Below are 230,686 nucleotides of genomic sequence, written 5' to 3'. Positions count from 1 at the left end.
TCCATGATTTCTAAATTTTAGAGTTGATGTTCCTGCCAAATTTGAATAAGGTTATCAATGGCATTAAAAACCTTGCTTTCAAAATCAAAATTGTTTTCTTTTATTCTCCTGTTGTCGTAGGGGATAAAGCGTGTAGGCTCGTCTATTTCGCAGTATTCCTGTAAATCATCGTTAACGGACTGGCAGAGCGATTCAAATAAACTACCGTGAATCGAAGCGCAAAATGAAACATAGTTATCCAATGAAATTGCAGGCTCATCAATTTCTATTCTTTCCCTGAAACGCAAGGGATAGAATTTTCTATTGATTCGAACATTAGGATAGGCGCTAAAAATCTTATAAAAAGACTTTGCTACAGTCAGGCATTTTTTATCAAAATCGGTTTTTGCGACAAATGTTTTTAAACGGTTTGTGTAACTGTGCAGGTTTATCGGGTCACTGATTATTTTTTTGATAAAATCACCGATGTGTTTAGCATCATTGAAGTCGGCTATAAACTCTTCCTCCGCACCGTCATCGTACATCCAATTTTCATGTATTTCATACATAGAGTACAGATAGCAATCATCAGTTCTGTAGTAGGGTACACCGAGAACCTGATAGATGTAGGCACATACAGAAAGTAAAAGCTTACTAGCCTGTTCAGTTTCTGAATTGTGCAGGATACCATAAAGTGGAATCACAGGGATATAGTATAAAGTCATTCCTGTATCGTATCTGTCTTCCTTTGCGAAGTAGGTGCTGTTATTATGATGTATCAATCGGACTTCTTTCCAATCCGTCTCCGTAATTTTAAGCTGTTTTTTAAGGTCTGCCATTGATTCAGCAATGTTATACGGAAAAGGGATATTTTCACAATCCTGTAAAGAAAGATTAAATTTTTTAGCGATTAGAGACAGGGATTTTTTAAAATCCCTGTCCATTTTTAATCTATCACAGTCCTGTATAGTTTCGGTTTCCTGCAATCGTGGAGGAAAGCGCATTCCTAAAAAGGCATTGGCAACATCGCAGGTGGTACGGACTTCTGTTTGTCCTTTTGTATTTCCCCTGCATCCTTTGGTTTTCTCATCCACCGTTCGAACTGCTCCAACTGTCGGTGCAGTTGCGCTTGGTTTTCTTTTCTTGGTAACTTTACCGTTTCGGGATATTGTGTTTGCATAATTCATGTGTTTGATTTTTTAGTTAACCTTTAGTTCCGATGACCGTCTCAAAACGATAGAAAATCGTATCATCCGCAATCGTGGGACGTGAAATTTTCGCAGTGGTGAGTACAGGATAGTTATTTGAATAAAAATTAAGGACTGCCTGTACGCTCCATTTTGGCTCAGGGTCGTCAAGCCTGATTTCCTGTTCTTTCTCTTTGAGTACGAATACTCTTGGAAGTGCTGTTGCTACTAACATACTATTGATTTTAAGGGTTATTCTCGTGAGTGATTTCGACTGTTTCTTTTACTGTATCTGAAAATAGGCTAGGGGCAAACTGTCTTTCGTAGATTTCCTGTTTCTTTTTGATAACTTCGGAATGTTCAGGATAATCCCCGACTTTAGGGAGTGCCGTCCAAGCATCTTTGTATTTTCCTTCCTTTTCAAAGGCATCCGCTTTTAGCATGGCTTCGTTATATTTCTTGTTTCTGTTGTCTTTTTCCTTTTGTTCCTTATTGGAGTTTTGTTTTTCCATCGCAGAATTCGCCTGAGCAAGTTCTACCTGTTTCATAAAATGTTCCATATTGGACAGCAAACCAGATGCAGTCTCTACAGGTTTTTTGATGTGGGTAAAAAATCCCTCGTCAAGTTCTTCGGGCGTACCTTTTAGGTTAAAGGGAGGAATCAGGTTTTTAGCCTTGTCCCCACAACTGTCATTTTCGATCAATATCGAAACGATAATTATATTTTCTGTTGCTTTGGTAATGGTTAGCATTAATTTGCTGTTCATTTCCATTTTAGCAATCTGTCTGAAAAAATTAGTTGCTTCCATAATAATTCATTTTTTTGTCGCTTACGCGGTCAGTGATGTATGATTCGGATAGACCGATTTCCCTTAATTGTGCTTCATATTCTGCCATTACCCTATTAAATTCTGCTGTTCCTTCTTCGCCTGCAAGGTGAAGTCTGTGCACTGTTCCTTCTTTCAGTGCCTTAGTGATGGTTCTGTGCAGTTCTTTGATATGTCTTCGTTGGTCAGAAAGTTTGCGTATTTCCTGTGCAAATAGCTGATAGCGTGAAAGGATGTCCAAGAAAATGAACGCTTCCACGACATTTTGATTTTTATATTTTTCGACAAACCTGTTGAATAACCAATCTGCGAACTTGTATTTTGCCAAAGTATCCATAGTTATCTTTTAATAATGTTCTGCTTAATATTTTTATCGTAGTTCATTCGGTAGCCATTATCGTGAATGACCTTTTCAAGCCCGTCCCTGACATACTGTAGTTGCTCCCAATCTTCGGATGATATATTGAGGACGTAGAGCTGTCCGAATTTCGTTACCATTTCAGCGATAATGGCGAGCGCCTGAAACGCTGTTTCAATTTCCTTTTTCATGGTTTCCATTATTTAAGGTTTCTAAGTAGCTTGTGTAGCGTTCTGTTAAATCCTTGCCTTTTTTAAATCGGTCTGTACGGTAGTTATAATTTTCCTCGAACAGGTTAACTGTTTTGGTTTTGAGGTTGATGTAATAGCGGTAAGACGCATTTGCCCGTCTCTCGTCCATTGTGCAGTGCTTTTTGATTAAAGAAAGTTCTCTTTTACTATTGCTTAATGCGAGTAAGGGTGTAAGAATTTCCTCTACGATATAACCCTGTTCGGGGGCACTCGTGCTGTCGGCAACACATATAATTTCTTCGCCGTTGCTTAATGTGATATGAAGATTAGAACGTGTCATAATCATTAATTTTGATGGGTTAATATTTCCTGAATCAATTTCAGGTCGAACTCAGATGTCCTAAGACGGATGTCTTCGAATGCCTGATAGCGAGCCATTCCATTAGAATGGACGAGTAATACATCGCTTTTTACATATCCATTTTCATTGCATAACCATTCTATTTCCTGCGCATCTGCTTCAACAAAAGTGAGTTCATTTTCACCGAACCACTGTTCATAAAAAGGCATATGCGTAGACTCATGAACGAGAAACCGAACAGTATGTTCTTTTTTTGCGATATAGCCCATAATAGGGTTGATTCCAAGCATTTCCACAAGTTCCATTGTTTCTTTCGTTCTATTGAGCCAGTCATTGGAGAGGTTGACGATAGCAATTTCAAAATTGTTGCGTCCTATCTCACTGTAGACCTTTAGAAACATAAACTCCGTTATTTTTGCTGTTGGTTTCATGGCTCGGATTTTAGGTCTAACGTTACGAGTAAATTGTCTCCAAACAGCAAGTAAATCGCATATTTTAGCTTTTTAGAACACTGTGGCTCTGCTGTAAATTTGATAAGGGCATTGATACTGAACAGCGCATCGTAACCGTCAAAAAGTTGGTCCCTGAATGTTTTTTTATTTCTGTACAGTCTTGTACCATTCTTTTTGTATCTACGCTCAAAAAAGGCTATTAAATTGTACCATAGTTCGGCAGTAATATGCTCTGCTGTCCAATCCTTTAAAATCTGCTCCTTGTTATCTTGGCAGAAATCTGCTTCTTTTTTGATGAAATCCGTCAGATTTTTAAGTTCATCGGGAAAAAGGTTGGCAAGCAAATAGGCTCTATCAAGGTTGTCCATTTGATTTAGTGTTTTCATTTGTACATCTTTTAGGATTAATTTTAGGTGGCAGACTTTTACAGGACTGCCACCTTTAAAAGTTTTATTAATTCAGTTCAAACACATCTGCACCAATTTTCTCAAATGAGGTGCATAGTTCAAATGCCTTTTGCGTTTTGAGCTGTGCAGTACCGCCCAGAACGATGCTCTGTAGTTTTGCTTCAGGGTTTTTGTAGTTTCGGACGTTTTGAAAGTACCCTGTCACGGCATTATAAGCGCCAAACAATGTCCCTTTTGTGGTCTCCATCAATTGGGTATCGTTAATCATGGCGTATGCGAATGCATCATCCACCGTGTTTTTGAACATCGTTGACAATTCATCATCCGCCCCTTTTTTCAGCAGGTCAAATGTTTCCTTGTTCGGACATAGGGCGAGCTGAATCAGTTTGCGGATTTCGCTGTCCTTAACTTTGACCTTTGCCCAACTGTTGAAAATGCCGTCCATCTGCATGGTCAGGGTGTTTGCCAATCCCATCACTTTGTGAGCATCGTTCAGGCGCTGTTTTGCTCCTGCGGTATGTTTGATGCGTACTACATTGCTCATGTTGCGGAGTGAAGCGTTCAGGGTGTTTTGACAGACGATTCGGATAGGGGTGAAGGCTGCCGTGATGCTTCCGCTCCCGTCATGGGAGGTCGTCAGGAAGATATATTTTTCAATCACATCATTGGAATTGCCGATTCGGATGTAGTTAGGGAGTTTGGCGGTTATAAAAATGCGTTCTCCATTTCCCAAAGCCCCTGCGGTTTCGTAGAGGATGCCACTTTCACCGCCTACGATAGAATCAAAAAATGTAAAGGCATCTTTATTCTGTACGATATGGTAGTCTTTGCCCACCACACCGAGTACGGTATTGTTGTCCGTGCGGATGTTGGCGAAATAATTGGGAACCTCGATTTCCGTGTCCTGAATGACGATACCGTCTGCAATCTGAACGATGCCCGAACCTTTTGTAAATAGTGGGCTTTTTTCTACTTCGTAGTCCAGACCTGCGTGGCGGATTGCTTCGGCACTTGTCGGGTAGTCCTGAACAATCTGTCCTAGTCCGTGCCAAGCCTTTTCCTTTACCGAGAAAAATGAATATCTGCCTGTTCTGTTGTTATAATTTAGATTATGTGCCATGATTTCTGATTTTAAGGTGTTTTGTTTTTTGATGAATCTGTGAGATTGAAACGGACGATTAGAATGGTAAATCATCTTCATCCGAGCCTGCGACTATTACGGTGTTTACATTCTGTTTTCCTGCACCGCCTTGTGTGCTTTGTCCGTTTTCCTGCTTGGCGGGTTTTCCTAAAGGCTTGATAGCTGAGGTATGGAAATTTAGCCCTGCTTTTGCTTTTCCGTCACTTGAAAGCCATGCCCTTGCGCTGATTCTGCCCGATAGTTCAACCAATAGCCCTTTGACAAGGAATGTCACGGCTTTAGGAGTAAGCCAATATGAGCAGTCCACAAATTCGGTCTGTTCAATGCGCTGTCCTGCTTTGTTTTTGTAGCTGTCATTCACTGCGATGGAGAAGTTGACAACTTCTTTTCCGTTTGGTGTTTTGCTGACTTCTGCATTTTTTGTCAGCCTTCCGATGATGTTCATAATCGTCTGTTTTTAAGTTATACAATCCTGTTACGCTTCCCCCTTTTCCTGTCCGGCTGAGGCTCGGCCCCGAATCATTTTTTTCAAAAGAAAAAACAGGAAAAAAAAGAAAGTCAATGTATACGCCGGTCAAATGGTGCAGAGCCAAGAGAAATGATGATTTAATGGGGGGGACCCTCTGGGGCGTAGACCGTTCATTCGTTATTTCTCTTGCAGGGTGGTGTCGGTGGCTGGCCGACGTATTTTTACTTCCCTTTTTCGACTGTTCTTTTGATAAAAACTGATTAAAAAGATCTTTAATTCTGAAAAACATACAGATATGAGAAAACATCTTAACGAGCAGAAATCCATAGATGTGAGAGAATTACAGATTAGATAGGGGATTGGAGAATGGAATTGGATAAGAGCAATGGCTTCTATTTTCCAATCTTCTATCATTGGAATGCAGAAAGCTCTTTTACAGCAAGGGTTAGTGCTTGGTGGTAAATGTGCTTTTGCTGTTGAAGGGAGAAAGCATAGAGCATTAAGAAAAATGAAAATTTGAAGATATCTTTTTGCGTGAGTGATAGAAGCGGCATCCTTTTGTAGGACAAAAGATATAGTGTATAGCACGACCGATCGCTGAATAGGCTCCTGTAACTAGAGCGATAGGGCACGCCATTTTTGAAACCTTCCCAGTTATCTTATTCTATCAGAAAAGAGTCAGGGTAGCTGTGGTGCAATTTGATAAACTGATAATAGTGTCTGATACCGGTATTGAGAATGGCCTTATAAGCTCCATAATTGGTCTCTAGGATGTCCCGAAAAGAAATATTGGAAGATGATAATCTATATAAATCTAGCACTATTACTGATATGGGAATATATAAGACAGATCAAACAGCCATCTTTAAAAAAAGGATACAAATTTTCTATGTGAAAAGAAAAATGTAGAAAGATCTGTTGTAGGAAATAGTAAATTCCGTTTAGAAACTGAACATGTTTTGTATCTTAAATTTTTAAAAAACACGAAAGAAGTGACAAGGTAATTAAAAGTTTTTATAACTTTAATACGTCTAGAAATCAGTAAAAGGCAGTCATCAGAGGACGGTTTAAAATTTTTGCTGTCGTCTTAAAAGCTACTATTTCTATACCGGATACGCTGAAAACCGCAAAAAATTAAGCAGCCATAGACAAATAGCCATTTAATGAAACTTCTTATTAGATTTTCAGGAGCAGTAATTTTGCTGTTATTTGCGAATGCTTGTGGAATATTTTTAGATAAGAATTTGGCAAAACGCTAAACCAATCATTCTAAATTCCTATTAATTTGCTGTTTTTAAAAAGATATTCCCTCTTCATCAAGGAAATGATGAAAACAGTTCATAATAAAAATAAATACATGATTAAAGTAGAGACTTTTCCCGCCAATAATGGTGATTGTTTTTTAGTTCATACTCCAGACGGAGTTATACTGATCGATTGTGGATATGTAAATACCTATAAAGACCATCTTAAACCCGTTCTGGAAAAATTGCATGCAGAAGATAAAAAAATTTTAAGATTCATCATTACTCATATTGATGAGGACCACATCCAGGGGGCTTTAACTTTCCTTTCCGACAACGGTGATGCAAAATCACCTAGGGTAATCAGAATTGATCAAATATGGCATAATAGTTATCGGCACTTACAGGTAGATAAGCTAGAAGGAAAAATTCAGGAAGATGCTATGGCTTTACTGACATCCACAATAAAGGAAATTGAACATAAAGTAGAAAAGCAGGTAAGTGGACGGCAAGGGAGTTCACTCGCGGGATTGATTTTGAAGAACAACTACAATTGGAATACTGATTTTAGAGAGGCAGCTTGTTCAATTGATTATTTTAGTGAAATTACGGTAAATGAACAAATCAAATTTGAGCTGCTCTCTCCAACTGTCAAAGCTCTAGAAAAGTTGGAAAGACATTGGAGAAAAGAACTTATAAAGCTCGGTTTTCGTGAACAAATCACTAAAGAGGAAATATTTGATGATGCATTTGAATTTATGCTTAAACTTAATAAAGAAGAGCCTAATGAAAATTCTTCGCAGCCTGCTTCTTCCGGCGAGATCGATATTGAGGCATTGAAAAAGAAAGCTGTCATGTTGGATACATCACCGAAAAATGGGAGCTCAATAGCTTTCATCCTGAACGCCTATGGTAAAAAGATGCTCTTTTTGGGAGATGCGCTACCTCGCATTATAGATGAGGAGATGGAAAAAAGATGTAAAGATTTAACAGGACCACTGAGATTTGACCTGATAAAGCTTTCGCATCATGGATCATTTGCAAATAACAGTCCAAATTTATTCGAATTAACAGATTCGAGTCGCTATTTAATTTCCACTAACGGACTTTCAAGCCCCCATCCCGATAAACAGACACTGGCATGGATAATCGGGAGACCTACTGTAGAAACAAGAGAAATATATTTTAATTATGAAAATGAAGGATATAAACTTATGGATAACGAAACATTAAAGAACAAGTACACGTTTCTACCAATATTAGCAGATAAACCCGAAAATCGTAATATTACGCTGTGATGATTAACCACCCAGAACAACTTATAGACGCTGTTTGCCGCATAAAATGTGGAGAAGACCATGGTACAGGTTTTTTTATTTCTCCCGTACTGATAATGACCGCCAATCATACGATCATGGATTTCGACATTGAAGAAACCGAAATACAAATAACTTTACCAGACGGTACGGTCCACACAACGGCTATAGTAGCACAGGACGAGTATCTTGATGTTGCTGTCCTTCAAATTGCCTGCGAAAGAGAAAATGAAACCTTTCTCCCAATTGTACTTGACCATATAAGGTATAATGAAGAATGGTCTACATTTGGATATCCCTTTAACAGATTGGCAACAGGCCAGTTGTTTCAGGGAACGGTGCAAGCTCATGCCCGAAACCTACCATATGATCTCAATTTGGTATCTGTGGAAATTGATCCAAGCACAGATTATAGTGGCCTTTCTGGTGCACCCTTGTTAATCGATGGTAAAGTTAATGGTCTGATAACATGGAGTACTCATAGGGGTTTAGGGGCCGTCAGTGTCAGCAAGATTAGTACTTTTCTAAGCGATAACAATATACAGTTTCATAGCCAAATTGAACAGTCCTGGTCGCAAGAATTTGATACGGAACTTGAAGGAGTGGTGGAAAATGCTGCGGTAGTTTCCAAGCTGATGGATTCACTGGAAGTAAACGGGAAATATCATTTGCTACACGGATCCCCAGGTTCTGGAAAGAGTATCATTTCTTCGCTTATTGAGCCAAGGTCTCGAGCTAAAAAGATTTTGGGGCGTTATCTGTTAAGAACTCCCGGAGACGATGTCCCAATCTTCGTTAGAGCGTCCAAAGAATATTTTCTACAATGGCTTGAAGATCTATTTAGTAAATATATTACTGGGGAGCCCATGCCCAGATCCGATATGAAATGGAACAACAGATTAGAACGCCTTTTATCTCTGCTCGATAACGTGAATGCACAGTTAGTATCAAAAGGTGAAGCAGCAGTAATTGTGATTGACGGTCTCGATGAGGTTATTTCGATTGACCAGGATGGCTTGAAGGGCTTTTTAAGTATGCTGCCAGAACGCTTACCAAGCAATATTTCTATTTTGTTATCTTGTAGTTCTCAGGAAATTCTGCCGGTGTTTATTAGAAGCCAATTAGATGATGAAAACAAAATTGTCGTCACACCGCTCGATCAGACAGTTACCGAAGCTATTTTAAGGCAGGCAAATGAAAGGTTAGCTCTTGGCCTATCCATAACTCAACAGGCACAGCTAGCTAGAAAATCTGAAGGGCATCCGCTTTATTTACATTATATTGTTGAAACAGCAAAGATTATCGAAATCGTAGGCCGTGATGCATGGATTGAGGGATTGCCAACAATTTCGGGGGATATTAAAAATTATTATGAAGCAATCTGGTCGCGATCGTTAAGTGTGGACTCCGACAATTATTGGATCTCGCTTATTGCATCTCAGTTGCGCGAGACGGTTGAAGAACAGGAATTCAAATTGATGCTACCCGAGCAGGTACAACATAATTTTCAGGTCCGATTTCCCATTATCAGGCATTTTTTCAAGTTTGGAAGAAAGATAGCAATCTACCACCAGTCTTTTGTAAATTTTATTTCTAGTAAGGGTGGCGGTGACATAAAAAAAGCACACGGTTATATTTCAGTTCATAACGTCCGTTCTGAGGGATCTCAATATGCACTTAAAAACTTACTACATCATCTATTACTATCTGAAAATCCATTTCCTTCGATAGCTAGATGTAACCAAAAGTGGGTGGATGATTGTGCATTGATACATATGGAGCCCGATCGTGTGATTTCGGATGTTGAGCGTGTAGAAGAACTCTGTATCGATAAGAGTGTCATCGAAGAACTAGTGCGGATCAAACTGCTTCTCCAAAGATTACGTTTTAGATACAATACTATACTGGCAAAACACGCATTTGAGCTTGCAGATGCCATAATTGAAATGGGCGATGCTGATGCTGCGTTGAAATATATTATTAGGGAAGATATTCTTTTGATTTCGATTGAAGACTCGCTTTATTTTCTACAAAAGCTATTTGATATTGGTGCGGAAAAAGAAGCTTTACAACTTGTGGACGCTGTCAATTTACGGTTTCGAGTATTGCTTGAAAAAAGTGTAGAAACGGGTGGATTAGATATTAGTTTGTTTTATCTTCAACTGAAGTTTAATACAATATGTTTATCTCGTAAAAATTTTCCTACAGCATTGTTGAAGTATATGAAAGGGACTGAAATTTTAAGAGAAATCTCAGACGATGAAGATGAATCAGATGAAGTTCGTGACATTGCAAGATCAATGAGGACAGATTTAGAACCTTATCAAATAGGTTATGTTGTTTATAGACTTTTGTCTTTTCCTGGCATAGAAGATATGAGTAAATTCTCTGATAGTGTTTATACGGCAGATACTGCTAATGTTTTAGCACGAGCAGCATTATTTTACGAAGACTTTAAGCAGAAATCTGCTAGAGCAACAGAAGACAGTGATGCATTTAAAAGACTTATATCCGATATCGAAACATTGGTTACTGATCATGGTTACAATGAGGATGATATTGATAATTTATTATTCGCTCTCATTAAAGAAACTAAAAAGCCACATCTTTTGGAAGAGATGATCGCAAAGAAACTTACGAAGCCCGTTACGTTTAATTTGCGAGTGCCTAATGGGGTAGATCCAGATCTTGATTCGATCAATATATTTTATCAGGAACAGATTTATCGGGGATATGTAGATAAGAGCGGAGTTTATCCGATATTAGTAAAGCATGGACCAACTACATGGGAGGGATATATTAAGTCTTTGTACGAGCGTTGTGGTTTTTTACAAGGTAAGCTTTATAGAATATATTCTGAAGAGAACTTTGACGCTCTTCCAGCCTTGCAGAAGAAAGCGCAAGAAATATTTGAGGAATTTGACTTTAGTCTGAAAGAAAGGGTACAATTCAACCGTTGCTATCAGCTAATTGAGGATACGGTAGCTTTACTGTATCACCGATTATTATTGGTATTTCTTGAATTAGGAGAAGATTCGGTTAGCTGGTTTATTGAACGGGTCATTAATCCGAAGAATACACAGTTGGGCATGTATACGGAAGGATACCGTAGGACATTATATGAAATTTCTGCGGAACTAGCAAAAAATACCAAGCAGAAACAGCACGCTTTCAAAGTTGTAAGAGTTTTAGAAGACCATGTGTATGATGCGGTTCAAAACAGGTGGGAAAAGATCCCTGAGCTGATTGAAATTATTGGGTTTTATGCAAAGATTGGCGCAAAATCCAGGGCACGGTTTGTTTACCAGCTGATGCTTAATACTTCAATGGGGCCAACTTGGTATAAGGAAGGGCAGTTTGGACTTATCAATTCAGTGCTTCGTAAAATGGATCATGATAAAGCAGATCAACATTATGCAGATTTTGCCGCATATCTCGAATATGCGGCAGGAGAGATGACCTTTCAACGTTATGTACAATCTGCAATGAGCAGGTTTAGTGGAACTTTAGCAAATGCAGGACATTTATCGCGAGCAATTGAGTATTTTAAATTCCAGATATTGCCATCAGCAAAGACAATCTTGGATAATGCAGATACAAGCACTTTAGATGCCCCCACAAAGGGGGACGGATATATCCTTGGTGCACGATCAATAATCGAAGCTGATGCAATGAGTCAATTCCTTTTATCAGTTAAAGGAGATCCATTAATCGTTTTTGCCCTCAGTGAAATTTTTATTTTTAATGAAGATACAGATAGATATATTGACAATTTTACAAAAGTTCAATATCAGGTTTACCAAGATGCATCTCATATTTCGGAAAGCTATGCGCAGGAAATTATAGATAGAATTGCTTGGCTTGTATCTGACAATCGTTTCAGCAAATTCAAAAATCTTTACATAAGATCACTTTATCGGTCATTCAAGACTGATTTAGATAAACTTGAAATTAAGCTATTAAGCTCTGGAATAGATAAAGGTGACCTACCTGAGATTTTACCGGAAGCCAGAGAAGCCAAAGGTTTTACAAAGGAAGATGACGAAGCAATGGCGAAGCTGGGAGGACCATTACCAGGTGCTGGAAAAATGAGTAATTATTCGCAGTTACCAGAAGCCATATCAAAAGCTTCGGATGAATTTGCATTGGAAAATATGAGTGAAGGTTTTCAAATACTGGTTGACTGCTTAAAGGTTCTTGCTAATGATGGAAGCGATATTTGGGAAGGCGGAAATCTTACAAAGGATTTAGGCGTTTTATTTGATCTTTTTCGCATCCACGCCTCAGCTGAGGATGCGGTCACATTATTAAAACCTTTTATTATAAATCACTTAAGTGATGACTGGTATGTAGTCAGTTTTCTTTTAGGGCTATTGAGTGACAAGCTCGATGCCGATATAAAGGAAACAATAATTATTTATGTTAAGGAACATATAGAATACATTATCCGATCTGAGGGTGATTTTAAAGCAAAATATGAGTGGTTATCTTCACCAATTAGTTCACAGGGTAATATTGATGAACAGTTAGTGCAATTTTTAGTCTGGTTGTTAAACCACCCTTTTTCCACAGTAAGGAAAAAAGTTGGTGATACACTTGTGTGGCTGAGCACAAAGAAAGGCTCATTGATAGTTTCTTCGCTAATAAAAGATTCTCTAGCAAATGATTCTGATTTATCCAATGAATACTCAGGTTATCTATTAAAAGAAATGAGCACAACACTTTCACAGGAAATATGGAACTGCTTAAAGAATGATCAGGATGTACAGACTGATATTTTGGGACTAGATCATACCATGCTTCAAATATATTGGCGAGAAATACTTGAAAATTGCGGGGAAGAAGATGAAGCATTACACGAACTGCGGCAAAGATTTGGAAATTTTTTCCCTACTGACAATTTTGATGGTAGAGACGTTTATATAGAAGACGTAGAACTTTTGCCAGTGCTTGATACATTATATGATCTGAACAATTTAAACTTACTCAATGCCGCCTATATCAATAATTTAAAAGTGCAAAGAGAAAGATTAACCTGTGATTTGGGCGAAGCTGAGCATCAACGAGTAGAGCGATATATTAGAAGAAGTTTTCTTGAAGAGGAAATTGAAATGGGGCATCACCAATATAAGCTTCATACCGCAGTTAATAAAGCACTAGCGGGACGAGTAAGTGTAGGGCAAATCAAGGAGGTTTCAGAGATATTGCAGATTACTGAACTTTAATAGAAATAAAAGATAATGAGTATAAAAACACCTAAAAATCGTAAAGAAATCGAACATAATATGTATTTATTGCAAGAAAGAGGTCTGCAGGCCCTTGATGCCAAAGACGAAGATAGAATTGGCAATTTTGCTGCAATGACCTGGCCACATTTGAAAGAGGTGAAAAACCTTCCAAATGGGAGGATTTATTTGCCAACAATTAATGAACAGGCTCGTCTGCAAGGCAATATGGAGAATACAGATCTATGGAAGTTTAGTCAGACGCAAGTTCCTAAAGAAGAAAGTCCGTAGTACAAAAATAGTCTATGGATTATTTTGAATTAAAAATATTGTAAATGAACTTAAGTTCTTTTTTGCTTACTTTAATTTTACCTTGGACATTTGTATATTATCTATAACCTCAATGCCTAAGAGGTTTTTTGCTATGATGAATTTCTCGGGAAGTCTTCCTTCCAATGCCAGAATAATGCGACTGTTCGGAAGTTCATTATCTACAATTTGTTTTGCTTCAATTAAATGCTTGTATTTTACACACTGGAAAATGCCACGTAATATATCTTCTGGAGTAGAAATATGAGATTTCACTTCAACCCCGATTTTCAGGGATTGATCAATAAATAGAATGTCAATAACATCAGCTGACGGTAGCACATGTTCGAGTATTCCATCTGAAAGGGAATCCTTAAGACCTAGTACTAAAGGGTTTTTTGAAACAAACTCCTTAAATTTTCTGTGGCTTTCGCTTTCACCTCCTGATCGTATTTTGGTTGCTTTATCTAAATCTTCTTGAAGGTCTATGTGTATTGGATCCAAACCAAGAACATTCAAAACTTCCCGCCAGTATGGAAATAAGTATATTTCTGCGAGCATAGCATCCAAAAACTCTTTCTGCTGGCTTGGGCTACGGGTGCTGTAATCAGAAATATCGATAAACCAAGAAATTCCGTCGCCTGGAAGGTTTGTTCTTTTGCTGATTGCGATACATTGGATGGCTGGTATTCTGATGTCAGTACTTAAGCTCAGTTCTTTCATTGCACTTCCAATCACACCCAATACATAATTAAGATTTCTTGGATTTGGCATTCCAAGGATTTTAGCAAGGTCGGAATAATAAATTGTCTGACGGGCACCAGCTTGTTTAACTAGGTAGGGTAAAGCTACTCTCGCTCTTATTTGATATAATTTATTTCCCTCTAAAAAATCGTACTTTCCGACAATTGATGTATTCATTTTACTTAGGTATTTTCAGTTGAGGTTTCTTTCTGATTAGTTTTAGCTAATCCAAGGAATTTCTAATTCAATTTTTTTTATAAATTATTGATAATTAGGGCTATTTGTCAAGACATTTATTTTCCAAATTTAAAAAAGGATTTTACTGCGTTCAATAGCTTTTGAATCCTATTTTTATTATTTGGTGGGTACAAATATAATTGCAGATGTCCTTCCATAGCGCGTAGTTTTATGTTAACATCAGCGTATTCCCAACGTCTGCCGGGCCAACAGTCTTTTCCAATCTCCTCCAATTCTGGATCAGAGAATTTTCCCAAATTACCTGCGTCGTTACCCAAAAGCAGCTGTAATTTACTGACAAGAACATGTGCTTCCTTGCCGAAAATAGGTAGGGAGTTAGTGGGTAGATGTCTAGTCAGGAGAAGGAATGGACTTTTAGCACTTTTATCGGTAATTATACGTATAACATTAAAGTAGTCAAAGAAAAAGAAAGCGCTGTCATAACGGCTACTCTTAAGGTCGGAAGTGTTGGACGGTGCTAAATTTTTTAATAAATGCAACAATTGATTAAGGAAATCTACTGTTTTGAACTGAAGACATTTTTTGTAAAGGATCAGAAAGTCATCGGCCGACATAGCGATAGTGTTAATATCAAGTTTTTCATAGACGGCATTTGCCTTTTTACAGTTTCTTTGATCCTGAGTAATATAAAAATCACACGAAGAGGCAAAAGCTGTATGAAAAGCATCTTCCATGGTATTTCTGAAAGTTTGTTTCCTGCCTCTGTTTATAGAAATTTTATCTTCCTGATACCCGTGCATGTCCAGTGCTATATATTCATTACTTATTTCTGTAAACCAGGGGGAGGCAAACTCATGGGCCGGGCTTTTTTGTTCAGCTAAAATTCCTTTTTTTTTATAAGCTTTATCAATGAGTTCATAGGGGGAAGTGCTGTGAAATATTTGGTCTCTTTTTATATCTGCCCCACCTTGAAGATTTTCACGTAAATCTTTATAAGCTGTATTTTTGTTCATTCTTTCTATCATTCCAAAGATTGCCGTCAAAAGTCCAATCTGTGTATAATTGTCCTCAAGTTCGGGGAGGAAACTGCGCATAAGATGAGCTGTTTCAGGGTTTTCGAAGGATTTTTGAAAAACCCCATCGATAGGAGTGTTTTTAAATAACGTAATTTGCTCATTCAATAGTTCCTGTAGATTTCTACTTTCCTCATCAAGATTGTCTGAAAGTGGCTCGATACGAAGCACATCTAGTAGTTGACTTAGATTGCTATCCTGTATGTATAAATCCCGAGGAGGATTATTTCGAAATACGGTTCTGCCCTCTATATGGAATAAACAATAATTTTGGGTAAGGTTGGAGATAAAATCCAGATCAGAATCAATATTCTCCATATTTGATTGATCTTGGCTACTCGCAGAAATGTCGCCAAGATGCGAAGATGAATAAGGCTTTAAAAATTTCTCGTTATCTGAAATAATTGAAAAAAATTCACTGTGTTGCCCATTTTTCATCTGGCTCATTACATTCCAATCTATATAGACCCTTATCATCGTTATTTAAAATTATTTATATGGAAAGTTAGGGAATAATCTATGATATTAAGGATTTAATTATTGTAACTATAATGATGTGGCTGAACCATTCACTAAAAATTCTTGAGCTGGATGGATTAGCATCGGTAATCGTAGGATTGCTGCTTGTTTTTGTTGCCTTTATGTTGGCTAGAGAAAGCAGAAGCTTGTTGATGGGCTAAGGTATCGCACCCGAAACGAGAAAAAAAATGCGGAACTCGCAGAAAAAAACTTTACAGTGGTAAAGACAAAAAACATATTATAGACTTATCAGTTGCCCGAAAAAGTTGTCCTGATGTTGGTCAGAGATTTTGAAGATGACCTGGATAAAGAGGAGATCACTGAGGCGATACGCCGTATCCTCACAGACATAAAAAATGAATTTAAACTTGTACATTATGTGATCATACAGCCGGAATAATGCTGCAAATAGAGGTGAAGACTCCTATTGTTGCAGTAATAATTCGTCAATTTGATATTTTAATGAAAAGTGTTTAAATTAGATATTAATAATTATTTGCTCGATCGAGCAAACTTTTCATAAAATAGGTTAATAATATGGTAAAACACCCGCTGACTCCCAATCTACGGGTGTTTTTAATATGCAGATAAATTCTGCATTTTAAATTAGACTTGTTGGTAGGAAGTTTCGAACATGGATGGCCATTGGATTATCCACCAAGTTCGACCCAAAACCTTCATATTTTATAAATAAAAAAGAAGTAAATTGTAGTCAAAGATTTATCATGGAAGTAATTTACAATATTAGTATTGAAGTCAGTATCAGTAATATTGAAGCTGGTTTACTGTATAAATATTTAAAGATGCATCCAATAGAAAAACAGTATATAAACTACGGATATTTTGCATTTTCTTTTAAGGAGTTTGAACTACAAAAAGAATTTGATTTGACGCTGACGGTGGAAATTATGGATTCTTGTGTCAGAGTATTAGAAGATCAAGACCTGGGCGATCCCGTGGAGAATCTGCTAAAAAAGGAACTCCTTGAAAAAATCTATAAATGGTCAGCTATACTCTATGGGGAGGAAGATGCTATTGAAGCGTTCCAAACTGATTATTATTTGAATTCTGCTGTTCAACTTCTGGAAAACAGTTATTTTAGTTTTGGAAATTATTTGAAGCTTCGGAACCTAAACAGCTCAAATTATAATTTGGGAAGGCAAGAGGTATCAATCATGAAAAAATTGAGGAATTTTTTATTTAATAAATTGTTTAAATAATTCTGATTCTTGGGTCAGATCCAATTTTCAAAATAGCTTGGAAAATGAACCTTATGTAGTTATTTGCTACTCTATAAAAAGTGATCACAATGTATTGTCTCAAATGTTATTACAATTTTTAAAGATCCAAAAGGACAAGTAAAAAAAGGGTGCTATACCTCAACTGGAAATAACATCAAAACCAAGCAAAAGCAACTTTTAATCGCGCTTTTACAAGAAAAGGCATATTTTTCATTTAAAGATTCCAATACTTTAGTAACCGAAATAGTATAATTGATGCTACCAAATAGGTTAATCTTATGGCAAGATATCCCATTACCGTCAAACCTTGGGTGTTTTTATTTACAGGGCACGACCACATTAGGTCAAAAAAAGACATAAAAGTGGCGAAATTGGATGGTATGGTCTCAAAGAAAGATGAAGTATCAAATACTGTTTTCTTAGCTGAGTTATTATTTATATTTTCAAAGGAAAAAAATATGTTGGATATAGAGTATATAGAAAATATTCTAAAAGGTAAGGATGGATTAGAGTTTCAAAAATGTGGAGCGAATTACCTACGGAAAAAATATGGTGGTGCATTTCAGGAAGTAGCTTCCATGGGACCACTTGGAGATGGTGGTAAAGATGGCTATGTCCTTGAAACCAGAGAATATTTTGCCATGTCAACCTGGTCTGACAATATAGCAACCAAGATAAAGAATGACTATAAGAACTGTATTGACAAAAACCTCGAAGTCAAGAAGTTCATTTTTGTTACCAATCGTAAAATAGGCCCAAAAGAATGTGATGTCATTGATAAGCTTAATTTGGGAAATCAAGATATTAAAATTGAAACCCTGAGTCATCGGGATATGGCTAAAGCATTGATTGAATATCCGCAAAGAGAAGTTTTAGCAATACTAGGAAAGCCAATGTCTTTTTATGATGATAAAACTGTTTATTTTGAAGAATGTAGGGATAGACAGCTAACTTTCACTCTGTGGGAATCCATTAAAGATTCAATGCACGTTTACTTAGCAACAATCTTTTTTGTTGCTGTATTTTGCACATCATTTTTCTATGTTAAAGCTGACTGGGCCAAAACCCTGTGTTTTATTGTAGTTGCCGCACTGATGTGCTTATATATGCTTTTAAATATCAATAGCCTACGAAAATATAAATATGCCCATAAAATTTTGTACCTAATGGTTACTGGTAAGCTTCAGACGCAAAATGAGCTTTTATTGAATGAAGGAAGACATTTGACAATCAAACGAAACTCAACATGGAACTTTACGATTAATAAGAGGTCTATAAACTGCATAAAAAGAGGTTGTAGCAGTAAAGTATTTTTATATACGCAAGAAGATGGAACGATGATAGGCCGGTGTGAAAAGGATAAATTAAATCATACATACAGAGTTGATAATAATTTTTACGGTGAATTGCTGTGAAGTAACTATCGCTAGCCAAATCCCTAAGTCGATTTTAGAGCCACAAGATTGTGTGCATGACGCGTATTATCATAAAATTTGTGATCTCAACACAAATTGATTATTGGAATATTAACAAAATAAATGTAAATTTCTGCATCATGCAATTTTAACCTATTTAAGAGTCAAAGTATACTATTTGATTATGGCATAAATTTGCCAAATAAGATGCTTAATTTCATTGTGAGTTGATAAATAGTTCTTAATTAAGGAGGTTACAGAAAAAACAAAAGTACTTTTCTTGTGTTGCTGGCAAACCCATATTATTAAATTTATGATTACAATTGATAAAGTTGACTTCAACAGACTTAAGCCCTATAATGGGAAGGCCACGCAGTGTTTCGAGCACCTATGTTACCAGCTGGCAATCAAAGAATATGGACATTTAGGAACATTTACGGCGATTGACGGGAGCGGAGGAGACGGTGGGGTAGAATTTTATCTCGATCATCATTCTGGCGAAAGATGGGGCTGGCAATGTAAATTTTTTGGTGATACAGGAAGATTAAGTATTGCTAATAGAGACTTAGCTATTTCAAATTCCTTTGAGACAGCAATTAGGAATCATGGAAATTTAACGAAATATTTTGTTTGCCTTAAAACTGATCTTACAACGGAAAGTACTTCGAAAGCGGGAAAATTCAGTAAAGGCGAGAAGAATTGGTTCGATGATGAACTACCGAAAAAAATTCCTGTTGGTCGTGCAATCTCTCTGGAATTTTGGGGAGAATCAAAAATTATTGCATTCTTAAAAGAACCTAAAAACGAAGGTGTACGTAGTTTCTTTTTTGGGGAACTTGAACTAAATCAGGGTTGGTTTACAACAAAGTTTTTTGAAAATTTTGAGAAGGTAAAGGATAAATACGATCCTGAATTGCATGCTATTGATCAGTTCACAAAATCCATAATAGATTGTGTAGTACTTGATCCAAACTATACTAACCTGACGGGAAAGCTTAAAAGTGATCTCCTGCAGGTAGCCAATCAGGTAGGCAAGGAACTACACAACTTTCATAACACTACCATGATCAGCCCCGCGGAGGAAGCTCTGAGAAGAGATTTTTTTTCAGCTTGTCATGAATTTGAAGATCTTGTAAAACAGACTGTTGGTAAAATTGACTTTGTTGATGAATGCTTTAAAAAGTGTGAACCTGAAAAACTAGCGCTATTCAGTACCGAGGATTTACGATCGAAGTGGATCGCTTTCCATACTAAACTTGATGAATTTGATTTTGATGAAACATCAAGGGCATCTAGGGAGTCGCAGAATATCACATCCTTAATGTCAAATTTTTCACAAGACTTCGGACGTTTTTTTAGAAATTATTTTCATGGAAACCAGAGGCAGCTGCATTTTATAGGTGATGCAGCCAAAGGTAAAACACATATATCCACTGATATTGCATTTAACAGAATTAAAGAGTCGAAACCAGTAATATTTTTGACAGGTGATAAATTTACTGATGAGACCAGTATCAGCGATACAGTGCGTAAAATTCTAGATATACCGCAAGAATATTCATTTGATGACCTTTTAAATGCTTTGGAAGTTTATGGGTCAATCCATAAAGTAAGGATTCCTATTGTTATAGATGGTCTGAATGAAACGGTTTCCAATAGGCTTTTTTCACCTATCTGGAGGAACCATCTACAAGGATTTATTGCAAAGATTAAACAGACAAAGAATGTCGCTATAATTACCACCTGTCGAGGTTCATATGCTGATAGGATATGGGACGACACTTATAAACCTGAATTTCATAATATAGATGGATTCCGCGATTCCGAAACTATTCATGAAGCGGTTCAAAAATATTTCAAGAAATATAAACTGAAGTCGGATTTATTTTTTGCTTCGATTGATAAATTTGGCGACCCAATCTTTCTTAAAATATTTTGCGAAATAAAGAATCCTAACTGGAAGCATTCTGGTGAAATTGCGGTAAACATTGAAGAGGAGTCATCTTACGATATTTTTAATGAGTATTTGACGCAGATCAACAGGAAAGTAACCAGAAATAAGCCGATCCTTAGAAGCAATGAGAATTTTATTTCTGAATCCCTAAAAAAATTGTCTAATTATCTTTGGGTAAATAATCTGCGGGAGCTGCCGGTAGGGGATTTTTATGCCTTAATTGACGAAAATGATAATTATGAGAAAGATAAATCAAAGGCTGATATACTTCTTGATGAAGGTCTTGTGATAAATCGGGATATTAGAAGTGAAACTGAATATATAAGCTTTACATACGATGTCCTTGCAGGCTATATGATTGCTGAAAATTTAATTACCAATAATGCAGATCTTTCATTTTTTAAAAGCAAAAAATTTATTGGACAGGTGTTTCTTCCAGAAGGTCAACATCCCCTTTTCGAAGATGTCATAGCTGCACTATGTTTGCTGCTGCCACAGCTAAAAAATAGCACATTTCATCAATTATTACGAAGTGACTGGCTAGTTAAGCTTGCGGATTCTAAGATTTATAATTATCTGCCACGATTCCTGAAAACCAGAGTGGCAGACCTGGCTGATTTTTCGGATTTTGTCTTTGATAAATCTTTCCAATCACTTTTTGTATTGCCTGGTCGGCTGGTAAAAACAAGTGATATTGATTTAGTTGCTAAAGTTTTCATGATAAATAATGAAAATAAAGAAATCCTTTTTGATCTCTCTTTTAAAACGATGGGCGATGTAAACCACCCGCTCAATGCGATTTTCCTGAGCACAATTCTAGCCAGATTAAAGATGAATGAGCGTGATATTACCTGGACGGAATACGTAAGGAAGAACAGCTATCAATTGGAGCAGTTTATTTCCGAATTTGAAAATCAATGCCGTAACATCAGCCATGAATCGGACATAATACTAAGAAAGCAAAAATTAGTTTCGAAAGCAATAGTCTGGTTTTTAACAAGTACCGATCGAGCCTTACGTGATCAGGTCACAAGAGCACTATATTTTTATGGCAGGAAGTTTCCAGAGGAATTCATCGCTTTAGTGGAGGAATCGTTGGGATACAATGACCCATATATCTGGGAGCGCACACTGGCAGCATCTTATGGTATTGTGATGGCTCAATATAACTCTATAGCGGGAGAACACTTCCGAAATAACGTGCTACCTGTATTTTGTAAATCCTTATACGACCTAATCTTTGCCAAAGATGCAAGATTTGGAACTACGCATATTCTAGCCAGAGACTACGCAAGACGAGTTATAGAAATTGGCTTAATTCATCATCCTACTTTATTAAATACAGAACAGCAGCTGAATATTCGACCACCATACACTTTTGGAGGAATAAGAGCATTACAAGAATTCGATTATGGAGAAAACGATTATGGCTATGATCGACCAATGCAAATGGATTTTAGCAATTATACATTAGGACGGATAGTCAATGGAGGTCATGCATATTCCAATCCTGAAGAAAAAATTAAGGTAAGAAAACAAATATATTGGAGGATATATGATTTGGGCTGGAATACAGATATGTTCGGTGCAGTCGAAACTGCTTTAGGAAACGATAATTATTACAATAGTAACAGAAGTAGACAAGCCAAAGTCGAGCGGTATGGAAAAAAATATTCATGGATCGCTTATTTTGAAAATGCTGGATTACGGGCAGACCTTGGTTTGTTAGATAAGGATTGGGACAGGTTTCGACTTTCTGATGCAAATATCGATCCCAGCTTTCCTAAGAAGACAGCAAACGAACCTTTTTTTAAAAATGATTTATTGGGAGACAGGTCAACACCTTTAAACGAATGGTATGAAAACGGAGGAACGCCTATATTTGATGGTTATTTGGAGATCGATGAGATTAATGGAAACCCAGGTCCTTGGGTTTGCTTGGATGGCTTTATTGTACAGGAGGAGATTTCCACAGAGCGAAATAGCTATCTCGTAGTTCGAGGAATGGTTATCGAAGACTCGCAATATGATGAAGTCATTAAATTATTAAAAGGTCAAAATTTTTCTCAAATTCAAATTCCGGATAAAAGTGAAAATTATTATTGCTTCGCTGGCGAATTGTATAATATTGATGAAGCTACCTACAGTAATTATGGTGATTTACGATTTGATCTTGAAATTAGGAAAGTGAAGATCAAGAAGGATGAACCTGGTTATTATCAAAACTTAATTTGGTCTGATGACTTCACCGAATCAAATTTACCAGAGGAAATTGAAGTCGAAGTTAATGTAAATAAAGAATTTGAAGTATTAATACCAGTAATGGATTACAATTGGGAAAGTTATCACAGTCCGGTTAATGATGCAGGTCATATCTCAGTTTTAGCAAAGGAAATTGTGAATCATCTGGGACTTATAAGTGAGGCACAGACATTTGACCTATTTGACCAGGATGGAAAATTAGCGGCTATCCACTTAAATAATGCTGAAGATTTTAACAATAACGATAGCTTTGTTTATTTCAGAAAAGACTTGTTTGACCAGTTTCTTGCTGAAACTAGATCAAAATTTGTTTATACGGTATGGGGAGAACGTGAAGTTCGTTTTAAAACCAATGAAAGGCGGGAGGAATTCTTTAAAACTCATCCTTATAAAAATGATCAGAGATTTAGTTCGGTCATTGAATATGGGTAGGAGGAGAGGAACTTTAAAATATTCCTCTCTCTCCACTATTTTTTAGAAGTTTTAAGATAGAAAATTGAACATTATTCAATTTACCTCATATGTAAGTTCAGGAACATCCGCATATACAAATGCTTTTGTCGGCGTTCCAGTCGTTCTGAAATCTTTTTCAATTGTATATGCTTCCATTTCAGAAGTGTTGATCTGATAGGTTGCAAGTTCCGTGATTCGTTCTTCACTAAGATCTTGCATCATCCATTCCCATGCAAGTTCATCTGGCAACATAGTAGGCATACGATTTTTAGAGTTGTGAATTTGTCTCATTAGAGGATTTGCTTCTGTCGTTACAAGAGCCACGGTATCCACCGTTTCTCCTGTGTCCTTATCAGTCCAATTTTGCCAGATTGCAGCAATAAAAAAATAATCCTTGTTTTTGAGACCGATGTGATAAGGATATTTATCTGCTGTTTTGAGCGGTTGATTAGTTCTCTTGTTTAGACGGTAAAGATGTCTCCACTCATAAAATTCACTAGACAGTATTAAACATCTTCTTTCCAGCGCCGCTTTCCTAAACATTTTTTCACGACCTGTATTTTCATCCTTCATAAGCAGCTCTTCACCTTTTGCATTTAATGTTGTGTAAGCCTGGTGCCATTTTCCGTTCCCATCTTTATAGCCAAAACGCATTTTCTTAACATCTTCTCTGTTTTTTGTATAAGAAGGGATAAATCCCCATTCCATTTGGACGATATCGAAATTGCATTTATCTTCCGTTGGGCGTAAAACAGCAATATTTCCGTAATTAAAGCCTTCGTGTATTTCTTGATCTAAAAAATCATAATTCATTACTGCTTTTTCCAGATCCATCAAGCGAATGAATTCATCTCTAGATACCCGTTGTCCATTGTAATAACACATATGATTAAGTTTTTAAATGTTCACTAATTTCTTTACCGAATAGCTCCGCCTCTTTCTGTCTTCCTTGTGGAATACTTGTCCAGACTTCACCTGCCCACGTTCTGGCTGAGGTTATAACCAAGGGAGCTCTATTATCGTCAAAAACGAGACGAAAAATTTGCTGATCCCTTAAAGTGTGTTCAATTACAACAACTTTTAAGCCATTGACCTCGATTTCAAACTTACTGTTCTCGAACACATTCCCCATTTTATATAACATTACTATTCGCCTATATAAATTTAGCAATTCTTGGCGATAATTAATACAAACGATGCTTTTGCATTATACAGAGATTATTAGGAAAGTTTAGGTTATTTAAGGTAAGTTTTACACTGATTTAGATGTTGGCCATGCAATGTTGGTAATTTTTCGATTCCGAAAATAATTATGCAGAATGGCTACAAAAAAAAGAAGAAATGGAAGCAGCTATAGTGGGAATGGTTCAAATTTGAAAGATATTGGACTTGACCACCTTATGAAATTAGATGAGTTGCCCATTGAACAGTCAATGATAATGCTAAAAGAGGCAGGTATTGATGTTGATGAAGCGGAAGCAATAAAAATCATGGAGTTTTTGCATCTATTGGCAAGGATCACCATCAAGGAAATATTCTCTCCCGATTAAAAGTTTTTTGTAATTTTGTGTAATTAGATTTTCTAGTAAATTTTTAAGGATCAGACGGTTGCTATTCTCATGTTGGCAATTCTAATTTCATTACCAAATTAAATAACTGAATTATGATCGCAGATTTATATATCCGAGTATCGACAGACGAACAGGCAGATAAGGGGTACTCGCAGAGGGACCAGGAAGAGCGTTTGCGTCTTCATTGTGATAGGCTAGCTATTACGATCGACAGAGTAATTTTCGAAGACCATTCTGCGAAAAGTTTTGATCGGCCCGAGTGGAAAAATTATCTACAAAGCTTCAAAAGGAGCCGCGGATATCGCGAGGAGCGCTTAATTTTGTTTACTAAATGGGACAGATTCAGCAGGAATACCTCCGAAGCCTACCAAATGATTGGACACCTTAAAAAAAATAATATATTACCTCAGGCGATTGAACAGCCATTGGATCTAAGTATACCCGAAAATAAAGTGCTCTTGGCTATTTACTTGTCAACACCTGAAGTTGAGAATGATAGGAGAGCTCTAAACGTGACCAATGGAATGCGACGTGCAATTAAGGAGGGGCGGTTGATGGGAATAGCCCCTTACGGTTATGTAAACAAGTGTACTGAGGATGGAAGAAAGTATGTTGCCGTTAAACAACCAGAAGCTTCGAATATAATCTGGGCTTTTGAACAAGTGGCAAAAGGCCATCTCCCAACCGCAAAGGTGAGAGTGGAAATGAATAAGAGAGAGGGTAAAAATATTTCTAGTAATGCTTTTATGGTTGCACTGAGGAATGTTACTTATTGTGGTAAAATATATGTGCGTGCTTATAAAAATGAAGAGGAGGACATTGTGCCGGGTAAACATGAGGCATTAATTTCGGAGGAGTTGTTTTTAAAGGTTCAGCATGTCCTGAAAAAGAAAGGTACAAAGGATCTCAGATTGCCAGGAGGAAGGATAATCAATGAAGAAAGATATCCTCTGCGTGGTCTTCTGCTTTGTCCAAATTGCGGAAAGAATCTGACGGCGAGTAGTTCAAAGGGGCATACAAAACATTATTACTATTATCATTGTACCACAGCCTGTGGATTTAGACACCATTCTGATAAAGTTAACAAACTTTTTAAAGAAGAGCTTTCCAAATATGATTTTCCGACAGGAATACTAGAAATATTAAAGAAGATAATCGTAAAAAATACAAAGTCTACTTCTGAGAATTTTGATGGTGAACGTAGTACTCTTAAGAGCAGAATTAGTGAATTAAATGATAGAATTAGTAAGGCGCGGGATATGTACCTGTCCGACAAAATTGATGAAGAGGATTTTAGGGATATTAAAAATAGATATAAAGGAGAACTGGATGACCTTGAATATAAACTTAGCCTACTGGTAAAGTCAGAACAAAAAGAAGGGGTAGAAGATAAAATTAGCAAAGCACTAAAAATTGTTGGAAATATTTCAGAGAGGTATATAAATGCTAGCCCTATAGACAAGCGCGCAATTGTAAGTTTGATATACCCTGAAAAGATAATTTTTGATGGAAGCGATTTTCAAACTAGCAAAATCAACTCTTTTGTTGATAGTATCTTCCTGATTAGGAAGGAGTTATCTAAGCAAAAAAAAGGGGATTTAAATTCGAAAAATTTAAACCCCCGTCTTGTGAGCTCGACAGGATTCAAACCTGTAACCTTCTGAGCCGTAATCAGATGCGCTATTCAGTTGCGCCACGAGCCCGTTTGTTATCTTGTTGTTTAACGGTTGCAAATATACCACTTTTTTCCGTTCTTTGAAACATGAAACAGAAAATTTTACTTTTATTTACGGTATTTTCGCTAATTGCCTGTAAAAGAGAAACAAAAATTTCGTCCTCAGATTGGACAAATATCTCAAACCGCACCCAATATAAGGAGCAAGACGGAAGTTTGGAGCTGAAATCGGGAAATTTCACTTATAATTTCACGCAAAATCAAACTCCGTTTAAGAAAATCATCCTCCTTAATGCCAGTATGGCAGGGTATATTTCAGAGCTTGGAGCAGAAAACTTAATCATTGGTGTGTCAAGCCCGGAATATATTTATTCGGACAAGATACAGAATCTGATTAAAGAAGGGAAAATTCAGAATGTGGGAAGCGATCAGAAGTATGATGTGGAGAAAATTATTTCTATGAAACCGGATGCTATTTTCACCAACTATATTGCAAGTTTTGATAACGCTTATCAGCTATTGAAGAACAATGGGATTCAGGTGATATTCCTGGATGAATATATGGAACAGCAGCCTTTGCAGAAAACGGCTTACATCAAATTGTTCGGAGAACTTTTCGGAAAAGAAAAAGAAGCCGAAGCCAGATACCGGGAAGTGGAGAAAAATTATAATGATCTGAAGAAACTTGCATTAACAGCAAAAGAAAAACCACTTGTACTGGCTAATGAGATGTATGGTGATGTATGGTATCTTCCGGGTGGAAACACTTCAGTTGCTCATTATATTGCTGATGCCAACGCTACTTATATTATGAAAGATAATAAGGATGAAAAAGCTCTGACCATGAGTTTTGAAGAGGTATTCGCAAAGACCAATGGCGTTCAGTACTGGGTAAATGCCGGAAATCATACTTCAAAAAAAGAAATGTTGGGAATGAACCCTTTCTACGGAAAGCTTGATGTATTCAATAAAGGAAAGTTATACACAATGGCTGGAAGAGAGAGACAGAAGGCGAATGACTTCTTCGAAAGTGGAGTTGTGAGAGCGGATCTTATCCTTAAAGATTATATTAAAATCTTCCATCCTGAACTTTTACCGGATTATCAGCTTACTTATATGAAAGAATTGCAGTAAATCGGACTATTTGCTTATTTTTGCCTTTCCTTTTTATAAAGTTATGTGGAAAAGAATTAAACAGTTTATTTTCATCGTTCTTGTTCTGAACGTAGTTTTTATCATTTGGGGAAGATTTTTTAATCCACCCATTACCCTTACTCAGATTGGAGGCCTTTTTGAGTATGGAAAATTGCACAGAGACTATATTTCCTATGATGAAATGGGAAATAATGTAAAAAAAGCAGTGATTGCTTCAGAAGACCAGAAATTCTTTGATCATAATGGTTTCGATTATACAGCCATTGAAAAAGCGATGAAGTATAACGAAAAAGGGAAAAAAATCAGAGGAGGAAGTACCATTTCCCAGCAGACAGCAAAAAATGTCTTTCTTTGGCAGGGCAGAAGCTGGGTAAGAAAAGGCCTTGAAGCAGTCTATACCTTCATTATTGAAAAAGTATGGAGCAAAGACATTATCCTTGAAAGATACCTGAATTCCATTGAAATGGGACAGGGAGTATTTGGAGTAGAAGCAGCAGCACAATATTATTTCGGTAAATCATCCAAGGATCTCACTGCATCAGATGCTGCCTGGATTGCTGCTGTACTGCCGAATCCAAAGAAATATGATCCAAAGAATCCATCCCCTTATTTAAGAAAGAAACACAATTGGATTATGAGACAGATGAGGAATGTAAGTTTGAAATAGTATCTTTGTACTAATGAAATTCTTTAATTCCAGCACAAATTTTGAGTCAGTTCTTAAAAAATACTTTTCTTTTAAGAACGAAACCCTCTCTTTGGAGCCCTTTGCAGAGCTGTTAGATAGTGTGAAAAGGGCAGACTTTACAGATGTGCTTAATTTTCTCAAAAGCAATCCGAAATTTACGGAAAACTTTAAATATTACATTCATAATATTTTTAAAGGAAGGCCCTTCAACCTGTCATTAACGGAGGCTAATATCCTTTCTGAAAACGCCTTCTTCCCGGAACTTAAAAAAAGAATCTTGAATAAGGTTCTGCCGCCTGTAGAAAATGAGAAGACAGTGTGGTATATGATTGATAATGTAAGCCTTAGACCCAAAACAGACTTAAAATACCTGCACAATCTTCCTGAAAATGAGATTGATGAATTTTTAGCACTTATCGGAGCGGCAGACTTTATCATTAAACCGAATGTAAAAAAGGAACTGATCTTTTCTATGAATATCCTTTCATGGAGGGTAACAGGAATGGCAATGGAAGTGGAAGTGGTAAGAATGGCTCCTCAATACAGGAATCTTTCCAATCCGTTTTTAGCGTTACAGAATGAATTGGAAGCCTTAGCAGATGACCTGGTTAATGATCCTGAGTTACAGCTGCATTCTAAAGACAGCAGGTATAAGCAGATTAAAATCTATGCAGAGCAATGTCTGGAATTTGTGAATATAGCCTTTAAAAATTCGGCGAAATATGGAATTTCAGGAAAAATTAACCAATCGTTGCTGAAAATTCGTCAGCAGACTGATAGGATTTACGAGATTGTACATTTATTGATTATTGATAATGAAGAAGATGTTCTGGTAAAATCAAAACAGCTGATCTTCAATATTCTGAGCTATAAATCTCACAAAAATAATATTGCAGATCTGATTAATGATAGTACAAGACTTATTTCCCACCTGATTACCAATCACACCGCAGAAACAGGAACCCACTATATTACTTCCACCAGAAAAGAATATATGACCATGTTCTACAAAGCGAGTGGCGGTGGAATTATCGTAGGTGCACTCTGCGTCCTGAAAATGCTGTACGGATATATCCCCGGAAGTGATTTTTCACATGCATTTTTGTATTCTATGAACTATGCGATGGGGTTTGTGATGATCTATCTGATGGGATTCACACTGGCTACAAAACAGCCGGCAATGACTGCTGCCACGATGACCAAGGTATTGTCTGAAGAAGGAAACAGCCAAAGAAATAATACGGAATTTGCCCATCTTGTTTCCAAGCTTTTCCGGAGTCAGTTTATTGCCTTTGTAGGAAACGTTTTACTGGCGTTTCCGGTTGCGCTTGCCATTATCTATGGGCTGGATGTATTCTTTTCACAAAATCTCGCGGTTGAAAGATCAGATAAACTGTTAAAAGACCTTGATCCTTTCAAATCCAAAGCAATACTTCACGCCAGTATCGCTGGTTTCTACCTTTTCATTTCAGGAATTATTTCAGGGAATATCGGAAATAATTCCGTATTCTACCAGATCCCGGAAAGAATTGCTAAAAACCTTTCTATCAGAAGCTTTTTCGGAAAGAAATTTGCAAAAGGATTATCAAAATATTATGCTAAGAACTGGCCGGGAATTGTATCCAATTTCTGGTTCGGGGTTTTCCTTGGAGCTACCGCACCTGTAGGATTGTTCTTCGGCCTTGACCTTGACATCAGGCACATTACCTTTGCTGCAGGAAACTTTGCGTTAGGACTTTATGGAAAAGATTTCTCCGTAGATTCCTATACATTCTGGATCTCCTTTATAACGGTCTTCTTAATCGGGTTCTTCAACTTCCTGGTAAGTTTCAGCTTATCCATGTTCCTGGCATTCAGATCAAGAAAGATGAACTTCGGGCAGGTAAGTGAGATCTATAAAGAGATCTTCAGGTATTTTGTGAAGCATCCGTTAAAATTCTTCCTTCCATTAAGTTCAGGATTGGATAAAAAAGCTGATGATCTGATGAGCAGTACAATTTCTAATAAATCTGAGGAACATTCATAAAATAAAAATGCTACCATTTGGTAGCATTTTCTATAATATCTAGTGATGTTGATTATATACAGTAAGGTAGATCTGGGCATTCTGCTGGCAATTCTTCCCAAAAAGCGCATGTTGTAAGATCTGCACAGGATAAAGCACAGCATACCATTTGTCCTGCTCCTTGAATTTTTTTAAGTTTTCTCTTGATAATTTCTTTTGTGTAAGTACTTTTTTCATGGTAAATATGATTTATATTTTATGTACTTTAAATGTATCACTTAATTTTGAAATATACTCAATTCTTTTTCAATTAAATTTTCTGTAATATTGATGGATAGCGGAAACCTTACAAAATCTGCAGGTCGTCAAACTTATCCTCACCAAACTTATCCTGAAACTTCTTCAGATAGAAACTTTTACGCATTTTGAAATCATTTTTCAGTAGGGGAGAATCTATTTTAATGATAATACATTTATTTTCAATATTCACACTTCTGATTTCATTGAATAAGCTCTGGTCAAGATAATCTTCAAGAAAATCTTTAATATCAAAAGCCACAAGTTTATCTTCAAAGCCATAGATTCTTGCAAATGACTTTACAAGTTCTGAAGACTGATATTCGCGTTTTTTCCTTTTCATAGCCGGGTTGCGGGGTTATATATCAAAAATAACACTTTCTTCATTAATCTTTTTCACTACACTTTCTGTTCGCTCCCTGTGAGTATCTGTAATGAAAATCTGTCCGAAGCTTTCACGGTTTACCAATTCAATTAATTGCGAAACCCTGGTATCATCAAGCTTATCAAAGATGTCATCCAGCAAAAGGATAGGGGTCTTTTTGGTCAGTTCCTTTACTAAACTCATCTGAGCAAGCTTTAAAGAAATCAGGAAAGACTTCTGCTGTCCCTGAGATCCTATTTTTTTAATCAGAACATGATCCATTTCAAAAAGAAGATCATCCTTATGAATGCCTTTTGAAGTATATGTCAGCATACGGTCTTTTTCAAGGCTTTCCTTTAAAAGTTCCTCAAAATTATTTTCCAGCAGATGAGATTCATAGATAACAGAAACGGTTTCTTTTCCACCCGAAATAATCTGGTAGAAATTCTGCACAATAGGATTTAACTGCTCTACAAATACCTTTCTTTTATTAAAGATTTTGGTTCCGAATTTTGTAATCGGGTCATCATAAATTTCCAGCGATTCTTTATCCCAGATTCTGTTTTTAGCAAAATATTTCAGCAAGGCATTTCTCTGCTGAATGGTTTTCTGGTATTGGATCAGATCAAAAAGATACTCAGAATCCGTTTGGGAGATCATGGCATCCAGAAACTTTCTTCTGCTCTCCCCGGAATCGGAAATGAGGTTAGAATCGTAAGGGGAAATCATTACACTGGGAAGATATCCTATATGATCGGCAAGTCTGTCGTAGCTTTTATCATTCTTTTTAATCACCTTCTTTGCTTCTTTTGGCTGGGTAATTCTGATATTGTCTTCACCGTCATCATTCTGAATTTCAGCATCAATCGTGAAGAAATCTTCCTCGTTTTTAATGTTGTTCAGGTCCGTATTTCCTAAAAAGCTTTTACCTACAGATAAATAATGCAAAGCATCCAGGATATTGGTTTTGCCTACACCATTATTGCCTACAAAACAGTTGATTTGGGGCGAAAATTCAAACTTTTTCTCAGAATGGTTTTTGAAATTATATAGGGAAAGCTTCTTGATAATCATTCGTCAAAAATACTCCATTATTAGTAAAAATAAAAAAGGAAGTGCAGAACAGGTTTCCACTCCGAATGAAAAATACGCGTCATCTCTTTTGTTTTCAGAGAAATAAATCAAAATATAAGTAATGATACCGGACAGAAAAAATGCGGCAGCGTACAGTGGCTTCAGATAAAAGATTCCAATAAGAGTGCTGATGAAGACCAGTCCATATGCAATATATTTTGTATTCTGAACACCAATCATCATAGGAAAAGTCTTTACAGTATCGCTGTTCATGTCCCGGATGTCAAACGGGAGAACCAATGCCGTGATATAAAAGAAACTGATAAGGAAAATAGGCAGGCTGAATTCCGGAAGGGTGAGCCAGCAGTTCACCAATGCCCATACCAATCCTACATAAAATACTTTCAGTAAAGGAATTTTACGGATATAAACATCCAGAAAAAAGCTGTTGTACAGCAGTCCCAATACAACAATAATAAACCATTTCAGTAATCTTACTTCATTATGATTATGGATGATTAAAAATGCACAGGCAATCCCGGCAACAGCATTCAGGACCAGGATTCTGAAAAAATATTTAGTATACTGGTACTTAGTGTAAATATACCCGCTGAAATACGTGATGAAAATAAGCAAAATAGTAGGGAAACGGAATGTGTTTTGCTCTTTCATGAAAAATACTGCAAAAAGAGTTCCCATTAAGGAGACATAAATTTGACTGTCTATGACCGTTTTTTTCAGTATTTTTATAATGTTCATTTATCAAAATTAATATATATGAAAAGATTTTCCAAGATATTTATGCTTTCGTTGCTATCATTGGGCTTTTCACCGGTTATCGCGCAGAAATATTATGATGACCAGTGGAAAAAAATAGCAGAAAACAGCCAGAAGGGAGCTTATAAATCTAATCTGCCCATTATTTTAGACATGGAAAACCAGGCTATGAAAGAAAATAATACCATTCAGTTAATCCGTTCTCTGAAAGCAGAGTTCAGTATTGTAAACCAAACCGTAGACGACGATCAGAATAATGCGGCTTCAAAATTCTTTAAAAAACTTCAGGATGCGGAAGGAAAACTGAAAGGAGAAGAGAAACTCGTATATAAAGTTCTGCTGAACGGTTTTTTCCTGGATTATTACAACCAGAATTACTGGAAGATCAACGGAAGAACCAATACCAATACACAGGACCTTGCGCAGATTGAGACCTGGACGAAACTTGATTTCAAAAACTATTTGACCAAAAGTTATCAGGAGCTAGATCTGCAGAAACAGGACATGAAGAAAGCTTCACTGATAAAATATAAAGACCTGTTTTCAGATACAAAAGATATTGCTTATTTCCCAAGCCTGTATGACTGGTATGGTATTAAAAAGATAACCTTTCTATCTGAGAATAATATTTTTACCAAGAATGAGCTTACAGAAAACAGAAAGTCTATTAATTCTATTTTTGATGAATTGATTGCCCAGAATAGCGGGAATCCCAAGCTGTATTTCATGAAGGATAAGCTGCTGGATAACTGTAATTTCAACTCGTGCAAAGATAAACTTGAACAGCTTCAGAAATTAGCTAAATCTGATGTACAAGGTGATTATAAAGTGGTCATCATGGAAGATATCATGGATGAGTTGATAATGAAAAATAAAGCAAAGGAGGCTATTGCTGTTGCGGCTCAGGCTAAAAAGGAATATCCTGAATCTCCTTTTATTGAAAACATTAAGAACAAGGAAAACCAAATTATCAATCCTGTGCTCAGCATCAAATATGAGAAGCAGACCCAGAATAATCTGCCGATTCATTTTATTGCCGAGTCTAAGAATGTTTCAGAATTTTCTATCAGTATTTATGAAGTAAAAGAAGACTTTTTATCCCTGATAAAATATATGCAGAACTCTTACGCTGATAAATATTTCAGTAATGTAAAAAAGAGCCTGGTAAGAAAAGAAACGTATCAGCTTACAGACCCGAAAGATTATCAGCTTCATAAAACTTCACTGGAAATTAAACCGCTTCCTTCCGGAGTGTATGTGGCAGAATATTCAGTAGCCGGAACAGATACAAAAGATAATGATCCTGAAAAGAACTTCTATTTCCTGGTTTCAGGAAACAAGATCATTTATCAGTCCAAATCCCTTAAAGGTTCACTTTCAGACGACCTGAAATTAGTGAATAGCGAGAATGGAAAACCCGTAGCCAATGAAAACCTTAGTTTTTATGAATTTGTAAACAACAATTCCATCAATAAAATTGAAGGGAAAACCAATGATAAAGGAGTTTTCAAATTCCCTGCAACTGCTAATAAAGAATACTACAGAACGTATCTGATTCAACAGCCTAAAACTAATGATTTCCAGATCATGAAGGTATATGGAAATAATGAACGTGAAGCCTATAACCCTAATAAAGAAGTCCGTTCCAAAGCACAAATTTTTACAGACAGAGCTATCTACAGACCCGGACAGATGGTTTATTTTAAAGTAGTAAATACCCGTTTAAATAATGAAACGGAATCTGTAACTTCAGGATTAAAGCAGAAAATCACGCTGATGGATGCCAATAACCAGGAAGTTTCTTCACAAAGCTTTACCACCAATGAATTTGGATCTTACCATGGCAGTTTTATGCTGCCAAAAGGAAAACTGAACGGGACTTTTTATCTGAATACGGATGGAGATAGTGAGGGTTACAAAGATATCAGGGTTGAAGAATACAAAAGACCGAAGTTTGAAGTTACTTTTGAACCGGTAAAAGATGAATATAAGTACGGACAAACTATAGAAATGAAAGGAAAGGCCATGATGTTCTCCGGAGTGGCTTTAAGCAATACCACAGTAAATTACGAGATCAAAAAGCAAAATATCCGCTGGAGATATTTCTGGTGGTATCCAAGAGGGAACGATAATGAAAACTCAATTTTAGGAGAAGCTAAAACCAATGAAAGAGGAGAGTTTGTGATTCGTCTGGACCTTAAGAAAGACGAAAAACTGGAAGGAATTCAGATTGATAACTATCAGATTAATGCTTCGGTTACCGATATCAATGGAGAAACCCAGTCAGCCAATACAGATCTGAAGGTAGCTTCAGTTTCTCACTATATCAAAGCTGATGAAATCAAGAATATATTCAGTGATGAAAATGCAAAATTAAAAGTAGAAACTAAGAACTATAACGAACAGGTTCTTAAAAAAGCATATCAGGTTAAATTATCCAAGCTGGCTGCTCCGGACAGAATTTTCAGAGATAATTTTAAAGCAGAAGTTCAGAATCTTCCAACCTACTCAAAGACGGAATTTATCAGCAAATTCCCACATGATTTATTTGATAAAAATGATGAGATTAAAAACTGGAAAACAGAAAAAGTTGTTGTTGAAAGACAGCAACAGCCGTCGTCAGATACTCAGTTCTCCGATTTGGATTTAGGAAAACTGGAAGCAGGAGATTATCAGTTGGAGCTCTTCAATATTGAAGGGAAAGACACTATTAAAGCAGCTCAATATTTCAGTGTTTGGGATAAAAATTCCCTTAAACCTGATCAGAAGACATTCTTAACGGTAATTGCACCAAAGAATGAAACGGTAAGAGGTGAAAAAGCGAAAGTGTATGTATATTCTGCCATTCCTGATGCATTGGTGAATGTCTTTGTTCAGGATGGTTCCGGTAAAACGATTACAGAAACTCACCAGCTGAAAAAAGGAATCCTTGAATACACAGCAGAGATTCCAAAAGATAAAAGCGTCTCTGAACTGAATCTTCAGTTCCAGTTAGTAGCATTTAACGATGTGCAGACTGAAACAGCTGCCTTAAAGATCAGGGATACAGAAAAGCCTTTAAAGATTGAGACCGTTACTTTCAGGGATAAACTGGAACCGAATTCAAAAGAAAAATGGACCGTAAAAGTTACCGGAAATGATAAAGAGAAAGTAAATGCAGAAGTATTGGCGAATATGTATGATATGTCTCTGGACCAGTTTGCTGTAAATACCTATGGATGGGATAAATTATATATGCCGTTCAATATTATCAGTTCTTATGACGTTAGAGAGTATCTGTTACAGAAAAGTTATCAGAAACGATTGAAATATTATAATGGAAATTATGTGTCAGTACCCAACTTTAACTGGTTTGATGGCAGATTTGGTATTGATGGATTTGATCGTGATGGAGATGGTGTTGCTGATAAAGATGATGCTTGCCCTACTGTTCCGGGGTTACCGGAATATAATGGTTGTCCTAAACCTAAGAATGCAGTTGCTATGGAAGTTGTTAGCTATAGAGCTAAGAGTGCAAAAATGGCTGCCCCAGCAGCTCCTATAGCAAAAGAAGACATGCAGGCTATGGATGTAGCATCTGCTGCAGGTGCTGTAGAGCAATCTACAGAGAAGCTGGAAAAAGTTCCGGTACGTCAGAATTTAAATGAAACCGCATTCTTCTATCCGGATCTGAAAACTGATGCAGAAGGAAACGTTAATTTTGAATTCACTTCTCCGGAAGCTTTGACCAAATGGAAATTAATGTTCCTTGCTCATACAAAAGATGCAAGAGCGGCTACCCTGGAAAAAGAAGTGGTAACGCAGAAAGAATTCTCAGTTACTCCAAACTATCCGAGATTCTTAAGAGAAGGGGATGAGCTGAACTTACAGTCCAAACTATCCAATCTTACCAATAAAAAAATGAATGGTTCTGCCGAATTACAGATTTTAGATGCTTTCACCAATGAAAACATCTCTTCAAAATTCGGAATTACTTCAGGAACACAGAATTTTGACCTAGATGAAAACGGAAACGGAGCGTTAACCTGGAAATTAAAAGTTCCGGATAATGTATTCTCTATCATTTTAAAAGTAGTAGCAAAAGCAGGATCTTATTCTGATGGAGAGCAGCAGGCCGTTGCCATATTGCCAAACAGAATGTTGGTAACTGATGCAGTACCTGTCTTTGTAAAAGAAGGAGAAACGAAGACTTTTGTGTTGGATAACCTTAAAAACAATACTTCAACCACGGCTTCTAATGTTTCCAATACATTGGAATTAACCACTAATCCGATCTGGGAAATTATGTTTGCCCTTCCAAGTCTGAAAAACGACCAGAACAGTTCTGCGGATGTGGTTTTCAACAAATGGTTTGCAGATGTATTGGCTTCTGAGATCTTCAAAGCAAATCCTAAAATGAAAACGGTGTTTGATGAGTACCAGGGTAAAGGATTATTAAATTCCAACCTTGAAAAAAATCAGGAACTGAAACAGTTATTATTGGATGAAACCCCTTGGGTACTGGAAAGTAAAAATGAGGTTGAGCAGATGCAAAAACTGGCTCTTCTGTTTGATGTTAACACCATGAGAAATTCAATTAACCAGAATTGGGATGATTTCAGCAAATTACAAAATCCTGATGGCGGATTCTCGTGGTATGCAGGATATCCAAGTTCTTATGGTACTTCATTGTACATTCTTAAAAACCTTGGAAAGATCAATCTATGGTTAAAAGATAATGCAGCGGAGTATCAGAGTGCAGGACAGAATGCTTTGGTAGCAAAACTGATTCAGTATGTAGATAACGAGATCAGTAAATATGCAGATACTAAGAAAGAAAATGTGTGGAGCAATTGGGTTCTTGATTATTTGGATACCAGAAATTACTGGGAGAAACAGTATCCTTTAAAAGGAAAAGGAGCCGCTTTGAAAGCTTTAGTGAAACAGAAAGCAAAAACAGCAAAAATTACCGATTTTACTTTCTTTGGACTTCACCGTGCCGCTTTACTGATGAATGATTACGGAGTGAAAGACGTATCTGATAAGTTGATGAATTACCTTAAAGAAACTTCAACAGATACCAAAACACAAGGCGTATACTGGAAACAAAACCTGAATGACTGGGGCTGGTTCAGTTCTAAAGTAGTGAATCATGCAGGAGCATTGGAAGCCTTTAATACGCTAAAAGCAAATGATACCAATTTTATAGAAGATATGAAGATCTGGCTGGTAACGCAGAAAGAAGTGAACTCATGGGGAAGTTCAAGAGGAACTGCTGAAGTGATCTTTACCATCCTGAATTCAGGAAAATCATGGACAGGTGCTGAAAGTGACAAAGCAACAATCGTTTGGGGTGGAAAAGACATCGTTCCTCAGACTCAGGCCACAGGATATGTGAAATCAACAGTGAAAACGGATGCTATCGATAAAAACCTTGGAACCGTTACGGTAACCAAACCAGGACCTGGAATTGTTCAGGGAGGGTTATTCTGGCAGTATTATGAAGACCTGGATAAAATCAAATCATCCGAAAATTATATTTCCGTAACCAAGGAACTGTATAAAAAGGTAAAAACGGTAAACGGAGAAGAACTTCAGAAGATCTCACCGGAAACACCTTTAAAAGTAGGAGATAAAGTAACCGTAAGAATGATCCTGAATACAGACAGAGCAATGGAATTCATTCATATTAAAGATATGCGTGCTGCAGGATTTGAGCCTCTTGATGCCTTATCAGGATACCAGTGGAAAAATAATTTAGGATATTATCAATCTACTAAAGATGCGTCCACAAATTTCTATATTCAATATATGCCAAAAGGCAAATATGTGTTTGAATATGATGTGGTTGCCAATGCATCCGGAAAGTTCTCAAATGGCATTACTACAATGCAGAACTACTATGCTCCACAGATGAATGCCCATACAAAAGGAACAGGAATTCAGATTTTGGAATGATTTTTGGCTATTAGGAAATACGTAAAATTTAAAACCAAATAAAATGAAATTTTCAAAAACTTTAATTACGGGATTGGTATTGATGGCTGGAGTAAGCGCTTTCGCTCAAAAGAAGGCAGAAAAGTTTGAAAAACTACAGATTGAAATGTTCCCAAAAGCTAAAGAAGGTTACAAACAGGTATATATACAGCTTCCGGTTGCCAAAAACGAAAATGATTTAAAAGTGGAAGTTTTTGTAGGGGCTGAAAAAATGTTAGACTGCAACAATTACTCTTTAATGGGAGAAATGAAAAGCCAGGATCTTCAGGGATGGGGATACAACTATTATGAAGTAGAATCAAAAGGGGAAACAGCAGGAACATTGATGGCTTGCCCGGGACAGAAGCTTTCTAAGAAATTTGTTACCCTTAAGCCGGAAATCGTAAGATACAACAGTAAGCTGCCATTGGTATTCTATGTACCAAAAGATATAGAAGTTCGTTACAGGGTTTTAAGACCTGATAATGGAATGAAAAAAGCAGTTCAGAAATAAAATTTGCAAGCTTATTATAAACAGAAAACTCCTCACAGTGATGTGGGGAGTTTTCGCTTTTATATGTTTTTATAACATTATTTTAACGCAATAAATCGCAAGGTCTTTTCAGGATGGGTCATATTTTTTTAAGATTGCTAGGGTGTTTCGTTCAGTAGTGAAGCAGTAAATATCTTAGCTGAATGAAATGCCTCTGCGAACGAAAATATTTTCCATTTTGGTTAAACCCTTTTGTGATCCCAGCGTTAAAGAATCAGTGTTTTCTTCACTAAAATCCCAGATTAATAATATTTACTGATATTATCTTTAATTCTTATCTAGGAAGTCTTTTTTATAACGCAATGCCCGCTAAGTTTTTTCTGAAATCTTCATTTTTTAAGCCACAAGGCGTTTCACTCAGCAATGAATCAAAATAGTAATAGTCTTGGCTAAATGAAATGCCTTTGCGAACAAAAATATTTTCCATTTTGGTTAAAACCTTTTGTGATCCCTGCGTTAAAGAATCAGTGTTTTCTTCACCAAAACCCCAGATTAATAATATTTACTGATATTATCTTTAATTCTTATCTAGGAAGTCTTTTTTATAACGCAATGCCTGCTAAGTTTTTTCTGAAATCTTCATTTTTTAAGGCCGCAAAGACGTTTCACTCAGTAATGAATCAAAATAATAATAGTCTTGGCTAAATGAAATGCCTTTGCGACCGAAAATATTTTCCATTTTGGTTAAAACCTTTTGTAATCCCTGCGTTAAAAGAATTAGAATTACATGAATGCGAACTCATATTAATAGTAATATTGTTCTGTTTTATCTATTTGAATTTTTAACTAAGAACTCTTAATAGCCTTTGTTTTCTACAAAAAAGGTCTTAAAAGAAGAGAGATAAAAGTGGAGTTAAAATTTTTTTCAATTTTTTTTAGTTTTTAATTAACTTTTAAACGGTTTTGATAAGACATTATTTTAAAGACTTTTATGTTTAAACACATTTTAAACTTATTTTAAATTCACTGTTTTGTTGAATTATCATTGAAGATTTTAATATTTTTTGCATTATATTTGTTATAAACATAAACCATGAAAAACAATTTATTGATTTTTACGTTTAGTTTTTTTGCTTTTCCTGCTTTTGGCTGGGCACAGTCTGCGCCGGATTTTAAAGAACTTCTGGATAGTGCAATGGTTCGGGATTCGAACCTGAAAATGCAGATTACCCAAAACAAACTTACCGATCTTGATGAACACAAGTTGAAAGATATCTTTCTTCCCACTTTGGAAGTAAGCGGTAAAGCAGGTTACCTTAACGGAACAGCAAGACTTACGTCACCCGAAATTAATCTGGCCCCTTTTATCAATATTCCCGAAGGAACATTTAATAATAACTTCAATGTATCAGGATTCTCAGGCGTTGCTAAAGCAGATGCCAAAATGCTTTTGTATTCAGGAGGAAAAGTTAAATACCTGAAAAAAGCAGTAGAAGAAAAAAAGAAGTCTGAAGATATTCTGTTGGAAAAAACAAAAGATGAAGTGGTAGCCACAATTTCTAAAGCATATGACCAGTTGGCACTCATTCATCAGTCGAAAAAAGTGTTGGATGAAAGTAAAAAAAGGCTGGATATCAACAAAAAAACAGCAGACAAAGCATTGGGATATGGTCTTATTACTCCTTACGATCATAAGAAAATTGAACTGGCCCAGGCTACTTTAAATGCAAAAGTAGTGGAATATGAAGGAAAAAAAGAACTGCTTCTTACCCAGCTTTATATTTTAACAGGAATCAACAGGGAACGTCTTAGATTGATAGATCCGGTATTATCTCCTGTAGAGCTTCTTGCTGCAGAAAAAGGAATAGAGCAGAGAGCTGAAGTTCGTGCCCTTGAGCATGGAATTGCTGCTGCAGACTATAAAATCAGGGCAGAAAAAACCTGGATGATCCCAAAAGTTCAGTTGATGGCATCAGCATACTATATCGGATTGTACGGAAACCGTATCAAAAGCTCTGAAAACGTAGTGCCTGCTGTTCCGTTACTTGGATATGAAGGGAAAAAACTGAATTGGAGCCCTAATAATATAAATATTTTTCCTTTGATCACAGCCGGAGTAGGCTTTAAATGGGATATTTTTGACGGGAAAGAAGGAAAACATGCTGAAGAAACCGCTAAGGTTGGTAAAGAGGTCCTGCAGAATCAGAAAGAAGATGCATTGAAAAAATTATCATTGAATCTGGCCAATAACCAGACCAATTATGATATTGCTACGGCACAGATCACTTTAAAAGCTAAAGAAAAAGAATTGGCCAAAAATGCATTGGTGCAGGCTGAAAAAGAATTCAGATACGGAATGAGTAAATCATCCCAGCTTATTGATGCAGAAAATGATCTTGAAGCAGCAGAACTGGAATATCAGAATGCAGTTTTCAACCAGAGAAGAGCAGGAATAGAACTGATGAGGTCTACTCAGGAACTGGACATTACCAAATTTTATTTAATCCCATAAAAATTAAAATGATGCATAAAAATATAGCTATAGTCTTTGCTTCTCTGTTTTTACTGGGAAGTTGTGATAAGAAAAACGAAAAAATAAAAGAACCTGAAGGGAAGACCAAAAAAGAGGTTATTTCATTTGCTCCAAAAGTAACCGGAAGGATTTTAAAAATATACGTTTCCGAAGGGCAGACGGTAAAAAAGGGAGATACCCTGGCTCAGCTTGATGTACCTGAAGTTTCTGCAAAAATTGCTCAGGCTCAGGGAGCAGTAAATGCTGCAACAGCTCAGGAACAGATGGCTAAAAACGGGGCTACACCCGATCAGTTAAAACAGCTTCAGGCCAAATATAAAGGACTGAAAGAACAATATGAGTTTGCACAGAAGTCCTACAGGAGAGCCAATAATATGTTCCGGGACAGCTTGATGTCTCCACAGGCGCACGATGAAGTATATGCCAAGCTTCAGGGAGCAAAAGCCCAGTATGATGCTGTAGTGGCAGAATTGGATGATGTGAACAGGGGAACCCGTTTTGAAAAAGTGGAAATGGCAGCAGGGCAGGCTTCCCAGGCAAAAGGAGCATTACAGGAAGCCAATGTAGCTTATTCAGAAAGATATATCATCGCGACCAATGATATGGAAATTGAAACCATCAGCTTAAATACTGGTGAGTTAGCCACAGCAGGATTTGCTTTGTTCAACGGATATATTCCTGAAAGTACTTACTTCAGATTCACCGTTCCTGAAAGTGCCATTGCAAAATATAAAAAAGGCCAGAATGTGAATATGCAGGTAGTTTACAACAAAGAAAACCTGCAGGGAACTATTGTTTACATCAAGCAACTGACGAGATATGCAGATATTACCACAGCTTACCCTGATTATCAACTACAGGATGCCATCTACGAAATTAAAGTAAAACCAACGGACATGAATAAGGCTAAAAGCCTTTTGGTAAATGCCAATGTGATCCTGAAATAATAACGAAATGAAACAGGGCGGCTATCCTCAGTACATAGAGTATTCCGTCTGGTTGCTTAAATATTAAATTATACAGATGAAAGAATTTTTCCGCCTTTTAAAACGCGAATTCAAGCTTTTTATCAGCAATTCAACCTTAAGAACAGTGTTTTTTGTGGCACCGGTCTTTTATGCCACATTGCTGGGGTTTGTTTACCAAAGCGGAAAAGTTGAAAATACTCCTGTATTGGTAGTAGACAGGGATAATACTCCTTTGTCTAACCAGTTAACAGAAATGTTGGATGATAATAAGAGTATTAAGATCATCAGATATATCCAGGAGCCTCGGAGTATAAAAGATGAAGTAATCCGGCATGAAGCAGCAGCAGTGGTGATTATTCCATCCCGTTTTGAAGGCGACATGCTTCAGAAGAAATATCCTGAACTGAATGTCTACATCAATACAGGAAACGTTTTAACAGCCAATTTTGCTTCCAAAGCGCTTCAGCTTACCATAGGGACATTCTCTGCCGGAGCATCTATCAAAGCGTTACAGAAAGCCGGAATGCCTGCAGCAAAAGCTGCTACACAATATGAACCCTTCAAAGCCAATTATATCACCCTGTTCAATACTACCGGGAACTACCTGATCTTTATGTGGCCGGCGATGTTGGCTGTAGTTCTGCAGCAGGTTATTTTACTGGCAATGGCGGTAAGTTTTGCAGCAGAATTCCAAAGAGGATCTTTTGTAAAAGAATATGTGAAAATGAAGAAATGGGCGTTCCCAACCATGCTGATTAAGGTAATTCCAATCTGGATATTTTCTATCCTTATTGTAAGTATTTACTACTTCATGCACATGATCTTCAGGGTTCCGATGCCGGAAGGGATACTTAATTTTATCCTTCTGACAGCTGTTTTTGTGGGTTCGGTATCATTCCTCGGAGTATTCATCAGTATATTGATCCCGGATGCTCTGAAGGCAACACAGATTCTTATGGTCATTGCATCACCGGCATTTATCATCAGTGGATTTACGTGGCCTTTAAGTGCAATGCCGGCATTTGTTCAGTTTATTGCCAACATTATCCCATTAACTCCGTTTTTACAGGCTTTTAAAATTCTTTTAATTCAGAAAGGATCAGTAGAACTTACTTTTCCATACCTGAAACACTTAAGTATTCTTTTAGTTGTTTATGCCATCATAGGATGGGTTGCTTTGAAAATTAAGCTTTGGTTTATTTTTAAGAAGGCTGCTCCGCAGGAAATTACTGTGGATAATGTTTCTGAAGAAGAACCTGAATAAATTATATCAAACCTGAGCCCCCAACAAAAAATTCTCCCACCATAAAAATCAAACAAAAAAACTGATATATTTGTCTGTAGTAAAAACAGATCGTATATGGAAAATGTATTTGACGCAAAAGACGCTCAAAACTATATTGACAGGATAAACAGGCTGGTGGAAGATACGCATGGTTTATGGGGGAAAATGACAGTGGATCAGATGCTGGCACACTGCTGTATTACATATGAAATGGTATATGAGCCGGAAAAGCATAAAAAGCCTGGATCTATTGCAAAGTTTATTTTGAAGACTTTTGTAAAACCTAAAGTGGTGGGTGAAAAAGCTTATCCTAAAGATTCCCCTACAGCTCCTCAGTTTTTAATATCGGGAAGAAAAAATTTTGAAGAAGAAAAAAGAAGACTGATCGGTTTTATCCAAAAAACCCAGCAATTGGGAGCAGAGGCTTTCGATGGTAAAGAATCTTTCTCCTTCGGAAAATTAAAGGCCCACGAGTGGAACAATATGTTTGCAAAACATTTGAACCACCACTTAGCTCAGTTCGGAGTTTAAAAATCACAATATGAAAAAACTTTTATTGCTCTTCATTCTGGCAGCCAATTGCATGTTGGCGCAGATGCCTGATATTTCAAATACTTGGCTGAACAACAGTAAGCCTTATATTGGAACCATTGGAAATAAAGGACAGGAACTGAAGCTTAAAATCAATATTTCTGAACAGAATAAAAAGAATGACCAGGAATATTTTGTTTCAGGATATTCTCTTGTAGATACCCATTATGCCAAATTTGAAGGAACCATAACCATTTCAAAGTATAAGGATGCTAAAAAGCAGGGAACCGTATTTGGAGAATACGAACTGGCGGAAGAGAATAAGGGAAAGCATTCTGGAATTTTTAAAGGACGATTTGTCTATAATTTTAAATGGAACAGGAAAACAGAGAAAGTTGAGGGGCAATATATTGAACTGATCGGTGACTGGAAAAGTTATGACGGAAGCTTGACTTTCAAAACGCACCTGAAAAATCAATAATTCTAAAAAATCTTCACCATTAAAAACATATGAAATTAGGAGCATTTTCAATCAGCCTAAGTGTAAAAGATCTTCAGAAATCCAAAGATTTTTATGAAAAACTGGGGTTTGCTGTTATGGCTGGAGCTACAGAACAAAATTATCTGATCATGAAAAACGGAACTACTTTGATAGGTCTGTTTCAGGCTATGTTTGATAGGAATATGCTGACCTTTAATCCGGGATGGGACGAGAATGCCCAAAATCTGGAATCTTTTGACGATGTACGTGAAATTCAGAAACGTTTAAAGGAGGGTGGAGTAGAGATTGATAAGGAAGCTGACGAAACCACTTCAGGACCGGAGCATATCTATCTGAAAGATCCGGATGGAAATATGATCCTGATCGATCAGCATAGATAATAACACTGGTAGTGATCCCAATGAAACCTACAGGTTTTCAGCATTAAAGATTTTGACTTAATGGCTTAAATGTTAAAAAGTACTTGTAAATATAATAGTATCTCTAGAAACTGATTTTCAAAAAATAAAAGAACCGGCAGATTTCTGCCGGTTTTTTCAATATCTGCTGTAATTGTTTCTATCGAATAAGATTAATTCTTTTTAATGATTTTATAGCTTTCTGATTCGGTTTTCATCAGGTAAGCTCCATCAGGAAGTTCGCTGATATCAATCTTATTTTCACCTCTGACAACTTCTTTTGATTTTACAAGTTTTCCGGATTGGTCATATAGGTGGAAACAGCGTATTAAAATCTGAATTGTAAAACAGGTAGAAATACGCGCTTTTGATTATTCATATTGCTTTATTTTTGAAAAAGACAAATGAGATTGTTACGATTGAAATAAAATAAGTTTATTTTGACCATATAATTTGTTTTTTTCATAACTTCATTTTGTACAAAACCTATAACATTTAAAACCAATAACTATGGAATTACCTAAAAATGCCGTATCATTAGAAGATGCCATCAGATGGACCAAGAGATGGCAGCTAAAAGAATTAACTTCAGGGGTTGAAATAAAAGCGCACATGATTCCTTCAAAAGATGCGTTTGACATTTTTTATAATGATAAAGGGTTTAAAAATTACCGGGGTTACAACGCAATTAATGACGAAGGAGTATTTAAATTTCTTCTGGTAGGAGTAGATGACGACGGAAATGATATTGTGGATTACAGTAACGGAGATTATATTTATGATATGACGACACCATGCCCAAGCGTATGCTCAAAAGTAGTATGGTGGGAGCAGTAATCTAAAACTGAAGATCATTGGATCATTGGATTGAAATATTGTCATTAATTGGAAAGGGCATTCTGCTGATCAATCTGGCAGTATACTGTGTAGGCTTTTTTCATTCAGGAAGAGCCTATACATTTTTTATAAGCTATCTGGCATGGATATTAATTTGTGAAATCGTATTTTATGTATTGAATTATCAGAAGATCAATAATTTGTTTTTTTCTCATTATTATCTGATTATTCAGTTTGTGTTGCTGGGACTTTTTTTCCATGAAATTTTAACTGAAAAATATCAAAAAAATATAGCACGATTCCTTTTAATAATGATTCCTACGGTTCTGATCGTGCAGTATATAATAGATCCGGAGAAATATTATGTATTCAATTTATTTGAAATATTTGTCACTTCCTATTCTCTTATTATTTTGGCCCTGTTTCATTTATACAATATATTGGATACTGAAAAAAAATACAATTATATAAGCCTTGGGCTTCTGCTGTATCTGATAAGCAGTACCGTAATCTTCTTATCCGGAAATCTGTATACAGTAATGAATACCAATCTTCACAAAGAAATCTGGGTTTTTAATGTGGTGATGTTTATCGTGTATCAGCTTTTTATTTTTGCAGAGTATTTCTTTTCCCGCAGAAAAAATGTGTAACAACTGTTATGACCTTACAACATGAATGAAAATACAATTATTTCCACTATAGTCTATACCTTTCTGGCTTTTACCCTGCTGGCAGTTACGCTGGTCATATTCTATTATTTTTCAAATAAAAAAATAACGAAAAACCTTCTTCAGAAAAAAGAACTGGAACTCAGGTATGAGAAAGACCTTACCCATGCCATTATCAGTTCCCAGGAAAAAGAACGATTACGGATTGCCCAGGATCTCCATGATGATATCAGTTCAAAATTAAGTGTAGTCTCTTTAAATATCCATCTGTTGGATTTTGATAATTTAACGAGAGAGGAATATAGTGAACTGAAAAACAAAATTATCAGTCTGGTAAATACCACAGCAGAAAGCGCCAGGCAGATCTCACATGACCTGCTTCCTCCCATTCTTGAGAAATTTGGGTTACATGCAGCCATAGATGCATTGTGCTCAGAAATTAACATGTCTAAAGCCGTACAGATCTCTTATGCCAACAGCCTTTATTTTGCAAAAGCTGAGGATGAAAAAAATTTGCATATCTTTAGGATACTTCAGGAATTAATTAATAATTCTATAAAACACGGGGAAAGTACTCATATTGATATCATATTTAAAGGAAAGGATGGAAAAAATACATGTATCTATAAGGATAATGGTAAAGGATTCAATCTCAATGAAGACGTTCTGAAAGGAGGATTGGGATTACGGAACATAAGAAGCAGAGTAGAACTTATCAATGGTACATTGAAGATAGAAAGCGAAACCAGGAAAGGAATTACTATAGAATTTACATTTTAATTCAATTATAAGATGGAAAAAGACACCATTCGCCTGATGATCGTAGATGACGAAGCCCTGTTTCGCCAGGGGATTTCATTGTTAATACAGAGAGAAAAAGATATTATGCTGGTACGGGATTTCAGCAATGGAAGAGAATTGCTTGATGCTTTTGTCTCTCTTGAAGAGTTACCGGATATTATACTGATGGATCTCAATATGCCGGAAATTAACGGAGTGGAAGCAACCAAACAAATCCATATCAAATATCCTCAGATCAAAATTATAGCTCTCACCAGCTATAATACAAAAGCTTTTATTGTCAATATGATCCAGTCTGGGGCGTGTTCCTTTTTGAAAAAAAATTCAAGTCCTTCAGAATTGCTTAATGCCATTAGGGAAGTACATCAAAAAGGGTTTTATTATAATAACGAAGTAATGGAGGCTTTGCACCAGAATCTTACTGAGCCCAAGAAGAAGATCTCCAGTATCTTTGATGCCAATCATATTTCTAAAAGAGAGAAAGAAGTGTTGGAACTGATCTGTCAACAATACAGCACTCCTGAAATTGCAGACAGGCTTTTTATCAGTTCGAGAACCGTTGAAGGGCACCGTAATAGCCTTCTTTTGAAAACAGGATCTAAAAATACAGCTGGCCTGGTGGTGTATGCCATTGAAAGTAAAATGATAGATACCAATTATCTGAAAGACAGGTTCGATTGATTTTTTATTGATATTTTCTCATTAAATTAGTCTTTATTTTGAAATAAAAGACTAACCGAAAGAAAATAGAAAAGATGGAATTTACAATTGAAGATATTTCAGCAGCACACCAGAAAGTAAAAAGTGGGGCAGATTTCCCTCAGTACATTCAGGCTATAAAAAGTTTGGGTGTTTCTCACTATACAACTTATGTTTCTGACGGAAATACAAGCTATTTCAGCAGAGACCATCAATCAGTTCATACCGGAAGTAAATATGGTCCGCTTATTATTTCTGAAAAAACCAATCTTGACAATTTCAAATCTAAATTAAAACTTCATCAGCAAGGAGATACAGATTATTATACTTTCTGTAATGACTGTGCAGAAAATGGAGTAGAAGGCTGGAATATGAACCTTGATACAATGACCTGTACTTATTTCGATTCTGGTAAACATGAGATCCTGGTAGAGCAGATTCCCGATTGAGACTGGAGAAATTGGATATATGTCAGGTTTAAAGTTTCTTACTATAGCCTTTGGTTCACATTAATCACAAAAATATCGTTTGCTATTATTGATTTAAAATATTAATTTTGTTAATAACGATAGATAATAGTAATTAATGAGCATGAGAAAGGTTTTTACGAAGTTGGCATTCGCGGTATTAAGTTTAGGTTCAGTTCTGACATGGGCACAGAAAAATGATCTGGGTGCCTGGTATATGTATTTTGGGAATAATAAGATCAGTAAGAAATTAAACTGGCACAATGAAGTTCAGTACAGAAATTTTGATGCCATTGGAGATCTGGAGCAGCTTCTCATCCGTACCGGGATTGGATATGATCTGACAGAAAATAATAATAACGTCTTGTTAGGATATGGATTTATCCTTAGCCAGCCTTATGTAAACGGAGAGAAAAAGGAAAATATAGAGCACAGAATTTTCCAGCAGTATATTACCAAGCAGAAATTCGGACGTTTTAACCTCCAGCATCGCTATCGTTTGGAAGAACGTTTTCTGGAAGACGATTTCAGGATGAGGTTCCGTTATATGTTAGGATTAAATATCCCCATCACTCAAAAAGAAATGTTGCCGAAAACATTGTATGCATCCGTATATAATGAGATCTTCCTCCATTTCAATAGTCCTGTTTTTGATAGAAACAGGGTATATGGAGCTTTAGGTTATGTGATTAATAAAAACATGAGAATTGAAGCCGGATATATGAATCAGATTCAGGAAAACAGGAACAGAGGACAAATCCAGATTGGTTTTTATAACAATATACCGTTTACCAAAAACTGATAATAACCTGTTATGATGAATGCACTGATGAAAAATTTTATTAAAAATATCGATTATAACTAACACAAAAAACAACACATAATGCATTCAGGAAAAAGATTTGGAGCACGCGAATTTGTCAATTGGACAAGACGCAGTATCTATGCTCTGCTGGTATTGGCAGCTATACCTACTGTTTTATATTTTTTAGGCTGGAAATTCCTTTCCGTACCCTGGCAGCCTATCGCTATCATGGGGACTGCAGTTGCTTTTATCGTAGGATTTAAGAATAATGCCAGTTACAGCAGGCTCTGGGAAGCAAGGCAGATTTACGGAGCCATTATTAATGACAGCCGCAGCTTTGGATATATTGTAAGAGATTCTCTTCATGGTAAAGACCCGGATAAAGTAAAAGAAATGTTCCTTCGTCATTATGCATGGCTTACGGCACTAAGATTTCAGCTTAGAGAACCCAGGATATGGGAAAATACAGGAACTGCTCAGTTTGATGAGTATGCTAAAAAATATGATATTCCGGAAAGGCTTTCAAAGCTGGATGATGAACTGAAAAAATACCTTTCAGAAACAGAACTGCAATATATTCTGACCAAGAAAAACAGGGCAACACAATTGATGGCAAGACAAAGCAAAGACTTGTCTGAAGCATATGAAAAGGGAGAGATCAATGACTTTCAATGGGCACAGATCAATCAGCAGCTGGTGAAATTTACTGACAGCCAGGGAAAGGCAGAGAGAATTAAAAACTTTCCTTATCCAAGGAACTTTTCATCCATTACAACCTATCTTTTGTTGTTATTCATTGTATTTGTTCCTTTCGGATTGTTGAAAGAATTTGATAAACTGGGAGAAGGCTCCATGGTAGAAGGATGGACAATTTGGTTCAATATTCCCTTCTCCTTACTGGTAACATGGTGCTTTCATACTTTAGACAGTGTAGGAGAGGCATCAGTAAATCCTTTTGAAGGAAGTGCCAATGATGTACCTATTACCCAAATCAGCCGGACCATTGAAATAGATATGAGAGATATGCTGGATGAAACTGATCTTCCACCGGCAATTACTCCAAAAAACAATATTGTACTTTAATTTAAGCGATTGGGAAATAGCTGAAGTTAAATTTGCGTGAGATAAAAAACTTGTAGGTTAATAAACAGCAAGCCACATCAGTTAGCTTTTCCAGTTTAATAACAAAAAAATAATACTTAAAAAAACTAAATCGAGATGATTCACAGTTATGTTATAATATCCATTGTAGTCTTACTGTCTGTAATGATATTGGTAATGATCGGGCAGAAGCTGAAAGTAGCTTATCCTATCTTCCTTGTTATTGCAGGGTTGCTGATAAGCTTCGTTCCGGGAATGCCGCGTATAGAAATAGAGCCTGATCTTGTTTTCCTTATCTTTCTTCCCCCTATTTTATTTGAAGCTGCATGGTTTACCTCGTGGCAGGATTTTCATAAATGGAGAAAACAGATCTTTTCCATGGCTTTCGGCCTGGTGTTTTTAACATCAATAGTTGTTGCTTATCTTTCATCTTCTATTATTCCCGGACTCACCGTGGCAATGGGATTTCTTTTGGGAGGAGTAAATTCTCCGCCGGATGCCGTAGCTGCTACTTCAGTACTGAAGCATATGAAAATTCCTAAAAAGATCACCAATATCCTGGAAGGAGAAAGCCTGATTAATGATGCGTCCAGCTTAATTGTCTTTAAATTTGCTTTGGCAGCCGTTATTTCAGGACAGTTTATCTGGAAGGATGCCGTTCAGGATTTCTTTACCATGGCGATCGGAGGAATTGCTGTTGGAGTGGCGGTAGGCTTTCTGTTTGGAGCACTGTTGAGGATTATTCCTACCAACTCCAATATCGATACTGTGATTACTCTGATTGTTCCTTATATTATGTATGTAGGAGCAGAACACTTCCATTTTTCAGGAGTATTAGCAGTGGTTGCGGGAGGATTACTGATGTCTTACAATTCCCATTGTTATCTGAGTCATACCTCAAGGATACAGTCCGGAAATGTCTGGAGTGTGTTGATATTCCTGATGAATACCATTATTTTTATCCTTATTGGTCTTGAATTGCCAATTGTAGTGGAAGGTCTTACAGATTATACAATTTCAGAAGGAATTTTCTACAGTGTGGTGATTGGCGGAGCTATTATCGGAACAAGAATTGTCTACAGCTACGCTTTGATGTATTTCCCAAGACTCTGCTCCAAAGAATTAAGACTAAAAGTTCCGAAACCGGATTGGCGTGAACCATTTATCATCAGTTTCGCTGCGATGAGAGGAGTTGTTTCTCTGGCAGCAGCGCTGTCCATTCCTGCCTTTTTACCTAATGGAGAAGCATTTCCACATAGGAACATTATTTTATTTGTCACTTTCGTTATTATATTAATTACCCTGGTTGGTCAGGGATTATTGCTTGCCCCAATTTTGAAATTGCTGAATATTCAGGATGCCGGAAGTGAATTACCGGAAGAAAAGCAGGAAGTGATCCTGATGCGAAAACTTAAAGAAACGGCTTTACATAAACTTGAGAATGATTTTTCAGAGCTGGCAGTATCTAACAGCCTTGTTCGTCATCAGAAACATAAACTGGAAAACGAAATGATGCTGATGGCAGATAAGGCCCAGTGTATGGCCTCTACCGGAGATTATGTTACAGCAATCAATCAGAATAAAGATGTACTGCGCCAGATCATCCAGGCTCAGAGAAATGAACTGCACAGAATGAAAAAAGAGAAAATATTTGACGATCACGTGATGAGAACCATCGAAATGCAGCTGGATTTTGATGAAGCAAAAATCACCGGATTCTCACATGGATAATACACTGTTTTTACAATAAAGTAAAAATAAAACATACCTGGTCTTATCCTGATTTTTCAGATCAGAAAACAACTGTTATATGGGAACTGCAGCCTGAAAATGGAGGAACTTTAATAAAGCTGACCCATGAAGATATTGATAACTTTAAAGATTTGGGAGAAGGATTTTCAAGAGAAAATTTTACAGGCGGCTGGAACTCAATTGTTGGGCAAAGTTTAAAAGAATATTTAGAAAAATAAAAGAATGATCGTATTACAGCCTTTTCATATTGACGATGCGCCTGCATTAATTTCAAACATTAAAGATAGAAGGTCCCTGTTGCAGTTTGCCGGGCCTATGTATCATTTTCCTTTGACTCAGGATCAGTTGGAAAGAGATTTGTCTGATGAAAACAGAACACTATTCAAAATAGTTGATATCGGGAATCAGAAGACAATCGGGCACGCTCAGATTTTTTTAAAAGAGAAAACATTTCTGTTGGGCAGGATTCTGATCTGGGATGAGAATAACCGTGGAAAAGGCTATGGAAAAAAAGTAATGAAGGAACTCCTGAAATACGGATTCAGCAATTTCAACAGAGAACTTGCAGAACTGAATGTATATGATTGGAATACCGGAGCTGTTGAATGCTATAAAAAAGTAGGATTTGCTATTGATCCGGAGGTAAAGAACGAAGTGAAAATTGATGATGAAACCTGGGTTTCAATCAATATGAAGATTCGCAGGAATACTTTTGAACAACAGGAATCATGAGCAGATTTACAGGCCTTAGGCCGATGCTTTGGACTGAGAACTTAGATGAAACCATAGGGTTTTATATTCATATTCTCGGCTTTGAATTACTAAGCAGAAATGATGAATGGCATTGGGCTTCCCTTAGAAAAGATGATGTTTATATAATGTTTACTTTGCCTAATAGGCATGAAAATCCTGTAACGATTGGTTTTACGGGATCATTTTATTTTAATGTAAATAATGTGGATGAATTATGGGAAAACCTTAAAACAAAAGCCGGAATCTGTTATGAGATAGAGACATTTCAATGGGGAATGAGGGAATTTGCAGTGTATGATAACAACGGATATGTCCTACAATTTGGTGAACCTGTGGATAATATTGGCAATACGGAATAAAATTTGCTATTTTTGGGGAAATATTTAGAAAGTCAATGAAAAAAAATATAATAGCGGGTTTCGCAGCAATTCTATTACTGGCATCTTGTAATAAAGATAAAGAGATTCTGGATACATTAAACACCTATAATAATTCTATGGAAGCAAAAGGATATCATTTCGGTGACAAACTTCAGCTTCCGAAAGAAGTAACAGAAAATGCAGAAAGCGTAACCATCAGCTTTGGAGATAAAGAAACATCAGATTTAACCATTGATCCGAAGTTTTTTACTTTAGGAGATAATGCCGTTACTTTCAATATCAAAACAAAAGGGGGAGAAGTATTGAACCAGGATGCAACCATCAATGTATTTGCAAAAAATCCTGAAAAGAATATTGCTTACCAGATTGTAGCAGAATATCCTCACGATCCTAAAAATTTCGTGCAGGGATTCCAGGCAGAGGGAAATACCATTTATGAAAGCGACGGGCAGAACGGATCTTCACAGATTTTAAAATATACCTTAGGAACCACTACACCACTGGCCTCTACCAAGCAGGCTCCGGAAGATTTTTCAGAAGGAAGTACTATTGTTGGTGATAAAGTATATCAGTTAACATGGCAAAGCAAAAAAGGATATATTTATGATAAAAATTCCCTTAAATTGCTTTCAGAATTTGCCTATCCAAACGTATTAGGTGAAGGTTGGGGATTAACTTATGACGGGAAAAACCTGATTGCATCAGACGGAAGTAAATTATTATATTTCCTTGATCCTAAAGATCCTTCAAAACTGATTAAATATATTGCAGTAGCAGGAAGTTCACAGGCATACGATCAGTTAAACGAACTGGAGTACCACAACGGATTCCTGTATGCTAATGTATGGCAGAAGCCAATTATCCTGAAAATTAATCCTGCCACAGGAGAAGTTGTAGGGACATTTGATTTCACTGAAATTGCAAAACAGAATACCAAAGGAACGGATGATGTTCTGAACGGAATTGCTTTTAAAGGAGAAAATATGCTGGTAACAGGGAAGAACTGGCCAAAGATTTATGAAGTTGCTATTAAATAAGAAAAGTTTCATAACAATTTCTGTCCGAATAAAATAAATATGTAAATTGGTAGCGCTCCGTGAGGAGCGCTATCTTAGTAAAAGAATTTTGAGATTAATCTACCTGATATGCATTTTTATCTTCTGTACCTCTGCGGCACAGAATGTTCTTCCTTTGGATACTTTGAAGCTGAAAGAAGCCAAAGATATGCTTGCCGACGATTACGGAAATCTGTACATCTATAAAAATAAGGACTTTAGCTTTACAAAGTATGATTCTTTAGGGAAACAGATCGGGAAAATGATGCTTACCGTTCCCTATAAAGTACAGACGGTACAAAACCCTCTGTATGTTCCTTTGTTTTCTGAAAACGCTCAGGAAATGAAATTTGTAGACCAGAATATGAATGAAATCCAAAGAATAGATTTTAAACAGAAATTTGGGTTTATCAGAATGGCCTATGCCGAAGATTTACAGCAGCTATGGTTATTAGATGATAGTACAAAGCGCCTTATTCAATATAACTTCAGAAATGATACTACCATCAACTCATTTCCTTTTGATATTAGTTTCGAAGATCTGATGGATTTACTGGTGTATGAAACCAAAGTGTATGTTCTTACCAAAAAGCATATCAGAATTTATAACCTGAAGTTTGAAAAACTGTTTGAAGCTCCGGTGGAGAACGGAAAACGGTTCAGGAGAGAGAATGATGCCATTTTGGTTATTGCCAACAATTCAATCTTAAAATATGTTCCCGAAAAAGGAATGAGTCCTGTTTTTGATGATCCGGAAGCACAAATTGTGGATAAAAACATCCTTTCTTATTTTGAAATCAAAGGGAACAAGCTTTATCTTTACAGCCTTGAAAAAGTAAAGAAAGCCAGACAGCAGGAACAACAGAAAATCGAACTTCAGAATATAGAACAGTCTAGCGGGAAACCTTTAGAAAATATTGAAGACAAGTCCAAAGGAACAGAGGCGGAAAAGAAACCATCTGACAATACATTGGAACAGTTGATTGAACAGACTTCCGAAGTTCAGGCTGCAGGCGTAGAAAAGCTTATCAATTAACAGTAAATACAAGGAAAAAGAATATGCATATTGCAGTTACAGGAAACATTGGAGCAGGAAAAACAACTTTAACCACAATGCTTTCCAAGCATTACGGATGGGATGCACAGTTTGAGGACGTAGACCACAACCCTTATCTTGAAGATTTTTATTCAGATATGAGTAAATGGAGCTTTGCACTGCAGGTGTATTTTCTGGGAAGCAGATTCCGACAGGTAAAAGAGATTAGAGAAAGTGGTAAAAATATTATTCAGGACCGTACTATTTATGAAGATGCTCACATTTTTGCAGAAAACTTAAATGATATGAATCTTCTTTCGGACAGGGACTTCAATAATTATTCATCTGTTTTTGACCTGATGAAATCCTTTGTTTCTGCACCGGATCTTTTAATCTATCTGAAATCAGACGTTCCCAACCTTGTAAAGAAAATTTACAAAAGAGGACGTGAATATGAAGCATCTATCAGCATTGAATACCTTTCAAAGCTTAATCAGAAATATGAAAAATGGATTTCCAACTATACAGAAGGAAAATTATTGATTATTGAGGTAGATGATCTTGATTTCGTAGAAAAACCAGAAGATTTCGGATTAATCCTGGAAAAAATTGAAACCGAATTACACGGCTTGTTTTAACAAATTTTTACCAGAATATTAAGACAACATCCATTGAATTCTTGCTAAATTTGTTAAGAGCAAGTGTAAATTATAAAAATAATCAGAAATGCTAGTGAAGGTTTTACATAACGGAAACTGTTCAAAATCAAATGCCGTATTAGAGTATCTTGATGAAAACGGAGTGGCTTTTGAGATCATTAATATCATTGAAGATCCACTGAGTGTTATGGAAATTAAGACTGTTTTGAAAAAGCTTAATCAGAGTGTTTTTCATATCATTCGGAAGACAGATAAGCTGTACACTGAAAACTATGCAGATAAAAATTATTCAGAAGAAGAATGGATAAAGATTCTCGCTGAAAATCCTTCCCTGATCCAGAGACCTATCCTGGTAAAAGGCTCGGTAGCCATGTTGGGAAGACCTATTGAGAATGTAAAGTTTTTTATTGAGAAATAATAAATAAATATAAAAAAACTGCGGCTGTTTCGAAGAAACAGCCGCAGTTTTTTTGTTAAAGAAGGTAATATAACTCTCTTTCTATACTCCAATAAAAAGGCTGCCAGAAAATGACAGCCTTTTTATTCTACAATAGAATAACGCCTTCTATTTTTGCTACTTCTTTATAAATATTCACTACCTGGTTTGCATCTAATACAAATGCATTAATGTTGCAGGCGGTGTATTTTCCATTTTTGCTTTCGCGGTTTCCCAATGTAAATTTGATGCCATCAAAAACTTTGTAAATTTCAGTAAGTTTTGCTTCGTCCGTAGGAATAATAAATTTAAATAAATAATCCTCGGGAAAATCATGATGACCCTCCAGTTTTTCCTGTAAAGAGTTATAAAAATCTTCAGGATTTGCGTGTTGATTTCCTTGTAATATATCCATCTGCAATTCTAATATAATATATAAATATAACGAAATTTTTCCTATTTTCCAAATGGTCCTAGAAGGGACTTGGAGTTCTGATGTTCGTAATCTTCAATGATGTTGAAGAGTCCGGCTACCAGTTGTTCAGATGCCAGCTGGCTCAATCCGCCTGCGTTTACTGTATTGGTGTTTCCTCCCAGAAGGTTGCCCAGGAAATTGCTTCCTGCCAAAGCAGTGTTGATGGTTTTTACAATGCCATATTCATTCAGTTTTTCATCCACTTTCGGAGCGATTGCGGCAATAAGCTGTTGAGATGTTTTCTCCTTTAGGATTTGTGTAGCAGTGGTACCTTCAATAATCCGGGTTACATCCTGAGCGTTTAAACTGTTTACAGCACCCTGTAGGATAGGTCTCGATGTATTTACAGTATAGGCAGCAGCCTGGGCAATATAATCTCTTTCTTTAGCCACCAGTGACGGTGCAATTTTTTCCAGCATAGAGTTTATTTCCCTGAGTTGTTTAGGAAGAGCCTTGTCTACCATGTTGTTTTGTAAAAAGGCTTCTTTATTGGTATAAACGCCCATTCCTTTATCAATACCATTGAGTAACATTCTTTTAATAATCGAAAGGCCCATATCCGAAGTGGCCAAGGTTGTACAAGATTGTACAGTGGTGGTAATAACAGCACCGGTTCCAATTATAAGAGCCGCTGCAATGATATATTTTTTCATTGATCTTTTAATTGCTTTTCTCAAAAACTGCACCAAAGGTAAATACTATTCTTTATTTAACAAAATATTAATGATTAGTGAATTATTTGGTGATTTTTTGGATTGAAAATGTGATTTTGGTGTTATCAATATAATATTTAATTGGTGTTTATTTTGATTTTAAATCTTAAATAAATGGTTTTTTAAGTTATTTTATTTAATGAAATATATTATTTTCTGAATTTTTAAGATATATTAACAAGTTTCGCTTTTTTTTCTATTTTTGACTAATGTCTTCATTTGAGAAATTGAATGCTTCAAAATGAGACAATGTTGAAAATCTGATTGTACGAATAAAATTGAAACTATATGAAACAAAGTAATTTAAAGTATCCATGTCTCATCGCTGTTTTATACTTCGGGATGAACGTGAATGCACAGGTTACAAAAGATTCTGCCAAAGTTCAGAAGATTGACGAGGTAGTCATGATCGGATATGGTAGCCGTAAGAAAGTGGATAATACAACATCCATCAGCTCCATCAGTGCAGAAGAAGTAACCAAAACCAAAGTTTTGAATGCCTCCCAGGCTATTCAGGGGAAAGCAGCAGGGGTGCAGATTACCGCTTCTGATATGCCTGGATCTACACCATCTGTATTAATCAGGGGGCTAGGAACGGTAACTGGAGGAAGATCACCATTATATGTGGTTGATGGAATGTTCCTTGAAAATATCAATAATATCAATTCTAATGATATTCTTACCTATGATATTCTTAAAGATGCTGCTGCCTTGGCCATCTATGGAAATAGGGCTGCAAATGGGGTTATTATTATTACAACCAAAACAGGAAAAGGAAAACTAAGTGTTTCCTATGATGGGCTGGTAGGAGTGAGAACTCCTTTAAAGACTGTTAAGATGGCGAATGCTTCTGAGTTCGCAGCGTATAATAATACAGCACTTGGAATGAATAGGTTTTCTACAAATCAGCCAGTGAACACGGATTGGTTCAAAGAAATTACAAGAACAGGAGTTTATAATCAACATAACCTTTCTGTTTCAGGATCTTCAGAAACTGTAAAATATTTCTTTAGCTTAAGTAATTATGATGAACAATCTATCTTGAGAGGAACAGATTATAACAGAGCTACCATTAGATCTAATAATGAATTCAAAATTGCGAAAGGAATTACATTACAGCAGAATTTTAGTGTAGCTTTTACCAAAACTACTCCAAAACCGTTTAATGCCTTTACTACAGCGTATAAACAGTCCCCAATGGTTCCGGTTTACTATCCTTCAGGTCAATTTGGGATGCCTTATGTAAATACAACTACGGGTATTGTAGATTATTCAGGGAATAAGTTTAATGATGTAACCAACCCGGTTAGCCAATTACTGCTTAATAATGAACAGAATAAAAATACCCTACTGCAAGGTGGATTGAAATTAGATATAGATATTCTTAAAGGATTAAAATTCACCTCACAGTTTAATGGTGAATATTCTAATTATAAAGCTTATAACTTTAGAGATGAAGTTGCAATATGGCTTTCAGAAGATCCAACGAGAGTAGCAAGTGGCTTCTCAAATACAAATCCATACAATACACTGGAAAATACAAGAGAAGATTACTATAACTGGTCTTTAACAAATTACCTGACCTATAATAAAAAGTTCGGAGTTCATGACCTTGAAGCAACCATAGGTACGGAAACTACGGTAAGAAATGGTATTGACCAACTGATTGTTAAAAGAAAGAATCTGCTTTTAAATGATCAGAACTATTGGAATATCAAGGATACTAATTATGTGAATAATGTTCAGACACTTAATTCTGTAAAATATGACAGGAATACAACGGTTTCTTATTTTGCCAGAGCTCAGTATAAACTAATGAACCGTTATTTGTTAAGTGCAACAATAAGACGTGATGGTTCCTCACAGTTTGCAGCCGGCCAAAAATGGGGTACTTTCCCATCATTTGGGGCAGGATGGGTGATTACTGAAGAAGATTTTATGAAAGACAGTTTCTTTGATCTATTGAAATTAAGAGGAGGTTGGGGTAAACTTGGAAATCAAAGAGTACCTTTAAATTACCTTCCTTTAAGCTCTGGAACAGCTTACAATTATGGGTTCGGAAATGCCAATCCTGTAAGTAATGGTATTACAGTAAATAAAGGTTTTGACCCGGTTCTAGGCTGGGAAGTTACTGAAGAAACTTCTGCAGGATTAGATTTTGGAATGTTTAATAAAAGATTAACAGGTAGCATTGATGCCTATAACAGAGAAACAAACAATCTTATTCTGGGAATTACTAATTATATCACGTCAGGGCAGTCGGATACATATTATTCTCATGTAGGTGCTGTAAGAAACAGAGGGTTGGAGTTTTCATTAAACTGGGCTGATAAAGTTGGAGAAAACTGGTCGTATTCTTTGGGAGCTAATTACTCTTATAACCAGAATAAACTTACCAGGGTAGATACACAGAAAAATATTGCTCAGTTATCAGGAGGTGATCTTGGCAACGGGCAATGGACAAAGCTTTTTAATGGTTCTACGGTAGGACAGGCGTTGGGAAGTTTTTATTTATGGGAATATGATGGGCTTGATGCCAATGGAAATATGAAATATAAAGATCTTAATGGAAATGGCGTTACAGGACGTGCTGATGCAGGAGACAGAAAATATTTCGATTCTTATATTCCAAAATCAACCTTAGGAATTAATGTTTCTTTAAGCTATAAAAACTGGGATTTTGCGGCAAACGGTTATGGGGCATTTGGGTTTAAAGTTTATAATGGTAAAAAAGCTCAGAGATCAACCAGTACAAATATAGAAGCTTCAGTAGCAGGTAATTATTGGACTCCTGCCAATACAAATGCAGGAAATCCGGCTCCTTCTACAGAAATTCCAATCGCTTCAACATACTTTCTTGAGTCCGGAGATTTCTTTAGAATCAATAATATCTCAATTGGATATACCATCAAAAATGTTGTAGACTATGTAAAATCTGTGAAATTCTACGTAAGTGCCATCAATCCGTTAATATGGCAGAAATATACAGGATATTCCACAGAATTATCAGGATATAATCCTACAGATGCAAAAACAGAAGGAGATCCTTATAAAATGGCAGGGGTAGAATTGAATGCCTATCCTACTTTAAGATCTTTTGTATTCGGTGTAAATGTAAACTTTTAGAAAAATGAAAAAAAATAAGATACTGTTAATTTCTTTAATGTTATTAGGTTCTGTAACAGCTGTTCAGAGCTGTAGTGATGATTTTATTGATGTATCACCTTCTGAATCGATGACGATTAATGACCTTGAGAAATTTAATAACAACAATGGAGCTACTTACTTTGTTAATTCCATCTATGCGAAGTTTTTAGATTGGAATATGAGTACTTTTGCATGGATTGGGGTAACTTCCATCATTTCAGATGATGCAGATAAAGGATCCACAGCAGGAGACAACGGATCTGATAAAGATATTCTGGATGCTTTGAATATTACTGCTACAACTCCTTCTTTTAAAGAACTATTTGCTTCTAACTATCAAGGAATTAATAGATGTAATGAAGCTTTAAAATATATTCCGCAACTTGATAAAGCAAGCCCGGAATTACGTAAAAGGTTATTAGGCGAAGCGAAATTTCTTAGAGCATTTATGTACTTTACACTCGTAAGGTCTTTTGGAGGCGTTCCTTTAATAGACCGCGTTCCTGTTCTTGGAAATGAAGATGATAAGAAAATGCAGCTTACAAGAGTTTCTAAGGACGAAATATATGCATTTATTGAGAAAGATTTAAAAGATGCCATAGAAGCATTGCCTCCTAAATCTGCTTATGGCTCCACAGATGTAGGGAGAGCTTCAGTAGGAGCAGCTCATGCATTATTGGCTAAAGTATATCTTTACCAGAAAAAATGGCAGTTGGCTGTTGAACAGTGTAATCTGGTTACTGGGTATTCATTGACACCTAATTTTATTGATATCTATAAAGTTTCAGGAGAAAATAATGCCGAGTCTATCTTTGAAATTCAGGGATCGGGAAGTGATGCAGGCAGGGCGATACAGCAATACAGTAAGGTACAGGGTGCCAGAGGTTCCGGAGGATGGGGCTGGGGATTTGCAACACCAACCCAGGGACTTTATGATGCTTATACAGCAGAAGGAGATTCTATAAGAAGAGACGCTACTATCATTCATAGAGATATGACACTATATGATGGAAGAAAAGTTCCTGCAACTGTAGAGAATAAATATTACAATTATAAAGCATATTCATCAGCATTTTATGATAAAGATGCTACAGATACCAATATCCGTTATTTAAGATATGCAGAAGTCTTATTAATTAAAGCAGAAGCTCTTAATGAACTGGGGCAAACCAGTGATGCTATTCCGTTACTGAACGAGGTAAGAAAAAGAGCTAATATAGCACCAACTGCAGCTACTTCACAAGCAGATGTAAGAGTTGCAATATGGAAAGAAAGAAGATTAGAGCTGGCTTTCGAGCACGACAGATGGTTTGATCTTGTAAGAACAGGTCAGGCACAAGCTGCAATGGCTGCAGATGGAGGAAAAAAATTCATCGTTGGAAAGCATGAATTATTCCCACTTCCTCAGGATTTCATTATGGAAGCAGGAGGACTGTCTCAGCAAAACCCAGGATATTAACAAACAACCATAAACTAGAGGAGAGTGAAAATTCTCCTCTAATTTTATAACCAGTAAACAGATACCAATGAAAAGGACCCTATTGTCAATTGCCGTAACTTCTTTATTCTTTGCCTATTCCTGTAAAAATGCTCAGGCTCCAAAACCGGAAACCGTAAAAAATAATGGAGTTAAAAGTACCATTACGGATGAACAGCTGATGGATAAAGTGCAGAAAGATGCATTGAAATATTTTTGGGACTATGCAGAACCCAATTCGTTCTTGGGAAGAGAACGTTATCATGAAGATGATATTTATCCTGATAATGATAAACACGTTATTACAACGGGAGGCTCAGGGTTTGGACTGGCAACTTTACTGGTAGGAGTAGAAAGAGGATTCATTCCAAGAAAAGAAGCTGTAAAAAGGCTGACCCATATGATGGATTTCCTTGCTAAGGCCGATCGTCACAAAGGTGCATGGTCACACTGGATCAATGGTGAAACCGGAAAAACAGTTCCTTTCGGAAAGAAAGATAATGGTGGAGACCTCGTAGAAACAGCATTCCTTACTTCAGGAATATTAATGGTGCGTGAATACTTTAAAAACGGAAATACAGAAGAAAAAGCTCTGGCAGCAAAATGTGATGAACTTTGGAAAGGAATTCAGTGGAACTGGTATACCAAAGGCGGGGAAAAAGTATTGTACTGGCACTGGTCACCGGAATACCAATGGGAAATGAATTTTCCGTTAGAAGGCTATAATGAATGTCTGATCACTTATATCCTTGCTGCATCTTCACCTACCTATTCCATAGATGCCGAAACTTATTATAAAGGCTGGACCAGAAACGGAACCTACCTTACAGACAAAACAAAATACGGATTACCTCTGTATGTAAAACATAACTATGCCGAAGAATACGGCGGGCCGCTTTTCTGGGCCCAATATTCATACATCGGGCTTGATCCTACAGGGTTATCGGATAAACTGGTGAAAAACTATTTCGATATTAATAAAAATCAAACCCTTATTGATTATAAATACTGCGTTGAAAACCCGAAACAATGGAAAGGTTATGGCCCGAACTATTGGGGGCTAACAGCAGGATACACAAGAAATGAAGATGGAAGTACAGGCTATACCGCCCACATGCCGGGTAATGACAATGGAGTGATTACCCCTACAGCTGCTTTGAGCAGTTTCCCGTATACCCCAAAAGAATCCATGAATTTTCTTAGGTTTATATACACACAAAAGCCTGAGTTCATTGGATCTGCAGGACCTTATGATGCAACATCCATCAATTATAACAATTGGTTCACACCAAGATACCTTGCCATCGATCAGGGAACAATAGCACCAATGATTGAAAATTACAGAACCGGCTTTCTTTGGAAGCTGTTTATGAATGCTCCCGAAATTCAACAGGGATTAAAAAAACTGAGTTTTCAGTCCTCAAAATATGGAATAAAGTAATTGATTGGAATAGTTTCACAAAAACAGTTTCAATCAATATAAAAATAAAGCTTGCTGATAAGTATAATTGTTCAAATATAATAATCTGCTCAATCTGAACGATCTGTGAGAGAAACAAAAATTCAGCAGAAAGTAAAAACCAAGTCCACAGGCATTAGCCAAAACCTGATAGCATTATGAAATTAAAACATCTTCCCCTATTATTATTGCCGTTTTCCTTACAGCTTAATGCCCAGGAAATTAAAGCAGAACTGAATAAAGAAGTTAAACGCCAGGAGAAAATGTCCTATATATTGGATTATCCTAAGAATACAAAAGGAGACGTTCCGTTGATCGTTTTTCTTCATGGTTCAGGAGAAAGAGGAAATAATCTTGAGCTCGTAAAAGCACACAGCCCGTTCACTTATAAGAACCTGATTAAAGAACCGGTGGCTATTTTAGCTCCGCAATGCCCGGCAGGCAGTTGGTGGGATACCGTAACAGTATATCATCTGATCAAAGAAATTCAGAAGAAATATAAAATTGATGCTTCCAGAATTTACCTTACGGGGCTTTCTATGGGAGGCTGGGGTACTTTAAAGCTGGCTATGGAACATCCTGAAATGTTTGCGGCAGTAGCTTCAGTCTGCGCACCTACAGATCAGGTAATGACTGCTAATATTCAACAGTTTAAAGATTTGAATATGAAAATATTCCATGGTGGAATGGATGATATTGTATTACCTGAAAATGCCTTTAAATTTTATCAGAAACTCCATCCGGTGAATCCGGCCGCAGAATTGGTAATTTTCCCTAATGATAACCATAATTCATGGGATTCTGCTTACTCAAATCCACAATTATACGAATGGATGCTGTCTAAAAAGAAAGATAAATAAACTGGAAATACAAATTTCGTGTATACGAAAGAAGACCCTATAAAATCAAAACAATAATATAAGAAGATAGATTTATGAAAAAGTTAATTGTACTAGCAACCCTGGCGCTTTCGCCAGTGTTTTCCGCTCAGGAAATGGTGGATAAGCCTGTACAGTCTTACCAGACTGCACAATATCAGGCCAGGAAGAAAGCCTTTGTAGACAATCTTTTATCTAAAATGACCTTAGATGAAAAAATCGGCCAGATGAACCTTCCCACTTCCGGAGATTTTACTACCGGGATGGCACAGAGTTCAGATATCGGGAAAAAAGTAGAACAGGGATTAGTAGGCGGATTATTCAATATAAAAGGGGCAGATAAAATTAAAGCCGTTCAGAAAGTAGCTGTTGAAAAAAGTCGTCTGAAAATTCCGATGATCTTCGGAATGGATGTTATTCACGGCTATGAAACCACCTTTCCCATTCCGTTAGGTTTAGCCGCTTCATGGGATATGAACCTGGTACAGCAGTCTGCAAGAGTGGCCGCAAGAGAAGCCGCTTTCGATGGAATCAACTGGACATTTTCGCCAATGGTGGACATTTCCCGTGAACCAAGATGGGGAAGAGTTTCCGAAGGCTCAGGAGAAGATCCGTATTTAGGAAGCGAGATCTCAAAAAATATGGTATATGGATATCAGGGGAAAGACCTGGCCAACGGTACCAATATATTAGCTTGTGTTAAACATTTTGCCCTGTATGGAGCCGGTGAATCAGGAAGAGATTATAACACTGTTGATATGAGCCATGTAAGAATGTTCAATGAATATTTTCCACCTTATAAAGCAGCTGTAGATGCTGGGGTAGCTTCAGTAATGGCCTCTTTCAATGAAGTGGACGGGGTTCCTGCAACAGGAAACAGGTGGCTTCAGACCGAAGTATTGAGAAATCAGTGGAAATTTAAAGGATTTGTAGTGACGGATTATACCGGAATCAATGAAATGGTGGATCATGGTATGGGAGATCTTCAGCAGGTTTCTGCATTGGCTTTAAAAGCCGGTGTTGATATGGACATGGTAGGAGAGGGCTTTTTAACCACTTTAAAAAAATCATTATCCGAAGGAAAAGTTACCCAGGCCGAGATTGATATGGCAGCAAGAAGAATTCTGGAAGCAAAATATGATTTAGGTCTTTTTGATAATCCATACAAGCATGGGGATGCAAAACTGGCCGCTAAAGAAGTATATAATCTGGAAAACCGCAATATTGCAAGAAGCGTTGCTGCACAGTCAATGGTTTTACTGAAAAATGAAAATCAGGTATTACCTTTAAAAAAATCAGGGACAGTTGCTGTAATCGGTCCATTGGTAAACAATTCAATGAACATGGCCGGAACATGGAGTGTGGCTACAAAGCATAGTGCTTCAGTGAATTTAATGCAGGGGCTTCAGGCAAATTATGGTAAAGACGTAAAATTCCTTTCCGCAAAAGGAGCCAACATTGATTATGATGCAAAACTGGAAGAAATTTATGCCGCTCACGGAAAGAAAACTGATAGAGACAGCCGTTCAAAAGAAGAACTGTTAAAAGAAGCAGTGGATGTTGCCAATAAAGCTGACGTTATTGTTTTAGCTATTGGGGAATCTGCAGAAATGAGCGGGGAATCTTCATCAAGATCAGAGATAACCATTCCACAGTCTCAGGTTGACCTTTTAAATGAATTGAAAAAGACAGGAAAGCCAATCGCAATGATTCTTTTCACAGGTCGTCCATTGGCATTAACGAATGTAAAAGATATGCCAGATGCAATCCTTAATGCATGGTTCCCAGGATCAGAAGCAGGAAATGCAATAGCTGATGTTATTTTCGGAAAAGTAAATCCATCAGGAAAACTTCCGATGACTTTCCCAAGAAGCCTTGGACAGGTTCCTATTTACTACAATGCTAAAAATACCGGACGCCCGCTGGATCAGAAACTGACGGATAAATGCGAATACCAAAGATTCCGTTCCAATTATATGGATGAATGCAACACTCCGCTGTATGCATTTGGATATGGATTGAGTTATACAAGGTTTAACTATTCAGATATCAGTATATCCAACGCCAATCCGAAAGGAAACCAGACCGTTCAGGCTTCTGTAACGGTAACCAATTCAGGGAATTATGACGGGGCAGAAGTTGTTCAGTTATATATCAGGGATATGGTGGGAAGTATTACAAGACCAGTAAAAGAACTGAAAGGCTTCCAGAAAATATTCCTGAAAAAAGGAGAATCTAAAAAAGTAACCTTTGATATCACCCCGGAAAGCCTGAAATTCTACAACGGAGATTTGAAATACGACTGGGAGTCAGGAGAATTTGATATCATGATCGGAACTAGCTCTGATGAGGTGAAGCACTCAAAGATCAACTGGACCAAGTAAAAAGTAATATTTTTTTTCACAGTGATGTGTTTTATGATTTTTTGGCATGATTTTTAATAATATCCTGCACAATTATAATAATACAACAACATGAAAAAAACGATTTTATTGAGCGCAATGTTCCTTGGTACTTTAGCATTTGCACAACAAACACCGGTATTGGGTGGCGATAAAGATGCTCACGGATGTATCGGTTCGGCTGGATATACTTATTCACAGATCAAGAAAGACTGTGTTAGAACTTTTGAACAAAAGATCAAATTAAAAGAGGTTGCTACAAAAGGAGATTATATTGCAGCCGTTATTTTCAGCAAAGACAAAAAGAATGCTGAAGTTTTTGTAAAAGATGGAGAAAGCAGAAGCATAATTCTTACCAGAGCAGGAAAAGCAAAAGTTTGGAAAAAAGATGGTTATGTACTGTCTCCTTACAAAAAAAACGGTTTTCAGCTTAAAAAGGATAATGTTGTAATCTATCAGTAAGATCGGTTTTCAAAGAAAGATAAAGTCACTCGTAAGAGTGGCTTTTTTTGTGGATACAAACTATAGGAAATAAATTGTGCCAGGCCTTTCAGTGGGGTAGACAGAACCGGAATAATAAAATAAATAATTGTTCAGTGAATTATATTTTTGTAACTAGGAATGAAATTAATATCTTTATTTTCCAAATACTTTACCCTACTGAAAACTTAATAATTAAAATATGAAAAAACCAATTTTATTTAGCATGATGTTCCTTGGATCTTTAGTTTTTGCCCAACAGAAAACTCCGGTTTTGGGAGGAGACAGAGATGTTCATGGCTGCATAGGCTCCGCAGGTTATACCTATTCACAAATCAGAAATAGCTGTGTGCGGGTTTTTGATCAGAAAATCAAATTAAAGGAAGTAGGCTCAGATAAAAGCTATACTACCATGACGGCAGTTATTTTTAGTAAAGACATGAAGCGGGCTGAAGTTTTTATTCCGGAAGGAGCAGCCAAAAGTATTATCCTGGATAAAGAAGGTAAAGCAAAGGTCTGGAAAAGCGGAAGCCATATTAAAGAAACTTATGTTTTGGTTCCATACAAAAAAACGGGCTACCAAATTAAAAAAGATGATGTAGTCATTTATCAGTAAGAGAAAATTTTCACCAATCATAAAGCCACCCGAAAAGGGTGGTTTTTGTTCGAGATTATATTTTTTTATATCAATTATCTTGCCTTATACCGTGCGACCTGTTTATAATACGACAGGTTCTGTCGTTGTGCTATGCTAGCTTTGTAAGAGAAAACTGAGAACAAATTATGGATTGAAAATATGCTCATATCTTAAAAAAAACATATTAAATCATGTCAAAGTGATTTGAAACTATTGAGGGTACTATAGTCTCCAGACTTTGAGCCTATAAAAACACTATATTAATTGATGTAAATATTAATAATAATTCAGAAACACGATCCAATAAATAAAGATATTCAAAATTTCATCATTTAACCTCCACAAAAATCATAAAACCAGAATTTTCATCTCTCACTGAAAAACCGTATTTTTGTACATCTAAAAAGTAAAAGAACGAATGAATTCCTACAAAAATCCATTGGAAGAGCGCTATTCCAGTGAAGAAATGTTGTTTAATTTCTCACATAATAACAAATTCCGTACCTGGAGAAAGCTTTGGATCGCTTTAGCAGAGATCGAAAAAGACTTAGGCCTTGAAATTACAGACGAGCAGATCGCTGAACTAAAAGCTAACGCTGAAAATATCGATTTTGATAAAGCAGCAGAGTATGAAAAAAAATTCCGTCATGATGTAATGGCTCACGTTCACACTTATGGTGATGTAGCACCTTCAGCAAAAGGAATTATTCACTTGGGAGCTACTTCAGCTTTTGTAGGAGATAATACAGACTTAATTCAGATCCGTGACGGACTTTTAATCCTGAAGAAAAAGTTGGTGAACGTAATGAAAAACTTAGCAGATTTTGCGATTCAGTACAAAGACCTTCCCACATTAGGATTTACACACTTCCAACCCGCACAGTTAACAACAGTAGGAAAAAGAGCAACGCTTTGGTTACAGAGTTTGGTTCTTGATATCGAAGAATTGGATTTCTTCCTTGAGACCCTTCGTTTCAGAGGCGTAAAAGGAACTACAGGAACTGCTGCAAGTTTCCTAGAACTTTTCAACGGAGATTATTCTAAGGTAAAGCACTTAGATAAAGAACTTTCAAAAAGATTCGGATTCGAAAAAGTTTTCGGAGTTTCCGGACAGACTTACGATAGAAAAATTGATGCTAAAGTAGTAGCATTATTAGGAAATATCGCTCAGTCAGCTCATAAATTCACTAACGATTTACGTTTACTTCAGAACCTTAAGGAAATTGAAGAACCATTCGAGAAAAACCAGATCGGTTCATCCGCTATGGCATACAAGCGTAACCCAATGAGAAGCGAAAGAATCGGGGCATTGGCAAAATATGTAATGTCTCTTACAACAAGTTCCGCAATGGTAGCTTCTACACAATGGTTCGAGAGAACATTGGATGACTCTGCCAACAAGAGATTAACCATTCCTCAGGCATTCTTAGCCGTTGATGCAATTCTATTGATCTGGAACAACATCATGAACGGAATTGTAGTTTATCCAAACAGAATCAACAAACATATTGAAGAAGAGCTTCCTTTCATGGCAACAGAATATATCATCATGGAAGAAGTGAAAGCAGGTGGTGACCGCCAGGAAATTCACGAAGTAATCAGAGTGCATTCTATGGAAGCTTCCAAGAAAGTGAAGGAAGAAGGAAAAGAAAATGACCTGATCGAAAGAATCCTAAACGATGATTCTTTAAAATTAGATAAATCAAAATTAAAAGAAGTTTTAGATCCGAAAAACTTTATCGGGTTTGCACCAATTCAGACCGAAGAATTTGTCAAGAACGAAGTGCAGCCGATTATAGACCAGAATAAAGATTTAATAGGATTAGAAGCTGATCTTAAAGTATAAATAATATGCAGCCTTTTGGGCTGCATTTTTTATTTTAAATCCAACCATGAACAAAGTCCTTTTACTCATTTCAATAATCCCCGTACTTGCTTTCTCTCAGGAGAAAGAAGTTTTAAGATATTTTAAAACCAAAGAATCCTTAGTAGGCGTAAAAAACCAGAAAGGAGAAATAGTCATTCCTGCACAATTTAAAATTTACTCAGACCTTGAAGATGGAGAAGTTGTAGAGGGTGAAACCATTCTCTTTGACGGCGAGAAAAAAGGTGCAAAGCCTCAGAAGCATACCTGGGGATATGTCTATGACAGAAAAGGCAACTTCCTTTATACTCCATTCCTATATGATAACGGCCCTGACTATTTTGTAGAAGGACTGAGACGTTTCGTTAAAAACGGAAAGATAGGTTTTGTGGATAGAAACGGAAAAACAGTAATTGAACCCAAACATGATTTTGTTGACCATTTTACATATGGTTATGCTTCATTTTGTGATGGGTGTAAAAGGAATGATGAGGACGGGTATATAAAAGTGTCTGGTGAGAAATGGGGAATGATGAATACCAAAGGAGAAACGGTGCCACCGCTTACCAAATATTCTGATAAGGATGTGAAAATTGTCGGGAAATATTATCCATATCCTTTTCAATACAATGAAAAAGAAAAAAATATTCTCCGGTTCTTTGATCAGCAAAATAAACTGTTGGCAGACCTTTATTATGTAAATGTTTACAATAAAATCCCAGAAAAAGAAAAGAAGCTGTATTTTGAAATTGTAGAAAGGCCCAAAGAAAATTTTCCCTATTATCAGGTAAATACTTATGATTACACAAAGCATGATCTGGGAATGCTCTATCGCTTTAAATTCCTGGTTTCAGAAGATGCTAAGAACGTTTATACTATAAAATCATATAACGAGCAAAAAGTTCCTTTTGAAGAGTGGCTGAGAAATGAAATAAAAGAAGCAGAACAATATCAGAAAGAACATCCTGATAACCCTAATAAATTCAAAAAATAACCAGAATTAAACCTAATGAGAAAAAATATACTTGTATTCATCTTTGCATTGGCATTTGCGAAGCATCATGCACAAAGTGAGAAAAAAGTCTACTCAATCATAGATGCAGCTGCCCAGAAGGTGGCCAAAGAGTCCAAAGCATACTCTGTTTCCGTTGGAATTATTAAAGATGGAAAAATCTACACCAAACACTATGGAGAGATTGATAAGGGAAAAGGAAATAAAGCAAACGATGATACTTATTTTGCCATAGCTTCCGTTACCAAGCTTTTTACAGGTCAGCTATTGGCACAGGCAGTTCTGGAAGGGAAAGTAAATCTTGATGATGATGTGCGTAAATACCTTAAAGGATCTTATCCTAATTTAGAATATAATGGTATCCCTATAAAAATAAGGAACCTGATTTCTTACGAAACAGCACTCCCAAGAAATCTTCCTAATGATGATGAATTAAGGAAAAATATGACGGATGAAACCCCTTTTCTTTATGAGAAGCTCAACAAAGGGTATACAAAAGAAGACTTTAAAAAGGATCTGGCCACTGTTACATTAAATACAGAGCCCGGTAAAGAATATAAATACAGCAATTTAAGCCTTGAATTGGCCGGTCTTATGCTCGAAAATATTTACGGGAAAAGCTATGAAACCCTTTTGAAAGAAAATATCTTTTCAAAAGCTGGAATGAACCATACCAAACTTGAACTGGGAAAAAATGAAGCCCAGGCCAACGGATATCATGAAAATTATCGTCTGATGCCTGTTTCACAAAGCCTTTTATGGGGCTCAGGTGGTTCAAAAACTGAATCTACAATGGGTGATATGGTGAAATTCTTAAAAGAAGAACTGAATCCGCAAGATAAAATAGTACAGGAATCCCAAAGAAACATTAACAATAGCAAAGAAGGCTGGTATGGATATTTTTGGGATAAATACTGGATTACCCAACATGGTAAAAGAGGATTTAAACATGGCGGATCCTACGGCATAAATAGCCTGTTTACCGTATTTCCTGAACTGAATATCGGGATCTGTATGATTGTGAATATCAACGGGCCTGAAACATTTACCGCACTTTATAATGGGACGGACAGTTTAATAGCCGATCTTATTTCAACTTCAGATAAAAAGCAGGTATATGGGTATTCCGTAAAAGGAGATAAAATTGTTTTCTCTTACACCCATCCGAAAAATCTGAACGGAAATCTTATCAATACAGTTTCTGTAGCAGGAAGTTTTAATAACTGGGATCCTGAAAATAAAGAATATCAAATGATAAAAAAGGATAAAAACCTTTATGAATTGGAGGTTCCTGTTTCTCGATTTGAAAAAGGGAAGCCTTATTCTTTTAAATTTGTATTGAATAAAGAAGAATGGATTGGGGCTTCTAAAAATGCATCCAATAATGATGGCTCTAAAGACAATAATCTTGTGTTTACATTATAGGAAAAAGATTGAGGCTAAAGAAAGTAAAAAGAGTAAATTTGTACTCAATAATGTAGGGTGGATGATAACCCCAAAAATCAGGCAGCACAGGCGAAGAAGTAAATAATAACCGGGTGTTGTAGGCTGAACTCAGAAAGGTAAAAGAAAAATAAATCTAATATTAAATAAAATCTGACATCTAATGTCTAATAACAAAAGAATTTTCGTAGAAAAAAGAGGAATTTTCGATGTTGAAAGTCCAAAAATTTTTGATGAAGTAAAAGCAGTTGTTCCGGCAATTCAAAGTGTGAAAGTCTACAACGTGTATGACATTTTCAATTTGAACGACGGGGAATTTGAGAAAGTAGTGAATAATACTTTTGTAGATCCTGTAACTGATATTTTACATACAGAAAACCCTGCAAAAAGCATCCACTTCGGAATGGAGTTCCTGCCTGGTCAGTACGACCAGAGAGCAGACTCTGCGCAACAATGTATCGCTTTATTAACAGAGAATGAAAAATCAAAAGTAAGAAGTGGAAAACTGATCGAGTTTACAGGAGTTTCAGAAGCTGATTTGGTGAAGATCAAAGATCTTTTGATCAACAAAGTGGAATCTCAGGAAAAAGACCTGTCTGTACTGGATATTCCTGCTGATGAAGCCCCTTCAAAAGTATTGATCCACGAAAATTTCATCAGTTTCAACGATGCTGAACTTGAAAACTTCTATAACAATCATGGTTTTGCATTAGGATTAGATGATCTTAAATTTATTCAGGAATACTTTAAAACCGAACAAAGAAACCCTACAGAAACCGAACTGAAAGTATTAGACACCTACTGGAGCGATCACTGTCGTCACACAACTTTCGAAACAGAACTGTCAGATATTCAGTTTGAAGGAAAATTCAAACACACATTGGAAACTATTTTCAATGACTATATCGAAAAAAGAAAATTCTTAGGCCGTGAGCTGAAACCGATCTCTTTAATGGATCTGGCAACAGTATGCGGTAAATATTTCCATAAAACCGGAAATCTGGATAACCTTGTGATTTCTGATGAGATCAACGCATGTACCATCCAGATTGAAGCAGAATACGACGGTAAAAAAGAACCCTGGTATTTATTATTCAAAAACGAAACACACAACCACCCAACAGAAATTGAACCTTTCGGAGGAGCTTCCACTTGTTTGGGAGGAGCAATCAGAGACCCTTTATCCGGAAGATCATTCGTATTCCAGGCGATGAGGTTAACCGGTGCAGCAGACGTTTTGGAACCTGTAGACAAAACATTACCGGGTAAATTACCTCAGAAAACCATTACAAAACAGGCCGCAAACGGATATTCATCTTATGGTAACCAGATTGGTCTTGCTACCACTATGGTTTCCGAAATCTATGATGAAGGCTACAAAGCCAAAAGAATGGAAGTAGGTTTTGTTACCGGAGCCGTTCCTGTAGATTGGGTAAGACGTGAAAAGCCGGCAAACGGAGATTCTATCATTATCTTAGGAGGAGCAACAGGCCGCGATGGAGTAGGAGGCGCAAGCGGAAGTTCAAAAGAACAGGACGAAACCTCTATCCATACCATGAGTTCTGAAGTTCAGAAAGGTAATGCCGTAGAAGAGCGTAAAATCCAGAGATTATTCAGAAATCCTGAAGTAACGAAGCTGATCAAAAAATCAAATGACTTCGGAGCAGGAGGAGTTTCTGTAGCGATTGGTGAAATTGCAGATTCTTTGGAAGTAAACCTTGATGTATTGCCATTAAAATATGAAGGACTTAACGGTACAGAACTCGCTATTTCCGAATCTCAGGAAAGAATGGCCGTTGTGGTAGATCCGGAAGACAAAGAAAAATTCATCAAATTCTGTGAAGCTGAAAACATTGTAGCAGTAGAGGTAGCAAAAGTAACAGACTCAGGAAGAATGCAGATGTTCTGGAAAGGAGATAAAATTGTTGACCTTTCAAGAGCATTTCTGGATACGAACGGATGTTCAAAATCTCAGGAGGTAAAGATCAATCACCTTGAAGACGTAAAAGCAGAAACTAAGGCTTTCAACGAAGAAAACTTCCTGAATACCCTACAAGATAAAAATGTAGCTTCCCAGAAAGGGCTATTGGAAATGTTTGACTCTTCCGTAGGAGGAACAACTGTAGCGATGCCTTTAGGTGGGAAATACCAGCAAACCCTGATGGAAGGAAGTGTACAGACACTACCGATCTTAGGCGCAAAAGATATCAAAACTGTTTCCCTTGCAAGCTGGGGATTTGATGCTGAAATCTCAAAACAAAACTCATTATTGGGAGCATCTTATGCCGTAGTAGAAAGTGTAGCGAAGGTTGTTGCCATGGGAGGTGATTATAAAAACATCAGATTAAGCTTCCAGGAATATTTTGAAAAGCTAGGTCAGGCTCCTGAAAAATGGGGTAAACCATTAGCTTCCCTTCTGGGTGCTTATGATGCACAGATCAACCTTGGCTTAGCCGCTATTGGTGGTAAAGATTCCATGAGTGGAACCTATCAGGATCTGAATGTTCCGCCAACATTGATTTCTTTTGCATGCGCAAACGGGGAAAAACAAAATATCATTTCTCCGGAATTTAAAGCAACAGGAAACAAAGTATATTTCTTCAACCATATCGCTCAGGAAAATGGCCTTCCAAACTATGATGCTTTAAAAGAGATTTACGAATTCATCTTCGAAAACATCAAATCAGGAAAAATCGTTTCTGTAAAAACAGTAAAAGATGGTGGAGTAGCCGTAGCATTGGCAAAAATGAGTTTCGGAAACAGATTGGGAGCTGAAGTTAATGCTGATGAAACCATTTTATTAGCTAAAAATATCGGTAGCTTAATCATTGAGGCTAAAGAAGAGCTAAGCAATATATCTCTACAGTTAATTGGAGAAGTAAAAGATTCGGGACTTTTAAAGATCAACAATCTTGAAACCCGTATCACAGTTCTCGAATCTGCATACACAGGCACCTTCGAAAACCTTTTCCCGACAGTAGAAAAAGAAAAGATTACGGTTGAAATTGACGAAAAATCAAACTCAATCAATCCAAGAAATATCATCATCAAAAAACACGGAATTGCACAGCCTAAAGTATTTGCACCAGTGTTCCCGGGAACAAACTGTGAGTATGACACTTTAAATGCATTCCAGAAAGAAGGCGCTGTAGTAAGCAGTTTACCTTTAATTAACATCAGTCACCAATTATTAGATGAAAGCATTGATGCGTGGGTAGAAGAGATCAGAACCTCTCAGATTCTAGCCTTTTCAGGAGGTTTCTCAGCGGGTGATGAGCCGGATGGTTCTGCAAAATTCATTGTCAACGTTTTAAAGAACGAAAAAATGAGAAATGCAGTTCACGAATTATTAGACAGAGACGGTATGATTATCGGGATCTGTAACGGGTTCCAGGCTTTAGTTAAATCCGGATTATTACCATACGGAAGAATCAAGGATCTTGATGAAAACTCTCCAACATTGGCTTACAACGCCATCAGAAGACACATCTCTCAGATGGTCACTGTAAAAGTAGTGAATGATGAAAGCCCATGGTTAAAAGGAATGAAAGGTCAGACCTTCACTATTCCGATTTCTCACGGAGAAGGACGTTTCATGGCTTCGGAAGAAGAAATCAAGAAGTTGTATGAAAACGGACAGATCGCAACGCAGTACATCGATTTCGATGGAAACATTGCCCACGGAATGCCATTCAACCCGAACAATTCATTATTCGGAATTGAAGGAGTTACCAGCCCATGTGGAAAGATCTACGGAAGAATGGGACACCCGGAAAGATTTACGGAAGGTCTCATGAGAAACATACCAACCGCGAATTATCACAACATATTCAAAAACGGTGTTGAATACTTCAAATAACAATACAAGAAAAATGATCGTCATCCATGGCGGTCATTTTTCATCTTTAAACGGTTTCTACGAAGAAGTTTCCAGGACATTGATGAAAGATACAGATTGGAAAGTAGGAACCTTAGATGGTTTTGATGATATTCTTTACGGTGGCTTCGGAGTTTTTGAAAACCAGGAAGAAGTTGAAATCGTTTGGAAAGAATCACAAAAGTCAAAAGAAGATTTAGGGCTCATCGCCACCCAAGAATTCTACGAAAATAAGATCAAACAGGGAAAACCTTTTAATGTAGAATTGGCTCAACAAAAATTAAATGATCTAATAGACGGGAAAGGGCAGACACTGTTTGATATTCTTATAGAAATTATCGAATCGCATACCAATATTACACTGATCTTGGATTGAGAGTAATGAGTAGAAAATTTACAATAATTTCAAAGTTTTCTACCCAATTTCATTCAATCAACTTGTTGATTCTACCTTAGCTTCCTAAAAAATATAAGGTCTCTATAATAAACCTTTGCGTCGAAAAAATATAATTAACCATTAAGAAAAACTAAGGTTCATCAAAGATGAATTCAGAATGCTGTTTAATCAATAGCTTTAGCTGTTCTCTTAACACTTCTTAATCATTAAAAATGCTTAATGGTTCAAAATTTTCGTACTACAATTTTAAATTAAAAAAATCTCGCAGATTAGGCTGATTTAGCAGATTTTTATCTTACTTTGAAAAATATTTGTAAGCTTTGGACAAGAAGCAAAATCAATAAACAAAAGAATCAATTGAATGAAGAAAATAGTATATGGACTGTTCTTTGGAGACAGTATAACCTATGGAGAATATGATGGCGTTTTTGGAGGTTGGGTGGATATTTTAAAGAGATATGCCCTACAGAAATTCCATGAAGGAAATGGTGATGAGCTGATCTTATTCAATTTGGGAATTGGCGGCGAAACAACAGAAGGATTATTGAAACGAATGCCTGTAGAATTGGAAGCAAGAAATTCAGCCGATGGAAATTTGGTCTTTATAAGCTATGGAGCCAATGATCTTGCCGTCAAAGAAGGAGTGCGGGTAGTGGAACCTGAAAAATTCAGACATAATATTATCACAGCTATTCAGCATGCCCAACAGTTTTCCAAAGATATCTACCTGGTAAGTATTCTTCCTGTTTCCAAAAATATAGACGGGGTGGTGGTTAGTTCAGGAAAATTAAGATCAAATGAAGAAGTGGTTGCTTATAATGATATTCTTAAGAGTATTGCAGCAGATTACTCTTTAGGGTATATTGATTTTCATTCGGCATTGTTTGAAGATAAAGAGATCCTGCTTTCTGCAGACGGTGTTCATCCCAATGAGAAAGGTTATGGAATGATGGCCGAAATTGCAGTTCCAATCATTGAAAAATATTTATAATGCCTTATTTATTCTCTTACGGAACCTTACAGAAAGAGCAGGTTCAGCTGGAAACTTTCGGACGCATTTTGCAGGGAAAAAAAGATGTTTTATCAGGATACAAACTGAATATGCTTGAAATTACAGATCCGGAAGTTCTAAGAAAGAGCGGTCAGAAATACCATCCCGTTCTGGAGTTCTCAGGAAATGCTGATGATGAAATAGAAGGCGTGCTGTTTGAAGTGACAGAAGCAGAAATTCTTCAGGCCGATGAATACGAAGTAGATGACTATCAAAGAATAGAAACCGTTTTTAAATCCGGAAACAAAGGGTTTATTTATGTTGGAAAATAAGTCAGTCCCTCATTTTATCTTTGGTGAGTGAATTTTATTTAGTAGTTTTAAGCTACAAAAAAATTACTATGAAAAATCTAAAAAGAATTAAAAGGCAAGAGTTAAAAACAGTAAAAGGAGGAGGAGTAAACCCACCTATGATTATTTATCCCAAAGATGAAAATGGAAATTGCAGCACTTCACCCTATTACTACTATTGTCCAAAATATGACGGATGTATGACGGGGGCAGCATGGGATGCTTATTGTCCTTTATAAATTAAAAATAATTTAATGAACAGAACGTTTCTGAAAATTATTAATTTTCAGAAACGTTTTATTTAAAACCATACCATCAATAGAAACGGGCTTTAGCCCGTTTTTATATTTAAAACCTATCCATTGGCTTTAGCCAAAACATAAAAATAACCATTATTATAATTTGAAATATTATCATCTATCAATCATCAGGTGTCTAAAAACCTCCTGACAAACAGTTGTCACAACTGCCATCTATCTTTGACCTACAACAAAAAATCAAGAAATGAATAACGTAAAAGTGGAACCTTTTAAGGTGATCGGAATTGAAGTAAGAACAACCAATGAAAATGAACAGGCAGCAAAGGATATTCCTGTATTATGGGAAAAATTTATGAAAGAAAATCTGTTGAATAATATTCCTAATAAAATAGATAATACTATTTATTCCATTTATACGGAGTATGAAAAAGACCATACAAAGCCATATACTACACTATTAGGATGCAAAGTAGAAAGTCTGGAGAATATTCCGGAAGGAATGGCTGGGAAATCTTTTGATGGTGGAGATTATGTAAAATTTACAGTAAAAGGAAACTTGGCAGAAGGTCTGGTTATTAATGAATGGCTTAAAATCTGGAACATGGATTTGGGAAGAACCTTCACTGCTGATTTTGAGATATACGGCGAAAAAGCACAGTATCCTTCCGATGCAGAGGTAGATATTTTAATTGCTGTAAAATAAGGGTAATAAAAAATAAAAACTATCTTAATTAACAAAAAATCAGTTGAAGACGTGATATTCCCCTCCTACGGAGGGGGCTCAAATCATAGATTTGACAGGGTGGTCAAAAAAAATACTTCCAATACACAAGAACTCCAATAACTGCAGAGGCAATGGCTATAAGTACAACTGCTCCGGCAGCAATATCTTTAATAAAACCTATTCTTTCATCAAAATCAGGCTGAATGATGTCACATATCTTTTCAATGGCGGTATTGAAAATTTCTGCGCTTAAAACAGCGGCAGAAGCCATGAGAATAAGAGCAGCATCTGTAGAAGTAAGTTTTAGATAAAAAATAAGGAACAGATTGAGAAGGGAGGCCAGAATCTCAATCTGAAAATTCCTTTCTGTTTTTAGCATTGCCAAAACACCCCGGAAAGCATTTAAAAAACTTTTATGAATCGGTGGTTTTTGCATGTTGTTTTATTTTTTTCAACAAAGATAGTTTTTGTATTTTGATTGTTGCGGTTAATCTGCTATATTTGGAATATTAAGATTAATATATCCGGCGGTCAATATTTTAGTGCAAAAATATACAGCTATGGAAACCAGAACGTAATATCGGGTCTGAAACACCATTGACGATCTTTGTTAAAAACTCGTCAGGAATATTCTTTTCTTTATTGTATGTATTTATTATATTTGTAGAAACTTATTTTATAAATCTATGAAATTTATTATTTCAAGTGGTGAACTGCAGAAGGCGTTGCAAACTGTAAGTGGCGTAATATCAAGCTCTCAATCGAGACCGATTTTAGAAAACTATCTTTTTGAATTAGACGGAAATAATGTTACCATTACAGCATCTGACGGCGAGACAACTCTTGTAACTTCCCTGGAAGTAAAGTCTGATGATTCAGGTAAATTTGCTGTTCCTGCTAAAATTTTTCAGGATTTTATCAAGACATATGGAGAACAGCCTTTAACATTTGTTGTAAAGGACAATGCTGAAGGAACTGGAAGCCAGCTTGAGATTTTAGATGAAAAAGATAATTTCGCAGTAGCATTAGATAACGCTGATGACTATCCTGAATTACCGGAATTTGACGCTTCCCAAAGTGTAGTAATGCCGGCTGGAGTATTGTCTGAAGCTTTAACCAATACATTATTTGCCACCAGTAATGATTCTCTTCGTCCGGTAATGACAGGAGTATTATTCCAGTTTGGGGAAAATGAAACCAATTTCGTTTCTACAGACTCTCACAGGCTTGTTGTTTACAAAAGAGCAGACCTGATGAATGCTGAACCAATGGAATTTATCATGCCTAAGAAACCTTTGAATATCTTCAAAAATATTCTGGCAAGCTCCAATGAAGACGTGAAGATCGACTTCAATGAGAATATGGCCAAGTTTACTTTTGGTAAGCATATCTGGATCTGTAGACTGATTGATGGTAAGTATCCAAACTATACGGCGGTAATTCCTAAAGAAAATCCGAATGTATTAACCATCAACAGAAATCTCTTACTAGGAGCTATCAAGAGAGCATCGATCATGTCTAACAAATCTACCAACCAGGTAAGATTCAAGCTTTCAGGAAATATTCTTCACCTTCATGCAGAAGATACGGAATATGCGAACAAAGCAGATATGCAGATCCCTTGTGACTACAACGGAGAAGATATCAATATCGGATTCAGTTCTAAATTCTTAACGGAAATGTTGACAATCCTAGGATCTGACGATATCACAATGAAAATGTCTCAGCCAAACAGACCGGGAATTATTGAGCCGCTTGACGGGCTGGAAGAAAACGAAAATATCTTAATGTTATCAATGCCGGTAATCGGGTTGTAATAGTAAAATAACAAATAAAAAGAAGCTGGAGTAATCCGGCTTTTTTTATTTCTAACCTTTTCTAATCAGGATATTAAACCGTTAAGAAAAATGAAGATTTTAAGGAAAGTTAAGTTTCATCAAAGATGAATTTAAAATGTTGCTTAATTAATAGCTTCAGATATTTCAAACTTTTCGTAACAATACTTTCTTTAGCCTTGCTGAGTGAAACGCTTCTACGCTCTTAAAAATCATACGGTATAATTAAAAATCTTAGCGCATGTTGCGTCAAAAAATAGAAAAATCTTACTGATTATAATTTAAACGCTAAGTTTGCAGGAATAGTATTTTGAAACAGCATATTTTCATTCGCAAGGGCATTTCATTCAGCAGAGACAGTAAGTGATAAGACAAATGGAGACCTAAAAGAATGCCTGATCTTTAGTGAAACGCTTCTGTGATCTTAAATACTGTATAATTATAAAATCTTAGCATCTACTGCATAAGTAAAAGAGATTAATACAAATGAAATAATTACAATCTATTCGTGTATTTTAAATGGATTGCTTAAATTTTATGAAGAAGCAAAGTAGAGATTGATTTACTCAGTCTCCGGAACAGGAAAAAATGAAAATTAATTCTCTTAAAATCGCTCTGAAATTTCTGTATTTCTCAAAAAAACACGACATTTGTACCGCGAAAAACCGACTCAATTATTGAACGGGATTTCAAATAAAAGTTTCAAAAATAGGGCAGATGAAACCTTGTGTTTTGTTTGGCGAATTAAACAAGTAGATAGATAAGCAAATGAAAATATCAAACAACTGGCTGAAAGACTTTGTAAAAACGGAATTGAAAACTGAAAGAATCGGTGAATTCCTTACAGACATAGGTCTTGAGGTTGAAGGGATAGATAAATTCGAAAGTGTAAAAGGCAGCCTGGAAGGAATTGTTGTAGGGAAAGTATTAACCTGCGAAAAGCATCCGAATGCTGATAAACTGAAGAAGACAACAGTAGACGTAGGAAACGGGAAGATACTGAATATCATTTGTGGTGCTCCCAATGTAGAAGCAGGACAAACTGTGCCTGTAGCTGTTGTAGGAACAAAAATCTATGATAAGACCGGAAACTTTTTTGAAATTAAAGAAGCAAAAATAAGAGGTGAGGTTTCGCAGGGAATGATCTGTGCAGAAGACGAACTGGGTCTTAGCGAAGATCATGGTGGAATTATGGTTTTGGATGAAACCAAATATGAAGTAGGAAAGAATTTTGCCGACTATTTTGAATTAACAAATGACGAGGTAATTGAAATTGGTTTAACACCCAACAGAACTGATGCCATGTCTCATTATGGGGTGGCGAGAGATCTGCATGCTTTTCTTTCTACCAACCAGCAGAAATCTCAGTTTAATAAAGTAGCTTCTGAACCGTTAAATAGCGAAGGTTCTCACGATTTCAAACTTGAAATTGAAGATGCTGAGCTTTGTCCAAGATATATTGGTGCGGTGATTGAAAATGTAAAAGTTGCAGAATCTCCAAGCTGGTTAAAAGACAGATTAAAAGCCATCGGATTAAGCCCGATTAATAATGTTGTAGATATTACCAACTATATTCTTCATGGATACGGGCAGCCGCTTCATGCATTTGATGCAGATAAGATTGCAGATAAAAAAGTGAAAGTAGGCGTGGTAAAACCGGGAACAAAGTTCACTACTTTAGATGGAGTAGAAAGAACACTGAACGGTACTGAAATCATGATTAAAGATGGTAAGGATACGCCAATGTGTATTGCCGGAGTTTTTGGTGGCGAAAATTCAGGAGTATCTGAAACTACAAAAACAATATTCCTTGAAAGTGCTTATTTCAACCCGGTAGCGGTAAGAAAAGGAGCAAAAGTTCACAGTTTGAATACGGATGCTTCTTTCAGATTTGAAAGAGGTGTAGATCCTAACCTTACCAGAACAGCCATTACCCATGCTATTAAGATGATCCAGGAAATTGCTGAAGGGGAACTGGTAGGGGAACTTTTAGAAGAATATCCTAAGAAAATAGAAGATAGCTATGTGATCTTAAGATTCTCTAAGATTGAACAGATTTTAGGAACAAAAATTCACAGAGAAAAAGTAAAAGAAATCCTGAAGGCATTGGAAATTCAGGTTTTAAATGAAATTCCTAATGGTTTTGAAATCTCTGTTCCTGCGTACAGAGCAGATGTAACAAGAGAAATTGACGTTATTGAAGAGATTTTAAGAATCTATGGATATAATAAGATTGATGCTCCACAAAAGATTTCATTTACACCGGTAAAACTGAGTGCAAACGATCAGGATGAATTGGAAAACAGCTGGGCGAGAGCTTTACAGAGTCTTGGTTTCCATGAAGTAATGAACAATTCTTTAACTTCTGTAAAAGATGAAACGGATGCTGTAAAACTGTTAAATCCTTTAAGTGGTGACCTTGCATTCATGAGAAAATCTTTATTGGAAGGGCTTCTTCAGAATACGGTTTACAATATCAACAGAAAGAATCAGGATATTAAGTTCTTTGAATTAGGAAAGATCTATCATAAAAGAGATAAATACGAAGAAAGAAAACAGTTAGCCATTATTGTTTCAGGAAGAGATGTAGCAGAGAACTGGTTACAGCCTAAGTCTGCAGTAAGCTTCTACAACCTTAAAGCTTATGTAAAGGTTGTACTGGAAAGATTAATGGTAAACTATAAAGAAGTACCTTTAACTGATGAAAGATTCTCAGATGCAATAGCGTATGAAGCTGATGGGAAAGTTTTGGCAAGAATTGGTAAGGTAGCCCCTGCATTGCTGAAAGATTTTGATATTGATCAGGATTGTTTCTATGCTGAAATAGAACTTGAACTGGCTCAGGAGTTACGTTCTAAAAACGAGCTGAAGTTTAAAGACATTCCGAAATTCAACAAGATCAGGAGAGATTTAGCATTATTGATTGATAAGAATATTAACTACCAGGAGCTATATCAAACAGCGAAGAAGAATAAATCTCCGTTCATTAAGAGCATCAACTTATTCGATGTATATGAAGGAAAAAATCTTCCGGAAGGGAAGAAGTCTTACGCAATGAGCTTCGAGTTGCTAAATGAAGAAAAAACGCTGGAAGAAAAAGAAATCACAGAAGTAATGGATTCTTTAATTAAATCTTTCCAGAAAGAATTCAACGCAGAGTTAAGATCATAGTAAAGAAATATAATAATTTATAAAAAGCGGGCTTTAAAGCCCGCTTTTCTTTTTTAATTTTGAAATTTTACAAAATCCAGATAAAAAGCAGGGTTTCCTGCATTGAAGGTTGTAGGAACTATTAAATTGGTTTTTCCGGCAAATACAGTATAAGTTCCGGGATTGGCAAAATAAAGTACCCGGTTCTGGTCTCTCGGGAACATAAAGGCGGCGGTATTGGAGCCGCAATAGCTCCTCCATACATCCCCGATACCGTTAATGTAGAAAAAATAATCATTACATTCTGAATTAATGGATATACCGCAACGGAAAAAATACCATCCTTTTTCCGGGATAACTACACTCAGCCCCGTATTGAACGGACCTCCTGCTGCGCCGGTAAAAGGATTTACAAGTGTCCCTGAAGCTGGAGTCCAGGCATTGGCAAAAGCTGTTACAACAGTAGTAGACCATGTTGCCACACCATTTGGATCACTGGTAAGCACTTTACCCAGACCCTGGGTGCCATCAGTTATTTTCAAGGCTCCTGCTGTGGTTCCGTTATTAATTTCCAGGGGAACAGATGGAGTAGTAGTTCCTATGCCTACTCTGTTATTAGCACCATCTATGGATAATGTGGTATTGTTAACAGAAAAACCGTTAGTGGCGGAAGTTGTAAAGGCAAGAGGAAAATTACCCTGTAATATACTTGTATTTCTGTTAAGACTTCCTCCTAATTCCATTTGGCTTCCGTTTAAAGAAAGTCCGTTTGCTGCTGTCGTGAGGGCATTTTTGCCTACCTTTTGCCAGATATTTCCATCAAAAAAGTAATAGCCTTCTTCTGTGATGTTAGCTGTTTTTGTACTTGGTACCGCAACAGCTGATATTGCATAGATAAGGGTTCCTTTCTGATCTGCCCCATAGCTGGCATCGCCTGCTTTAATCTGATCCCCCGTAAGCCGGGGAGCAATAATTCCTTCAGGCTGGCTGCCATCGGTGGTTTTGGCACTGATATCAAGGCTGGCTTTAGGATCAGGAGTATTAATGCCTACTTGGGAAAAAAACAGATTAAAGGATAACAGAAACATTGTGGTGTAGAAGTTTTTTTTCATACTGGTTAAAATCTTTTAATTTTTTTAAAGTCTAATTTTGATACAATAAAAATAATTGTTAAATATTGATATTAATAATAAATTAGTATTAAATTTATTATTAATTTATTTTTATATTTGTTATTTGATAAAATATACATTTGTATTTGTTTATTGTTGATTTTTTATAAATTACTTTGTTTGTGGTTTAGAGACGCGGATAGAGTAAAATATGTATTCTTTTTTGCGTATGAAAAAGTATATATTGGGGGCAGAATACATTGAAAATATAAAGTGTTAAAGAATAATAAAATTAGTTACAGCCCGTTTAAATAATATAAAATCCGTAAATTTGGGTTAATTCAAATAGTAAAAAATGAAAAATCTTTTTTTAAGTATATGTACAGCAGCAGTATTGGCATCATGTGGAACTATGACAAGCCCGTCTGCTTCTAAAGTAGGAAAAGCCCAGCCGGCTCTTGCCAATACAAAATGGACATTGGCTGAAAATGTAAAAGGTAAAGTTCCTACCTTAAATATTGAAGGAGAAAAAATTAATGGAAATGCAGGATGCAACAACTATTTTGGAACGGCTACCATAGATCCTTCCACAGGAGGCTTTTCTGCAGGGCAAATGGGGTCTACAAAGATGATGTGTAATAACATCGGAGTAGAGCAGAACTTTATGGATATGATGGGAAAAGCTAATAAATATGTAATTTCAGGAAATACACTGGAGCTTTATAAAGACAATCTTTTATTATTGAAATTCAATAAATCAGAATAAAAAGAAAAAGGAACTCAATTTGAGTTCCTTTTTTATGATTTAGATGTTATTAATCTTCCTCTTCTTCGTCGTACTTAGCCAACTCTTCATCGCACCATTTGAAAGCTGCTTCAACTACTTTTGTAGCTTCATCTGCCATAGTTTCTTCATCATCTCCTTCAAGATCATCTAACCACTCAACTTCCTCTTCCTCAACGTTTAGGATAAATCTTGGATATTCTGTATGAACTACGAATAGATCTTCTGGAAATTCCGAATTATCTGCTAATAAAAACTTTGGTAATTTCATTTTTTTAATGTTTTAACTTTCTCAAAGATAATAAAATTATTGATATTTATTCTTGTCGATCTTAACTTTTTGTAAAACTTTATAGTGCGTTAATGTTGTCTTTTGTAATGTATCCTGAGGCTTGGAAGTAAAGCTTACCTGAGGGTTTACAGTGCTGATGATTTCTGCCAACTGCACTTTTTCCAAATCCTTGTCTTCGATAATATAAAACTTTAAAGGAACTTTATCCAGGTTTTCTGATTTTAAGAATTCTGTGATCTTTTTCCTGTTTTCAAGATAATTTCCTTTTGAAAGCCATGTAAATAACATTCCGGACATTAAGCTTAAAAGCCCGATGAGATAAACTTTAGTATTAAATAGCTCAAACAGCTTTTTAAAATAAACCAACCATAAAGGAAAGCTGAATGCTGCTATCAGTCTATAATCTATAGGCGTTAGAGAATAGAAATACTGTATAAAATAAGAACAGATGATCCCTGATACCCCTATGAATACATAAAAGAATTCAGTATCTGAAAGCTTTTGCCTGACAAAAAGGAAAACCATAAGGAGGATGTTCAGGAGACCTATTCCGTAAATTCCATAGTTGATGATACCTCCTGCAGGACTGGCCATATGAATAAAAGGGTTAAATGCGGTACACAATCCCTGAAATAATTCCACCAATAGCTGAGGCGTGGTGTGAAGGCCCATTTCTAAGAAGTCCTTTACATAGTTCTTATTAAAGTAATCGATGAATAAAAATTTATAAAGAACAACGAAAGCCATTCCTATAGTGGCCGAAATAATAAATACCGGCCCATATTTTCTTCTCCAGAAAATAAGTCCGTACAAACCAGTGCCTCCTATGATAAAGAGAGCGCTATATCTTATATTGTAGAGTAGGATCAGAGATAAAGAAAGGGAAAGAATAGCTTTCAGACCTTCCATTTTTCTGTCAATAATAAGGGCTGATGTATATAAAAAAAGGAATACAAAAGGCAAAATAAGAGCCTCGCTCATTGTAAAGGCAAAAATGGAGACAATACTGAATAAGCTGCATACAATAATAGATTCTTTGAAAAGGAATTGTTTTTTCCAGGCGAATAAAATAATAAATAAAAAGCCAAGGATGCCTATTACCTTACTGCTCCAGAATTCATCAGGACCAAAGTACGTAATGAATTTTATAGCGGCAGGGTAGCCTAAAGGAGTTGTTGTATTATCAATAGCAGGTAAACCGTGAGCAAACCTCATGAAGCGGATAGAGTCCGGGTTTACCCTTCCTTTTTCATTCAGTAAAAAACGAAAAATGGTCATCACAAAAGTAATGATGACCAAGAATATCTGGATATTTTTTTCTTTAATTTTCATCAAAGCTGTAGTTATTAAGTATCGTATAGAGGTTCGAGGCCCAAATTTATAACTTAAAACGCACAACTCATCATTTTGAAAACTATTTTAAAAACATTTTTGAAACTTTTTCAGCTTTTTTGCTTTCAGAATAATCATAGAAACCTTCCCCTGATTTTACCCCCAGTTTTCCGGCAGTTACCATGTTTACAAGCAATGGATTGGGAGCATACTTAGGATTCTTGAATCCGTCATACATAACATTCAGAATTGCAAGACATACATCAAGACCAATAAAATCTGCCAATTGAAGCGGCCCCATTGGATGAGCCATTCCTAATTTCATTACCGTATCAATTTCTTCTACACCAGCAACACCGTTGTAAAGAGTTTCAATTGATTCATTAATCATCGGCATTAATATTCTGTTAGCCACAAAACCCGGATAGTCATTCACTTCAACAGGAACTTTCCCTAGTGTTTTGCTCATTTCATAAATAGCATCGAAAGTCTCTTTAGAAGTAGAATATCCTTTGATGATCTCAACCAGTTTCATAATGGGAACCGGATTCATAAAATGCATTCCGATCACTTTATCTGCTCTTTTGGTAGCCGCTGCAATTTTCGTAATAGAAATGGAAGAAGTATTGGTGGCAAGGATACAGTTGGCAGGAGCCAATTCATCCATCTGGCCGAAGATCTTTAATTTAAGATCAAGATTTTCAGTAGCAGCTTCTACGATAAGGTCAGCAGCACCTACAGCATCATTAAGTGCTGTAAAAGTAGTAATGTTACCTAAAGTCTCCGCTTTTTGTTCTTCTGTAAGGTTTCCCTTTGCGATGATTCTGTCAAGGTTAGTAGTAATGGTTTTCAATCCTCTGTCTAAAGCTTCCTGGGATACATCCACAAGATTTACTTTAAAACCGCTTTGTGCGAAAGTATGTGCAATACCATTTCCCATGGTACCAGCTCCGATAACTACAATGTTTTTGATCATTTTCCTTTATTTTTTATAGATAGTTAAATTTTTTGCATTTATAAGATCCTCCCGATGAGCAATATCTGCCGGATCAAAATTTATATTTCCGATGTTTTGCGACTTTTTGTTATTGTTCTGGTTGGAAACAGAAGCCGTAAGCCCGCGTACAAGCCGTTTTCTTTGGTTGTTGGTAAGGAAATCAGTCCCTACATATAATTCAAATTCACCTTCTCTGCCCAATCCTCTTTGAATCAGGATCTCCAGACTTCTTATCTGGTTTTTTCTTTTAAATTCCTTCAGATAGCTGATGATTGGTTTTTCAGAAGCCGGCCCGCAGCATACACTGGTATAGCTGATCCTTAAATAGTCTTGATTCTTCTGCGAGAAGAAGAATGTAGAATAGAATAAAGCCGCTGCTAATAGTAATTTTTTCATAATGATGAGCTCAGAAAATCCATCCGATTCTCTGCGCTAAAATTAAGCTTAATATTTTATTTATTAAAATTATCCCGGACTGCATTGGAAATATCAGGGATTATTCTGCAGTTCTCAACCTCAGAATCTTTGGAATTGCTTATCTACACAGCAATGGCATAGTGTTTTACATTCGGAAGAGTGATGATTCCCATATCATTTTCTGCGCCCGTAAGAATGTTATCTTTTATGCCGGAAGATCCGTTTTTATGCGCTGCCTGAGTTCCTTTTGGCAATTGTTCTACAATTTTATTGGCTCCGGCTGGGGGAGCCAGCCCAATTTTCATCAGGGAGTCAGTAGATTGTTTCGGAAGTAATTTTGCGTCATAGAATTTTTTCAAATTCTGGCTGTATTTAAAATTATTTTCAAATCCCAGAAAGGAAACACCTGTTGTGTCTTGTTCATCTTTTGTAATAGAGCTGATCTTTTTCTGTACGGATGCAAAAACTGATAGTAAAGGAAAATTGTAATTATTTTTTATAAAGACGGCTTAAAAAGAAATCCCTTTTAAAGAATTAAAAGGGATCTGCAATTTAAGGGAGTTCCTGTTATTTCAGTTCAAAATAATTCAGATTTAAGCCATCATTTTCAAAAATGATCCTGATTTTGTTTTCTTCCTTCTGGAGCGGAATGTTTTTCGAAGAGAATGTTGTCCAGTTCTCATTATTACCCGTAGGCTGTAGTGTAATACTGGCTAATAACTTTCCTGAAGCATCTTCCAGCCTTACTTTTGAAGAAGTGACCGATGAATATCTGATATCGATGGTATAGTTTTTTGCTGTTTTGGAATTCACTGTATACTGAAGCCATTCTCCTTTTTCTGTTTTTCCTACATAATACTGATTCGTTATTTTATCATGACACGGATAGATATCCACACCATCATTTCTCATCTGCTGTCCGGAATTCCATTCTGACCTTTTAGCAGGATCACTCACCCAGAGGTTGATAAAATCTTTATCCAGATATGCCGCACCCATTCTTCCCAAATCATAGTCTGAAGCATATATTCTTCCGGGAACCTGATGGTCCTTAAAAGGTTTTGTAGAACCATCTGCTACCTGTCTGAACATTGCATCAATAACGTCGTTTTTAACCTCCACATGGCTGAATTTATAATTGTCGGCTATTTTCATCAATGCCTTTTTTGCATATTCCTTTGATGGCTTTTCTCCACCATTTTTCCAATAGTCCAACAGCTTTTCATACTCAGGAGTTGTTCTTACGTTGGTAATTCCGGCAATATTATCAATCTTTTTCATAGGCCAGAAAGCGTATCCGATATTGTGTTTATCCAATAGCTGGATAAGTTCAGTAAACCAGACATTAGAGTTTTCACCGGTTTCCCCAAGCCAGATTGGCATATTGTGTTTTGCTCTTAAATCTAAAGCAAATTGTATGGTTTTATCATCATTATCATTCCAGTATTTATGGAAGCTGAAAGCCATGTTGTTATCCCAGATCGGTATTAGGCCATTGTAATTATTTCCCCAACCGTTTCCTTCAATAAAAATAATATGTTTCTGATCCACTTCACGGATCGCAGCAGTGATGTCTTTCTGTAATTTCCAAAGAGGAGCATTCGACATTTCGTCTGTACCATTTGGATTTTTTCCGGTGAAATTGATGTTAGGCTCATTAATGATATCATATCCGCCTATCCATGGTTCGTTTTTATAGCGTTCTGCTAATTTTTTCCAGAGTGCAATTGTTTTTCTCTGATTCTCTTCATTTTCCCAAAGGGATGGTTTCGTTTTATCATTATCGGAAATATTTGCATCATTTCCCTGTCCGCCAGGAGCTGCATGAAGGTCAAGAATTAAATAGATTTTGTTGTCTTTACACCATTGGAGAAGGTCATCTGTCATTTTAAAACCCTCTTCCAGCCAGGTGTCTTTACCTTTTGCAGGTTCCTTTTCTATAGGAAGTGTATACAGATTGTAATGCATCGGAAGCCTGATTGAGTTGAATCCGGCCTTTGCCAAGAAATCAATGTCCTGTTTGGTAATACCATTCTTTAGATATGCTTTATAGAACTCCTGCATTCCGTCCTCACCAATCAGTTCAGCTATTTTCTCCTTGATTTTATATTGCGGCCCTGCAAAATCTGCCGTTTTCAGCATATAACCCTCCTGAAGCATCCATCCGCCCAATCCAAGGCCTCTCAATTGGATATTTTCACCTTTATCATTAACGATTTTTTGACCGGAAGTCTTTAATAATTGTGATGTCCCAAATTGAGACAATAATAAAGCGGATAATAGGATTACTCTTTTCATAGTTGTTTTGGTTTTAAATTATAGAGAAGGGTTTATAAAAATAAGGTAGAATCAAAATAAGAATCAATATTGAGATCGCTTATTTTGGCTGGCATCCATTGTATATGTAAAACAAAATTCTTCAATTGTTTATTGAACTGTCGTTCAAATATATTGTTTTTTTGTTTTAAAATCTACTTTATATTGATAATAATTCATTTTTATATCAGTAAATGAATATGAATAATCAATAAAAAATGCTATCCCATAACCACTTTGTGATTGATAGGATAGCATTGTTACTGTTGCTGTTCATAGAAACAGCATATTTTATTTTTGGCTGATCAGTTTCATAATTTCCAAAGCAACTTTTAACGCTTCCGTTCCATCTTCAAGGGAAACCTCCACATTTTTATCAGCGGTGATAGCATCAGCAAAAGAATTCAGTTCGTCAAGAATCGCATTATTAGGCTGAATGTTTGGATATTCAAACAGGATCTGGTTTTTCTCTCCTTCCGCATTTTCAATTATCATATCGAATGGAGTGGGGTTTTCCGGAGCATCTTTCATCCTGATCACTTCTGCTTTTTTCTCAAGGAAATCTACAGAAATATAAGCATCTTTCTGGAAAAATCTACTCTTTCTCATAGCTTTCATTGAAATTCTGGAAGTCGTAAGATTAGCAACGCATCCGTTTTCAAACTCTATTCTGGCATTGGCAATATCAGGAGTTTTACTTACTACACAAACACCACTTGCGTGGATGCTTTTTACTTTAGATTTTGCAATGCTTAATAAAATATCCAGGTCGTGGATCATCAAATCCAATACTACAGAAACATCTGTTCCACGTGGATTGAATTCAGCCAAACGGTGAATTTCAATAAACATTGGGTTGTTGATATATTCTTTAGTGGCTATGAAGGCAGGATTATATCTTTCAACATGTCCTACCTGTGCTTTAATACCTTTTTCCTGACATAAACGAAGAATTTCTTCTGCCTGTTCAAGTGTTTGGGTAATTGGTTTTTCAATAAAGAAATGAAGCCCTTTTGCAATTGCTTTCAATGCATAATCATAATGATAGATTGTTGGAGTAACAATGTCCAGCATATCGATCTGCTCAAGCAATTCATCAAAATTTTCAAAATATTTATATCCGAATTCTGCTTCTAACTTTTTCCCGTTTTCAGCATCCTTATCGTGAAAACCTATAAATTCATATCGATCTGACTGATTAAGAAGTTTTAAGTGGATCTTTCCCAAGTGTCCGGCACCTACCAAACCTGCTTTTAACATAGCTGTATTAAATTTTTGTAAAGATAGTGAATGTATGGTATAAAAATACATGACTTTTCACTTGGATTTTTTAGCTGATAAGTAGAGAATGTAGATCTTACCGATTAAAAGAATTGTATTAAATTCGCGTCCGATAAAATTATCAACTATGAAAAAAATATATTTCGTCTTATCAATAGCCGGATTATTAGCTACAGGGTGTTCAGGTTCTGGAGATAATATTGCCACTGAAGTACACAATAACCCACTTCCACAACCTAAGTGTGAGACTCCAACAAGTTTAAGTTTTAAGCCACTGTATAATATTTTTTCCTGGAGCAGCAATAGTGCCCAGGGAACAGGCTTTTTCGAAGTACAATATGGTGAACAGGGATTCTCTCTGGGAACCGGCTCTAAAGCTGAAGTGAACAATACTTCTTACAGCCTTCCACTATTTAAAGGGAAGAAATATGATCTGTATGTAAGAAAGAACTGTGGAACAACAGATGGCAAGAGCGATTGGGCAGGGCCAATCACCATTCTTTCAGAAAATACTACCGCTTGTGTAAAGCCAGGGTATGTTAATTATACTACATCAACTTCTTCTGTGTATGATCCTACTTTTTCAGCCACTGTTTCCTGGGAAAATGATGGTCTTTCTGTATACGAAGTCTATTTAGGAACTAGTAGTACGCCACCGGCTCCGGGAAATGGCGATCCAATTATTCCAGGGCATAATGCTGCCTTTTCAAACTTAAATAAGACCATTTCTTATATGTTTTATGTTAGAAAAAGATGTGCAGATAATACCTATACCGATGTCACCTCGCAGGTTGTAAAATGGAATTAATATATAAACAGAGCTGTCAGATTTTTGACAGCTTTATTTTTGTGGATAATTCTTTTGCCTGATTTCTGAAATCTAAAATCTAATTTATTATTTTTGTCACATGCAGGATTCGTTTGTACATAAAGGAAAAAGAAAGAATTTAGTAGAATATCTCAGATATAAAATCGGGATTTCGGATGAAAATGTACTTTCGGCAATGAATGAAGTTCCGAGGCATCTTTTCATTGAAAGTATTTTTGAAGATTTTGCTTATGAAGACAGGGCTTTCCCTATATTGGCGCATCAAACTATTTCACATCCTTCAACGGTGGCGGAACAATCTGAACTGTTACGGGTGAAAGCCGGTGAAAAAGTACTGGAGATTGGTACAGGATGTGGATACCAGACAGCCGTTTTATTGGCGATGAAAGCTCATGTTTATACTGTAGAAAGACAGAAAGATTTATTTGACTTCTCTAAAAATAAGCTGAGGGAGCTTCATTTGTACCCAAAATTTCAAAGCTTTGGAGACGGTTTTGCAGGGCTGCCTACTTTTGCTCCTTTTGATAAAATTATTGTTACCTGCGGTGCCGGAACCTTGCCTACAGAGTTGTTAAAACAGTTAAAGGTAGGTGGAATTATGGTTATCCCATTAGGCCCAACAGATCAGCAGGTGCTGTACAGGTTTACAAAAGTAGGGCTTACAGAATTTGAAAAAGAAGAATTTGGAGCCTATAAATTTGTTCCCATGCTGGGAAGCACCAATCAATAAAACTTTCATAAGCTTGAAGCTAAAGAATACTTGTCAATTCCCTGAATTGGTAGAAACACTGGTCTCAAACACCAGTTCTTTGTGCAGGCTGCCGAATGACCGTATACAATAAATGTACAGTTATAGTTAATATGTTCAAGTGGAAATAAAACTTTTCCGTGAACTTTCATACAGTATCATTTGTGGTGATGGGGTTTTGCATAATTTAAAGTTTTTTTAATACATTTTTAGAGCTTTTCGGAACAGAAATTGGATTCCTTTCTAAACAAACCCACTTAAAATCTTATGATTATGGATACGAACAGATTCAAAGCGTCACATGATTTTAGTAACCTTCAGAAAAACCTGCATAATAATCCCGGATATAGTATAGAAAGCTATTCCCAGCAGGCGAAGGATTATATTAACGATATGAAAAGCAAGAATCAGGAAGCAACAAAACAAGGCTTTATGTCCCATGCACAAAAGTCAGCAAAAGAAGTTTGGGAAGAAATTCAGGAAATTGCTTCTGAGGCTTGGGAAAAGAATAAGAACCATTCTGATTAGAAGAAATAATTTTTAATATTAAAGTTCAATAACCTTACTTTCTGCAAGTGAGGTTTTTTATTTAAACTGAGATCAATAACAATGAAAGTCTTTATTAATAAAAGAATTCCTGAGATTGGAATCCATATGTTAGAAGAAGCTGGCTTGCAGGTTGCACTTCCTGAAAGCGAAAATCTTACTTATGAGGAATGGCTGCGGTATTGTCAAAATACTGATACCATTCTGAGTATTGGTACTGATTTCAGGTATGATAAGGAATTTTTCGAAGCCTGTCCCAACGTTAAAGCCATTGCATTGTATTCTGTAGGATTTGACCATGTTGATATTAAAGAGGCCAATCAAAGGAATATTCCCATTGGAAATACACCGGATGTGCTAAGCAGAGCGACCTCTGATGTGGCCTTTTTACTGATGCAGTCGGTAGCAAGAAGGGCAAGTTATAATTTTCAAAAAGTAAAAGAAGGAGGCTGGGATGCTTTTGATCCTTTGCATGCTTTGGGACAGGAGCTTTATGGTAAAACACTCGGTATTTTCGGATTAGGAAGAATCGGTTTTCAGATGGCTGAAAAATGTAAAAAAGCATTTGATATGGAGATCATTTATCACAACCGCCATCGTAATGAAGAAGCCGAAAGAGAGCTTAAGGCAACGTATGTTTCCTTTGATGAATTGGTCAGGAATTCAGATGTATTGAGTATTCATGCCAATTTTACCCCTGAACATAAAGATCTTTTTAATGAATCAGTATTTGAAAAGATGAGTCCTAATGCTATTTTTATCAACACAGCAAGAGGAGGTTTTCACCAGGAACAGGATTTATATAATGCATTAACCGAAGGGAAAATCTGGGGTGCAGGTCTTGATGTAACCAATCCGGAGCCCATGGCTGAAGATAATCCTCTCCTGGAGTTATCGAGTGTATGTATACTGCCACATATTGGTTCTGCTACCGTTGAAGCCAGAAACGGAATGGCTATACTGGCTGCCGAGAATATTATTGCCTTTTCAAAAGGAGAAGAGATGCTCAACTGTGCTAATCCTGAAATATATTATCATCATTCATCATAACTTGGAATTATTTTTGTTCTGAATACAGAGAATCTTAAAATCTAAATATCATGGCACCGGAAAACAATATTAACGAGCAGAATAAAAGACTTGAACGTATGGATTATGATCCTAATGAAGATATATTCAAAAGAGAGAAACATATCTCGCTTGATGGAGACGGAAATCCTATATTTGATGAAGATACGGATGAAGACAAAATAGATAAGGGCCTTGATATTCCCGGGGCAGACGATGATGATGAAATGGAAGAAATTGGGGCGGAAGATGAAGAGAACAATTATTGGAGCCTCAGTGATAATGAGGACGATCATGAAGAAGAGAATAATGATGTTTTAACTTAAATTTACCCATATAAAATATTTGCCTTGCTGATTTTCAGTGAGGTTTTTTTATTTTCGGATGATCACCTTATTCTGTAAGAAGAAATTCCCCTCCTCTGGAGGGGAATGTGAGTGCTTCTTTTCAAATATAGTATTTAAAATATACTGTTGAATATATTTTCACAGGATTAATAATCAGCTTTTTTGCCAAATCATTGTTTTAAACTTTCCTTTTCCCCTCTTTTGTTGCCTATATTTCTTAATTTGAATATCTTTAAAACTTCAAACATTGTCTAAAACATAGAACTTTAAATAGCAATATGACATTTCAAGAACAGATACAGCAGGGGATTCCTGATCAGCTGCCACAGCCAAAACCTTACGAAACCAATATTAACCATGCTCCAAAGCGTAAAGAAATTTTAGGAGAAGAAGAGAAAAAACTGGCATTAAAGAATGCTTTACGTTATTTTAATTCTAAGTTTCACGCAGAGTTGATTCCTGAATTTAAACAGGAACTGGAGGATTACGGAAGAATTTATATGTATCGTTTCCGTCCGGATTATGAGATGAAAGCAAGATCTATTGAAGAGTATCCGGGGAAATCTGAGCAGGCAAAGGCAATTATGTTAATGATTCAGAACAATTTGGATTATGCAGTAGCGCAGCATCCTCACGAACTGATTACTTATGGTGGAAATGGCGCTGTGTTCTCTAACTGGGCACAATATCTGCTGACCATGAAATATCTGTCTGAGATGACCAACGAGCAGACTTTGGTGATGTATTCAGGACACCCGATGGGGTTGTTCCCATCTCATAAAGATGCACCAAGAGTAGTAGTAACCAACGGAATGATGATCCCAAACTATTCCAAACCGGATGATTGGGAAAAATTCAATGCTCTTGGGGTAACGCAGTATGGGCAAATGACTGCAGGAAGTTATATGTACATTGGCCCGCAGGGAATTGTTCACGGAACAACTATTACTGCTTTAAACGCTTTCAGAAAGATCAATAAAGATCCCAAAGGAGGTCTTTTTGTGACTTCCGGGTTAGGAGGAATGAGTGGGGCTCAGCCAAAAGCAGGGAATATTGCCGGTTGTGTTACAGTATGTGCAGAAGTAAACCCCAAAATCACTAAAATCCGTCACGATCAGAAATGGGTGAACGAAATTCATGAAGATCTTGATGAGCTGGTAAGAAGAGTAAGAGAAGCACAGGCAAACAAAGAAACTGTTTCTTTAGCTTATCTTGGAAATGTGGTTGATGTCTGGGAGAAATTTGACCAGGAAAATTTAAGAATTGACATCGGATCAGACCAGACTTCGCTTCATAATCCTTGGGCTGGTGGATATTATCCGGTAGGACAAAGTTTTGAAGAATCTAATAAAATGATGGCTGAAGATCCTGAATTATTCAAAGAAAAAGTTCAGGAAACATTAAGAAGACATGCTGCAGCCATCAATAAACATACAGAAAAAGGAACATATTTCTTCGATTATGGGAATGCTTTTTTACTGGAAGCTTCCAGAGCCGGAGCTGATGTAATGGCCGAGAACCCAACATTAGGGAGAGAATTTAAATATCCAAGTTATGTTCAGGATATTATGGGACCTATGTGTTTCGATTATGGGTTCGGACCGTTCCGTTGGGTATGTACAAGCGGAAAACCGGAAGATTTACAGAAAACCGATGATATTGCGTGTGCAGTATTGGAGGAAATTATTAAAAATTCTCCGGAAGAGATCCAACAGCAAATGAAGGATAATATCCAGTGGATCAAAGGGGCGCAGGAAAATAAGCTGGTAGTTGGTTCACAGGCAAGAATCCTGTATGCTGATGCCGAAGGAAGAATGAAGATTGCTGAAGCCTTCAATAAAGCAATAAAAAGTGGTGAAATAGGGCCTGTAGTATTGGGTAGGGATCATCACGATGTTTCAGGAACAGATTCTCCTTACAGAGAAACTTCCAATATCTATGATGGCTCAAGATTTACTGCTGATATGGCCATTCACAATGTTATTGGCGACAGTTTCCGTGGAGCAACATGGGTTTCCATTCATAATGGAGGCGGTGTAGGCTGGGGAGAAGTCATCAATGGAGGTTTCGGAATGCTGCTGGACGGGAGTGATGATGCCGACAGGAGATTAAAGTCTATGCTTTTCTGGGATGTTAACAACGGAATATCAAGAAGAAGCTGGGCAAGAAATGAAGGGGCTATTTTTGCGATCAAAAGAGCCATGGAAATTGAGCCTAATTTAAAAGTGACTCTTCCGAATCTTGTAGATGAAAATTTACTGTAAACTATAAACAATTCAGCATTGGCAAATATTAATAAAAAACTGTTTTCACACCTCAATGTAGAGGATAATGATCCTGTTTGGGAAAGATTTGCTGAGGTTGAGTTTTCAAAGAAAAACATATTCTCGGACAATAAAGCCTATCTTCTTGAAGATGGGCTTGTCCGTAAATATTATATCAGCGGCTCATCAGACATTGATACCGAAGTTTGTGCAGAGTTTTATTTCCCCGGTGATATTTTTACCGTAGGAAATAACGGCTCCGAAGGAATTTATGAATCCATCAGCAATGGTCTTGCCTGGGAAATTACTTTAGCCGAAGTAAAGGAAATGTTCACTGTAAATCCTGAATGCCGCTTTGTACAAAACTACTACCTGAGCAGAAAGCTACACGCTGCCATGAAGCGGGAAATGCTTTTACTCAAAAATACACCTCAGGATCTTTATGAATATTTGTTAGCCAACAAATCTCATTATATCCAGAATATTCCTTTAAAATACCTGGCTTCCTATATTGGAATTACTCCTATCTCTTTGAGCAGAATCAGAAAGAGGATTACTTAAAGGCTGTAAGTTTGAAGATGGGAGCTGTAAGTTATCAACAGAATAATAAATGAGCTCATACTTTTAATGAGAGTTAATCCTGTTTTTTATAAATGCAAAGTTTCAATTTAAAATAAGCAAAATGTGAATCGATTTTCAATTGATTTGATGAAGCGTACACTTACCATTAACTTAGTCAACGGCTTAGCCGTCTTCTTTGCACTCTTAGACTCTGCAGCATAATAAATAAAAACTTTGCGTTTAAAAAAAGTCCTCACTTCAAAGAAAAGAAATAGAAGCTATAAAACGATAACTATCTTCCATATTCACTGCCTGAATTAATTAACTTTTGTTTATTGACTAGCCCTTCGGAAGTCTCTTACTTTGTGAAAAAAGAAATTATGGAAATACAAAAACTAAACTGGGCAGGAGTAAAACTCATTTCAAATAACAAAACCATCTTAATAGACGCTGTAGAAGATTATTCGTTCTATAAGCCCGTTTTAGGTGATGCGGTGGAAAATCTTATAGAATTTTCAGATCATGTACAAGCAGATTACATTCTGTTTACGCATATGCATCTCGATCATTTTGATAAAGGAGTTATCCGAAAATGTTTAAAAAAAGGCGGAAAACTGATCGTATACAAAGGTCTTGAAGCTGTAGTAAGAAAAATTTTGGATAATGTGGAGATCATTGTTCTTGATCTTAATGAAATCTTTACGGAAAATAATATTACCTTCAAACCCGTATTTGCGATGGATGGAGTGGGAGAAATACAGTCTTCCTGGATTGTAGAAGATGCAGCCACCAAGATCTTTCATGGTGGAGATACCATCTGGCATAACCAGTTCTGGAAGCTCGGTAAGGAAAATCCCAACATAGATTATGCATTTTTACCGGTAAATGGTGTGGTAGTCAATTTTGAAATTATCGGATTGGAATACAGCCCTGTTCCTGCTTCTCTCAATCTGAAGGAAGCTTTTGCAGCAGCTCATCTTTTACATGCTAAAAAGCTGGTTCCTATACATTACGGATTGTTTACTCATGAGAAATGTTATATCCCGCAATTGTTTGATGAGAATGATTTGGAAAGAATTTCTTCGGAAATTGGACAGGAGTATATGGTGTTGAAGGATGGGGAAATGGTGGTTGAGATTTAGATTTCGTTAGAAGCCTTTGCAATCTTCAATTTAAATCTTCATTCCGTTATTAATACAGATTTGTTTACAAACATTATATAGCTTTCCAACCTTTTTCATAACCTAAGCATCTTTATAATAAAAAGACCTGTTATGAAAATTACCATACCCAGACCTTGTCATGAAAATTGGGATAGCATGGCTGCTTCTGAAAAAGGAAAATTCTGCTCCGTTTGCTCCAAAACAGTTCATGATTTTTCAAATTTTTCAGATGAAGAGCTGATTAATACTTTTGATTCTGATAAAGATATTTGCGGAAGATTTCGGGAAGATCAGTTAAACGTGGATCTGAATTTTTCATTAGTAAGTAAACTGGCGTTGGGGCTGTTGGCATTTGGAAGTTTTACAGCTACCGTGAATGCACAGGAAACAAAATTGGAAAAGACAAAAGTTTCAGAAAAAGTACCCGGAGTTAAGATGAATGTCTTATCCGCAGATCCTTTCAACAGGAATTCAACCTTAAGAATTGGAGCTCCCGCCTTAACACCGCAAAACAGGCCGTTGGTTGTATTGGATGGTAAAAAGATTTCTATAGAAGAATTACGGGTGATAAAACCGGAGAGTATTGCGACAGTCAATAGTTTTACAGCAAAAGAAGCAGTAGAAAAATATGGTGAAGAAGCTAAAAATGGTGCAATTATAGTTACGACTAAAAAAAGGGAACTCAGATAAGAATAATAAAAAACTCCGATAACAGAAAGGTTGTCGGAGTTTTTAATTTATTGTTTCACAGCCTGAATTGCCGCTGCATAGTTGGGTTCCTGGGATATATCCGGTACCTGTTCTTCATAGATAATAGTTCCGGAAGGATCAATTACCACAACAGCTCTGCTGAGAAGCCCTTTCATGGGAGATTCTATCATTTCCACCCCATAATTCCACCCGAAATCTGAGCGGAAATCCGAAAGCATTACAACATTGTTGATTCCCTCAGCCCCGCAGAATCTCTTTTGAGCAAAAGGTAAATCCTTAGAAATACAAAGAACTACCGTATTGGGAAGGTTTCCTGCTTCTTCATTGAAATGGTGAACAGATGCAGAGCAAACGCCCGTATCTACACTTGGGAAGATATTCAGAATCACATATCTGCCTTTATATGCATCCAGGCTCTGATCGTTCATATTAACATCCGTAAGGGTAAATTTAGGAGCCGGTTTGTTTACATCCGGTAATTTGGAATAAGTACGTACAGGCGTTCCTTTCAATAAAACAGTATTAATGGGTTTAGATTTTTGGGCAAAACCCATTGCTGAGAAAAAGAATACCGTACTGAAAACTATTTTTGATAACATTGAAAATTTATTTTTAACAAAATTATTGTTTTTTTCAGTTGGGTGAGTTAATTTTCATTCAAATAGCGCTTTAATAGAGCAAATCTATTGAATACTTATTCTTAGAATCAATTTTTACGTCTACCTTTATTCTTCAAAACTTCAGATTCAAATTATTAAATACTAAAAATATGAGTTCAGCAAACAATGCATCATTTCAAAATATTTTTAAATACGAAAACGAAATTCCCGAAGAATATAAAGTACCCGAGATTCATCAGAAAGTTTATCTTCTGAATGGCGAGCTGGTAGAATGGAAAGGAGAAACACAGAATATTTATTCCCCTGTCTGTATCCCTACAGAAAACGGTTTGGAAAGAAAATTGTTGGGCAGTGTCCCGAACATTGGCCCTGAAGAAGCCATGGAAGTTCTTGAAGCCTGCGTAAAAGCTTATGATAACGGTCTTGGTGAATGGCCTACCATGTCTGTGGAAGGCAGAATCAAATGTATGCAGAAATTTGTGTATCTGATGATCCGGCAGCGTGATCTGATTATTAAACTGCTGATGTGGGAAATTGGGAAAACACTGGCAGATTCTACCAAGGAATTTGACCGTACTGTAGATTACATCAACCAAACCATTGATGCCTTAAAAGATCTGGACAGGGAATCTTCCCGCTTCCAACAGGCAGAAGGAACCATTGCACAGATCAGAAGAGCGCCTTTGGGAGTGGTTTTAAGCATGGGGCCTTTCAATTACCCTTTGAATGAGATCTTTACTACACTCATCCCTGCATTAATTATGGGAAATACCATCTTGTTTAAATTGCCAAAACACGGGGTATTAGCACATTATCCTTTACTGGATGCCTTTAAAGAAGCCTTCCCGAAAGGAACGGTAAACACTTTATATGGCAAAGGCTCCGAAATTATCACCCCCATCATGGAAAGCGGAAAAGTGAATGTCCTTGCTTTTATCGGGTCAAGTAAAGTAGCGAATGGACTGAAAAAGCTGCACCCAAAAGTAAACCGTCTAAGGGCTATTTTAAGCCTGGATGCTAAAAATGCAGCTATTGTTACTAAAAATGCCAATCTTGATGTGGCGGTTAGTGAATGTATTTTAGGAGCCCTTTCTTTCAACGGACAGCGTTGTACAGCCCTGAAGCTGATATTTGTTCAGAAAGAGGTAGCCCTTGAATTCACAGAGAAGCTTAGCGAAGCTGTTTCTGCACTAAAAGCAGGCCTGCCATGGGAAAAAGAGGTGAAAGTAACCCCGCTTCCGGAAGTGAATAAGCCGCCTTATCTTAGAGAATGTATTGAAGATGCTCTGCAGAAAGGAGCCGCAATTTTAAATAAGGACGGCGGCTATACAGAAGAATCCTTTGTCTTCCCAGCAGTGGTTTACCCTGTAAACAATGATATGAAACTGTATCATGAAGAACAGTTCGGTCCGGTAATTCCGGTAGTTCCGTTTGATGATATTGAAGAACCTATTGAATATCAGGTTAACGCTTCCCACGGTATGCAGGTAAGTATTTTCAGTGAAGATCCACAGGAAGTTGCACAATTAATTGATCCTTTTGTGAATCTGGTAAGCCGTGTCAATATCAACTGCCAGGCACAGCGTGGGCCGGATGTATTCCCTTTTACCGGAAGAAAAGACAGTGCAGAAGGTACACTTTCCGTTTTTGATGCCTTGCGCTCATTCTCAATCAGATCACTGGTAGCTGCAAAGCTTACAGACTCTAATAAAGAATTGCTGAATACCATTGTAAGGGAACATGATTCAAACTTTTTAAGTACAGACTATATTTTTTAGTCCTGATCCCTTACAGTACTTAATACAGAATAAAAATTTCTATTTTAAACAGTTTCGGCGGGCTGAAAGCCCGCCGAAACCTATTGATATGTATAAAGTGATTGAAATAAGGGTATTGTAAATAAAAGAAATGGTTTTCAACTTTTTCTTCCTCAAAATTAATGCTTAGCCGCTTTTTCTTTTCCAATTTCATTTCTGATCCAATCCAGCTGCGGATCCTTTTTATCAATGATATCCTGTAAATTTTCTTTGATCTCTATATCAGGAGTAACTCCTTTTTTAGTATCGGAGAAATCAATATTCGGTTGTACCAGAAGCAGCCCGATAGGAAATCTTATTTCAGAATTCGGAAGTTTTTGGTATGAATAGAAGCCGGCTACTGTTCCGTCATTGGCTCCTCCCGTTTCTTCACCTACAAGAGTGGCTCTTTTATCATTTTTAAGCTTTGCTGTAATAATAGATGAGGCAGAAAAGCTTCCACCATTGATAAGGACAAAAACTTTACCGTGAAAAGCTTCTTTATTGGGCTTCGTAGGTTTGTCAGCTTTCATCTTATAGAAAACCTTTCCATCTTTTTTATAAGTACTGAAAGCCTGGGCAAAAAAATAACTTGGGTAAGAAATACTCTTAATAGCATAGTCCAGCGGATTACTTTTCCTGAAATAATTAGTTCTTAGCGGGATATCCCTTGAGGTTACCTGAGAGGGTTTTATCAGGGTAAAGGGTTTATTCGTAAGATAAGAATACAGATTGTTGATCTCATAAAGAGAACCTCCGTAATTATTACGGACATCTATGATGAGGTAATCTGACTTTGCTTTTTTAATCTTTGCAAATGTCTTTTTATAAAACTCATCTGAATATTCCCTTGAAAAGCTTTTCACCTTGATATAGGCAACAGTGCTGTCTTTATCTAGGAATTTGAAGCTCCGGTTGTAAGAATTACTGGCCGCAACATAGTCATTAAGTTTTCTTTCCTGGGTGCGTTTATTCATTTCCTTATCTTTTTCAAGATCAGAGTCGGATTTTGATTCCCGGCTTAAAGTATAAGTATGTTTCTCACCTTTATAAAGGGTTTCAAGGATTGCCCTGTCTGCAAGTCCGTTTTCCGCTGTATAATAATTAAAGAACAGATCCTTTAAAAAATAGGGTTGGAAGGTTGTATTGTATCCGTCACTGCTGATAAGGTTTCTGTATTTTTTGATATATTCTGAAACGGGAATATGATTTATAGACAGAATTTCGGTTCCTGGCTGGATATGTTCAATAGAGTCCCTGTTTTCCGTAATATACATCTGATCACCGGAAATATAGTATTCAAACCTGCTGAACAGTCCTTTTTTATGTTCTAAAGTTTTAATTTCCTTTTTTGTGAATTTTTTTCTAGGGATTCTTAAAGACAGATGCCCTTCCCGGATTCCGGCAATAACAGGCTGAAGCTTAAAATAAAACTGGAGCGGGGTAAGCGGTTCATTAATGGTTTGCTTAAGGCTGTCAAACTTTAGTTCCAATTCCTTCTTGGGAATATACCAATATAGCTGTGGATGCATCTGCTGAAGTTTAGAATAGGCAAAATCAACATCTTCCTTAAGCTGCTCCGGGGGAATACATGAAGCCCGCTGTTCATTATGCCTCCTGATAGATGAACATGAGGAAAGCATGGCCAGAATAAATATTACCGAGTAATTTTTCAATAGATCTTTGAGTTTTTTTAAGCCGCTAAAATAGATAGTTTATAATTAACCATCACTTAAATTAATAATAATTTTTTTGAAAACCATGATAAATTTAGTTAAAAAACGTGCTCAGACGCTTCTTATTTTTATGTAAGACGAAAAGTTGGTACCTTTGGTATTTATATTTACAGATGATGTATTGGATCCTTGCAGTTGTGATTATATTGGCAGCAATCTATTTTATAGTCATTAATAGTCCCGCATTTGGAGCTGTTCCCAAAGGAAAGCGATTAGACCGTATAAGACAGTCGAAACTTTACAGGAATAAACAGTTTCAGAATATCAGCCCTACACCATCTCTGGCTGAAGGATATAAAATGACAAAGGTTACCTATGATTTCATTTTAGGAAAAAAACATCCGCTGCTGAAGCCCTTAAAAGAAATTCCTTCTATCCATACAGATCTGAAAAGCTTAGATAAAAATACAGATGTTTTCATCTGGTTAGGGCATTCCTCATATTATTTACAGACAGATGGCATTTCATTTTTAATAGATCCTGTATTGAGTTTATATGGTTCTCCTTTCAGATATTTTAATAAAGCTTTTAAAGGATCTGATATCTTTACTCCTCAGGATATTCCCAGCCTTGATTATCTGGTTATTACCCACGATCATTTTGACCATCTGGATTATCCTACAGTTAAATCAATTAAAGAACGGACAGGAATGGCTGTTGCTCCATTAGGAGTAGGAGCGCATCTGGAACGTTGGGGATATACAGAAGAACAACTCATTGAAGAAGAATGGGGAACAGAAGTTATATTAAAAAATAACATCAGGTTAGTCTTTACACCAGCCAGGCATTTTTCTGGCAGAAGGGTGAAACAGAACGATACACTTTGGACTTCCTATGTGCTGGAAACTCCTACAAAGAAAATCTTTATAGGTGGTGACAGTGGCTATGATGCCCATTTTAAAATGATTGGAGAGAAACATGGCCCTTTTGATTATGCAATTCTTGAAAACGGACAATATGGTGAAGCGTGGCGATATATTCATACCTTACCTGAAGATACTATTCAGGCGGCTATAGACATCAATGCCAGACACATTATTCCGGTACACGCTGCTAAATTTGCCCTTGCATTGCATCCATGGAATGAGCCTTTACAAAAAATAACCAGTTTAGGTAAAGAAAAAGAATTAGATATCCTTACTCCGAAAATCGGAGAAGTGGTAGATCTGAATCAAAGTGATCAACAGTTTACAACCTGGTGGGAAGACTGATTAAGCATGCCAGATGTCTTTGTATCTTCTTGGATGATTTTCAAACTGCTGACGTACAAAATCACATTCCGGGTCTACAAGCAAATCTTTTTCTTCTGCATAACGAACCAGCTCATCCAGCAGTAATTTGGCATAGCCTTTACCCTCGCGTTCTTCATCAAGCTTCGTATAATATACAATAAGAAGTCTTCCGTCAACCTCTATGGACATATAACCCGCTTTTTTCTCATCAATAAACAATTGCAGTTCATCCTGATATGGAGATACCATAAATTTTATATTTTCCATAATTACTGAGATTTGGTTGATAAAATAATAATATTGAGAACTGCTGAAAGCGTTCCCTTCTTTAAAATTACAAAATTATTTAATATGGAATAATAGTTTTTGGGAATCTTAACGAATTTTATAAGAAGATAAAAGATAAAAGATGTACAGCTATTATTCATGTCAATATCAATAGAAATGAGTTTTAGTCTGCGATTACAAAGAAATCAATTCCATCGGGCTTTGCTAAAATTTAAAACTTTCCATTTTATCAGTGGTTTAAGGGAAATCTAAACTCCTAATCATAAGTAAGTATAAACTTTAAACTATGAACCTTAAATCTTCCATACATATCTCTGTTTAATAATACTCAGAACAATAAAATCACCGTTCACTTACAATTAAAGATCATAAATTGTATTGAAATTGACAAATTATTTATAAGATAATCAATTATTTACATTTTTTGTTAACAAATATTGTGAATTACGAACAATAATTTGGCACTTTAATTGACTATGTCTTGATGTTTAATTTAAAAGAGGAATGAAATGAAAAAGTTATTGCTAACCATATTTTTGATGGGTACATTCAGCCTAAGCTACGCCCAATCGGATTATTATAATGATTACAGAAGAAGTATTTCAGATATTAACTGGCAGACAGTAGTTGCAGATTTGTTACTTTCTACTACACAGGCTAATCAGATTTATGCATTAAATGATAGATATCGTGATTATAATTCATGGAACAGAGTATACGTTGTAGAACCTGGAAGATGGAGAGGAGACAGATATTCAGAGCTGGAAAGAATCCTTGGCAGAGAAAAGTATATTATTTTTAAAAAGAAATATTACAGAGGAGAAAACCCTGTTATTGTTTACGGAAGGAAAAACGATTATAAAAAATACCGTAAAGAGCAGGAAAAATATTATAAAGAAAGAGATAAATATTACAAAAAACAAAACAAACATAACCATGGGCATCATGGTGACTGGGATTAACCATTATCAATTATTATATATCACTATTAAAATGGCTGGCATTCGTGCCGGCCATTTTTTATGAATAGTATAGCTATAGGGATGTTTACCCGTTCAGAGAAATCTATTTCTTATTTTGTTTGAATTTTATAACTTTGGGATATGGAATCCAACGAATCATTACAAGGCTTTTACGAACGGAATGCTCCGGACTTTACGTCTCTATGCCTGGGAGTAAACAAAATGGGACACTTTAATGTGTTTTCACGGGAACACTGTTCCCTGTTATCGCCGTACAGCAGAAGAGATTATTATAAAATTTCACTGATTATAGGAAAGGGCAAGCTTCATTACGCAGATAAATGGATTTATGTAGACCGTCCTGCTCTGTTGTTTTCCAATCCTATTGTCCCTTATTCCTGGGAAGCTGAGGATGATGATCAGAAAGGCTGGTTCTGCCTTTTTACAGAATCATTTTTACAGAATGGAAGCCGTTTGGGGAATCTTCAGGATTCACCATTGTTTAAAATTGGCGGAACTCCTGTTTTCTTTTTGGAAAAAGAGCAGCAGGAGGTGCTTTCAGATTTGTATACCAAAATGATGACGGAAATTGAATCGGACTATGTTCACAAATATGATATGCTGAGAGCCTACCTCCATCTGATGATCCATGAAACGATGAAAATGCATCCCGCCGAAACATTTGAGCCTTATCAGAACGCCTCCCAAAGGGTTGCCTCTTTATTTATGGAGTTGCTGGAAAGACAGTTTCCCATTGACAGTCCGGAAGCTTTTTTGAAATTAAAGACTCCTAATGATTATGCACAGAGCCTTTCCATTCATGTCAATTCTTTAAACCGTTCTGTGAAAGAGGTTACCGGGAAGACTACCAGCCAGCAGATTACGGCAAGAGTGATACAGGAAGCAAATGCCCTGCTAACCCATACAGACTGGAATATTGCTGAAATTGCCTATGGATTAGGCTTTGAAGAACCCGCTTACTTTACCAATTACTTTAAAAAACAGACTGGAATAGCTCCCAATGCACTAAGAATAAACCTTGTTTGATTTTTATAATTCTTAGTTTGAATTCTATATTAAAGGTGACTGTTTCATGTTCTAATTTTGCCTTATCAATTTAAAACCAAAACCATCATGAAATTTAAAAAATTAGGAAACACCGGTGAACAACTTTCTGCTATTGGATTAGGCTGTATGGGAATGAGCTTTGCTTATGGCCCTTCAGATGAGCAAGAAAGTATCAGTACTTTGCACAGAGCATTAGATTTAGGCGTTAACTTCTGGGATACGGCAGATATGTATGCCAACGGGGAAAATGAAAAGTTAATTTCGAAAGTCTTGGTTCCCAACAGAGACAAAATTTTCATTGCTACGAAGTTCGGATTCAGATTCAAAGATGGCAAAGCCAGCCATAGCGGAGCTCCGGGAACTTATTTTGACGGTTCCCCGGAATGGATAAGACAGGCTGTAGATTTAAGCCTTCAAAGGTTGAAAATAGATACCATAGACCTGTATTATGCACACAGGGTAGATCCGAATGTTCCGGTAGAAGAAACTGTAGGAGCTATGGCAGAGCTGGTTAAAGCAGGTAAAGTGAAATATATCGGATTATCTGAAGCTTCTGTAGAATCTATCAGAAAAGCCAATAAAATTCATCCGATTGCTGCTTTACAGTCAGAATATTCTATTTTAACCAAAGATGTTGAGAGTGAAATTCTTCCAACCATCAGAGAATTAGGAATTTCATTGGTACCTTATTCACCATTGGCGAGAGGCCTTTTTGCTAATATTAATGAAGTGCAGAACCTTGGAGAAGATGATTTCAGAAAATCATTACCCCGTTATCAGCAGGAATATCTTGAAAATAATACAAAACTGGCTAATGAAATTAATGAGTTTGCTGCTTCCAAAGGAGTGAAAGGAACCCAGCTTGCATTAGCATGGGTACTAAATCAGGGAGATGATATCATTCCGATTCCGGGAACCAAACGTATCAAGTATCTGGAAGAAAATGTTGCCGCTGCCAATATTGAGCTGTCTCAATCTGATCTGGATACCATAGATGCCATTCTGAAGAAATATCCGAATGTAGGAGAAAGATATAATGAAGGTTCAATGAAGCTGGTGAACAATTAAAGACTAAACAGGCTGAGTTTCTGAGTTACAGAAGCTCAGTTTTTTTATCAAATATGGTATTCACCAACATAGAAGGTTTCATTGCAGTGAGTATTCTTGGTGTGAATACAGAACACTATTAAATTATGAATAGAAGAGAATTACTGAAAAACGGTTTATTGGCAGGAACATTAAGTCTTGTTCCTTTCTCCCGTGTATTGGCTGAAGCAACGGTCATCCCTGAAACAAAAAGAGAAGATCTTTCCGGTTTTAAAAAGATCAAATTGGGAGATCTGGAACTGTTTATTCTTACAGACGGATACATTCATGAAGAAAATCTGAACTCATTTGCTCCCAGAGGAAACATTTCCGAGCTGAAAAAAATCCTTACAGATAACTTCCGGTCAACAGATTATATAGACATGGCCATGAATATCATTTTGGTGAAAACAAAAGAAAGGCTAATTTTATTAGATACCGGAATGGGGATTTTTGCTGATGAAAGAACCGGATTTCTTTTAAAAAGCCTTGAAAAAGCTGGATTTAAACCCAAGAATATTACAGATGTTTTTATTTCCCACGCCCATCCGGACCACATTGGCGGAGTAGTGGATAAGCAGAATAATCTGATCTTCCCCAATGCCACTATCTTTATATCAAAGATTGAACATGATTTCTGGATGCAGGCTTCTATTAAGGATTTCAGCAATAGTGCCCTAAAGGCACAGCCTGAATTTCTGAATCAGATTATTCCGGCTGTCCGGAATATCTTGGAAACTATAAAACCAAAGTTGAAGTTCTACGATCTGAATCATACACTCTATAACAACTTCAGTTTTCAGCTGGCCCCGGGGCACACGCCCGGCTTAACGGTTACAACAATTTCATCCGGAAATGAGAAACTGATGTATATTGCTGACCTGATCCATTCCGATGTTATTCTTTTTCCACATCCGGATTGGGGATTTTCAGGAGATACTGATCTGGATATTGCTGCAGCATCAAGAAAAAAACTTTTACAGCAATTGGCTGATACCAGAGCCAGGGCATTTGCTTACCATCTCCCGTGGCCGGGATTAGGATTCACAAGGAAAAACGCTCAGGGATACGAATGGATCCCGGAGAGTTTTATGAATTAAGGGAGCTGCTATCAGAAAGTGTAAAGGCGGAACCTGATGTTTTCTGCTGATCTCCATAAATAAAAAGACAGTGATACTCCTGGGTTGTCGAATTGAAATCTGACGGGATGGTTAAAATATTAAATAGTAGCGGGCTTTAGCCCGCTCTTACTGTAAAAACTTATTCATCCGGCTTTAACCAAAACCTGTCACCACAGAATAAAGGCTTCGCAGCAGAATTTGTCATTATTAGCTCAAAATCTAAAAATTATACTTCAGATTAAATCCTGTAAAGAAATAGGCCTTACTTGGTCCGGGATTCACATCTGTATAAATAGATGTATTGTTATACTGGTTATCCTTATCAGAATCATTGATGCTGTTTCCATAGAAAAGGAAGGTGTAATTGATCTGGCTGGTAAGGTTGTTTCCGGCGACGAATACATCCAGGTCCCACTGGTTGAAACTTCGTTTATAACCAATCTTGGAATTTAAAAGTCCAAAGCTTTTTACCTTATTGCTATTGGTGAAATCCGTATAAACACTTCCCATATAATTATAGGTATTCTGCCAGTATAAACCAATATTGGTCTCAAAATCCAACCCAACTGATATCTTGGTTTTAGGAACACCTACTACATTGGCTTTATCTCCGTTTGCTTTAAAATAAGTAGAGTATTTAAAATCATTATAAGTATAGCTTACAAAGGGCTGAATTCTTGAAATAAATAAGTTTTTCGGTTGGTAAGAGTAGCCAATACTCATTTCAAGCCCTTTATTTTTCTGTTCTCCGGTGTTTGCCCAGTACGTATAAGGTGTTTGCTCCGGATTAGACATTCTTCCACCCAGCTGGGTAAGCTTATCTTTAATATTGATGCTGAATAATGAAAACTGATAATCTATAGAAGTATCATCTATCAGTCCCTGAATACTGAAGTCCCACATTTTTGCTTTTTCAGCAACCAGATTATCATTAGTGACATTTAATCCTGTGATGAAAGCTGTAACAGATGTGGGAGCGTTATACCCTTCACTGTAACTAAGGTTGAAGATCTGGTTATTCCAGGTTTTTTGTAAAGCGAAATGAGGACTTGCCACCGCCTTGAACTTCTTATCAAATGATAGATTTTTATTGTAAAGATCCTTGCCATTCACAACAAACAGGCCGGGAAGTGCTAAGAGATCTTTCCTTTTATAGCTAAGCTGATTGATGCTTACCCCTGCAAGAAACATTAAATCCCATGGCTTATAAGTGATTTTTTCAACAGCAAAATAATTAGATTGATTGTTGGTGTTATTGAAATAAGAGCCATCGTACAGAGGTCTCAAGACGGGCTCTTCAGTAATTTTTACACTTTTATAGCGGTAATTGGTAATGGTTGACTGTGATTGCTGAATCTCAACCCCAAATTCTGTCTGACTTTTGAAATGTTCCCACTCCTTGTTAAATTCAAATACAGATCTCAGTCCATAATTAGAAAAAGATGAAGTCTCATTAGCGCCGGCAGCAATTCTTTCACCTGTTGTGCCGGTATAGAAAACGGTGGTATTGTTTTTGAAATTAGGCGTAATTTTCCAGATATGTCCGATTCCTACTCTTGAAGTAATGAATTTTGTTTTTGCTCCACGCCTGATATAAGCAAAGTTCCCGTTATCAATCCCATTATAATAGTCATCATACGAAATCTGACCTGAAACCTGTTCCAGCGAATTGCCATGAGTAGCCAATAACGTTATTTTCTGATTGTTATTAAGCTTAAACTCGCCATTGATATTATAAAAGTTTTTAATGCTTTTACCATGTGGGCGGTATCCGTCACTTCCGATATGTCCGTAATTAGCGGTAATAGAGTAATTGTCTCCTATACCTGTTGCCGAAGTGGAACTTTGAAATAATCCGAAAGATCCGGTCATAAACTGCTCTGATACAGAATTCCCTTTTTTACTTTCCGGCTGCATATACAATCTTACTGCACCACCAGAACCACCACCATATAATGTAGCTGCAGGACCTTTTATAACCTCTATACGGTTAACCAGCCCGAAATTGACATCATCAAGAATAGTAACACCATCAGCTCCTGTAAGCGGAATATTATTGAGATACATTTTAATCCCCCAGTTATTGAATTTCTGGTCATTTCCATATCCCCGTATGACAATTCTCTGCCCACCCAGCTGGGTTCTTTTTTCTACCTGAACTCCGGCCATCGTATTAAGGCTTTGCTCTATAAAGGCAGGGTTATTTCGGTTGATTTCATATTCGGAAATGATTTCCGTGGATTGTGCATGTTTTTTAAATTCTTCTCTTTCTTTGATAACTTTTGACCTTGCATGGATGGCCACTTCATCAATATGATTTTCATTTTCCTGAGCATTAGCAAGAGCAATGGCTGACAACGAAAGAGCAAGAATGTAGATTTTTTTCATTAAGACGGTCTGTTTTTTACAAACATATTGAAAAAATAGGAAAGCTGAAATGAATCTTCTTTATTTTAGGCATTTGAAAGAGAAATTACTAAAATTTTCCGTTGTTTTATTGCAGTGGCGTAAAAAGAAAAGCCTCGCAATAGACTGCACCCAAAAGTTTAGACAAAATTAAACAATATTATTATATGAAAGAGTTCGGTACTGTACCGGACTCTTTCCTTTTAGATTAAGTCTTATTCTGTCGTTATTATAGTAATTGATATACTTCTTTATTTCTTTTTTGAGTTCATCAATGGTTTTAAATTTCTTAATATAGAACATTTCAGATTTTAAAGTTCCAAAGAAGTTTTCTATTACCGCATTATCAAGGCAGTTTCCTTTGCGGGACATACTTTGGATAATGCCTTTTTCTTTTAACATGTGCTGATAGGTTTTCATTTGATATTGCCAGCCTTGATCAGAGTGGATAATGAGGTTTTCAGTATTCTTAATCTTTCTAAACCCTTTTTTGAGCATATTCATAACCTGCGCAAAGACAGGCCTTTCCGAGAGATCATAACTGATAATCTCGCCATTGTAAAGGTCAATTATCGGCGAAAGATACAATTTACTGCCTGATACGTTAAACTCTGTCACATCAGTGGCCCATTTTCTGTTTGGCTGATCTGCCTTAAAGTTCCTCTCCAGAATATTTGGTGCTATCCTGCCTTGCTCTCCCCGATAAGATCTGTATTTCTTAACCCTAATGATACTTTTCAATCCCAGTGCCTTCATTAGTCTTAAGACCGTTTTATGATTAATTACAATTCCTTGCTGTTTCATCATCAAAGTAATACGACGGTATCCAAATCGACCTTTATGCCTATGATAAATCTGTTTGATCAAAGTTTTTACTTTTCCATACTTATCCTTTTTATTAAGAGCTTTCTGATGGTAATAGAAACTACTTCTGGCCATACCTGTACAATCCAGCAGGAGCGACAGATTATATTTTCGCCTTAATCCTTCGATGGCCTCTGCTTGTTCTTTTTGAGAGTTAAGGCGTCTAACTTTTTTAGAAAATCAATTTCAGCTCGCAATCTTTCGTTTTCCAATAAAAGTTCTTCTTCTCTGGTCAATGGCTTATCAGACTTTCTTTTTTTACGCTTGTAATCACTCATAATACAGGGCCTTCCTTTAGGTTTATTCTTTAATCCTAAAATACCACTTTTTTCGTAATCCCTTTGCCAATTCAGCACGGTAGATTGAGCTGCGATATCAAATCGGATACATGCTTCTCTTTGTGAGATATGTTCTATTTCGATAGTTTTTAAAACTTTAACCTTGAAATTCACAGAATAGATCTTATTTCTTCTTGGTTGTAAACCCGAGATTCCGTACTTATTATAAAAGCCCATCCACTTGCGTAGATTACTTTCGTTAAATCCTTTCTCTGTTGCTATAGATCCAATTGAACGATGAGAATTTTTGTGGAGGTTAATACATTCTAATTTGAAAGCAACGCTAAATTTTTCTTTTCTATACATAAAAAAATGCCCCTAAAAAGTGTCTAACTTTTTGGGGGCAGTCCACAATCGCGAGGCTTTTTGTATTATTAATTGAATTGAGCTCTAAAATTAAATTCCGTCAATAATTTCATTTAAAACTGTGCTTGGTCTCATGGCAGCGTATGTTTTATACGTGTCAGGTTTATAGTAACCGTCAATATTCTGAGATTTACCTTGAGCGCCAATTAATTCAGCATTGATTACTTCTTCGTTTTCCTTCATAGCAGCGGCAACCGAAGCAAACTGAGCAGCTAACTCAGCATCTGCAGTTTGGTTGGCCAAAGCTTCAGCCCAATACATTGCTAAATAGAAGTGAGAACCTCTGTTGTCTATCTGACCTACTTTTCTTGCAGGAGATTTATCAGTAGCTAAGAATTTAGCGTTAGCTTCATCCAATGCATCCGCTAAAACCTGAGATTTTGTATTTCCCTGAGTTTGTGCCAAATGCTCTAAAGAAGCCTGTAATGCTAAGAATTCACCTAGAGAGTCCCATCTTAGATATCCTTCTTCAAGGAACTGCTCAATATGTTTTGGAGCAGAACCTCCGGCACCTGTTTCAAATAATCCGCCACCATTCATTAATGGAACAATAGAAAGCATTTTAGCAGAAGTACCAAGTTCAAGGATTGGGAAAAGGTCTGTTAAGTAATCTCTCAATACGTTTCCTGAAACAGAAATTGTATCTTTTCCTTCTCTGGCTCTTTTAAGCGTTTCAGTCATAGCATCTTTTACATCAAGAATTCTGATGTCAAGACCAGTTGTATCATGATCTGCAAGATATTTTTCTACTTTTTTGATGATCTCTCTGTCGTGAGCTCTTCCTTTATCCAACCAGAAAATAGCAGGAGTATCAGAAAGTCTTGCTCTGTTTACCGCTAATTTTACCCAGTCCTGAATAGGAGCATCTTTAGTCTGGCACATTCTGAAGATATCCCCTTTTTCTACTTTCTGAGAAAGAAGAACATTCCCAGCTTCATCCTGAACTTCTACAGTTCCGTCAGCAGATAATTGGAAAGTTTTATCATGAGAACCATATTCTTCAGCTTTTTGAGCCATCAACCCAACGTTTGGAACAGATCCCATTGTAGTAGGGTCTAATTTTCCATGCGCTTTCATATCATCAATGACAGACTGATAGAAACCAGCGTAAGAACGGTCAGGAATGATACAAACTGTATCCTCTTCATTTCCGTCTTTATTCCACATTTTACCTCCACCTCTTACAAGGGCAGCCATAGATGCATCTACAATGATATCAGAAGGAACGTGGAAGTTTGTAATTCCTTTGTCAGAATTTACCATTGCCACTCTTGGTCCTTCAGCCAAAGTTTTTTCAATATCGGCTTTAATGTCAGCTTCCTGAGCATTTCCTTTGATTTTCTCAAAAAGATCAGCCAGTCCGTTATTCGGATTGATATCTAAAGACTTGAACGTCTCAGCGTATTTAGTGAATACATCTTTGAAGAAAGTTTCTACAATAGCCCCAAAAATAATAGGGTCAGAGATTTTCATCATCGTAGCCTTAAGGTGGGCAGAAAGAAGTACATTTCTCTTCTTAGCCTCTTCAATAGCTTCCTGAACGAAAGCTTTCAAAGCATTCAGGTTCATTACAGAAGAATCGATCACTTCACCAGCCTGAAGACCTGCAAAGTCTTTCAATACTGTTTCTCCTTCATTTCCTTTGAATACGATTCTGTATTTTGTAGCGTTTTCTAACGTTGTAGAAGTTTCTGTTCCGTAGAAATCACCATTGTTCATGTGAGCTACATCAGTTTTGCTGTCAGAAGCCCAATCACCCATTCTGTGAGGATTTGCTTTTGCATAGTTTTTAACAGCCTTTGGAGCACGTCTGTCAGAGTTTCCTTCTCTTAATACAGGGTTTACGGCACTTCCTAAAACCTTTGCGTATTTAGCTTTAATTGCTTTTTCTTCATCATTCTTAGGCTCTGCAGGATAGTTTGGTACTGCGAAACCTTTTCCTTGTAGTTCAGCAATTGCTTCATCCAATTGAGGAACAGAAGCAGAAATATTTGGTAATTTAATGATGTTTGCATCCGGTTGGGTTGCCAATTCCCCCAATTCAGCCAAAGCATCACCAATTTTCTGGTCATCCTTTAAGAACTCAGGAAAGTTAGCTAAGATTCTGCCTGCCAGGGAAATATCCGGAACAGCAATCTCGATATCTGCTGATTTAGTGAAAGCTTTTACAATAGGTAAAAACGAGTGGGTAGCCAGCATTGGTGCTTCATCCGTTAATGTGTAGTAAATTTTTGATTTTTCTGACATTATACTGTTATTTGTTATTTGAAATTAAAGTCCCACAAATTTACTAAATATGATTGTTTTTTAGGGAATTTTTAAATAAAAAAAGAAGCAAAAAACTTCTTTCATAATTTTTATATCTGAACGGTTGTTTATTCTCCTGATCCGTTAAAATTAATACTAAATTCAACATTTAAGTTTTAGAACTTGAAATTACTTAAAAAACTGATGATCAGCTTACAGTATTTTTATAGGCACTTTAAGATTAATTTAACCTTATATTTCGCAAAGAAAGTTTCTTTTTTGATTAAATTTGAAAAACTAAAAAAATAATTATTATGTCAACGACAATCACTTTAAAAGGAAACGAAGTACACACCATAGGAACATTACCAGCTGTAGGAAGCACTGTTAAAGACTTTGCTTTAGTGGATTCAGGATTAAATGTAAAAACCCTTGAAACTTTTGAAGGAAAAAAGAAAGTATTCAATATTTTCCCAAGTATTGATACGCCTACCTGTGCCGCTTCCAGCAGAAAATTTAATGAAGAAGCTTCAAAACTTGAAAATACTGTCGTAATCAACGTTTCTAAAGACCTTCCGTTCGCATTAGGAAGATTCTGTGCTGCTGAAGGGTTAGACAAGGTTGAAACCCTTTCAGACTTCAGAAGCAGCTTTGGTGACGATTATGAAGTAACCATTACAGACTCTCCGTTGAAAGGCCTTTTAAGCCGTGCGGTAATTGTTACAGACGAAAACAATAAAGTGGTCTATACTGAGCAGGTTTCAGAAATTGCTAACGAACCTAATTACGATGCAGCTCTTGCAGCATTGAACAAATAGTAGAAATAATCTTTGTAGAAAGCCTTGTGAACTTGATTTTACAAGGCTTTTTTATTCATAAAAATCTTTAAAATAATTCAACATGGTAAAAAGAATTGTAGCCAATATAAAGACGGATGATCTTACCAAAGGAAATCTTTTTTATCAGGATATTTTAGAGCTTGAAGTTCTGATGGATCATGGCTGGATCAAAACCCTTGGAACTGATGAGAAAGCAAAAGTACAGATCAGTTTTGCAGAACAGGGTGGAAATAACACTGAAGTTCCTGATCTTTCCATTGAAGTTGATAACATTGAGGAAATTTATGCTAAAATGAAAAAAGCAGGCTTTAAAATCGTTTATGATATTACGAATGAAGATTGGGAAGTGCGTCGTTTTTTTGTAAAAGATCCATTCGGTAAATTAATTAATATTTTATCCCATCAATAAAAATGTTATATAATTCAATAGGAGCGGGCTTTAGCCCGCTTTCATAAAAAATAAACCATCATCTGGCTTTAGCCAAACCCTAAAATTAATCGCCTCAATTTCCGAAATTTTTATATTCCCAAATTATGAAAGCAGAACAAATCATTCCTATCCTAAGAATTTTTGATTACCAAAAGATGCTGGAATTTTATATTGATTGGCTGGGCTTTGAAATCGTCTGGGAACATCGTTTTGAAGAAAATATGCCTGCTTATATTGAGGTGAAAAAAGGAAATATTATTCTTCATCTAAGTGAACATCATGGAGATGCAAGTCCCGGAAGCAGTATTTTCGTTTGGGGTGAAGGCGTTGCGGAATACCATAAAGAACTTATCGATAAAAACTATAAGTACAACCGTCCCAGATTTGAAAAAACGTTCTATAACGCCGTTTCTTTTACAGTACTTGATCCTTTTGGAAATAAAATTATTTTCAATGAAAAGTATGACCATAAAAAGCATGCAGCTTTAGACTTCCATTCCCATGAATAGGGGGCAGAAAAGCATAAAAAAAACAATACGTGGGGTCAATTTCCGAAACGTTTTTTTATTGACTCAGATCAGTATTCATTTGGAATATTAAACCTAACTTTGTTTTTTCAAAATTGAAATATGAAACGTTCAGGAACAGCAGATTTACCTCTTCACTATGGCAAAGTACCGCCATGGCTGTATGAACGTATGTCTGTTCTGGGGCTTTCCATTGTTGAAGCTATTCTTACTGATTATGGCAAAGACGAGGTGCTTCGCAGGCTGGCTGATCCGTTTTGGTTTCAGAGTTTCGGAGCTGTTATGGGGATGGACTGGCATTCTTCAGGCATAACTACTTCAGTAATGGGGGCTTTGAAACGTTCCATTAATCCTAATTCCCAGTCATTAGGGCTTTATATTTGTGGCGGTAAAGGGAAGTTTTCCAGGGAAACACCATCAGAACTCATTCAGATTGCTGAAAAAACAGGGTTGAATGGTAATGAGCTTGTAAGAGCGAGTAAACTCTCTGCTAAGGTTGATAATACCGCCATTCAGGATGGATACCAGTTGTACCTGCACAATTTTATTCTTTCAGACAACGGAAATTGGAGTGTCATTCAACAGGGTATGCACGACTCTGATGGAACGGCAAGACGTTATCACTGGCATTCCGAAAATATAACTTCATTTGTAGAAGAACCTCATACCGGAATTAACGGGATCTCACGAGGCCGTATTCTGAATCTTACTGATTCCGAAGCAGCAGGGAACAGAAAAGGGATTCTGGATATTTCTCACACGGATTCTATAAATGTGATGAAAGATTTTTCCAGATTAATACTTCCTGCTCATCACGACGTGCAGGCTTCTGATGTAGATCTTAAGCGGCTTGGTGCACTTTTGTATATCACCCGTGAACAGCAGCCACAAAATTTTGAAGACCTGCTGATGCTGGAAGGAGTAGGGCCTAGAACCATGCAGTCTCTGGCTTTAGTAAGCGAGGTTATTCATGGGGCCCCTTCAAGATTTACTGATCCTGCAAGGTTTTCCTTTGCTCATGGAGGAAAAGATGGACATCCGTTCCCGGTTCCTACCAAGGTATATGATGAAAGCATCAGTATTTTAAGGAAAGGAATTGAAAAATCAAAACTTGGAAATTCTGATAAGCTGAATACTTTAAATAAGCTTCATCAAATTGTTACCAAAGCCGAGAAAGATTTTACTCCGGATTTTGATATCCGGGATATTATTGAAGAAGAACGTCAGAATTCATGGCGTTTTGGCGGAAAAACCGTGATGGAAGATGCTCAAAAACCTTCCCCGCCTAAACCAATCCAACTTTCTTTATTCTGATTAAAGTAGAACATCAACCAGGCTCAATTTTCTCCCCAATCTTAGCGGCTTCACAATAAACATCTGTATAATCATCCCCTCCACCGGAGAGGTGTTGAAAATGTAAAGAGTCCTTGATGGGGTGGTATATTTCTATAATCAAACTGCTGTTTAATAATTTGTTTTTGTTAAGTTGTCATAAATTCAGTAGGATAAATGGTGTTAAATCGAGATTAGAATATTTTGTTTAATAATTATTGCTATTAATTCAATTAAAAATTTTATTTTTAAACTCTTAAAAAAATTGACCAAATGACTCACAAATCTCTTGAGATATGCTATGATTTTCCGTTTTTTCTTCAGGAAGAACTTGATGAAATATTTCAGGCCCATGAAAAAAAGTCTTTTCAGAAAGGTGATTTTATTCTTGAGGAAGGAAAGATGGCCAATGAATACTATATCCTGGATAGCGGTTTGGCCCGTTCATTTGTAAATGATTTTAACGGAAATGAAGTAACAACACATTTTTTCGTAGAGAATGAAGTGATTATTGAGGTTTCATCTATGTTTCAAAGGATTCCAACACAGGAGAACATTGTTTGTATCACAGATTGCGAGTGCTGGAAGTTGGATTATGATACTTTTCAGGAACTGTTTCATAAAATCCCGAACCTCAGGGAATGGGGGAGGGCATGGATGTCTAAAGAACTTTTTGATTATAAGCAAAGGTCTGTAGAAATGTTTACCCTTTCAGCTACCAGAAGATATCTTAATCTGTTGGAACAGAAGTCTAAAGTCATTCAGTTTGCCCCATTAAAGCAGATCGCTTCTTACCTTGGAGTAACAGATACTTCACTCAGCAGAATCCGTAAAGAATTGGTTTCCCATCCCAAGAAAATTTAAATCTTGCCCTATGGCAAGTAGATTTTCATTACGCCTTAGTAATTTTGGTTAAAAGTTTAACACCAAAATTATAAACAATGAAAATCAATCAGATTTATGTCAATTTACCTGTAAAAGATGTACAAAAGACCAGAGCATTCTGGACAACGCTTGGTTTTACCATTAACGAGCAGTTTTCGGATGAGAAAGCAGTGTGTGTGGTGATGAAAGAAGATCATATCTATACCATGTTTCTGAAAGAAGAATTTTTTCAAACCTTTACCAACAGACCTTTTGCCAAAGGTGATACTACACAGGTGCTTCTTGCTGTTGGTGTTGACAGCCGTGAAGAAGTAGACTGGATTGTAAAAACTGCCATAGAGAATGGAGGATCCAAATACAGTGAACCTATGGATCACGGATGGATGTATCAAAATGCTTTTTCTGATATCAATGGCCATCAGTGGGAAATAATGTATGCGGATGTTTCTAAAATCCCTACAGAATAATTGGTGAATCATCAAATCATTAAAACGTGGAAACAAAATCGAATGAAATAGAATTGGTGAAAAACCAGATATTCAGTACCAACAAAATAGTATTGCTGAATACGGAAGGAATCACCCATGAAGAATCAATGATCTTTCCTGATAACAAAGCCAATTGTATGAACTGGATTCTGGGTCACCTGATCTATATCAGAGATCCACTGTTGAATATTCTGGGTGAAGAATCAGTTTGGGATAGTGGTAAATTCTCATGTTACAACAGGGGCGAGATCGCTTGGGATAGAAAAGATGAATTTGTCAATTTTGAGGAATTGAAATCATATCTACGTCAATCTCAGGATAAACTGGAAGCAAAGCTTAATACTCTCGATCATTTTAATCCAGAAAATGTGAACGATATTTCAACCCTTTGTCTTCATGAAATTTACCATGCCGGGCAATTGGGATATCTCCGCAGAATCCTTGGCAAACCCGGAGCTATAAAATAGCACATGAGCATAATGCTTAATCTGTAAAATCAGCAGGAGAAAGCACACGAGAAGATTGTTGGAATACGCAAAACAGCAGAGATTTCCTTCTAGCGGCTTTGCATTTTCCAACCTAATATCTGATCTAACTAAAAATCAAAATAATGGACACACCAAAATCAAAAAAAATAGAGATCATTATCCCGGCTTACCGGATGCATACCCAAAGCTTTGTAAATGTGTTGGATGGTATTTCGGAAGAAGATGCATTGAAAAGAATTGAAAACAAAACCAACCATATAGTTTGGATGGCAGGAAACTTCGTGAATATGCGCTATGGTTTGGGAGCGGTATTAGGACTTATGGAGCAGGACCCATATAATGAACTGTTCTTTCAGGGGAAAGCATTGGATGAAAGTTATAAATATCCAACACTAGCAGATTTGAAGAAAAATTTCCACGATATTTCTGCCAAAGTATATCAGAAATTGTTGGAAGTAACAGATGAAGAACTGGATGAGATCTTTGAAATCGGGATGAATATTCCTTTCATTAAAGAAACCAAACTCAACTTTATAGGAATGTGTATTGGCCGTGAAGACTACCTCAGTGGGCAAATTGGTCTGATGCGAAGAATTTTAGACTATCCGGGAATGAAATATGACGTAGATGAAAACCTTACCTACTAATGATGAATCCAATAGAAAAAGGATATAAACACGTTAATGGAATTCAGTTGTATTATGAAATCTACGGTTCCGGAAAACCTCTGGTTTTAATTCATGGAGGCGGGTCTTCTATTTTATATGATTTCAAAGAGGTTATTGCAAGATTAGAAGGCAAATTTCAGCTTATTGGAATAGATCTTCAGAATCATGGACGAAGTGAACACCGTGATATTCCTGAAACATTTGAACAGGATGCAGACGATGTGGCTGCGCTTTTAACTGCACTGAACATTCATAAGGCTTCATTCTGGGGGTTCAGTAATGGCGGAAGTACTGTAATGCAGATAGCACACCGCCATCCGGGAATTGTAGAAAAACTGGTGGTTGCCTCAGCATTTTATAAAAGAGAAGGAATGATGGACGGCTTTTTCGAAATGATGGAAGAGGCCACCTTTGAATCTATGCCTGAACCTTTTAAAATCAATTTTTTAAACCTTAATCCGGACTTTTCTAAACTGGAGAACCTTTTCGATAAAGACAGTAAAAGAATGCAGACCTTTGTAGACTGGGATGATGAAGTGTTAAGTTCTATAGAATCACCAACCCTTTTCATCAGTGGAGATAAGGATGTAATGAAACCGGAACATACTGTTGCCATGTGGCGGTTGGTAGAAGGTTCACAATTAATGATTCTTCCTGCAACCCATGGAGTGTATATGATGCCTGACTTTGACGGCAGCCTTAACGAAAACTTAGTCAACTTTACAATAAAGGAAGTAGAGACATTCTTAAATAAATAAACTCACAGATTACATTCGAATTTTTCACATCAGGCTATTGTGTTATTTGTGAAAAACCTTAGTGTCATTTATGTTTAGAAAAATAATAACATTTTAAAATTAAAAATCATGGCAAAATTAAATCCGTACCTAAATTTTGATGGAAAAGCTGAAGAAGCTTTCAACTTTTACAAATCTGTCTTTGGAGGTGAATTCGCAGGTGAAATTCATAAAATGGGAAATGCTCCCGGTACTGAAAATCTTTCCGAAGAAGAAAAAAACAGAGTTATGCATATTGCATTGCCAATCGGAAAAGACCTTTTAATGGCTTCTGATATTGTTCCCAGCTTTGGGCAGAAGCTAAATGTAGGAAACAATAACTATGTTTCTATTTTCCCGGATTCAAGAGAAGAAGCAGATAGACTATTCAAGGGGCTTTCTGAAGGCGGAAACATAGAAATGCCGATTGAAGATCAGTTTTGGGGTGACTATTTTGGAAGTTTCCAGGATAAATATGGTGTTCATTGGATGATTAATTATAATGAAGAATACGGGAAATAATCTTATATTTAACTAATTATAAAAAAGAGATGCCTGTTTTCAGGCAGCTCTTTTATTCAAAAATTAAACTATGGATCCAATAAAAATAGACATTACCATTTTAGCACCGGTAGAAAAAGTATGGAATTACTTCAATGAGCCCAAACATATTACCAAATGGAATTTTGCCCATGAAAGCTGGCATTGCCCCAGTTCTGAAAACGATCTGAAGGTAGGAGGAAAGTTCAAAAACAAAATGGAAGCAAAAGATAAAAGCTTTGCATTTGATTTTGAAGGAGTATATGATGAAGTAATTCCTCATGAGCTTATAAAATATCACATGGAAGACGGCCGCAAAGTAGAAGTGATCTTTGATAAGATTGATGAGAACACTACAAAAGTGATTGAAATTTTCGATCCGGAAAAACAAAATTCAGTGGAAATGCAGAGAGATGGCTGGTATGCTATTCTCAATAATTTCCATAAGTATGTTGAGAATCATTAAAAACATTTTTTGTCGCCATGATCAATTTAGTTATCATGTCAAAGAGTTTGAATTCCATATATGCTGTCAGTTATGATTCTGAAGAAGATTTCCTTTTGGGAATAATTGCGGTACCTGCAAGAAAATCCTTGAAAAAGGAAAAGATAGATTCTTTGGAAAAACTGTCAGATTATTCTGAAAAGGAGATCTTACAATTACATGGCTTCGGAAAAAATACATTAATGAAGCTGAAAGATTATATGAAAGAGCATCAGATGTGTTTTAGGGAAGCATAAAAGTAAAAAAAGCTTGAATTTTTGCCGTGTTGTTGCAAATAGAGAATATAATTCTCTTTGAATGCAAGGGCATTATATTTTTTTGTCTTTACCAAAGAAGTTTCTTCGTTTTAGTTTTGAGAATAAAGCCGCATGTAATGAGCAATCTAAATGTATAAAACTCCCGTAGATTTCACAAATCTTTAATTTTTTTATAATCTGCCTCATCTGCTTAATCCGCGAGACATAGAAATAATGTTTTTTCATTCCGGATGCTGCTGCACATAATGAAAAATTTCAATATAAAAGTCTTACAGAATTTTCTATTTCCTACAGATTTTATGAATAAATTACCTATAAAATCAACCTTAAAAATTAAAACTTATGAATAACGATATTTTCCCATGTCTCTGGTATGACGGAGACGCCAGACATTCAGCAGAGTTCTACTGTAAAGTTTTTGACGGCGAAATTACAGCAGACACTCCGGTGGTAATGAACATTGATCTGTTCGGGCAGAGATTAATGCTGCTTAACGGTGGCCCTCAGTTTAAAAAGAATCCTTCCATTTCGTTCATGGTGATCTGTGATACGGAAGATGAAGTCCAGAAATATTGGGATCAGTTAGTGGAGGATGGTATAGCTCTCATGGAGCTTGGCTCTTATTCTTGGAGTAAAAAATATGGCTGGGTTCAGGATAAGTTTGGAGTAACCTGGCAGCTGTTTTTAGGGGAAAAAGGTCAGGATCAGAAAATAGTCCCTACTTTAATGTTTATTCATGAAAATAATGGAAAAGCTAAAGAAGCCATGGAGCTTTATACCCAAACATTCCCTAATTCAAGCATTGGAAATATTCTGAAATATGGTGATGGAAGTGAAGGGCATCCTATCCCGGAGCCGGCAGAAAATGTTCAGCACGCTCATTTTATAATTGATAGGTATTCTTTATTCTGTATGGATAATTCTTACGATCATCAGTTTGATTTTAATGAAGGAATCTCATTGGTTGTGATGACAGATGACCAGCAACAAACTGATACTTACTGGAATGCACTTACTTCAAACGGAGGAAGAGAAAGTATGTGTGGCTGGCTGAAAGACAAATACGGCTTAAGCTGGCAGATTGTTCCTAAAAAATTGATTCAGCTGATGAATGATCCCAACCAGGAAAAAGCTTATAAAGTGGTACAGGCGATGATGAAGATGCAGAAGATTATTATTCAGGATTTAGAAGACGCGTATAACTCTTAAAGATATTTCGGCTTGTTGTTTGATGTTATTTAGAGAAAAGGTTTGCTTATGAAAACACAGAACAAATCACAATCTAAGTCTAAAGTACCCAAAGAAGGCCTGTATCCCGAGATTATCAGGGATGATTATCAGGGAAGTCGGAAATTATTGGATAAAAAAGCGGTCATTTCCGGCGGAGACAGTGGAATAGGGCAGGCAGTAGCTGTTCATTTCGCAAGAGAGGGAGCTGATGTTGCCATTATCTACAAAGAAAGTGACAACGATGCCAGGGAAACCCGGAAGCTGGTAGAAAAAGAAGGAAGAACATGTCTTTTGATTAAAGGTGATCTTACCCGAAAAACTTTCCGTAACAAATGTACGGATAAGGTTAAAGAAGCATGGGGAAGTATTGATATTCTTGTTAATAATGCAGGAATTCACACCTCAAAAAACAGTCTCGAAAAAATCTCTGATGAACAGATTCAGGAGACATTTCAGACCAACATTATTTCCATGATTTCTTTTACCCGGAATTTTCTTCCATTGATAGGAAAAGGAGGGAGAATCATCTGCACAACTTCTGTCACCGCCTATCGTGGAAGCAATCACCTGATTGATTACGCCGCCACAAAAGGAGCCATTTTATCTTTTATCCGTTCATTGGCAGATAATCTTGCTGAAAAAGAAATTCTGGTAAATGGCGTAGCTCCCGGACCTATATGGACTCCCCTTGTAAAGGAAGCTTTTGATGATCTTCCGACATTCGGGAAAGATACCCCTTTAAAACGGGCCGGACAGCCATCAGAAGTAGCCCCAGCCTATGTTTTTCTGGCCTCTAAAGATGCAAGCTTCATCACGGGGGAAGTAATTCATATCAATGGCGGAGATTTTGTTGGAGGCTAGAATTTGTAACACATATTATATTCTCAGCACTGAATTCCTTAAATTTAAACATACCACTTAATACATAACAATATGGAACAGTTATCATATCAAATACAAATTAATGCAGAACCTGAAAAAGTGTGGAGTGTTCTTTGGAGTGATATTACTTACAGGCAATGGACTACCGCTTTTACAGAAGGTTCCTTTTATGAAGGTACATTGGAAGAAAATAATATCGTCAAATTCCTGGATCCCAAAAATAACGGGATGTATAGCAGGGTTGAAAAAGTAATACCCAATGAGGAAATAAAATTTCTGCATTTAGGAGAAATTTATGAAGGGATTGAAGTTGCCAAGGAATGGGGAGATGCCACGGAAGCTTACTTTCTGGAAGAAAATGATGAAGGAACATTATTAAAAACAGTTATCAATACTCCTGAAGAGTTTAAATCTTTTTTTGAAGAAAAATTTCCAAAAGCAATGAATATCGTTAAGCATCTTTCTGAAAATCAGCTTTAAAGAAATACCATTTAAACGATAAACAACCACAAAATTGAAAATATGGAAACCTTATCATACGAAACAATAATTGATGCTCCTTTACAGAAAGTATGGGACATTCTTTGGAGACCAGAAACGTATAGCCAGTGGACACAATATTTTGGTGCCGGCTCTTCGGTCATGAAATCCGACTGGAAGGTAGACGGCAAAACCTATTTCCTTAATGAAAAAGGTGATGGAATGGTTTCTACCATAGACAGTCTGGATGAGCCTAATCAAATTGTTTTTAAACATTTGGGGATGATAGAAAACGGAGTAGAAGATACCCAAAGCAAAGAAGTTATGGAATGGAGCGGATGCTTTGAAAAATATTTTCTGACTGACTTTGGCGGAAAGACAAAGCTTCATACCGAAGTTCAGGTAGACAAAGAATGGAAGGATCATATGGATACAGGATTTACAAAAGGACTGATGTTGGTAAAAAGTCTGGCAGAAGGCGTTAATCTCAGTTCGGTGTAGGAAGAGATTGTGTTTAAAGTTGCAAATTGGCAGCGTATATCACTTGTCTCAATTTTTGTATCTTTTGTCTGTCAATTCAGAACAATATGAAACTATTAGTAATTCTCTTCGGAACATTTGTATTAGCTTTACTCGGAACCCTGGTATTCCAGGGGAAACCGGATCTTTTGTTTTCAGGAAATATCGGTATGGCGGTTTTTATCATATTTACAGGTTTTTCCCATTTTAAATTTCAAAATGGAATGGCCATGATGATTCCCGATTTTATTCCCGCTAAAATGTTTTGGGTTTATTGTACCGGTTTTTTGGAAATTGCTGCGGGAATAGGGCTTATGATTCCTGCCATCCGAGAAATGACAGCCGTCTTACTGATTATTTTTTATATATTGGTTTTTATAGCCAATATTAACTCATCCCGAAAGAATATAAATATTTTTAAAGCAGATTATACAGGTCCGGGAATGCAATACCTTTATACACAAAGAATTCCTATGCAGATTATTTTAATAGCATGGACCTGGTATTTCGGAATTTATTTACGGTAACCATACAGGCAGTCCTCGGGACTGCTTTTTTATTTTGAAAACTGCCAAAAAAATGTTAAATATTGTAACATTTTGAATTCTGAAGTGTCTTATCTGTAAAGGATCTTATTTTTTATTGATTGCAATATTGAATTGGGACCTCTGTTTTTAAACTTCAAAAACGTAAGTTATGAATCTGAATTCTAAAATTTTCGGTACAGCTTATATTGTACTTTCTGCCATTATGATCAACGCACAAAATTCCACAGCAAAACTTCCGGGAGATCCAACACTTCCGTCTACCAAAACCAGTCTTGAAAAACTAGTATCTTATGATAAAGGGAACTTCAAGTATAAAGTAGAAGATTATTTTGCAAGGCCAAAAGCTTCTGTGTTTAAAATTTCTCCTGATGGGAAATACCTTTCCTACAAAGAAAAAGATAAAGACAGTAAAAACCATGTGTATGTTAAAGAATTGAATACAGGAAAAATTACCAAAGCTATTGTTGAAAAAGATGATCTGATAAAAGCTTATGGCTGGCTGAATAAAAACCGCCTGTATTATACTCAGGATAAAGGCGGAAATGAAAATATCCATTTATATGCAGCCAATGTAGACGGAACCAATCTTAAGGATTTAACACCATTTGAAGGCATTACATTAGGGGAAATTAATCCAATAAAAGATACTGACTTTGTTGTGGTGACAATGAATAAGAACAATAAGCAGATCTTCGAACCTTATAAAATCAATTTTGTAACAGGAGAAATGACTCAATTGTATGAAAATAAGGATGTCAACAGCCCTATTGATGGTTATATTTTCGATAAAGACGGCAATTTGAGAGGTTATAGCGTTCTTGAAAACGGACTGACCACTAAAACCTATTATAAAGATTTACAAACCGGGAAATTCAATCTTTTGAAATCTACAGACTGGTCAGATACCTTCAGTATTATCAGATTTAATGATCATTCTAACAATAAAGATGAAGCTTATGTAGTAACCAATCTGGACAGCGACAAAGCCCGGATTGTTTTATATGACCTGAAAAAAAATGCTGTGATCAAAGAAGTATATGCCAATCCTGTTTATGATGTAAGCTCCATAAGTGTGGCAGGTAAGAACAGGAATTACGAGTTGGATTATATCAGCTATGAAGGGTTAAAAGGCGAAACAGTTCCGGTAAGTAAATTTTATAAGGAAATTGATGACCAACTAAAAGCTCAGTTTGGTGATAAAGAGTTTGCTGTTGTTTCATCAGATGACAATAATGAGAAACTTCTTGTAGTTGTAGGTAGTGATAAATTATATGGAACCTACTATGAATACGATACCAAAACGAAACAGACAAAACTTCTTTATAATCTGATGCCACAGCTGAAAGAAGAAGATATGGCTGAAATGAGGCCTATTGAGTTCAAAAGCAGGGACGGATTAACCATTCGTGGATATATCACACTTCCTAAAGCAGCTTTAGAAGGGAAAAAAGTTCCTTTAATCGTGAATCCTCACGGCGGGCCTCAGGGAATCAGAGACCATTGGGGCTTCAATCCGGAAACCCAGCTATTTGCAAGCAGGGGGTATGCAACCCTGCAGGTGAATTTCAGAATTTCCGGAGGGTACGGAAAAGAATTTCAGAAAGCAGGATATAAGCAAATTGGAAGAAAAGCAATGGATGACGTGGAAGATGGAGTAAAATATGCCATCAGCCAAGGCTGGATAGACAAAGATAAAATAGCAATTTATGGAGGAAGCCACGGCGGATATGCCACTCTTATGGGCTTAATTAAAACGCCGGATCTATATACCTGTGGAGTAGATTATGTAGGGGTATCCAATATCTTTACCTTCTTTGATTCATTCCCCGAATATTGGAAGCCTTATAAAGAAATGGTAAAGCAGATCTGGTATGATCTGGATAATCCGGAAGAAGCAAAAATTGCTAAAGAAGTATCTCCTGTCTTTCAGATTGATAAAATCAAGAAGCCTTTATTTGTAGTTCAGGGGGCCAATGACCCAAGGGTAAATATAAATGAGTCTGATCAGATTGTAAAAGCAATGCGCGCCAAAGGCTTTGAAGTACCATACATGGTAAAATATGATGAAGGGCACGGGTTCGGAAAAGAGGCTAACAGGATTGAGCTTTATAAGTCAATGTTAGGATTCTTTGCTGAAAATTTTAATAAATAAACTATAATTTTATAATGTTTGGAACGGAAGGCTCAGGTCTTCCGTTTCTTTATTGGTTATTATGACTAGGTGGTGTTTAGCCCCGATAGCAGCGGTTACCCCGGAACATGAGCGGGAGAGTTGGAGGGTAAGAGTGTGGGATGGTCTGGAGTGAGGAGTATAAGCGGATAGCGGAAAAAGCTTCCTTAAACATGAGTAATGAGTACTCTGGGAATAATTAAGGTGATAAAAGATCGATGAATAAAAGAAAAACTGATTTCTAAGAAAAATATTTTAAATTTATTAAAGTAAAACCAAAAGGATAGCCGTCATAGCAGTATGGAGGTTGTCGAAAAAATAACAATGCCAAAGAAGGATAAAGAAAGTATCATCTCGCAAACCGTTTCCAATTACGGAGGGAAGCTGATGTCTTATATTCGTCCCAAAGTGAAAAACACGGAAGATGCGGAAGATATTCTGCAGGAAGTGTGGTATCAGTTCAGCAGTCTTACCAATCTTTCTGAGATTGTGAATGTAGGAGGCTGGCTATATAGAGTAACGGCTAATAAAATTACAGACCGTTACCGTAAAAAGAAAACAGAAAATCTTGAAGACTTCGTTTATGAGGACGAAGACGGAAGCTTTTCCATCAAAGATATTTTATTGATGGATGAAAGTGCAGGTCCTGAAGTGAAGATGTTTCAGGATGAGATCTGGAAAAAACTGTTTGAAGCGCTTGATGAACTTCCCGAGAAACAAAGGCTGGTCTACGTAGAAAATGAACTCAACGACAAAACCCTCCAGGAGATCGCCGATGAACAGGGAGAAAATATTAAAACCATCATCAGTAGGAAAAACTATGCTGTGAAGCATCTGAGAAACAGATTGAGAAAATTATACGAAGATTTAAAAAGTTAGAAAAAGAAATTATGAATCATAAACACAAAAAAGGGTGGATTTTTTTATTGTTATGCCCACCGTTAATCATCTTAGCCGTTACCTGGATTGTAATGTCACTTTGGAATTGCCTTCTTCCTGAAATTTTAGGAGTAAAATCCATTACATTCTGGCAGGCAATGGGAATTTTGATCTTGAGTAAAATTCTTTTCGGTGGTTTTCATTTTGGTAAAGGAATGAAGGATTTTAAAGAACGGAAAATGAGAGAGAAAATGGAAAGTTTATCGCCTGAAGAGAAAGAGAAATTTAAAGAAGCCTGGAGAAACAGATGTTCCGGAGGATTCTTCAACAGAAATAACGAATAATTTAAAATTTTAACGAAGTAGTAAAGTAAAATTAAAATTCATTCGTCTCTATAAAAAACAAGAAGTAGTAAAATTTAAAATTTTGAAAAAATGAAAAATTCAGTATTAAAAGGAGCTCTTGGAGCATTAGCCGTTGTAGGTGTAGCCTTAATTGCTAAGAAAGCAGCACAAAGAAAAAGATTTATCAGAGGTATTTTTGATGAATATGGAATCAAAGAAAAATCCCCTTTCGGATTAGCCGATAAGATCAGAGAAATGAATGATGAAGACTATCAGGAACTGAAAGGAAAATTCAAAAAAGAATTCGGTTCAAGATGCTGTAAAAAGGATAATACCTGCGAAGCATAAAAAGTAACTAAATTGAAATTGTTTAATTCGGGCTCGGGAAGCAAAGCTTCCCGAGCCCGAATTTTTATTTACATATTCCAATAAAGAAGGATCATCTGAATTTGTAGAAAATCTAATTATTAAATACTAAATTTGTTTTTCTGTTTAAATGTGTACTATAATGGTTTCAAAGAATATTTTTATTATCATACTCACAGTGTTTTCTATCATCATATATGGGCAGAAATCTGAGGTAAAGCAGAAAAAATACATTTTCTTTCTGCATAATAAATTTATGGAAGAACATAAGCTTGATGAAGAACATCCTAAATATGGTATTGTGGAGTATGAGAAAATACTCCATCAGTTGAAGGATGGCAGTAATATCGTGCTTTTTGAAAAGAGAAAACCCAATACAGATCCTGCAGTATATGCTTTAAAAATAAAGAAACAGATAGACCGCCTTATAAAAAAAGGGATCAGAGCTGAAAATATTGCGGTGGTAGGAACCTCTCAAGGGGGGTATATTGCACAATATATTTCCTATTATCAAAAAAATCCGGCACTGAAATTTGTCTTTATTGGGGCCAGTTTTAAAGATGATTCTTTGGAGAAAGATCCGGATTTCAGGCTGTATGGAAAAATACTTTCCATTACGGAAAAATCAGATGATGGCCATATTTCCTTATCTCAGCAGCAAAGATTCATCAGATCAGATATAAAAGATTTTAAAGAAATTGAGCTTAACACAGGACTGAATCATGGTTTTTTGTTTAAAGCCCTTGATGAATGGATTATCCCAACAAAAGGCTGGATTTATGGTAAGTAATTTAGATTTAAGATATGCAAAAGGCATCACATATTCTTAAAGCATAAGTAAACCCAATCAATTTCAGAAATGCATATTCATTTTTTTTGCCACAAATGCATGGGTAAAATTCTATATTTCTATGTAGCTTTTTTAACCACATAGAAATATAGCTTAAACATCAATAAAATTATTCGTGCATTAGTGGTGATTTAAAACATATTTAGCAGTGTCCAATTTTATCGCAGATAAAATCTTTGCGACTTAAAGCATACAGCTTTTCAATACTCCTTGCGTCTTTTGCGTTTTTCCAACAATTAGATTATACTTTAAAGTTGAGGCTACTTTTACCCTAAACACAAAGCAAAAAGAAAAATAAATCCTTATTTTTGTATTGCTCAATGAAAGACTACTACTATTTTCTCGGTATATCCCAGGATGCTTCAGATGAAGACATCAAAAAGGCCTATCGTAAGCTCTCTCTGAAATACCATCCCGATAAAAATGAAAACGATGACTTTTTTGCAGACCGTTTTCGTGAAATTCAGGAAGCTTATGAAATGCTCAGTGACCCTTCGAAGAGAAAGGCTTATGACCAGAATTTAGAAAGTCATCAGAGAAGTTTCAGATACAATATTCCTCCTGCTATAAAAACCTTTACAGCCAATAAAATTCACGCGAAAAAAGGAGAGGAGATTATCATCAGCTGGCAGACAAGCAATGCTGATGTAGTTAAGGTTTTGCCTTTTGGCCTTGAAAAACCTTATGGAGAAAGGATATTTAAGATCACAGAATTTAAAGACGGGAAATTTCAGTTATTGCTTCATGCAACAAATTCACTATTGCATAAAACCGTAGTTCAGGGCATTACCATTACTGAGGTTTTTGAAAATGATACTGACAGATTCAAAAATACTGTCGATGAAATGTTTAAGCCACAGCCCAGAACGGCAGTGAACAAAACTGGTCAGCCTAAAATTGTTATGTTGTTTTGGGGAATTATTATTCTGGCAATTGCCTTGTATTTCCTTATAAAGGAGTTTATTTAAGCCATTTTCTTCCTTCCGGGACACTTTTTACATCTTTTCCCTTTCTTGAATTTTTTGCAGCAGGATTTCTTTTCACAGAACATCTCTTCATTGTTGAATGCATATACCGGAGCCAAAGGCGGAACTTTAAATGGGACAATCATATTCATACTGCAAATATATTAATTTAGAATAAATATAATTAATAAAATTTCATAAAATTCTTAAAACCTGATGAATAGCTATTCTTAGGCTGCTTGATAGCATTCAGTGTGCTCAAAATAAGTCCAGAATTCAAGAAAGGCTTGGCATTTTTAAAGATGCCTATTTGTTTTTAAAGTAGAAGCGCCTGAAGTTTTCAGGACCTTATATCCGTTTTGGGATTTAATATGATGGGAGCGATTTTTAATAATTATTTTACTATTTTATTAATAAAGAATTATGGAATTTCTTACATATTATTTATAAAATCAATATAATTAGTGTTTAAAATAAATAAAACTATAACGGGCGATTGGTAAAAGCGAATGATGTAATAATAACTGGATGTATTAGTGAATTATCAATAGGTGCAGACTGTTGTACAATCGTGTAAAAAATTGTAATTTTACCCATCTTTTTACAAACAAAATCTAATAAATAAAAATGAATACAGAACAGTTTGTGAGCCGTCACATTTCCCTAAACGAAGCCGATAAACAGGCGATGTTGGAGAAACTTGGCGTTTCTAGTATTGAAGAGTTAATTTCTCAGACCATTCCTTCTTCTATCCGTTTAGAAAAAGATCTTGAGATCTCAGCACCGCTTTCGGAATACGAAATGCTAAACCACTCTAAGGAGTTGGCATCAAAAAATACTGATTATACAAGTTATATCGGTTTCGGATACCACAATACACTTTTACCATCAGCTATTCAGAGAAATATCTTTGAAAACCCAAGCTGGTATACGGCATACACTCCGTACCAGGCTGAAATTGCACAGGGAAGGCTGGAGGCTCTTCTTAATTTTCAGACTGTAGTATGTGATCTTACAGGTTTTGGTCTTGCTAACGCTTCTTTGCTGGATGAATCTACTGCGGCAGCTGAAGCAATGCATATGTTCTTTAACAACAGAACTAAAGATCAGAAGAAAGCAGAAGCTAATAAATTCTTCATCTCAGATCTTGTATTGCCTCAGACAATCTCTGTATTGAAAACCAAGGCTGAAGGATTAGGAATTGAAGTTGTTATAGGAGACCACAAGACTCATGCATTAGACGCATCTTATTATGGAGTTTTATTACAATATCCAGGTAAAAACGGAATTGTTCTGGATTATACGGAAAACATCGTAGAATATAAAAAATTAGACCTTCAGGTAGCAGTTGCTTGTGACCCAATGGCATTGGTGAAATTGAAATCACCGGCTGAAATGGGGGCAGACTGTGCGGTAGGTACTACACAGAGATTTGGTATCCCATTAGGATACGGTGGGCCTCACGCTGCATTCTTTGCTTGTAGAGAAGAATATAAAAGAGACATTCCTGGAAGAATCATTGGGGTTTCTCAGGATATGTACGGAAAACGTGCTTTAAGAATGGCGTTACAGACAAGAGAACAGCACATCAAGAGAGAGAAGGCAACTTCCAATATCTGTACTGCTCAGGTTCTTTTAGCGGTAATGGCTGGTATGTATGCTGTTTATCACGGTCCGAAAGGATTAAACTATATTGCTGACCAAATTCACTTTAAAGCAAATGCTTTGAAAGGAGGGCTTAAAGCATTAGGATACCAGGTAGTAGAAGAGCCGATCTTCGATACCGTGAAAATCACAATGCCTGAAGATGAGAAAGCAAGATTAGTAAGACTGATGCTGGATCACAGAATTAATCTTAACTACTTTACAGAAGGTGTAGTAAGTATTGCCATCAACGAAAGTACTACATTAGAGAAATTAAACTATCTGATGGCTTCTTTTGCTCAGTTCAAAGACAAGCAGACTTTCAAATTAGAAATCAAAGAAGGATACAGTATTCCTGAAGAAAATCTTAGAAAAGATCAGATTCTTACAGAAGAAGTATTCAACAAATACCATACGGAAACAGAGTTGATGCGTTATATCAAGCGTCTGGAGAGAAAAGATTTATCATTAACTCACTCAATGATTTCTTTAGGATCTTGTACCATGAAACTGAACGCAGCTACAGAAATGTTGCCTCTTTCATGGGCAGATTGGGGTAGTGTACACCCATTTGTACCGGTAGATCAGGCAGGAGGATATCAGAAGATGATTGCAGAGCTTGAAAAAGACCTTGCAACAATTACTGGTTTTGCCGGAACTTCATTACAGCCGAACTCTGGAGCGCAGGGAGAATATGCAGGATTAATGGTGATCAGAGAATACCACATTTCAAGAGGAGACCACCATAGAAATGTAGTACTGATTCCTCAGTCTGCACACGGAACTAACCCGGCTTCTGCTGCCATGGCAGGAATGAAAATCGTAGTGGTGAAAAACCTTGAAAACGGTGAAATCGACTTCGAAGACCTTAAAGCTAAAACAGAATTACATTCAGCAAACTTATCTGCTGTAATGATTACATATCCGTCTACTTACGGATTCTTTGATGCTAATATCAAAGAAATTACGAATCTGATCCACCAACACGGAGGACAAGTTTATATGGATGGTGCGAACATGAACGCTCAGGTAGGATTTACAAGTCCGGGAAATATCGGAGCAGACGTTTGCCACTTAAATCTTCACAAAACTTTCGCAATTCCTCACGGAGGTGGAGGTCCTGGTGTAGGCCCAATCTGTGTTGCTAAACACTTAGTACCATTCCTTCCTTCCAATGCCAATATCAAAATCGGATCTAAAGAAGCAATTGACGGTATTTCTGCAGCCCCTTACGGTTCAGGATTAATCCTAAATATTTCTTACGCTTACATCAAAATGTTAGGAACAGACGGATTGAAAAAAGCAACAGGTCACGCGATTATGAATGCGAACTACCTTAAAGAAATTTTAGCTGAACATTTCCCAATCTTATATTCCAATGAAAACGGAAGAGTAGCTCATGAGTGTATCGTAGATTTCCGTCAGTTTAAAGCATTAGGAATTGAAGTAGCCGATGTGGCGAAGAGATTAATGGATTATGGATTCCATGCTCCTACCGTTTCTTTCCCAGTGGCAGGAACATTAATGATTGAGCCTACAGAATCTGAAAGCAAAGCTGAAATTGATCGTTTTGCTGAAGCTTTAATCTCTATTAAACAGGAAATTGATGAGATTGCTAACGGACAGGCTGATCCTGCCAATAACGTATTGAAAAACGCTCCTCATACAGAACAATTGGTGATCTCTGATTCTTGGGATAAACCATACAGCAGAGAAAAGGCAGCTTATCCGCTAGAGTGGGTAAGAGACCATAAATTCTTTGCTTCTGTATCAAGAATAGATGAAGCTTACGGAGACAGAAACTTGGTATGTACTTGTGAGCCAATTGAAGCTTATATGTAATATTAGTTTTTTAGCTATAAAAAATCCCTTTCATAGACTGCACCCAAAAGTTTAGACAAAATTAAACAATATTATTATATGAAAGAGTTCGGTACTGTACCGGACTCTTTCCTTTTAGATTAAGTCTTATTCTGTCGTTATTATAGTAATTGATATACTTCTTTATTTCTTTTTTGAGTTCATCAATGGTTTTAAATTTCTTAATATAGAACATTTCAGATTTTAAAGTTCCAAAGAAGTTTTCTATTACCGCATTATCAAGGCAGTTTCCTTTGCGGGACATACTTTGGATAATGCCTTTTTCTTTTAACATGTGCTGATAGGTTTTCATTTGATATTGCCAGCCTTGATCAGAGTGGATAATGAGGTTTTCAGTATTCTTAATCTTTCTAAACCCTTTTTTGAGCATATTCATAACCTGCGCAAAGACAGGCCTTTCCGAGAGATCATAACTGATAATCTCGCCATTGTAAAGGTCAATTATCGGCGAAAGATACAATTTACTGCCTGATACGTTAAACTCTGTCACATCAGTGGCCCATTTTCTGTTTGGCTGATCTGCCTTAAAGTTCCTCTCCAGAATATTTGGTGCTATCCTGCCTTGCTCTCCCCGGTAAGATCTGTATTTCTTAACCCTAATGATACTTTTCAATCCCAGTGCCTTCATTAGTCTTAAGACCGTTTTATGATTAATTACAATTCCTTGCTGTTTCATCATCAAAGTAATACGACGGTATCCAAATCGACCTTTATGCCTATGATAAATCTGTTTGATCAAAGTTTTTACTTTTCCATACTTATCCTTTTTATTAAGAGCTTTCTGATGGTAATAGAAACTACTTCTGGCCATACCTGTACAATCCAGCAGGAGCGACAGATTATATTTTCGCCTTAATCCTTCGATGGCCTCTGCTTGTTCTTTTTGAGAGTTAAGGCGTCTAACTTTTTTAGAAAATCAATTTCAGCTCGCAATCTTTCGTTTTCCAATAAAAGTTCTTCTTCTCTGGTCAATGGCTTATCAGACTTTCTTTTTTTACGCTTGTAATCACTCATAATACAGGGCCTTCCTTTAGGTTTATTCTTTAATCCTAAAATACCACTTTTTTCGTAATCCCTTTGCCAATTCAGCACGGTAGATTGAGCTGCGATATCAAATCGGATACATGCTTCTCTTTGTGAGATATGTTCTATTTCGATAGTTTTTAAAACTTTAACCTTGAAATTCACAGAATAGATCTTATTTCTTCTTGGTTGTAAACCCGAGATTCCGTACTTATTATAAAAGCCCATCCACTTGCGTAGATTACTTTCGTTAAATCCTTTCTCTGTTGCTATAGATCCAATTGAACGATGAGAATTTTTGTGGAGGTTAATACATTCTAATTTGAAAGCAACGCTAAATTTTTCTTTTCTATACATAAAAAAATGCCCCTAAAAAGTGTCTAACTTTTTGGGGGCAGTCCACATCACTGAAAGGGATTTTGCTTTTATTCATAGTCATTGCGGGCGTAGCGAAGCAATCTCAAAGCACGAATGATTTTTTACTTGTTTTTAATCAGTCCTTCAAGCCTTGTCATCATATCATCCTTTTCCTTCAGCATTCTTTCATAAAGTGCAATTTTCTCTTCATGTATTTTGAGAATTGTCTCAACTGGATTGAATACAGGATTAGTATTATGGGCATTGAATATTGAACCATTATCTAAAGAAAAAGTATTGGCTATAATATTTACAGCCTGTTCTTCATCAAAATTCTGAAATGCTTCCACAGGAATTTTTAATACATCAGATATTTTTTGAAGAAGAGGATCTTCAATAGTTTCTTTCTGTTCCAATAATGAGACTTTCTTTTGGTTCCAGTCGTCACCTAAATCCAATGCCAAAGCTTCCTGTTTAATGCCCAGCATTTCTCTGAATCTTTTTACATTTCTCCCCTGATGTACTTTCTGTTCCATTTGTGGTTTTAATCTTATTTGAAGGTTTATATGAGTAAAGATAGAAAATTGTGGTGGATATTAAGATGTGGAGCAGAAAATTTGTACTAAATTCTTTTTAAATAAAAACAAAAAGACCTCCCAAAACTGAGAGGTGTTCTATTGTTTTTCTGTCATATTCATTTATCTTCTCTTATAGCTGTAGGCCACCAAAATGGCTACTCCCATAGTAAGTACGGTTATCATTGAAATAGTTTCAAGTGAGATTCCACTTTTCATCTGTGTGTTTTCTTTTTCACATGAGTAAAAGAATAATACTGCCAATAAAAGACAGCCCGAAAGTAATTTTCTGATCATAATTGCATTTGTTTGGTTGCTAGTGTTTTATAATCAAAAAGTATACCGATATTGTAGACTTATAAAAGTAGTTTTATTGCCCGTTTAAATAATTATTCCTCCTTATTGTTGTTACCTTCGTCCCAGTAATAGCTGTCTGGGTAGATTCTTGCACCAAATACAGCAGTTCCAACACGTACAATGGTGGCACCTTCTTCAATAGCGGTTTCAAGGTCTCCGCTCATGCCCATGGAAAGCTCTTTCATTTCTACACCGGGAATATTTTCACGGATAATGTCCTGCTGAATATTTTTCAGGATTTTAAAACAGGATCTCACCTTTTCGGTCTCTGCACTGAACAGGCCGATAGTCATTAAACCTTTTATTTTTAATGTTGAGAATTCGGAAACTTTTCGGGTTAATTCTATGGCATCATTTGGAGATACACCGAATTTGCTTTCCTCATTAGACGTATTTACCTGAAGTAAGACTTCAAGAGTTTTGTTTTCTGCTGAAAGTCTTTGATGTAATTTTTCTGCCAACTCTAAACGATCCAGTGACTGAACACAGGTAACATCATATTTCAGGATATCTTTAACTTTATTTGTCTGAAGATGACCTATAAAATGGCTTTCATGAGGTGTGTTCTTCAGGTCTTCATATTTCTCCTTCAGCTCCTGAACTTTATTTTCTGCGATCAAAGTTTGCCCGTTTTCCAGAGCGATCTTAATACGTTCTGCAGAAACAGTTTTGGTAGCTAATAAAAGCTTAACTTCTTCAGGATTTCTTCCTGCTTTTTCACAGGCATTCTGAATCCGTCTACTGATGTCTTTCAGGTTGTGAAGGATGTCTTCTTTCATAATTGGGTAGTTTCTCTGGCTTCCAGTTTTTGAATTAATGCTGTTTTTACGGCTGTTAACGCATGGTCTTTAGCCTCTGCAAAGGAAATGGAATATTTCCTTTCAATAGTTCTCATATCCTCCGGAAATTGGCTGAGCAGTGTGTCGTAGAAATTATCCAGAAATTCAGCAGAAGGCATTTCATAATTGATCCTAAGCTGGAAACGTCTTAGCAGGGCAGTATCAATGATCTCCGGATGATTGGTAGCACACAGTAAAAGAGCATTTTCAGGGTAATAATCAATAAGCTGAAGCAAAGTATTCACCAGTCTTCTCATTTCACCTACATCCTTATCATCACTGCCTCTTGCTTTCCCGATCTGATCCAGTTCATCAAGAAAAAGTACCGATCTTTCTCTTGCTGCTTTATCAAAAATCATCTTAATATTCTGGGAGGTTTCCCCAATTCTGGAAGAAACAATATTGCTTAAATTTAAAATGATGATGTTTTTTCCAAGAGCATTGGCAATGGCCTTTGCAGTCATAGTCTTTCCGCATCCTGAACTTCCCTGAAGAAGAATCTTATGATTCACCGGAAGCCCATATTCCTGAAGTTCCTTACTGTATGTGTGTTCTTTGATAAGCTGTATAAGCTGATCTTTGCTGTCTTTATTGAGAAATACATCGTTAAGGCTTACCTGTTCTTTATCTTGAATAATGAGGTTGTACAGATTCATGATGACTATTAATGGTTCTTGAATCTAACAAAGATAAGGCTTTATAAAATGATGTTAAGCATCCTGAATGCGAATAAACAGCTAGGCCAGAGAAGGAAACAGTAATTAATTATGAGTAATGTTTTCAGGAGTAATTTAAATGTTATTTTTACAACAAAAAACAAATCCGGACACACATGTCCGGATTTATCATTTGGATATTAAAATTTGTTATGAAACTAAGATCTTTTTGCTATGTTTTTAGGCCCTTTTACCCTGTTGGTAAAAGAGCAGTCTGATTTTCTCAGAGTAAAAACATAAAACAATATAATTAGTATAGTTTTGCTATAGGCTTTTTGATTTAATGATTAGTTTCTTTCTCTTCTTACTGTCATGAAATATGATGAGAATACTACTAAACATGTTGCGATACCGATGTAAGTTATCATTTTGTATTATTTTTAATTATTTGACTTTTTTTTATTAATCTTTCAATTGCAATATTACAGCTTTCAAATCACGTGCCAAAGCAAATCACTATGATGTATATCAGTGTGTTATGAATGTTTTATTTAATTTTTAAGTGATTTTTTGTTTACATTTTGTTAATGTATTATTGCGAATTTATTAATATATTTATTGTTCTGTCTTTAAAAAAATGTAAAAATGTTAACCGTTTACAGACTTATATATTGGACTTGATAAAACAAACAATAAACAATGCTCAGCATAATACTGCAGTAAAATGATATGTAGTAATGGAAAATTTAAGGCAGAAAGTAATTCCTATGTTAAGAAAATTTATTTTTATCGGGGATTTTTGCGTTGAATTTTTTTGTCAGTTGTCAGATTTATGACATGCTTCTTGTGTCATAGCAGGAACTCCATCTTCTTCTTGTAAGTTTCATTGGATGAAAAACGAAAACAGAGGCTGTGGAAGGAACTTTTTTGGGTACAGGGAACAGGTTTTGTTATTTTTGTATAAATATATACTTTATGGGACGCAGTTATCTTTTTTTGGCTTTGGCTATAATATTCGAAATCATAGCCACTACCTTTCTGAAAAAATCAGAAGAGTTTTCTAAGCTGTGGCCCTCTGTTGTTACCATAGTAGGATATGCGTGTGCTTTTTATTTTTTAAGTCTGAGCCTTCGTCAGATCCCTGTTGGGATTACATATGCTATCTGGTCCGGAGTAGGGATTGTTTTCATCACGATAATCGGGATTGTGGCATTCAAACAGGTTCCGGATCTGCCGGCTATCATAGGAATTGCTCTGATTATTATCGGAGTGATTGTAATTAATGTATTTTCAAAAATGGGAACCCATTAATATTGGTGGTATTATTATCCTTTATCAATTTTCATTCTTTGCTCATTTTAGTCTCTGTATAGTTTCAGGAGAGAATTTTATCGGGGTAAGTAAATCATATGTAGTGAATGCGATTATATAGATTCATTTGATAATCATAATATATATATTGAGGAAGCTGAAATTCCGATAGGGAAAGTGTATAAAGCTGAGTTTTTTACAAAATATGCGGGCGGACTTTTAGGGGCAGACTAGATGCATACATCCGGCCTGAGCCGAAATTTATATCCGCTACGCTTTCAAGATAGAGGATTTCAATAAATTTTCTGGTCCTTTTCACAATAAAAACTTCTTCTTTTCCCAATTCCTGTTTTTTTCTTAATGAGCTTTTGTCCACAAATAGGGCAGATGGATTTGGTATGTACCAGCCAGTGCTTCTTTAGTACAAATTCCCTTTTCCATTCCAGGAATTCGAAACTGTAATTTCTGGCTTCTGCAATAAGTTCCTTTCGTTTTTTAGCAGGTAAATTTCCTGTTAGGCTTTCCGGTTGTACACCAATTCTGAAAAGAACCTCATTTTTGATGATATTTCCTACTCCGGAAAATATATCCTGATTCATTAAAGCATCACAAACCATCATTTTGGGATTAGATTTCAGTTTGTTTTCTGCTTTTTTGGGGTTCCAAATATCGCTCATAACATCTGCTTCCCAGTCAATAGCAGACAGTAATTCCAATTCAACCGGCTTTACGGAACAGGTATAAAAATATAAGGCTTCATTCGAGAAAAAAAGAGCTAAACGTAAACTTTTATCAGGTTTTGTCTGTTCATCAATACTGTAAGAACCAAACATCAGTAAATGAATACGGATGGCTGTTTTGTCAAAAACCAGATAAGTCTGCTTTCCAAAGGTGCGGATCTCACGAAGTGTTTGGCCAATATATATTTCCTTATCAAATTTTGCATTACCTGATGCGTCTGTTACTTTATGACCAACAAACTTCTGCAGGCTTTCTTTCATTAAAATTATAGATGGACCTTCAGGCATAACGTTATTTTTCAATAAACGTTCAAATATTATTCCGCTCTAGGAACCTGAAAAGATTTGAAACAGAAATAAAAACCTGGATTTTTCAAAAATTCAGGAGTATTTTCATATGAGTAAAGCTGGGTCAATTCACTCCAATTGTCATTCTGCAGGAAGCTCAATACTGTAAAAATATAGATTCTCACAGAATGACAACGTGGCCTACTATTGCTTCTGTCCCACGAAACGGATCACAGAACCTGTTCCGTTGTGAAATAGACCTTCCCGAAGTTCAATTTCAGTTTCCTGAAGCTCTATGATGGAATAGCCGGGGAAATCTGCTTTAATTTCTTCTATAGAAAATAAAGATTCAATGTCCTTTGGCCCGCCAACCTTTTCATTCTTTGTGACATAATCAAGATGCTTTTTACTGAAAGCTTCAAAAATTATAAACCCGCCCTTGCGAAGGTACTGATCCAGCATTTGATGGATGGATGATTTAATGTCCCCCGGAAAATGGGCATAAATAAGGGCAATGACATCAAACTGCTGTTCGTGATAGCTCAATGTCTGCAATTCACCCACTTTATAATCAATTGTTACCCCGTTCTGTTCTGCAAGCTGCAAAGACTTGTATTTACCCTGTTCGCTGATATCAAAAGAGTAAGCTTCCCAGCCTTGTAATGCTGCGTAAACAGAATTTCTACCTTCACCGTCAGCAGGAAACAGAATTGTGCCCGGATTTAATTTTTTTAGCTGTTCTTCCAAATAGTTATTGGGCGCAGTTCCATATACAAATTCTTCGTGGGTATATCTTTCGTTCCACTTATCAAGCCATGTGCTGTCTTTCATTTTAATAGTTTTAACAGTATCAAATGTAAGATGTTTTTACGGGTATTAACCAAAGTAAAAAACTGTAATAGCAATAGATTTTTTGAATGATTATGTCTGCTTAATAAATATGTAAATACTATTCCATAAAATTAAAATTTGGAGTAATTTTGAAAAATGATGAATTTAAACCAGATTTTCACCAATCAGCGTACAGGAAATAATCCAAATACTAAGGCTTCAAGAACTGATTTTCAAAGGGATTTTGACAGAATTATCTTCTCTTCTGCATTCAGAAGACTGCAAAATAAGACCCAGGTTTTTCCGCTTCCCGGAAGTGTTTTTGTGCACAACAGGCTTACGCATTCCCTGGAAGTATCCTCTGTGGGAAGAAGCTTAGGAAGCATTATTGGTGAATTTATTGCTGAGGACTATAAAAATGAACTCACTGAAGATTCAAAGAATTTTTATCTGTATAATTTAGGAAACGTAATTGCTGCGGCATGTCTTTGTCATGATGTGGGAAATCCTGCTTTCGGACATTCAGGAGAAGATGCTATTGCAAGTTATTTCGAAAGAAACGAAAAAGACCTGAAAACTAAGTTCAACGAAAAAGAATGGGCAGATCTGGTTAATTTTGAAGGGAACGCTAATGCCATCAGGGTGCTGGCCCAGCAACAGCAGGGAAAAGATGCCGGCGGAATTCAGCTTACCTTTTCTACCTTGGCGAGTATTGCAAAATACCCGTGCGAAGCCGTAGCTAAGAAAAAAGGAATCATTCACCGTAAAAAGTTCGGTTTTTTCCAGAATGAAAAAGATATTTTCCTTGAAATCGCCAAAGGTACCCAACTTATTTCAGAATGTGAAGAACCGCATATCTTCAAAAGGCACCCTTTTGTATGGCTGGTAGAAGCTGCTGATGATATCTGCTATAATATTATTGATATGGAAGATGCCCATAGATTGGGAATCGTATCTACTGCTGATTGTGAAAACCTTTTCTTTGAACTGGTAAAATCAGAAAGCGATGATGTTAATAAGGTAAAAAATAAACTGGTTTCCATTTCCAACGAGAATGAAAAGATTTCTTATTTAAGGGCGAAAGCAATTAATGCCTTAATTAACAAATCCCTAGAAATCTACAAACATAATTTTGCAACTATTCTTCAGGGAAATCTTGATAAAGGCCTTCTGGATATTTATAAATCAGAAAACAGCGCATTACAGGATATAGAATCTTTCTCTATCGAAAAAATTTACAACCATAAAGCCGTTGTGGAGATTGAAAATGCCGGTTATAATGTAATGTATGAATTACTGGATCATTTTATCCCATCTATTCTGAAGCCGGAGGATGAGAGAAAATCTTATGATAAAAAAGCCCTGAAATTACTTCCAAGGCAGTTTGTTTACGAAAACGGAACAGATTACCAGAAAGTTTTGGGAATTATAGATTTTGTTTCCGGAATGACAGATAATTATGCTACAGACCTTTATAGAAAAATTAAAGGAATTGATATCGGGATGACAGTATAACCCTTAAAGCTGGAAGCTGGAAGAAAGAATGCTACTCTTCAATAAATTCCCGCTTCCGGCTTGCTTCTCTATAATCTTCCCTGTTTTAAATATTATTTCTATCTTTATAAAAATCAATATTTAAAAACTAAACTATGGGTATTTTTCTGGCACCCGTCATTATTTTCGGGCTTATTATTTTATTTGCATCGTTTTTTGTGGTTAAACAGGAGACGGCAGCAATCATTGAACGTTTTGGAAAATTCCAGGCGGTAAAACATTCGGGGCTTCATCTTAAACTTCCTATTATAGATCAGATTGCAAAAAGGTTAAACCTCAGAATCCAGCAGCTGGATGTAATGATTGATACCAAAACACTGGATAACGTATTCATCAAGATGAAGATCTCCGTTCAGTACCAGGTTATCAGAAATCAGGTAGGAGATGCATATTACAGACTTGAAAATCCTGAAAACCAGATTACTTCTTTTGTATTTGACGTTGTTCGTGCCGAAGTTCCTAAGCTGAAGCTGGATGATGTTTTCGTAAGAAAAGATGATATTGCCGTAGCCGTAAAAAGTGAGCTTCAGGAAGCGATGAACAGTTACGGATATGATATTATCAAAGCATTGGTAACAGATATTGATCCGGATGAGCAGGTAAAACATGCCATGAACAGGATTAATGCTGCAGAAAGGGAAAAAACGGCTGCAGAATATGAATCTGAAGCGCAAAGAATCAGAATTGTAGCTGTTGCAAAAGCTGAAGCAGAATCTAAAAAACTACAAGGGCAGGGGATTGCCGACCAAAGAAGAGAAATAGCAAAGGGACTTGAAGAATCCGTAAGAATGCTGAATAATGTAGACATCAATTCGCATGAGGCATCTGCTTTAATTGTTGTCACTCAGCATTATGATACATTACACTCCGTAGGAGCAAGTAACAGAAGTAACCTTGTACTTCTGCCTAATTCACCTACCGCAGCAAGCGGAATGCTGAATGATCTTGTGGTTGCCATGACTACAGCCAATACAGTTGGAGAAGCTACAAAAGGAAAGTACCCTGAACCACCGCAAAAAGAATCGGGATATTAAGACGAAAGGAAGTCAGAAAGTGGAAAAGGAAAGTTCTGGCCTTCGAGAGAAGCAATGAAAATTTTTTAGAGATGTATTTAAACTTACATCTATGCAAGCTAAAGATAATTTTACGGGCTGCTATAACTTCCATTTTCTTCCTGCCATAAAATAAAATAGCTTCAGAAATTTCTGAAGCTATTTTATTTTTATCTCTTGGTCTTGGAAACCTGCTCTACCAATGTATATTTTATTGAAGAAGCATCTGCCGGCGGATTAGCAATTTTCTCTGTCTTTACTTTTAAAACATATTCGTAACCCGGTTCGTAAGTAAATCCTTCAATATTGCTGTAGAAATTACTCCAGTTTTCAGAAGCTTTTTCCTTTACCTGTAGACACTTCATACGCCCTGCTCCTGCAGAACAGTCTACGGTTTGTGCTCCTATGATAAGCGTTTTTTCACCAGCTGCTGTAACCTCTTTTTTTGTTTTGGAAACCTGCTTTATCAACGTATATTTAATGGAAGAAGCATCTGCCGGCGGGTTAGCAATTTTTTCTGTTTTTACCTTTAAAACATATTCATACCCTGGTTCATAAGTAAATCCTTCAATGTTTGTGTAAAAATTTGTCCAGTCTTCTGAAGCTTTTTCTTTTACCTGCAAACATTTCATAGGAGCTACTCCTGTACAGTCTGCTGTTTGTGGTCCTACGATGAATGTTTTTTCATCTCCGGCGGATACTCCAGCTGTTGTTGTACACTGCGTCATTGCGAATAATGCTAATGCGGGTGCTACCCCTTTTAGAATTGTTGCTATACTTTTCATAAACTTGATTTTAAAACCTTACCTGGCAATTACCATGCCGGAATTTTCTTGAATTGTCGCAGTTCTTCTATTGTTTTTTAGTTTTTTAATCATTTAATTTGAGGTTCTCAATCAATGAGACCAAGAACATAATACATCAATATAAAATATGGATAATCAAATTCAAGTGGAAAACTATAAGATTCAGCAGCCTGAAGAGTGGGCGGGAAATATTGGAGACCAGGAAATTATAGACAGAATCAAGGACTCTGAATTTGCCAAGAAACAAACCAGTGAAGGCAGAGACTACTGTTACTTTTTAGACAAAAAATATTATACTAGCAATACGGAGAACAGTGAATACGCCTGCATGGCCTATACATTAAATGAGCCGGGGAATCTGGAAAGAGCTTCTGCTTCTGATATTATTGTGGAAGAAAATGAAGTATATCAGATTCACAGGATAAGTGTGGTAAGGGATGGTGTACTGATTGATAAGATCCCTGATACTAAGATTAAAGTACTGGACAGTGAAAACCAGAGCGGCGGCGGAGTACTGAGCAGCAATAAAAAGATTAATATTACCATTAAAGATCTGAGACTGTATGATGTACTTGTGCTGGAAGATTCAAGAGTGAAAGTATTTACCGATCGTGACTTCCTCAGAAAGGAATTCTCAAAATATGTATGGGTAAGTCCCGATAATTATTGGGCCTATGGGAATTTTAAATTTACATTCATCAACGAACGTGAACAGACCATTGCCTATAAAAAAACTTATTTTAGAGATGAACAGGGAAATGTTCTGGAGCCGGAGGTGAATTATTTAAAAAAAGGAGAACAATTTGTTATTGAAGAGCATAATTATATCAACCCTGTAGATTCCGGGCGTGAGATTTTTCCTTATATAGATTTCGCTACAGACAGTAACTGGAAAGATTTGTCCAATTATATTGTTCCTATTTATGACGAAATTTTCAATAAAGCTTCTTTAAAAGATTTTGCATCCAATCTTGTTGAAAAGCTTGATGCTATCAGTAATCAGGATGAAAAACTGCAGTTTGCTATAGAATATGTTCAGAATCATATCTATTATACTTATAATGCCGATGAAATGAACGGTCATAAGCCTCAGGAACCTTCTTTAACCTATGAAAATAAACAGGGAGACTGTAAGGCGAAATCTGTTTTGCTAAAGGTTATTCTTGATTATATTGGAGTAGAGGCTTCTGTAATATTGGTGAATTTTAATACAGATTATTATATTAAATATTATCTGCCATCCTTATTAAGTTTTAATCATGCGGTAGTAAAAATCAATTATAAAGGACAGGAATATTTTGTAGATGCCACAATCCGTGATGAATTCGGATTGATAGAAAACAGAGGTTTTATGTATTTCATGCATTACCTGGAAGTAAAAAAAGATCAGAAACTTCAGGTAAGAAAATCTTTTAAATATCCCTATTACTGTATTGATGAGAAAGTAAATGTCAATGTACAGGGAACAACTGGTAAACTGAATCTGGAAACGGTTTACAAGGGCAACCGGGCCAATGCAATGAGACGTTATTTTAAGGTTACCAATAAAAGAGAGATCATAGACAGCTGGAACAGCTTCCTTTTTTATGCTCTGAATTATTCCAATGACAGAAACGGGACAGATGTAAGGAATATTTTCAAGGATGCCGCGATAGATGTGGTAAGTGATGATAAAAAATTCAATGAAGTAAAGATCCAGTATACTGCAACAATTGAAAATCCTTATTATGTAGATCCGCAGAAAAACCGCTTCCTGATGTATTTCGACAGGAATATTGTGAAGGCGGGAGCCAGAGATTTTATGCACAAAGATTTGCCTTTCTGGCATAATTACGACAGCGAGAAGTATGAAATTAACCTGTACACAGATCAGAAAATTGATACCGAAGAAAAATATACGGTGCAGGAAAGTACTATAAATAACCCTTATTTTGATTTCAAAAGCCGTAAGAAGGTATCTAAAAACGGAGCAAGCGTTTACATAGAATACAATCCTTTAGTGAATATTGAAATTCCACAAGATGAGTTTGAGCAGTTCAGAGCACATCACCATACGGTGGCTGACAGTAATTTCGGACTGGGAATTGATATTATAGAACCCGGTCTGATGAACAGGCTTAAGTTCAGTTTTAAGAAAAGATTTAAGTAGATGAATGCTGGGTTTCTGGCGGGGCGGCGAAGCCGCCCGCCAGAAACCTCACTATATTAGAAAGATAAAGAAAAGGAAAGTTTAATTGATGAAAAAATTATTCGTATTCATTTCTGCTGTTTTTATAAGCGGCAGTATGTTGGCTCAGGAAGCCGATTTCAAATACTAATGATTATATCAGAATTAGTGAAGACTTTTGTAGCCAGGGCCTGGCTAAAGCTTGTCTCAATGCTTTTGAGCTAAAGATGATGGAGTATACTCCCGGTTTTTTGATGACCTTGAAAAAATTAAAGGGGAAAAGCTGAAACCCATCTGGAACTGATAGAACTTTTCCATGTTTTAGGACTTCGTGAAAAAGCTTTTGAAGCCTGGAAAGGAGGGGGAGAAACATGGTGATCCGGCCTATATGATGTCTATGGGACTTATTGAAGTGGGAGAAGACAAGGATAAAGCTCCTAAAAGCCCTAAGATTAAAAAGAAAAAATAATGAAGAGATTAACGTTTTTTTCTGCTTTAGCTTTTACCTCTTTGGTGAATGCGCAAAATCTTAAAAAAGAAGATGTTGTAGGATTCTGGAAGTTAAAAGAATCCGGATTTTATGAAGGAAAAAAGAAAGTTGTTAAAGATTTCGATAACTGCAGATTAATGAGGAATTATGCTATCAGGGAAGATGGTTTTGCAGTGTATAACTATATAGAAGGAGAAGTAGGAAACTGTAGGCCTTCAGAACCGAGACTTTCTTTCTGGAAGATTGTAGATAACAGGATTCAGTTTTATGCAGATGAGAAAAATATCCTGGAAGAGGTGGCCGTAACCTTAAATAAAGACAAAACAATAACTTTCTCAAGCTATATTCCTGTACCGCTTCATGATAAAGATCCGGAAATGGAAAAAATATCAGATACCATTCACTATGATGTACTTGAAAGGCAGTACTGATTATAATACTAAACTTTTGTCCTTATGAATTACGTGACTGTTATCTATCTTCTGAATGTATTGGTATATGCTATTTATTTCTTTGGAAAAGGCGGAAGTGAGACAGATGTTACCCTTACAGATTATTTTGTTTCTGCACTTATGTCGCTTCTTTTAATCTTGGCAGGATACCTTGGTGCAAGACAAAACAAAACGTACAGGTCTGCTCTTTGGATGTTTTTTATCAATGTTTTGTTCTTTGTAATGTCTGGGCTGTTTGATCAGTTTGGGAATAATTTTAATATTCTTTCAACCAGTAGTGGTGACAGTTTTATTTTTACGCTGGCTTTAATTATATACAACGGCTATTTATTCCCTTTAATTGTAACGCTGGATAGAAGCGGTTTTGCACTTGTATTACCTGTTATATTATCCTTTATTCTTCCTTCTTTAGGATATTGGATAGGGAAAGTAATCACCATGAAAAAATCAATCTCCTGAAGAAAAAGAATTTGAGTTTTGAGCGAGAGGTGTTTATCATTCAGGCGAAAGAGGAACCTCTGTTATACTCAGAATGATCTGTGTTAAAAAGCAAATTATTTAACAAAAATCTTCTCTATATTTTTCTTTATTCTTTCCGATAGCAAATGCTTGTTTTAAGAGTTTATTGGCAAGAGCTATCTTTGCCACTCTTTCTGCTTTTCCTTTTGTGATAAGTCTTTCATACATTTCTTTACATTTTTTATTCCAGCGTTTGGCTGACCAGCTGCATAGATACAATAGCTTTCTGATCTGAGATTTACCCATCTTACAAATACTTGAGCGTCCTCTCACACTGCTTCCGCTTTCATAAATCCGAGGACTGAATCCTACAAAAGCAATGAGTTGCTTATGATGTTCGAACTTTTTAAAATTATCTGTAATCACAATGAGCATAATAGCTGTTTTTATTCCGATTCCGGGAATACTGGTAAGACATTCAATGGTTTGTTCAAATTCTTCCAAGGCCAGCCTTTCTATCTCCGATTCCAATATTTCTTTTCCTAGTCGAAGTTGTTCTATGGAATTGTTCATTTCTATTTCTAACTTTTCATCCAGAAAACCACTGCTTCTGAAAGCTTCTAACTGATTATAAGTCTGACTGGTTTGTTTCTGAATCATTTGGATTCTTGTATGCATTTGACGAATTCTGATGCACGTTTTACTCTCAGGATTCCACAAACTCAGCTCATCCAAATTCTTTTTGCCATATTCAGCAATAACCTTCGAATCTGCTTTATCCGTTTTGGCTCGTTTGAGTCTTGATTGAGCATAACGTTTGATGGAAAGAGGATTTTCTATCACTACATTAATCCCCTGTGAATAAAGATATTCTGCTAAAGGAAGATAATAAGTACCTGAAGCTTCCATCACTACTATATCTTCTTTTTCAATGAAGGTTATCAGTTTTTCAAAACCTAATAATTTATTGCTTAAGACCTTATGCTTCCAAAGATTCCCTTCCAAAAAGCTTACATCAAAAACTTGCTTACTAATGTCAATTCCTATAATTTTACCCATACCTATAATTTTACAGGAAAAGAGAATACTACTATTACCTATCTATCCTAAATACAGGCTTGTTACCTAATGATCTGTTCAGGTTTGGTAGTAAAAGAGTAAAGGGATTAGCATTCCGAACGGTCTGTGAGACTAATGACAATTGATAACCTTATTCTTTACTCTCTTTTCCTTTTTGTTTGTTAAATCTAATATTTTGCAAACATAGGATGACATAATAACGGGATCATACTGCTTAAAGCGGAACTAATCTTAATGTCCTTATTATCTTAATAGTTAAAAAAATAATGATGTTTTGAACATATTCTTAAAAACATAATTATTTCAGCCACAATAAGATTTTTGCAGTGATGTAAAATGATTATGAAATTTCATGAATAATATTAAGGTTCCTGTATCTGATTATTCGGTTCTCTAAATTTCTGCTTTCCAATTAATAATTCAAAGAAAAGCTTAAAGTCCGAAATTAATGACCACAACGGATATTTAAAAGTAGCAGGCTTATTTCTTTCGATAACGGCATGGCTAAACCAGGCAAATCCGTATCCCACAATTGGAATATACCATAGAAATCTCTCTTTTCCTGAACTGATAACATATCCTATCACAACAAATACGAGCAATGTACCAATAAAGTGGAAAATCCGGGTTCCTGTTTTACTGTGTTCGGTAAGGTAGAACTGATAAAACTCCCTGTATGTTTTGATTCTTTCAGACATAACGCTATTAGTTTATTGTTTACCTTGAATTTACAGCAATAATTCTGCCGGTTTTATAAAAAAAGAAAAAGGCAAAATAACTATATTGCCATTTTGCCTTTTTTTGATATTTTATATCTTGTTTTAGCCCTTTTTTAACTCCTTTCCAAGCTTACTGTTTTTATAGCCGTAAAAAAAGTAAATAAACATACCAATCAGAAACCACATTCCAAACCAGAACCAGTTCTCATGGCTCATCCCGGTAAGAAGGTATAAGCACGAGCTCAATCCTACTAGTGGTATAAGAGAAAGATTCTTGATAAAGGCAATCACACATAAGATGAGGTTGATGATAATAAAGAAGAAAATGGATGCCCTGAATTCTCCTTCTTTAGGATCACCCCAATTCATCAATGTATGGAAGAATTCCGGCTGCCAGTAGTAGAAAGCAATCAGTCCGCCAATAAAAACAACAGGGAAAATAATTTTACCATTGATGTAAGGAAGGTGGAATCTGCCTTTGATCTTTTCCTTAGCTGGAAGAACTAAAACTCCTGCACATACCAATACAAAAGCGAAGATTGTTCCGATACTGGTAAAATCAAGGATGAAAGTTTTATCCGTAAATAAGATAGGAATCCCTACTACAATTCCTGTAACTATAGTTGCAAAAGATGGAGTTTTGTATTTTGGATGAATCTTGAGGAATTTCTGCGGCATTAATCCGTCACGGCTCATCGCATACCAGATTCTTGGCTGCCCCATCTGGAATACCAGTAATACGGTAGTAATAGCAACAATGGCAACAAAAGAAACTACCAGCTCCATCCATGCCACATTGGCATTTGTTTTTTCAAAGATGAATGAAAGCGGGTCACCCACACCGTCAAACTTTTTGTAATCTACCATTCCAGTGAGTACCAGGGTAAGGGCAATGTAGATCACTGTACATAATACAAGAGAGATAATCATCCCTTTTGGCAGGGTCTTTTGAGGATCTTTTGTTTCTTCGGAAAGCACACTTAACGCATCAAAACCAATATAGGCAAAGAAAACTCCTGAAACGGCACTCATAACCCCTGTAAATCCGTTAGGCATAAAGGATGGAGATCCCGTTACCGGACTTATTGGCGTCCAGTTATCGGTATTGATATAAGCGAAACCTACTAAGATAACCAATAAAATAACTCCTAATTTTAAAAGGACCAGTGAATTATTGAAGTTTTTACTTTCCTTTACTCCTACATAGCAAAGCCATGTAATTAATCCGTTGATAACCAAAGCAGGAATATCCACTATAAATTTTAAATTACCAATCAGTGGAGCAGTATTCCAGGCATTTATCAATTCTTTATTTTCCGAGCCGTTTAGTACTGCTTTGCTGGCTTCTGTGTAACTGCAGGTAAGATAATCAGGAATATGCATTCCCAGACGTCCTAAAAAGCTGGTGAAATAATCAGACCATGAAAAGGCAACATAAATATTTCCGAAAGAATATTCCATAATCAGCGCCCAGCCTATAACCCAGGCAATCAATTCCCCGAAACTGGCATAAGCATACGTATATGCAGATCCTGCTGTAGGAATTCTGCTGGCAAATTCAGCATAGCATAAAGCTGTGAAACCACACGCAAAGCCACAAATCAAATAGAGTAGGATAACACCCGGGCCACCTCTGAAAACGGCTTCTCCCAAACTGCTGAAACTCCCTGCTCCTATAATTGCCGCAATCCCAAAAAATACGATGTCCCATACACCTAAAACTCTTAAAAGTCCTGTTGAAGTATCTGTATCCGAATAGACTTTTCTTCTAAAAAGTTGACTCATTCAATAAACTATATTTGATTTGAAAAAAACAAATGTAATGATTTTTTATTTTTGATGTTAACAGCTGTTAAGAACATTTAGGTAAAAATGCTTAACGAAAAGCCTTTAGTCTTTATAAACAGGTATTTCCACATAGCTGTCATTATACCATTTTACCACCATCGGTTCCCCTGCATCCTTTATTGTTTCATCGCTTACATCTTTACCCGTTCCGTAGTTGAGCTGCCAGTTCGGATTTTTGCTGATTCCTACTAATAAAAGTAATCTGCTTCCTTTTTCAACCTTTTTACTGGTAAAAATCGATTGCCTGATGGGAATTTGCTCCATTTTATTCGGTTGAAGAAGCTGGCGCACCTCATTATTTTTTGCATAACTGGCCCTTGCTGTATGGGTTGATAATAAAAAAGGTTTTCCGTCCGGCTGTACCTGATACAGATATATATCGGTATCCATATCTTTTTTATTAACGGATACATTAAGTAATCCTGACAGGTTTCCGCTGATGATAATATCCTTATCAAAAGTTTCACTCTCAAAATGAATGAGATTATTCACCTTTGCACTGTCTGTTTTGCTTAGTTTATAATAAATGTCTTTTTCGTCTCTGCTTTTGAAATCAACAACCTGTTTGGTAAATTCAATACTTTCAGGCTTACTGAATACTGAGGGACTGGTCTTACGGTCTTTGAGATAAAATTTAAGAGTGGAGGTGTGCATTCCGTCCAGATTAGGAACATGCTTCCATGTATTGGTATTCATCACCTGAAAATTAACTTTATCTTTTAAAATCTCTGGTTTTTTACCATTTTTAAGAATATAATCGAACCAGGAAAATGCAAGATCATCAATGCTGATTCTGGCCACCGGATCTATAGGTTTACCTCCCACATAAGTAAATCCAAAGCTTTGTGCGCCACCGTGATTATAGGGTCCTATTACAAGGTAATGCTCTGCATTTTTATTATATTTAAGATGTTCCTTGTAATAATATAAGGCTCCGATCTGGTCATCGTCATAATATCCGGTAGTAGTGAGAATAGGAATATTGATGTGGGCAAACTCTTCTTTATAAGGAACCATTTTCTGCCAATATTGATCGTAAGACGGATGATCCAGCCATCTCTGGAATATTTTGCTGGGCTTTCCGCTGATGGTATCCAGTGCCCGGAATGCTTTCCCACTTTTATACCAGGCTGTATTGATAGAATCCCATTTTGCAGCATTACTGAAATCTGCCTCATCAGTATACTTATTATTGGTGACATATTGTATCCATTGCAGCATATAGCTCATGAATACATTATTTTGGGCAGGATAATCAATCCCGATACCTACAGAAACCTGTGGTACAATGGTTTTTAGTGCCGGATGCAGATTTTTCACCGCAGCCCATTGACTGAATCCTACATAGCTTCCGCCAATCATCCCTACTTTGCCGTTGCTCCAGGGCTGTTTGCTTACCCAATCTATCACTTCATAAAGGTCCTGCGATTCATGCTCAAAAGGATTGTTTTCATCATTACTGTTTCTTTTACCTCTGGTATTGACTACCGCACCCACATAATTGTAAACAGCCGCTCTTTTTCCAAAAAAATGATCAATTTCTCCTGCATAAATATTACTGGTAAGAATAACCGGCAGGGGAGATTTATTCTCTTTTTTTCTGATGATGGTAATGGTTAGTGTATTTCCATTGTTGGTTTTAAGATTTTTTGTTTCTGTGATGAATTTTTCATTGTCCTTTACTTTCAATAACTGCATGATCTGAGGATGAATGCTGGAGTAAGTCTTATAATTTAAATAGGCTTTACATAGTGCGAGAGCCGAAGGATAATTTATACTGTCTTTTCCTTTTTGTTTATTCAGTGCTTTTTTCAATAACTTTCTGAAATTATTTACATCACCATTAACGGCAAGACCAACTCTGGGAAGCAAATGTTCATCAAGACTTTCGTATTTTGCATTGAATGCGGCCTGAAGTGCTTTTGAAAAAGAGGTTTTTTTTGCTTCTTCTGTTAATTTGGCCATGCTGTACACTTCGTATCCCAAAGATTTATATCCGGCCATATTATGGTCTGCAAACTGATTACGATGCTCAGCGAGGGTAGCAATGGATTTTTTGTATTCTTTAGCTACCATCTGCAGACGGAAAAGGGTATCCGAAAAATCTGCATCATTTTTGGGCTTATACTTCACAGTCTGAAGGTTAGAGATCACCTGAACTGCCAGTGCAGGCATTTGCTTTTCCAAAATAAGGGAATCTGTGACTGCCGTTTTCGGGAAATAAAATTTTTGCGCCTGCATGAGGTTTACAAAAATTAATGCTAAAAGTATCTTAAATTTCATATTGTAGGGTGTTTATGGTATGTTTTTAGCTGCTGTAGAAAAAGTATCAGTTCAGAATATGTTTTTGATAACTGTTTACTAAAATTGTTTACATTTTTATCAGACTAAAGTAAGAATTTTTATCATGCGATAGTGAAATGTTTTTTACTGTTGAGAATTTATTGCTTTATAGTATTAAATCTGTTAAAACTTGCTTAAACAATAAGTTTTTAATATTTTCGTTAACTTATTTAGACTAATTTTCTTATATCAAGAAGAATGAAATCAAAAAAAATACTTTTAGCGGCTGCGGTCATCTATTTCGGAATTTCCGATGCTCAACAGTCCCAATATTTTACACAGAAAGAAAATTACAGGTTCAATCTAGCTGAAAACCTTTATCAGACTAAAATATACAACGCCTCCCAATACGAATACGCAAGACAATATTTCTATAATCAGAATTTGTCCCGTTCAAAGAAGGAGGCGGCTCAGTTTTTTGATAATGTGATTGGTGTAATTCTTCAGAAAAACCATGCTGAGGAAGGATTGACTGCTTTCATGAAAGAATATCCTAATTCTGCCTATTTTGCCCAGGCTAATCTTCCTTTGGCAGATTATTATCTGGCAAAAAAAGACTTTGACAAAGCATTGGAAACTTTGAAAAAAGTAAACCAATATCAGCTTTCAAAAGAGGAGAATACCCAGTATATTCTGAAATTGGGCTATGCCAAGTTTATGACGGGAGACTCTAAAGGAGCCACTGATGCTCTGGAAGAAGCGTATAAAACAGCAGATCAGTCTCAGAAAGGAGATATTGCTTATATGCTGGGGCATCTCTACTATAGCAACAGACAAAATGATAAGGCTTTCCAGTATTTTGATTCCATAAAAGAACAGGATAAATTCTCAAGGCTTGTACGTTCTTATTATGTACAGATGTATTATAATGATAAGGATTATGATAAAGCGATCTCTGAAGGGAATGCTTTATTGAACGAAAATATTTCAGAATCCTACAAAGCAGAAGTACATAAGATCATTGGAGAGAGTTATTTCATGAAAGGAGATTATAACGCTGCTTATCCACATTTAAAGGATTATCTGAATGTACAGCAGAATCCTTCTGAAAATGACCTTTATGAAATGGGATTTGTTGCTGCCCAACTGAAGAAATATGACGAAGCAGTTTCTTATTATAACCAGCTTGTGAACAGCAATTCAGCGTTAGCGCAGAATGCTTATTATCAACTGGGGAATGCTTATTTAGCGGTTGATAAAAAGCAGGAAGCTCTTTCCGCATTCCGTTCTTCTTACCAGATGGACTATGATGCGAAAGTGAAAAAGCTGGCACATGAACAGTATGCTAAGCTTGGATACGATATCGGAAACCCGTTTGAAAACCCGTCTACCGTTCTTCAGAATTATATCAATGACAATCAGAACGCTTCCAATGCCTCGGAAATGAGATCCCTGTTAGTGAAATCATACCTGTATTCCGGAAACTATAAGGAAACATTGAATGCTATTGACCGCTTGCAAAGCTCAACTCCTGAAATCAACAAAGTGGATCAGGAAGTTTCTTATTTATTGGGAACAGAAGAATTCAATAAAGGGAATTATGATGAAGCAGAAAAATATTTCTTAAGAAGTTTAGGGTTCAATATCAATAAAGAATTTAACAGCAGGGCTTTATACTGGCTGGCTCAGGTATATTACCAGAAAGGAAATTATCCGTCTGCCATTGTTCGTTATGAAAAACTTCTGAATGAAAGCTTCCCGGAAAAACAGCAGTTGCCTTATGATTTGGGATATGCTTACTTTAAAGCTAAGAAGTTCGATCAGGCTGCTACTTACTTCAAGCAGTACCTGGCGAATCCTAAACCTGAATTTAAAAATGATGCAGAGCTTCGTCTGGCAGATATTCACTATGCGAATAATGATCTTAATGAAGCCATTGCAATCTATGATAAAAATGCAGACGCTACAGATTATACCCTATATCAGAAAGCAATGGCTTTAGGATTTAAAGGTGATACCCAGGCGAAAATCAACAATCTGAAAAACTTACTATCTAAATATCCGGATTCTGAATATTATGATGATGCTCAATACGAAATAGGTACAGCTTATGCTGCTCAGGATGATTTTGCCAACTCCAATGATTATTTTGGAAAAGTTATTAAAACATCTTCAGACAAAGACTTAATTGCCAATGCTTCTATTTACAGAGCTCAGAATTATATTGACCAGAACCAGAATGACAAGGCCCTTTCTGAACTGAAATCGTTGGGAGAGCAGTATAAAAATACAGCGTATGCCCAGAAGATTGTTCAGGCTGCAAAACCTATATTCACGAAAAATGGTGATGTTGCAGGCTATGAAAATTTTGCAAGAACCATCGGAGTAAATGTTGATGCCTCTGAAATTGATGAGATCAACTTATCTACAGGAAAACAGTATTTCGCGAAGAAAGACTACAAAAATGCCATTTCTTATTACGAGAAATACCTGACGCAAAATCCAACAGGAGAAGGCCTTTATCAGGCTAAGTATGAATTGGGAGAGAGCTACTATCAAACCAATAATTCTACAAAAGCACTGCTTGTTTTACAGGAGGTAGCCGGTGTCCAGAATGATTATCAGGATGATGCCCAAACCCGTTTAGCGCAGATCTTCATGGCACAGGGTAATACGGCTGAAGCTAAGAAATATCTTGAAGGCATCAAAAATTCTTCCAATATCAGCATTAAAAACTATGCTAATGTTGAGTTGATGAAGCTGTATGCAGATGAAAAGAACTTCTCTGAAGCAGAAAAATTAGCGAACGCTGTTATTGCCAATTCTAAAAACTCTGCAGCAGTTATTGAAACTGCAAAAGTAATTAAGGCGAGAAGCCTTATGAATTCAGGAAAAGATAAAGATGCTCAAACGGCTTATACTTCTCTTGAAAAATCGTCCAATACTTCGGTAGCAGCAGAAGCATTATACGCAAAAGCTTATTATCAGAATAAAGGAAAAGCCTTCAAGTCTTCCAATGAGACCATCTTTAAGCTTGCCAACAACTATGCCTCTGAAGAATTTTGGGGAGCAAAAGCGCTGGTACTAATGGCTAAAAACTATATCGGACTGAAAGATAACTATCAGGCAAGTTACACGTGTGATCAGATTATTGCAAACTATAAGAGTTTCCCGGATATTGTAGCAGAAGCTAAAGAAGTTAAAAAGCAGATTAAAAAGTAAAATGTAGTATCCTGTTCATGTAAAGAATTACTGATATAATTTACATGGATGCATAAATACAAGAAGTAGTAATGAACAGAAAAATTCAATTATTATCCATCATATTTTTAGGGGTTTCGCAGTTTGCGTTTTCCCAGATCAAGGAGGAGAAACTGGTTCTTAACAAAAAGAGAGAGCCGGAAGTGAAGAAGATCGAGAAAAAGAAGACTTCCGTGGAAACCATTAAAAATTATCCGCCGGAAGAGAAATCCCAGAACCCTGTAAGATATACCATTACAGACGTTCCTGCAGTTTCTGACTTCAAGACTTCAACAATCCAGGGAGAGGATGTGGCCCCGAAATTTGACGGAACAGCCCAGAATAACTATGTCCAGTTCGGAATGGGAAATTACGGGAAGATTCTGCTGGACGGAAATATCTCCAAAACCCTTGAAAATAAGTTTGAAGTGGGAGCAGATGTCCATTTGCTTTCTACAAGCGGTCTTAAAAACGATTACGACTGGAAATCCAAGCAGACTTCCGCAACAATTGGAGCTTTTCTGAATTCTTACGGAGATAAAGGAAAATTCAATATTAATGCTGAATATGGATTGAATAATTATAACTATTACGGGATCTATGCGCTGACACCCAGTGCAGATGTTGATCTGAAGCAGAAAGTAAACCAGTTCAAAGTGAATGGTTATTACGATTTCTATTCTAACGAAATTCTGAATGATGTAAGAGTAAAATCGTCTTTCCTTAAAGATCATTTTGATGCTCAGGAAAATCAGGTTTCCGTTTTAGCAAACTTCTCAAAACATGCTGTTGAACTCGGTAAATCAGGAATTAATCTGAATGCTGATTTAGGAGTAGGTTTAGAAGCAGTGAAAACTGATTTTGAAATAGCAGATAAAAACTCTTCCAACTTCTTTAATACGAATTTAAATCCGAAAGTGACCTTTAGAAAAGGCGAGTCTTATTTGATGTTAGGTTCAGGGTTTTCTTTCCTGAATGCTAAGAATTCAAACAGATTGATGGATCAGGTGAAGAACAACAAGACTTATTGGTTCCCTCAAGCTGAGTTTCAGGTAGCAGCTGCCAAGGAATTTAAATTTTATGGTGGGGTAGACGGTGGTCTTAAGCTTAATACGTATGGAGATCTTCTTCAGGAGAATCCCTACGTTCTTTCTGACCAGTATTTAAAGCCTACAGAAACTAAATATCACTTTTATGTAGGGTTAAGAGGAGATATTGATGAAACGCTGAAATATGACTTCTCTGCAGGTTTCGGGAAGATGAAAGACATTATGTTCTTTAAAGCAAACAGCCTTTTTGACAATAATTACACCCTGAACCGTGCCGCTTACGATTATGCCAACACATTTTCTGCTATTTACGATGATGGAAATGTAAGCGATATCAAAGGGAGTGTACAGTATTTTCCATTAGAAAACTTAATGGTTGACGGAGAAGTAAGGTTTACCAAATATAATTTGAAAAACTATGACAATATCTACAATGTTCCGCTATTGAATGCGAGCATTGGCGCTAAATATACGATGCTCGACAAGAAATTATTGTTAGGTTTCAAAGGAATTTTTGCTAGCGACAGAACAACGAACTCTTTTTCAATTGAAGGAATTGCAGATGCCCAGGCTCCTAATGGGATGATTTACCGCTCATTAGAAAATACGAACGATAAAGTTGGAGGTTATGCTGATTTAAATCTTTCCGCAGAGTATAAAATTTACAAAAATTTCAGTATTTTCGCACTCGGAAATAATCTTCTAAGCTCAAAATACCAGACGTACAAAGCTTATAAGGTTTTAGGTCCACAGATTTTGGGTGGAGTGAAGATTACTTTCTAAAAATATAAGTAATAAGCAATGGATGATAAGTAATTTAGATATTATGCATTACTGATGAATACGGCTGCATAGTTTAATGGATAGAACTTCGGATTTCGGCTCCGACAGTGAGGGTTCGAATCCTTCTGCGGCCACTTAAGGAGACAACTTTAAAAGTTGTCTCCTTTTTTATAGATGCATATGATTGTCTTGTAGAAAATGCTTTTAAATATGCAGATCTAAGAAAAGGCCCTTTAGAAATAAATGTACATCTTGAAAAAGGATTACTTTATTTTTGTATCCGAAATTTTTATGAAAATAAAAGTCTTGACTACATCCTTATATATACTGAAACCCGAAAAATGAAATCCATCATGGAAAAAATTGAATCGGAGAATTTTATTCGTGTTCATAATTCACATATCGTATCACTGCAGCATCTTCAAAGTATCGGAAAAAATAATTTAATGGTCGGAAATGAGAGAATACCCGTTAGTGAAAAATATAAGACCTATTTGAGTAAAGTGATTGAAAAATATAAGTGAGCAGTACCTTAATGCAAAAGTACAACCTGAGAATTCCTCTATGTTATAAACTGGGATTACCCCAATAAAAGTGTTTGAAAACTGTAGTTTTCTGGTTTTGGGCTTCTTATATTCAAACAGGATTATTCAAAAACTAAAGAAAAAACAGAAACAAAACAAAAGACAAAAGCGGTAAAAGAATATGGATGTGCTCTCCCGTATCTTATAGTTGTGGTGTTAAAGGGTATGCTTGTGGTAATAACGCGTTAGAAATTGCAATTAATGCTTGGGAAGGAGAAGGTTTATTCTGCGGTTAATAAGTTGTAAAATTAAAAAAATAGGAAGAGCATTATTATTCTAAATAATAATGCTTTTTCACTTAAGTATATGAATAAATATAGATTTTTATTGCTATTATTTTTAGTTTATTCTGCGTTGCATTCTCAGCAACAAGGTTATTCATTTGGATATAGATTAGAGTATATGCCGGATTCTACTGATGTAATGAATACAAAAGTAGAAGATTTTACATTGTTTATTGACAAAGGAAAGTCTTATTTTGTTTCAGATAATTATTTGAAGAGAGATTCAATATTAAATGCTGCAGCCAAGACACAAGGCTTCAACTTTGCAAAAGCACCAAATACACGTTTCAAGTCAGTTATAATTAAGGAAAATGATAAAATTAATTTTTACGATAATATCTTAAAATATTACTTCGCATATACTGAAAACGTGAAATTTAAATGGAATATTGAGCCAGAAAAACAGAAAATAGGTGAGTATAACGTCCAAAAAGCTTTTACTGAATATGGAGGAAGAAAATGGACAGCATGGTTCACACAGGATATTCCCGTTCATGAAGGACCTTATAAATTCAGAGGATTACCCGGTCTTATCATTAAGATTGAAGATTCTGGCAGTAATTATCGATATGAATTAATAAGTGTAAAGAAGAAAAATCTACCAAGTAATGTTATTTTTTCTGAAAAATATTTAAATCAGCATAAAATACTTTCAAAAGAAGAATATCGATCTGCATTAAAAAATATTAATGATAACATCATTAATGAGGCCTCTTCAAGTGGTATTACTATAGCCCCAGAAAGTGTAGAACAAGCTAAAAAGGACATAAGTAAGCGAAATAATCCAATAGAATTAACTCTCAATTGAGTTAGTTGACCTATATTTTGGTATGATTATTATTTGATTGGTAATGTGGTCAATAGTTGGTGTTTTTGTTAATCCTTTAATATACCAGCAATTCAAACTCATACCTTACGGGTTTTCGTAGAATTATTACTACAAATAGCGTTTCATTAAAAAGATTATATTTACAACATCATTCTCAATCATATTGAGTTAGATTAGCTTTGATCCCTGGAGGTGTCCAGGGATTTTTATTTGATTTTAGAATGAATTATATTTTCAACCATAGTATTTATGGTAGTTGTTTCTGGTTTTCGTTGCGATTTTTGAAAATGTATAATCTATTTCTCGGAGACCTCTTTTAGAAATAAATATTCCTGCAATGTTTTGTTTCATTAGAAATTTCGTTATATAAACTAAGCCATTTTTAAAGTCTTTGTTTTTAGCAAATTCCCTTCTTTAACAGTAATTATTGTCTTCTGATAAATAGCTAATTGATTCTGTATATTTTGTAAATCAATCTCAATAGTTTATGATGCTTTAGTGAATTTAGAGGATCTGCATATGCATTCGCGTTTCATCCTCAAAAAGAGATTTTGTTCTGATACAGTTGAAGACTTAGCCGTTTTAAGAACCAGATAGCTCAAAGATTTTGTCAATATCTAAGCTTTTATATTCTGAATATACATGTGAATGAAAATCATTCAATTTCCTGAGTAACTCTAAAAGTTCTTCTTTTTCATTATTTTCAAGTTTTCCGGCAAGAATTCTTGATGTCATATTTACTTTTTCAACAGAACGGTGGAAGTAATCTTCGCCTTTTGGGGTAATATTAAGACGCTTGCTTCGTTTATCCTCACTGTCATTTTTTTCTTCAACCAAGCCATATTCCAGAAGACGTTTGATGATTTGTGTTCCCGTCTGTTTTTCATGTCCGTTTCTTTCAATTAACTGGATTTTAGTGAGATTCGGCTCATCTTTAAGTCGGTAGAGATAAGTAAATTCTTCATTGGCGAGCTCAGGGAAATCATTCAGTCCTTTTCTAATCAGCAGTTTAGAATAACGCCCCAAGAGCAAAACCTGTTTGCAGATTTCATTTTCAGTAAAAGAAACCTGATGCTGTTCATTTTTAAAAAGCTTGGTCGGACTTTCTTTTCTGTATTTTTTATCATTCAGCCAAATACGGAAATCCTCAACTGTAGCTTGAGGTTTATAAGCTTCGGAGTTTTCAAATTCTTTGACCTGATACAGCAAATCAATGAAAAAGTCAGTATTCATAGTGCAAATTTAATCTAAATATTTTTTCCGTAATTACAGTTTCACGCTTCCCATTCCGCCATCAATTCCAAAAATCTGTCCGGTGATCCAGGAAGATGTACCAGAAACAAGGAAAGCTGCCATTTCCGCTATTTCTTCAGCACTTCCCACTCTCTGCAAAGGATGTCTTTTGGCGGAAGCTTCTCTTTTATCAGGTGTTGATAAAAGCTGCGATGCCAGGTTCGTGTCCGTCAAAGAAGGCGCAATTGCATTCACCCTTATTTTCTGAGCACAGAATTCTGCCGCTAAGCTTTTTGTAAGACCTTCTACAGCATTTTTACTCGTGGCAATTGAAGCATGAAAGGGCATTCCGATTTTGGCTGCTACCGAACTGAAAAGAACGACAGATGCGCTTTCAGACTTTTTAAGATTGGGTAAAAGTTTCTGAATAATTTTAACTGCCCCTAAAACATTGATTTCAAAATCATTCATGAAATCGTCCACAGAAAGCCGGTTGAAAGGCTTTAAATTAATGCTTCCCGGTGCATAAACCAATCCGTCCACAACCTCCGAGAAAGTAATTTCATCAAGATTTCCTGCAAGAATATCCATTGGGTGAAATTCAATATTCGGATGATGCAGTTCAGGATTTTCCGTTCTCGAAATTCCAATAATTTTGTTTTGTTCTGCAAGTTTTTTTGCTGTTGCAAGTCCGATACCTTTCCCGCAACCGATGATAACAATATTTTTCATAATGATTTATTTGGAGACACTTCTACAAGCTCAGTGCAGCCTCTTTAATACTATTCGTGTAATAATCCGCGCTGTAGGGTGAACCTGTTGAAGCTTTATAATTTTTATTTTTTTGTACTTTTTGGGGTTAAATAAGCTGTGGTTTCAGATTACCTTTTCGATATTCTATTGTTGCTGATAATCTTTTGCCTGCTGCATTTAAAGCGGCTGATTTCCTTGCTTCTTTTCTTCAAATGTTTTTGGCTCACTCCGGAATTCACTCTTTTTCTCCAAAGCTTAAAACTTGATGCTTTCAGTTCCAAACGCATTAGTTCAATCACCTCCGATTCACTGATTCCAAATTGAAAGTGTATTGCTTCAAATGGCGTTCTGTCTTCCCAGGCCATTTCGATAATTCTGTCGATTTCCTGTGTGTTTAGGTTCTTGTTCATTTTATTTTAGTTTTAACTGAAAATCTTTCAATAAAATCTTTTGCCATTTCTAAATGCCGTTTTCTCTTTTCTGCTGGCATTTTCTCCAGCGTTCTCAGCATCATTCCCAATCTTGGATTTTTTGCAAAGAAATCTTTATGGTCATTAATAAAATTCCAGAATAAGGCATCCCATTGTTCTGCCCATGCTCCATCCGGATAATCACTCATTTTTTTGAGGTAATTGCTTCCGCTGATGTAGGGCTTTGTACTCATTTTTCCGCCATCCGAAAAACTGCTCATTCCATATACATTAGGAACCATTACCCAATCGTAAGAATCGATGAACATTTCCATAAACCATTGATATACTTCATCATGGTTGTATTGACAAAGATTCATAAAATTCGCAAAAATCATCAGTCTTTCAATGTGATGCGCATAGCCGGTTTTCAGAATTTTCTGAAGCGTACTGTCGATCGGTCGGATTCCTGTTTGAGCGGTATAAAAAGATTGCGGGAGCTTTTGCTTATGTTTCCAGTAATTTCTGTTTCGTTGATAGGTGCCTTTATAGATGTAAATGCCACGCACAAATTCCCGCCAACCTAAAATCTGCCGTACGAAACCTTCCAGAGAATTCACCGGAATATCATTTTCTTTAGCAAACAGGATTGCTTTTTTTAAAACATTTTCAGATGTTAAAAGTCCTACATTCATCAATGGAGAAAGTACGCTGTGATGCAGAAAATGTTCTCTTTCTACAATACTGTCTTCATAAATTCCGAATTCCAGAAAACGGTTTTCCAAAAATTGTTCCAGCCATTTTTCAGCTTCCTTAAAAGTTGTAGGGTAGAGCTGTTCGCCGGTCAGTGTTCCGTAATTTTTTGAAAAATATTTTTCGGTATATTGTTTTGCTTCCTCGTAATATTGATTATTTTCTGGAAAGTGAATTGCAGGTGCTTTTTTATTTTTCGGATATTTTTTTCGGTTTTCCGTATCGTACGTCCATTTTCCGCCAAGCGGTTTTCCTGCTTTCATCAGTATGTTTCGGGTAATTCTTTGCTGCTTGTAGAAATCAGTTTGATGATAAGACTTTTTATCTTCAAAATATTCCTTAAGTTCTTCTTTCGTATTGATGAAAAGCAGGCTGTCCAGAATTTTGAGTTTTAATTTTGTTTCTTTCAGCCTTTTCTCTAGCCAGTTATCGCAAACATCGGTTGTTTTTATTGTTTTAAAACCTTCTTTTTCAAGTTTTAGAAGTAAATTTCTCACGTCCGAAAATTCTGACTGGCTTTCAATGTATTCAACGTCAAAACCTGATTTTTTCAATTCATTTTCATAAAACTTCATTGTTGCCCTGTGAAATGCAATCTTCTGTTTATGAAAAGAATATTGTCTAAAAAACAGAAACTCTTCTACCAAAAATACAGGTTCGCTTTTATCCAGATAATCCGTATCCTCAAAAAGCTGATGCGGAAAAATCAATTGGGCGGTATGTTTTACTGTTTTAGCCATAAACTTCTAATTCTTGATCGGGGCATACATTCCTGCCTGTTTTTAGGATTGAAAACACGGTTATGATGATTATGTACGAATCCGGCAATATACATCCAGTATCCGTAATTGTTGTGAACATCATAATCAATAAGCATTTCTTCAAAATAAGCCGCTGCCATTCTCCAATCCTGTTTCATACAGATTCTGATGAATCAGAGGATGTTGCTTTTTTATTTTTTCGGCATTTTTCACTGCAATATTTTACTTCGTCCCAGTTTCTCTTCCATTTTTTTCGCCAGTTGAAAGGCAGTCCGCAGACTTCACAGATTTTGGATGGTAATCCTGAAGGCATAGTTTTAGTATTTTATTTTTGGACTTAGCTTTAGTAATTCTAATAAAACCCCATCAACAAGCTTAGGGCGACATCTCTAATGTTAATCGTGATATCTTCCATTAAGCCTGATAGGTTCGAAAACAATTAATTACTTACAATAGTTTTTAAAATTGTTAATCACCACATCCTTCGCTTTCAGATCGTGCATCATATTATACAACCCGAAAAACGTCCGGTTCAGGTAAATAAAATGTCTGGAACCACGATTAGTGTTCATTCCTTTCAGGTCACCTGCTTTCGCATATTTTTGTCCGAGGTCGGCAATTTCCTGAAAAAAAGATTCATCTGAAAAATCGAATTTTTCCTGATTAAAAGGTCGTGTAAACAATTCAAGCAATTCGTAGAATAACCTGGCAAAGAAATCTTTTTCCTGTGATGAATCGTCTTCCCGCAGAATTTCCAGCGTAAATAATCTTTCACGGAAAACTTCAGGATTTTTTAGGTTTTCTTCTTTAGCCAATTCAAAATACGGAATGTAAAAATCCTCTGGAATTTCTTTGATACAGCCAAAATCGATGACCAGCAATTCTTTATTTTCAGAGATCAGGAAATTTCCCGGATGCGGGTCAGCATGAACCTTTTTCAGAATATGCATCTGGTACATATAAAAATCCCAAAGTGTTTGGCCCATTTTGTTCAAATCATCCTGAGAATTCTGTTTTTTGGTAAATTCAGAGAAATGAATTCCCGACATCCAATCCATCGTAATGATTTTCTCACAAGAATATTGAGGATAATAATGCGGGAATTTTACATTTGGAAGATGATTGCATTCTTCTGCAAAATGCTGGCTGCGTTTCAGCTCCAGATTATAATCGGTTTCCTCGAACAATTTATCTTCTACTTCCTGAAAGTAAGATTCCGAGCCTTCTTTTTTAATGTTGAACATCTTCATGGCAATCGGCTTTACCATTTTTAAGTCGCTGGAAATACTCTCTCTTACGCCCGGATACTGAATTTTAACCGCCAGTTTCTTATCATCTTTTTTTGCTGTATGAACTTGTCCTATACTTGCAGCATTCACTGATTCGGCAGAAAATTCATCAAAAATATCATCCGGATTTTTTCCGAAATATTTTCTGAATGTTTTCTTTACCAAAGCACCCGATAATGGCGGAACGGAAAACTGTGAGAGTGAAAATTTCTCAACATACTCCACCGGAAGGATATTTTTTTCCATACTCAGCATTTGGGCAACTTTGAGAGCGGAACCTTTAAGTTCTTTTAAAGAATTGTAAATGTCTGCTGCGTTGTCTTCGTTTAGAATTTTGCGGGCTTTATCTTCATTTTTTGTTATTTTGTTTCCGTAATATTTCAGGTAGTTGACTCCAACTTTTGCCCCTGCTTTGAGAAGGCTGCCTGTGCGTTCAATTTTTCCTGTAGGAATTTTATCTAATGTTTTCATTTAGCTCATTTTAAACTTTTCTTTCCATAAAAATTTTCCAAGGTCAATTACCTTTCTCAATGGTTCGTTGTCTATAAGTTCAAAACCTGTATCGATAGTTTTTTCGATGAAAATATCGGTCTTTTCAAAATCAGCAGAAGTATCTTTTTTCCAAAAGTCAATAGCGGAAACCAAATGTAGCCAAAGAACTTCCTGTCTTGATCTCTCGTTGAATTTCCGGATATCTTCTTTCGCTTTTTCAATCATTTCCCATTCCCTAAAATTCAAAGTGTTAACAAATTGCTTGTGAGTTTCCCGAAGATTCTGAAGCGTTTTGATGTTCTGAATTTTATTGTTCCCCAAAATCGATAATACTAATGAACGGTTCATTGTAAGATTTTCAAAGAAAATATAATAGACATTCAGGAGTTTTTCCCTGGTCGTAACTTCGCTGGGAGAATTCACTTCTGAGACAAGCTCAAGAGATTTTGTGAAAAGATGATTCAACATCTCTCTTTCGATCTCATCAAACCCAGAAAAATAATGGTAAAATTCTTTCTCTTCAAAGTTGTTTTCTTTAGCGAAGAGATAAACGTTTTTTGGTTTTTCTCCTTGGTTCAAAAGATAATCTCCGTATAGTTCGAATATTTTTTCCTGCGTGATATTGGTTTGTTCTTGCATAGTAGGATTTATTTTTCAACAAAAATAGTAATTAATTTTATCTTTAATTAAAATAAAGTATAAATATATACTATATAAATGATTTGGTTTTTGAATTATGTCATTTTTTGGAATTTAGGCAGTACCATCAAGAACAATAAAAATAATTTAAGAAAGATGCTTAATGTTCCTGTTCAGGATTATACAATTCTATGGTTACGAAAAAACTTGAGGAATAGAATTTAATTTTGATTATCAGTGTTTTGAAATATTGAGTACTTCGTTGGTACCTGAGTTTTTTGTTGATATAGAGTAATTTTATGTGATTTGTAAAAAGCAACACTGCAAATATCCATGTTCACTACAGATACAGATTGAGATGAAAAATTATAGTGATATCATGGCTTTGGTGTAGGATAGATTTAAATATAAAACACAATTCTAAAAACATATACAATGCAAAAAAAAATTATTATTTCTGGATCCATATTAGTTCCTGTGTTTTTTATGTCCCAAGTGGAGATAAAGAAAACTTCTCCCAATGTGAGCCTTCATATGGAACTGGCAAGTATTTCGGTTCTTAAGGGATAGCTGGGTTTCCTTTCTTAGTAATGATAGCCGGTTGTATGATGATGGTATTTTGCAGTAACCGGAATTGGTTATTCTGCCTTCGGAATACACCATAAGTTTACATTACAATGCCGGTGATGAGTCTATCTTACAATGAATTTGGGAAATGAATCAGCCCACGGCAAGTGCTCATATTACAACGCCTGCTTATTTGCCGGAAAGTAGAAACTTTTCTTTATAGCAATTATCTGCACCATAATCATTTCTTCTTGAAAAAGAATCTTTATTAATTTACTAATTGATCAAAATAGTTAAGTTCTAATTTGTTTTTACGCCTCTGCACTAATAGTTATTTTAAAAGAATTCTGATTCTAAAAACATATAAAATTTATTTAAAAGCATGAAAAATTTATTTTTATTCTGTATAATCCTGGTTTTTGGATTTTACAAATCACAAATTGGTATCAATACTCCTATACCTAAAGCGACATTAGACGTGGAAGGAAAAGCTGCAAGCTCCAACACAGCAGATGGTTTTATACCTCCCAGATTAACGGGGGATCAATTAAAAGCAAAAGATAACGTTTATTCAACTAATCAAACAGGTTCTATTGTTTATGTTACAGCGGCAACAAATTCACCTTCTGCAAAAACGATCAATGTAACTGCTATAGGATATTACTATTTTGATGGGGCTATATGGAAATCTCTTGTTACACCAGGGTCTGGCGGTACAGTAGTAGGATATAGTGCATTAGTATATGGTAATAGTGTTCCATGGACTGTTGACAATACTATTACTACATTTGATATAAGCCAGGGAAGCGGTAACCTGGCATCGTGGAGAACAAACAACACTACGCTTACTGTTCCCGCTAATCAAGGGGGAACATATATAATATCATATACAGCAGGGCTTTTAATAAATGGTAGCGTTCCAAATACTTATTCCTTCATGGCTTATCCTGCTAAGAACGGTACCCAGATAGGTAATCGTTCCACAACGGCAGTGCCTGGAGGGTCAACAAATTATAGTAATGAAACAGTTTCCAATACTTGGAGTGTAATAGTAGATTTAGTACCTGGGGATCAGATTCAAATGAGAGGATTTACCTACCTTGCGTCTGGTACTCCTACTTCTTTCAGAGTTGTACGTTTATCATTAGAAAAAGTAAACTAATTTTAGGAAAATAAAAGTAATTCTTCCTGAAATAGGTTGGTATACAATTAAACAATGAACCTGTTTAAACTCTTTCTTTGAAAAAGTTTAAACAGGTTTTTATATTGTTCTTGAAGTACCAGTAATACCGTAAAAAGCTAGTCATTACTTTCCCTTATTATATTAGTAATAGAAAAATCTTATCAGTATATCTTATTTATAAAAAATGTAAAAAATACATTTGCACTCTTTTTATTGTGATTTGCTTTCTGATAAAAGCATGATGATAATTATTAAAAGTGATAAAATAATTTTATGATAAATAATCAGTTTATTACTGAAAAATTTGGATTTCTCGGACTTGATTTTATACAGGAACTTGAAAAATGCAGTATAGTTACGGATATGAAATCTAAAATAGAGATTGTAAGCCCGGGCCAGAGAATTCATTATGTGCCTATTCTTATTAAAGGATCTGTAAGAGTTTTTACCCTTAATGAAGGACGGGAGCTTCTATATTATTATATGAAGCCTGGTGAGAGCTGTATCATGACTTTTGCCTCTATTTTTAAAAACTGTATAAGTTCCGTATATGCATGTACTGAAGAATCATCAAAAGCTCTATTGATTCCTGTTTCCAGCCTGCTTAATTTGATGGGAAGGTTTCCTGCGATGAATAATTTTTTCTATAATGAATATGATAACCGGTTTACTTCATTGATGAGTATGGTTAATGATGCTGTTTTTCATAAACTAGATACCAGGGTTCTCAATTATATCAGCCAGCGTGCTGCTGTCACCGGAAACAATCCTGTAAAAATTACCCATAAGGATATTGCTTTAGGCTTAGGAACATCCAGAGAAGTGATAAGCCGTGTTCTTAAAAAGCTTGTGAATGAAGCCCGGATTATTCAACATAAAACGGCTATTGAGATAATAGCCGAAAAAACATAACTGAATTATTCAATAATGATTATTTTTTTTATATGATCCTTTAAAAAAGCAAGGCTTCCCTCAGCTAGCTCCTGTGCATTATAAGGTGATTTTTGCCATAGTGAAACCTTTTCCTGCATTCCCGGAACTGAGGAACTGAAGTTTTCGAGAACCAGGTTTCCCTCAAAATCAATTTTCTTCAATGCAGAGAAAAACTCTTCCCAACTGACAGTTCCTTCTCCCAGCATGCCCCGGTGGGATTCTGTAACATGAATATGCTTCAGCATTTTTCCGGAATTGACAATGGGGTCATAAAAATTATTTTCCTCAATATTCATATGAAAGGTATCAAGGTGAAGGAAGAGATTGTTTTTCCCTGCCTTCTTAATAAGCTCCAGAACATTTTCTGCCGTATTACAGACATAGGATTCGTAGCGGTTAATAGGTTCTATGGCGATCTCTATATTCCTGGCTTGGGCATAATCTGCCACATTGCACCATACTTCAGTGATGATCTCTTTTTCATTGTCTGTAAGCGGTTTACCGGTAAATACACCAATTCCGCTATGTAATACTCCTGACAGGAGGTTGGTTTCCAGTTCATCTGCTTTATCAATTGCTTTTTTGATCAGTTTTTCTGCAGCTTCAGGATAAAACGCAATATGAGCCTCTTTTGGAAGATTTAATGAGCATACAACTTCCAGATGATTCTCTTTGAGCTGTTTTTTTACCGTAGCTGCATCAAAGTTCATTGAATTCGGTAACAGTATTTCGATGAGGTCAAACCCTGCCTGTGCGGTTTTTTCTATAGCATATTTTCCTGATTCTGCGTCCCATAGCGGAGTGATCCATGAGAGTAGGGAAGCTCCAAATTTTATATTCATATATTTTCTTTATTTTATATTAAAAGATCCACCATTCTGTCCGTATTCCGAAATAAGTTCCGAATCTTTTTGCACCTGACTGTTGTAAAAACGGTGAATAAAGGCTGTTCATAGCCTGATCATTATATCTTGATACTTCTGCAATAAAACGGATGTGGGGCCTTGCCCAGACACTTCGTTCCGCAGTGGGAACAATGGTGGGAGCCAGGACCAGTTTCATCATTGATGCTGCATTCTGGGTTCCGTTTTTCCGTGTTGCATAATGAAACTCAGAAAGAATATGAAACCAGTTGTTAAAATAATAAGTGGCTCTGATTCCCGTATTAAATTCTGTTTTCCTGTTGAAAATTTCACGGTTATAATAGTCTGCAGCTTTATCATTGCTGGCTGAACCTCCTTTACTTTTGGTGAAAACGGCATAGGGATTAAGTGACCAACGGTTTGAGATATTCCAGAGAAAATGTTCAACAACAGTAAAAGAGTAGGCTCCTTTGTATGTTTTCGTGATCTCATCCGGGGCTCCGTAGGTACGCCAGGTCTGTGTATTTCCATTATCGCCCCCATTGGCAATTCCGGTTCCATATCTCACAGAAATCTGATTGAATGAACCGGGGATTTTTGTTGGGATGTCTGTATTTAATTTAGCTCCAAAAACCCAGCCCCGGTCTGATGGATATTGCTCAACGGAATTTTCGCCTGACTTTTCTACATGATGAAATTCTGCCAGCAATTTCAGCTTATGCTTTGCATTTTTAAATGGCAGTGTATGCTCCAGGACAAAAACTTCTCTCTGCCTGTAGATAAGGTTTTTTGATCCGCTAATCACATTCGTATAAGAATATGGAGTTGAATTGCTGGCTGCGGTATCAATAGCTGCCGGGAAAAACATTGAAAACCTTGTATTTTTATGTCTTACTCCCCAACCGGTTGCCGAATGGTCATCAAAATAGAAATAATCTGCAATATGAATGTCATCATACCTCAGCCATCTTGATCCTGCCCATACATCCCAGTCACTTCCCATAATATTTCTGGCCTCAACAAATGCTTCCGGAAGGGCAATAATCATTCCCTGATTGGATTTTGAATCTACATTTCCCAGGAAAGTACCGCCAGAGTAAAAGCTCAGTCTTGCCTGCATATCGATTTTTGTACTTTTTGTACTGTCACCATTTACCACCGGGCTAAAGTGGAAAGCGGGTAAAAAGTCTACATAATCTCCCTGATCCATTCTGCCTCCTAAAGATCCCTGATTGTTCAGATTCAGCTGTCTTCCTGTTTTTCCATCGGCATTCGGGGAATAACCCGCTCCAATTCTGCCGGTTGTCCCAAAGGAAAATTTTTTGTTGCTTATTGTGATCTGGGCATTAGTTCCCCCGCCGGCACATACAAGTAAAATGCACCAGGCTAATAAAAGCTTTGTTTTCATAGGGATTATTTAAGTGTTTTAGGCTTGTAGAACTTTAATGCAAATAGTAAAATAACCACGTAGCAGAGAATGGGAAGGAGATAAGCATGAGCAATATCTTTTTCTGCAATTCTACCCATTATCGGGGGAAAAACAGCTCCTCCAAACATAGCCATAACCAGGAATGATGAAGCCTGCTGAACTTTTGACCCTAATCTTTTAAGTCCAAGGCTGAAGATTGTAGGATACATTACACTCAGGAACAAATTGAGTAAAATAAGACTTATGAATGAGACCCATCCGAAACTCTGAGAAATAATCAGACAAAGAACAATATTGCATGCAGTAAAGATTGCCAGCAACTTATTGGGAGCAATGAACCTCATCAGGAAGGTTCCGATAAATCTGCCGATCATCATCATGGCCATACTTAAGGAAAAATAATAAGATGCCTGTATCTCGGGCAGGTGCATTTTCTCAACCCCGTAATTGATAAAATAAGCCCATGTTCCGCCCTGTGCGGCAATATTAAAAAACTGGGCAATGACTGCAAATATAAAATGCCTTTGCTTATAGAGCGGTGCATGAGGATCCGATACAGTAAGGTCTTCTCCATTCTCATTTTCTGAAATAATAATATCTTCCGCATGAGGATCTTTGAGATCAGGAACTCTGATAAAGCTGAAAATAATAGTGATTGCCAGAATTACAATACCAATCCATGTATAAAGATTTTTTACAGAATCCAGAGAACCGGTTCCCGAATCAGGAGTTCCGAAAATGAAATAGCCGCCCAGCAGGGGGCCAATGATAGCCCCCAAACCATTAAAGGACTGGGCGAAGTTTACTCTTTGATCACTTGTTCTTTCGTCACCCAAAGCAGCTACAAAAGGATGAGCTACAGTTTCAAGGGTTGCCATTCCCATTGCCAGTACAAAAAGGGCTAATCTGAAAAAGTCAAATGAAGAAGTATTAGCTGCCGGAATAAACAAGAAAGATCCCAATGCAAACAATGACAGACCTAAAATTACGCCCAATTTATAGCCCAATTTTTTCATAAACAGGCCTGCCGGAATGCCCATAAGTGCATAAGCCCCAAAAATGGAAAGCTGTACCAGCCCTGATTTGGATTTTGAAATGTGAAGAACATTCTGAAAATGTTTATTCAGTACATCACCCATGGTAAGCGCAATGGCCCAGAAAAAGAATAGGGAAGTAACGAAGGACAGGATGATATAGTATTTTTTATCTGTAAATTTTGGAGTATTCATATAGTGTGTTTTAAGAGGTTTTACAGCTGTTTTCTTCACTGAATGCCTTGAAATCTTCATAAGTATAATCCGGGCATGCTCCGGATTTCGAAGTGATAAAAGCTCCCAGTGCCGTTGCCTGTTTCATAATCTCTTCCGGGGATTTTCCCAGAATTCTTTTAGACAGGAAGCCGGCCAGAAATGAATCTCCACTGCCCACAGTGTCTGCAATCTCAATATGAACAGCCGGGAAATTATAAGCAGTATCACCTACAAAATATCTTGCACCTTTGCTTCCTTTGGTAAGAACAATTTCATTCAGATTAAAATAAGTTTGAATATGTCTGATGCTGGTATCTTCATCAATATAATCTTCACCCAGATATTCAAGAATTGTTCTAAGCTCTGCCTTATTCATTTTAACAAGGTCAGCTTTATGCAATAATTTTTTGATGAATTCAAAATTGATAAAAGGAGGACGGAAATTGACATCAAAAACCCTAAATTTTGAATACTCCAAAAGTTCCAGCAGCGTATTTTGGGAAGTTTCACTCCTTGTAACCAGACTCCCAAAAACAAATGCCTCTGAATGCTGAATAAGTTCCTTATGTTCCGGAAGAGTCCGGATATAGTCCCAGGCAACTTCCTGTACAATATCATATTTAGCTTCTCCATGCTCATCAAAATCAGCAAGTACTGTTCCTGTAGCCTTTTCCTGGTCTATCTGAATAAAATCTGTTGTTATTCCCCAATCCTCAATTTGGTTAAGAAGCTGGTGTCCTAATTGATCGTTTCCTATCCTGCTGAGCATTTTGGTATCAATTCCCATTTTAAAAAGATTGTAGGCTACATTAAAAGGGGCACCACCAGCTCTGGAACCGGAAGGGAAGATGTCCCAAAGGACTTCTCCGAAGCATACGGCATAGTTGGATTGATTTGTTATCATAAAGGTTAAACGTTTAAGTTAGTATTTAAAAAAAATATTTTATATAAAAATTGGTTATTTTAAAGATGCTTTAGGAACCAGTTTTGCGGATAATGTTACCCGTTTTCCTGTTGCTGTATAATTACTGATCTGTTCATCCAGCAGCTTAATAGCTTCTTCAGCCATTTCCTCAATAGGCTGTTGGATGTAAGTGATCTCTGTTGGGAAAAGGTCATATGCATCCGTTTCATCAAATGCTACAACTGATACCTGCTCCGGAACTTTTATATTATTTTTGACAATATAGGATAATCCGGCTACTGCAAGTTTATTACTGGAAAAATAGAGTGCTGCATTCGCCGGTGTTTTTCCAAGCATCATTTCAAGCTGCAAATGTACTTCCTTTGCTATATTATCTAATCCTACCAGAATATATTGTACTTCCACTGGCTTTTCTGAAGATCTTACTGCCTTTTCAAAACCATACTGGCGGTCTAGCAGGTGAGGAAGTTCAGTTTTATATCCGATGTATATTATTGTACTAAAATCTTTTTTAAGCAGTAAATGAGTTGTGGTTTCTGCAATTTCTTGATTATTGATTGTTATGCCTGCAATTTCAACTTCTTTAAGATATCTGTCGATGGTAACAATAGGGTACTTATTATTGATGAGGTTTTCAAGTGTTTTTTCTGATCCTGCTACCGGGGCAACAATCATTCCGTCTACCTGTTGCTGTGAAAAGAGCTCTGTAAGCTTTTTAAATTTTTCTGCATTTTCATCAGAACTGCCGATAATCAGTGTATAGCCTAATTTTAGAGCCTTGTCTTCCAGGTTCCTTGCCATATGCGAGTAAAACTCATTTGATATATCTGCAACAATAAGCCCAAGAAGCTTTGTCGTATTGGTTTTAAGGCTTTTTGCTATTTTATTGGGAGTGTAGTTAATCGTTTCAGCAATGTTAAAAATTTTTTTTCTTGTTTCTTCACTGATGCGCTGGCCCTCCTTTTTGTTAAGAACATACGATACTGTGGCAACGGAAACTCCTGCCAGTGTAGCTATATCTTTTATAGAAGGTCTTTTCATTTGATTATTTAGAACGCAAAAGTATTTCATAAAATAGTAAAAAAACAATAGCGGATTTTTTTGGTGGTTTAAGAAAATAATGTAATTTCGCGGATTTTTTAATTTAACTTTAATTATCTGTATTTCAATTAGTTGCATTTTTATGATTATTTTAGTATTAACAAATTGTTACATTATTTTATCAAGGTTATTAAATTTGGTTAAACGTTTATCCAGAAAAAAATTAAATATTATATATTTACAGGATTTTCTTATTATTAAAAAATTATTCACAGTTAAATTTATAATCAATATGAAAAGGTTTTTAAGCATTATTTTTATTACTGCAGCATCTTACCTGTCTGCTCAAACAGGAATTAACACAGATGATCCAAAAGCTACCTTAGATATAACTGCAAAAAAGGAAGCTCTGAAAATTGACGGATTATTGCCTCCAAGATTAACATTAGCAGAGCTTACAGCAAAAGGCAATACTTTATATGGTGCGGCGCAGGATGGTGCCATTATTTATATAACCACTATATCCGGAGGGGGTGATACTCAAGGTCAGAGAGAATATATTGTGAGTAAGGGGCTTTATCTATTTGATGCTGAAGCGGCAAATAATGAGGGACGCTGGATGTGTTTATATTGTTTTGCTCCTATCTGATAAAAGATTAAATTTTAATCACTATCAAGCGGCTTTAGTCCGCTTTTTTTTATTTTGAAAAGTTGCTCCCAAAATATTTTTTAATGTCATTAAATATATTTAGTTTTGTTTCTAAACTATTTATTTAATAAACAATATGTCTGATGAATTAATTCTTCGTTTTAGGGCAGTCAGTAGACAGTATTCTGATGCCTCCTTACTGATGCATGAAGCAATCGCCAGGAAAGCAGGTTTAACAGGTTCTGACCATAAATACCTGGGGCTTATTCTGCAACATGAGAAATTGACTGCGGGTGAAGTTTCAAAGCTTACCGGATTAACAAAAGGGGCCGTAACAGGTCTTTTGGACCGCCTTGAATCTAAAGGGCTCATCCATAGAAAGTTCACCCGCGATGATAGAAGAAAAGTTATTATTATCCCTGATCTTCAGAATAGTATGAAACTTTTGCAGCCGTTATTTAATGATTTACAGGAAAAAACAGCTCCTGTTATCAATAGCTTTTCTGAAGATGAGATAAAAATTATTGAGCGTTATTTCCAAATGGCGGTTAATGTTATGAAGGATTTTACAGATAATCTGAATAAAACTTAAAAACAATAATAATGGAAAATATAACTGTAAATTATTTGCATAGAGCTGAAATATGGTTGTGCCTGGCCACTGTCATTTATTTTTTTATTAATGGAGCTCAGGTTTTTGAAACGCTGGTTTTGGTTCCCAAATGGACTGCTTCGCCGCCTCAGAGTTTGAAAATTTTATCTGACGATAACGGAATGAGTTTAAAAACCTTTTGGATTGTATTTCATTCAATTCATGAAGTTGTTTTTATTATGGCTGTTATTTTCTGCTGGAAAATAGACCCTGTAAGAAATTGGCTTATCGTATTGTTTGCTGTCCATTTATTAGTACGGATCTGGACTTTATCCTATTTTGCACCCAATATTATAGATTTCCAGGGAATGTCAGATCAGCCGTCTCTCACAGATACTATTACTGCCAGGATTTCAAGGTGGCAATTACTGAACTATATTAGAGTTGCTGTTTTTATAGCGGTGTCAATAGGATTTATTCCTGTATGTGTTAAGCTGTTTTCAATGCGTATTTAAATAATGCTTATTGGTATCGGATAATTGTGTTCCAATGTTCTTTTGTTTATTTATATACTATTTTAATTAATAACAATATAAAAGTATATTTATTTCAACCTGTCTTTTAGGGGCAGGTTTTTTTATGTTTTATATTTAATTTACTGTAAATCATATATTTATGTTTTGTTTTTTATTAAATTATTTAAAATAAGCAATTGGTGATTCTAAGATTTTAAAAATAAAATTAAAATTAAAGTGTATTTATACACTTTAATAAGTATATTTGTATACTAATTTGTTTGATATGAATTTTGATCTTATAAAAGCAGTTGTAGAACTTGTTCAGCAATTTGTAGAACAAAATGAGGGTAAAACGATATACAGCAACGATCTTCAGGGGTTTACAGAATGGATCAACGCTTCCCATAAAGCTGGTTCCGGGTCAGAAGATCCGGATTGGATAGGGAAGGAGTCCGGAAGAAGTTCTGATAGCATCATCAATACCTTATTGATAAGAATGGGGAAGTATGCAAAATCTTACTCCCGCTCAATCGGCAGTTCAGTTTTTTCAAGTCAGGATGATTTTATTTATCTGATAAGCCTCAAAACTATGGGAGCCATGACCAAAATGGATTTAATTAGACATAATGTGCATGAGAAATCTCCAGGTATACTTATCATTAACCGTTTAATCCGTAATGGTTGGGCAGTGCAGACAGTGTCCCCACAGGATAAAAGAACAAAACATATCCAGATAACAGAAAAAGGGCTTGCTGTATTGGAAGAGCATATGGATGAAATCCGTAAAGCTTCAAGGGTGGTAGTAGGCAATCTGAACTACTCTGAACAAATGCTGCTCATAGCCATACTCTCTAAACTGGATGAATTTCACGATTCTCTTTATCGTAAGAAACTGGAATATAGAGATTTGCTGGATGCTGCGTATAAAAGACTTAACTGATTCAGGGTTAAAGCTCCTGTTAAAACTATTAAATAAATAACAATGAATACTGGAAACTTAAGAAAGAGAATTGCGGTAATAGGTTCTGGATTTTCCGGGCTGTCTGCTGCGGCCTATGCTGCAAAATCAGGAAATGAAGTGCATGTATTTGAGAAGCATAACCAGCCTGGCGGCCGAGCAAGACAGTTTAAGACAGATGAGGGATATGTTTTTGATATGGGACCCAGCTGGTATTGGATGCCGGACATTATTGAAAGTTTTTTCGCTGATTTTAATTGTAAAGCATCCGATTTTTTTGAACTGCTTTCTTTGAATCCTCAGTTTGAGATGGTCTTTGCAAAAGACAAGGTTTCTGTTCCTGAGAAAAATGAAGATATCCGCGATCTGTTTGAAAGTATAGAACACGGAGCAGCCGGGCAATATGATAAATTTATGCAGTCTGCTCAATATAAATATGAAGTGGGAATGAAAGATTTTGTAACAAAACCCTGTTATAACTGGCTTGAATTCGCTTCTTTGAAAATAGCAGGAAGTGCACTGAAGCTAGATCTTTTAAGTGATTTCAGGAAGTATGTTTCAGGCTATTTTGATGATCCGAAGCTCAGGTCACTGATGGAATTTCCTGTTATATTTCTTGGAGCTTCTCCGAAGCATATTCCTGCCCTTTACAGTCTTATGAACTACGGAGGGTATGTTTTGGGAACAAAATATCCGATGGGAGGATTTTATCAGCTTGTTCTTGCTATGAAAGAAGTAGCAGAAAAAGAGGGGGTAGCTTTTCATTTTAATCATAATGTACAGAAAATAAATACGGAGAACGGAAAGGCTGTTTCAATAACAATAGAAGGTAAGGATTATGAATTTGATGCAGTAATAGCGTCATCTGATTATCATCACACAGAAACATTAATACCGCAATCTCTAAGGAACTATAATGATGCGTATTGGGAAACGAGAACTTTTGCCCCTTCCTGTCTTATTTATTATCTCGGGATCAAAGGGAGAATTCCTCATTTAAAACATCATACTTTATTTTTCGAAAATGAGCTTGACAATCATATAGACTGTATTTATAAAAATAAGAAATGGCCGTCTGAACCTCTTTTTTATTCATGTTGTCCATCCAGAACAGATCCTGATGTAGCTCCTGAAAACTGTGAAAATCTTTTTTTACTGTTACCTCTTGCACCGGGAATACATGATGAAGAGTCTGTAAGAGAAAAATATCTTGTAGAAATGCTTGAAAGAATTGAGAAACATACCGGTGAAACAGATCTTGTTTCCAGGATCGAATATAAAAGAAGTTATTGTGTAAGTGATTTTATTTCAGATTATAATGCTTATCAGGGGAATGCCTATGGATTATCCAATACATTATCGCAGACGGCGGTCCTGAAACCTAAAATAAGAAACAGAAAGATCAGTAATCTTTTCTATACAGGGCAGTTAACTGTTCCGGGGCCAGGAGTTCCTCCATCAATAATCTCCGGGAAAATTGTAGCAGCTGAAGTTAGTAAACTAAAAATGAAATAATATGAAAAAATTGTTTGATGAATTGTCTTACGAAGTCAGTAAGTACACTACTCAAAAATACAGTACCAGCTTTTCATTGGGAATACTTGCATTGAAGCCATCCATCAGACCGGCTGTTTATGCTGTTTATGGGTACGTGCGCCTTGCGGATGAAATTGTAGACAGTTTTCATGGCTATGATAAAGAAAAGCTTCTGAAAAGGTTAAAGGCAGAAACCTATGATGCACTGGAAGATAGGATTTCCCTCAATCCTATTCTGCATTCATTTCAGGAAACCGTTCGCCAGTATGATATTGATCTGCAATTGATAGATCAGTTTTTACACAGCATGGAGATGGATCTCCATTCAATTGATTATAACTCAGAGTTGTATAAAGAGTATATCTACGGATCTGCGGAAGTGGTTGGTCTGATGTGCCTGCAGATATTTACAGAAGGTAATAAACAGCAATATGAAGCACTTAAACCGTTTGCGATGAAGCTTGGATCTGCTTTTCAGAAAGTTAATTTTTTACGGGATCTGAAAGATGATTATCAGATTTTAGGACGAACCTATTTTCCATCTTTGAATATGTCTGTCTTTGATAATACAATAAAAGCCAGTATTGAAAAAGAAATTGAAGAAGAATTCAAAGAAGCATTGCAGGGTATTAAAAAGCTGCCGGGATCTTCCATATTTGGAGTTTACCTGGCATACAGATACTACATGTCTTTGTTTGAAAAAATAAAGAAAACAAGTTCTCAGAATATGTTGCAGCAAAGAATAAGAATTGCTAATTCACAAAAGCTGCTGGTGGCGTTTAAAAGCTATATACGTTACAAATCTGCTTATTTCTGACAGTTGAATTGATGAAAAATTAATTCTTTGGAAAGTATAATAAATCAATAAAAAATAATGATGTACAGGTTATATAGAGAGCAGCAGCTGAATTGCACTATTGAAACAGCATGGAAGTTTTTCTCATCTCCTCATAATTTATCAGAGATAACCCCTGAGAGCATGAATTTTGTGGTTCTTTCAGATGTAAAGGATAAGCCTATTTTTAAAGGAATGGAAATAGATTACACGGTCTCTCCCTTGTTAGGAATTCCCATGAGGTGGAAGACCATTATCAGCCAGGTAGAAGACGGTAAGAGCTTTACAGACTTTCAGAAAGAAGGTCCGTATAAACACTGGAATCATTTTCATGAATTTATTCCTAATGACAACGGGGTACTTATGAAAGATACTGTAGATTATGAACTCCCGCTGGGGGTTTTAGGTAAAATAGCTCATCAGCTATTTGTAAAAGAAAAACTCAAAAGTATTTTCGATTTCAGATACAGGGTTTTGAGTGACCTTTTTAACAATAAGCATAATTAAAATGAATTTTCTGATCGTTATAGGGGTATTTATTTCCATGGAAGGGGCTACATGGCTTATCCACCGGTATATTATGCATGGTTTTCTGTGGAGTCTGCACAGAGATCATCATGATCATAGTCATAATGGGAAACTTGAAAGAAATGATCTGTTCTTTTTCATTTTTGCAAGTCCGGCTATTGCTTTATTATACATGGGAGTAAAGCAGAATTTCAGTTATTGGTTTTTTATCGGTCTCGGAATAAGCCTTTACGGGATGGCCTATTTCTTTGTACATGATATTTTTATCCATCAGAGAGCAAAGGTTTTTACCCAAACAAAGAACCCGTATTTCCTTGCCATCAGGCGAGCCCATAAGCAGCATCACAAACATTTGGGAAAAGAAGATGGAGAATGTTTCGGTTTTCTGTGGGTTCCTGTTAAATATTTTAAAATGTATTTCAATAAAAAATGATGTCTTATACTTACATACTGATTAATTTTTTCACCGTCATTATTTGCTTTTTGGCCTCTTTTGACGGAAGGATACAGTTTAATAAGCTTTTCGGAAAGTTTCTGGTTTCTTCAACCATCGTGGCCATTCCTTTTATTATCTGGGATATTGTGTTTACTGCAAAAGGAGTATGGTGGTTTGATCTCAATTATACCCTGGGGTTTAAAATAGCAGGGCTTCCCATTGAAGAATGGCTGTTTTTTTACTGCATTCCTTTCTCCTGTGTTTTTACTTACTATTGCTTTGAAAAATTTTATACGCTGGCTTTGGCTAATGCTTTTAATAATGTCATAGTATTTACATCTGTTATTGTTCTCGGTGTCGTAGGACTTCTTTATTATGAAAGAATATATACTTTGCTGACGGTAATTGTAACGATACTTACACTTTGCTATCTGCATTTTATAGCCCAAAAAGAATGGATTGGAAAGGCCAGCTTTGTATATCTGGTTTTAATGCCCGGCTTTTTTGCAGTTAATGGAATCCTGACAGGATCTTTAATTCCTTCGCCGGTTGTTAATTATAATCCTGATGACTTTATAGGGATCAGAATGGGAACTATTCCTGTGGAAGATGCTGTTTATGGTTACAGCCAGTTTTTACTCAATATATACTTCTTTAAAAAAATAACTAAAAATGAAAAATAGAATCATATTTACGCTGTTAATAAGCTTCGGACTTTTACATGGAGTGATCTCCTGTTCTTCTATGCCTGAAAAAGCAAAGCCTGTCAGCCATTTTGATGTCAACCGTTATTTGGGCACATGGTATGAAATAGCCAGATTCGATTATCGGTTTGAAAAAGATCTTGATAACGCAATGGCGCAGTATAGTCTTAATAAAGACGGAAGTGTAAAAGTAGTCAATAGTGGATATAATTTTAAAAAGAACAAGTGGGTATCAGCCGATGGTACAGCCAAATTTAGAGGAGACAGGAATACGGCTGCACTGAAAGTAAGCTTTTTCGGCCCTTTTTATGCCGGATATAATGTAATTGCACTGGAAGATTACAAATATGCATTGGTTGCTGGCAAAAATTTAGATTATCTGTGGATTCTTTCCCGTGAGAAAGTCATTCCGGAACATATAAAGCAGAATTTTATCTCCAAAGCTCAGGAGATCGGTTATGATACCTCCAGACTCATTTGGGTGAAGCAGGATAAAAAAAGCCCGTTCGACAAATAGATTTATAGTAATTTAAAATCAGAAAAAATGCTCAAAATACAAGCACAATCAAAAATACCTACAGATTTTGGAATATTTACTGTATATGCATTTTCAGAAAATGAAAAAGACTGGAGTCCACATTTGGTTTGGGTGGCAGAAAATACAGATTTTACAGGAACGGTAAATGTACGTTTTCATTCGGAATGCATAACAGGAGAAGTTTTTCATTCCAAAAAATGTGAATGTGGACAACAGTTGGATGCTGCCATGAAATATATGTCTGAAAATGGCGGGGTCATCATCTATCTCCGACAGGAAGGAAGAAATATAGGAATTATCAATAAACTTAGAGCCTATGCACTTCAGGAAGAAGGATTTGATACTGTTGAAGCCAATCTTAAACTGGGGCTTCCGGCAGATGGAAGAAACTTTGATATAGCCGTTGAAATGCTCAATATTCTGGAGATCAGTGAGATTAATCTGCTGACCAATAATCCGGATAAGATCAGATCCATAGAGAATAGCGGAATCGTTCTCAATAGCCGGATTCCCCTGGAAATTGATTCCAATGAAGTGAATGAAAGCTATCTTGCCAAGAAGAAAATATACTTTGGCCATCTTTTGGAGAAGATATAATGCCTTATCTGGCGTATAAAGTTTTTTTACTTTACATTTAAATTCGGTCGTCATGGAAAAAATTCTGCTTACCGGTGCTACCGGATATATTGGTAAAAGAATGATCAGTGTCATTGCCGCACAGGGATATAAAGTGATATGCTGCTGCAGGGATGTTAATCGGTTTGAAACCGGTATGGATATTGATGATAAGCGTATTGAAGTTATTGAAGTTGACTTTCTGAAACCTGAAACATTAAAGAATATTCCTGAAGATATTTCAGGAGCATATTACCTCATGCATTCCATGAGTACTGCTGAAGATTACGAGGATTCCGAAAAGAAATGTGCCTCTAATTTTTCTGAATACATAGAAAGAACACAATGTAAACATATCGTCTATCTTTCCGGCCTTGTTAATGAAAAACAACTGTCAAAACATTTAAGCTCAAGGTATCAGGTTGAAAAAATTCTGATGGAGGGTAAAGTTCCTGTTACTGTTCTTCGAGCAGGTATTATTATTGGTTCCGGAAGTGCTTCTTTTGAAATTATAAGAGATCTTGTTGAAAAATTACCTGTGATGATCGCTCCCAAATGGCTTTATACGAAATGCCAGCCGATAGGAATTGCGAATGTTCTGGATTTTCTCATTTTTGTTTTATTTAAAGAGCAGGCTTACCGGAAAGATTTTGATATAGGTTGTGATGATGTTCTTACCTATAAGGATATGTTGCTGAAGTTTGCTGAAGTAAGAGGATTAAAAAGAACTATTTTCACACTTCCGGTGATGACTCCAAAACTTTCTTCCTATTGGCTGTATTTTATTACTTCAACCTCTTATAATCTGGCAAAGGCGCTTGTGGGAAGTATGAAAGTGGAGGTTGTCTGCAGGCCGGAAAGTCTGGCCCGGATTAAATCCATTACACAGATACAGCCGTTTTCTTATGAAACCGCACTCAAAAGGACGTTGGCAAAAATTCAGTCTAATGAAATAATCTCAAGCTGGAAAGACAGTTTCATCAGCAGCCGGAATGATTCAACCTTAAAACAATATCAGGATGTACCGAAATTTGGCTGTTTTACAGATCTCAGGAGCGAGGAGTATGACAACAGGGAAGCTTGTGTGAACAGGATCTTTGAGTTGGGAGGTAAGAATGGGTGGTACGGACAGGGGCTCTGGAAAATAAGAGGCTTTATTGATAAACTTTTTAGCGGGCCGGGCCTCAGACGGGGAAGAAGGCATCCTTCGGATCTTAAAGAAGGAGACGCATTGGATTTCTGGAGAGTATTGTATGCTGACCGTAGAGAAGGCAGGCTTATCCTGCTGGCTGAAATGAAACTTCCTGGTGAAGCATGGCTGATGTTCAAGGTTCATAAGAATAAACTATGGCAGAAAGCTGTATTTCGTCCAAAAGGTCTGTGGGGGAGAATGTACTGGTTTATGGTGCTTCCGTTTCATGGGTTTATTTTTAAAGGAATGATTAAAAAGCTTTGCGGAAGTAAATAATCTATTTTTCCTATTAAGATGTAAAATATCTATTTGTTTGAATATGAGTAGGGTAGAAGAAAATAAGATAAAGCTTTCAAGGGTAATTTGAGATTTTAAGAAATTTTAACATCCTAAATCAGTTTTTAGGCATAAACATTGTTTATTTATATACCAATTACTAAAATATTATATTATGAATAATTCAGATTACAACAAAGCGGAAAATGCAGTTAACGAAACAGAAAACTCTTTAAAAAATGCAGCTGATAATGCAAAGTGGAAGATCAGTGAATTAGCAGATAAAGCGAAAGATTACATCAATGAAAAAAGAGATAATGATCAGGAAGCTACCCAGGAAGACTGGTTGGAAAGAGTAAAGTCAAATGTTTCTGATGCATGGGAAGATATTAAGGATAAAGCGGATGAAGCATGGGAAAAGACCAAAGATGCCGCTGAAGACGTGAAGGCAGAATGGAGAAAGAAGACCAATTAAGTTAGTTTAATAATTGACCGGAACTTTTCAGTTCCGGTCATTTTTTTGTTTTCAAATGGTTTATTTGTATTCTTTTTTTTGCGTGTATACCCACTTTTCAATAAAATAGCAGAAGTGGATTAGAATTTTTAGTATAAAATTTTGCGTCCCTCCAGTTTTATGATTTCATTACTAACCATCTTTTTTACAGTTCTGATCACGGTTTCAACTCTCAATCCGGTAAGGTCGGCAATTTGCTGACGGGTAAGTTCTATAGGAAAACACTGCTGGCAGTCTCCGTCATGATAACTTTTCAGATAATCCAATAATCCTTTAAGGCGCTGAACAGGATCTGCCGATGCCATATTCCGGACCATTAAACTGTTGTAATATAATCTTTGCGATAAACACATATTCATTTCCAGCGAAAGATCAGGGTGGCTTTTAAGCATTTCCATGAAATTGTTTTTAGACAGTCTCACCACTTCTGTAGTCTGTAAACTTACAGCATTGGTAGGATAAAGCTTATCAATAAACAGAAGCGGATCTCCAAAACTTTGATTTTTGCCAAGGATGTTATGAATAAATTCTTTCCCGTTTTCAGTAAAAGTATTCAGTTTTACTTTGCCGGAGATAATCTGGTAATAATATTGTGAATGTTCACCTTCGTTGAAAATGAATTCCTTAGGTTTATACAACAGCGTTTCACTTCCGAATGAATAAAGAATTTTTGTATCAATATTCATACAGCTTATTGTTTTTTTCATAGCTTGTTTATTTTACTGAAAATTAGGGTGTTTTTTATGAAATATTATAAATAATTTCAATCCTTATGCCATTGATGTTTTTGCGGTAAAATGTGGTATTAAATCCTCAGATATAATCACGTAAAAATTACTGTTTTTTCAAATATTGTAAGTATTTTTGAAGTTAAAGTATCTGTAACTAATTATTGATTTTAACTTCTATGATTTTAATTGTTGATGACAACCAAAGCAATCTTTATTCGCTGCAAAAATTACTCGAATCTAAAGATTTTCAGGTTGAAACGGCCGGCTCCGGTGAAGAGGCCCTGGGGAAAGCACTGAAAAATGACTATGCTTTAATTATTTTAGATGTTCAGATGCCTGATATGGATGGCTTTGAAGTTGCAGAAACACTTGCCGATTACAGTAAGACCAAAGATGTACCTATTATATTTTTATCCGCTGTTAATACAGATAAAAGATTCATTACCCAGGGATATGCTTCCGGTGGTAAAGACTACGTAACCAAACCTGTAGATCCTGAAATTCTTTTGCTTAAGGTGAAAACCTTCTATAATCTTCAGGAGAAGAATATGGCGATGAAAAAAACACAGCAGAATCTGGAGCTGGAAGTGAAGGGAAGAAGAGAATCCCAGGTAACAATGAAGTCCCAGATTGATCATTTCCATCTCATGCTGGAATCCCTTCCCCAAATTGCATTTACCCTCAATGAAGACGGAATCGTTGATTTTGTTAATGGCAAATGGTATCAGTATTCTGATGCAGAACAAAATTTCCCTGAAACCCATCCTGATGATTATAACATCAGGGAAGAACTGGAAAGATGTATGAGAAAGGGAAAGGCCCTGGAATTAGAGGTCAGGATTAAAAATATCGCTTCAGGCAATTACCGTTATCATTTACTGAGAATAACACCTGTATATGAAGAAGAACGCGTTAAAAACTGGGTAGGAACATTTACTGATATTGATGATCAGAAAAAAGTGGAAAAAGAAAAAGATGAATTTTTAAGCATAGCAAGTCACGAGTTAAAAACTCCTCTTACCAGCATTAAAGCTTATGTGCAGCTATTGGAAAGAAAGCTGAAATTAGATAAAGACAGCCCCGAAGCAGGATTTGTTGCAAAAGTTCAGGGGCAGATTGAAAAGCTGAATACCCTCATCACAGACCTTCTTGATGTGTCGAAAATTGAAAATGGAAAACTGAAGATCAATAAAAAGCCGGCTAATCTGGAAAGTGTCATCAGTAATGCCATTGAAACAATACTGCAGACCCATGAGCAACAGGTGAAAATTGAGCGCCACGGAACAAAACCTGATATTTTAATTCCTTTGGATGAGATCCGTATTGAACAGGTACTGATTAATTTCCTGACGAATGCCATCAAATATTCACCCAATAATAATCAGGTAATTGTCACCACTTTTGTGGATAAGGAAGCCCAGGAAGTGAGAGTAAGTGTGACTGATTTTGGAATCGGTATACCTGATTTCAAACAAGATGCAGTATTCAAAAAGTTCTATCGTGTGGAAGAATCTTCATTGCAGTTCCAGGGAATGGGAATCGGACTGTTTATATGTGCTGAAATCATCAAACAGCATCATGGAAGCGTTGGTGTTTCCAGTATCGTAGATGAAGGTTCTACATTTTATTTTACCCTACCTTTAAATTAATTTTCATGCCGAAAAAAATTATACGAAACCTTCAGATTGGAATAGGCCTTTCGCTTTTGATTTTGATTGCAAGCTCTGTGGCTTCATACTGGAGTATTCAGAATCAGATGAATCATCGTGAAAGCCTTTCTCAAAGCAGGCGTTCTGTAACTGCTGTTAAAGATATTCTGGTAGCTCTGCTGGATGCGGAGACAGGAAACAGAGGTTATCAGCTGACTGGGAGAGAGGATTTCCTGGAGCCTTATAAGCGTGGCGTTAGAGAATATTCTAAAGCTTTGGTGCTGGCAGAATCATTGGGAATGCAGGATAAAAACCAGCAGGAAAGACTGGCCGTATTAAAAATAGCAGTCAATCAGGTGATGAATAATCTGAAAAACCTGGTAGAAAACAGACGAAGGGGGATTGTGATGACCCAGCAGCAGATTGTTACAGGAAAAGCCTATATGGATGAATGCCGTAAAATAGTAAGGGATTTTGTACAATACGAAGACCGCCAGGTTGAAATTAAAAACAAAGATCTGAAGCGTTCTTCAGAAACAACGGTCATCTTTATTGTTTTTTCTGCATTGGCTGCCATAGTAGTGACGGCTTTTTTCTATTTTAAAATGCGTGCAGACCTCATCAGAAGGGAAGAGCTGGAGAAAATGCTGAGAGATAAGGACCAGGAAATGACACGCCGGGTAAGTGCCATTCAGAAAATTGCGAACAGAGTAGCCAATGGTGACTATAGTGAGAAAGCAGTAGATAATGCAGAGGATGATCTCGGAGACCTTGTAGAGTCCCTTAATCATATGACTGAATCATTAAAAACATCTTTTGAAAAAATTAATAAAAGCGACTGGCGCCAGAAAGGGCTTGCTTTGCTGAATGAATCCCTGGTAGGAAACAAATCGGTACAGGAAGTTGCCGGTAAAGCTTTACATCAGTTGATTGAATATGGAAACTGCATCAATGGTTCATTGTATCTTTTTGACGATGGGATCCTGAAACTCAATAAAGCTTTCGGCCTGGAAGCCAATATGAAAAAAACTTTTGAACCCGGTGAAGGAATGGTAGGACAGGCTTTCCTGAATGCTAAAACAAGGGTATACAATAATCTTCATGAAGATGATTTTGTAGTCACCTTTGCCAGCAGCACCATCAAGATTTACGGTATCATTCTTATACCAATTTTTGCAGATGGACATGTGATAGGGGTCCTTGAATTGGGATCAACATCCAATTTTGAGGAAGACAGAATCAGCTATTTCGAGGAATGCAGCGTGAATATAGGTATAGCACTGAATGCAGCAAAAGGAAGAGAAAAAGAACAGCAGCTGCTGGAAGAAACCCAGGCACAGTCTGAAGAATTACAGGTGCAGCACTCTGAGCTTGAAAACCTCAATACTGAACTGGAGGCACAGACCCAAAAACTCCAGGCTTCAGAAGAAGAATTGAAAGTACAGCAGGAAGAGCTGATGCAGGCCAATGCAGAACTGGAAGAACGTTCAAGGCTACTGGAAGAAAAAAATCATTTGATCGCTGAACGCAACAATGAGATTCAGAAAAAAGTAGAAGAGCTGGCGCTCAGCACCAAATATAAGTCTGAATTTTTAGCCAATATGTCCCATGAATTGAGGACACCACTTAATTCAATTCTGCTGTTATCCAGGTTAATGGCAGAAAATCCGGATAAAAACCTCAACGAAGATCAGGTGGAATCTGCCAGGGTTATTCAAAGCTCAGGAAGCAGCTTATTGACTTTAATAGATGAAATTCTTGATCTGGCTAAAATAGAATCCGGTAAAATGACCCTGGAATACCAGAAGATTATTATTGAAGACATTATAAAAGATCTGAAAAGCCTTTTCAGCCCTGTATTTCAGGAAAAAGCCCTTCCATTCAATGTTCACGTTGATACAGACGTGCAGGAAGTTATTGAAAGTGACCGGCTGAGAATTGATCAGGTATTAAGGAATCTGCTTTCTAATGCTTTAAAATTTACCACAAAAGGAAGCATAGATTTGCATATCAGAAAACATTCTGAGAAATCTGATTTTATTATATTTTCAGTAAAAGATACCGGGATCGGAATTGCAGAAGACAAACAGAAGATTATCTTTGAAGCATTCCAGCAGGCTGATGGATCTACAAAAAGAAAATTCGGAGGCACCGGTCTCGGACTTTCAATAAGCCGTGAAATTGCAAGGCTTTTAGGAGGAGAACTGGCACTGAAAAGTGAAGTGAATAAAGGCAGTGAATTCAGCTTTATTATTCCTGTACATCCGGTAACTGAAATTGCAAATGCCGAAACCGATCAGGATCTGGTAGAAATCATCCGTGAAGACGTTGAAGAAATCCAGAATATCCTTGAAGAGGGGGAAGTTGTTCCGTTGAATACATTACAAATCCCCGATGATGTGGAAGATGATAGAGAGAATATTCAGGACGGAGATAAGATTATTCTTATTATTGAAGATGACACCAATTTTGCAAAAGCATTATTGAAATATGCTCATTTACAGAACTATAAAGGTATCGTGGTTGTAAGAGGTGATTATGCTCTTTCAGCTGCACGACAATATCACCCGCATGCAATTTTACTGGATGTTCAGCTTCCTGTAAAAGATGGCTGGGAAGTAATGGATGAACTGAAGTCGGACCCTCATGTGAAGCATATTCCTGTCCACATGATGTCTGCCCTGCATGTGAAAAAAGAAAGTCTTATGAAAGGTGCGGTTGATTTTATCAATAAGCCTGTAGCACTTGATAAAATGACTGACGTATTCAGAAAGATTGAAGAAGCATTGCAAAAAGGAACCCAGAAAGTTCTGATTGTTGAAGAAAATGCCAAACATGCCAATGCATTGTCCTATTTTCTGAGCAATTTTAATATTTCCTTATCAGTGGAACATAATGTGGAAGATAGTGTAAAAGCGCTTACTTCAGATCTTGTTGACTGTGTCATTCTGGATGTTGGAAGCACCAAAGGAAATGATTACCATATCATAGAGTCCATTAAAAGTTATGAGGGACTGGAGAATCTTCCGATCATTATTTTTACCGAGCACCATTTATCAAAAGAAGAAGAACTCAAAATAAAACAATATGCAGATTCTATTGTGGTAAAAACAGCTCATTCTTATCAGAGAGTGCTGGATGAAGTAGGTTTATTCTTACACCTGGTAGAAGAAAAAAACGGATCTGCTGAAAATAGCAGAGGGAGAATGCTGGGCTCCTTAACGGAAGTTCTGAGTGGCAAAAAAATATTGATTACTGATGATGATGTACGCAATATTTTTTCTTTAACCAAAGCCCTGGAAAAATATAAAGTTGAAGTTATTGTAGCTATGGATGGGAAGCACGCCCTTGAACAAATTCACCACAATCCTGATGTAGATGTTATCCTGATGGATATGATGATGCCGGAAATGGATGGCTATGAGACCATTAAGGAAATAAGAAAAATGCCGGCTTTCAAAAAACTGCCTGTTATCGCCATTACTGCCAAATCTATGATTGGAGAACGCGAAAAATGTATTACGGCAGGAGCTTCGGATTATATCTCAAAACCGGTGGATATCGATCAGTTATTATCACTCCTCCGTGTTTGGTTGTATGAAAGTTAAACAGATAAAATTCTGATGAATAAGAAAATTTTAATTGTGGATGATGATCCACGCAATATATTTGCATTGAAATTGACCCTCAAAGCACGTGGATATGCAGTTGAATCATGTACAATGGCTCAGGAAGCTTTAGAAATACTGAAATCCGGCTCATCTTATATCGTCCTGATGGACATGATGATGCCCGGAATAGATGGTTATGAGGCGGTAAGAATGATAAGGAATACCCCTGAAATCAAACAAGTTCCTGTAATTGCAGTTACTGCACAGGCCATGCCTGAAGACCGCCAGAAATGTCTTGAAGCAGGAGCTGATGATTATGTCTCAAAACCAATTGATGTGGATCTTTTAATAATGGCAATAGAAAAACTTTCATAGATGCTGGAACCAAGTATCGTAAAAGATGAAGAAATAGAATATCTCATCCGGGATGTTTATGATTTATATGGCTATGACTTTTCCGGTTATAGCAGGGCTTCGTTTAAAAGAAGAGTAAACCGTATATGCCTTTTGGACAGGTTTACCAGTTTTGCAGAACTGAGATACACCATTATCAATGATGCAGAATACCTGAAACGCTTTGTAGAAGAAGTTACAGTGAATGTTACCGAAATGTTCAGAGATCCTTCTTTTTTTAAAACATTAAGGGAGAAAATATTACCTCAGTTAGGTACCTATCCGTTGATCAGGATCTGGATTGCAGGCTGTTCAACAGGAGAAGAAGCTTATTCTATAGCCATTCTCCTGAAAGAAGCCGGTCTTTACAGCAAATCTCTGATTTATGGTACCGATTTGAATCCTGCTGTTCTTGAAACAGCCAGAGCAGGTATCTTTCCTTTACAGCAGATGAAACTGTATTCCGAAAACTATATGCTTTCCGGCGGTATCAAAGATTTTTCTGATTATTATACCGCCAATTATGACAGCGTAAGGTTTGATAAAAGCCTGCAGGAAAAGCTTATTTTGTCAACACACAACCTTGTTTCAGACAGTTCTTTTAATAGTTTTCAGTTAATTGTCTGCAGAAATGTACTTATTTATTTTGACAGAGAACTTCAGGAAAGGGTTTTCAGGCTTTTTGATAACAGTCTGGAGAATTTAGGCTTTCTTGCATTAGGTGCAAAAGAAACCCTCAGGTTTTCTGCTATTGATAGAAATTATCATCAGGTTGAAGATCAGAAGATCTGGAAAAAAATTGATCACCATTAATAATAGTCATGACTTCAAAAACCAATACAGAATTAATTGTGATCGGAGGATCTGCAGGAAGTTTACAGGTCATTATAGAAATGATCAAAAACCTGGATAATATGATCCCTGTTCCCATTCTGCTTGTGATCCACCGCAAAGCACAATCCGGAGATATTCTGCGGACTTTACTGCAGCAGTTTACCAAAATTGCCATTGTAGAGGTTGAGGATAAAACAGAACTCGAAGAAAATACAATATATATTGTTCCTGCCGATTATCATGTACTGTTTGAGAATCATAAGAATATGTCATTAGACAGTTCTGAGAAAATGAATTATTCCCGTCCTTCCATAGATGTTACCTTCAGGTCTGCAGCAGAAATTTATGGCAAAAAGGTGATTGGTGTCCTTTTATCAGGCGCTAATGCTGATGGAATAGAAGGACTTAGCTATATCAAAAAGAATAAAGGAAAGGTCTGGGTTCAGGATCCGGAAACAGCAGAAGTGGAATATATGCCCAGGCATGCTGTAGAACAAATTGATTATGACTTAATCGTCACACCGGGAACTTTAGCAAATTACATAAAACAATTATAATCTTTCAGAATAGAATAATCTAAATAATATGAGTAAAAAGAAAATTTTAATTTTTGATGATGATACGGCCATTTTAGAAGTGATCACCATTATATTTGAGGAAAACGGATATGATGTCAAGATTTCAGAGACATCACACGATATTCTTGAGAAAGTGGCAGAATATAGACCGGATGTTATTTTAATGGATAACTGGATTCCGAAAATCGGGGGAGTGGAAGCTACGAAACTTCTTAAAAGTACTGAAGAATTTAAACATATTCCGGTCATTTACGTTACAGCCAATAATGATATTGTTGCTTTAGCATCGGAAGCCCAGGCAGATGATTATGTTTCAAAACCCTTTAATCTGGATGATCTGGAACTAATGGTTGCTAAACATATAGAAGCCAGAGTATAAGAAATGTAAAAGATATAAACTGCACGAAAACTCTCAGATTTTGAGAGTTTTTTTTATTGATTTTCCAATGCAGACACGATCTGGGTCTTTGTTAAAGAGCGGAGGTTAATATCCTGAATTAAAGAAGATAATAGAAAATAAAGCTCAGGGTTTTCAAGGGCGGCATCTGAAAAAGTTTTGATAAGAATTAGTTTCTTTGAAACAAGATTATGAGCAACAACATACTCATTGCTGATATTAATATCCATATTCAGATCCTTTTTGATAACCAGGCTGAAGTACTTATCAATATATTTTTTATCCGTGATCAAATCTAACTGCTGGGTTTTTATAGAGTCCATAGCTATTATTTTATATCTGCTTATTTTAAACAAGTTTTATGCCTTATTAAATATTTAGTATATAAATGTACTTTTGTATTATTTGGTAGTATATTTGTATTTTAAAATTATAATAACGGAATTATAGCTTTTTTAAGACAGATCATGGATAAAGTAAATATTTTTTGGTTCAGAAGAGATCTAAGGCTGGAAGACAATATGGGACTTCATCACGCCCTTAATGCAGGAATAAAGGTTATTCCGGTTTTTATTTTTGATCCAGAAATACTGGATCAGCTTCAGCATAAAAATGATAGAAGGGTAGATTATATTCATCAGGCCTTACAACAGATTCACAAAGAACTGAAAAAATACAACAGCGGACTTTATGTTTATCATGCCACTCCAGTAGAAGCCTTTAAAAAAATAATCCGGGATTTTAATGTAGACCGGGTTTTTTGCAATAGGGATTACGAACCACAGGCAATACAACGCGACCGGCAGATCGCTGATTTCCTGCTCAAACATCATATTCTGTTTAAAGATTTTAAAGATCAGGTCATATTTGAAAAGAACAATATTCTGAAAAATGACCTCACTCCCTACACTGTTTTTACCCCATATTCAAGAAAATGGAAAGAAAACCTGAAAAATATAGAAACAGTGGCTGTAAACCTTAACAATTTTGGCAGCTATAACGGAACTTCAGAGATCATGTCATTGAAAGAAATAGGATTTGAGAAGACAGATCTTGAGTATATAAAACCTGAACTGAACAGTGATATAATAGATTCTTACGGGAAATTCCGGGATTTTCCTGCAATGGACCATACTACCCATCTTGGAACAGCACTCCGATTCGGAACCATTTCTGTACGGAAATGTGTGCAGTATGCTGTTAAACATAATGAAATATGGCTTAATGAGCTTATCTGGAGAGAATTTTTTATGCAGATCCTGTATCATTTTCCAAGTGTTGTTATCCAAAGCTTTAAAATGAAATATGACAATATTGCCTGGAGAAATAATGAAGAAGAATTTAAGGCATGGTGCGAAGGGAAAACAGGCTATCCCATTGTAGATGCAGGAATGAGACAGCTGAATGAAACCGGATTTATGCACAACAGGGTAAGAATGATCACTGCAAGCTTCCTTACCAAGCACCTGCTTATTGATTGGCGATGGGGTGAAGCCTACTTTGCTGAAAAACTGTTAGACTATGATCTGGCAGCCAATAACGGAAACTGGCAGTGGGCAGCAGGCTGTGGCTGTGATGCGGCACCGTATTTCAGGATATTCAATCCCTATGAACAGGCAAAAAAGTTTGATAAAGACGCTCAGTATATCAGAAAGTGGCTTCCTGAAGATTACAGGGAAGAACCCATTGTAGAACACACCAAAGCAAGAGAAAGAGCATTAAAAACTTATAAAGAAGCCCTGGCAGAATAACAGGTCATATACTATATCACTAATAAAATAAATACATTGGCTAAAAAAGGAATTTTACTAATTAATCTTGGCTCACCAAGATCCACTGCTGTGGAAGACGTAAAGGAATATCTGGATGAATTCCTGATGGATGAAAAAGTAATTGATTATCGGTGGATCTTCAGGGCACTTCTCGTTCAGGGAATTATCCTTAAAACGAGGCCGGCAAAATCTGCCCAGGCTTATAAAACGGTATGGACAGATGAAGGCTCTCCGCTTATTGTAATAACAAAAAAGATACAGAAAAAACTTCAGAAACTGGTAGATGTGCCTGTAGAAATAGGCATGAGGTATGCTGAGCCTGGTATTGAGACAGGCATTAGGAACCTTGTTGAAAAAGGAATTACAGAAATTGTATTGTTTCCTCTTTATCCGCAATATGCAATGAGTACCACTGAAACTGTTATTGAAAAAGCGGAAGAAATAAGAAAGAAAAAATTCCCCGGTATAAGGATCAGTTACGTGCAGCCATTTTATAACCGGGATCTGTATACCAATTGTCTGGCAGAAAGTATCAGGGAGAAACTTCCTGAAAACTTTGATGCCCTCTTATTTTCCTATCATGGTGTTCCGGAACGTCATATCTATAAGACAGATCCTACAAAGACCTGTAATATGAATGATTGCTGCTATAAAGATAAACATCCCAGCCATTCTTTTTGTTACCGTCACCAGTGCTTTAACACTACTGATCTTGTTATCAGAAAACTTGGTTTGCCTAAAGATAAAGTTATTGTTTCTTTTCAGTCCAGATTAGGAAAAGATAAATGGATAGAGCCTTATACAGATCATACATTGGAAACTATACCAGGTAAAGGAGTTAAAAATCTTGCAATTGTTTGTCCTGCATTTGTTTCTGACTGTCTTGAAACCCTGGAGGAAATTTCCGTTGAAGGAAAAGAGCAGTTTCTGGAAGCAGGTGGCGAAAATTTCACCTATATACCTTGCCTGAATGACGAAGACCGTTGGATTGATGTTATCCGGATACTGTGTGAAGAACAGCTTAATCAATTCTATTTAGTATAGTTTTGATGATATTATTGCGTAATTTTTTAAGGAATTAGGTATTTTTGTAAACTATTTAGCGGATATGAATTATACACTTATTAAAGATTATATAGACCTACTGGAGGAATTCGAAACTGAAGCCCAAACTTGTCCTGATTTGTATCCGGTAACTATTCAGGGGTTTAAAGCATGGATTTCTGATAAGGAAAATTCAGGACAGAAAGATCATCCGGAAGAACCGTATTGGGAAGGTAAAGAGAATGGAAGAACCCCGGAAAGTGCTATAAGTACATTGCTTGTTCACCTGAACAGGTATGCGAAGACCTATTCAAAGTCTGCCATCTCACATTCTGAATTCTCTACCCAGGAAGATTTTATCTATCTGATTAATCTGAAGGCTTTTGGTGAGATGACTAAGATGGCTCTTATCAAAAAAAATATTCATGATAAACCGGTAGGTATGCTTATTATTGCGAGACTTTTACGTCAGGGACTTATTGAGCAGACAGACTCTGACCTGGATAAACGAAGCAAATTAATCCGTATTACTGAAAGAGGACTGCAGGTCCTGGAAAACCAAATGGAAAAGATCCGTCAGGCTACCAATATTGTTGCAGGAAACCTTAACCACAGAGAAAAGATGGAACTTATCCGGATTTTAAATAAACTGGATCGTTTTCATTATCCTATTTTTTCAAGAAATATCAATTCTGATCAGCTTATCAGTACTGTATATGATGAGTATGCATTTAAGAATTTGTAATATGCATTCTTGTTTACAAATGCAATATGAAAAGTCTACCCTGTAGTAAACAAGGCAGACTCATATGAAAATAAGTAAACTTTTATTTTGGATATACTGTCGCAATAAATTGTTTATCTGTGGGAGATAAAACAGTATTGCTGCCAACACTGAACCCGTTTGTTGTCAACGTTGAACTGATGCTGTAATGCATAATAGATTGGGTATCATAGGCGCTGTACTGCGTTTGTGATGTTGAATACTTTGCAAAAAGATTGTTGTCTACCTGTGCCTGTGTCCAGTAATTGGGTGCCCCTGCATAATAGGCATATACTTTTGGTTTATCCCATGGAATAGCCGCTAAAGGATGCTGATGCTCATGGATCATTCCAAGGGCATGGCCAAATTCATGAATGACTGTTCTGCTGAATTCTGTATCACTGGTTGAATCATTAAACCAGCCGAAGTTCATGGTTTCTTTATTAGAAGCTATGCTGAGAGCATCTTTTCCTATATATGAATAGGATCCCGCACCAGATGTGAATGTCACACGGATCTGTGGTGTTCCACTGGTAACAAAATTAAAAGTTATGTTGGCATATTTGGACCATTCTTTGGCATATTGTATTACCTTGTTGCGAACATAGGTGCTGCCACCGTAAAGACCTACAGTGATAACGCTGCCATTGGCCCATTTTTTACTGGTAATAACAGCTCCTTTTGATGCCGTTCCTGGAACCTTATCCTCTCCGGGAAGATAAACATCTTTGCACATTTGTGTGTTTTCGAAACCTGTAGGGATATCTGCCTTGGATACAGCTAGCAGTTTTGAAAGCCCTTGCTGCTCCTGAGGTGCTTTTTCTTCTATGCTGTCATTGGTAGTATTACATGATACTATAGCCATTGAAATAAATGATCCCAATAAGATCTTCTTGTGTAATTCCATAATGTTGGTGTTTTTGTTGATTAATGTTTTTAGCAGTGGTAAAATAAATTATCCAATTTGTGTGAATTAAAACTAGATAAAAAAACAATATCAGCTCTTTTTTTCTTTTGTAAATTAAGATTTCAGGATGTCTACACACATACTACATTAGGTTAATTGCCTTTATATAAAGAGGTTTTATTAATGTGAAACTATATATTTTAGTTTTATATTCGTGTATTACATTGCAAATTAGGTAGGATTTGGAGTGAAATTAGTGTTGATTTTATTGATTAATTTGTTTTTTATTGATGGTCTATTGTTAAAAAATCAAAAAAAAGTGATTTAAGTATAAGTTGATTTTTACTTTTTAATTAAGGAAAAAAATAGTGGATACGAAATTGTGATTCTTTTTTGATTGCAATGTCATAATATGAGCACATATATCTTAATATTTAGACCAATTGATATACTGAGGAAAATTATAATTATGCTTTTATGGGTACGGTTTATATAAACAAAAAATCCTCGAATGACTTCGAGGATAAAAACTAATAACCATGAAAACTCAAATTAAACATGAGAATCGGGTGCAAATTTAATACAAATTTAATTAATGGGCAATTGTACTTATCAATGAATTGTATTGCAGGTTTCATTTGGTTTTTAAATTTTTATACTGAATAATGATATTTGTTGATTATCTTTAAATAAATAGTGTAAAATAATAGAGAATACTTCGCGTGGACCCTTGAAAAAATAAATATATATCTTTAGTATTATTAGAGAATAAATAAAATATCTCTTTTAGTTGGATAGAGGCAATCAGTGCCTTTTGCTTCGGAAATAAATAAGTAAGGATATAACATATAGCCTGAAAGTTTAAAAACTTTCAGGCTTATCTGATAAAATGGTCTTAGTGGTGAAATTCAGAGATTTCCTCTGTGAAAATATTTTACATCATTGTCCAAATATGGAAACGGGCAATGACGAAAATAGTTTGATAATACATTAACTCCAAATGAAGTGGTGTTAATGAGAATCAATTGCAGAAAATTAATTAAGATTATAGTTTGCAATCACCAGGCTTAATATAAAATGTACATAGTTCTGATCCGTTTCCTGTCTGTTGATCAGCTTATTTTTATATTCGTAAGAATTGAGTGCCTGTGTTAATTTCTGATAAGTCTCAAAATTGTCATCTTTAATTTTTACCCTTATATTACCATCCTTTCTGTTAATGAGTTGGTTATCCAAGGTTCTTACTTTAAATAAAACATTAGATAATTTCGGACGGAAATTCATGGCCCCGATATATCTTTCAACAATATTGATCTTAAAGGTATCAAATATAATATTGTGAAAAACAATTTTAGAGTTAGGCTCCTGAGTATTGAGCTCGAGCTTATAATTCATTATAATTTAAATTTTAGTAAAGATAGGCTTAATTATACCAAATAATAAAGCCTTGTTAATAGATCATTCCCATAATCATGATAGTACGTTATCCTTTATTGGAAATGAATGAGTAAAGATAAAGTTTTTTATTGGAAAAAATGTTATGAAAAGAGTAAATATAATGTATTAATACCTACTTGGGACCTGCGGGAAACTATGAAATACTTTGCTGCAGGGGCGTTCGAAAATTATTTTTAGGATTTAAATATTTAACTTCAAATAAAATAATTAAATTTATTTCCTATGATATTTCAGACTATTCATAAAAACTAATAAATTGAAGAAAACAGTAAGTGCAATACTTGTCTTTTTAACAGGGCTGCAATTGTGTGCACAGAATACCTATGTGTTTTTTGGTTCATTTAACCATAACAAAGAAACCGAAGGAATCTACGTCTATGAGTTAGACACTCTCAAAGGAAAACTCTCAAAAATAACTTCTGTTACAGGAATTTTAAACCCATCGTTTCTGACGCTGTCACAGGATGGAAAATATATTTTTGCCTGTACTGAAAGCAAAACAAAAAATGCAGGCAGTGTGAGCAGTTTCGAATTTGATCCCGGCAAAAAATCCCTTAGTTTCATCAATAGCCAGAAAACGGGAGGAGAAAACCCGGTTTATCTCGCTGCTCATAAGAATGGAAAATGGCTGATCAACGGAAACTATACTGAAGGAAGCGTTTCTGTTTATCCCATTTCAGAAAACGGAATGATACAGCCGGGGATACAGAATTTTCAGTTTTCAGAAGGAAGTGTAAATCCTGGCAGACAGGATCGTGCCCATATTCATTCAACCGTTTTTTCTCCTGATTTCAAGTATGTGTTTTTGCCTGATCTGGGAGCTGATAAAATCAGGGCTTATCAATTTGAAGCGGATAAGAAAGAGCCATTAACAGAAGCTGAAAAGCCTTTCACGCCAACTTCTTTAGGAAGCGGTCCCAGACATTTTGCTTTTCATCCCAACGGGAAGTTTGCCTATTGTATTGAAGAAATGGATGGAGCTGTAAGTGTTTACCGGTATGATAACGGAAAGCTGGATCCTTTTCAGAGAATTAATACTCATCCAGACCAGTTTAAAGATAATTTTGAAAGTTCAGATGTTCATATTTCTCCTGATGGACGCTATCTGTATGCTTCAAACCGCGGAAATGAAAACAATATTGGCATATTTTCAATTTCAGATGATGGCACATTGAAAACCTTAGGATATCAATCCACAAAAGGAAAGCATCCAAGAACTTTTACAATAGATAGTACCGGAAGGTTTTTAATTGTAACTCATCCGGTAAGCGGAACTGTTGTTGTCTTTAAACGGAATGCAGAAACTGGATTGCTGAAAAAAGTAGGCAGAAAATTGAAACTGAATGGTGTTTCTACAGTGCAGGTCAGGAAATATTAATTCAAACAAAAATAAAAAAAGCAGAGATCAATTCTCTGCCTTTTCTTTTTTAACCGCCTGATGCATAATGATAATTACTGAAAACAATAGGATCGCAATTATTAGGTATCGCCAGGAAAGCCCTTTCTGTTCTGTTACAGTTCCGCTTACGGAAATAATAAAACTTGTAACTGAAGTGATTACGTATACCAGACCTCCCATCAATCCACCAGCAGTGCCTGCATTTTTAGGAAAATACAGCATACTTGTTGTAAAGAATGATGTAAATAAGACTCCCGAGCAGATATGAATAAAAAAAGCAAAAGGAATCATGATATAAAGGCTTTCCGCAAAATAACTGGTAGCAATTAATCCTGTAATCAATATCAATTGAAGGATAATAGGCAGTAAGATCCTTGATTTAAAATCTAATCCCAGCCTGCGTTTTCCTATAAAGCCTCCGATCATCCATGAAAAACCTAAAATCAGGGTACAGTATCCAATCACCACAGGTGTAAAATGGAAAGTGTTTTCAATAATAAAAGGTCCGGTAATATTGAAGAGCATAACAATAGAATAACTTAATCCCAGAATTATAATCCCTAGCATAAATATCTTGTTTTTAAGCATCATTGAATACAGGCTGATATTCTCTGAAAGATCAAGTTTCTTCTTTTGTGGAAGACTCTCACCGCTGAAGAACCATTCAAACAGAAATAAAAATCCTGCATAAAAGGCAAGAAAATAAAAGTTAGCATGCCAGTTAAATAACTTTTCAAGATAACCGCCCAGGAAAGGCGCCAGAATTGGGCCACAGGACCATGCAATTGTAAAATAGCTCAGATAGTGCTTTACCCGTTCGGCATCGTAAATATCTACAAAAATGGCGCGGGTAGCCACAACAAGTACAGATACAGCAATCCCCTGAAGAATACGGAGCAGACAGATCAGTAAAATACTGTTGGTCATCGTAATAAAAATACTGCTAAGTATCAGGACCAATAAAGCAAGTAATTTAGGACGGTAACGGCCGATACTATCAAGAATTCCACCCACAAACAGCTGGGAAATTCCATAGCTAAGGAGATAAGATGTTAAAGTAATCTGTATATCTTTTTCCGAAACCATCATTTCCTTGGCCATAGAAGGGAATGACGGCAGGTAAATATCAGTGACAAACCCCGAAAGCGGGATAGACACGAAGGCCATAATGGTTATTAATCTGATGCGTTTCTCAGATGCTTCTCTCAACATATTCATTCATTTTTTACTATGCAAAAATAGTTCAAGAATAGAAAATTGAGTTTTAAAAGACAAAGTAAAAATTACAAAATTCAAATATTTAGAAAGAATTTTTAAATTTTAAGGGAGAAGTCTCAGCATGTTTTTTAAAGAAATTATTAAAATGGGAAGGCTGCTCAAAACCAAGCGTATAGCCCACCTGGGCAATGTCCCAATTCGTGTATTTAAGCAGGTTCTTGGATTCTTCAAATATTTTTTCCTTAATGATATGGGTTGTGGTGAGGCCTGTAACCGATTTTACTGATGAATTCAAATGGTTTACATGCACATTCAGATGGTCTGCAAAATCAGAAGCTGTTTTTAAAGCTAAAGGATAGGCTGGAGAATCCAAAGGGAACTGTTTATTCAGAAGCTCATCAAATAATCTGTACAGGCGGACATTGGCTGGGAGCTCATTAAGGCTTACATCCTCAACCCTGTTTTGAAGGGCAAGGTGCAGAACAGAAGCCAGATTGCTTTTAATACCACTGCAACGGAAAGGATAGGTAGAATGGTTCAGCTTGTACATCTGCTCAAAATACATCGTAGCCAGCTGAATCTGTTCATCATCCAGAAAAATAAAGGGTTTACTCCATTCCTTAAATAATGAAGTCTTTTTAAACAGGTTGAATTCTGAATTTACATTGAAAAATTCCTGGTTGAAGAGACATGAAAAACCTTCCTGGAAGTTATCTTCACATTCCCAGGTGTAAGGAATATTGGGTGATGGCAAGAAGAGGGCAGGGCGGTCAACATACACCGTATGAGATCCGTAATGAGCGGTTCCTTTACCTATGATAAAACAGATTTTGTAATAATCACGCCGGTTATAAGGACTTTTAAAACTGCAATACTTCCTCGGTATGATATTGAAATGGGTTTTCCCTGTCTCCAAATCTGCATCGGATACTTTGAGAATACTTCTGCGGGTACGTCTGTAGTAATCTTTGATGGTTTCCAGTTGATCGCTCATAGTTTCAGAATTATAAAAATCAAAGATAGGTAAATCTTTGGGTTTTAAGATTTACCAGTGATTGTTTTTATGATGATATTGATTTACTCTCCTTATTGATTCTTTCAGAAATTCTAATAAAGGATCCCCTGTAAGGATATTCATCCAGATGATATCTGTGAATGACGCTGAGGCCCTGCATTTTTTCCATAGGGATTCAGATTCCGAAAGGTTGAAAATGGGATAGTTTATTCCAATCTATTCAATCAAATATTTAATATTTTTACTTTCATCAACTTCCAATTGAGGAATTCCATCAGTAATTTGGAAAGAAAAACCGTCTATCCATTTCTCTTTGGTAAGGTCAATATCTTCACCATTGAGTATATGCTTCTGAAAGAAATAGGAGAGATCCTGATTCAGATACTTTTGAACAAACTCAAGGAAAAGTTCATCCGTAAACTTCACTTTTTTCTCTCTACAGGTTTTCAGTACTTCCCGCATCAGATCATCTAAAGATCTTTTATACTGAGTTTTCAGCATAATTTGATTATCCAGCCAGAACGCAAAAATAGCCCCGCGCCTGTAAGGAACTTTCTCTACATTTCTGCTTTTCCAGAAATCATCTTTTATTCTATAATTAGGAATATTTCTCTCCGGATTTTTCCAATGGCTTTTAATGACTTCAGCATTAAACAGCTTTTTCCACTCATCCATTGAAATGTCCTTTATTCTTAACCTGTTTTTATAAGTATAATAATCGGTAAAACCCTCGCTGAACCAATAGTTCAGTTCCTCATGCTTATTTTGAATGGCATTCCCAATCCATTCATGCATTAATTCATGGTGAAATAGATACAGATAAGAATTCTTGTTATTAAAAGGATTATTGGTTCCCTGGATCATAAATGCATTTTTAATAGCAGAACCTGTAGTACTATAGCCTTTATATAAACTGTCTTTTTGAGACACAGTAGGAGTCATTGTAATGGTAAAATACTCCTTGTCGTAGTCTTTCCAGAAATCCCTCTGAGATTGAACAGCTTTCTTCAGATTGGAAAATAAAAAATCATCAGTGAAACCGTTGTTCCAGTCACCCCTCAAAGCAAAATAAACAGGTTTATCATGTATTGTAAAAGAGTAAAACCTGTAATCACCTCCTATAAATAAAGAATTATAAAAGCCGTCCCAAAGTATTGTTTTTATTTTCTGTTTATGGATTTGAGAAGCAAAATTATTATGAAGTCCGAATTTTTCCGGGAAATTCATCCATTCAACAGAGAATTCAAACTCCTGTTCATCCGGCATTTTTGTAAAAGAAAATGGAACCATGAAAAGGCTCTTACCCAAAACATGAAAGAATGTGTTGTTGATTCTCGGTCGGTTAAAGATTTTATAATTAGGATCTGTAAAATCTTGTTTGATATGATAAACCAGGGTAAATTGGGTTCCTTTTTTCTGATGAAGCTTTACTCTGTTATTTTCAGGCTCCATTTTGAACTTAATATCAGGGTTTTCTTCCTGTAAAAGAACAAGGTTTTTAAAAAGGTCATTCTCATCCCAATTTTCATTGGCATAATAGAAAGATAAAGTATCCGATGCCTTTCTCAATGTATAATCTACCTGTACTTTTAAGCCATTCTTCGCAAGATTTTCATCATAATACACTTTATAACTGATTTTATTTTGAGAATAAGCCATAAATGGAAGTATAAATATTAGAAAAACTAGGTTTTTGAACATGGATTAAATCTTTTCCTCAAATTTAGTATAAAAATCCAAAAATTAAGGGTGCTATAAACCCGTTTTGAAATAGAATTTTAAAACTTTAAGCGCTTGCTGTCAATACAATAGAAATTGGAGGGAAAATAAATATAGAAGAAGTAATTGAAATTAGATCTAGTAGTGATTATAGAAGGTTTTTTATGAAAATGAGAGGCAGAAATCGATAAAAATCGGTTCAAGGGTAGAAATATGTTAAAATTTCGGTCATTTTGCCCAAACTTTTTTCTCTGCTACTAGGCTGGAATCACCATAAAACCTATATTTGCAGCCTAAATTTTTAAATATAATGAAAGAACTAATTGAAAAAATCAACGCAGAATTTGAAGCGTTTACTACTGAGGCAAACCAACAAGCGGAAAAAGGGAACAAAGCAGCTGGTACAAGAGCTCGTAAAGCAGCTTTAGAATTAAGCAAATTGTTCAAGGATTTCAGAAAAGTTTCTGTAGAAGAATCTAAGAAGTAATTCAACCTTTAACCGGCTTTTGTAGCCGGTTTTTTTATGCCCGTACCGTAACCTGCTACCTATAATGCCCGCAATTCTCAAACCTCAAACATTTCAGCTAAAAATGGAGGGCCTGAAATAAATTCATTCTCATTGATCTCATTTTTTGTTCAAATATTAAATTTTCTCTTGCAGAGTGGTTGTCATTCGTATAATTTGTATTTTAGGAATATCAATTACACGAAATATAATGAAGCATTCCCATTTGCTGTTTATTCTGTTTTTTAATTTCTTTTCAGCCCAAAAACTTCAGGTAGTAGATTCTGAAAATGGAAAACCGATTCCCAATGCAAGAATCATTTTACAGAATCAGATTGTTTATACTAATGAAGAGGGGCTTGCACCCGTGGATCAAAGCTCAATAAACTTTGAGGTCTCAGCATCGGGATTCCGGAAGGTAACAATTCAGGAATTTTACTCTCCGGTAAAGCTTAAGAGAGGCTATAAAAAAATTGATGAAGTAAAACTGATAAAAGTAGATCTGAAAGATATATTTGAAGATGTTGCCGCCAATTACAAAAAAAGATATTATACTGAACCCTCTCTTTATGATGTTATTTATAAAGAAAAAAGGAGTGATAATAATCAAATACATTTTTTAGTCATTGCAGAAACCAAGTTATGGAGCAAAACTAATTTTTACAACCATAACAGGTCTTTCGACAACAACCTTCAAATGCAGCTGAATAATGTGAAATATTTTAAAGATCTAAAGTCAGATAGCATGTTTGTAAAGGGAATAAAGAATTTCTCTAAAGAATATATGGGAAACTATTTCTTTAATTTTGAACTGAACAGAGCATTGACTCATATAAAAAACAAGGCATCAAAATATTCCGGATGGATTTTTTTTGAGCAGGGTGATGAGCAGTTAATCACATTTAATATCAAGTCTGGAGTAGGAATCGAGATGAAAGGAGAAATGAAATACAATAAGGCTGATAAGGTGATTACCTACTTTGAAATTCATTATCTGCAGGATCAATATCCGATCGTTAAAAGAAGAACAGGAAGTGGGGAAGAGTTTGATTATCAATTGGGAAATGCAATACTTACTTTTGATTTTTACAAAAACGGAGGGGTGTACGTTCCTGCCATGAGCAGAATTGAAGCCAATAAATACATTGCTTATTATAAAGGAATAAAACATGAACGGAAAATCAGCAGAGAACTTATTTACAATACTTTTAAGAAATCAGATGAGAAGGGGTTAGCTCCCAGGGTAGATTTTAGTAAAGACATCTGGGATAATATTTCAGTAAAGGAAAATAAAAATAATACGATTTTACTTACCAGGGAAGAACAGGTTTTTGTTGATAAAAAGTTACCGGATTTCTAAGTAAAATAGATAGAGGATGTTTTGCTTCTAAATGAATAGATATGGATTATTATTTCTTTTTCTTAAAAAATGAGCTTGAATGCTTATGCCTAAAGACTTTTTTGCTGTAATTCCTTTACCATCTCCTCAATTTCCTTTATCTTTAAGGCAATCAATATACATTATGAGGATAAATAGATTTTTTGCAGTACCGGCTGTAATGCTGGCTGCCCAATTTTCATGGGCTCAGGTAAAGGTAGATCCAAAAGAAAACCTTAACCCAATCGTAAAAAGTTTTGTAGAGGAGGTAAACAACAATTCCCAGCTTGAAGGGATGGCCTATGAGCTTCTGGATGGGATAGGGCCACGTCTTGTGGGAACTCCGGAAATGCTTGCCGCTAATGAGTGGAGTGCCGAAAAACTACGTTCATGGGGAATAGAGGCCAGTCTTCAACAGTTCGGAACCTGGAAAGGATGGCAGAGAGGAACTACTCATGTGGATATGGTATTTCCAAGAGTAAAGTCTTTATCAGCAACACAGCTGGCGTGGAGCCCTGCTACCAGAAAAGCTGTTGAGGCTGAGGTAGTCATTCTTCCAAAAGTATCATCCAAAGCAGAATTTGACAAATGGCTTCCTTCTGTAAAAGGAAAGATTGTGCTGATGGCTCAATACCAGAAGATAGGACGTTCAGATGAGCAGATCAAGGAGTTCGCAACCCCTGAACTGTATGAAAAACTTAAAGCTGAAAAAGAGCAGGCAACCAAAGATTTTACGGCTTATGTGAAGAATATTGGATATGATAACAATACCCTTCCTGAGGCGCTTGAAAATGCAGGAGCTGCAGGAATTGCCATTTCAAACTGGACCGGAATTATGGGAGCAAACAGGATCTTCGGAGCAAAGACATCTAAAATTCCAATGATAGATATTGATGTGGAAGACTACGGGATGCTTTACAGGATGGCTGAAAAAGGGGCACAACCAAAAATTAAAATAGACGCTCAGTCCAAAGTGCTTCCTGAAGCCAAAAGCTTTAATACAATAGGAATGATTAAAGGTAAGGAAAAGCCGGATGAATATGTAATTCTTTCCGCTCATTTAGATTCGTGGGATGGGGCGCAGGGAGCTACAGACAATGGAACCGGAACCCTTACAATGCTTGAAGCTATGAGGATTCTTAAAAAGTATTATCCAAATAACAAAAGAACTATTGTTATTGGGCTTTGGGGAAGTGAAGAGCAGGGGCTGAACGGTTCAAGAGGCTTTGTAGCAGATAATCCTCACATTATAAAAGGAACGCAGGCGGCCTTCAATCAGGATAATGGAACCGGGCGTGTTATCAATATCAGTGGCCAGGGATTTGTAAAAGCATATGATTATATCGGAAAATGGCTTGATGGGGTTCCAAAAGCTGTAAGAAGTCACATTAAGACAGACTTTCCCGGAATGCCGGGTGGTGGAGGATCAGATCATGCTTCATTTGTAGCAGCAGGAGTACCGGGATTCTCGTTAGGTTCTTTGAACTGGGGCTATTTCGGGTATACGTGGCATACTACAAAAGATACTTATGACAAAATTGTTTTTGATGAGGTGAAGAATAATGTGATCTTAACAGCTGCACTGGCATATATGGCTTCCGAGGATCCTGAATTTACCAACCGGGAAAAAAGGGTGATGCCTAAAGATGATAAAGGAAATACAATGCAATGGCCGGAAGTAAAAGAACCTAAAAGAAGTTCTAAAGATTATAAATGATAAAATTTCTATCGGGATTAGAATTTTTATTGTGAAAGGTAAAAATAAATCCGGCTTACAAAACTGTAAGCCGGATTTTCTTTAAATATATTTTTTTAAATCAGAGAATACCGAAATCTTCGTTTCCAGCTGATGGATAAGCTTTCCAAAACCATATTCACAGAAGATAAATGGTAAATTGTTGGAGGCGGCAGAATCATAATCTGTCTGCGTATCCCCAATGTATACAGAATTTTCGATGGATAAACCATTTCTTTCCATAAGGAGCTGTATATTTTCTGCCTTATGTTTTTGAGTCCGCCCATGGGATTCAAAGTCTGCAAAAAGATTCTCAAATTGATAATATTCTAAAAAAGATTCAATATAACCGTTCTGACAATTGCTTACAATGAAAAGGTTGTGGGTATGGGTAAGGCTTTTCAACGTTTCTTCAACACCAGGATAAAGAATGCCCCCTTGTACTCCTAATACCTCGTTCTCCCGGGTTACAACCTCTGAAAGAAGTTCCTGAATCTGTAGGTCTGAAATTCCGGGAAGCATATCCTTCAGAATATCATGAGCCAATAAACCCATATACTGATTCATATCCTCAGGTTTAAGTTCCTGTTGTATCAATTGATGCTTGCTTAAAACATCATTCCATATTTTGATGATTGTTGCTCTGGAGTCCCATAAGGTTCCATCCAGATCGAAAATTAAATTTTTATAATTCAACGTATTTTCTGTTTAATTGGTGAAAAAATATGTTTTTACTTTATAACTAAATATCCTGAAGCAAAGTTCAGCTTAACAGTCTTAAAAATTTAAAAAATCTAAGGTTAAAATATAGCATCCTTATAAAATCATACTCAATTGTACTCTTTTTCTTGCTTCATCTACTTCCGTTACTTTTACTCTTACATGCTGATGCAGCTTAACCACTTCATTCACATCAGATACAAATCCGTCTTTCAGTTGTGAAATATGGACCAGTCCGCTTTCTTTGATCCCAAGATCCACAAAACATCCGAAAGCTGTAATATTGTTGACAATTCCCGGAAGAATCATACCTGCTTTCAGGTCTTTAATGCTTTTTACATGAGGATCGAATTCGAATACTTTAGCCGCTTTCCTTGGGTCCAGACCGGGTTTTTCAAGCTCTTTAAGGATATCTTTGATTCCCAGGATTCCAATGTCTCCGGTGATATAATCTTCCGGCTTTATCAGAGCAATTTTTTCTTTATTGGCTATCAGTTCAAGGGTTTTAATGCCCAGATCTCTGGCCATTTTCTCTACTATTCCATACGCTTCAGGGTGAACGGCAGAATTATCCAATGGATTTTTTGAATTGGAAACTCTTACAAATGCAGCAGCCTGCTGGAAAGCCTTTTCTCCAAGCCTTGGAACCTTTTTAAGCTGTTTTCTGTCCTCAAAAGCTCCATTTTCAGCGCGGTAATTCACAATGTTTTCCGCCATTTTCTCTCCAATTCCGGAAACATAGCTTAAAAGTGATTTACTGGCTGTATTTAAATTGATACCTACAGAATTCACACATTTCATTACTGTAGAATCCAGTTCATTCTTCAGTTGGGTCTGATCTACATCATGCTGATACTGTCCGACACCAATAGATTTCGGATCAATTTTTACCAGTTCAGCCAACGGGTCAGAAAGTCTTCTTCCAATAGAAACAGCACCACGTACTGTTACGTCATAGCTCGGAAATTCATCCCTGGCAATTTTACTTGCAGAATAAACAGAGGCTCCTGCTTCCGAAACCACAAAAACCTGTAAAGGCTTATCAAAAGCAATTTTCTTGATGAAAAATTCAGTCTCACGGCTGGCTGTTCCGTTTCCGATAGAAATGGCTTCAATATGGTAAGCATTCACCATAGAGCGGATTTTTTTCATCGCCATTCCGGATTCATTCTGAGGAGCGTGAGGGTAGAGGGTTTCATTATGAAGCAGATCTCCCTTTTCATCCAGGCAAACTACTTTGCAGCCGCTCCTGTAACCCGGATCAATTGCAAGGATTCTTTTTTCACCCAGAGGCGGAGCCAAAAGCAGCTGACTTAGATTTTCAGAGAAGATCTCAATTGCTTTTTTATCTGCTTTTTCTTTAGCTTCCTGTAAAGCTTCATTAGAAATGGCAGGCTCCAGAAGTCTTTTATAACTGTCTTTTATGGCTAAAGAAATCTGCCCGGAACTTTCGTTATTAGATTTAATGATCGCTTTTTCAATAAAATCAATCGCTTCTTCCTTGTCAATTCCCACATTGGTTTTCACAAACCCTTCCGCTTCTGCTCTCAGCATAGCCAAAAGTCTGTGAGAAGGTATTCTGCTGAGGCTCTCTTCCCATTCAAAATACTGGGAGAACTTCTGAGCATCTTCTTCATCTTTTTTAGCCTTTACCACTTTAGAAGTAACAACAGCCTTACGTTGGAATAGACGTCGCAGGTTCTTACGGACATACATGTTTTCATTGATCCATTCAGCCATAATATCTCTGGCTCCCTGAAGTGCGTCTTCCTCAGAAGGGACTTCATTACTAAGGTATTTTGAAGCCAGAAACTGAACGTCATTGTTCTTCTGGCTCATAATGATCTTCGCTAAAGGCTCCAATCCTTTTTCTTTTGCTGCATCAGCTTTGGTTTTTTTACGCTTCTTAAAAGGAAGGTATAGGTCTTCCAGTTCCTGGATATCAAAGCTTTCCTCAATTCTTTGCTGGAAATCAGGAGTTAAGCCCCCTTGTTCTTCTATAGATTTTAAAATAGATTCTTTTCTCTTTACAATCTCTTCAAACTGCTTGCTGATCTTTGAAATCTGTTCAATCTGGGTCTCATCCAGGTTTCCGGTTTTATCTTTCCTGTACCGCGAGATAAAAGGAATGGTGCAGTCTTCAGCTAATAATTGTAAAGTATTGTTGATGCTCTTCTCAGAAATATCGAGCTGCTTTTGTATAAATTCTACGGTCGTCATTGTTCTGTTTTCGGATAGCTAAAATAAGGTTTTGGATGGAAAATAAAGTGGAATTTATATAATTTAATACATATGATGCTTAATTTATTATTTATTTTAAATCCGTTTACGATTCAATAACCTAATGTTGTATATATAATTAATTTCTTATATTTGCAATTAGAATTTACATGATTCAATAACTTACTTCATTAGGCTGATTGAATCGGTTGTGAATTGCTTTCAAATTTTTAAGATTGATAACCTCCATAAGTTTGGAGATGGATAAAACGAAAAATCCCTTGATGCTGCAACATCAAAGGGATTGTAACTTAGAATTAAATGTTTAATTTTTTAAATTGATTAAAATGGATTTAAAAAATCTTATTTGCTTTCGCTCATTTAAGCATTGGCGAAGCAAAAAGATAGTTCATCTATCTAAGCCTTTCTGTTTTTATTGCAAAAAACGTAAATAAAAACAATTTCAATTGGGCAGTTTTTTTTAGCTGCCTAATTGTTTTGCAAATATACTAAAATTGTATGATTTGTTATAAAATAAAGAAGGCGAGTTACCCCGCCTTAAATGTTTTCACAACGGAATAATCCTTATTGTGAATTGCTTTCAAAATTATTGATACAAATATAAAATAAAATTTCTTTGAATGGTTTACGGAAAACCTCATTTTTAATAATTTTTTTCTTCCTATTTTTATTTACTTCAAAAAACTGATACTTATGATTAAAAATATACTTGGACTGGACTTGGGAGTTTCATCAATTGGCTGGGCTTACGTTCAGGAGGATTCTAAAAATTCTGAAAACAATAAAATTATCAAATTAGGGGTTCGAGTAAATCCATTAACTGTTGATGAACAGTTGAATTTTGAAAAAGGAAAACCGATTACAACTAATGCAGGAAGAACTTTAGCCAGAAGTGCGAGAAGAAATCTTCAACGGTTTAAGTTAAGAAGAGTCAACCTTATTGATGTTTTAAAGAAAAATAATATTCTTAAAGAATCTGACTTACTTGCCGAAGTTGGCAAAAATTCAACATTTCAGACTCAGGAATTAAGAGCAAAGGCAGCAAAAGAAAAAATAGAACTTTCAGAATTCGCCAGAGTTTTGCTTCTTATCAATAAAAAAAGAGGGTATAAAAGCAGCCGCAAAGCTAAAAATGAAGATGAAGGGCAGATTATAGACGGAATGGCTGTTGCCAAAAAATTGTATGAAGAGAATATAACACCCGGAGAATATTCATATCAACTTTTGCAGCAGGGAAAAAAACAATTGCCGGATTTTTACCGTTCAGATTTACAGGCTGAATTTGATAAAGTATGGAATTTTCAGAAACAATATTATTCAGAGATCTTAACCGATGATCTTTATAAAGAATTACAAGGCAAAAATAAAAATGCAACTTGGGCAATTCTGAAAGAACCATTTTCTCTCGTTGGAATTAAGCAAATCGGAACAATGCAGGAAAAAAAAGTTGAAAAATACTTTTGGAGAAGCGAAGCGGTAAAGAAACAATTGGATTTTGAAAGTTTAGCTGTAGTATTTCAGGAAATTAACAGCAATCTGAATAATTCTAGCGGCTATTTAGGAGCGATTAGTGATCGAAGTAAAGAGCTTTATTTTCATAATCAAACGGTTGGAGAATATTTATTTCAACAGTTGAAAGCAAACCCTCATACAAAGCTTAAAAATCAGGTTTTCTACAGACAGGATTACTTAGATGAATTTGAGAAGATATGGGAAACTCAATCAAAATATTATAAAGAATTAACGAAAGAATTAAAGGAAGAAATTCGGGATATTATCATTTTCTATCAGAGGAAGCTCAAATCACAGAAAGGTTTAATCAGTATCTGTGAGTTTGAAAACAGGGAAATTGAAGTAACAGAAAATGGAAAAACAAAAAAGAAAACTGTTGGGCTAAAAGTGGCACCGAAATCGTCTCCCTTGTTTCAGGAGTTTAAAATATGGCAGGTTCTGAATAATTTACAATTTCAAAATGTAGATACAAAGGAAATATTCCCAATAGATTTAGATTTCAAGCAATCTATTTTTGATGAAGTTAATATAAAAGGAAAACTTTCTGCAAAAGATGTTTTAGATCTTGTTGGATATTCAGGAAAAGAATGGAAAACTAATTTCAAAGAGATTGAAGGAAATTATACCAATGAAAATTTATATTCTGCTTTTCTAAAGATTATTGCCAGTGAAGGAACAGAATTCCCAAAAGAATTTAAATTGACCATTGATGACGAAATTAAAGTTTCTAAAGTAAATGCTTCTGCAGAAATTATAAAATTATTTGTCAGAGAAAAGTTTTCAGGATTAGGAATTGATACATCTATTCTGGATTTTAATCCGGAGTTGGAAGGAAATGATTTTGAAAAACAAGCTTCTTACCAACTGTGGCATTTACTATATTCCTATGAAGGTGATGATTCTCCTTCCGGAAACGAAAAATTATATGAATTATTGGAGAGGAAATTTGGATTTAAAAAAGAGCATTCCAAAATATTAGCTGAAATTGGTTTTTCTCAGGATTATGGAAGTTTAAGCTCTAAGGCAATGCGAAAGATTATTACTCATTTAAAAGCTGGATTTTCATATGGAGGAAGAAAGGAGAGACCTAATGAACCAAGTGCTTGTGAATTTGCAGGTTATGGAAGTCATTCTAAAAATTCTTTGACCAAAGAGCAATTGGAGAACCGGATTTTGAAAGAACAATTGGATATTCTTCCTAAAAATTCTTTACGAAATCCTGTAGTTGAAAAGATTTTGAATCAGATGATTAATCTTGTGAATGAAGTTTCAAAGGAATACGGAAGACCTGATGAAATAAGAATAGAATTGGCGCGAGAACTCAAACTTAATGCAGAAGAACGCGCTACGATGACTTCTGAAATTAACAAAGCGACTATACAGCACCAGAAATATGCGGAAGTTTTGCAAAGAGAATTTGGGATAAAAAGTCCTTCAAGAAATGATATCATCCGATATAAATTATATCTGGAATTGGCAAATAACGGTTTTAAAGATCTATACACAGATGTAAAAATTGAACGGGAAAATTTATTTACTGAGAAATATGATATTGACCATATCATACCTCAATCCCGATTTTTTGACGATAGTTTCTCCAATAAAGTCTTAGTTCCGAGAAGTGCTAATCTTAAAAAAGGAAATTTTACGGCTTTCGACTATCTTGAAAATGAAGGAAAAGAAAAATTGGAGAAATTTCTTAATGTCATAAAAGATCTTTATGATAAAGGTATTATAACCAAAGCAAAATATGAAAAGCTACAGAAAAAAGGTTCTGAAATAGGGGAAGGATTCATTGAAAGAGATTTAAGAAATACGCAATATATTGCTAAAAAATCTAAAGAAATCCTTTTTGGAATTACTAATTCTGTGGTTTCCACTTCGGGAAGAATTACCGATAAACTTCGGGAAGACTGGAATCTCGTCAACACAATGAAAGAACTTAATCTTGAAAAGTACAGAAAATTAGGTTTGACGGAATTAATTGCAAATTCCAAAGGAGAGGAAAAAGAAAGAATCATTGATTGGACGAAGAGAAACGACCATCGTCATCACGCAATGGATGCTTTAACGGTTGCTTTTACCACACATAATCATATTCAGTATTTAAATTATTTAAATGCAAGAAAAAATGAGGAACATAAAGAGCATAAAATAATTACAAATATTGAAAATAATATTACAGAAGTTCTTGAAAAGAAAAACGGTTCCAAGGAAAGAAGATTCAAAGAGCCTGTTAAAAATCTTAGAACAGAAGCCAAGAAGCACTTGGATGAAATATTAATTTCTCATAAAGCTAAAAATAAAGTAGTAACCAAAAACATTAATAGAATTAAGAAAAAAGGAAGTGTAATTGCAAAAACAGAGCTGACTCCGAGAGGACAGCTTCATAAAGAAACAATTTATGGAAGTTCGAAATTTCTTAAAACAAAAGAAGAAAAAATATCTGGAAAATTTGATTTAGAGACGATTCAGAAAGTTCAAAATGAAAAATACAGAAATGCTCTTCTAAAAAGATTACAGGAGTTTGGCGGAGATTCTAAAAAAGCATTCACTGGGAAAAATATTATTTCTAAAAATCCAATATTTCTTAATGCTGAAAAAACGGAGCAATTACCTGAAACCGTAACTTTAGCCTGGTATGAAACAGGTTATACCATCAGGAAAGTTGTTAATCCGGATAATTTTAAAGATTTCAAAAATATTGAAAAAGTTATTGATAAAGAAGTTCGTGATATTCTAACTGAAAGATTAAAAGAATTTAACGGAAACTCTAAAGAAGCCTTTTCAGATTTGGAAAAGAATCCGATCTGGCTTAACAAATCAAAAGGAATTTCAATAAAGACGGTTACTATTACAGGAATTAATAATGCCGAAGCCTTGCATTACAAAAAAGATCACTTAGGAAAAGACATTTTAGACGAAAACGGTCAAAGAATAGCCGCTGATTTCGTGAGTACAGGAAATAATCATCATGTTGCAATTTATGAAGATGAAAAAGGCAATCTACAGGAGAAAATTGTGAGTTTTTATGAAGCTGTAGAAAGAGTGAATCAGAATTTACAGGTTATTGATAAAGAATATAATTCTCAATTAGGCTGGAAATTTTTATTTACAATGAAACAGAATGAAATGTTTTTATTTCCATCAGAAGATTTTGATCCTAAAGAAGTGGATTTATCTGATGATAAGAATCTGAGCTTAATTTCAAAACATCTGTTCAGGGTGCAGAAAATTGCAACAAAAGACTATTTCTTTAGACATCATTTAGAAACTACGGTTGAAGATAATTCTGTGTTGAAAGGTATTACCTGGAGAAGGGAAGGATTAAGTGGATTAAAAGGCATTTTGAAGGTCCGTTTAAATCACTTGGGAAGAATAGTTCAAGTAGGACAATATTAAAACTTTTATAACATGATCACCCGCTCCATCTACATCGGCAATCCAGCTTACCTTAAGCTCAAAGACGAGCAGATGAAGATTCTCTGTCCGGAAACCAAAACGGAAAAGGGGAGTGTCCCTGTGGAAGATTTAGGCTTACTGATGCTGGATCATTATCAGATTACTATTTCCCATAATCTCATCCAGAAAATGATGGGAAATAACGTGGTGGTCATTAGTTGTGATGCTCATCATTTGCCTCACGGAATAATGCTTCCACTGTATGGGCATACCGAACATTCCGACCGGGTAAAAGATCAGTTGGAAGCAAGTGAACCATTAAAAAAGCAGCTTTGGAAGCAAACCGTGGAATGTAAAATTGAAAACCAGAAAAATGTTCTGATGAAATTGGAAAACTATTATGAACCGATGGTTGAATACCAAAAAAATGTAAAGTCTGGGGATATAACCAATATGGAAGGTATTGCAGCTCAGCATTACTGGAAATATCTGATCAGCCTTGATTTTTTGAGACAGCGTTTTGGAGAATCACCCAATCAGTTCTTTAATTTCGGGTATGCGGTTCTCAGAAGTATTGTCGCCAGAGCTATTGTGGAAACTGGATTACTGCCTGTTCTTGGAATTTTTCATAAAAATAAATACAATCCCTACTGTCTTGCCGATGACCTAATGGAACCTTACCGCCCGTTTATTGATTTACTGGTGATGCAGTGGCTGAAAATTTATCCTGATACAGAAGAACTGACGAAGGAATTTAAAGCTCATATTTTGCAGGTTGCTACCAAAGATGTACGCATCGACGATAAAACGAGGCCACTGCTGGTTGCTGTTAAAACAACAGCTTCGTCGCTTTACAAATGCTATACTGGTGAAAAAAGATTGATTTCTTATCCTGAACTGATATGAATGCCGAAAGGTTTAATGCATACCGGATTATGTGGGTTTTAGTATTGAAAGCAATTCACAACCGGGGGTATCGCAGTAACATTGCCAAAAAAGCTGTGACTAATCACGAAGATAATAATTTTTGAAACTTCTTATATAAAAAATCCCTCTAATTTGAGGGATCTCATTGTATTAGATAGGAACGCAATAACAATTACAAGCTGCGTCTGGCTCTGGTCCGCAAATTCCAACGGCATCGCAAATCAGCATGTATTGTGGCTGGCAAATACCATCTCTGTTACCTCCGCCATTTACTTTTTTTAATTGATCTCTGGAGATTTTTTTGAATTTTTTCATAGTATAGTTTTAATTTGTAACGGCTAAATATATAAATTATTCTTGGTTCTGGGATTTAACATAAAATATTTTACTTGAATATTGTAAAAGGCTGATGAAAATTTATGATATGGAAAGACATAATATATAATGATGAAATAAATCGTTTCAGTTCTCGTTTATTTTACACCATGTTATAATTCCTAACGTTGGTAGAAAAAATTACATTTCTTGATGTATGATAAGGAAAGGCCCATATGGTTTTTCTATTTTTGTATCCGAAAAACAAATAAACTTTTTAAACAGTTCAATAATATGAAAAAAATTAGCGTAATTGCATTAGTGGCAGTAGGATTAATGGCTGCATCATGTACCAATAAAGAAAAAACAGATACATCAGTAGCTACAGAGCAGACAGTTGCTGAAGGTAAAGGTGAAGCACTAACAGTAGATACTGCAGCTTCTGTAGTAAACTGGAAAGCTTTCCACAAAGGAGGTTTTGCACCTCGTTGGGGAACTCTTAATGTAAAATCCGGAGACCTGAATATTGAAGGTGGACAATTGGTAGCCGGAAACTTCAATATCGATATGACTTCTATTAAAGTTGACCCTGCATCAGTAACTGAAAAAGATAAAAAACCAGCAGATCTTGAAGCTCACCTTAAAAATCCTGATTTCTTTGATGTAGCTAAAAATCCAACATCAGATTTCAAAATTACAAGCGTAGCAGACCTGAAAGAAGCACCGAAAGATGCTGTAGCAGGAGCTAACAAAACCGTAAGCGGAAACCTTACATTAATGGGAAAAACAATGAATGTAACTTTCCCTGCTAAAGTAGATGTAGCAGATAATACTGCTGCTATTCAGGCTAAATTTACCGTAAACAGAACAGACTGGGGAATCAAATTCGGAACTTCTGAAGCAGATCCTGCAGAATGGATGATCAGCAAAGACATCGAAATTGCTATCGATGTAAAAGCTAAAAAATAAGTTAATCAACTTTTTAATAATATTGAGCTGTCTTATTCAAGGCAGCTCTTTTTGATGAATAAGTCTTCTTTATTGTTTAGTCTGTTGAATCTATTTTGTGTTTATTTTTAACCTTTTTTAGGAATTTATAACGTTCTTGCGGCATTATTTTTTCTTTCCATTAAAGATAACACCCAAAATCATAATATCATGTCAAAGAAAATTGCAATTCTGGCCACTAACGGCTTCGAGGAAAGTGAACTTCAATCACCAAAGGAGTATTTGGAACAGCAGGGATGGACAGCTCATATTGTAAGTCCTGAAGCTGGAACCATCAGGTCATGGGCAGAAAAAGACTGGGGAAAAGATTACCATGTTGATAAAACACTGGATGAAGTAACCGCTTCTGAATATGATGCTTTAGTTTTACCCGGCGGTGTCATCAATCCTGATCAACTAAGGACAAACGGACAAGCCCTGTCATTTGTGAGAGATTTTTTTATACAGAATAAACCTGTTGCGGCAATATGTCACGGCCCCCAGGTACTAATCAATGCAAAAGTGGTTAATGGAAGAAATATGACCTCTGTGAAATCTATCAGTAAAGACCTTATTAATGCAGGAGCCCATTGGGAAGATAAAGAAGTAGTAGTTGATAATGGCCTTGTCACAAGCAGAACTCCAAAAGATCTCCCTGCTTTTAATGCTAAAATGGTGGAAGAATTTAAAGAAGGAAAGCATGCAGGACAAGCTTTATAGCATGTATTTAAAACATAAAAGCCCGGAATTTTATAATTCCGGGCTTTTTATATTTTTTAAGATTTCTTATTTTAAAAACGGATCAGTTAAAGATCCATGAATTCTGAATACGCACGCAATATTCACTTCCAAGATATAGCGGGTTACCATGTTTTTCAGACCAGAAGCCATCCAGAATATCCTGGCTCAGACAACGGTATACAGCAACACCTTTATAGATTTTTTGGTCATCACCTTCATAGTTGAAGTTAAGCACCAAAATACGGTCTTTATAGAATCCCGTTCCGTTCTGGATATGATCCCCGATGATCCATCGGGCAATAATGCGGGCATTCTCATCAACCGATAAAATTAATGTGCCGTGGTAGGAAACCTGTTCAGATGCTTCCTGGTTACTCCCTTTAATAGAATAGCTTCCGGCTAAATCATGTACTGTCATCGATTCATTTTTATGGATGGCAAATTTAGAAAATCTTATTCTGAAAAGTATAATAAAATATGACGTAGACCAGCAGGCAATGACCAGAGAATTTTTTCATATATAAATTATGCATTACTTTTGCAGCAAATTAACCGTAGAATGATTCCTTTTCTGTTGATCGCTAACTTTATTACCTTTGGAGTTTTTGGATTTGATAAATTACAGGCCAAAAGACAGCAGTGGCGGGTTTCTGAGAATGCTCTTTTAGGTCTTTCATTAATTGGAATTATTGGCGCAGCCTCCGGGATGATTGTCTTTAACCATAAGGTTTCCAAAAAATCTTTCCTGGTGAAGTTTTTCCTGGTGGTTCTTATTGATGTTATATTGTTTTACCGTTTGATCAGACATTAATTTTTTAGAAGTTGCTGATCGTTAGTTATTAATAATACCAAAAGGCTTCCAAGTATTTGTTACATCGGTTGTGTTAACCCATCCAATTGGCTTATCAGCAGTGGGATTTGTATTCAGAATAATATCACCCCGTTTCCATTCCGGAGAGGAAACCGGAGGATAATGATCTGCATAGGTAATTTTTAGTTTACCCAGATAAAGAGCATCATTGGCATTTTGATAATAGACCGTTCCCAGGTTGTCGTTGGTAATAAAATTTCCTATAATATTAGGATTGATCTCAGACAGGCACTTATTATGTGTAATTGTTGTCTGTAATCCCGGATCTGCCTTGATATCACATACTTTGAAATTTTTAATTGAATTTCCCCTTACATCATCATAAAGAGATCCCTTTCCAACAATATTAATCCCAATGGAGATATCATCCTGTTTTTGGTGGTTGTAGATTAATATATCATTGTCAATAATTTTATTTCCTCTTGTAAATAAAGAATTATTGATATCATTGGCTAAATAAACTCCGTATCCTGGATGAGAAAGGGCGATGTAATTGCTGTTAATATTCCAATTATAGCTTTCTTCTGCAATCACAATACCTATATGTCTGCAGAAATCAATCATGCTGTTGAATACATTAACGTGAGAGGTCTTTTCAGCATAAATTCCTTCATATACATTAAAAATAAAAGTGTCAATAATCCTCCAGCCTTCTTTCGGTGCGCTTCCTTCAAACCATATTCCGCGACTGTCAGGGATATCATAAGCTTCATGGATGGAAATGGACGTATTGTTGGAAATTTCATTGTTAACAGATAATCCTTTAACCAGAATTCCTGTCTGGCAGTTTTCTGTTTTTACTGTCTGAATTTGTGAAGACCAGAGGTAATTCACCTCCAAAGCAGTTTGATATCCCCTTATTTGAAGATCTCTGAATAAGATGTCATACATGTGGCTATCTGAAGTTCCGTTGACTCTGATTCCGGTAAAATGATTAGGCGAAGTTGTATGCCAGACAATATTGTAGATTCCAAAACCCTCCAGTACCACTCCGGATGTGTTGATATTGATTCCGTCATTATTATGGGTGATAAGGAAAGGAGGAAAGCTAACCTGGCTTTTTGTAGAGGAACCGGTAATTTTTATCGCTTTATTGATTTGTAATGGTTTATAAAGCATATACCTCTTGTTGTCCAGATGCAAAACCTGACCAATTTCCATTTCGTTAATTAATTGCTGGATCTTATCCGAATCATCTGAATTGCCATCTCCGGATGCACCTGTAATTTTTACGGAAATATCATTGGTGACAATCCTTTTATAATAAGCTTTAGACTCATCACTGTTGGTTTTTGTCCAGTACAGATAACAGCCATTATCAGGAAGTGGAGTATTTTGCTTCTTTAAATTAACAAGTTCTCCACTGTTGTGATCAATCAGGGTAATAATTTCCTTATCTAATGCAGGGTCTTGAGAATCAATAAACTCTTTAATGGTAAGTAATCCTAAGTTGTTTGTCATTTTTGTTTGTTTTTAAAAGTTAATTATTGATCGTCGATAACCTTGTAGGATTATCACAAAAACAAAGGTAAAAGGGGAGGACGCCAGAACTTGACGCAACAAGTTTTTTTTGACTTTAGAAAAGAGAATTATCTAATTTTCTCATTATGAAATTGTTAAATATTGCATAAACTTTTTAATTAATTCATTTAAAATCACTATTTTTGCACCCGTAAAAATCCTATATGCAAAACATTAGAAATATTGCGATTATCGCACACGTTGACCACGGGAAGACGACTTTGGTTGACAAAATCATCCACGCAACCAACATTTTCAGAGAAAATCAGGAGAGTGGAGAATTAATTATGGATAACAATGATCTTGAAAGAGAAAGAGGGATCACCATCTTATCCAAGAATATTTCTGTTACTTATAAAGACACTAAAATTAACGTAATTGATACTCCTGGTCACGCGGATTTCGGTGGAGAAGTAGAGAGAGTATTAAAAATGGCTGACGGGGTTATCCTGTTAGTGGATGCGTTCGAAGGACCAATGCCACAAACAAGATTCGTACTTCAGAAAGCTTTGGAATTAGGATTGAGACCATTAGTGGTTATCAATAAAGTAGATAAACCAAACTGTCGCCCGGACGAAGTTCACGATCAGGTATTTGATTTATTCTTCAACCTTGAAGCTACTGAAGAACAGTTGGACTTCCCAACATTCTACGGTTCTTCCAAGCAAGGTTGGTTCAATACTTCATTAGAACAAACTGAAGATATTCTACCATTATTGGATGGTATTTTACAATATGTTCCTGCTCCAACTGTAACGGAGGGTAACCTTCAGATGCAGATTACTTCTCTTGATTACTCTTCTTTCTTAGGAAGAATTGCTATCGGAAAAGTAACAAGAGGAGAGATCAAAGAATCTCAATGGATTGGTTTAGCACAGGCTGACGGAAAAGTGTTGAAAGGTAAAGTAAAAGAACTTTATGTTTTCGAAGGATTAGGAAAGAAAAAAGTAACTGAAGTACAGGCAGGAGATATCTGTGCTGTAGTAGGTTTCGACGCTTTCCAGATCGGTGACTCTTTCGTAGATCTTGAAAACCCTGAACCATTGGAAAGAACGGCTATTGATGAGCCTACTCTGAACATGACGTTCTCTATCAACAATTCACCTTTCTTCGGTAAAGACGGTAAATATGTTACTTCTAACCACCTTAAAGAAAGATTAACTAAAGAATTAGAGAAAAACTTAGCATTAAGAGTTCAGCAGACGGACGATGCCAATACATTCCTTGTATTCGGTAGAGGTATTCTTCACTTATCAGTTTTGATCGAAACTATGAGAAGAGAAGGATATGAAATGACAATCGGTCAGCCACAGGTTATCCTGAGAGAAATTGACGGAGTTAGCTGTGAGCCTTATGAATCTTTAGTAGTTGACGTTCCTGAAGAATATGCATCAAGAGTTATCGACCTTGCAACTCAGAGAAAAGGTGACCTTCACATTATGGAAACCAAAGGAGAAATGCAGCACATGGAATTCGAAATTCCTTCAAGAGGTTTGATCGGATTGCGTTCTCAAATGTTAACAGCTACTGCAGGGGAAGCTATTATGGCTCACCGTTTCACAGAATATAAGCCTTTCAAAGGAGCTATTCCTGGAAGAAACAATGGGGTATTGATCAGCAAAACTACTGGTCCTGCTACTGAATATTCAATCAATAAACTACAGGATAGAGGTAAGTTCTTCGTTGATCCGGGTGAGGAAATCTACACAGGGATGATTATTGGGGAGCAGAACAAACCTGGTGACCTTGTTGTGAATATCGTAGAAGCAAAACAGCTGAACAACATGCGTGCGGCTGGAAAAGATAAAGATACAGGAGTTGCTCCGAAAATCTTATTCTCTCTGGAAGAATGTATGGAATACATCCAAGCTGATGAAGCTATTGAAGTTACTCCAAACTTCATCAGAATGAGAAAGAAAATCCTTTCTGAAGAAGAAAGAAAAAGAGTTGAAAGATCAGCGAAAGCTTAATAAATCCTGATTTACAATCAATATCATATAGAAAAGCCTCGAATTTTTCGAGGCTTTTTTTCTAAAGAATTGAAAAAATGTTTATTTTTTCAAAAGAATATCCGAAATATCAAATATAATTTAAAGTAGTTTTAAGGTTATGAAAATGAGTAAACTAAAACTTATCGTTTTATTGGGAGTTCTTGCATCTTACAGTACTTCATGTTCCACTCAGAACAATGTTACAAAGACACCTCCTGTTAAAAATACAACAAAACCTAACCCTAACAATAATACAACCCAGCCAAAACCGCCTGTAGCAGTAAAACCAGCCACAGGAAATTCAACAGACGAAACGTTCAGAACAAATCTTCCTGAGATTAAAAGAGAATTCCGTGGCGCATGGATTGCCAGCGTTGCCAATATCAACTGGCCTTCAAAAAATAATCTTACCGTAGAGCAGCAGAAAGCAGAAGCCATCAGTATGCTGGATATGCTGAAAGATAATAACTTTAATGCTGCTATTTTTCAGATAAGACCTTCTGCAGATGCTTTATACACAAGTAATATTGAACCATGGTCTTACTTCCTGACCGGAGAGACAGGCACAGGGCCTTATCCAAGCTATGATCCGCTGTTATTCTGGATTGAAGAAGCCCACAAAAGAGGATTGGAACTGCATGTTTGGTTAAATCCTTACCGTGCTCATCATACCAATGGTGGTACAGTAAATAAAATGTCAATGGCTAACAGAATGTCAGACATTGTAGTGAGATTAAAAAACGGAATGTATTGGTTTGATCCTGCTAATCCGAAAACACAGGACCATGTTTCCAATGTGGTAAAGGATATCGTAAAAAGATATGATATTGATGCTATTCACTTTGATGATTATTTTTATCCATATGCTACTTATAACAAAGGAGCTGACTTCCCGGATTATGCAACCTGGAGCGCTTATCAAAATAGCGGCGGAACTTTATCAAGAGCAGACTGGAGGAGAGACAACGTGAATAGATTTGTAGAACGTATTTATAAAGAGATTCACGCAGAAAAAAATAATGTAAAATTCGGGATCAGTCCGTTCGGAATCTGGAAACCGGGATATCCGGCAGGAATTGTAGGATCTTCCCAGTTTGATGAACTGTATGCGGATGCCAAATTATGGTTGAACAAAGGTTGGGTAGACTATTTTTCCCCACAATTGTATTGGCCGATTGATTCAAAAGGACAAGGTTTTGAAGCGTTGTTAAACTGGTGGCAATCAGAAAATACAATGAACCGTCACTTATGGCCAGGGTTAAATACGGTTGAGATTAAGACTTATGACCGCCCGACAGAAATTAAAAATCAGATTGAGATCTCAAGAAAGATCTTAAAGAATGATGCAGGTGAAATCCATTGGAGTATTGCTGGGTTAACCAGAAATCCGGGAATGCTTCCGGCTCTGAAAAACGGACCATACAGTGAAAAAGCATTAATTCCTAAATCCCCATGGATCAAAACAGTTCCTTTACAGACGCCAACTTTATTTATTGCTGATAACGGGAGCTATGCACAGACAAGATGGAGCTCAAAAAATGCTTCAGAGGTTTTCCAGTGGGTACTTTTCTCTCAGTATGACGGAGTTTGGGAAATTGAAATCTTACCGTTGGATACCCTTTTCAAAGATGTGCCTAAATTCAAAAATGGGAAAAAGCTGAATGCAGTAGCCATTAAAGCCATTGATAGGCTAGGAAACGAGAGTGATTATATGGCCAAAAAAGTCAAATAAAGAAAAAGTAATAATGGCGGGGTAAAAGCCATTAAATTTTCAAAATAAATGGGTTTAGCTTAAAGTTGAACCCTTTTTTATGGTATTATTTTAACCTTCATTCCGTGATATTCTCTGCTAAGTGCTAACGAGGCTGCTAAGGTATGACTCATAACCCTTTTATTTTAGAATAACTATAAATTATCATTTTAAAATAATGAAAATCAAAATGTTGTAAACTGAAAAATCTATTTTTAAGTAAAATAACAACCTTCACGGAACCATTTTTGCATGATTAGTCCTATAATCACCAAAATATAACATTATGAATACTAACAGACTTTCCGCAACAGTGGAAAAAGCACTTAGTGATCAGATGAACAAGGAAATTCATGCATCACACGTTTTTCTATCGTATGGAATTTGGGCAGACGATAAAGGATATCAGGGAATTGCCAACTTTCTTTACAGACATGCTCAGGAAGAAAGAAACCATTCGATCAAATTCATGGAGTACATTTTAAACAGAGGCGGAAAACCCAAAATAGAGGCTATTCCCGCTCCTCCGGCCGATCCTGAGTCGCTCACAGCCTGTTTTGAAGGCGTTTTCAAACATGAAGTAGATAACACAACCGCTATCTACAAAATTGTAGATCTTTCCATGGCTGAAAAAGACTGGGCTACATGGAATTTTATGCAGTGGTTTGTACAGGAACAGATTGAAGAAGAAACATTAGCGCTGAACCTCATTGATAAATTAAAAATTGCAGGTGGTGACAGGGCTACAGACGAGTCTTTATTTACTTTAGATAAAACCTTACAGGAAGCACCGAATGACGTACCATTGGCCCAGGAAGCCACAGGAGATAATCCGTAAAGATCATCGGCAAAGCAAAAACAACCTGAAAATCTGTCAGAACACTGACAGATTTTTTTATTATGAAACTCCCTTAAATTTCACTATCTTTGCACGCTGAAAGTTCAGGGATTAAACTTAAAACCTTATACTTTGAACTTTCAAACCCTAAACCTTAAACTTTGAATTTTACAATATGAAATGTGGAATTGTAGGCCTTCCGAATGTAGGTAAATCAACACTTTTTAACTGTCTGAGCAATGCAAAAGCTCAATCAGCAAACTATCCTTTCTGTACTATTGAACCGAACCTGGGAACCGTTTCAGTACCGGATCAGAGATTATTTGAATTGGAGAAAATCGTAAAACCTGAGAGAGTTTTACCAGCTGTAGTTGAGATCGTTGATATTGCAGGTCTTGTAAAAGGGGCCAGCAAAGGAGAAGGATTGGGGAACCAGTTCCTGGCAAATATCCGTGAGTGTGAGGCAATCATCCACGTATTAAGATGTTTTGACAATGGAAATATTGTTCACGTAGAAGGTTCGGTAGATCCGTTAAGAGATAAAGAGATTATTGATATTGAACTTCAGCTGAAAGACCTTGAAACAGTAGGGAAAGCAGTTGAAAAAGCTAAAAAATTCATCAAATCCGGTAAGAAAGAAGATATCCTTACTTACGAAACACTTCAGAATTTACAGAAATTCCTTGAAG

Annotated in this window: 218 protein-coding genes, 2 tRNA genes and 1 pseudogene (2 of these 221 running past the window's edge); 142 read left to right on the top strand and 79 right to left on the bottom strand. The window is 36.2% G+C overall.

All coding sequences use genetic code 11. The features are described 5' to 3' along the window. The 11 genes from EG339_RS20700 to EG339_RS20650 all read right to left on the bottom strand — a co-directional run. Nucleotides 1–5 carry the start of a PRTRC system protein B gene (locus EG339_RS20700; RefSeq protein WP_123871776.1) on the bottom strand. 706 nt of this gene lie to the left of the window's left edge, so the window shows 5 of its 711 coding nt (coding positions 1–5); it begins with the start codon at nucleotides 3–5; the stop codon falls past the left edge of the window. A gap of 12 nt (nucleotides 6–17) precedes the next feature. After that, on the bottom strand, nucleotides 18–1,166 hold the full coding sequence (locus EG339_RS20695) for a hypothetical protein (protein ID WP_123871775.1): 1,149 nt from the start codon (nucleotides 1,164–1,166) through the stop codon (nucleotides 18–20). Nucleotides 1,167–1,182: 16 nt separating this feature from the next. After that, nucleotides 1,183–1,401, bottom strand: a complete 219-nt coding sequence (locus tag EG339_RS20690) for a PRTRC system protein C (RefSeq protein WP_123871774.1) — start codon at nucleotides 1,399–1,401, stop codon at nucleotides 1,183–1,185. A 10-nt stretch (nucleotides 1,402–1,411) separates the two neighbouring features. Further along, a complete protein-coding gene (locus EG339_RS20685) occupies nucleotides 1,412–1,975 on the bottom strand; it encodes a PRTRC system protein E (protein WP_123871773.1) in 564 nt (187 codons plus the stop codon). Beyond that, the gene (locus EG339_RS20680; protein ID WP_123871772.1) at nucleotides 1,962–2,330 is read right to left on the bottom strand and encodes a hypothetical protein; all 369 of its coding nucleotides are present in this window, start codon (nucleotides 2,328–2,330) and stop codon (nucleotides 1,962–1,964) included. Before EG339_RS20680 ends, EG339_RS20685 begins: the two co-directional genes overlap by 14 nt. A 2-nt stretch (nucleotides 2,331–2,332) precedes the next feature. Continuing rightward, on the bottom strand, nucleotides 2,333–2,551 hold the full coding sequence (locus EG339_RS20675; protein ID WP_123871771.1) for a hypothetical protein: 219 nt from the start codon (nucleotides 2,549–2,551) through the stop codon (nucleotides 2,333–2,335). Then, a complete protein-coding gene (locus EG339_RS20670; RefSeq protein ID WP_123871770.1) occupies nucleotides 2,526–2,882 on the bottom strand; it encodes a penicillin-binding protein in 357 nt (118 codons plus the stop codon). Before EG339_RS20670 ends, EG339_RS20675 begins: the two co-directional genes overlap by 26 nt. 5 nt (nucleotides 2,883–2,887) lie before the next feature. After that, nucleotides 2,888–3,334 (bottom strand): hypothetical protein, encoded by a 447-nt coding sequence (locus EG339_RS20665; RefSeq protein ID WP_123871769.1) that lies wholly within the window; start codon nucleotides 3,332–3,334, stop codon nucleotides 2,888–2,890. Next, nucleotides 3,331–3,741, bottom strand: coding sequence for a hypothetical protein (locus EG339_RS20660; protein WP_123871768.1), 411 nt, complete (start codon nucleotides 3,739–3,741; stop codon nucleotides 3,331–3,333). Before EG339_RS20660 ends, EG339_RS20665 begins: the two co-directional genes overlap by 4 nt. 67 nt (nucleotides 3,742–3,808) lie before the next feature. Further along, a complete protein-coding gene (locus EG339_RS20655) occupies nucleotides 3,809–4,882 on the bottom strand; it encodes a DUF932 domain-containing protein (protein WP_123871767.1) in 1,074 nt (357 codons plus the stop codon). Nucleotides 4,883–4,940: 58 nt separating this feature from the next. Continuing rightward, nucleotides 4,941–5,348 carry a single-stranded DNA-binding protein gene (locus EG339_RS20650; RefSeq protein WP_123871766.1) on the bottom strand — a complete coding sequence of 136 codons (408 nt, stop codon included), beginning with the start codon at nucleotides 5,346–5,348 and terminating at the stop codon, nucleotides 4,941–4,943. 116 nt (nucleotides 5,349–5,464) lie between these two features. On the opposite strand from EG339_RS20650, the gene EG339_RS24375 reads away from it, so the two are divergent. From EG339_RS24375 to EG339_RS20635, 4 genes are all read left to right on the top strand, one after another. Further along, on the top strand, nucleotides 5,465–5,632 hold the full coding sequence (locus EG339_RS24375; protein WP_164466469.1) for a hypothetical protein: 168 nt from the start codon (nucleotides 5,465–5,467) through the stop codon (nucleotides 5,630–5,632). Between the two features lie 1,097 nt (nucleotides 5,633–6,729). After that, the gene (gene avs1a / locus EG339_RS20645) at nucleotides 6,730–7,914 is read left to right on the top strand and encodes an AVAST type 1 anti-phage system MBL fold metallo-hydrolase Avs1a (protein WP_164466468.1); all 1,185 of its coding nucleotides are present in this window, start codon (nucleotides 6,730–6,732) and stop codon (nucleotides 7,912–7,914) included. Beyond that, nucleotides 7,914–13,157 (top strand): S1 family peptidase, encoded by a 5,244-nt coding sequence (locus tag EG339_RS20640; protein ID WP_123871764.1) that lies wholly within the window; start codon nucleotides 7,914–7,916, stop codon nucleotides 13,155–13,157. The genes avs1a and EG339_RS20640 overlap by 1 nt, the downstream gene beginning before the upstream one ends. A gap of 15 nt (nucleotides 13,158–13,172) precedes the next feature. Then, nucleotides 13,173–13,448 carry a hypothetical protein gene (locus EG339_RS20635; RefSeq protein ID WP_123871763.1) on the top strand — a complete coding sequence of 92 codons (276 nt, stop codon included), beginning with the start codon at nucleotides 13,173–13,175 and terminating at the stop codon, nucleotides 13,446–13,448. A gap of 66 nt (nucleotides 13,449–13,514) precedes the next feature. Here EG339_RS20635 and EG339_RS20630 read toward each other — a convergent pair whose 3' ends face one another. Together EG339_RS20630 and EG339_RS20625 are read right to left on the bottom strand one after the other, a co-directional pair. After that, nucleotides 13,515–14,387: a hypothetical protein gene (locus tag EG339_RS20630; RefSeq protein WP_123871762.1), complete on the bottom strand. Its 873-nt coding sequence runs from the start codon at nucleotides 14,385–14,387 to the stop codon at nucleotides 13,515–13,517. A 116-nt stretch (nucleotides 14,388–14,503) separates the two neighbouring features. Then, nucleotides 14,504–15,928 carry a hypothetical protein gene (locus tag EG339_RS20625; RefSeq protein WP_123871761.1) on the bottom strand — a complete coding sequence of 475 codons (1,425 nt, stop codon included), beginning with the start codon at nucleotides 15,926–15,928 and terminating at the stop codon, nucleotides 14,504–14,506. A gap of 710 nt (nucleotides 15,929–16,638) precedes the next feature. Between EG339_RS20625 and EG339_RS20615 the strand changes: the two genes are divergently transcribed. The 3 genes from EG339_RS20615 (at nucleotide 16,639) to EG339_RS20605 (ending at nucleotide 23,304) form a co-directional block, all read left to right on the top strand. Next, nucleotides 16,639–17,220 carry a hypothetical protein gene (locus tag EG339_RS20615; RefSeq protein WP_123871760.1) on the top strand — a complete coding sequence of 194 codons (582 nt, stop codon included), beginning with the start codon at nucleotides 16,639–16,641 and terminating at the stop codon, nucleotides 17,218–17,220. 299 nt (nucleotides 17,221–17,519) lie between these two features. Continuing rightward, nucleotides 17,520–18,656, top strand: coding sequence for a hypothetical protein (locus tag EG339_RS20610; RefSeq protein WP_123871759.1), 1,137 nt, complete (start codon nucleotides 17,520–17,522; stop codon nucleotides 18,654–18,656). 313 nt (nucleotides 18,657–18,969) lie between these two features. Beyond that, nucleotides 18,970–23,304, top strand: a complete 4,335-nt coding sequence (locus EG339_RS20605; RefSeq protein WP_123871758.1) for an NACHT domain-containing protein — start codon at nucleotides 18,970–18,972, stop codon at nucleotides 23,302–23,304. Nucleotides 23,305–23,379: 75 nt separating this feature from the next. On the opposite strand, the gene EG339_RS20600 is transcribed toward EG339_RS20605, so the two are convergent. Both EG339_RS20600 and EG339_RS20595 read right to left on the bottom strand, forming a co-directional pair. Continuing rightward, nucleotides 23,380–24,210, bottom strand: coding sequence for an SOS response-associated peptidase (locus tag EG339_RS20600; protein WP_123871757.1), 831 nt, complete (start codon nucleotides 24,208–24,210; stop codon nucleotides 23,380–23,382). Nucleotides 24,211–24,214: 4 nt separating this feature from the next. Beyond that, a complete protein-coding gene (locus EG339_RS20595) occupies nucleotides 24,215–24,457 on the bottom strand; it encodes a hypothetical protein (RefSeq protein ID WP_123871756.1) in 243 nt (80 codons plus the stop codon). Nucleotides 24,458–24,644: 187 nt separating this feature from the next. Here EG339_RS20595 and EG339_RS20590 point away from each other — a divergent pair, with 187 nt between their 5' ends. Together EG339_RS20590 and EG339_RS20585 are read left to right on the top strand one after the other, a co-directional pair. Then, nucleotides 24,645–24,875, top strand: coding sequence for a hypothetical protein (locus EG339_RS20590; protein ID WP_123871755.1), 231 nt, complete (start codon nucleotides 24,645–24,647; stop codon nucleotides 24,873–24,875). A gap of 113 nt (nucleotides 24,876–24,988) precedes the next feature. After that, on the top strand, nucleotides 24,989–26,560 hold the full coding sequence (locus EG339_RS20585) for a recombinase family protein (protein ID WP_123871754.1): 1,572 nt from the start codon (nucleotides 24,989–24,991) through the stop codon (nucleotides 26,558–26,560). Here EG339_RS20585 and EG339_RS20580 read toward each other — a convergent pair. Beyond that, nucleotides 26,526–26,599: transfer RNA gene (locus EG339_RS20580), tRNA-Arg, on the bottom strand. The genes EG339_RS20585 and EG339_RS20580 overlap by 35 nt on opposite strands. A gap of 59 nt (nucleotides 26,600–26,658) precedes the next feature. On the opposite strand from EG339_RS20580, the gene EG339_RS20575 reads away from it, so the two are divergent. From EG339_RS20575 to EG339_RS20565, 3 genes are read left to right on the top strand one after another with little or no spacing between them, the layout of a single operon-like run. Then, on the top strand, nucleotides 26,659–27,705 hold the full coding sequence (locus tag EG339_RS20575; protein ID WP_164466467.1) for an ABC transporter substrate-binding protein: 1,047 nt from the start codon (nucleotides 26,659–26,661) through the stop codon (nucleotides 27,703–27,705). A gap of 43 nt (nucleotides 27,706–27,748) precedes the next feature. Beyond that, nucleotides 27,749–28,393, top strand: a complete 645-nt coding sequence (gene mtgA, locus EG339_RS20570; protein WP_123871753.1) for a monofunctional biosynthetic peptidoglycan transglycosylase — start codon at nucleotides 27,749–27,751, stop codon at nucleotides 28,391–28,393. Nucleotides 28,394–28,406: 13 nt separating this feature from the next. Further along, on the top strand, nucleotides 28,407–30,440 hold the full coding sequence (locus tag EG339_RS20565; protein WP_123871752.1) for a recombinase: 2,034 nt from the start codon (nucleotides 28,407–28,409) through the stop codon (nucleotides 30,438–30,440). 39 nt (nucleotides 30,441–30,479) lie between these two features. Here EG339_RS20565 and EG339_RS24370 read toward each other — a convergent pair whose 3' ends face one another. The 4 genes from EG339_RS24370 to EG339_RS20550 form a co-directional block, all read right to left on the bottom strand. Continuing rightward, on the bottom strand, nucleotides 30,480–30,656 hold the full coding sequence (locus tag EG339_RS24370; protein WP_164466466.1) for a hypothetical protein: 177 nt from the start codon (nucleotides 30,654–30,656) through the stop codon (nucleotides 30,480–30,482). A gap of 109 nt (nucleotides 30,657–30,765) precedes the next feature. Continuing rightward, nucleotides 30,766–31,059, bottom strand: a complete 294-nt coding sequence (locus tag EG339_RS20560; RefSeq protein WP_123871751.1) for a hypothetical protein — start codon at nucleotides 31,057–31,059, stop codon at nucleotides 30,766–30,768. 15 nt (nucleotides 31,060–31,074) lie between these two features. After that, a complete protein-coding gene (recF, locus tag EG339_RS20555) occupies nucleotides 31,075–32,154 on the bottom strand; it encodes a DNA replication/repair protein RecF (protein WP_123871750.1) in 1,080 nt (359 codons plus the stop codon). A gap of 3 nt (nucleotides 32,155–32,157) precedes the next feature. After that, on the bottom strand, nucleotides 32,158–32,913 hold the full coding sequence (locus EG339_RS20550) for a UbiA prenyltransferase family protein (protein ID WP_123871749.1): 756 nt from the start codon (nucleotides 32,911–32,913) through the stop codon (nucleotides 32,158–32,160). 18 nt (nucleotides 32,914–32,931) lie between these two features. On the opposite strand from EG339_RS20550, the gene EG339_RS20545 reads away from it, so the two are divergent. After that, nucleotides 32,932–38,868: an alpha-2-macroglobulin family protein gene (locus tag EG339_RS20545; protein WP_123871748.1), complete on the top strand. Its 5,937-nt coding sequence runs from the start codon at nucleotides 32,932–32,934 to the stop codon at nucleotides 38,866–38,868. A gap of 43 nt (nucleotides 38,869–38,911) precedes the next feature. After that, on the top strand, nucleotides 38,912–39,400 hold the full coding sequence (gene eco, locus EG339_RS20540) for a serine protease inhibitor ecotin (protein WP_123871747.1): 489 nt from the start codon (nucleotides 38,912–38,914) through the stop codon (nucleotides 39,398–39,400). Between the two features lie 331 nt (nucleotides 39,401–39,731). Here the strand turns inward: eco and EG339_RS24670 are convergent, their stop codons facing one another. Beyond that, nucleotides 39,732–39,866 (bottom strand): hypothetical protein, encoded by a 135-nt coding sequence (locus tag EG339_RS24670; protein WP_262706874.1) that lies wholly within the window; start codon nucleotides 39,864–39,866, stop codon nucleotides 39,732–39,734. Between the two features lie 606 nt (nucleotides 39,867–40,472). On the opposite strand from EG339_RS24670, the gene EG339_RS20535 reads away from it, so the two are divergent. The 6 genes from EG339_RS20535 (at nucleotide 40,473) to EG339_RS20510 (ending at nucleotide 45,578) form a co-directional block, all read left to right on the top strand. Next, the gene (locus tag EG339_RS20535; protein ID WP_123871746.1) at nucleotides 40,473–41,891 is read left to right on the top strand and encodes a TolC family protein; all 1,419 of its coding nucleotides are present in this window, start codon (nucleotides 40,473–40,475) and stop codon (nucleotides 41,889–41,891) included. 11 nt (nucleotides 41,892–41,902) lie between these two features. Further along, nucleotides 41,903–42,859, top strand: a complete 957-nt coding sequence (locus EG339_RS20530) for an HlyD family secretion protein (protein ID WP_123872740.1) — start codon at nucleotides 41,903–41,905, stop codon at nucleotides 42,857–42,859. A gap of 76 nt (nucleotides 42,860–42,935) precedes the next feature. Further along, on the top strand, nucleotides 42,936–44,144 hold the full coding sequence (locus EG339_RS20525; RefSeq protein WP_123871745.1) for an ABC transporter permease: 1,209 nt from the start codon (nucleotides 42,936–42,938) through the stop codon (nucleotides 44,142–44,144). Between the two features lie 96 nt (nucleotides 44,145–44,240). Further along, complete coding sequence (locus EG339_RS20520; protein WP_123871744.1) at nucleotides 44,241–44,696, top strand: DUF1569 domain-containing protein; 456 nt, start codon at nucleotides 44,241–44,243, stop codon at nucleotides 44,694–44,696. Nucleotides 44,697–44,706: 10 nt separating this feature from the next. After that, nucleotides 44,707–45,177 carry a hypothetical protein gene (locus EG339_RS20515; protein WP_123871743.1) on the top strand — a complete coding sequence of 157 codons (471 nt, stop codon included), beginning with the start codon at nucleotides 44,707–44,709 and terminating at the stop codon, nucleotides 45,175–45,177. A 29-nt stretch (nucleotides 45,178–45,206) separates the two neighbouring features. Beyond that, on the top strand, nucleotides 45,207–45,578 hold the full coding sequence (locus EG339_RS20510; RefSeq protein ID WP_123871742.1) for a VOC family protein: 372 nt from the start codon (nucleotides 45,207–45,209) through the stop codon (nucleotides 45,576–45,578). A gap of 191 nt (nucleotides 45,579–45,769) precedes the next feature. On the opposite strand, the gene EG339_RS24805 is transcribed toward EG339_RS20510, so the two are convergent. Further along, a complete protein-coding gene (locus EG339_RS24805; protein WP_225719206.1) occupies nucleotides 45,770–45,925 on the bottom strand; it encodes a T9SS type A sorting domain-containing protein in 156 nt (51 codons plus the stop codon). 181 nt (nucleotides 45,926–46,106) lie between these two features. Here EG339_RS24805 and EG339_RS20500 point away from each other — a divergent pair, with 181 nt between their 5' ends. The 15 genes from EG339_RS20500 (at nucleotide 46,107) to EG339_RS20430 (ending at nucleotide 57,027) form a co-directional block, all read left to right on the top strand. Beyond that, nucleotides 46,107–46,433, top strand: coding sequence for a hypothetical protein (locus EG339_RS20500; protein WP_123871741.1), 327 nt, complete (start codon nucleotides 46,107–46,109; stop codon nucleotides 46,431–46,433). A 17-nt stretch (nucleotides 46,434–46,450) separates the two neighbouring features. Continuing rightward, nucleotides 46,451–47,083 (top strand): hypothetical protein, encoded by a 633-nt coding sequence (locus EG339_RS20495; RefSeq protein ID WP_123871740.1) that lies wholly within the window; start codon nucleotides 46,451–46,453, stop codon nucleotides 47,081–47,083. Nucleotides 47,084–47,104: 21 nt separating this feature from the next. Beyond that, nucleotides 47,105–47,881 (top strand): sensor histidine kinase, encoded by a 777-nt coding sequence (locus EG339_RS20490; protein ID WP_123871739.1) that lies wholly within the window; start codon nucleotides 47,105–47,107, stop codon nucleotides 47,879–47,881. 12 nt (nucleotides 47,882–47,893) lie between these two features. Continuing rightward, the gene (locus tag EG339_RS20485; RefSeq protein WP_123871738.1) at nucleotides 47,894–48,583 is read left to right on the top strand and encodes a response regulator transcription factor; all 690 of its coding nucleotides are present in this window, start codon (nucleotides 47,894–47,896) and stop codon (nucleotides 48,581–48,583) included. A 74-nt stretch (nucleotides 48,584–48,657) separates the two neighbouring features. Further along, nucleotides 48,658–49,050, top strand: a complete 393-nt coding sequence (locus EG339_RS20480) for a DUF1398 domain-containing protein (RefSeq protein ID WP_123871737.1) — start codon at nucleotides 48,658–48,660, stop codon at nucleotides 49,048–49,050. 142 nt (nucleotides 49,051–49,192) lie between these two features. After that, a complete protein-coding gene (locus EG339_RS20475) occupies nucleotides 49,193–49,870 on the top strand; it encodes a DUF2490 domain-containing protein (RefSeq protein ID WP_123871736.1) in 678 nt (225 codons plus the stop codon). An 81-nt stretch (nucleotides 49,871–49,951) separates the two neighbouring features. Then, nucleotides 49,952–50,956, top strand: coding sequence for a bestrophin family protein (locus EG339_RS20470; RefSeq protein WP_123871735.1), 1,005 nt, complete (start codon nucleotides 49,952–49,954; stop codon nucleotides 50,954–50,956). Nucleotides 50,957–51,091: 135 nt separating this feature from the next. After that, nucleotides 51,092–52,705 carry a Na+/H+ antiporter gene (locus EG339_RS20465; RefSeq protein ID WP_123871734.1) on the top strand — a complete coding sequence of 538 codons (1,614 nt, stop codon included), beginning with the start codon at nucleotides 51,092–51,094 and terminating at the stop codon, nucleotides 52,703–52,705. Continuing rightward, the gene (locus tag EG339_RS24725) at nucleotides 52,690–52,944 is read left to right on the top strand and encodes an SRPBCC family protein (protein WP_317126910.1); all 255 of its coding nucleotides are present in this window, start codon (nucleotides 52,690–52,692) and stop codon (nucleotides 52,942–52,944) included. The genes EG339_RS20465 and EG339_RS24725 overlap by 16 nt, the downstream gene beginning before the upstream one ends. Before the next feature lie 4 nt (nucleotides 52,945–52,948). After that, nucleotides 52,949–53,458 carry a GNAT family N-acetyltransferase gene (locus EG339_RS20455; protein ID WP_123871733.1) on the top strand — a complete coding sequence of 170 codons (510 nt, stop codon included), beginning with the start codon at nucleotides 52,949–52,951 and terminating at the stop codon, nucleotides 53,456–53,458. Beyond that, nucleotides 53,455–53,838 (top strand): VOC family protein, encoded by a 384-nt coding sequence (locus EG339_RS20450; RefSeq protein ID WP_123871732.1) that lies wholly within the window; start codon nucleotides 53,455–53,457, stop codon nucleotides 53,836–53,838. Before EG339_RS20455 ends, EG339_RS20450 begins: the two co-directional genes overlap by 4 nt. Nucleotides 53,839–53,873: 35 nt before the next feature. Continuing rightward, nucleotides 53,874–54,896 carry a glutaminyl-peptide cyclotransferase gene (locus tag EG339_RS20445; RefSeq protein ID WP_123871731.1) on the top strand — a complete coding sequence of 341 codons (1,023 nt, stop codon included), beginning with the start codon at nucleotides 53,874–53,876 and terminating at the stop codon, nucleotides 54,894–54,896. A gap of 88 nt (nucleotides 54,897–54,984) precedes the next feature. Then, a complete protein-coding gene (locus EG339_RS20440) occupies nucleotides 54,985–55,950 on the top strand; it encodes a hypothetical protein (RefSeq protein WP_123871730.1) in 966 nt (321 codons plus the stop codon). 23 nt (nucleotides 55,951–55,973) lie between these two features. After that, the gene (locus tag EG339_RS20435) at nucleotides 55,974–56,588 is read left to right on the top strand and encodes a deoxynucleoside kinase (RefSeq protein ID WP_068943809.1); all 615 of its coding nucleotides are present in this window, start codon (nucleotides 55,974–55,976) and stop codon (nucleotides 56,586–56,588) included. A gap of 88 nt (nucleotides 56,589–56,676) precedes the next feature. Beyond that, complete coding sequence (locus EG339_RS20430; RefSeq protein ID WP_123871729.1) at nucleotides 56,677–57,027, top strand: ArsC/Spx/MgsR family protein; 351 nt, start codon at nucleotides 56,677–56,679, stop codon at nucleotides 57,025–57,027. A gap of 127 nt (nucleotides 57,028–57,154) precedes the next feature. Here EG339_RS20430 and EG339_RS20425 read toward each other — a convergent pair whose 3' ends face one another. Both EG339_RS20425 and EG339_RS20420 read right to left on the bottom strand, forming a co-directional pair. Continuing rightward, a complete protein-coding gene (locus EG339_RS20425; protein WP_123871728.1) occupies nucleotides 57,155–57,460 on the bottom strand; it encodes a DUF493 family protein in 306 nt (101 codons plus the stop codon). Between the two features lie 41 nt (nucleotides 57,461–57,501). Further along, on the bottom strand, nucleotides 57,502–58,173 hold the full coding sequence (locus tag EG339_RS20420) for a DUF4197 family protein (protein WP_123871727.1): 672 nt from the start codon (nucleotides 58,171–58,173) through the stop codon (nucleotides 57,502–57,504). Nucleotides 58,174–58,521: 348 nt separating this feature from the next. On the opposite strand from EG339_RS20420, the gene EG339_RS20415 reads away from it, so the two are divergent. The 16 genes from EG339_RS20415 (at nucleotide 58,522) to EG339_RS20340 (ending at nucleotide 79,610) form a co-directional block, all read left to right on the top strand. Then, the gene (locus EG339_RS20415; protein WP_123871726.1) at nucleotides 58,522–61,359 is read left to right on the top strand and encodes a SusC/RagA family TonB-linked outer membrane protein; all 2,838 of its coding nucleotides are present in this window, start codon (nucleotides 58,522–58,524) and stop codon (nucleotides 61,357–61,359) included. A 4-nt stretch (nucleotides 61,360–61,363) separates the two neighbouring features. Further along, nucleotides 61,364–62,839 carry a RagB/SusD family nutrient uptake outer membrane protein gene (locus EG339_RS20410; RefSeq protein WP_123871725.1) on the top strand — a complete coding sequence of 492 codons (1,476 nt, stop codon included), beginning with the start codon at nucleotides 61,364–61,366 and terminating at the stop codon, nucleotides 62,837–62,839. 67 nt (nucleotides 62,840–62,906) lie between these two features. After that, nucleotides 62,907–64,298: a glucoamylase family protein gene (locus tag EG339_RS20405; RefSeq protein WP_123871724.1), complete on the top strand. Its 1,392-nt coding sequence runs from the start codon at nucleotides 62,907–62,909 to the stop codon at nucleotides 64,296–64,298. A gap of 176 nt (nucleotides 64,299–64,474) precedes the next feature. After that, a complete protein-coding gene (locus EG339_RS20400) occupies nucleotides 64,475–65,176 on the top strand; it encodes a carboxylesterase family protein (protein ID WP_123871723.1) in 702 nt (233 codons plus the stop codon). Between the two features lie 74 nt (nucleotides 65,177–65,250). Continuing rightward, complete coding sequence (bglX, locus tag EG339_RS20395; RefSeq protein ID WP_123871722.1) at nucleotides 65,251–67,578, top strand: beta-glucosidase BglX; 2,328 nt, start codon at nucleotides 65,251–65,253, stop codon at nucleotides 67,576–67,578. A gap of 90 nt (nucleotides 67,579–67,668) precedes the next feature. Beyond that, on the top strand, nucleotides 67,669–68,058 hold the full coding sequence (locus EG339_RS20390; RefSeq protein ID WP_123871721.1) for a hypothetical protein: 390 nt from the start codon (nucleotides 67,669–67,671) through the stop codon (nucleotides 68,056–68,058). Nucleotides 68,059–68,278: 220 nt separating this feature from the next. Further along, nucleotides 68,279–68,692 (top strand): hypothetical protein, encoded by a 414-nt coding sequence (locus EG339_RS20385; protein WP_123871720.1) that lies wholly within the window; start codon nucleotides 68,279–68,281, stop codon nucleotides 68,690–68,692. A gap of 439 nt (nucleotides 68,693–69,131) precedes the next feature. After that, entirely contained in the window at nucleotides 69,132–70,559 is a 1,428-nt protein-coding gene (gene purB / locus EG339_RS20380) for an adenylosuccinate lyase (RefSeq protein ID WP_047096071.1), read from the top strand. A gap of 46 nt (nucleotides 70,560–70,605) precedes the next feature. Continuing rightward, the gene (locus EG339_RS20375; RefSeq protein WP_123871719.1) at nucleotides 70,606–71,571 is read left to right on the top strand and encodes a WG repeat-containing protein; all 966 of its coding nucleotides are present in this window, start codon (nucleotides 70,606–70,608) and stop codon (nucleotides 71,569–71,571) included. Nucleotides 71,572–71,586: 15 nt separating this feature from the next. Further along, nucleotides 71,587–73,014: a serine hydrolase gene (locus EG339_RS20370; protein ID WP_123871718.1), complete on the top strand. Its 1,428-nt coding sequence runs from the start codon at nucleotides 71,587–71,589 to the stop codon at nucleotides 73,012–73,014. 181 nt (nucleotides 73,015–73,195) lie between these two features. Beyond that, entirely contained in the window at nucleotides 73,196–76,891 is a 3,696-nt protein-coding gene (locus tag EG339_RS20365; RefSeq protein ID WP_123871717.1) for a phosphoribosylformylglycinamidine synthase, read from the top strand. Continuing rightward, on the top strand, nucleotides 76,872–77,285 hold the full coding sequence (locus EG339_RS20360) for a barstar family protein (protein ID WP_123871716.1): 414 nt from the start codon (nucleotides 76,872–76,874) through the stop codon (nucleotides 77,283–77,285). The genes EG339_RS20365 and EG339_RS20360 overlap by 20 nt, the downstream gene beginning before the upstream one ends. Nucleotides 77,286–77,667: 382 nt before the next feature. Then, nucleotides 77,668–78,297, top strand: coding sequence for an SGNH/GDSL hydrolase family protein (locus tag EG339_RS20355; RefSeq protein WP_123871715.1), 630 nt, complete (start codon nucleotides 77,668–77,670; stop codon nucleotides 78,295–78,297). Continuing rightward, the gene (locus EG339_RS20350) at nucleotides 78,297–78,629 is read left to right on the top strand and encodes a gamma-glutamylcyclotransferase family protein (RefSeq protein ID WP_123871714.1); all 333 of its coding nucleotides are present in this window, start codon (nucleotides 78,297–78,299) and stop codon (nucleotides 78,627–78,629) included. The genes EG339_RS20355 and EG339_RS20350 overlap by 1 nt, the downstream gene beginning before the upstream one ends. A 68-nt stretch (nucleotides 78,630–78,697) precedes the next feature. Then, nucleotides 78,698–78,886 carry a bacteriocin-like protein gene (locus tag EG339_RS20345; protein ID WP_123871713.1) on the top strand — a complete coding sequence of 63 codons (189 nt, stop codon included), beginning with the start codon at nucleotides 78,698–78,700 and terminating at the stop codon, nucleotides 78,884–78,886. Nucleotides 78,887–79,151: 265 nt separating this feature from the next. Beyond that, entirely contained in the window at nucleotides 79,152–79,610 is a 459-nt protein-coding gene (locus tag EG339_RS20340) for a GyrI-like domain-containing protein (RefSeq protein ID WP_123871712.1), read from the top strand. A gap of 103 nt (nucleotides 79,611–79,713) precedes the next feature. On the opposite strand, the gene EG339_RS20335 is transcribed toward EG339_RS20340, so the two are convergent. Further along, nucleotides 79,714–80,067, bottom strand: a complete 354-nt coding sequence (locus tag EG339_RS20335) for a diacylglycerol kinase family protein (protein WP_123871711.1) — start codon at nucleotides 80,065–80,067, stop codon at nucleotides 79,714–79,716. A gap of 250 nt (nucleotides 80,068–80,317) precedes the next feature. Here EG339_RS20335 and dnaN point away from each other — a divergent pair, with 250 nt between their 5' ends. Continuing rightward, nucleotides 80,318–81,448, top strand: coding sequence for a DNA polymerase III subunit beta (gene dnaN / locus EG339_RS20330; protein ID WP_045498178.1), 1,131 nt, complete (start codon nucleotides 80,318–80,320; stop codon nucleotides 81,446–81,448). Nucleotides 81,449–82,234: 786 nt separating this feature from the next. Further along, entirely contained in the window at nucleotides 82,235–84,637 is a 2,403-nt protein-coding gene (pheT, locus tag EG339_RS20325) for a phenylalanine--tRNA ligase subunit beta (RefSeq protein ID WP_123871710.1), read from the top strand. Nucleotides 84,638–84,690: 53 nt separating this feature from the next. Here pheT and EG339_RS20320 read toward each other — a convergent pair whose 3' ends face one another. Further along, a complete protein-coding gene (locus tag EG339_RS20320; RefSeq protein ID WP_123871709.1) occupies nucleotides 84,691–85,728 on the bottom strand; it encodes a hypothetical protein in 1,038 nt (345 codons plus the stop codon). 355 nt (nucleotides 85,729–86,083) lie between these two features. On the opposite strand from EG339_RS20320, the gene EG339_RS20315 reads away from it, so the two are divergent. Beyond that, a complete protein-coding gene (locus tag EG339_RS20315; protein ID WP_123871708.1) occupies nucleotides 86,084–86,494 on the top strand; it encodes an META domain-containing protein in 411 nt (136 codons plus the stop codon). Between the two features lie 49 nt (nucleotides 86,495–86,543). On the opposite strand, the gene EG339_RS20310 is transcribed toward EG339_RS20315, so the two are convergent. The 7 genes and pseudogenes from EG339_RS20310 to EG339_RS20280 all read right to left on the bottom strand — a co-directional run bounded on the left by EG339_RS20310 (nucleotide 86,544) and on the right by EG339_RS20280 (nucleotide 93,126). Next, complete coding sequence (locus EG339_RS20310) at nucleotides 86,544–86,783, bottom strand: hypothetical protein (RefSeq protein ID WP_002977986.1); 240 nt, start codon at nucleotides 86,781–86,783, stop codon at nucleotides 86,544–86,546. Between the two features lie 36 nt (nucleotides 86,784–86,819). After that, entirely contained in the window at nucleotides 86,820–88,136 is a 1,317-nt protein-coding gene (locus tag EG339_RS20305) for a hypothetical protein (protein ID WP_123871707.1), read from the bottom strand. An 82-nt stretch (nucleotides 88,137–88,218) separates the two neighbouring features. After that, on the bottom strand, nucleotides 88,219–89,109 hold the full coding sequence (locus tag EG339_RS20300) for a 3-hydroxybutyryl-CoA dehydrogenase (protein ID WP_185146562.1): 891 nt from the start codon (nucleotides 89,107–89,109) through the stop codon (nucleotides 88,219–88,221). A gap of 9 nt (nucleotides 89,110–89,118) precedes the next feature. Further along, on the bottom strand, nucleotides 89,119–89,529 hold the full coding sequence (locus EG339_RS20295; protein ID WP_123871705.1) for a hypothetical protein: 411 nt from the start codon (nucleotides 89,527–89,529) through the stop codon (nucleotides 89,119–89,121). Between the two features lie 56 nt (nucleotides 89,530–89,585). After that, a pseudogene (locus tag EG339_RS20290) lies at nucleotides 89,586–89,909 on the bottom strand (serine hydrolase); the annotation flags it as partial. A gap of 208 nt (nucleotides 89,910–90,117) precedes the next feature. Then, nucleotides 90,118–91,848: a cellulase family glycosylhydrolase gene (locus tag EG339_RS20285; RefSeq protein WP_123871704.1), complete on the bottom strand. Its 1,731-nt coding sequence runs from the start codon at nucleotides 91,846–91,848 to the stop codon at nucleotides 90,118–90,120. Between the two features lie 309 nt (nucleotides 91,849–92,157). Further along, the gene (locus EG339_RS20280; RefSeq protein ID WP_123871703.1) at nucleotides 92,158–93,126 is read right to left on the bottom strand and encodes a Gfo/Idh/MocA family protein; all 969 of its coding nucleotides are present in this window, start codon (nucleotides 93,124–93,126) and stop codon (nucleotides 92,158–92,160) included. Nucleotides 93,127–93,274: 148 nt separating this feature from the next. Here EG339_RS20280 and EG339_RS20275 point away from each other — a divergent pair, with 148 nt between their 5' ends. The 9 genes from EG339_RS20275 to EG339_RS20235 all read left to right on the top strand — a co-directional run bounded on the left by EG339_RS20275 (nucleotide 93,275) and on the right by EG339_RS20235 (nucleotide 101,363). Then, nucleotides 93,275–93,955 carry a hypothetical protein gene (locus tag EG339_RS20275; protein ID WP_123871702.1) on the top strand — a complete coding sequence of 227 codons (681 nt, stop codon included), beginning with the start codon at nucleotides 93,275–93,277 and terminating at the stop codon, nucleotides 93,953–93,955. Between the two features lie 100 nt (nucleotides 93,956–94,055). Beyond that, a complete protein-coding gene (locus EG339_RS20270) occupies nucleotides 94,056–94,706 on the top strand; it encodes a protein-L-isoaspartate(D-aspartate) O-methyltransferase (RefSeq protein WP_123871701.1) in 651 nt (216 codons plus the stop codon). Between the two features lie 291 nt (nucleotides 94,707–94,997). Next, nucleotides 94,998–95,252: a prevent-host-death protein gene (locus EG339_RS20265; RefSeq protein WP_123871700.1), complete on the top strand. Its 255-nt coding sequence runs from the start codon at nucleotides 94,998–95,000 to the stop codon at nucleotides 95,250–95,252. Nucleotides 95,253–95,333: 81 nt separating this feature from the next. Then, entirely contained in the window at nucleotides 95,334–96,320 is a 987-nt protein-coding gene (locus EG339_RS20260; RefSeq protein WP_123871699.1) for a 2-hydroxyacid dehydrogenase, read from the top strand. A 50-nt stretch (nucleotides 96,321–96,370) separates the two neighbouring features. After that, nucleotides 96,371–96,664 (top strand): hypothetical protein, encoded by a 294-nt coding sequence (locus tag EG339_RS20255; RefSeq protein WP_123871698.1) that lies wholly within the window; start codon nucleotides 96,371–96,373, stop codon nucleotides 96,662–96,664. Nucleotides 96,665–96,963: 299 nt separating this feature from the next. Then, a complete protein-coding gene (locus EG339_RS20250) occupies nucleotides 96,964–98,949 on the top strand; it encodes a urocanate hydratase (protein ID WP_123871697.1) in 1,986 nt (661 codons plus the stop codon). Between the two features lie 18 nt (nucleotides 98,950–98,967). After that, nucleotides 98,968–99,510, top strand: a complete 543-nt coding sequence (locus EG339_RS20245; RefSeq protein WP_123871696.1) for a Crp/Fnr family transcriptional regulator — start codon at nucleotides 98,968–98,970, stop codon at nucleotides 99,508–99,510. A gap of 380 nt (nucleotides 99,511–99,890) precedes the next feature. Then, nucleotides 99,891–100,652 (top strand): MBL fold metallo-hydrolase, encoded by a 762-nt coding sequence (locus EG339_RS20240; protein ID WP_123871695.1) that lies wholly within the window; start codon nucleotides 99,891–99,893, stop codon nucleotides 100,650–100,652. A gap of 132 nt (nucleotides 100,653–100,784) precedes the next feature. Further along, entirely contained in the window at nucleotides 100,785–101,363 is a 579-nt protein-coding gene (locus EG339_RS20235; protein WP_123871694.1) for a hypothetical protein, read from the top strand. Between the two features lie 47 nt (nucleotides 101,364–101,410). Here the strand turns inward: EG339_RS20235 and tpx (EG339_RS20230) are convergent, their stop codons facing one another. Further along, entirely contained in the window at nucleotides 101,411–101,911 is a 501-nt protein-coding gene (gene tpx / locus EG339_RS20230; protein WP_378114383.1) for a thiol peroxidase, read from the bottom strand. Nucleotides 101,912–102,153: 242 nt separating this feature from the next. Between tpx (EG339_RS20230) and EG339_RS20225 the strand changes: the two genes are divergently transcribed. Next, nucleotides 102,154–103,782 carry an NADP-dependent glyceraldehyde-3-phosphate dehydrogenase gene (locus EG339_RS20225; protein ID WP_123871692.1) on the top strand — a complete coding sequence of 543 codons (1,629 nt, stop codon included), beginning with the start codon at nucleotides 102,154–102,156 and terminating at the stop codon, nucleotides 103,780–103,782. A gap of 158 nt (nucleotides 103,783–103,940) precedes the next feature. On the opposite strand, the gene EG339_RS20220 is transcribed toward EG339_RS20225, so the two are convergent. Next, nucleotides 103,941–105,476 carry a S41 family peptidase gene (locus tag EG339_RS20220; protein WP_123871691.1) on the bottom strand — a complete coding sequence of 512 codons (1,536 nt, stop codon included), beginning with the start codon at nucleotides 105,474–105,476 and terminating at the stop codon, nucleotides 103,941–103,943. 173 nt (nucleotides 105,477–105,649) lie between these two features. Here EG339_RS20220 and EG339_RS20215 point away from each other — a divergent pair, with 173 nt between their 5' ends. Further along, a complete protein-coding gene (locus EG339_RS20215; protein WP_123871690.1) occupies nucleotides 105,650–106,747 on the top strand; it encodes an MBL fold metallo-hydrolase in 1,098 nt (365 codons plus the stop codon). Here EG339_RS20215 and EG339_RS20210 read toward each other — a convergent pair whose 3' ends face one another. Beyond that, complete coding sequence (locus tag EG339_RS20210) at nucleotides 106,748–107,035, bottom strand: GNAT family N-acetyltransferase (protein ID WP_068943752.1); 288 nt, start codon at nucleotides 107,033–107,035, stop codon at nucleotides 106,748–106,750. It abuts the gene before it with no gap. 530 nt (nucleotides 107,036–107,565) lie between these two features. Here EG339_RS20210 and EG339_RS20205 point away from each other — a divergent pair. The 4 genes from EG339_RS20205 to EG339_RS20190 all read left to right on the top strand — a co-directional run bounded on the left by EG339_RS20205 (nucleotide 107,566) and on the right by EG339_RS20190 (nucleotide 111,272). Beyond that, complete coding sequence (locus EG339_RS20205) at nucleotides 107,566–108,018, top strand: hypothetical protein (protein WP_123871689.1); 453 nt, start codon at nucleotides 107,566–107,568, stop codon at nucleotides 108,016–108,018. Between the two features lie 141 nt (nucleotides 108,019–108,159). Further along, on the top strand, nucleotides 108,160–109,065 hold the full coding sequence (locus tag EG339_RS20200; protein WP_123871688.1) for a helix-turn-helix domain-containing protein: 906 nt from the start codon (nucleotides 108,160–108,162) through the stop codon (nucleotides 109,063–109,065). Nucleotides 109,066–109,152: 87 nt separating this feature from the next. After that, complete coding sequence (locus tag EG339_RS20195) at nucleotides 109,153–110,154, top strand: aldo/keto reductase (protein ID WP_123871687.1); 1,002 nt, start codon at nucleotides 109,153–109,155, stop codon at nucleotides 110,152–110,154. A gap of 125 nt (nucleotides 110,155–110,279) precedes the next feature. Then, nucleotides 110,280–111,272, top strand: a complete 993-nt coding sequence (locus EG339_RS20190; RefSeq protein ID WP_123871686.1) for an MBL fold metallo-hydrolase — start codon at nucleotides 110,280–110,282, stop codon at nucleotides 111,270–111,272. A 240-nt stretch (nucleotides 111,273–111,512) separates the two neighbouring features. Here EG339_RS20190 and EG339_RS20185 read toward each other — a convergent pair whose 3' ends face one another. The 4 genes from EG339_RS20185 to EG339_RS20170 all read right to left on the bottom strand — a co-directional run bounded on the left by EG339_RS20185 (nucleotide 111,513) and on the right by EG339_RS20170 (nucleotide 117,514). Further along, nucleotides 111,513–113,681, bottom strand: a complete 2,169-nt coding sequence (locus EG339_RS20185; protein ID WP_123871685.1) for a TonB-dependent receptor — start codon at nucleotides 113,679–113,681, stop codon at nucleotides 111,513–111,515. A gap of 168 nt (nucleotides 113,682–113,849) precedes the next feature. After that, the gene (locus EG339_RS20180; protein WP_123868394.1) at nucleotides 113,850–114,692 is read right to left on the bottom strand and encodes an IS3 family transposase; all 843 of its coding nucleotides are present in this window, start codon (nucleotides 114,690–114,692) and stop codon (nucleotides 113,850–113,852) included. Next, nucleotides 114,680–115,207: a helix-turn-helix domain-containing protein gene (locus EG339_RS20175; protein ID WP_123868395.1), complete on the bottom strand. Its 528-nt coding sequence runs from the start codon at nucleotides 115,205–115,207 to the stop codon at nucleotides 114,680–114,682. The genes EG339_RS20180 and EG339_RS20175 overlap by 13 nt, the downstream gene beginning before the upstream one ends. A gap of 90 nt (nucleotides 115,208–115,297) precedes the next feature. Further along, complete coding sequence (locus EG339_RS20170) at nucleotides 115,298–117,514, bottom strand: NADP-dependent isocitrate dehydrogenase (protein WP_123871684.1); 2,217 nt, start codon at nucleotides 117,512–117,514, stop codon at nucleotides 115,298–115,300. A gap of 314 nt (nucleotides 117,515–117,828) precedes the next feature. Between EG339_RS20170 and tpx (EG339_RS20165) the strand changes: the two genes are divergently transcribed. The 23 genes from tpx (EG339_RS20165) to EG339_RS20055 all read left to right on the top strand — a co-directional run bounded on the left by tpx (EG339_RS20165) (nucleotide 117,829) and on the right by EG339_RS20055 (nucleotide 134,485). Then, the gene (gene tpx / locus EG339_RS20165) at nucleotides 117,829–118,332 is read left to right on the top strand and encodes a thiol peroxidase (RefSeq protein WP_123871683.1); all 504 of its coding nucleotides are present in this window, start codon (nucleotides 117,829–117,831) and stop codon (nucleotides 118,330–118,332) included. Nucleotides 118,333–118,414: 82 nt separating this feature from the next. Further along, nucleotides 118,415–118,762, top strand: coding sequence for a VOC family protein (locus EG339_RS20160; protein WP_123871682.1), 348 nt, complete (start codon nucleotides 118,415–118,417; stop codon nucleotides 118,760–118,762). Nucleotides 118,763–118,887: 125 nt separating this feature from the next. Next, complete coding sequence (locus tag EG339_RS20155) at nucleotides 118,888–119,292, top strand: glyoxalase superfamily protein (protein WP_123871681.1); 405 nt, start codon at nucleotides 118,888–118,890, stop codon at nucleotides 119,290–119,292. 120 nt (nucleotides 119,293–119,412) lie between these two features. Further along, nucleotides 119,413–120,624: a DUF763 domain-containing protein gene (locus EG339_RS20150; protein ID WP_123871680.1), complete on the top strand. Its 1,212-nt coding sequence runs from the start codon at nucleotides 119,413–119,415 to the stop codon at nucleotides 120,622–120,624. A 291-nt stretch (nucleotides 120,625–120,915) separates the two neighbouring features. Next, nucleotides 120,916–121,506 (top strand): Crp/Fnr family transcriptional regulator, encoded by a 591-nt coding sequence (locus tag EG339_RS20145; RefSeq protein WP_123871679.1) that lies wholly within the window; start codon nucleotides 120,916–120,918, stop codon nucleotides 121,504–121,506. A gap of 77 nt (nucleotides 121,507–121,583) precedes the next feature. Further along, nucleotides 121,584–121,994 carry a VOC family protein gene (locus EG339_RS20140; RefSeq protein ID WP_123871678.1) on the top strand — a complete coding sequence of 137 codons (411 nt, stop codon included), beginning with the start codon at nucleotides 121,584–121,586 and terminating at the stop codon, nucleotides 121,992–121,994. A gap of 26 nt (nucleotides 121,995–122,020) precedes the next feature. Beyond that, complete coding sequence (locus EG339_RS20135; protein ID WP_123871677.1) at nucleotides 122,021–122,482, top strand: hypothetical protein; 462 nt, start codon at nucleotides 122,021–122,023, stop codon at nucleotides 122,480–122,482. 143 nt (nucleotides 122,483–122,625) lie between these two features. Next, the gene (locus EG339_RS20130; RefSeq protein ID WP_123871676.1) at nucleotides 122,626–123,150 is read left to right on the top strand and encodes a DinB family protein; all 525 of its coding nucleotides are present in this window, start codon (nucleotides 122,626–122,628) and stop codon (nucleotides 123,148–123,150) included. Then, entirely contained in the window at nucleotides 123,150–123,929 is a 780-nt protein-coding gene (locus EG339_RS20125; protein WP_225718470.1) for an alpha/beta fold hydrolase, read from the top strand. Before EG339_RS20130 ends, EG339_RS20125 begins: the two co-directional genes overlap by 1 nt. A gap of 108 nt (nucleotides 123,930–124,037) precedes the next feature. Further along, complete coding sequence (locus EG339_RS20120) at nucleotides 124,038–124,469, top strand: VOC family protein (RefSeq protein WP_123871675.1); 432 nt, start codon at nucleotides 124,038–124,040, stop codon at nucleotides 124,467–124,469. A gap of 70 nt (nucleotides 124,470–124,539) precedes the next feature. Beyond that, nucleotides 124,540–124,953 carry an SRPBCC family protein gene (locus tag EG339_RS20115; protein WP_123871674.1) on the top strand — a complete coding sequence of 138 codons (414 nt, stop codon included), beginning with the start codon at nucleotides 124,540–124,542 and terminating at the stop codon, nucleotides 124,951–124,953. Nucleotides 124,954–124,988: 35 nt separating this feature from the next. After that, nucleotides 124,989–125,228 (top strand): DNA-directed RNA polymerase subunit alpha C-terminal domain-containing protein, encoded by a 240-nt coding sequence (locus EG339_RS20110; RefSeq protein ID WP_225718469.1) that lies wholly within the window; start codon nucleotides 124,989–124,991, stop codon nucleotides 125,226–125,228. A gap of 363 nt (nucleotides 125,229–125,591) precedes the next feature. Continuing rightward, nucleotides 125,592–126,458, top strand: coding sequence for a VOC family protein (locus tag EG339_RS20105; RefSeq protein ID WP_123871673.1), 867 nt, complete (start codon nucleotides 125,592–125,594; stop codon nucleotides 126,456–126,458). 48 nt (nucleotides 126,459–126,506) lie between these two features. Beyond that, entirely contained in the window at nucleotides 126,507–127,340 is an 834-nt protein-coding gene (locus EG339_RS20100; protein ID WP_123871672.1) for an SDR family oxidoreductase, read from the top strand. Between the two features lie 72 nt (nucleotides 127,341–127,412). Then, entirely contained in the window at nucleotides 127,413–127,841 is a 429-nt protein-coding gene (locus EG339_RS20095; protein WP_123871671.1) for an SRPBCC family protein, read from the top strand. A 42-nt stretch (nucleotides 127,842–127,883) separates the two neighbouring features. Beyond that, on the top strand, nucleotides 127,884–128,342 hold the full coding sequence (locus EG339_RS20090) for an SRPBCC family protein (protein ID WP_123871670.1): 459 nt from the start codon (nucleotides 127,884–127,886) through the stop codon (nucleotides 128,340–128,342). A gap of 86 nt (nucleotides 128,343–128,428) precedes the next feature. Further along, the gene (locus tag EG339_RS20085) at nucleotides 128,429–128,887 is read left to right on the top strand and encodes a DoxX family protein (protein WP_123871669.1); all 459 of its coding nucleotides are present in this window, start codon (nucleotides 128,429–128,431) and stop codon (nucleotides 128,885–128,887) included. 169 nt (nucleotides 128,888–129,056) lie between these two features. Beyond that, nucleotides 129,057–131,060, top strand: a complete 2,004-nt coding sequence (locus tag EG339_RS20080) for a S9 family peptidase (RefSeq protein WP_123871668.1) — start codon at nucleotides 129,057–129,059, stop codon at nucleotides 131,058–131,060. Nucleotides 131,061–131,402: 342 nt separating this feature from the next. After that, a complete protein-coding gene (locus tag EG339_RS20075; RefSeq protein WP_228459659.1) occupies nucleotides 131,403–131,957 on the top strand; it encodes an RNA polymerase sigma factor in 555 nt (184 codons plus the stop codon). Nucleotides 131,958–131,968: 11 nt separating this feature from the next. Further along, a complete protein-coding gene (locus EG339_RS20070) occupies nucleotides 131,969–132,301 on the top strand; it encodes a hypothetical protein (RefSeq protein WP_123871666.1) in 333 nt (110 codons plus the stop codon). A 90-nt stretch (nucleotides 132,302–132,391) separates the two neighbouring features. Further along, entirely contained in the window at nucleotides 132,392–132,649 is a 258-nt protein-coding gene (locus EG339_RS20065) for a hypothetical protein (RefSeq protein ID WP_123871665.1), read from the top strand. A gap of 274 nt (nucleotides 132,650–132,923) precedes the next feature. Continuing rightward, the gene (locus tag EG339_RS20060; protein ID WP_164466465.1) at nucleotides 132,924–133,457 is read left to right on the top strand and encodes an alpha/beta hydrolase family protein; all 534 of its coding nucleotides are present in this window, start codon (nucleotides 132,924–132,926) and stop codon (nucleotides 133,455–133,457) included. 380 nt (nucleotides 133,458–133,837) lie between these two features. After that, complete coding sequence (locus EG339_RS20055; RefSeq protein WP_123871663.1) at nucleotides 133,838–134,485, top strand: DnaJ domain-containing protein; 648 nt, start codon at nucleotides 133,838–133,840, stop codon at nucleotides 134,483–134,485. On the opposite strand, the gene EG339_RS24365 is transcribed toward EG339_RS20055, so the two are convergent. Beyond that, nucleotides 134,482–134,634, bottom strand: a complete 153-nt coding sequence (locus EG339_RS24365; RefSeq protein ID WP_164465368.1) for a hypothetical protein — start codon at nucleotides 134,632–134,634, stop codon at nucleotides 134,482–134,484. The two genes, EG339_RS20055 and EG339_RS24365, sit on opposite strands and share 4 nt — an antisense overlap. Before the next feature lie 475 nt (nucleotides 134,635–135,109). On the opposite strand from EG339_RS24365, the gene gcvP reads away from it, so the two are divergent. Beyond that, nucleotides 135,110–137,968, top strand: a complete 2,859-nt coding sequence (gene gcvP, locus EG339_RS20050) for an aminomethyl-transferring glycine dehydrogenase (RefSeq protein WP_123871662.1) — start codon at nucleotides 135,110–135,112, stop codon at nucleotides 137,966–137,968. Nucleotides 137,969–138,029: 61 nt separating this feature from the next. Here gcvP and EG339_RS20045 read toward each other — a convergent pair whose 3' ends face one another. From EG339_RS20045 to EG339_RS20025, 6 genes are all read right to left on the bottom strand, one after another. Next, nucleotides 138,030–138,872: an IS3 family transposase gene (locus tag EG339_RS20045; RefSeq protein ID WP_123868394.1), complete on the bottom strand. Its 843-nt coding sequence runs from the start codon at nucleotides 138,870–138,872 to the stop codon at nucleotides 138,030–138,032. Further along, nucleotides 138,860–139,387 (bottom strand): helix-turn-helix domain-containing protein, encoded by a 528-nt coding sequence (locus tag EG339_RS20040; RefSeq protein ID WP_123868395.1) that lies wholly within the window; start codon nucleotides 139,385–139,387, stop codon nucleotides 138,860–138,862. Before EG339_RS20040 ends, EG339_RS20045 begins: the two co-directional genes overlap by 13 nt. A gap of 122 nt (nucleotides 139,388–139,509) precedes the next feature. Then, nucleotides 139,510–139,923: a helix-turn-helix domain-containing protein gene (locus EG339_RS20035; RefSeq protein WP_123871661.1), complete on the bottom strand. Its 414-nt coding sequence runs from the start codon at nucleotides 139,921–139,923 to the stop codon at nucleotides 139,510–139,512. Between the two features lie 162 nt (nucleotides 139,924–140,085). Further along, the gene (locus EG339_RS24360; protein ID WP_164465367.1) at nucleotides 140,086–140,259 is read right to left on the bottom strand and encodes a hypothetical protein; all 174 of its coding nucleotides are present in this window, start codon (nucleotides 140,257–140,259) and stop codon (nucleotides 140,086–140,088) included. A gap of 92 nt (nucleotides 140,260–140,351) precedes the next feature. After that, the gene (locus EG339_RS20030) at nucleotides 140,352–141,098 is read right to left on the bottom strand and encodes a YggS family pyridoxal phosphate-dependent enzyme (RefSeq protein ID WP_123871660.1); all 747 of its coding nucleotides are present in this window, start codon (nucleotides 141,096–141,098) and stop codon (nucleotides 140,352–140,354) included. Next, complete coding sequence (locus EG339_RS20025) at nucleotides 141,095–141,814, bottom strand: AAA family ATPase (protein WP_123871659.1); 720 nt, start codon at nucleotides 141,812–141,814, stop codon at nucleotides 141,095–141,097. The genes EG339_RS20030 and EG339_RS20025 overlap by 4 nt, the downstream gene beginning before the upstream one ends. A 975-nt stretch (nucleotides 141,815–142,789) precedes the next feature. Here EG339_RS20025 and EG339_RS20020 point away from each other — a divergent pair. Further along, nucleotides 142,790–143,125, top strand: coding sequence for a DMT family transporter (locus EG339_RS20020; RefSeq protein WP_123871658.1), 336 nt, complete (start codon nucleotides 142,790–142,792; stop codon nucleotides 143,123–143,125). 293 nt (nucleotides 143,126–143,418) lie between these two features. Here EG339_RS20020 and EG339_RS20010 read toward each other — a convergent pair whose 3' ends face one another. Together EG339_RS20010 and EG339_RS20005 are read right to left on the bottom strand one after the other, a co-directional pair. Further along, nucleotides 143,419–144,153, bottom strand: a complete 735-nt coding sequence (locus EG339_RS20010; protein WP_123871657.1) for a DNA-formamidopyrimidine glycosylase family protein — start codon at nucleotides 144,151–144,153, stop codon at nucleotides 143,419–143,421. Between the two features lie 204 nt (nucleotides 144,154–144,357). Beyond that, a complete protein-coding gene (locus tag EG339_RS20005; RefSeq protein ID WP_123871656.1) occupies nucleotides 144,358–144,984 on the bottom strand; it encodes a class I SAM-dependent methyltransferase in 627 nt (208 codons plus the stop codon). A gap of 159 nt (nucleotides 144,985–145,143) precedes the next feature. Here EG339_RS20005 and EG339_RS20000 point away from each other — a divergent pair, with 159 nt between their 5' ends. Then, nucleotides 145,144–146,499 carry a deoxyguanosinetriphosphate triphosphohydrolase gene (locus EG339_RS20000; RefSeq protein ID WP_123872735.1) on the top strand — a complete coding sequence of 452 codons (1,356 nt, stop codon included), beginning with the start codon at nucleotides 145,144–145,146 and terminating at the stop codon, nucleotides 146,497–146,499. A 134-nt stretch (nucleotides 146,500–146,633) separates the two neighbouring features. After that, the gene (locus EG339_RS19995; protein ID WP_073300499.1) at nucleotides 146,634–147,572 is read left to right on the top strand and encodes an SPFH domain-containing protein; all 939 of its coding nucleotides are present in this window, start codon (nucleotides 146,634–146,636) and stop codon (nucleotides 147,570–147,572) included. Between the two features lie 188 nt (nucleotides 147,573–147,760). Here the strand turns inward: EG339_RS19995 and EG339_RS24580 are convergent, their stop codons facing one another. Next, nucleotides 147,761–148,375 (bottom strand): DUF4377 domain-containing protein, encoded by a 615-nt coding sequence (locus EG339_RS24580; protein WP_228459658.1) that lies wholly within the window; start codon nucleotides 148,373–148,375, stop codon nucleotides 147,761–147,763. Nucleotides 148,376–148,523: 148 nt separating this feature from the next. Between EG339_RS24580 and EG339_RS19980 the strand changes: the two genes are divergently transcribed. The 4 genes from EG339_RS19980 (at nucleotide 148,524) to EG339_RS19970 (ending at nucleotide 151,964) form a co-directional block, all read left to right on the top strand. Next, nucleotides 148,524–150,545 (top strand): DUF3857 domain-containing protein, encoded by a 2,022-nt coding sequence (locus EG339_RS19980; protein ID WP_123871655.1) that lies wholly within the window; start codon nucleotides 148,524–148,526, stop codon nucleotides 150,543–150,545. A gap of 361 nt (nucleotides 150,546–150,906) precedes the next feature. Next, a complete protein-coding gene (locus tag EG339_RS24665) occupies nucleotides 150,907–151,032 on the top strand; it encodes a hypothetical protein (protein ID WP_262706873.1) in 126 nt (41 codons plus the stop codon). Next, entirely contained in the window at nucleotides 151,032–151,484 is a 453-nt protein-coding gene (locus EG339_RS19975) for a lipocalin-like domain-containing protein (protein ID WP_123871654.1), read from the top strand. Before EG339_RS24665 ends, EG339_RS19975 begins: the two co-directional genes overlap by 1 nt. Before the next feature lie 24 nt (nucleotides 151,485–151,508). Next, nucleotides 151,509–151,964: a hypothetical protein gene (locus EG339_RS19970; RefSeq protein ID WP_123871653.1), complete on the top strand. Its 456-nt coding sequence runs from the start codon at nucleotides 151,509–151,511 to the stop codon at nucleotides 151,962–151,964. A 99-nt stretch (nucleotides 151,965–152,063) separates the two neighbouring features. Here EG339_RS19970 and EG339_RS19965 read toward each other — a convergent pair whose 3' ends face one another. From EG339_RS19965 to EG339_RS19950, 4 genes are all read right to left on the bottom strand, one after another. After that, on the bottom strand, nucleotides 152,064–153,023 hold the full coding sequence (locus EG339_RS19965; RefSeq protein ID WP_123871652.1) for an IS110 family RNA-guided transposase: 960 nt from the start codon (nucleotides 153,021–153,023) through the stop codon (nucleotides 152,064–152,066). 383 nt (nucleotides 153,024–153,406) lie between these two features. After that, nucleotides 153,407–153,742 (bottom strand): DUF962 domain-containing protein, encoded by a 336-nt coding sequence (locus EG339_RS19960; RefSeq protein ID WP_123871651.1) that lies wholly within the window; start codon nucleotides 153,740–153,742, stop codon nucleotides 153,407–153,409. Nucleotides 153,743–153,865: 123 nt separating this feature from the next. Beyond that, nucleotides 153,866–155,548 (bottom strand): APC family permease, encoded by a 1,683-nt coding sequence (locus tag EG339_RS19955; protein WP_123871650.1) that lies wholly within the window; start codon nucleotides 155,546–155,548, stop codon nucleotides 153,866–153,868. Between the two features lie 105 nt (nucleotides 155,549–155,653). After that, nucleotides 155,654–157,894 (bottom strand): CocE/NonD family hydrolase, encoded by a 2,241-nt coding sequence (locus tag EG339_RS19950; protein ID WP_123871649.1) that lies wholly within the window; start codon nucleotides 157,892–157,894, stop codon nucleotides 155,654–155,656. Nucleotides 157,895–158,152: 258 nt separating this feature from the next. Between EG339_RS19950 and EG339_RS19945 the strand changes: the two genes are divergently transcribed. From EG339_RS19945 to EG339_RS19925, 5 genes are all read left to right on the top strand, one after another. Next, entirely contained in the window at nucleotides 158,153–161,116 is a 2,964-nt protein-coding gene (locus EG339_RS19945) for a tetratricopeptide repeat protein (protein ID WP_123871648.1), read from the top strand. 71 nt (nucleotides 161,117–161,187) lie between these two features. Beyond that, nucleotides 161,188–162,966: a TonB-dependent receptor gene (locus EG339_RS19940; RefSeq protein WP_123871647.1), complete on the top strand. Its 1,779-nt coding sequence runs from the start codon at nucleotides 161,188–161,190 to the stop codon at nucleotides 162,964–162,966. Between the two features lie 62 nt (nucleotides 162,967–163,028). Beyond that, a tRNA-Arg gene (locus tag EG339_RS19935) sits at nucleotides 163,029–163,100 on the top strand. A gap of 207 nt (nucleotides 163,101–163,307) precedes the next feature. Further along, nucleotides 163,308–163,490 carry a LytTR family transcriptional regulator DNA-binding domain-containing protein gene (locus EG339_RS24800; protein ID WP_123871646.1) on the top strand — a complete coding sequence of 61 codons (183 nt, stop codon included), beginning with the start codon at nucleotides 163,308–163,310 and terminating at the stop codon, nucleotides 163,488–163,490. Between the two features lie 366 nt (nucleotides 163,491–163,856). Then, nucleotides 163,857–164,642 carry a GLPGLI family protein gene (locus EG339_RS19925; RefSeq protein ID WP_123871645.1) on the top strand — a complete coding sequence of 262 codons (786 nt, stop codon included), beginning with the start codon at nucleotides 163,857–163,859 and terminating at the stop codon, nucleotides 164,640–164,642. 603 nt (nucleotides 164,643–165,245) lie between these two features. On the opposite strand, the gene EG339_RS19920 is transcribed toward EG339_RS19925, so the two are convergent. From EG339_RS19920 to EG339_RS19885, 8 genes are all read right to left on the bottom strand, one after another. Beyond that, nucleotides 165,246–165,896: a MarR family winged helix-turn-helix transcriptional regulator gene (locus EG339_RS19920; protein ID WP_123871644.1), complete on the bottom strand. Its 651-nt coding sequence runs from the start codon at nucleotides 165,894–165,896 to the stop codon at nucleotides 165,246–165,248. 33 nt (nucleotides 165,897–165,929) lie between these two features. Continuing rightward, nucleotides 165,930–166,628, bottom strand: coding sequence for an SDR family NAD(P)-dependent oxidoreductase (locus tag EG339_RS19915; RefSeq protein WP_123871643.1), 699 nt, complete (start codon nucleotides 166,626–166,628; stop codon nucleotides 165,930–165,932). A 149-nt stretch (nucleotides 166,629–166,777) separates the two neighbouring features. Next, the gene (locus tag EG339_RS19910; RefSeq protein WP_123871642.1) at nucleotides 166,778–167,059 is read right to left on the bottom strand and encodes a TIGR03643 family protein; all 282 of its coding nucleotides are present in this window, start codon (nucleotides 167,057–167,059) and stop codon (nucleotides 166,778–166,780) included. Continuing rightward, nucleotides 167,056–168,552 carry a cryptochrome/photolyase family protein gene (locus EG339_RS19905; protein WP_123871641.1) on the bottom strand — a complete coding sequence of 499 codons (1,497 nt, stop codon included), beginning with the start codon at nucleotides 168,550–168,552 and terminating at the stop codon, nucleotides 167,056–167,058. Before EG339_RS19905 ends, EG339_RS19910 begins: the two co-directional genes overlap by 4 nt. Beyond that, nucleotides 168,537–168,731, bottom strand: coding sequence for an FAD-binding domain-containing protein (locus EG339_RS19900; RefSeq protein WP_123871640.1), 195 nt, complete (start codon nucleotides 168,729–168,731; stop codon nucleotides 168,537–168,539). The genes EG339_RS19905 and EG339_RS19900 overlap by 16 nt, the downstream gene beginning before the upstream one ends. Continuing rightward, nucleotides 168,728–168,886, bottom strand: a complete 159-nt coding sequence (locus EG339_RS19895) for a DUF2256 domain-containing protein (protein WP_123871639.1) — start codon at nucleotides 168,884–168,886, stop codon at nucleotides 168,728–168,730. Before EG339_RS19895 ends, EG339_RS19900 begins: the two co-directional genes overlap by 4 nt. 130 nt (nucleotides 168,887–169,016) lie before the next feature. Continuing rightward, nucleotides 169,017–170,333: an ABC1 kinase family protein gene (locus EG339_RS19890; RefSeq protein WP_123871638.1), complete on the bottom strand. Its 1,317-nt coding sequence runs from the start codon at nucleotides 170,331–170,333 to the stop codon at nucleotides 169,017–169,019. Continuing rightward, nucleotides 170,334–170,993 carry a TetR family transcriptional regulator C-terminal domain-containing protein gene (locus EG339_RS19885; RefSeq protein ID WP_123871637.1) on the bottom strand — a complete coding sequence of 220 codons (660 nt, stop codon included), beginning with the start codon at nucleotides 170,991–170,993 and terminating at the stop codon, nucleotides 170,334–170,336. Nucleotides 170,994–171,942: 949 nt separating this feature from the next. On the opposite strand from EG339_RS19885, the gene EG339_RS19880 reads away from it, so the two are divergent. Both EG339_RS19880 and EG339_RS19875 read left to right on the top strand, forming a co-directional pair. Then, nucleotides 171,943–172,722, top strand: a complete 780-nt coding sequence (locus EG339_RS19880) for a hypothetical protein (protein WP_123871636.1) — start codon at nucleotides 171,943–171,945, stop codon at nucleotides 172,720–172,722. Between the two features lie 294 nt (nucleotides 172,723–173,016). Next, nucleotides 173,017–173,655 (top strand): Crp/Fnr family transcriptional regulator, encoded by a 639-nt coding sequence (locus EG339_RS19875; protein WP_123871635.1) that lies wholly within the window; start codon nucleotides 173,017–173,019, stop codon nucleotides 173,653–173,655. Between the two features lie 5 nt (nucleotides 173,656–173,660). Here EG339_RS19875 and EG339_RS19870 read toward each other — a convergent pair whose 3' ends face one another. The 5 genes from EG339_RS19870 to EG339_RS19850 are packed head-to-tail and all read right to left on the bottom strand — an operon-like array spanning nucleotide 173,661 to nucleotide 179,184. Beyond that, nucleotides 173,661–174,518 (bottom strand): sugar phosphate isomerase/epimerase family protein, encoded by an 858-nt coding sequence (locus tag EG339_RS19870; RefSeq protein ID WP_123871634.1) that lies wholly within the window; start codon nucleotides 174,516–174,518, stop codon nucleotides 173,661–173,663. 19 nt (nucleotides 174,519–174,537) lie between these two features. Continuing rightward, a complete protein-coding gene (locus EG339_RS19865; protein ID WP_123871633.1) occupies nucleotides 174,538–175,947 on the bottom strand; it encodes a carbohydrate porin in 1,410 nt (469 codons plus the stop codon). 5 nt (nucleotides 175,948–175,952) lie between these two features. Beyond that, nucleotides 175,953–177,197, bottom strand: coding sequence for an L-fucose:H+ symporter permease (fucP, locus tag EG339_RS19860; RefSeq protein WP_123871632.1), 1,245 nt, complete (start codon nucleotides 177,195–177,197; stop codon nucleotides 175,953–175,955). Between the two features lie 10 nt (nucleotides 177,198–177,207). Continuing rightward, nucleotides 177,208–178,122 (bottom strand): carbohydrate kinase family protein, encoded by a 915-nt coding sequence (locus tag EG339_RS19855; RefSeq protein WP_123871631.1) that lies wholly within the window; start codon nucleotides 178,120–178,122, stop codon nucleotides 177,208–177,210. Between the two features lie 54 nt (nucleotides 178,123–178,176). Further along, the gene (locus tag EG339_RS19850) at nucleotides 178,177–179,184 is read right to left on the bottom strand and encodes a LacI family DNA-binding transcriptional regulator (RefSeq protein WP_123871630.1); all 1,008 of its coding nucleotides are present in this window, start codon (nucleotides 179,182–179,184) and stop codon (nucleotides 178,177–178,179) included. 292 nt (nucleotides 179,185–179,476) lie between these two features. On the opposite strand from EG339_RS19850, the gene EG339_RS19845 reads away from it, so the two are divergent. The 13 genes from EG339_RS19845 to EG339_RS19785 all read left to right on the top strand — a co-directional run bounded on the left by EG339_RS19845 (nucleotide 179,477) and on the right by EG339_RS19785 (nucleotide 189,036). Next, nucleotides 179,477–179,833 carry a hypothetical protein gene (locus tag EG339_RS19845; RefSeq protein WP_123871629.1) on the top strand — a complete coding sequence of 119 codons (357 nt, stop codon included), beginning with the start codon at nucleotides 179,477–179,479 and terminating at the stop codon, nucleotides 179,831–179,833. 136 nt (nucleotides 179,834–179,969) lie between these two features. Beyond that, nucleotides 179,970–180,425, top strand: a complete 456-nt coding sequence (locus EG339_RS19840) for a MarR family winged helix-turn-helix transcriptional regulator (RefSeq protein ID WP_123871628.1) — start codon at nucleotides 179,970–179,972, stop codon at nucleotides 180,423–180,425. An 11-nt stretch (nucleotides 180,426–180,436) separates the two neighbouring features. After that, nucleotides 180,437–180,940: a transposase gene (locus EG339_RS19835; RefSeq protein WP_123871627.1), complete on the top strand. Its 504-nt coding sequence runs from the start codon at nucleotides 180,437–180,439 to the stop codon at nucleotides 180,938–180,940. A 286-nt stretch (nucleotides 180,941–181,226) separates the two neighbouring features. Next, complete coding sequence (locus tag EG339_RS19830) at nucleotides 181,227–181,883, top strand: MarR family winged helix-turn-helix transcriptional regulator (protein WP_123871626.1); 657 nt, start codon at nucleotides 181,227–181,229, stop codon at nucleotides 181,881–181,883. A gap of 42 nt (nucleotides 181,884–181,925) precedes the next feature. Then, nucleotides 181,926–183,416 (top strand): phytoene desaturase family protein, encoded by a 1,491-nt coding sequence (locus EG339_RS19825; RefSeq protein ID WP_123871625.1) that lies wholly within the window; start codon nucleotides 181,926–181,928, stop codon nucleotides 183,414–183,416. A 1-nt stretch (nucleotide 183,417) separates the two neighbouring features. Continuing rightward, the gene (locus EG339_RS19820) at nucleotides 183,418–184,254 is read left to right on the top strand and encodes a phytoene/squalene synthase family protein (protein ID WP_123871624.1); all 837 of its coding nucleotides are present in this window, start codon (nucleotides 183,418–183,420) and stop codon (nucleotides 184,252–184,254) included. A gap of 57 nt (nucleotides 184,255–184,311) precedes the next feature. Beyond that, nucleotides 184,312–184,779 carry an SRPBCC family protein gene (locus EG339_RS19815; RefSeq protein WP_123871623.1) on the top strand — a complete coding sequence of 156 codons (468 nt, stop codon included), beginning with the start codon at nucleotides 184,312–184,314 and terminating at the stop codon, nucleotides 184,777–184,779. A 1-nt stretch (nucleotide 184,780) separates the two neighbouring features. Next, nucleotides 184,781–185,233, top strand: a complete 453-nt coding sequence (locus EG339_RS19810; protein ID WP_123871622.1) for a sterol desaturase family protein — start codon at nucleotides 184,781–184,783, stop codon at nucleotides 185,231–185,233. Beyond that, nucleotides 185,230–185,919, top strand: a complete 690-nt coding sequence (locus EG339_RS19805; RefSeq protein WP_123871621.1) for a lycopene cyclase domain-containing protein — start codon at nucleotides 185,230–185,232, stop codon at nucleotides 185,917–185,919. The genes EG339_RS19810 and EG339_RS19805 overlap by 4 nt, the downstream gene beginning before the upstream one ends. After that, nucleotides 185,909–186,457 (top strand): lipocalin family protein, encoded by a 549-nt coding sequence (locus tag EG339_RS19800; protein ID WP_123871620.1) that lies wholly within the window; start codon nucleotides 185,909–185,911, stop codon nucleotides 186,455–186,457. Before EG339_RS19805 ends, EG339_RS19800 begins: the two co-directional genes overlap by 11 nt. A gap of 27 nt (nucleotides 186,458–186,484) precedes the next feature. Further along, nucleotides 186,485–187,075: a GTP cyclohydrolase II gene (ribA, locus tag EG339_RS19795; RefSeq protein ID WP_123871619.1), complete on the top strand. Its 591-nt coding sequence runs from the start codon at nucleotides 186,485–186,487 to the stop codon at nucleotides 187,073–187,075. A gap of 52 nt (nucleotides 187,076–187,127) precedes the next feature. Further along, a complete protein-coding gene (locus EG339_RS19790) occupies nucleotides 187,128–188,561 on the top strand; it encodes an SDR family oxidoreductase (RefSeq protein WP_123871618.1) in 1,434 nt (477 codons plus the stop codon). 175 nt (nucleotides 188,562–188,736) lie between these two features. After that, a complete protein-coding gene (locus EG339_RS19785; protein ID WP_123871617.1) occupies nucleotides 188,737–189,036 on the top strand; it encodes a DUF883 domain-containing protein in 300 nt (99 codons plus the stop codon). Nucleotides 189,037–189,164: 128 nt separating this feature from the next. Here EG339_RS19785 and EG339_RS19780 read toward each other — a convergent pair whose 3' ends face one another. Continuing rightward, nucleotides 189,165–189,782 (bottom strand): Crp/Fnr family transcriptional regulator, encoded by a 618-nt coding sequence (locus tag EG339_RS19780; RefSeq protein WP_225718435.1) that lies wholly within the window; start codon nucleotides 189,780–189,782, stop codon nucleotides 189,165–189,167. Between the two features lie 200 nt (nucleotides 189,783–189,982). Between EG339_RS19780 and EG339_RS19775 the strand changes: the two genes are divergently transcribed. The 6 genes from EG339_RS19775 to EG339_RS19750 are packed head-to-tail and all read left to right on the top strand — an operon-like array spanning nucleotide 189,983 to nucleotide 197,250. Then, nucleotides 189,983–191,455 carry a hybrid sensor histidine kinase/response regulator gene (locus tag EG339_RS19775; protein ID WP_123871616.1) on the top strand — a complete coding sequence of 491 codons (1,473 nt, stop codon included), beginning with the start codon at nucleotides 189,983–189,985 and terminating at the stop codon, nucleotides 191,453–191,455. A 5-nt stretch (nucleotides 191,456–191,460) separates the two neighbouring features. Further along, the gene (locus tag EG339_RS19770; protein WP_123871615.1) at nucleotides 191,461–195,063 is read left to right on the top strand and encodes a response regulator; all 3,603 of its coding nucleotides are present in this window, start codon (nucleotides 191,461–191,463) and stop codon (nucleotides 195,061–195,063) included. Nucleotides 195,064–195,078: 15 nt separating this feature from the next. Next, nucleotides 195,079–195,441, top strand: coding sequence for a response regulator (locus EG339_RS19765; RefSeq protein WP_185146549.1), 363 nt, complete (start codon nucleotides 195,079–195,081; stop codon nucleotides 195,439–195,441). Continuing rightward, on the top strand, nucleotides 195,442–196,272 hold the full coding sequence (locus EG339_RS19760) for a CheR family methyltransferase (protein ID WP_123871613.1): 831 nt from the start codon (nucleotides 195,442–195,444) through the stop codon (nucleotides 196,270–196,272). It abuts the gene before it with no gap. Nucleotides 196,273–196,280: 8 nt separating this feature from the next. Then, nucleotides 196,281–196,850, top strand: a complete 570-nt coding sequence (locus EG339_RS19755) for a chemotaxis protein CheB (protein WP_123871612.1) — start codon at nucleotides 196,281–196,283, stop codon at nucleotides 196,848–196,850. Between the two features lie 28 nt (nucleotides 196,851–196,878). Continuing rightward, nucleotides 196,879–197,250 carry a response regulator gene (locus EG339_RS19750; protein WP_123871611.1) on the top strand — a complete coding sequence of 124 codons (372 nt, stop codon included), beginning with the start codon at nucleotides 196,879–196,881 and terminating at the stop codon, nucleotides 197,248–197,250. Between the two features lie 53 nt (nucleotides 197,251–197,303). Here the strand turns inward: EG339_RS19750 and EG339_RS19745 are convergent, their stop codons facing one another. Then, on the bottom strand, nucleotides 197,304–197,591 hold the full coding sequence (locus EG339_RS19745) for a hypothetical protein (protein WP_123871610.1): 288 nt from the start codon (nucleotides 197,589–197,591) through the stop codon (nucleotides 197,304–197,306). Between the two features lie 144 nt (nucleotides 197,592–197,735). On the opposite strand from EG339_RS19745, the gene EG339_RS19740 reads away from it, so the two are divergent. The 3 genes from EG339_RS19740 (at nucleotide 197,736) to EG339_RS19730 (ending at nucleotide 200,829) form a co-directional block, all read left to right on the top strand. After that, entirely contained in the window at nucleotides 197,736–199,019 is a 1,284-nt protein-coding gene (locus EG339_RS19740; RefSeq protein ID WP_164466464.1) for a cryptochrome/photolyase family protein, read from the top strand. A 36-nt stretch (nucleotides 199,020–199,055) separates the two neighbouring features. Next, the gene (gene hemH / locus EG339_RS19735; protein WP_123871608.1) at nucleotides 199,056–200,084 is read left to right on the top strand and encodes a ferrochelatase; all 1,029 of its coding nucleotides are present in this window, start codon (nucleotides 199,056–199,058) and stop codon (nucleotides 200,082–200,084) included. A 64-nt stretch (nucleotides 200,085–200,148) separates the two neighbouring features. Next, nucleotides 200,149–200,829 (top strand): MarR family winged helix-turn-helix transcriptional regulator, encoded by a 681-nt coding sequence (locus tag EG339_RS19730; protein ID WP_123871607.1) that lies wholly within the window; start codon nucleotides 200,149–200,151, stop codon nucleotides 200,827–200,829. Nucleotides 200,830–200,911: 82 nt separating this feature from the next. Here EG339_RS19730 and EG339_RS19725 read toward each other — a convergent pair whose 3' ends face one another. Further along, nucleotides 200,912–201,754 (bottom strand): M12 family metallopeptidase, encoded by an 843-nt coding sequence (locus tag EG339_RS19725; RefSeq protein WP_123871606.1) that lies wholly within the window; start codon nucleotides 201,752–201,754, stop codon nucleotides 200,912–200,914. 1,035 nt (nucleotides 201,755–202,789) lie between these two features. Beyond that, the gene (locus EG339_RS19720) at nucleotides 202,790–203,149 is read right to left on the bottom strand and encodes a prevent-host-death protein (protein WP_123871605.1); all 360 of its coding nucleotides are present in this window, start codon (nucleotides 203,147–203,149) and stop codon (nucleotides 202,790–202,792) included. 319 nt (nucleotides 203,150–203,468) lie between these two features. Between EG339_RS19720 and EG339_RS19715 the strand changes: the two genes are divergently transcribed. Then, nucleotides 203,469–204,590: a lactonase family protein gene (locus EG339_RS19715; RefSeq protein WP_228459657.1), complete on the top strand. Its 1,122-nt coding sequence runs from the start codon at nucleotides 203,469–203,471 to the stop codon at nucleotides 204,588–204,590. 27 nt (nucleotides 204,591–204,617) lie between these two features. Here the strand turns inward: EG339_RS19715 and EG339_RS19710 are convergent, their stop codons facing one another. The 3 genes from EG339_RS19710 to EG339_RS19700 form a co-directional block, all read right to left on the bottom strand. Beyond that, the gene (locus tag EG339_RS19710) at nucleotides 204,618–205,823 is read right to left on the bottom strand and encodes an MFS transporter (protein WP_123871604.1); all 1,206 of its coding nucleotides are present in this window, start codon (nucleotides 205,821–205,823) and stop codon (nucleotides 204,618–204,620) included. Between the two features lie 88 nt (nucleotides 205,824–205,911). Continuing rightward, nucleotides 205,912–206,823 (bottom strand): helix-turn-helix domain-containing protein, encoded by a 912-nt coding sequence (locus tag EG339_RS19705; protein WP_123871603.1) that lies wholly within the window; start codon nucleotides 206,821–206,823, stop codon nucleotides 205,912–205,914. Between the two features lie 237 nt (nucleotides 206,824–207,060). Next, nucleotides 207,061–208,503 carry a M1 family aminopeptidase gene (locus EG339_RS19700; protein ID WP_228459656.1) on the bottom strand — a complete coding sequence of 481 codons (1,443 nt, stop codon included), beginning with the start codon at nucleotides 208,501–208,503 and terminating at the stop codon, nucleotides 207,061–207,063. A 370-nt stretch (nucleotides 208,504–208,873) separates the two neighbouring features. Here EG339_RS19700 and EG339_RS19695 point away from each other — a divergent pair, with 370 nt between their 5' ends. The 3 genes from EG339_RS19695 (at nucleotide 208,874) to EG339_RS19685 (ending at nucleotide 212,163) form a co-directional block, all read left to right on the top strand. Beyond that, on the top strand, nucleotides 208,874–209,050 hold the full coding sequence (locus tag EG339_RS19695) for a histone H1 (RefSeq protein ID WP_027381692.1): 177 nt from the start codon (nucleotides 208,874–208,876) through the stop codon (nucleotides 209,048–209,050). 229 nt (nucleotides 209,051–209,279) lie between these two features. Further along, the gene (locus EG339_RS19690) at nucleotides 209,280–210,428 is read left to right on the top strand and encodes a peptidase associated/transthyretin-like domain-containing protein (RefSeq protein WP_123871601.1); all 1,149 of its coding nucleotides are present in this window, start codon (nucleotides 209,280–209,282) and stop codon (nucleotides 210,426–210,428) included. Between the two features lie 163 nt (nucleotides 210,429–210,591). Further along, complete coding sequence (locus EG339_RS19685; RefSeq protein ID WP_123871600.1) at nucleotides 210,592–212,163, top strand: M20/M25/M40 family metallo-hydrolase; 1,572 nt, start codon at nucleotides 210,592–210,594, stop codon at nucleotides 212,161–212,163. 81 nt (nucleotides 212,164–212,244) lie between these two features. On the opposite strand, the gene EG339_RS19680 is transcribed toward EG339_RS19685, so the two are convergent. Both EG339_RS19680 and EG339_RS19675 read right to left on the bottom strand, forming a co-directional pair. Continuing rightward, on the bottom strand, nucleotides 212,245–212,877 hold the full coding sequence (locus tag EG339_RS19680) for an HAD family hydrolase (RefSeq protein WP_123871599.1): 633 nt from the start codon (nucleotides 212,875–212,877) through the stop codon (nucleotides 212,245–212,247). A gap of 120 nt (nucleotides 212,878–212,997) precedes the next feature. Further along, the gene (locus tag EG339_RS19675; protein WP_123871598.1) at nucleotides 212,998–215,121 is read right to left on the bottom strand and encodes a Tex family protein; all 2,124 of its coding nucleotides are present in this window, start codon (nucleotides 215,119–215,121) and stop codon (nucleotides 212,998–213,000) included. 717 nt (nucleotides 215,122–215,838) lie between these two features. On the opposite strand from EG339_RS19675, the gene cas9 reads away from it, so the two are divergent. Continuing rightward, complete coding sequence (gene cas9 / locus EG339_RS19670; RefSeq protein WP_123872731.1) at nucleotides 215,839–220,056, top strand: type II CRISPR RNA-guided endonuclease Cas9; 4,218 nt, start codon at nucleotides 215,839–215,841, stop codon at nucleotides 220,054–220,056. A gap of 12 nt (nucleotides 220,057–220,068) precedes the next feature. Then, on the top strand, nucleotides 220,069–220,962 hold the full coding sequence (gene cas1, locus EG339_RS19665) for a type II CRISPR-associated endonuclease Cas1 (protein WP_123871597.1): 894 nt from the start codon (nucleotides 220,069–220,071) through the stop codon (nucleotides 220,960–220,962). 171 nt (nucleotides 220,963–221,133) lie between these two features. On the opposite strand, the gene EG339_RS24355 is transcribed toward cas1, so the two are convergent. Beyond that, complete coding sequence (locus EG339_RS24355; protein ID WP_164465364.1) at nucleotides 221,134–221,298, bottom strand: bacteriocin-like protein; 165 nt, start codon at nucleotides 221,296–221,298, stop codon at nucleotides 221,134–221,136. Between the two features lie 294 nt (nucleotides 221,299–221,592). Between EG339_RS24355 and EG339_RS19660 the strand changes: the two genes are divergently transcribed. Both EG339_RS19660 and EG339_RS19655 read left to right on the top strand, forming a co-directional pair. Next, the gene (locus EG339_RS19660; RefSeq protein ID WP_123871596.1) at nucleotides 221,593–222,267 is read left to right on the top strand and encodes a YceI family protein; all 675 of its coding nucleotides are present in this window, start codon (nucleotides 221,593–221,595) and stop codon (nucleotides 222,265–222,267) included. 189 nt (nucleotides 222,268–222,456) lie between these two features. Further along, nucleotides 222,457–223,005: a type 1 glutamine amidotransferase domain-containing protein gene (locus EG339_RS19655; RefSeq protein ID WP_123871595.1), complete on the top strand. Its 549-nt coding sequence runs from the start codon at nucleotides 222,457–222,459 to the stop codon at nucleotides 223,003–223,005. Between the two features lie 82 nt (nucleotides 223,006–223,087). Here EG339_RS19655 and EG339_RS19650 read toward each other — a convergent pair whose 3' ends face one another. After that, a complete protein-coding gene (locus EG339_RS19650; protein WP_123871594.1) occupies nucleotides 223,088–223,444 on the bottom strand; it encodes a hypothetical protein in 357 nt (118 codons plus the stop codon). A gap of 141 nt (nucleotides 223,445–223,585) precedes the next feature. Here EG339_RS19650 and EG339_RS19645 point away from each other — a divergent pair, with 141 nt between their 5' ends. Next, nucleotides 223,586–223,837: a DUF1294 domain-containing protein gene (locus EG339_RS19645; protein ID WP_123871593.1), complete on the top strand. Its 252-nt coding sequence runs from the start codon at nucleotides 223,586–223,588 to the stop codon at nucleotides 223,835–223,837. A gap of 21 nt (nucleotides 223,838–223,858) precedes the next feature. On the opposite strand, the gene EG339_RS19640 is transcribed toward EG339_RS19645, so the two are convergent. Then, on the bottom strand, nucleotides 223,859–225,358 hold the full coding sequence (locus EG339_RS19640; RefSeq protein WP_123871592.1) for a right-handed parallel beta-helix repeat-containing protein: 1,500 nt from the start codon (nucleotides 225,356–225,358) through the stop codon (nucleotides 223,859–223,861). Between the two features lie 224 nt (nucleotides 225,359–225,582). Between EG339_RS19640 and typA the strand changes: the two genes are divergently transcribed. From typA to ychF, 4 genes are all read left to right on the top strand, one after another. Then, nucleotides 225,583–227,388, top strand: coding sequence for a translational GTPase TypA (gene typA, locus EG339_RS19635; RefSeq protein ID WP_066693368.1), 1,806 nt, complete (start codon nucleotides 225,583–225,585; stop codon nucleotides 227,386–227,388). Nucleotides 227,389–227,527: 139 nt separating this feature from the next. Further along, nucleotides 227,528–229,141 (top strand): glycoside hydrolase family 10 protein, encoded by a 1,614-nt coding sequence (locus EG339_RS19630; protein ID WP_123871591.1) that lies wholly within the window; start codon nucleotides 227,528–227,530, stop codon nucleotides 229,139–229,141. Between the two features lie 304 nt (nucleotides 229,142–229,445). Further along, nucleotides 229,446–229,997: a ferritin gene (locus tag EG339_RS19625; RefSeq protein WP_123871590.1), complete on the top strand. Its 552-nt coding sequence runs from the start codon at nucleotides 229,446–229,448 to the stop codon at nucleotides 229,995–229,997. A gap of 175 nt (nucleotides 229,998–230,172) precedes the next feature. After that, nucleotides 230,173–230,686 carry the 5' end (the start) of a redox-regulated ATPase YchF gene (gene ychF / locus EG339_RS19620; protein WP_123871589.1) on the top strand. Its footprint extends 578 nt past the window's final position, so 514 of the gene's 1,092 nt are visible here — the first part of the coding sequence; it begins with the start codon at nucleotides 230,173–230,175; the stop codon falls past the right edge of the window.

This window comes from Chryseobacterium bernardetii, assembly GCF_003815975.1.
Taxonomy (GTDB): Bacteria; Bacteroidota; Bacteroidia; order Flavobacteriales; family Weeksellaceae; genus Chryseobacterium; species Chryseobacterium bernardetii.
The sequence above is the reverse complement of the archived record's forward strand: the minus strand, read 5'-3'. Positions and strand labels throughout refer to the sequence as shown.

What these genes read in the sequence shown, in the direction of transcription:
- EG339_RS20695 (WP_123871775.1), bottom strand. Translation starts at nt 1,166, where the DNA reads ATGAATTATGCAAACACAATATCCCGAAACGGTAAAGTTACCAAGAAA.
- EG339_RS20690 (WP_123871774.1), bottom strand. Translation starts at nt 1,401, where the DNA reads ATGTTAGTAGCAACAGCACTTCCAAGAGTATTCGTACTCAAAGAGAAA.
- EG339_RS20685 (WP_123871773.1), bottom strand. Translation starts at nt 1,975, where the DNA reads ATGGAAGCAACTAATTTTTTCAGACAGATTGCTAAAATGGAAATGAAC.
- EG339_RS20680 (WP_123871772.1), bottom strand. Translation starts at nt 2,330, where the DNA reads ATGGATACTTTGGCAAAATACAAGTTCGCAGATTGGTTATTCAACAGG.
- EG339_RS20675 (WP_123871771.1), bottom strand. Translation starts at nt 2,551, where the DNA reads ATGGAAACCATGAAAAAGGAAATTGAAACAGCGTTTCAGGCGCTCGCC.
- EG339_RS20670 (WP_123871770.1), bottom strand. Translation starts at nt 2,882, where the DNA reads ATGACACGTTCTAATCTTCATATCACATTAAGCAACGGCGAAGAAATT.
- EG339_RS20665 (WP_123871769.1), bottom strand. Translation starts at nt 3,334, where the DNA reads ATGAAACCAACAGCAAAAATAACGGAGTTTATGTTTCTAAAGGTCTAC.
- EG339_RS20660 (WP_123871768.1), bottom strand. Translation starts at nt 3,741, where the DNA reads ATGAAAACACTAAATCAAATGGACAACCTTGATAGAGCCTATTTGCTT.
- EG339_RS20655 (WP_123871767.1), bottom strand. Translation starts at nt 4,882, where the DNA reads ATGGCACATAATCTAAATTATAACAACAGAACAGGCAGATATTCATTT.
- EG339_RS20650 (WP_123871766.1), bottom strand. Translation starts at nt 5,348, where the DNA reads ATGAACATCATCGGAAGGCTGACAAAAAATGCAGAAGTCAGCAAAACA.
- EG339_RS24375 (WP_164466469.1), top strand. Translation starts at nt 5,465, where the DNA reads ATGTATACGCCGGTCAAATGGTGCAGAGCCAAGAGAAATGATGATTTA.
- avs1a (WP_164466468.1), top strand. Translation starts at nt 6,730, where the DNA reads ATGATTAAAGTAGAGACTTTTCCCGCCAATAATGGTGATTGTTTTTTA.
- EG339_RS20640 (WP_123871764.1), top strand. Translation starts at nt 7,914, where the DNA reads ATGATTAACCACCCAGAACAACTTATAGACGCTGTTTGCCGCATAAAA.
- EG339_RS20635 (WP_123871763.1), top strand. Translation starts at nt 13,173, where the DNA reads ATGAGTATAAAAACACCTAAAAATCGTAAAGAAATCGAACATAATATG.
- EG339_RS20630 (WP_123871762.1), bottom strand. Translation starts at nt 14,387, where the DNA reads ATGAATACATCAATTGTCGGAAAGTACGATTTTTTAGAGGGAAATAAA.
- EG339_RS20625 (WP_123871761.1), bottom strand. Translation starts at nt 15,928, where the DNA reads ATGAGCCAGATGAAAAATGGGCAACACAGTGAATTTTTTTCAATTATT.
- EG339_RS20615 (WP_123871760.1), top strand. Translation starts at nt 16,639, where the DNA reads ATGGCCATTGGATTATCCACCAAGTTCGACCCAAAACCTTCATATTTT.
- EG339_RS20610 (WP_123871759.1), top strand. Translation starts at nt 17,520, where the DNA reads ATGGCAAGATATCCCATTACCGTCAAACCTTGGGTGTTTTTATTTACA.
- EG339_RS20605 (WP_123871758.1), top strand. Translation starts at nt 18,970, where the DNA reads ATGATTACAATTGATAAAGTTGACTTCAACAGACTTAAGCCCTATAAT.
- EG339_RS20600 (WP_123871757.1), bottom strand. Translation starts at nt 24,210, where the DNA reads ATGTGTTATTACAATGGACAACGGGTATCTAGAGATGAATTCATTCGC.
- EG339_RS20595 (WP_123871756.1), bottom strand. Translation starts at nt 24,457, where the DNA reads ATGGGGAATGTGTTCGAGAACAGTAAGTTTGAAATCGAGGTCAATGGC.
- EG339_RS20590 (WP_123871755.1), top strand. Translation starts at nt 24,645, where the DNA reads ATGGCTACAAAAAAAAGAAGAAATGGAAGCAGCTATAGTGGGAATGGT.
- EG339_RS20585 (WP_123871754.1), top strand. Translation starts at nt 24,989, where the DNA reads ATGATCGCAGATTTATATATCCGAGTATCGACAGACGAACAGGCAGAT.
- EG339_RS20575 (WP_164466467.1), top strand. Translation starts at nt 26,659, where the DNA reads ATGAAACAGAAAATTTTACTTTTATTTACGGTATTTTCGCTAATTGCC.
- mtgA (WP_123871753.1), top strand. Translation starts at nt 27,749, where the DNA reads ATGTGGAAAAGAATTAAACAGTTTATTTTCATCGTTCTTGTTCTGAAC.
- EG339_RS20565 (WP_123871752.1), top strand. Translation starts at nt 28,407, where the DNA reads ATGAAATTCTTTAATTCCAGCACAAATTTTGAGTCAGTTCTTAAAAAA.
- EG339_RS24370 (WP_164466466.1), bottom strand. Translation starts at nt 30,656, where the DNA reads ATGAAAAAAGTACTTACACAAAAGAAATTATCAAGAGAAAACTTAAAA.
- EG339_RS20560 (WP_123871751.1), bottom strand. Translation starts at nt 31,059, where the DNA reads ATGAAAAGGAAAAAACGCGAATATCAGTCTTCAGAACTTGTAAAGTCA.
- recF (WP_123871750.1), bottom strand. Translation starts at nt 32,154, where the DNA reads ATGATTATCAAGAAGCTTTCCCTATATAATTTCAAAAACCATTCTGAG.
- EG339_RS20550 (WP_123871749.1), bottom strand. Translation starts at nt 32,913, where the DNA reads ATGAACATTATAAAAATACTGAAAAAAACGGTCATAGACAGTCAAATT.
- EG339_RS20545 (WP_123871748.1), top strand. Translation starts at nt 32,932, where the DNA reads ATGAAAAGATTTTCCAAGATATTTATGCTTTCGTTGCTATCATTGGGC.
- eco (WP_123871747.1), top strand. Translation starts at nt 38,912, where the DNA reads ATGAAATTTTCAAAAACTTTAATTACGGGATTGGTATTGATGGCTGGA.
- EG339_RS24670 (WP_262706874.1), bottom strand. Translation starts at nt 39,866, where the DNA reads ATGGAAAATATTTTTGTTCGCAAAGGCATTTCATTTAGCCAAGACTAT.
- EG339_RS20535 (WP_123871746.1), top strand. Translation starts at nt 40,473, where the DNA reads ATGAAAAACAATTTATTGATTTTTACGTTTAGTTTTTTTGCTTTTCCT.
- EG339_RS20530 (WP_123872740.1), top strand. Translation starts at nt 41,903, where the DNA reads ATGCATAAAAATATAGCTATAGTCTTTGCTTCTCTGTTTTTACTGGGA.
- EG339_RS20525 (WP_123871745.1), top strand. Translation starts at nt 42,936, where the DNA reads ATGAAAGAATTTTTCCGCCTTTTAAAACGCGAATTCAAGCTTTTTATC.
- EG339_RS20520 (WP_123871744.1), top strand. Translation starts at nt 44,241, where the DNA reads ATGGAAAATGTATTTGACGCAAAAGACGCTCAAAACTATATTGACAGG.
- EG339_RS20515 (WP_123871743.1), top strand. Translation starts at nt 44,707, where the DNA reads ATGAAAAAACTTTTATTGCTCTTCATTCTGGCAGCCAATTGCATGTTG.
- EG339_RS20510 (WP_123871742.1), top strand. Translation starts at nt 45,207, where the DNA reads ATGAAATTAGGAGCATTTTCAATCAGCCTAAGTGTAAAAGATCTTCAG.
- EG339_RS20500 (WP_123871741.1), top strand. Translation starts at nt 46,107, where the DNA reads ATGGAATTACCTAAAAATGCCGTATCATTAGAAGATGCCATCAGATGG.
- EG339_RS20490 (WP_123871739.1), top strand. Translation starts at nt 47,105, where the DNA reads ATGAATGAAAATACAATTATTTCCACTATAGTCTATACCTTTCTGGCT.
- EG339_RS20485 (WP_123871738.1), top strand. Translation starts at nt 47,894, where the DNA reads ATGGAAAAAGACACCATTCGCCTGATGATCGTAGATGACGAAGCCCTG.
- EG339_RS20480 (WP_123871737.1), top strand. Translation starts at nt 48,658, where the DNA reads ATGGAATTTACAATTGAAGATATTTCAGCAGCACACCAGAAAGTAAAA.
- EG339_RS20475 (WP_123871736.1), top strand. Translation starts at nt 49,193, where the DNA reads ATGAGAAAGGTTTTTACGAAGTTGGCATTCGCGGTATTAAGTTTAGGT.
- EG339_RS20470 (WP_123871735.1), top strand. Translation starts at nt 49,952, where the DNA reads ATGCATTCAGGAAAAAGATTTGGAGCACGCGAATTTGTCAATTGGACA.
- EG339_RS20465 (WP_123871734.1), top strand. Translation starts at nt 51,092, where the DNA reads ATGATTCACAGTTATGTTATAATATCCATTGTAGTCTTACTGTCTGTA.
- EG339_RS20455 (WP_123871733.1), top strand. Translation starts at nt 52,949, where the DNA reads ATGATCGTATTACAGCCTTTTCATATTGACGATGCGCCTGCATTAATT.
- EG339_RS20450 (WP_123871732.1), top strand. Translation starts at nt 53,455, where the DNA reads ATGAGCAGATTTACAGGCCTTAGGCCGATGCTTTGGACTGAGAACTTA.
- EG339_RS20445 (WP_123871731.1), top strand. Translation starts at nt 53,874, where the DNA reads ATGAAAAAAAATATAATAGCGGGTTTCGCAGCAATTCTATTACTGGCA.
- EG339_RS20435 (WP_068943809.1), top strand. Translation starts at nt 55,974, where the DNA reads ATGCATATTGCAGTTACAGGAAACATTGGAGCAGGAAAAACAACTTTA.
- EG339_RS20430 (WP_123871729.1), top strand. Translation starts at nt 56,677, where the DNA reads ATGCTAGTGAAGGTTTTACATAACGGAAACTGTTCAAAATCAAATGCC.
- EG339_RS20425 (WP_123871728.1), bottom strand. Translation starts at nt 57,460, where the DNA reads ATGGATATATTACAAGGAAATCAACACGCAAATCCTGAAGATTTTTAT.
- EG339_RS20420 (WP_123871727.1), bottom strand. Translation starts at nt 58,173, where the DNA reads ATGAAAAAATATATCATTGCAGCGGCTCTTATAATTGGAACCGGTGCT.
- EG339_RS20415 (WP_123871726.1), top strand. Translation starts at nt 58,522, where the DNA reads ATGAAACAAAGTAATTTAAAGTATCCATGTCTCATCGCTGTTTTATAC.
- EG339_RS20410 (WP_123871725.1), top strand. Translation starts at nt 61,364, where the DNA reads ATGAAAAAAAATAAGATACTGTTAATTTCTTTAATGTTATTAGGTTCT.
- EG339_RS20405 (WP_123871724.1), top strand. Translation starts at nt 62,907, where the DNA reads ATGAAAAGGACCCTATTGTCAATTGCCGTAACTTCTTTATTCTTTGCC.
- EG339_RS20400 (WP_123871723.1), top strand. Translation starts at nt 64,475, where the DNA reads ATGAAATTAAAACATCTTCCCCTATTATTATTGCCGTTTTCCTTACAG.
- bglX (WP_123871722.1), top strand. Translation starts at nt 65,251, where the DNA reads ATGAAAAAGTTAATTGTACTAGCAACCCTGGCGCTTTCGCCAGTGTTT.
- EG339_RS20390 (WP_123871721.1), top strand. Translation starts at nt 67,669, where the DNA reads ATGAAAAAAACGATTTTATTGAGCGCAATGTTCCTTGGTACTTTAGCA.
- EG339_RS20385 (WP_123871720.1), top strand. Translation starts at nt 68,279, where the DNA reads ATGAAAAAACCAATTTTATTTAGCATGATGTTCCTTGGATCTTTAGTT.
- purB (WP_047096071.1), top strand. Translation starts at nt 69,132, where the DNA reads ATGAATTCCTACAAAAATCCATTGGAAGAGCGCTATTCCAGTGAAGAA.
- EG339_RS20375 (WP_123871719.1), top strand. Translation starts at nt 70,606, where the DNA reads ATGAACAAAGTCCTTTTACTCATTTCAATAATCCCCGTACTTGCTTTC.
- EG339_RS20370 (WP_123871718.1), top strand. Translation starts at nt 71,587, where the DNA reads ATGAGAAAAAATATACTTGTATTCATCTTTGCATTGGCATTTGCGAAG.
- EG339_RS20365 (WP_123871717.1), top strand. Translation starts at nt 73,196, where the DNA reads ATGTCTAATAACAAAAGAATTTTCGTAGAAAAAAGAGGAATTTTCGAT.
- EG339_RS20355 (WP_123871715.1), top strand. Translation starts at nt 77,668, where the DNA reads ATGAAGAAAATAGTATATGGACTGTTCTTTGGAGACAGTATAACCTAT.
- EG339_RS20350 (WP_123871714.1), top strand. Translation starts at nt 78,297, where the DNA reads ATGCCTTATTTATTCTCTTACGGAACCTTACAGAAAGAGCAGGTTCAG.
- EG339_RS20345 (WP_123871713.1), top strand. Translation starts at nt 78,698, where the DNA reads ATGAAAAATCTAAAAAGAATTAAAAGGCAAGAGTTAAAAACAGTAAAA.
- EG339_RS20340 (WP_123871712.1), top strand. Translation starts at nt 79,152, where the DNA reads ATGAATAACGTAAAAGTGGAACCTTTTAAGGTGATCGGAATTGAAGTA.
- EG339_RS20335 (WP_123871711.1), bottom strand. Translation starts at nt 80,067, where the DNA reads ATGCAAAAACCACCGATTCATAAAAGTTTTTTAAATGCTTTCCGGGGT.
- dnaN (WP_045498178.1), top strand. Translation starts at nt 80,318, where the DNA reads ATGAAATTTATTATTTCAAGTGGTGAACTGCAGAAGGCGTTGCAAACT.
- pheT (WP_123871710.1), top strand. Translation starts at nt 82,235, where the DNA reads ATGAAAATATCAAACAACTGGCTGAAAGACTTTGTAAAAACGGAATTG.
- EG339_RS20320 (WP_123871709.1), bottom strand. Translation starts at nt 85,728, where the DNA reads ATGAAAAAAAACTTCTACACCACAATGTTTCTGTTATCCTTTAATCTG.
- EG339_RS20315 (WP_123871708.1), top strand. Translation starts at nt 86,084, where the DNA reads ATGAAAAATCTTTTTTTAAGTATATGTACAGCAGCAGTATTGGCATCA.
- EG339_RS20310 (WP_002977986.1), bottom strand. Translation starts at nt 86,783, where the DNA reads ATGAAATTACCAAAGTTTTTATTAGCAGATAATTCGGAATTTCCAGAA.
- EG339_RS20305 (WP_123871707.1), bottom strand. Translation starts at nt 88,136, where the DNA reads ATGAAAATTAAAGAAAAAAATATCCAGATATTCTTGGTCATCATTACT.
- EG339_RS20295 (WP_123871705.1), bottom strand. Translation starts at nt 89,529, where the DNA reads ATGAAAAAATTACTATTAGCAGCGGCTTTATTCTATTCTACATTCTTC.
- EG339_RS20285 (WP_123871704.1), bottom strand. Translation starts at nt 91,848, where the DNA reads ATGAAAAGAGTAATCCTATTATCCGCTTTATTATTGTCTCAATTTGGG.
- EG339_RS20280 (WP_123871703.1), bottom strand. Translation starts at nt 93,126, where the DNA reads ATGTTAAAAGCAGGTTTGGTAGGTGCCGGACACTTGGGAAAGATCCAC.
- EG339_RS20275 (WP_123871702.1), top strand. Translation starts at nt 93,275, where the DNA reads ATGAAAAAAATATATTTCGTCTTATCAATAGCCGGATTATTAGCTACA.
- EG339_RS20270 (WP_123871701.1), top strand. Translation starts at nt 94,056, where the DNA reads ATGCAGGATTCGTTTGTACATAAAGGAAAAAGAAAGAATTTAGTAGAA.
- EG339_RS20265 (WP_123871700.1), top strand. Translation starts at nt 94,998, where the DNA reads ATGGATACGAACAGATTCAAAGCGTCACATGATTTTAGTAACCTTCAG.
- EG339_RS20260 (WP_123871699.1), top strand. Translation starts at nt 95,334, where the DNA reads ATGAAAGTCTTTATTAATAAAAGAATTCCTGAGATTGGAATCCATATG.
- EG339_RS20255 (WP_123871698.1), top strand. Translation starts at nt 96,371, where the DNA reads ATGGCACCGGAAAACAATATTAACGAGCAGAATAAAAGACTTGAACGT.
- EG339_RS20250 (WP_123871697.1), top strand. Translation starts at nt 96,964, where the DNA reads ATGACATTTCAAGAACAGATACAGCAGGGGATTCCTGATCAGCTGCCA.
- EG339_RS20240 (WP_123871695.1), top strand. Translation starts at nt 99,891, where the DNA reads ATGGAAATACAAAAACTAAACTGGGCAGGAGTAAAACTCATTTCAAAT.
- EG339_RS20235 (WP_123871694.1), top strand. Translation starts at nt 100,785, where the DNA reads ATGAAAATTACCATACCCAGACCTTGTCATGAAAATTGGGATAGCATG.
- EG339_RS20225 (WP_123871692.1), top strand. Translation starts at nt 102,154, where the DNA reads ATGAGTTCAGCAAACAATGCATCATTTCAAAATATTTTTAAATACGAA.
- EG339_RS20215 (WP_123871690.1), top strand. Translation starts at nt 105,650, where the DNA reads ATGATGTATTGGATCCTTGCAGTTGTGATTATATTGGCAGCAATCTAT.
- EG339_RS20210 (WP_068943752.1), bottom strand. Translation starts at nt 107,035, where the DNA reads ATGGAAAATATAAAATTTATGGTATCTCCATATCAGGATGAACTGCAA.
- EG339_RS20205 (WP_123871689.1), top strand. Translation starts at nt 107,566, where the DNA reads ATGAAAAAGTTATTGCTAACCATATTTTTGATGGGTACATTCAGCCTA.
- EG339_RS20200 (WP_123871688.1), top strand. Translation starts at nt 108,160, where the DNA reads ATGGAATCCAACGAATCATTACAAGGCTTTTACGAACGGAATGCTCCG.
- EG339_RS20195 (WP_123871687.1), top strand. Translation starts at nt 109,153, where the DNA reads ATGAAATTTAAAAAATTAGGAAACACCGGTGAACAACTTTCTGCTATT.
- EG339_RS20190 (WP_123871686.1), top strand. Translation starts at nt 110,280, where the DNA reads ATGAATAGAAGAGAATTACTGAAAAACGGTTTATTGGCAGGAACATTA.
- EG339_RS20185 (WP_123871685.1), bottom strand. Translation starts at nt 113,681, where the DNA reads ATGAAAAAAATCTACATTCTTGCTCTTTCGTTGTCAGCCATTGCTCTT.
- EG339_RS20175 (WP_123868395.1), bottom strand. Translation starts at nt 115,207, where the DNA reads ATGTATAGAAAAGAAAAATTTAGCGTTGCTTTCAAATTAGAATGTATT.
- EG339_RS20170 (WP_123871684.1), bottom strand. Translation starts at nt 117,514, where the DNA reads ATGTCAGAAAAATCAAAAATTTACTACACATTAACGGATGAAGCACCA.
- tpx (WP_123871683.1), top strand. Translation starts at nt 117,829, where the DNA reads ATGTCAACGACAATCACTTTAAAAGGAAACGAAGTACACACCATAGGA.
- EG339_RS20160 (WP_123871682.1), top strand. Translation starts at nt 118,415, where the DNA reads ATGGTAAAAAGAATTGTAGCCAATATAAAGACGGATGATCTTACCAAA.
- EG339_RS20155 (WP_123871681.1), top strand. Translation starts at nt 118,888, where the DNA reads ATGAAAGCAGAACAAATCATTCCTATCCTAAGAATTTTTGATTACCAA.
- EG339_RS20150 (WP_123871680.1), top strand. Translation starts at nt 119,413, where the DNA reads ATGAAACGTTCAGGAACAGCAGATTTACCTCTTCACTATGGCAAAGTA.
- EG339_RS20145 (WP_123871679.1), top strand. Translation starts at nt 120,916, where the DNA reads ATGACTCACAAATCTCTTGAGATATGCTATGATTTTCCGTTTTTTCTT.
- EG339_RS20140 (WP_123871678.1), top strand. Translation starts at nt 121,584, where the DNA reads ATGAAAATCAATCAGATTTATGTCAATTTACCTGTAAAAGATGTACAA.
- EG339_RS20130 (WP_123871676.1), top strand. Translation starts at nt 122,626, where the DNA reads ATGGACACACCAAAATCAAAAAAAATAGAGATCATTATCCCGGCTTAC.
- EG339_RS20125 (WP_225718470.1), top strand. Translation starts at nt 123,150, where the DNA reads ATGATGAATCCAATAGAAAAAGGATATAAACACGTTAATGGAATTCAG.
- EG339_RS20120 (WP_123871675.1), top strand. Translation starts at nt 124,038, where the DNA reads ATGGCAAAATTAAATCCGTACCTAAATTTTGATGGAAAAGCTGAAGAA.
- EG339_RS20115 (WP_123871674.1), top strand. Translation starts at nt 124,540, where the DNA reads ATGGATCCAATAAAAATAGACATTACCATTTTAGCACCGGTAGAAAAA.
- EG339_RS20110 (WP_225718469.1), top strand. Translation starts at nt 124,989, where the DNA reads ATGTCAAAGAGTTTGAATTCCATATATGCTGTCAGTTATGATTCTGAA.
- EG339_RS20105 (WP_123871673.1), top strand. Translation starts at nt 125,592, where the DNA reads ATGAATAACGATATTTTCCCATGTCTCTGGTATGACGGAGACGCCAGA.
- EG339_RS20100 (WP_123871672.1), top strand. Translation starts at nt 126,507, where the DNA reads ATGAAAACACAGAACAAATCACAATCTAAGTCTAAAGTACCCAAAGAA.
- EG339_RS20095 (WP_123871671.1), top strand. Translation starts at nt 127,413, where the DNA reads ATGGAACAGTTATCATATCAAATACAAATTAATGCAGAACCTGAAAAA.
- EG339_RS20090 (WP_123871670.1), top strand. Translation starts at nt 127,884, where the DNA reads ATGGAAACCTTATCATACGAAACAATAATTGATGCTCCTTTACAGAAA.
- EG339_RS20085 (WP_123871669.1), top strand. Translation starts at nt 128,429, where the DNA reads ATGAAACTATTAGTAATTCTCTTCGGAACATTTGTATTAGCTTTACTC.
- EG339_RS20080 (WP_123871668.1), top strand. Translation starts at nt 129,057, where the DNA reads ATGAATCTGAATTCTAAAATTTTCGGTACAGCTTATATTGTACTTTCT.
- EG339_RS20075 (WP_228459659.1), top strand. Translation starts at nt 131,403, where the DNA reads ATGCCAAAGAAGGATAAAGAAAGTATCATCTCGCAAACCGTTTCCAAT.
- EG339_RS20070 (WP_123871666.1), top strand. Translation starts at nt 131,969, where the DNA reads ATGAATCATAAACACAAAAAAGGGTGGATTTTTTTATTGTTATGCCCA.
- EG339_RS20065 (WP_123871665.1), top strand. Translation starts at nt 132,392, where the DNA reads ATGAAAAATTCAGTATTAAAAGGAGCTCTTGGAGCATTAGCCGTTGTA.
- EG339_RS20060 (WP_164466465.1), top strand. Translation starts at nt 132,924, where the DNA reads ATGGAAGAACATAAGCTTGATGAAGAACATCCTAAATATGGTATTGTG.
- EG339_RS20055 (WP_123871663.1), top strand. Translation starts at nt 133,838, where the DNA reads ATGAAAGACTACTACTATTTTCTCGGTATATCCCAGGATGCTTCAGAT.
- EG339_RS24365 (WP_164465368.1), bottom strand. Translation starts at nt 134,634, where the DNA reads ATGAATATGATTGTCCCATTTAAAGTTCCGCCTTTGGCTCCGGTATAT.
- gcvP (WP_123871662.1), top strand. Translation starts at nt 135,110, where the DNA reads ATGAATACAGAACAGTTTGTGAGCCGTCACATTTCCCTAAACGAAGCC.
- EG339_RS20040 (WP_123868395.1), bottom strand. Translation starts at nt 139,387, where the DNA reads ATGTATAGAAAAGAAAAATTTAGCGTTGCTTTCAAATTAGAATGTATT.
- EG339_RS20035 (WP_123871661.1), bottom strand. Translation starts at nt 139,923, where the DNA reads ATGGAACAGAAAGTACATCAGGGGAGAAATGTAAAAAGATTCAGAGAA.
- EG339_RS24360 (WP_164465367.1), bottom strand. Translation starts at nt 140,259, where the DNA reads ATGATCAGAAAATTACTTTCGGGCTGTCTTTTATTGGCAGTATTATTC.
- EG339_RS20030 (WP_123871660.1), bottom strand. Translation starts at nt 141,098, where the DNA reads ATGAAAGAAGACATCCTTCACAACCTGAAAGACATCAGTAGACGGATT.
- EG339_RS20025 (WP_123871659.1), bottom strand. Translation starts at nt 141,814, where the DNA reads ATGAATCTGTACAACCTCATTATTCAAGATAAAGAACAGGTAAGCCTT.
- EG339_RS20020 (WP_123871658.1), top strand. Translation starts at nt 142,790, where the DNA reads ATGGGACGCAGTTATCTTTTTTTGGCTTTGGCTATAATATTCGAAATC.
- EG339_RS20010 (WP_123871657.1), bottom strand. Translation starts at nt 144,153, where the DNA reads ATGCCTGAAGGTCCATCTATAATTTTAATGAAAGAAAGCCTGCAGAAG.
- EG339_RS20005 (WP_123871656.1), bottom strand. Translation starts at nt 144,984, where the DNA reads ATGAAAGACAGCACATGGCTTGATAAGTGGAACGAAAGATATACCCAC.
- EG339_RS20000 (WP_123872735.1), top strand. Translation starts at nt 145,144, where the DNA reads ATGAATTTAAACCAGATTTTCACCAATCAGCGTACAGGAAATAATCCA.
- EG339_RS19995 (WP_073300499.1), top strand. Translation starts at nt 146,634, where the DNA reads ATGGGTATTTTTCTGGCACCCGTCATTATTTTCGGGCTTATTATTTTA.
- EG339_RS24580 (WP_228459658.1), bottom strand. Translation starts at nt 148,375, where the DNA reads ATGAAAAGTATAGCAACAATTCTAAAAGGGGTAGCACCCGCATTAGCA.
- EG339_RS19980 (WP_123871655.1), top strand. Translation starts at nt 148,524, where the DNA reads ATGGATAATCAAATTCAAGTGGAAAACTATAAGATTCAGCAGCCTGAA.
- EG339_RS19975 (WP_123871654.1), top strand. Translation starts at nt 151,032, where the DNA reads ATGAAGAGATTAACGTTTTTTTCTGCTTTAGCTTTTACCTCTTTGGTG.
- EG339_RS19970 (WP_123871653.1), top strand. Translation starts at nt 151,509, where the DNA reads ATGAATTACGTGACTGTTATCTATCTTCTGAATGTATTGGTATATGCT.
- EG339_RS19965 (WP_123871652.1), bottom strand. Translation starts at nt 153,023, where the DNA reads ATGGGTAAAATTATAGGAATTGACATTAGTAAGCAAGTTTTTGATGTA.
- EG339_RS19960 (WP_123871651.1), bottom strand. Translation starts at nt 153,742, where the DNA reads ATGTCTGAAAGAATCAAAACATACAGGGAGTTTTATCAGTTCTACCTT.
- EG339_RS19955 (WP_123871650.1), bottom strand. Translation starts at nt 155,548, where the DNA reads ATGAGTCAACTTTTTAGAAGAAAAGTCTATTCGGATACAGATACTTCA.
- EG339_RS19950 (WP_123871649.1), bottom strand. Translation starts at nt 157,894, where the DNA reads ATGAAATTTAAGATACTTTTAGCATTAATTTTTGTAAACCTCATGCAG.
- EG339_RS19945 (WP_123871648.1), top strand. Translation starts at nt 158,153, where the DNA reads ATGAAATCAAAAAAAATACTTTTAGCGGCTGCGGTCATCTATTTCGGA.
- EG339_RS19940 (WP_123871647.1), top strand. Translation starts at nt 161,188, where the DNA reads ATGAACAGAAAAATTCAATTATTATCCATCATATTTTTAGGGGTTTCG.
- EG339_RS24800 (WP_123871646.1), top strand. Translation starts at nt 163,308, where the DNA reads ATGAAATCCATCATGGAAAAAATTGAATCGGAGAATTTTATTCGTGTT.
- EG339_RS19925 (WP_123871645.1), top strand. Translation starts at nt 163,857, where the DNA reads ATGAATAAATATAGATTTTTATTGCTATTATTTTTAGTTTATTCTGCG.
- EG339_RS19920 (WP_123871644.1), bottom strand. Translation starts at nt 165,896, where the DNA reads ATGAATACTGACTTTTTCATTGATTTGCTGTATCAGGTCAAAGAATTT.
- EG339_RS19915 (WP_123871643.1), bottom strand. Translation starts at nt 166,628, where the DNA reads ATGAAAAATATTGTTATCATCGGTTGCGGGAAAGGTATCGGACTTGCA.
- EG339_RS19910 (WP_123871642.1), bottom strand. Translation starts at nt 167,059, where the DNA reads ATGAACAAGAACCTAAACACACAGGAAATCGACAGAATTATCGAAATG.
- EG339_RS19905 (WP_123871641.1), bottom strand. Translation starts at nt 168,552, where the DNA reads ATGGCTAAAACAGTAAAACATACCGCCCAATTGATTTTTCCGCATCAG.
- EG339_RS19900 (WP_123871640.1), bottom strand. Translation starts at nt 168,731, where the DNA reads ATGAAACAGGATTGGAGAATGGCAGCGGCTTATTTTGAAGAAATGCTT.
- EG339_RS19895 (WP_123871639.1), bottom strand. Translation starts at nt 168,886, where the DNA reads ATGCCTTCAGGATTACCATCCAAAATCTGTGAAGTCTGCGGACTGCCT.
- EG339_RS19890 (WP_123871638.1), bottom strand. Translation starts at nt 170,333, where the DNA reads ATGAAAACATTAGATAAAATTCCTACAGGAAAAATTGAACGCACAGGC.
- EG339_RS19885 (WP_123871637.1), bottom strand. Translation starts at nt 170,993, where the DNA reads ATGCAAGAACAAACCAATATCACGCAGGAAAAAATATTCGAACTATAC.
- EG339_RS19880 (WP_123871636.1), top strand. Translation starts at nt 171,943, where the DNA reads ATGAAAAATTTATTTTTATTCTGTATAATCCTGGTTTTTGGATTTTAC.
- EG339_RS19875 (WP_123871635.1), top strand. Translation starts at nt 173,017, where the DNA reads ATGATAAATAATCAGTTTATTACTGAAAAATTTGGATTTCTCGGACTT.
- EG339_RS19870 (WP_123871634.1), bottom strand. Translation starts at nt 174,518, where the DNA reads ATGAATATAAAATTTGGAGCTTCCCTACTCTCATGGATCACTCCGCTA.
- EG339_RS19865 (WP_123871633.1), bottom strand. Translation starts at nt 175,947, where the DNA reads ATGAAAACAAAGCTTTTATTAGCCTGGTGCATTTTACTTGTATGTGCC.
- fucP (WP_123871632.1), bottom strand. Translation starts at nt 177,197, where the DNA reads ATGAATACTCCAAAATTTACAGATAAAAAATACTATATCATCCTGTCC.
- EG339_RS19855 (WP_123871631.1), bottom strand. Translation starts at nt 178,122, where the DNA reads ATGATAACAAATCAATCCAACTATGCCGTATGCTTCGGAGAAGTCCTT.
- EG339_RS19850 (WP_123871630.1), bottom strand. Translation starts at nt 179,184, where the DNA reads ATGAAAAGACCTTCTATAAAAGATATAGCTACACTGGCAGGAGTTTCC.
- EG339_RS19845 (WP_123871629.1), top strand. Translation starts at nt 179,477, where the DNA reads ATGAAAAGGTTTTTAAGCATTATTTTTATTACTGCAGCATCTTACCTG.
- EG339_RS19840 (WP_123871628.1), top strand. Translation starts at nt 179,970, where the DNA reads ATGTCTGATGAATTAATTCTTCGTTTTAGGGCAGTCAGTAGACAGTAT.
- EG339_RS19835 (WP_123871627.1), top strand. Translation starts at nt 180,437, where the DNA reads ATGGAAAATATAACTGTAAATTATTTGCATAGAGCTGAAATATGGTTG.
- EG339_RS19830 (WP_123871626.1), top strand. Translation starts at nt 181,227, where the DNA reads ATGAATTTTGATCTTATAAAAGCAGTTGTAGAACTTGTTCAGCAATTT.
- EG339_RS19825 (WP_123871625.1), top strand. Translation starts at nt 181,926, where the DNA reads ATGAATACTGGAAACTTAAGAAAGAGAATTGCGGTAATAGGTTCTGGA.
- EG339_RS19820 (WP_123871624.1), top strand. Translation starts at nt 183,418, where the DNA reads ATGAAAAAATTGTTTGATGAATTGTCTTACGAAGTCAGTAAGTACACT.
- EG339_RS19815 (WP_123871623.1), top strand. Translation starts at nt 184,312, where the DNA reads ATGATGTACAGGTTATATAGAGAGCAGCAGCTGAATTGCACTATTGAA.
- EG339_RS19810 (WP_123871622.1), top strand. Translation starts at nt 184,781, where the DNA reads ATGAATTTTCTGATCGTTATAGGGGTATTTATTTCCATGGAAGGGGCT.
- EG339_RS19805 (WP_123871621.1), top strand. Translation starts at nt 185,230, where the DNA reads ATGATGTCTTATACTTACATACTGATTAATTTTTTCACCGTCATTATT.
- EG339_RS19800 (WP_123871620.1), top strand. Translation starts at nt 185,909, where the DNA reads ATGAAAAATAGAATCATATTTACGCTGTTAATAAGCTTCGGACTTTTA.
- ribA (WP_123871619.1), top strand. Translation starts at nt 186,485, where the DNA reads ATGCTCAAAATACAAGCACAATCAAAAATACCTACAGATTTTGGAATA.
- EG339_RS19790 (WP_123871618.1), top strand. Translation starts at nt 187,128, where the DNA reads ATGGAAAAAATTCTGCTTACCGGTGCTACCGGATATATTGGTAAAAGA.
- EG339_RS19785 (WP_123871617.1), top strand. Translation starts at nt 188,737, where the DNA reads ATGAATAATTCAGATTACAACAAAGCGGAAAATGCAGTTAACGAAACA.
- EG339_RS19780 (WP_225718435.1), bottom strand. Translation starts at nt 189,782, where the DNA reads ATGAAAAAAACAATAAGCTGTATGAATATTGATACAAAAATTCTTTAT.
- EG339_RS19775 (WP_123871616.1), top strand. Translation starts at nt 189,983, where the DNA reads ATGATTTTAATTGTTGATGACAACCAAAGCAATCTTTATTCGCTGCAA.
- EG339_RS19770 (WP_123871615.1), top strand. Translation starts at nt 191,461, where the DNA reads ATGCCGAAAAAAATTATACGAAACCTTCAGATTGGAATAGGCCTTTCG.
- EG339_RS19765 (WP_185146549.1), top strand. Translation starts at nt 195,079, where the DNA reads ATGAATAAGAAAATTTTAATTGTGGATGATGATCCACGCAATATATTT.
- EG339_RS19760 (WP_123871613.1), top strand. Translation starts at nt 195,442, where the DNA reads ATGCTGGAACCAAGTATCGTAAAAGATGAAGAAATAGAATATCTCATC.
- EG339_RS19755 (WP_123871612.1), top strand. Translation starts at nt 196,281, where the DNA reads ATGACTTCAAAAACCAATACAGAATTAATTGTGATCGGAGGATCTGCA.
- EG339_RS19750 (WP_123871611.1), top strand. Translation starts at nt 196,879, where the DNA reads ATGAGTAAAAAGAAAATTTTAATTTTTGATGATGATACGGCCATTTTA.
- EG339_RS19745 (WP_123871610.1), bottom strand. Translation starts at nt 197,591, where the DNA reads ATGGACTCTATAAAAACCCAGCAGTTAGATTTGATCACGGATAAAAAA.
- EG339_RS19740 (WP_164466464.1), top strand. Translation starts at nt 197,736, where the DNA reads ATGGATAAAGTAAATATTTTTTGGTTCAGAAGAGATCTAAGGCTGGAA.
- EG339_RS19730 (WP_123871607.1), top strand. Translation starts at nt 200,149, where the DNA reads ATGAATTATACACTTATTAAAGATTATATAGACCTACTGGAGGAATTC.
- EG339_RS19725 (WP_123871606.1), bottom strand. Translation starts at nt 201,754, where the DNA reads ATGGAATTACACAAGAAGATCTTATTGGGATCATTTATTTCAATGGCT.
- EG339_RS19720 (WP_123871605.1), bottom strand. Translation starts at nt 203,149, where the DNA reads ATGAATTATAAGCTCGAGCTCAATACTCAGGAGCCTAACTCTAAAATT.
- EG339_RS19710 (WP_123871604.1), bottom strand. Translation starts at nt 205,823, where the DNA reads ATGTTGAGAGAAGCATCTGAGAAACGCATCAGATTAATAACCATTATG.
- EG339_RS19705 (WP_123871603.1), bottom strand. Translation starts at nt 206,823, where the DNA reads ATGAGCGATCAACTGGAAACCATCAAAGATTACTACAGACGTACCCGC.
- EG339_RS19700 (WP_228459656.1), bottom strand. Translation starts at nt 208,503, where the DNA reads ATGGCTTATTCTCAAAATAAAATCAGTTATAAAGTGTATTATGATGAA.
- EG339_RS19695 (WP_027381692.1), top strand. Translation starts at nt 208,874, where the DNA reads ATGAAAGAACTAATTGAAAAAATCAACGCAGAATTTGAAGCGTTTACT.
- EG339_RS19690 (WP_123871601.1), top strand. Translation starts at nt 209,280, where the DNA reads ATGAAGCATTCCCATTTGCTGTTTATTCTGTTTTTTAATTTCTTTTCA.
- EG339_RS19685 (WP_123871600.1), top strand. Translation starts at nt 210,592, where the DNA reads ATGAGGATAAATAGATTTTTTGCAGTACCGGCTGTAATGCTGGCTGCC.
- EG339_RS19675 (WP_123871598.1), bottom strand. Translation starts at nt 215,121, where the DNA reads ATGACGACCGTAGAATTTATACAAAAGCAGCTCGATATTTCTGAGAAG.
- cas1 (WP_123871597.1), top strand. Translation starts at nt 220,069, where the DNA reads ATGATCACCCGCTCCATCTACATCGGCAATCCAGCTTACCTTAAGCTC.
- EG339_RS24355 (WP_164465364.1), bottom strand. Translation starts at nt 221,298, where the DNA reads ATGAAAAAATTCAAAAAAATCTCCAGAGATCAATTAAAAAAAGTAAAT.
- EG339_RS19660 (WP_123871596.1), top strand. Translation starts at nt 221,593, where the DNA reads ATGAAAAAAATTAGCGTAATTGCATTAGTGGCAGTAGGATTAATGGCT.
- EG339_RS19655 (WP_123871595.1), top strand. Translation starts at nt 222,457, where the DNA reads ATGTCAAAGAAAATTGCAATTCTGGCCACTAACGGCTTCGAGGAAAGT.
- EG339_RS19650 (WP_123871594.1), bottom strand. Translation starts at nt 223,444, where the DNA reads ATGACAGTACATGATTTAGCCGGAAGCTATTCTATTAAAGGGAGTAAC.
- EG339_RS19645 (WP_123871593.1), top strand. Translation starts at nt 223,586, where the DNA reads ATGATTCCTTTTCTGTTGATCGCTAACTTTATTACCTTTGGAGTTTTT.
- EG339_RS19640 (WP_123871592.1), bottom strand. Translation starts at nt 225,358, where the DNA reads ATGACAAACAACTTAGGATTACTTACCATTAAAGAGTTTATTGATTCT.
- typA (WP_066693368.1), top strand. Translation starts at nt 225,583, where the DNA reads ATGCAAAACATTAGAAATATTGCGATTATCGCACACGTTGACCACGGG.
- EG339_RS19630 (WP_123871591.1), top strand. Translation starts at nt 227,528, where the DNA reads ATGAAAATGAGTAAACTAAAACTTATCGTTTTATTGGGAGTTCTTGCA.
- EG339_RS19625 (WP_123871590.1), top strand. Translation starts at nt 229,446, where the DNA reads ATGAATACTAACAGACTTTCCGCAACAGTGGAAAAAGCACTTAGTGAT.